We start from the raw sequence: 230,686 nt of genomic DNA, 5'->3' as shown, positions 1-230,686 counted from the left end.
CGTTGCGTGGAGTGTGTGTGTCCGTGGATCAGCCAGGTTCCGCAGTCGGGGAGCTGGTACTGGTCAAAAGACTTGCGCATGAGCCGATCCGGTGTTCCCGCGTACGGGAAATGGCTGAGCATCACTTGTTCGCCCTCGATCTTCGTTCGTGCTACCTGCTGCACACTGGCGAACACGGCGGCGTAGTCGGCGAAGCGCCGCTGCGCGTTCCGGTGCATCGGATGCGCGGGATCATGGTTTCCGGTGATCAGATGCATACGTACCGGTACCGTTGCCAATTGGGCGAGAGCAGATTTCATGCTTCCGACGCTGCCTGAGCAGATATCTCCGAGTATCCACAGCACGGCCGCATTGGGGTCGAGCCGGTGCATGGGTGCCAGCACCATAGCGTCGTGTGCGGCGACCGTGTCAAAGCCGCGCAGGGAGGCAAGCTTGGGATGCGCCAGATGTAGGTCGGCGGTGAAGTAGTGCATCAGTGGCTGGTTCATCGCCGTTTAGCTCTCGGCGCTGTGACTGTCATCGCTGGCGTGTGCATTTCGAAGAGCTCCGGGCCGGTGAGAGCCACGGCGCCCGCGGTATTTATCGAACGTGGCCGCCGCTCGGCTGTTTCGGCCAGCTTATGTATGCGGCGCAGCGGTGTGCGGGTCACGGTAGACATGCCTCGATAATGGCATTGGAAATTGGCATCCTCCAGCGATTTTTGCTCGCTACATCGAATTCAATTGTCCACCAATAAAATTCAAACTTAGATGCAGCCTGGCTCGCGGCTGGCTGCGTCCGGCGGGCGCGTGGCGCATGAACTTCCCGGTTGTTATCATTGCCGCGTGGTTGGCCCGGCTCCTGTTGAAGTAGCTGCATGACGATTCCGTCGTGTTCTCAAGAGTCAGCTCCCTCAGCACGGCATCGTCGACATGCTCAGGGCGTACCGACTTGTCGGACGACCCATAGCCGTGAGAAGCCTCTTCCTCGGCCTGTGATTTGGTGAAACCCACCGTTAGAGCGTAGGGCGGAGCTGGGGCTGCAACGTCCACTGCTGCGGGGATAGCTGCACGGAACCCGGGCTTTGAAGGGATGACGTCGCGCATGGGGTGTGGGCGGTTTGCACACGTGCGGATCGCGTTTCGGCGCCCAAGTTTGTGAACGGATTTGTGAACGAAACGCAGCGAGACGAATGGAACATGGTGAAACGGACCGTAACGCCGCGGAACGTCGAGTCGCTCTGACCTGCACGGCTGAGACCGTGCGGACGCTATGAAATGCGTACCGGGTAGCTCATAACCCAGAGGTCGCAGGTTCGAATCCTGTCCCCGCTACCATGTGATGTCGCAGGACATACGAATAGTCCCGGACCTACTTTAGGTCCGGGACTTTTTCGTTTTTGTGCCTTTGGGTGCGCCGGTGGGTTGGTAGTCCCTGGTGGGGTCGAGGGTGAAGTTGCGCAGGACTTCTCCGGTGGCGGCGTTGATGACGGTGATGTGGTGGTCGTGGGCCAGGATCAGGACGCGGGTTCGGTAGTGGTGGCGGCCGATGCCGATGTGGTGCAGGCGTCCGTTGACGCGCAGGGTGACCGCTCCCACTTGGTCGACGCGGTCGGTGCGGACGCGGTGGGGCAGGCTGCGGTGGGGTCGGCGATGGTTGTATTCGTCGCAGAAGGTTGGGGTTCACCCCGTTACGGTGAAGTTCGGTTCGTCGGCCGATGTCCATGGTGGAGGCTGGCCGGCGCAGGTCGCGGTTCGGGCCGCGAATCAACTGCACCTGGCACTTCAGTTGGCCGGACCCCATGAACTGACCAACCGGTCGGGGTCAGGTCACTGCAACTCACACTCGGCTGGCACGGCCGGGCGGACTTTGACTAATGTGGTCTGGTATCGACCTACCTTTGAGGACGGCTGCCATAACCATTGCAGGAATAGTGGCTCCATCGAATGTACGGTCGCTCGACCTCAGTAAGAACCTATAGCGGACCGGAGCAAAATGACCCAGCAGCGGTCTCTCGCGCGCAGCGAAAGACGCCGTGAGTACGTACTGGCCGCCGCGTTGTCGACGTTCGCGAGGGACGGCTATCAAGCCTCAATGGGTGATATCGCGCGCGCGGCAGGCATCACTCGTACGGTGCTGTACTACTACTTCGACTCGAAGAAGGAACTCTTTGAGGCGGTCTTCCAACAGGAACTGGCCGAATTGGTGAAGTACGTGGGCGTGGCCGCCTTAGCCGCCGGCGGCCCAATGGAGCGCGGACGAAACATACTGAGGCTGCTGCTGGAGTTCGCGCAACGCAAGCCCGATGCGTGGAACCTACTATTCCGACAAACCGACGAGTCCGAGCAGGACGTGTTCGAGGTCCGGTCGCAAACGCGAGCCGCGCTGAGGGCTACCGCGACGATGCTGTTGGCTGAGGATATACGAAAGGCCGGGTTCGCGGCTGATAGTCACGCGATCGAAGTGATTTTCGAGATGGCTTTGGGTGCTATCATTTCCGCGATCGCTTGGTGGCAATCCCACCCCGCCGTGGCAATTGAGGAAGTTGAAGAGGCGGCGGTCTTTATGCTTGCCGGAGCCCGTGATTGGGAATAGCGGCGGATCGCACATATTCCTCGTGACGATGATCCATCGCGATTGCCATTGCTCTTCTTGATCAGCGGGCCAAATATCCGCTCAGATTGCGCGGAGCGCTCATCAACAGTGCAGCAGTGTTTTCGACATCAGCCGTCCGCTGACCTCGGCGACGAGTCGTTGATAGTTCGAAACCCAAAATGCGCGTCAATACACCCACGACTGACGCATCCAGACGGCGGCCTTGCCTGACAAGACATTCATCTGATTCCTCAACTCGTTGGTTGGCCTAATGAACTGCGGCAGAAGCGACTTCCGCAGTCTGAGCCGGCGTGAGAGTGGCTTGTGTGAAGGTGCGGCTTCGGACTCTCCCCTAGAACGCATCCTAGACATGCATGTCTAAATAAGCTACCGTTTCCAGCGGCCGGTCTGCACCCTGTCGGGTGGAGCCTGTCGAAATGGCCACGCCCCACGCGCAGTCTTCGCGCAGGCCCGGGCATGCCGAGAGAGGCAGGGGTAGCTCCTGATGGACACGTTAGGGATGCCGACGAGGCCGGTGATCGCAGCGTCATGGCGCCGCGCCTCGCTGAGCGGTCTGCATCCGGGCATCCGCATCGACAGCTCCGGCCTCGCGGCGGTCAATCGTGGCAGCCGGTTGATGCAGGCGGCTGGGCCGGTCCTGGACGACGTTGCGATGGCGCTGGAGGGAACGGATTTCGTTGTGGCGCTAGCCGACCGGGAGCCGCGTCTGGTCGACGTGCGTTGCGGTCGGCCAGACATGCGGGTGCAGGTGGAACGGCTCGGCCTCGTCGCTGGACGAGCAGTCGGCGAAGAGGCGATCGGCACTAGTGCGATCGCAACAGCTGTCGAGGTCGGCGGCGGAGTGACGGTGCACGGGGAAGAACATTTCATCGAGTCGCTCAAGCAGTTCAGCTGTGTCGGGTACCCGATCTACCACCCCGCGACGCGCAGGTTGGAGGGAGTCCTTGACGTCAGCTGCGCCACGACGGAAATGAATCCATTGCTTGCGCCGTTTTTGGCTCGCGTGAGCCGGCAGATCGAGATGCGGCTGCTCGCAGCGGGGCGCGGTGGGGACCGGTTGCTACTCGAGGCATTCCAGTTGGCATCGGTTCGCGATCGGGGCTTGCCTGTAGTCGCATTGGGCATGGACGTGTTTCTGGCTAACGAGGCCGGAGTCGAGATACTCACCGCTGGAGATCATGCGGTTCTGCGTGATATGGCCCTCGACGCGTCCGGGATGAGGGGTCGTCCGCAATTGCTGCGATTGGGTTCGGGTCGAGTTGTCATGGCATCGGTTGTGCCGGTAGCGGATGGTGCGATATTCACCTTCGAAACAGCGCATCGAGGCCCTGTTGACATCGGCACGGTCCCGGCCGACCTCTCGACATCGGTGGCGGTGTGCGGTGAGCCCGGATCAGGATGCACGAGCGCCGCTCGCGAGGTGGTTGCCGGCCGCGGCAGCGCCAAGTGGGTGGACGCATCCGACATCGTTACGCACGGCGAGCGAGCATGGCTGAGCCAGCTGCATAATTGCCTGGCCGGTTCGGCGAATGTGGTTATCGAATCCGTCCATGTGATGCCACCTCGGATGGCGCGGTGTCTGGTAACTGCGATGCGAGAGACGGCTGCGCGCACTGTACTGACGAGTGTTCCTGTCGATCAGCTCGACGGTGAGATTGCCGGAATGGTGGCGGGGTGTATGGAGCACGTCGAGTTGAAACCCCTTCGGAGTCGGCGTGACGAAATTCCCGCGCTGGTCGCCTCGATTCTCGCCGAACTGGATGCGCCTCGCGAATTACGCTTCACCCCTGCCGTATTCGAGGCGCTTGCTGGTCAACCGTGGCCGGGGAATCTGCGTGAGTTGCGCACAGTCGTGCAGCATGTGATCGACACGAGAGGTGTCGGTGACGTCGCAGTGCACGACTTGCCCGAGCGATACCGCAGTCGAGCCCGCTCGCGTGTCTTAACTCCGATGGAACAAGCCGAGCGCGGTGCGATCGTCGTGGCATTGCGAAGTGCGGATGGCAACAAACAGGCCGCCGCCGCGCAGCTCGGTATTAGTAGAACGACGCTGTACCGAGCGATCCGGCGCTACGGAATCGTCGCTCCGGTGTCCAAAAGTTGAACGCTGCAGGGCCTCTCGTGGGCGCCTGATTCGGATCCGAAGTGCGACTTCTGATCGAACACGGTAGCTGGACGGAACGAGTGTCATGAGCCGCGATAGGTTCGTCGATACCGCTCCGATGTGTTGATCGGCGCCGTTACGACTGTTTTCGGGATAACCCTCGCGAAGGGCACTGTCCAGAAATACAACATCGCGGCCTTTCGATCCACGGCACGATCGGTGAGAGTCAACCGAGCCGGGTGGAGCTAATCGAGTGTCAACGACTATCGAGCACGACGGCCTTTTCATCGATGGTTCGTGGGTTGCCAGTGATGGTGCGCAGCGGATCGAGGTCGTCAATCCGAGTACAGAGCAGCGCCTCGGTAGCGTTTCAGCGGCATCGACAGCAGACGTTGATCGTGCTGTTGCCGCGGCGCGGAAGGCTTTCGTCGAGTGGTCAGCGAAGAACGCCGACGAACGCGCCGAGCTGCTCAACCGCCTTGCCGACGCCCTTGAGAAGCGCGGTGCGGAAATTGCGCATACGGTCTCGAGCCAGAACGGCATGCCGATCGTCGTCTCGACCGGCCTTGAGGCTGGCTTTCCGCCACTGCTACTGCGCTACTACGCCGGGCTCGTCTCCGACCAGCCGAGCGTGACCCGGCGTGCCGGCCTATTTGGAGGCGAGATCGACGTCGTCCGTAAGCCGATGGGCGTCGTCGGCGTCATCGTGCCGTGGAACTTCCCCCAGACTCTCGCAATGACGAAGATCGCCCCGGCTTTGGCTGCCGGTAATACGGCTGTGGTCAAGCCGTCACCCGAGACCGTGCTGGATGCCATCTTGTTGGGTGAAGCCATCGCCGAGGCCGAACTGCCGCCGGGCGTGATCAACATCGTGCCCGGCGACCGTGCGATCGGTGCGCACATCGTCAGCCACCCAGGCGTCGACCGGGTCGCCTTCACCGGGTCGACCGCGACGGGACGCTCGATTGCTGAGGCCTGCGGCAAGCTGCTGCGTCCGGTTTCGCTTGGGCTCGGCGGCAAGTCGGCAACGATCGTGCTGGACGACGCAGACGTTGCCGGTTCGATGGAGGAGTTCTTCAAGGCGACATTGTTGAACAACGGCCAGACCTGCTTTCTTGGTACCCGGGTACTGGCACCGCGTGGCCGCTACGGCGAGATCGTTGACATTCTGGCCGGGTTGGCGCACGTGGCGACGATCGGCGACGCGGTCGACGAGTCGACGATGATCGGTCCGATGGTGTCAGCGCGCCATCGCGAGCGGGTCGAGGGATACATCGAACGCGGCAAGACAGAAGGCTGCCGACTGATCGCGGGCGGCACGCGTCCCGACCGTGAAGGCTGGTTCGTTGCTCCGACGATCTTCGCCGATGTCGCGAACGACAGTGTGATCGCGCGGGAAGAGATTTTCGGCCCGGTGCTCGCTGTGATCGCTTACGACGATGTTGACGACGCAGTCGCGATCGCAAACGACTCGCCATACGGGCTGGGCGGTACCGTGTGGTCGCAAGACCGTGACCGCGCCCGCGCGGTAGCACAGCGGGTCGAAACCGGAACGGTCGGTATCAACGGTTACGACTTGGATCCAGCAGCCCCGTTTGGCGGTGTAAAGGACAGCGGTATCGGCCGCGAGTGGGGACCGGAGGCGCTCGACAGCTACGTCGAACTGCAGTCGATCTACCTGTAGTGCCTAGCTGCCCATCTCATCCTTTGGCCGGCCACCATATTCTGCGGCCGAGCAGTACGGAGATCGCTGGGACGGTCAGTGTGCGGACTACGAAGGTGTCGAGCAGTAGGCCGAATCCGATGATGAAGCCCATCTGTACGACATTCTGAATCGATGCGGCCATCATCCCGAACATGGATGCGGCAAATACCATGCCGGCTGAGGTGATCACCGATCCGGTGACCGTGACGGTACGGATTGTGCCCAGGCGCATGGATTTTGTGGATTCTTCACGCAGTCGTGATACGAGCAGCATGTTGTAGTCGGCACCGACCGCAACGATCATCACGAATGTCATGGTGGGGACGGCCCAAAATATCTCCTGGCCCAAGATGACCTGGAATAGCAGCACCCCCGCGCCCAATGTGGCGAGATAGGTGAGCAGGACGGTGGCGATCAGGTAGAGCGGTGCGATCACGGCGCGCAAGAGTAGACACATGATCACCGTGATGATGATCAGGGTGACTACAACGATTTCTTTGAGATCGCGCGACACGGTTGTCTGCAGGTCGGCGTTGAGTGCGGGGAAGCCGCCGACGCCAATTCTTGCCCCGGCGAGTTCGGTGTTCGGTCGAGCCTGCTCGCCGACCATCTTGAGTGCCGTGACGACACCCATGGCTTCGGCGCTGTAGGGGTTGATGGTCGATTGGATGAGGTAGAGGGCCGACTTTCCGTCGGTGGTGATGAATCGTGCTGCGGCGGTGGCGAAGTCGGGACTGTCGAGCAGCGATGTAGGTACGTAGAACCCCGAGGCCGATGCCCCGGCGGCGTCGTGACCGATGGTCTGCAGGAAGGCTGCGGCCTGGGTCATGGCGGCCGTCGTGTCGCGCATTTGCCCTGCCAGCTCTCGTGCGCGTTGCCCGAAGGCTCTCATGAGCTCGGGGGTAGCTCCCATGGTCTGCAGTTTCTGCAGCGATCCGTTGACTCGGTTGTATTTTGCTTCCAAGGCCGGGAGCTGGTTCAAATATGGCTGGACTCGGTCAATGGCGTGTGTCAATTGTTCGGAGAACTTTGACACAGAATCCTGCTGTGAGACATTTCGCAGCAGCGACCCAATTCGCTGGATATCGGCAAGGACCCCATCGCGGTCCATAACGGCTAACGAGGCAAGCCAGCGTCTGAGCTGTTCACAGTCAGGGTTTCCCGCGCACATCGGATTCGTGTCGAGAGCGGCGCTGGCACGGTTGATGGCGTCGAAGGCGGACTTGGTGTCCGCGACAATCGAGTCCATTGGAGGCGCCATATCGTTGAGCTTTGCGACGATTCGCGCGGCCTCGCTGAGATCGCGAATAGCGGGGCGGTAGTCGCCTAGCTTTCGGGAAAAGTCCTTGGCACTGGACAAGATCTGCGGAACAGCTCGTCGAAGCTGTTGAAGGTCGGTGTCATTGAATTCTGTCATCATGGTGGACACGACCCCGGCAATCGCCACCATCTGGTCGGCCTGGGGTTGCAGTTGGTCGGAGACCTTGTCGTGCGCACGGCTCAGCTGCTGGCCCATGGTTCCGATTTGCCAGGCGAGGGTGGCCTGGGTGAGTTTGTTTCCGTCCGGTCGCGTGATGCCGATAATTTTCGAGACTCCGGGAATCTGGGACATTCTCTGCGCCATTTGGTCGAGGTCGGCCAGACCCTGCGGGGTGCGAAGGTCCTTGTCGGCGGTCACCATGACGAACTGTGGAATGACGGTATTGGAGTCGAAGTACTTGTCCAGCAACTGGTAGCCCTCGCTGCTTTCGGTGTGCAGATTCTTCAGCGCGGCGCGGTCGTCATATCCGAAACGGATCTGTGTGGCGAAGCCGACCAGCGTCGCGAGAATCAGCAGACTGGACATCAGGGTCAGCACCGGTCGACGGACCACGAGGACACCAATACGGTGCCAGTATCGGCGGGTCAGGTCGCGGCGCGGCAATCCCCAGCCACGTTTGGATGCCAGTGCAAGAACCGCCTGAGCCAGGGTGATGTTGGCCAGAAAAGCGATGGCGATAGCGATCGCTATCACCGGTCCAACGGACGCGATCATCTTCAGCTTCGCGGTGAGCTGCGCAAGGTTCGCTATCAAGACGGTCGCGGCGGCCGCCAATGTCACCTTGCTGATGGACCCGCTGGCGTGAGCCAAGGCATCGATGGGCTCCTCGCCCGCGCGGATACGTTCGTGATACCGGCTGATGAGGAACACGGTGTAGTTGACGCATGCGCCCGCCATGATCGACGTCATCAGCGCCGAAGCCAGCGGTGACAGCGACAGAGCACCCGTCGTACCGATCGCGGCGACAACGCCTCTGGTGACGAAGATCGACACGGCCATAACGACTATTGGCAGGGCAGCGGTAAACACGGACCGATAGACCATCAACAAGATGGTGGTGATCAGCAAGCCCACGATGGCACCGATCACCACCAGGTCCTTCACGCTCTGATTGGCGATATCCGCGCAGGTCGCACCCGGCCCGGTCACCTTCGCGGTGACGCCTGAGTCCTGAAACGACTGTTGGATCGTCGATCGCACCCGCTGAATGGCGACGAAACTCTCAGGGGACGCCAACTGCCCTTGCAGCCCCACCATCATCAGCCAAGCGTGGCCGTCCTTGCTCATGGCCTGTTCCCTGAGCGCAGGGGTACTTTGGGCCAACGGATTGCCGATCAGGTCCTGAACGAATCGAACGGCAGCGGAATCTGCTCGCAGGCGTTCGACGGTGGCGCGATAATGGATTTGCGCTGACGGCGAGAAGCCATTGGGGCTCGTCATCACGACGATCACCGAGTTGTCGAACCCCTCCTGGCCGAACTTCTTGCCCATCTCCAGCATCGTGGCCATCGCCGGAGTATCGGTCGGCATCGGGGAAACCGCGTGGTCGCGGGCGACCTGCTCCAGTGGTGGGAACGCGACAGCGAGTACAGCGCCAAAACCCAGCCATACCAGGACAACTCGTGCACTGTATCGGGTGATGAAGCGGCTCAGTCGCTCGAACCGGGTGCTGTACTGATGCCCCACTACCGGGCCTGCCGCGATTGGCCAGTGCCGTCGTGGGCGGGCGGAACGGGTATGAGCGTCGGAATCGTCAGACTCGGCATTGCCGGCAGTCCAGGCACAGCGCTGGTATCCAGCACCATATAGCTGATGCTGTAGCCACCGCCCGTGCCGGGATCGCCGGTCAGTAACACCACGTAGCGCGTGCCCACATACGCCTCCTGGCCGAGTACACGCTCCCGCTGGTAGCCGGCGTCCAGCAACAACCGTTCGGCTTCACCCAGGGAGTTCATCGCAATGCCCGTGACCACGAGGGATACGGATTTGTCCACCGGTCCTGGTCCCATGCGGTACAGCCCGCGGGGAACGGGGACCTCGCGTGGGAAACCGGAGGAGAGTACCGCAGAAGGGGACGGTGGGGCAGGCGGCGATGTCACCGGTGCATAAGTAGGCAGATCGACTGTGCCGGTGAGGAAGTCGCTGCAGCCGGCGAGTGTCACCGCTAACGCGGCCACCACCACGTTGACGCCACAGCGGACGGAGTAGATACCGAGCACGCTTCGATGTGACACATTGCGACGATATATGTGTCAGCATGTCAAAGTCTATAGTTAGCGGTGCTGTGGCGGGATGTGGTGAGGAGCGCCGGTTGATGAGTCGCAGTACCTACGATCCGCCTGCCGATTCGGCGGGTGCGCAGAACGACGCAATACTCGCGGCCGCTGAGGAAGAATTCACTCTGTTCGGTCTGCGGCGATCCAGCGTCGAGGAGATGGCGCGGAGGGCCGGAGTCAGCAGGAGCACTCTCTACAGGCGGTTCAACGACAAGGAAGGTCTGGTCGTCGCCGTCATGAACAAAGTCGGCGACGATGCGGTTACCGAACTGGAGAATGCGGTCACCGGCTGCGGGCCCGCCGATGCGGTAGTGGAGGCGTTCTGTACCGCGGTCCGCATTTTCAATACGCGGAAAGTGCTGCGCCGCTTGCTGATCGGTGGCGAGGCGGCACTGCCTCATGAACTCGTGCGGTACGTGGAACGAAAGATGACCGACCTTCTGGTGAGTCACCTCGCCGCGCTCCTCAAGGCCTCCGGGTCGACGAAACCCGACGAGGACCTGCTGATCATTTCCGAGCTGCTGATGAAGATCAGCTTCTCCTATCTGGGGAGCCCTTCCCGCTTCGTGTCCTTCGACGACCCTGATGCGGTCCGGGCCTTCGCCAGCGCGCACCTTGCGCCGCTGGTGGCGCAGTAACCCTGGTGCCGGTGCGGCATTCTCGGTTACCAAGCCGTAGTCCCGCGCGGTGGGAGCCCCACGCGGCCATCACATTTGGAGTGCAGCACCGCGACCGCGTTGTCCACGTCTTGCACCATGTCAGCTGTTGGTTGCCCGTAGTTGGCTGAATCTTGCAGGGTATGCATGCCGGCCAGCAGATCGCGGGTGTCGGACCGAATGTCTGGGCTTCCCCATACGTTCGGGTACCAGAATGTCGCGAAGCCGACGGTGTTGAGTAGTGGGATCACCCGGTTGTAGTAGCTGTTTAGTCGGCCGATGTCCATGGGGCCGGGATTGGTGCGCAGCGGCTCGGCGAGCAACGCGATGCGGGCGCCGTGTGATTCGACGAGGTCACACCACGAGTCGTAGGCACCAGCAGTCGGTGCAGTACCCAATCCGGCCACTGTCACCGCGCACAAGAACGCGGCGCCAGCGGATCGCTGGAAGACGGCGTTCATCGGCGGCTCCTGTCCTAGCGTGCGATTCTGTGCGGTCCGGGTCCGCGTGACCCGCACCCGACGGATACCACAATAGTTTGCTGAGTACTCGATGGAAGTGTCCAGAATCTGAACACCCCAGTAAGGGGCTGGTGTGAAAATGTTGGCTTCGATATTTGAGGATTGCCACTTCTGAGGCTCTGCCATGCTGTGAGATACACAGCATGGCAGCCGAAGGGAGGCTGTATCGATCAGTTGCCGGCGCTGACCCGGGAGCATGAATTGTGGAGAGTCCGTTGCCGAACGTGGTTGAGCGTCAATCCGGCCACCGTGCCGACGGTGCTACGGGGCGCTTGGTCACGTCGATCAAGCATGGTTTGTATGAACGGCTGGTTTTGGGTTCGGCCACGGTGGGTCGATCGGTAACGCTGACTGTGTTGGCCGTTCGGTATTTGGTGACCGACATCCTGCGCCTCCGGGTGCCGATGGGGGAGTGCCTGACGCAGGCATGGTCGCTATTCACTGTCACCGCGTTCCCCGCGGTCCTGCTGGCCATTCCGTTCGGTGCACTGATTACCGTGCAGACTGGCGGGCTGTTGCACGACGTGGGTGCGTCGTCGTTGGCCGGTGCGGCCAGCGGATTGGGGATCGTCCGCCAAGGCGCGCCCATGTGTGCGTCGTTCCTGATGGGAGGTGCGGCGGCGTCGGCGATTGCCTCCGATCTTGGCACGCGGGCGATCCGCGAGGAACTCGACGCGATGCGGGTGATCGGTGTGGACCCGGTGCAGCGCTTGGTGGCCCCCCGACTGGTGGCGATGTTGATCATCGCCCCGATGATCTTGGCCACCATCATCTTCGTCGGTGTGGGAACGGCCTTCATTATTTCCGTGAAGGTTTCCAATGTGAATCCGGGCAGTTTCTGGGCGTCCTTCGGCGGGTTTGCCAACACCACGGACCTCATCTTCGCCTTGGTGAAGGTGTTGGCGGGCGCGGTGTTGGTGACCATTATTTCCGCATTACGCGGGATGGAGGCCAAAGGTGGACCGCGCGGGGTTGCCGATGCGGTCAACGCGGCGGTGGTGCTCAGCATTGTTACGAATGTCTTCGTTGCGCTCGTCCTGACGCAGCTACAGACGATGTTCTTCCCGGAGCAATTCGCGTGACCGCGCCCGCCGCGTATAGCCCACTGGCTTGGCTAACCACGCCAATTCAGCGACTTATTCTGCGTCCGCTGAGTAGCGCGGCTGCCCAGCTGGGGCAATTCACGATCTTCGTCGCCATGACCATTTGGCTGCTGCCGATCACCGTGCGGCACTATCCCAAGCAGACAATGAAGATTCTCAACAACATGGCATGGGGGCGAGGCTCGCTCATCGTCGACAGTGGCGTGGTGTCGACCATGCTGATCCTGGGGTTCGGGATCGGTGCGATGGTTTCGGTCGAAGCATTCGCCGCGCTCGACATGCTGGGGTTCGGCGCTCTCACCGGCGTGATCGGTGGCTTGGCCAATGTGCGCGAGATGGCGCCGATCGCGGCGGGGATCGCCTTCGCCGCACAGGCTGGGTGCCGGATGACCGCCGAGCTCGGCGCGATGCGAGTGTCGGAGGAGATCGATGCTGTCGAGTCGATCGGTATCCGCTCGATACCGTTTGTGGTGGGTACCCGACTGCTCGGTGGAATGCTCTGTGTCCCACCGGCATACCTGGCGACGCTGCTGTTGAGTTTCGTGGTGAGCCGGACCCTGGTGACCGTCGTGCATACGCAGTCGGCCGGCACCTACAACCACTACTTCGAACAGTTCTTGGACGTACCTGGCATCGGGTTCTCGGTGCTCAAGGCGGTGGTCTTCTGCATGGCGGTGACCCTGATCCATTGCTATTACGGCTATTTCGCGTCCGGAGGGCCCGCCGGTGTCGGGGTGGCCAGTGGTCGCGCGATCCGGGCCAGTCTGGTGATGATCGTCGTGCTCGATCTTGCGCTGTCCGTTGTCATTTGGGGCCTGTTCCCCTCGTATGTGTTCCGAGGCTGATCAATGTCTGAACTTCTGCGCGGCACTGACGAACATCAGCACCGCATACTGGTGGGCACCGGGGTGATGGTGGTGACTGTGGCGCTGCTCGTGTACGCGGTGGTGACACTCTGGCCGGCGAAACACTCGGCCGATGCCGTCAAGTTCATACTGACCACCCCCAGCGTGGGCGAGGGCATCGATGTCGATGCCAAGGTGCTACTGCGCGGAGTGGCTGTCGGCACCGTCACCGAGCTGAACCATCACGGTGAGCTGACAGATGTGGGAATTCAGCTGAACCGCAACGACACTCGCGGACTTACTGACGCCTTTCGATACGACTTCCGCCCCGCCAACACCTTCGGCGTCTCCGCCCTGAGTCTCGAACCGGGTGAGGGCGGCAACGCGATCGCCGACGGACAGCGCATTGGCCGGGCACCGGAGATCAATGCCACGATGGCGCAGCTTCTCACCGGGACAGTCAACTTCGCCAACAAGATCCTCACCGACAAGCTGGCCCACCTCATCGGCCGCAGCGTCGACTACACCGCAGCGCTGGCACCCCTTCTCGAGACCGGGTTTGCGCTCACCAGCCTGATCGCGGAAACCCAACGAGAGGAGCCGGCCGTGCAGTTAGGGCGTGTCAACCGGATTCTGGAGCCGTTGCCGGTGCTCGCCGAGAGCGTCTTTGCGAGCGTGCATGGCTTCCGTAATCGACCGGCCTTGGAGGAGTTCATCGACAGACCCGGTCCCCTCGCCGACACTCTTGAGGGGGTCGGAAATGAGTTGCTGGGCAAGGCGGGTGACGTGTTGGGCAAATATCAGCGGGAACTTGGCCCAACTACCGAGATCGTCAGGGCGTTTGCCGATGCGGTGAGCTCCATGGTTCAGCGGTCCCGGGGATCAGTCCGCCTGGACAAACTGTTGGCTGGGTTGACCGAGATCTACAACGGCCCGAGCACCGAACACACAAATCAGAAGTCATTCAAGCTGCGACTGGTGCTGGAACCATTGCCGGCTCTGGAATCGGCGCTCCCGCCAACATCGAACCTGGACGGCACGCTGGGTGGTGCGCGATGAGGGCTGTTCGACGTTCGGCGATCAGCTTGCTGATCGCCGTGCTGTGTACCGGGGTGATCTACGTGTTGATCGTGAACGCGCTGCGAAACCCGGTGGACGCATCGACGGCGGTCTACCACGCTCAGTTCACCGACGTATCCGGGGTGCGTGCAGGCGCCGATGTGCGACGCCAGGGGGTGCAGGTCGGCAAGGTGGTGTCCATCAAGGTGGTACGTGACGGGGACGCGAATGTCGCCGACGTGGAAATGGAACTCGTCCGCAACCAGCGGATGACCACCGCGACCCATCTGACCGTCAAGTTTCAGAACCTGACCGGGGCGCGGTACATCGACATCCGCGACGACGACGTCTCCCATCCGCAGTCGGTCTCGACAATTCCGCTGAAACAGACCACCGGATCATTTGACATGACAACCCTGTTCAACGGGCTCGCTCCTGTGCTGCGGACGCTCGACCCCGCCGATGTCAATGAGTTCACCGCGAAGCTCGCAACGTTCCTGGAAGGGGACGGCGCCGGCGCGGCGGATCTGGTCAACAGTATCCGGACGATCGCGGGCAAGGCTGCTGACCACGACCAAACCATTGGCACCCTGGTCGACAATATCTCCCTGTTCGCCACCGGTGTTCAGGGCCGCTCCGATCGCGTGATCAAACTTCTCACGTCCCTCAAAAGTGCCATAGCGATTGTCTACTCGGTGAAGAGCACGTTGATCAACGTTTCTCAATACGGTCCCAATTTCACCGCGTCTATTACTCGCCTGCTGTGGGAGCTGGGCCTGCGAGACGGTCCTGAGCTGGACAAGAATTTTGACGTGATGCGGGCCAATCTGTACCGGGTGCCCGAATTCTTCGAGCGTCTCCCCGGCATGTATGTGGGTATGCAGCCACAACTGAACAACCCGGGATCCGATTTGAACTGCACCGACGGGCGATTGGTTCTACCACCAATGATGAAGGTATTCCTTGCCGACGAATCGGTGGTGCTATGCAATCGCTAGCAGCACGCATCCGCGGCAGTCTGACCGGGCATGGCAACGCTGTTACCCGGCAAGTTGCTATCGCCATCGGCGTATACCTCGTAGTGGCGGTGATTGTGGCCGCGACGGCATACGTCTATCTGTGGCCGCCGGGGCAGCGGACGATGGCCTTCTTCATCAACGACGCGGTAGCCGTGCATCCGGGCAATCAGGTGCGCGTCGCGGGCGTCCCGTCCGGACAGGTCGCCAACGTGCGCCTGGTCGGCGACTCCGTGCGGGTCGAGATCACCATCGACGACGGCATCTACATCGGAGATCAGAGCACGGTATCCGTCCGCATGCTGACCGCCGCGGGCGGCTACTACGTCAATGTGGAGTCGAAGGGCGCCAAACCCCTCGGCGATGCAATCATCCCCGCCGAGCGCGCCCAAGCCCCGTATCAGCTGACCGAACTGCTCGCTGACAGCGCCGCCAAACTCCAACAGGTCAACGCAACACAATTAGGACAGGACCTGGATCGGCTGGCGAACGGATTGGAAACCAACCCCGGGGCAATCACCACTATCAGCCAAGGCATCCAGGCTGGCGTGTTCCCGCTGAATGAGTCCAACCCGTTTTAGAGTCCTGTGGCCCGATGTCGGGCCAGAAGGGACGATGAACACATGGCTGGTCGGAAGCGGAATTCCGCGGAGGACATCGTGCGCAAACTGCGCCGGGCAGATGAGCTGGCTGCCGAGGGCAAGACTGGCGAGGAGATCGCCGCCGAGCTGCAGGTCTCGCCGGCCACGCTGTACAACTGGCGGCGCACCTACGGCGGCATGGACACCGATGCCGCCAAAGAGCTCAAAGAGCTGCGCGAGCAGAACGGGCGCCTCAAGCGGCTGCTGGCCGAAGCCGAATTGGAGAAGGACGCGTTGCGGGAGGTCGCGAAGGGAAAATTCTGAGCCCAGCTGCCAAGCGCCGCGCCGTGGACATGCTCAAGGAGACGTTGAGTATGTCGGAGCGGCTGGCGTGCAAGGCCGTTGGGCTGGCCCGCTCCACCTACCGCCGCCTGCCGTTGGCGCAGACCCCGACCGATCCGGACGCCGAGATGAGGGCCTGGCTGCGCGCCTACGCCACCAAACATCCCTGCCACGGGTTCCGGCGCGCCTGGGCGACACTGCGCTACGACGAGCGCCGTGAGGTCAACAAGAAGAAGATCCACCGGCTGTGGCGCGAAGAAGGCCTGCAGGTCCGTGTGCACAGTCCGCGGAAGCGGGCGGGCATCTCCTCGGTGCCGCCGATCATCGCCGATGCGCCGAAGGTGGTGTGGGCGATCGACTTCCAGTTCGACTCCACCATCGACGGTAAGGCCATCAAGATCGCCTCGATGATCGACGAGCACACCCGCGAGTCGCTGCTGAACCTGGTGGAGCGTTCGATCACCGGCGAGCGCCTGGTCGAGGAATTGAAGAAGGTGTTTGCCGCTAATGGTGGCCCGCCGAAGGTGCTGCGCCTGGATAACGGACCGGAGATGGTTTCTCAAGCGCTGCAACGGTTCTGCGAGAACAGGACCGGAATGGTGTACATACCGCCGGGCTGCCCGTGGGACAACGGCTACATCGAATCGTTCAACAACCGGCTACGCAAGGAGTGCCTCAACCGTAATTACTGGAACACCCTGTTCGAGGCCCGCGTGGTCATCGGCGACTTCAAGCACGAGCACAATCACCGACACCGCCACTCGGCACTGGGCTACCGCACGCCAGCCGAGTACGCTGCTGCCTGCCGGTGCACCCACACCCCGGTGGCCTGCAGCATCACCTGAGAACGGATAAAACCAACCCGACTCTATGACCGGGTGGACTCAGTAACGGGGACTCGCCAAGGCCATCGCCCAAATCGCGAACCGGCAACGCGAGCAACTGCACACGATATTCGACACCACTAAGGAACTGGTCAACGCTGCCGAGCAGAACCGCCCCATGCTGATCGATCTGATCCAGAATGCGGCACTTCTGCTGACGCTATGGGACTCGATCAAATATGGAATAACTCAAACTGGGATTCAATTCGGCAAGCTATTCGACATGCTCGGTGGCGTCGGGGCCAAGTTCTATGCCAACCACCGCGACTGGATATTGGATGTGCTGCAGCGCACCAACAATGCGCTCAACGTCATCAACACCGACATTCCACGAATTGTCGGGAATCTGGGCAATTTCGTCGACAACCTGCGGAAAGCCGTCTCGCCCGATGGCCGGCGCATTATACCGCCAGAGCAGTTACTGGCGACCGACATCTGCGTTCCCGCACCGGGGCGAACATGCTGAGCATCCGGTGCGCCAGTAAGGCCACCGCAGTTGCAAGTATCACGATCGCCGTCGCCGCCGGGTCGGGGTGCTCGACGCTGACGCATTCGACTCCGGCGGCCGAGTACTGCGCGGTCATGGACGACACGATCGGCCTCTATCCCGGTAACTCCGTGACCCGCAAGGGGGTACCCGTCGGCACCGTCGACGCCGTTGACCGCGGGCCGCTGTCCGTCACGGTGCGATTTCGCCTTGACGACGGTGTCAGCGTTCCGGGTGATGTCGGCGCGGCCACCCGTTCCCCGACCATCCTCGCCGATCGAAGTCTGGAATTGAGCGGCGGTGATCCAGCGCGTGGCACCCTCAAGCCTCAGGCGTGTATTCCGCTGGAACGCACCGCCACTGCAAAGAGCATTTCCGACGGACTGGCGGCCTTCAACAACGTGATACGGCAGACGATGGACGCGGGCCAGGGCGATACGCTGACCCGGTTGGTCACCGCGGCGAGCAGTCAACTCGACGGTAACGGCCCTGGCCTGCGGCAGGCACTCTCGGACTTCGCCAATGCGGTCAAGGACTCGGGCGGTGACATGGCGACCGCCGATCAACTCATCAGGGGAACATCGTCGCTCATGACGACGACGGTCCAGAACTGGGCTGGGATCGACGCCGTCCTTGAGCATGCCGGCCCCGTCGCGCGAGAGACCAGCACACTGTTCCGCGGGTTAACGCCCGTGCTGTCAAAGGTGGCCCCACTCTTACAGTTACTGGTGGATGTGACCACGCACTTGCGCGGCATCGTTTGGAACACCCTCGACACCGCGGCAAAGACCGTGCGCCTGCTGTCCGACCACACTGGCGTGATCGTCATGAATGCAGGCACCCTGCCGAACGTTCTCGACGGCATCCGCAACTTCTGGGCCCGGGTCAACGTCAGGAGCATCCCGGTTCTGTCGCCGCGGGTAGCGGCCGGGCCGCAGGACGACGGCCAGATCTGCGCACGGAACGACATGAACCAGAAAGACCATTGCGGATTGTTCTACGGTGTCCCGGACGGAATCACCTCCATCGACATGCTCCAACTGGTCCTCAAAGGGGGAGCCAAGCAACCATGAGACGCCAACTGACAGCGGCACTCCTGGTGCTGGCCGCAACGATCTCCGGATGCGGGCTGAATCCGGTGCGCATGCAGGTCCCCGACGTCAGCGGGACCAAGAAACTCGGCATCGTCATCGAATTCAGCAATGCCCTCAACCTTCCTGCCGGCTCACGGGTCGCCTACGAAGGGGTCGACGTCGGCGTGGTGCGCGGCGTGAACCTCGGAAACGGCGTAGCACGAGTCAACGTCGACGTGGATTCCGCGGCCGCCATTCCGGGCAACTCGTCCGCGGCCATCGTCCAGGACACGATCCTCGGCGACTCCTACATCAGGTTGGCCAAGCCGACCGACAGTGCAATGGCGCCACCGCTAACCGCCGGAGCCGCCATCCCGGTGGCCCGGACGTTGCCCCCCACCTCCATCGAGGACATGATGTCGACCTTGTCGTCGTTCTTGGGCACCGGCAGCCTTCAGCAAATACAAGGCATGTTGCGAAGGTTGAATCGCGCCATGCCGGACGACCCCGCCGGTCTGCACCGGGATGCCTCGACACTGGCTGCCGATCTGCGAAACCTTGCGGTCAATGGTGACCAGATCGACCGGACGCTGGCCAACGTCTCAGACCTGGCCACCGTACTGCGCAACCGGAAGGACTACCTGGACGACTACCTCTCCGATCGCAGCCAGCGAGTCTGGGCACTCGTCCCACCGACGGTGGCAAAAGTCCTTGCATTGATCGGTGGCGCCGGGTCGTTGATCGTTCAAGGTTATTGGCTGATTCCGGTGTTCGACTCGGTGGCCACCGCGATGGAACAGACCGGCGTGCCGAGCGTGCGAGATTTCACCAACCAGACGCTGCTACCCTTTGCCCTCGACCCCCGGGTGGACATCACATCGGTGACCAGCGTCGATGGTACCGATCGAACAGCCGATACGCAGCGGCTCCTACGGCAGTTGGGGGTTATCCAATGATTCGCAACGTCGTGTCAGCGGCGGCGTTGATTGCGCTGCTGGTGGCTTCGGGCCTAGCCATCGGCCGGCAGGGTGTGCAGTGGAACCCCACCGGCGCCGACTGGCATCACGCGACGTTGATGGTGCGGGATGCGAATGGGCTCATTCCTCGATCCCGCGTCCTCCTGCGGGGCGTTCAGGTCGGCGAGGTCACCGCGGTTACTGCTGACGCCCAGCACGTCGCGGTCCAGTTCGCCTTTCCCCCAGGTGTTTCGCTGCCCTTGGACAGTGTGTTCCGGGTCGAGAATCTGTCGGCGCTGGGGGAGACATACCTGTCTATCAAGCCCACGGCGGCCGGCGGGCCGATGATCGAGAACAACCAGCGGGTAGTCGCCGATGCGGCGGCCGTGCCCGGCACCATCGGCGAGCTGGCGGTCACCGTCAGCAAACTGGCAATCAAACTGGATCCCGAACAGTTCGGCCGCATCGTGGACGAACTCACGACAGCCATGTCGAGTACCGCACCAATTCCGGTGCTCGCCAACTTCAACCATCGGCTGAATGAACTCGTCACGTCCGACAAGGACGACATCCGCAACATCCTGGTTCAAGCGCAAGTGCTGTTGCAGCACGACGATGCCCTCGCGGCGGCGTCTGCCAATCTGCCGGAGCCGGTTCGACTGATAAACGCGTCGCTGGGAGGTCTCCTGGACGCCGGTGTTCAGGCCCTTTATCACACCGGCGGTGACTATCCCAAGGACGTTTCCGATGGGGCCGGTGTGCTGCTGACGCGGGTTTCGGAGTTCGAGAAGGAAATCGGTGTCCCGTTGTACAACCTCACCAAACCGCTGCTGCCGGTGATGCAGGCCACCGCCGCGGCGATGGCCAGCATCGACACCAGCCGCCTGCTCGACGCGTCATTGGACTCGCTCGAGACGCCCGGGGCATTCACCGTACACGTGCTCCCCAGCGGATCCTGATCCCTGACAGCAAATTTCAGGAGCCGGCTTTGAGTGCGGTGTCGACGCCGCCGACGTCGGTGATGATCCAGTTGTTGTTCTTGTTGATGGTGACGGTGTAGGTCGCGGTCGACTGAATACCGTCCGGTGTCTGAACGTTCTTGGTCTTCACGCTGACAAAGCTATTGACCACGAACACGCCGTCACGCTCGGAGCGGACTACCGACGCGATCGGCGTCGGCGTCGAAACCCATTGCAGCGGAACGATGATCTGCTCCATCGATGCAGCGGCGTCCTTGAGCCTGGAAGTAAGCTCGGGTGAGGTATTGGTGGTCAGCCGTTTCGTCCAGCCAGGCAGGTCTTTGTAGTCCATCTCTGCTGCGCCTTTCGCATAGTCGAGGGCGATCTGCATGGCGTGGTCCTTCGACTGCGCGGCATCCCTCATCGCAATGAGCTGCGACTGGGCCTCCCGTGCGCTATGGCGGCTGTCATAAGTAACCCAGCCGAGAACGCCGTTGCCAACCAATGAGACCGCCAGCGCGGCAGTCAGCAGCTGGGTGCGGCGGGTCAGCGGAGCACGTTTTGGCGACGACTCTGCTTGCGGCGATTCGGCTACAATCGCAGGCGAGTCCGCAGCCTCTGCGGTCGGCGCAGCGTCCTCGGAGATCTCGTTTGTTGGTGTCTCGGCTGTTGAATCCTCGGGCACGTCCATCACTTCCTCATCGACTGGCTTGTAATCTAGTTCCATTTCGTTCCCTCGTTGTCAATATCTCGTGTTGACCGGTGATGTCGCGGCCGATGAGTGTGGGGGCAAACGATCTACTTCGTGTTGCGCGAGATGTCCGAACTTCAGAGTCTCGGGTACAAGGATGCTTAGGCCGTCATAGATATCCTTGAAAGAGCTTGATTGGTAACCGATTTCCTCGGAAAAGGTGCAAGTTCCCTGGGTGCGCTCGGGGGCAGTCGCGGGGGTGTTCTTCTTAATACTTGCCGTCGGCATGTTTGCCGGCGGGCTGCTTGTCGTGTCGGTGCGAATGGGTCTTGACCGATGGCCAGAAGGTGCTTGAATGGCTATTAACCAAGGGAGAGAACGTATGTCATCGCACGTCACCAGCTGGTCCCGCAAAGGATGGGTCGTCCTGTTGTTCGCCTCAGTCATGATTGCTCCTCCGGCCGCTCACGCCGATGAACACACAGTCCGCTACGTCGTCACCTCCAACGGAGAGCATGAGGTGACGATCTACTTCAGGGAGGCGGCGCAGACTATCAATTGGAGCGGCGTCCATATCGAGAACCATTGGGTAGGCCCGAGTCAACCTTGGGAAACGACGGTTCAGTTGGACGATGCGTCTACGGCTTATGTTGCGGTGCGCAATGTTTGGTGGAACCCCGACATGCATTGCGAGATTTGGATCGACGGCAACAAGACGATGGCGTCGGACCCCAATGGAGTATGCATCCCGCGTCCCGTGTATCCGAATTAGCCTTCCAGCGTTCATGAATCGGTGATCGTCCTAGTCCGGATCGATGGATTCGGCGAGCGCCTGCGCTGCGGCGCGATCAATTGGCGTGGAGGCGGTTCCGCGCCAGAGCGCGAAGAACCGGTTGACGTCATGGCCGACAACCCCCACCCACAGCTGACTGTCTTCATGGCGTGCGTCCTCATACTTCGTTTCGAAATACGAAGTGGCAGCTGGTAATCCGTTGACGCTGAAGGGCTGAGTGTCCCAGTTGATCCGGTTACCGGGGTAGGGCATGAGGAACGTGCCCATGTCGGAGGCCAGTCTGATCGCCGCCTTGGTGTTGTCCGGGTGCGAGGGGTAGGACGAGGCGAATAGCTTCAGGTCCAGCGGGCCGACCAGAATGACGCCGTCTGGGTGCCCGGGATTGGTCAAAAGCGTTGTGCCGTAAGTTAATTTCGGATTGGCTGACCGCACCCAACCTACGGGCGTAGTGAAGCTGAACCTGCCGAGGTCATCGTGGATTCGGTTCGGGTCGGCGGGGGAGCCCGAGTTCGGTAATGGCACGTCGGTGGTCATCAAGTCGACGGCCCGCGACTGCGCCCATACTTGCGCCTGTTGTTGGTCGGCACCATGTGTTGCCGCCGCGACCGCACACAGCAGCGCGATCGCGGTAGCTGGGAGCCGCCGCAGCCGTACGGCGCGTCGTATTCTGGTCGCTGTTGGGAATTCCTCTGAGGTGGTCACCGTAGTTCCGTTTTCATCGGCTGGTCGTGGACATCACGATTGTGCAGTCTGTTCTCCGAGCGCGAGGGCGATCCGATCAACGGGCCCCGCGGCGCATCCCCGGCCCCGCTCGATGCGTTGGATGCTGGCTCCATGCAGGTTCCCCTAGGCATCGATGGACGTTGGTTTGGATCCAGTGTGGCCGGGCCTTGGCACGTGTGGTGTTCCGAATATGGACACTGGGTCTGCGCAAACTGTGATCGACTTGCGCTGGTCATTGACTCAATGAGATGAGATGTCGTAGGCGTTGGATCCGTCACCCCCTTGACTATTTAGACATGGGTGTCTAAATTGGGGGCATGACGACACTGACAAGCGCTCCAAGCGCTCCTGCGGATGTGATTGATATCGAGATCGGTTCGGAGTCAGGTTTTTTCAGGCCGGATTCGGTCACTTGGAAGGTGATGCTCAGCCCTACCTATGTGCCGGGTCTGCTGTCTATCCTGGATCTGTTTGAGGCTTTTCCGCCGTGCGGCCTGATGGGTGCTCAATCGGTGACGTATCAAGATCCGATCGGCCGCTCGACCCGCACTCTTGAGTACATGCTCACGCTGACTTTCGGCGACCGGGACCAGGCTATGTCGCTTATCGAGCATGTCAATGCGATGCATGACACGATCAAGTGTCACTGGAATGGGCGCGATTACTGTGCATCGGATCCAGAGAATCTTCTGTGGCTTTATGTGCCCTTCATGCAGGCGACGATGGATGCCTATGACGCGTATGGTCCCTCGCGGTTGACCCCCGAGGAGCGCGACCAGATGTGGCGCGAAGTGGAGGTCATCGCGTTGCTGAATCGGATTCCGGCGGAGATGATTCCCACCTCGCAGGCCGAGGCCGATAAGTATTTCGAGGAGATGCGTCCGCGCCTGGCGGTGATCGAAGAATCCGCTTACGCGCACCGTTTGGTATTTCCTTTGCTGTGGGACAATGGGATTGTCCCGGTCGCGTTGGTGCCGCTGGTTCGACTTGTTGAGGAATGCGCCACGGCGTTGACGCCCGACTACGTGTTGAAACTTCACGGCCAGTACCGACCGGCCTTCGTTCGTCGCGCGACGATCGCCGCCTATCGCCCGTTGTTCAGGGCGATGGCCCTGACTCCGGGGTTGCGCGACGCGCTTCCGCGCGTGGCCGGCGAGCCGGTACTGAGCATGGTGCGCGACGCGCGCGCGCGACGGGCCGCGGTGATGAGGTCATCCCATGGTGGGTGACTGAGTGACGTTGTGGAAAGTCCCGTTTCAGGTCGTCTTTGAGGCCGTTGAGCTGATTCGAGGTGGCGTTGTCGGTGCTACCGGAGTATCTGTGGTGCCAACCCCTGACGCGGGTGGATCGGAATTGCGCTCGGGTCAAGGGAGAATCATTGACTCGGAGGATGGCAGCGTTGGGGTCTTCCGCGATGCGGCCGGAGAGTTGCATGCGGTCGTAGCGTTGTGCACGCATATGAATTGGCCACTCGAATTCGACGGCAAATCTCGATGCTGGGTCTGCCCGCGCCATGGTGCCAGGTTTGCCGTAGACGGCACGGTGCTCCGTGGCCCAGCTGACACGCCCCTATCGGTCGGCCATATATCCGCGGGCCTCCGGGCGGAACTCGACGCGTCGACGGCGACCATCCGACAGAGTGCAGCTGTGCCTCGCCGGCAACGAAACAATTGATTTGAATGGGATCCGGAACTGAAGCCGCGAGAGGCGATCTTGCGCGCGAGGTGCAACGGCAGCCAACTGCCGAGCGACTTGAGGCGTGCGCTACGACTCGCCAGTGAGTATCCGGTGGGCGGCCGGGCAAGCTGAACGGGTACTACCGTCACATAGCTCCGTGATGAACGACGGCACCACCTGTTCCACGACATTAGACGGCAACCCACAGGATGGCCGCATGTATTGCGCGCTCGCCACCATCCACGCCTGAGCATTTATGGCGAATACAAGTCAGTCGTCGATTATGTGGCCCGACTACGGGATTTGAGACGAACTCTTCGACACAGCAGTAGGTTGAAAGTCCCCGTGGTGGCCGTCGAGCAGTGGTGGCCACGACCCTCATGGGCGACTCATAGGGAGGTGGCAGATGGCGCGTGGACTGCCGGAGGGTCGACTGACTCGAGGCGGCAAGTTGGGGACGCTCGCGGCCAAGCAAGCGGTGCGGGGCGCGGGTACCCGGCTGTCGATGGTCGGCAGATCGGAGCAGGCCAAGCGGGTGTTGTCCGAGCGAGCGACCATGGATGCAGCTGAGAGTCTGGTGACGGTGTTGGGCGCCATGAAGGGCGTTGCGATGAAGCTGGGTCAGATGTTGTCGGTGATCGAATTTGAGATGGTGCCGGAGTCTCATCGCGACCGGTTCCGGGAAAAGCTTGCCGCGCTGCGGGATCAAGCGCCCAGAGAGTCGTTCAGCACGATGCGTGCGGTGTTGGAGGCCGATCTGGGCAGGTTGTCGCGGGTGTTCGCCGACTTTGATCAATCGCCCATCGCTGCAGCGTCGATCGGTCAGGTGTATCGCGCCAGGCTGCACGATGGGCGCGATGTTGCGGTCAAGGTGCAGTATCCCGGTGTCGATAAGGCGATACGTGCGGACTTGGGCAACCTGGCCCTGGTGATGAAGCTGTTGAGTTCGATGTGGCCGACGATGAATTCGGCACTGCTGGAGGAGATCACGCGGAGCATCGACGGCGAACTGGATTATCTGGGGGAGGCGACCACGCAGCGCTATGTGGCTGCCCGGTATCGCGACCATCCGTTCATTGTCGTTCCCGACGCTGTACTCGAATGCTGTACGCCGCGAGTGTTGGTGACCGAGTTTCTCGACGGTGTTGGTTTCGAGGAGATGCGGGCGCTGCCGGATGTTGAGCGCAACCGCATCGGTGAGGTGATTCACCGGTTCTACATCGGTTCGCTGTTCGCGCACAACGAGTTTTGTGGGGATCCGCATCCGGGCAACATTCTGTTGGCGCGCGATGGCCGTGTCGGCTTCATCGATTTCGGGCTCTACAACCGCATGGATCCGGCCAGCGTGGCATTTGAGCGGGCATGCCTGTGCGCTGCTGCTGAGAATCGGGCAGCGGATCTGTATCAGATGATGGTGCGTCGTGGCATCGTCGACGATGCGGCAGGGGTTACCCCGCAGGAGTGTCTGGACTATGCCTGGTCGGCGAGCGAATGGCATCTGGTCGATGCCGAGATTGCGATTACTCCGGAGTTGGCCACCGGTGCGGTGGTATTCGCCATCGACCCGCGGCAAACGGAGTTTGCCGGGATACGACGGCAGACGATGCCGCCCGAGCATGTCTTCTCGCGGCGTGCGGACTTCATGACATTCGGCACGCTGGGGCATTTGGGTGCTACCAACAACTGGCACCGCATCGGGCGGGAATGGTTCTACGACGAGCCGCCGACCACCGACATCGGCCGGGAGATCGCACGCTGGCGCGCGAGCCGGTGAGCACAGATGAACTCCCGTTGGTCGAGACTTCGACTAGTCCCGGTGGGCGCGATCGTCACTCACGGCCGCCGCCGCGAATACCCCTACGTGGCCGTCAACGTGGTGCTCGCGGTCTTCGCCGCGGTCGTCGTCTGGGGACGATTCGGTCCGTACGCGTTCTGACACGGCCGGCAAACGGACAGACTCCGCGGGTGCCCAATATCCAGCCTGCCTGCGGCCGACCGACGCTCAAACGGGCGTCGGATCCGTGCCGCCCCGTCTACCGCCGCAATCGCGCTCAATGGCAGCTTCGCCGAAATTTCAGCCAAGACCAGACCGAACAGGACAACGCGGAGTAGTGACATTTGCTGCCTAGCCATTGCTCCCCGTTCTGGCGACGTTTGCACGATTGTCATGACTCCGATTTGCTTCCGATGAGACGTTTTAGGAGCGAACGCTCCGGATCCGCCTCCCGTTCGGCGCGTAGGAAGTCGAGCCCGCCCTCAATCGCCGCCGCGGTACGCGTCCTCAGTTCGCGCGCACTTTCCTCGTGAGCCACTCCGTCGTATTCGGCGGTGGAGATGGGCTCGCCGAACCAGAAATACAGCCGGTCGGGTCGCGGTATCGGTGTCAGTCCGATGCCTCGCACGAGCGGCAGCGGCTCGGATTTCAGCAGCTTTTTGGCAAGAATTCGTGCTGGCGCCATCAACGGGCTGTCGGTGTCTATCACGATGTCCAACGCATCTTCAATGCCCAGCGAAGCAAACGGGATGATCGGATAACGGCCTTCGATAGCCATCATCGCGAACCCGACGCGGTTCTTCCAGATCAGCTGATACCGCTCACCTTTGCGCTTGGCCACCTCACGCGCCCCGCCCGGAAAAACCATGATCAAGTCGCCCCGACGCATCAGTTCACGCACATTCGCGCGGGTACCAGGGACCGCGCCAACAGCGGTCAAAACGTCCCGGTGACCGGGTATCAGGAAGTGGGCGTGGTCGGCGAGCCCCCGCACCACGATCTTGCGCTCGACAAACTCGCCCGCCAGCAATATCAGGTCGAACAATCCGTACAAGGTGTGATTGCCCACCAGTAACGCGCCACGCTGAGGCACATTCTCGATGCCGTACATCTTGGGCTTGATGATTCGACGCGCCGGCGCGAGTGCGGTAACGATTGGCGCGAGCGAGTCGGGTGAGGGCGCTGGAGGTACCGCATCGCTGGGATTCTTTGCCTTTGCCACAGCAGGAGTTTAGCGCTGGATATCCTCCTGGCGGCCGTTGCCTGTGACACCTGGGTGCCTACCGCGCTTCGACCAATTGCGCAGACCAAGCGGCCGAGGGCACGTTTGGGACTACTACTTATCGCGGAGAGGCGACCGCCACGATGATCTATGACCAGCACCCGGCCAATGACGTGTTCCGCAAAGTCGGTGACGACGCCGTTGTCGGCGTGATGGATGTCCGAGGCCAGCGGCCGTTCTACTTTGCGATGCAACGGGATAACTCACTGCCAGTGTTCAGTTCGCAACGTTGATGCGTCGTTCGTGCGACTCGGTCGAGGTGGGCTACGTCGGCCCTGATGGATCGAAATCAATTCCGCCGCGGTTCTGCCAGAACTTGGCGCCCTCGGTGTCCTGGATCCACACCCCGAGAGCGTCCTCGGTGATGTTGGAGATCAACTCGCGCGACACCGACGTCCCGTAGACCTCCTCCATGTGAGCCTCGATATCGCGGGTCTTCATTCCACGCGAATACAGTGACAGCACAACAGAATTGATATTACTGAGCCGCCGCGACCCCTTGGGCGCAATGGCCGACTCGATCGAGCCGTTCCGATCCCCAAGGAACGACGGGTTGATCCACAAATCGTGGTCGGCCTGCTGGTCGATCGTACGGGGTTCCCTCTGGAAATCGGCTGCTACGAAGGCAATACCGCCGAAACCACCACCATCGTGCCCATCGTTCAAGCCTTCCATGCCCGTCACGGTCCGGCCGGGGTGCCGATGGTCATCGCCGCCGATGCCGGCATGTTGTCCTGGACCAACCTTAAAGCTCTTGATGCTGAGGGTCTTTCGTTCAATGTCGGATCACGGCAGACCAAGGCGCCCGGCGACCTGGAATCGCATTTCCATTGGCACGGCAACATGTTCGCCGACGGATAGGTGATCGACACCGTCACACCCCGGCGCGGCGGTACGACGGTCAATGACACGAATACGTCACCAACATTGATGCTGCCGCGATGCCCGTAGCGGAGGTGATCGCGAAATATCACGAGCTCTGGCACGTGGAACGGTCATTTTGGATGTCCAAGCACGACCTGGCGGCCCGGCCGATCTTTCACCACGTACGCGAGTCGATCGAAGCGCACCTGACGATCGTGTTCGCCGCGCTGGCAGTTTCGCACGCCATCCAGGACAAGACTGGCCTGGCGATCGCCAACGTCGTCAAGCAGCTCCGCCCGCCGCGGTCAGCGACCATCGCCATCAACGGCACCCACCAGACCTTTCCGCGACAAGTCCTCGACGCTCAAGCCGAAATCCCGACCCATCTGGCAATCGCCGACGGGGTATAAAATGACCTAACTCAGGTGAAAAGCTGCTACCAGAACAAATACTCACACCAAACGCCGCCCGGCGAAGAGTTCCTATAGCGCGTCAAACGCCTCAAACTCCCGCGCTCATCAATTCCCTTGCGTTACGGATCATCTCGTACGATGCGCCTCCGGCTAGTTTCGCGGTGGCATCGCACAGGTATGGCGTCCTTGCCCAAACTGCGAACAGTGGCTTGTAGGCCGCGATTGTCGCGCGCCGAACAATGCTGGGACGCTCCTGCCCGACCAGCTTGGCTGCATAGTCGGGCAACAAAACGCTCGCAGCCTCCATGAGGATTCGCCAAATTGGTACCAGAGCAACCGGAACCGCCGTCGAATTCCATATCGTTGGATAGGTCGCTATGCGCATCGCGCGAGCAGAGGCCTCATTCAGGCCGAGATGTGGTCGCATCCGTTCAAAGTAGGCGTCGGCTTCGGCCTGCGACTTCGGGAACAATTCGAGGGGAATTCTGTTGAGCTCCGCGGTAACCGCCTGTTCGCGCCACATTTGGTCGCGTTCGGCCATGGTCAGAGGCTCAATGCCATATGTCGCGTACGCATCCAGCACAAGTTGGGTCACTGGGACCAAGAGCCACAAAAGATTGTCCGGTTCCGAGGCGCAATACTCGCGACCTGTGACTGCCCAGTGCCCTTTGATCGTGTCGTGCATCGCGTTGACGTGCGCCGCCACCTTGCGTGCTTCATCCTTGGTTCCGAATACCACGGTGTAGAAGTACTCCATCGAGCGCTTGCTACGGCCAATCGGGTCGGTATAGGTCACGGACTGCTCGCCGAGAACCGCCATCGGTTGGTAGAGCTCGAACATCACCAGTGAGGCAAGCAGCGCAGGTATGTAGGTAGGCCCCATCGCCACCTTCCAGCTCACTGAATCCGGTCCTAGAAACCGGATATCGTCGCGGACATCTTGCGGGGCGTCGACAACATGCAGAGGGCTAGCCATAGCCGAACTATAGACAGGTATGTCTAATTAGTCAACAGGTTGTGCTGGCTTCGAATATGCGCAGCGCCAGTTGGGGTTTCACCGCTCGTGACCACAACGTCGTTGGACATGGCCACCTGGCCGCAACCGAAAGCCAGGACATCGATTCGTCGACCTGGTGGCAAGCTCGCCATGGGTGGCGACCGCAGCACTCTCCGCTCTGGTGCCACCTAGTACTTTGCTAGGTCGTTGTATCGCAACGATTTTCAGGACAATTGGGAATGGATATCCCGTCCTCCAGCGGTGCGGTTAGGTCCTCAGTCGGGCGCCTTGCGGGTGGGAGGCCGCTGGTCCGCAGCGCCGCGAGGATGGTCTTGGCGAGTGCGGTGATCAACTCGTCGCGGCTGATATCGAGGTCGCCCGTAAGCCACGTTGTCACCACATTCAATGCGCCGTTTGTGAAGACGAGTGCGGCGACTCGGGTATCCACACCGAGGACCACCTGGTCGCCCAGCACGTCGACCGCCCTCGCTTCGATGATGCCGGCGATCATCGCGACAAATTCTTCACGCCGCTTGCGCAGCGCCGGCGTCGCCTGGGACTCGATCAGCAACGCTCGCCTGCACGGATCCGCGGCCACGAAGTCGAGGACCTCCGACACCAGGCCGGCCGTTCGCGCGCTGTCGACCCCAGAAGATGTGGCCCACCTGGCAAGGCCGAAACTGATCGACTCACCCACCACCCGGTCGAGGGCAGCTACGAGAAGCTCTTCGCGGCTGGCGAAGCTCTCGGAGAAGTAGCGCTGGTTGAGTCGCGCGCGCTTGCACACGCGGATAGCGGAGATCTGCTCGGTTCCGCCTTCTCCGATGATCTCGACCGCCGCGTCGATCAGATCCCCGCGGCGACGTTCCTGCCGCTGCGCAGGAGTTAGTCCGGCGTAATTCTTCCGCGTCTCGGGTTTGGTCACGACGACCGTCCGTTGACATCACTGCGCATCTGGGAGAGTATACAACCAGATCATTTGGTAGAGGGCTAAACCAGATCTAGGAACGGATGGCACAGATGACTGAGGTAGCAAGCACGACAACGAACTCGGCACCGTCCCGGAAGGATCGCGTCGCCGACGACAAGCCCCGACACCCGTACGACTACTACTATCGACCGGGCATGGAGCTGCGTCCGCTGCCTACCCGCGCAATGCCTTCGCCTGCCTGGCTGCCAATTCGGAAGTTCCTCGCCGCGGACCTCGTAGACCACGAAATCACCTTGATTGCCCAGGAGACCCCGGCAGCCCGGTTGCTCGCGGATCATTTGTGGCAGGGCGACGAACAGATGGACGGAGTAGTGGCCATGTTCCGTCGCGTGGGTGCGGCGCAGGGCAGGCAGATGCTCGATCAGGCACTGGACCACGGCATCGAGACGGTGGATGACCCGCCGGCAGAGCTGGTGGCATTGTTCGAGCAACTCGACAACCCGCCGCCCTGGCACGACCCCGAGACATGGGAGCGTGGACGCATCATCTGGCGGAGCGCATCGGTCGCCGGCAAGATCGGAATGTTCCTCATCGACGCCGCGTACACGATGATGGGCGAGGATGTCGCCGCGGCGACCGGATCGACCGGCTGGTTTGCCCAGAACACGTTATTGCGCACTCGTGATTCGGCCGCGTGGTTCGCCAGCGTGAACCTTCCGGGCGCGATGGAGCGATTCGCGGAGCCGTTCAAGGACACCGTCCGGCTCCGTCTGATGCATGCACAAGTACGGGCCGGAATGCTCCAGTCTTGGAGCGACGACACCTTCGCGCACCGAGCGAACCCTATTTCGAACTCCGCTATGGCAGGTGGCCTCGGCGCATTCGGTCTCAGCCCGCTGATCATCGACCGCCATCTCGGTCGCAAGATCAGCGAGGAGGAGCTGAACGACGTCACCAAGTTCTTCGCCTACACCTTGTACATCTTCGGTGTCGCCGACGAGCTTCTCGCCAAGAACGTTCGCGATGCGATGGCAAACACCGAGTACATGGCATCGTTGGGCGGCCCCGGGATGACCGAGTGGACCCCTCAACTAGCGGGAGCACTGCACAAGACGCTGGCGGCCCTCCCTGCTTTGCAATTGGGCCGTCACGCAGGCAAGTTGGTCGAGGAAGCCATCGTTCCGCTGCTCTGGGGCTACTTCAACTTCTTGGTCGGCGAAGACATGGTCCGGGTGATTTTCGACAACCGCGCCGGCCGTAAATACAGCACCACCGAATTGAAGATTCTGACGATGGTCACGAAGAACGCCATCTCGATTGGCCCCAGGATCGGCGGCATCCTCGATCAGCTGCCGGGTGCTGCGGCTCGAAAGAAGCGGGCTGCAGTCGGCGGCGACGGCATGCTGACCGGGATGTTGAAGCTCGTCGAGATGGCGGTCTCCCGCGCCGATGCCAATGGCCCTGAGATTGTTGCCCGCCGGGCCAGCTTCGCGGGCCACGACTCCACACCCAGCGGCGACTTCGCAAAGATCAGCTGACGGACCAGGGGACACGGACATGTTTCTCGCTCGACAACCGCTTCGTTTGATCGACACGAGGCATGCAGCCGAGCACACGGATAAATCCAGCCTCGTCGCGGCGGGAGAGTCGCGTCGCACCTTCGAGGTCGAATTACGGGAAACGGGAATCATTGTGGAGATCCCGGCCGGGACAACGATTCTCGACGCAGTCACGCGACACGGCGTGGTCGTGCCGTACTCATGTCGTCGGGGCGTGTGCGGCACCTGCGAAACCACAGTTCTGGCCGGCGAGATCGACCATCGCGATCTCGTACTGGCGAGAGCAGAACGCACGGAAAGCAACAGCTTGATGATTTGTGTGTCCCGAGCCGCGGCTGGGTGCGAACGGATCGCGCTCAAATTATGAACCCCGCGGAGCCATCGTCTGACGCAGCTGACATTGCGCAGCTGGCATGGCGATTGCGGCACCTGAAAAAACCGCGGTCCTCGAATATCGAGAAGCAAAGACTTGCGTGCACCAGTGAGCACGCATCCCAAAAAGATATATCTGAAGGAAGGTAGCAACAATGCCAGTCGAGTCCATGACAAAAAAGAAGGCTGTCAGCCCGTCCTCGCTCAATCGCGAATACGAGCGGCCCCCGATAATCGACGCGAGCAGCTACTCGAAGGAGCACCAGGCTTCGATCGCGCTGATGGAAGAGTTCTACCACAAGGTCAAGCAGCAGGAGGACATGTATGTTGCGGCGGGCTTTCCCGCCGAGGGGCTGACCGGGTTCCTGGGTAAGTGGTACGCCGCGTGGGAAGCCCGGTCCGCCGACATGCTGCGTTCGTGCGTTTCCGATGACCTTGTCTGGGCGGACCCGTTCTTCGGTAGCCGGGACATCAAAGGCACGCTCGAGGACTTCGACCTCTACATGAAGATATTCAAGCTGGCACCGGATATGGTGTTCTATGCGCAGAGCGACGGGCAGAAGGCGTTGCCCTACTACGACTTTCTCGACGGAAAGGTGCGAATCACCGCGCCGTGGCGGGTGATCGCGAAGTTCAAGTTCACCCCGCGCACTGTGAACGTTGTCGGGGTGGACCGCTACGACATGGTGCTGCATCCCGAGCGGGGCTGGCTCATCGAGCGCATCGACACCGACACCGACCTGCTCTTCTTCCTCGGGCAATTGATGCCTTTCAAGCCGATTAAAGGCCTGCCACGTAACGCTACGATGTGGATGCTCCGTCAGATGCAGAAGGTACCGAGTCTGCGCACCAAGGACACCGACGCCTTCGTCTACGACCTGCAGAGTCGCCGCTAGTCGCGAGATGGCCTGACGACAGAACAACCGCTGTCGTCGGGCCATCTCGTATCCGGTCCGGTCGCGATTCAAGTTACTCAGCTGACCTCACGGCGCTTCGCTGCCGTCGTCGCGAACGCCTCCCGGACCTGTCGGCTCAGGCTCCGCTCGATCTGCACGACTGCCACTTTCGCGAAGACCCGGATGATCTTGTCGCGCGCCGTGCCGACGAACCCGTGCACGTGATCTTCCATCTCCACGACACACTCAAAATCGAGTGTCGTCCAGCTCGCGGACCGTCCACACCAGTCCGTCTCCAGCCCCTTGATACTGCGCAGCCCGAGCGAGCGGCCTTATTCCCAGCGGATAACTCCGCCACGCATTTTCAGGCTGGTCGGCCCCAGGTCGCCGACGGTGTCGAACGTCGCCCCGACTCCGCGCACCTGATCGGTGACGGGCTCGAAGTGGTCGGCCCGAAGACCCAATCGGGAATCTCTCGATAGTCGACAACGAATTCGAAGGCGGCCAGTGTGTCTTTCGTGTCGGTTGGGCAGATGGCACAGGGGTCAGTCGAAGGCTGTGCGTATGCGGTGCCAGGCGGCCGCGATGGCCGGTGCCCATCGCTGAAGTGGTGGGCTACAGCGTCGGCCCGCGCAAGAACAGCCTCACGTTCGGCGACGTCTACGAAGTCGACTTTGATCGCCGAGCCCAATGCTTCGCATTGGCGCGCCGTCTCGTCGAGTTCCGTTGCGTTGACATCGCCAAGCTTTGGGCCTCGTCGTGCCAACTCGACCGCCGAACTACGTCCCACACCCGAGGGCGCGCCGGCGACAACTGCAACCTTGCCCGTGAAGACATTCATTCAGAGATTCATTCCCCAATCGTTGCACCGCTGAACTGTTCAGAGGTCGTGATTGCAACTCGTCGTCAACGACGTGGTCGGCCAGCTGCGCAAACTTCGTTGCGCCGGCGGGACACCTCGCGGCAGCGAAAGACGTAGGGCTGCAAAGGTCGTCGTCGCGACCGACCCTTTCGGGCGTGTTCGGCGTCTGAATTTTCGAGGACTATCGACTATGTAGACAGCCATGTCGAAATAAGCTACCGTTCACACACATCAAGCATCATGGAGGTAGCGGTCGTGACTGTTCGTACACACCGGAAGAGTGGACAGGCTGGCCCTGATCACGAGACCGTGGTCCTCGGCGCCGGTCCGGGTGGTATCTGTGCCGGAGTCCTCCTGAAGCGGAGGTCACTCGACAACTTCGTCATCCTCGAGCGGGCCGACGAGGTGGGCGGGACGTGGCGCGATAACGACTACCCCGGCATCGGCGTTGACGTGCCCGGGTTCATGTACCAGTACTCCTTCGCCCGTAACCCGCGCTGGTCGCGACTGTTCCCGAAGGGGGCACAGGTCAAGGCGTACCACCAGCAGGTCGCAGACGACTTCGGGCTGATGCCTCACCTGAGGTTCGGCGTCAACGTGGTGCGGGAGATATGGGACGAAGCGGCCCAGTGGTGGCGCCTCGAATGCGACGACGGTTCAGTAATTTCGACGAGGTTCCTGATCTCGGCGGTCGGCGCCTTCATGGAGCCAAAGAAGGATGCGGGCATCCCGGGTCTCGACGACTTCGTCGGGAAGATTCTGAGCCCGACGGACTGGGACCACAGTTACGACCTCACCGACAAGAACATCGCGGTGATCGGCACCGGGGCAAGCTCCGTTCAGATCACGCCCAGCATCGCCCCAGGGGTCAAACAGCTCGACGTCTACCAGCGCACCCCGGTGTGGTGCTTGCCGAAACCTGACATGGCCATGCCCCCCCGACTGCAGCGAATTCTCGCTGGATCGGTCGTTGGCGCAGGGCTCACCGGGATGTCGCTCCTCGCCCTCGACCTTGCGGTGCGTTCGATCATCTTCACTCCTCTCGCGGCCTTCGGCCCGTTCGCGCGGCGCTTTGACAACGCCGCGCGCTGGGCCTACCGCGCCTACCTTGCGAGGGTCGTCCGGGACCAGTCGGATCGAGCAGCGCTGGCTCCGGCGTACGGTCTGTTCGGCAAGCGCCCGACCTTCTCCAATGCTTTCCTGCAGACTTTCAACCGCGCCAACGTCAGCCTCGTGACCAGCCCCATCGTCAAGGTCACGCCACACGCGATCGAGACAGGAGACGGACGGATCCGGCCCACCGATGCTCTGGTGCTGGCCACCGGCTACGAGATGTTCTCCGATCCAGAGAGCTACAGGACCGGAGCAATCGTCGGGCGAAACGGCTTCGATCTCGGAAGGTTCTACACAGACCAGGGACTTCAGGCCTACCAGAGCGTGGCCCTCCCAGGACTCCCGAACCGTTGGATGCTGATCGGCCCGTACTCCTGGACCGGCACCGGGTGGCACGCCATGGTCGAGATCAGTGCGGGCCACGCGGTTCGGGTCATCGAGGAGGCGATGCGTCGTGACGCGCATTCTGTCGCGGTCAGGGAACAGGCGCATTCGGACTACCACCGCGGGATCATCAAGCGAGGGCGCAACGTCAAGCACTACTTCACGTCGGTCAACGAAGGCTTGCGCACCTACTACGTCAACTCCCAGGGCGACGTCCCGTTTATCAGACCCTCTTCAATCTTCAGCGCTCGTCGCAGCGGCACGCACGTGAAGTTCGAGGACTACGACTTCACCCCGCGGGTCACGTCGACCCGGTCAACCGAAGGTTGGCGGGGCAGCGCTTCCCGGAGGGTCAACGATGAAGCGACCGCCTGAAGTTGCGACGGTTACCCAGTTCGAGGACACGAGCCGGGCGGCACGCGTCTTGCCACGTGTGCTCCGCCGTACGCTCAAGCCCCTCATCAAGAACATCCCGCTGAACCGGATCGGGTTCACGGCGCTCAAGGCAGTCGACCTGACCGGGCTGGCGATGCGAACGCCCGGCGGGACGAGACGCGAGCGGGTCGTATACAACGGGTTCGAGGCCGAGCTCGTGACAGGTCCGTCCGCCATCGCAACAGCGGGATTGATGGTGCACCTGCACGGCGGCGGCTTCGTGGCCGGCGGCTTGCGTAGTCATCGGGGACTTGCCGCACGTCTTTCTGAAGCCTCAGAGGTGCCCGTTCTCAACGTGGCCTATCGCCTTCTGCCTAGAGCGACCTTGTCCACCACGATTGCGGACTGTCTGGCCGCTTATCGATGGGCGTTGGAGAAAGCGGCCGACCCGGGTTCGATCGTCCTGAGCGGAGACTCCGCGGGCGGCTATCTGGCATTCGCGGTGGCGCAGCGTGCCGCCGACGAAGGTCTTCCGCCTCCAGCGGCCATTGTCGCACTGTCGCCGTGGCTGGATCTTGAGTGTCGAGAGTCGGCCGCCCACCCGGACCCTGCCGGCGATCCGTTCGTGAGCGCACGACAGCTGGGGCGCGTCGGTTCCAGGCTGTTGAGCGAAGGCGAAGGCAATCTCCCGCCGTGGGATGGCGACCTCAGCACACTCCCGCCCGTGCTGATCCAGGTCGGATCGCGCGAGGTTCTGCGTTGCGATGCTGAGCGGCTCGCTAGCCGGCTCGCCGCACACGGCGTACAACACGAGCTGCAGATCTGGCAGAACCAGGTTCATGTGTTCCAGATCTTCGCCGACATCCTCCCTGAAGGCAGAGCGGCGATCACCGAGATCGGCGCTTTCGTCAGAACACATCTCGCTCCAAGCCGGACGCCAGCGCCTCCGCCCGCTTCAACCTTGAGGAGTCCACGGTGACCCATATCCCGCTCATAATCGTCGGCGCCGGCTTCGGCGGCCTCGGCCTCGGAGTTCGGCTTCGTCAGGCCGGCATCGAGGACTTCGCAATCCTCGAGCGCTCCTCTGACCTGGGCGGCACCTGGAGCCTGAACACCTACCCGGGCGCCGCATGCGACGTACCCTCGACGCTCTACTCCTACTCGTTCGCGCCCAACCCGGGGTGGTCGCGCAAGTACGGTACTCAACCGGAGATTCTGGAGTACCTCCGGTCGATCGCATCGACGCACGGCGTGATGCCGCACATCCACTACGACACCGAAGTTGAGGCCGCGGTCTTCGACGAGGACACGAGCCGATGGAATCTGGGCACGAACAAGGGCGACTTCACCTGCGACGTGTTGGTGGGTGCGGTGGGGGTCTTCGCCGAGGCGAAGTTTCCCGATCTCGAGGGGTTGGACTCGTTCGAGGGAACACAGTTCCACACTCTCCACTGGGACCACGAGCACGACCTCACTGGGGAGCGCGTCGCGGTCATCGGTACCGGCGCTACGGCCGTGCAGGTGATCCCCGAAGTGCAACGGGTCGCGAGCGAGGTGATCGTCTACCAGCGCACGCCACCGTGGATCGTGCCTCGGGGGGACCGAGCAATCACTCCCCTCAAGCAGCGAGTGTTCCGCGCCCTGCCGCTGGTCCAGAGGGCAAACCGGACGGCCTGGTACGCCGGCATCGAGACCCTCGGTCTCCCCGGCTTTGTCTCCGCCCGATTCCGCTTCCCCTTCGAGGCCATGGCCCGGAGGCACTTACGCCGCCAGGTGCCAGACAAGGACTTGCGGCGAGTGCTGACACCTGACTACATGATCGGCTGCAAACGGGCCATCTTCTCCGACGACTACTACCCGGCGCTGACCCAGGAGAACGTCGAAGTTGTGACTGCCGGGATCCGCGAGGTTCGGCCGCACAGCGTCGTGACATCAGATGGCGTCGAACGGCCAGTCGACACCATCATCGTGGCAACGGGATTCAGCACTCGGCCGACCTTCTGCGACAACGTCAAGGGGACTCATGGCCGATCGATCAACGACCTCCAACGCGACCGCCCCCAGAGCTACCTCGGGATTGCCAACGTCGGGTTTCCCAACATGTTTACGATCCTGGGCCCATTCGGTGCGGCTGGCAACCAGTCCGTGATCTTCATGATCGAGGGCCAGATCAACTACATCGTCGACGCTGTCTCGCGCATGCGTGCCGACGGAGTCCGAAGAGCCGAAATACGCCGAGACGTGCACGACGCCTTCGTCACCGAGGTACACGCGCGCGCACAGCACGGCACCTGGCTCACCGGCGGATGCTCGACCTACTACACCAACGACCGCGGCGAGAATGCCGGGCTCTATCCCAACTGGTCCTTTGAATACCGCCGGCGCACACGTCGCTGGGACGCCGAAAGCTACCACGTGACGCGATGAACCCCTACAGCTGCTCAACCTGCGCCGCATCGATCTGAGCGGCAAGGGTGGTCTGGATCGGTGATCTCAACGGCCGACGTCGGCATTTGGAGTCGCCGACCCGTTTATAGTTCGGCGCAGCCGCGGTGAAGTCTCGGTTGACCAGGCCAGGAAACTTCGGTGCCGTCTGCACTGCTTGGTAAGCCCACTGCGGCGAACGGGTCCCTCACGGAGTACCGAATTCGCCGCGTGAGCGCAGGCGGATAGGGAGTCCATCGGCAGGAAACGGGCCGGTGGCGAAGTCCAGGGGCATTTCGTAGCCGGCAGGGACCGTCCACTCGTACTTCAGCAGCAGCTGATGCATGAGCGCGATGACCTCCATACCGCCGAAGTACATTCCGATGCACTTGTGCACGCCGGATCCGAAGGGGGCCCAGGCGTTCCGGTGAACCTTGTCCTCTCGACGTTCTTCGCTGAAGCGTTCAGGATCGAAAGCGTCCGGATTCGTCCAACACGGATCAGTCCGGTGCGACGCGTAGGTCGCGAGGAACACGATTGTCCCGTCGGGTATGTATCGGCCGTCGATCTCAGTGTCGCGCAATGCCATTCGCGCCTGAAACCCGACCGGCGGGTACATTCTGAGCGATTCCTTCAGGATGAGATCCAGGGTGCTCAATCGCTCCATATCCGCATAATCGATGTACTCCTTGCCGAGCTCAATCGATTCTGCGCGGGCACGCTCCTGCCATTGCGGATACTTCGCCATAAAGTAAGTCATCGTCGCCATCGTGATCGCGGTCGTCTCGTGGGCAGCCATCATCAGGAAAATCATGTGGTTGGCGATGTCGTCATCAGTGAGCCGTTCGCCTTCCTCACCTACCGCACGGCACAGCACACTGAGCAGGTCGGCACCATCACCGACGCGCCGCTGCGGGATCAGTTCGCGGAAGAATCGTTCGAGTTGCGCACGGCCCCGCATCCCACGCCCGTAAGCGCCTACAGGCAAGTTCGCGCGCACGATCGCCGTCGTGGCGTGGACCGAATCGATGAACGCTCGGTCGACCGATTCTGTCTCGGCGCCAAGTGTCACCCCAGCGAAGACCTCATTGGCGACGTCCAGCGTGATCTGCTTGGTCTTCGGATACATCTCGAAAACCCCAGCGGCAGGCATGGATTCCAAATTGCGCCGGATGACGGGGTTCAGTTGCTCAAGATAGTCGGCCAGCCGAGATTTGGTGAACGCCTGCTGCAGCAACCTCCGGTGGTACAGATGTTCCTCGAAGTCCATCAGCATGACGCCACGCTCGAAGAACGGATTGATGAACCGCCCCCACGCATCCTTATTGCCGAATGCTTTGTCGCGGTTGGCAAGGACGTCGGAAATTGTCGCTGAACCGACGACCATGACAATGCGGTTTCCGACCAAGCGAGTCCACCAGATATCGCCGTAGCGGGCACGGCCCTCGCGGGTCCAGTCAAGATTGCGGTCGAACACACCCAGGGTGTGGCCGATGAGCGGCGCGCCGCTGTCTCCCATCACCGGCAGCAGCCCTGAACCGGCCGGCGGATCAGCCAAAGGAGTTGGGCGCGTTGGTATCCGGTGCACGAGCGAGGTCGCGGCGGATCGGACATGCCGCAGCGGGGAGATTGTCATCCAGATTCCTTTCAAGATGCTTCGGGGCTGGTGCCCCTTAGCCGGTTCGCTGGTTGTATGGACTGCACGTGCTGGAATCGGGTGCTAGGAACGTGTTCTCGGTGTCAACAGCTCGAGCGAGGAGCCGGCGAAGAGGGGCGAGGTACGATCGATTGTGCGAGCATCATCGATGCCGCACGACCGTTGTCCACCGCAGTGTCGACATCAACGTGCACGGCGCGATCATCGGCACGAAGCTAGCGGTGGAGCGGATGGCGCAAGTCGAAGTAATGCGGTGTCGCCGTATTTTCGCCGCTCGATGACCAGAACATGGTGTCCGAGTGGACTCTCCGTGATATCACCACAGCAGTACCGGTTTGATGGTCGCACCAGACGCGGCGTCGGCGACGGCCTGGTTGATATCAGTGGCCGCGTAGGCGGTGACCAGTTCCTGCACCGGGAAGCGGCCTGCACGATACAGACGGACGAGCGCCGGAATGACCTTTGCCGGCACACAATCACCCATCGAACTGCCGCGGAAGGTCAACCCCTTGAGGACCATCATCTGCATGTCGACTGTGACCTGTGGCGCGCCCAGTCCAACGGCAGCGAAAGTCCCGTTGGTAGCGAGCGAGCGGAGCCCGTTGTGAATCGACTCGGCTACACCGGAGGTGTCAACCGCGTGTGTCGCACCACCTTTGGTGAGATCGGTCACCGCAGCGACTACATTGGCGGTCGTCGGGTCGACGGTCACACTCGCGCCGAGTCGTTCCGCCAACGCCCGCCGTGACGGCACCGGATCGACCGCGATCAATGTCCGAACGCCCGCGGCCGCCGCGGCCATCAGTGCGGCGAGTCCGACCGCACCCGCGCCGTACACAACCATCCGCGCATCGGTATCCGGGCACAGCACGTTCATGGTGGTGCTTGCGCCTGTCAACAGACCACACCCTAGCGGCGCAGCGACGGCGAAATCGACGTCGTTGTCGATGACGATCGCGTTGTCGACGGTTGCGACCGCGTATTGCGCGAAACTCGATTGACCGAGGAACGAACCGAACAACGGCTCACCGTTCTGATGCAGCACGGCGCTGCCGTCGATGCGTCGGCCGGTCAAATTGAGACTCGGCCCGCGTCTGCAGTAGGCGGGGTTGCCCATTTGGCACCTCGAGCACTGGCCGCAATGGCGGAAGCTGAGCACTACGTGATCGCCGGGGCGCACTCCTACCACGCTCGGGCCAACCTGCTCGACTATGCCGGCGGCCTCGTGGCCTAACACCGCGGGCGGCGCGTCGCTGGCACGGCTGCGCTTGAACCAGAGATCGGTCTGACAGATGCCGCTCGCGACGACCTTGACGAGGATTTCGTCTTCGCGAATGTCGTCGAGGTCAACGGATTCGACGACGAACGACTCGGCACCCGAGCGGGTGACTGCCGCCAGCATCAGGCACGCTCTAGCAGAAAATAGAAGTGCCCGCCGAACTTACTGATGTCCTTCGCATTCATGATCCCCATTAGGGTGCGGTCATCGACCCGCTTGAAATGATCGAGGACCGGTGTGGCGTCGTAAACCATGGTGGCGGTGACTTCACCGCGGAACTCGACGTTCCAGAGGCTGGCCTCGCCACCGCCGATTTCAGTGTTCGAGTACAGCTCGCCGTGCTCGTCGAAGCACATGTTCGGCTGCACGTCGGACAGCGAATTGAATGTCTTCCCAAACCATCGCACGCGTTCGAAGCCTCCGTTGAGCGGGTGGCCGGTGTGGAACTCGGCGCCCTTCCAGGCGCCGAGAATGTCGCTCGCATCAACGGTTTCCAACGCCGCCCACAACTCGTCCAGGTCCGCTGGGGTCAGATCACCGTCGCGGCCTCTGATCTCCTCGAAACGTGCCCGGGCACTGGATAAGTCGGTCATTTTGTCTCCCGTCCAGTCAGTTCGAAACCCTCGTAGCCGGACGCAGCGGCCTTATCACATATCGAGCGATAGAGCTGCATACCCCCGGCGAAGATAGGAAATGCTCTCGGCTTACCGGGAACGTTGCCGCCCGTGAAGTAGGACTTGTCCGCCTGCCGGTACACGATGATCGAGTCGGCTACCCGCTGGATATCGGCAGTCCACTCGTCTTGGGCGGCGACACTCGCCTCGATCGCGCCGATGCCGTGATCACGCATATATACCAGGCAGTCTGCCAGCCAGTCCACGTTCTGCTCGGCAAGACCGATCATCATCGCGAAGATCGCGGGCCCGCCGGGCCCCCCGATGCTGAACATGTTCGGAAATCCGGCGAATGACAAGCCCAGATAGGTCCGCGGACCTCTCAACCACTCGGCGCGAAGCGTACGTCCACCTCGGCCGTAGATGTCGATCCTCGACAGAGCCCCGCTGACCGCATCGTATCCGTTGGCGTAGACGACCACGTCGACCTCGTAGGCCGACCCGTCCGCGAGCACGGGACCGGCCGGTGAAATCGCAACGATGGGATTGTCCCGGACACTAACCAGTGAGACGTTGGGGCGGTTGAAGGCTTCGAAATAGCCGTGATCGACGCAGGGCCGCTTGGTACCGAACATATGGTCGCTGGGACACAACAACTCGGCCACATCCGGATCCTCGACGCGGTCCCGAATGCGTTCCCGAATGAAGTCCTGCACAACGCCATTCGTCTCTGGACTCTGCAACAGGTCACGAAATGAGACCACTATCGGCAGCACCCCGCCACCGGCCCACCGCTTCTCCAGTTCTGCACCTCGCTCCGCTGGCGACATCTCGGTGCCCGAGCGATCGTTGTAGTCGAGGAGAACACCGTTACGTGCATTGCGGTCGGCGGCACGCCGCTGCGGGTAGTTGGCTTTCATCTGCGCGACGTCCTGAGCGTCCAGCACGCGGTTGCGGCCCGGCGCACTGTAGTTGGGGGTGCGCTGGAATACCGTCACCTGGGCGGCGTCCTGCGCGACGACCGGTAGTAGCTGCATACCACTGGACCCCGTGCCGATCAACGCGACTCGCTTGCCGCCCAGATCAACATCGCGCTGGGGCCAGGACTGTGTCCGATATGACTCACCAACGAAAGTCGATGCTCCCGGGAAGGTCGGCTCAAGCGGCGCCGACAGCGACCCGGTGGCGAAAACCACAAAGCGGGAGGATATTTCGTCCCCAGCGTCCGAGGTCAATGCCCATTGCACTGCATTCTCGTCATAAACCGCGCTCGCGATCCGTACCCCGAGCCGAACGTCCCGACGCAGGTCGAAGCGGTCCGCGACGTAGTTGATGTAGCGCAAGATCTCCGGCTGGGTCGCGTAGCGCTCGGTCCACTCCCACTCCTGGTCGAGCTCCGGGGAGAACGAATACGAATACGTGACGCTCTCAACGTCGCATCGCGCACCTGGGTACGCGTTCCAGTACCAGGTGCCGCCAATGCCGCCGGCGGCGTCGACAACCCGTACATCGAATCCAAGATTCCGTAATCGATACAGCGCATACAAACCCGCGAAACCGGCCCCGACGACAATCACGTCATGGTCGACTTTGTCGCTCATCAGTTCATCCTCCCCACCGTATCGTTGGCATGGTCATTGATCAGCCCAGCGACGAATGTCGGTTGTTCCCACCAAAATCCGTGGCCAACCCCGGACAATTCGACCAGCCTCGCACCGGGCGCCAGCTCGGTCAGCAGCCTGCCCTCATCGATTGGGATGACCTCGTCCAGTTCGCCGTGAATCACGAGGGGCGGATGCGTGAGACGCGCGATACGCGACCGACAATCGTGCCGATTGGTCGCCAGGACCTGGCGTTCAATGGTCGAGCGCGCAACCGGAGCGGCCAGAGCCGACTCCCGGAATGCTTCAAAGTGATTCGGGTCCGACGCGAATGCCGGCGACACGGTGGCCTCGAACATGGTCCGTATGGCCCGTTCCGCATCACCCACCGCCCATGCCTTACGCACCGGCTCGAGAAACTCATCCGAGAGCATGGCCTCGCCGCCGCCGCACGCCGTGCAGCCCAGCGTCAAACTGCCGACGCGATCCGGATATGCCAGCGCAAACTCCTGGGCGACCATCCCACCCATCGAGACCCCGAACACGTGCGCGCGATCCAACTCCAATTCGTCCAGCACGGCCAGCGCGTCGGCGGCCAGATCACGCACGCAGAACTCCCGATCATCCGGCGCCGAGAATCCAATTCCCCTGTGGTCGTAGGTGATACATGTAAAGCGCATGGCAAGCTCGCCAAGAAATACAGAACCCCAACTGGCGTGCGTGCCGGAAACGCCCGTAATCATCAACAACGGCTCACCGGCCCCGTGCCGAACAATGTTCAGGCTGGACACTCTCACCTACCTGTAGCCAGAGCGGCATCGCTGCGCGGCCGCGGAGAAGCGGTCATGGCGCGACCGGTGCCACAACGTCGAAGACGTTTGGTCGCCCCGAATCGAAGCGGCGATCGTCTAATTTTCACAACTATTTCAGCGGGCGAGGCACACCTGATGAACCGCCTCCGTGGAAGTACCAGACGTATGTGCACGGTGGACTCCCATCCCAGGCTTCGACGGCTTGAGTGCAGAGTAGACGCATGAGTCTAGAATCGCAACGGCCGCGACCGGTATGAAAAGTGCGACTGGCTCATCCGATTCGTCGCCTCATCTCTGGGTGTCTACAATGCGTCATACCTGGATGATGCCATATTAGCGCAGGTAAGGACCTTTTTGAGGTAGCTGATCGAGATGCTGGTCGGCCTGGGGGCGGCGGCAAGCACTGAGGTTGGTCGTATCGAAAGTTCATCAGGCTATGCTGTTCTAGACTCATGCGTTCACTCTTGCTTCGCAAGTCGCAACGGTGCGGCAGCGTGAGGCAGGGAATGGGTCGGCACGGCGAGGAGCCAGCTGTCCAAAACGAAGACGACGTGCGCAGGAGATGATGCTGGGTGGCCGAGTGGTGTCAGCCGCGGAAGTGCTCGAATGGGGATCGATCACGCGCATCGTGCCGGTTGAAGGCCTTAGCCTGTGTAACGGAACCTCGCAGATTCGAATCAAGGTGGACACGCGTATGACCCGACAATCGCCAAACCCTGACCGCGGTGAAAAGCGCCGCGAGCGGGTTTTGGAATCTGCTTTATCGATTTTTGCCAGGCGTGGCTATCAAGTTTCCTTGGCGGAGATTGCTGAAGCGGCAGGTATCACGCGCACGGTCCTCTATCACTACTTCGATTCCAAGCTTGAGCTGTTTGAATCAGTTTTTCAGCGGCAGGTATCTGAACTGTTGGAGGTGGTGGCGCCCACTTTCATTGCTGCCGGGTCTCCGGAGGAGCGGATGCGTCAACTTCTTAGGAATGTTCTCAGGTTTGCCCAGAGCAAACCGGAGTCCTGGGATCTCCTTTTTAGGCAGACTGATGAGGCCGAACCTGAGGTGGCTGATGTGCGAGCGCGCGCACAAGACCATCTGCGGGCGACAGCCATTTCCATGTTCACTGCCGAGTTGCAGCGGCAGAGGCTCGTCAGCGACAGATCGACTGTGAGCATTCTGTTTGAAATGAGCTTGGGGGCGCTCACCTATGCGATCAATTGGTGGCGCGTTAACCCGGAAGTCTCTATCGAGGAGCTCGAGGTAGCAGTTGCCCGTATGCAGGGCGCATTCCTTCGATCACTGCTGTCTGACGCGGATGCCGCGTTTTGAGCTCTGAGAGTGTTGAGATCTTGATTTGACCGGTCTACACATGCTCGCGGCCAGCGACACGTCTGCCCTCGGAGTACCTGTTCACTTCTCGAGCGGAGCCGACACGTCGAGGGCTATGTGGTATCTGTCGGCGCTGTTTTTCGGTTCGGTCGTGGGTGCTGAAAAGGTGTAGTCGTCGAGCGGGAATCTGCGTGCGCGCCATATTCCTTCGGGAGCGGTGTGTGGCCGGAAGATGGAGACGTCGCCGAATTCGTCGAAGTAGTAGGAATTGGCGCCGGAGCATTCCGTGGCCTTGAAGATTGTGTGTTCGATTCGGGATCGGACGGCCTTGAGGTAGGCGGCATTGGCTTTGGCTGTGATTTCGACGGTGGGCATGCCGCGTCTGCGTGCTTCGGTGGTGACGCGGATGATGTGTGTTGCTTGGTTCTCGACGAGATTGGTGTAGGAACCGGCGTTGAACGCGTAGGGGCCGAATACGAAGAATAGGTTGGGAAATCCTGGAACGCTGGTGCCTTCATACGCCTGGGGACGGTTCGTTCGCCAGAATGTATGCAGGTCATTGCCGCCGGCTCCGACCACTTTCACTGGCGGCCTTCGGTTCGGGTCGGCGGTGCCGAACCCTGTGGCTAGGATGATCATGGACACGTTGTGTTCTTTGCCGTTGACGGTCTTGATGCCGTGCGGTGTGACACGTTCGATGCCATCGGTGATCAGTTCGACGTTTGGTCGCGAATACGTGCGCAGGTATTTGTTGCTTATTGTCGGGCGCTTACAACCAAAGTCATAATTCGGCGAGAGTTTCTGCCGGGTCTGTCGGTCCCTGACTTGACGTCTCAGGTGCATCTTGGCGATGAACGCAACCGCTTTTGCGGGGAACGGGAAATCGCGGTAGAACGCGAACAGTCCCACGCCGAAGGACTCGGCGGCGATGGCGGTGGCCACCCTGACGAATCTGTTCGCAAACGGGGCGGATCGTAGAAACGATCGGAATTTGTTGCCCAGCGGAAAATCGAACTTCGGGACGATCCAGATCGGTGTGCGTTGGAACACCAGAAGTTGTCGCGCGTGGTCTGAAATTTCTGGAATCACTTGCACAGCAGTTGCCCCAGTGCCGATCACCGCGACGTTTTCGTCGGTGACGTCGGTTCCGGGCGTCCACTTGGCGGTATGGACAACTGTGCCCTTGAAGTCGTCGAGGCCGGGGATGTCAGGCAGCTTAGGTTCGGCGAACGGGCCGATCGCGATCACGACGTAGCGTGCCCGCAATCGTCCGGCCGAGGTGTGTACGGTCCACGCGCCGCGGTGTGCGTCGTACACGACGTCGTACACCTCGGTGTGCAGTCTTAGCCGCGGCCGCAGCGCGTACTTATCGGCGCAGTGCTCCAGGTACGTCTGGATCTCAGCGCCGGGCGGAAACAGGCGTGACCACTCGGCGTTGAGTTCGAATGAGAATTGGTATGCCCATCCAGGTACGTCGACTGCGACCCCGGGGTATACGTTGTCGCGCCAAGTTCCACCCACGTTGCCGGCACGCTCAAGTATGACGAAGTCGTCGATGCCTGCCGTTGTCAGCCGGGCGCCCACTCCGATGCCGGCCACTCCGGCACCGATCACGACGTACTCGTGGTCGAGTTCTCCTGCCGAGACATCCTCGTATGGCATTGAAACCTCTTCTTTGTTGCGGGGAGGCAGCTCACGCCAGACCGAATCGGTTCGGGTCTGTGCGGCATCGCCGAACACGGGCCAACAATAGACTTATGGGTCTACAGATACAACCAATCGGACGGGCTATCGAGACCGACGATCCAACTTGATCGCAACTTCGGTTCGATGTCGGCTTTGGCTCGGTGTCGTTCCGGGCGACTTGACCTGCACAGATAAACCGCAGATGCACTCCTTCCGGCTGTGTAGGCCCGTGAGTGAAGAGCAAATCAGTTTGATCGAACTGTTCGATTTGATCGGCTGGACTATTGCTCGAATAGACACACGAGTCTATTATCTGTCTTCAGTCATTGAAGTCTCGGGAAAGTGAGTACGCATTCACATGCCTGTTGAACGCGCTTGGGTCGCGCAGTCCGACGTCGGGTCACGTGACGGATGGACTGTCGGAGCCCCCGGCCTGGCGCGCATCGCCTGGAGTGGTACCCCTAGCGCAGCGTCGTGGTGGTTACCCGCTGCGCTCCGGCCCGTGACAAGAACCGTCATCAATCTCGTTTGCGCGGCAGGCGAACGTAGGTTGAGGCATGACCCGCGGACGATCGGGCAGTGGGCGGTGTGGCCCAAGCTCGTAACGTTCGACAATGCCATAGGCCGGGTGATGCGGCCGCCGAAGGGGACTGCAACCGCGCCTGTCGAACTGGTCGACTGTCGCGCCGAGTGGGTCCGAGCAGCGGGCGTTCGTCCAGGCGGTCGTGTCGTCCTGTACTTCCACGGAGGTGCATTCATTGCTGGCGGACTGGGATCTCATCGGCAGATGACCGCTCGGATCTCCGCGGAGGCCGATGCCAGCGTGCTCAATGTGGCGTACCGAATGCTTCCCCAATGGACCATCGAGGATGCGATTGACGACGGGGTGGCCGCCTACCGAAAGCTGCTGGCCGATGGCATAGAACCAGCGCGGATCGTCATCGGCGGAGATTCCGCAGGCGGCGGGCTCGCGTTTCTCGTCGCGTGCGCGTTACGCGAGCAAGGTTTGGCTCGACCTGCGGCGATTGTGGCCCTGAGCCCATGGGCCTATCTCGATCTGTCCGATATGCACGCACATCCCACCGCGTCCCGTGATCTCTTGGCGCTGCCTCGACTCGCGCAGCTCGTGACGGCGCTTCTCAATAGGAGTCGTCCACTCGACCAGGTCCCGTCGCCGGCCAACTGTGATCTCCGTGGCCTACCTCCGGTTCTGATCCACGCAGGGACCAAGGAAACGCTCGAACCGGACGCCGTCAAACTTACAGAGCGGCTGGCGGCTTCGGGTGTGCCCGTTGAGTTTAAGCGCTGGCGTGGGCAGGTCCACGTTTTCCAATTCACCGCGGGGGTAGTTGCCGAGGGGCGACAGGCGCTCCGCGAGATCGGCGACTTCATCAAACAGTTCACTGCCGATGGCGCGGCGGTTGATATCCCGGGTACGGCTGCAATGACAGGACATTGATGGACACCGGACACACATCGGTCAGGCAGATCTCTCGGGGAACGCTGCGGATGCGACGATCAGTAAAGGACTTCAGCGGCAAGGTGGCGGTGGTTACCGGCGCCGGGTCGGGCATCGGTCGAGCGACGGCAATCCTTCTTGCTGAACTCGGCGCCAAAGTTCATGTCGTCGACATCGATGACGAACGCGCCCAGAACGTGGCATCGGAGATCAAAGTGGCTGGGGGCAGGGCGGTTTGGCATGTCGTGGACGCCACCGACTCCACCGCGGTCGAGCTTCTGGCGGATGCGGTGTTCACCGAGGATGGCCGGGTCGACGTCCTGCACAACAATGCCGGCATCGCCGCGATGGGCGCAGTAGAAGAGACGCCGCTGCAAACCTGGCGCCGCCTGGTCGAACTCAATCTCATGGGCGTCGTGCACGGCGTCCATGCCTTTGTGCCCCGCATGCTCGCCCAGGGCGAAGGACACATCGTCAACACCGCCTCTGCCGCGGGACTTGCGCCAGTGCCTGGGATGGTTCCGTACGCGACGACCAAACACGCCGTGGTCGGTCTGAGCGAATCGCTCAACGCTGAGCTCTCCCGACGCGGGGTCTACGTCACGGCGCTGTGTCCCGGGACGATCAACACCGCAATTCTGGACGCGACCATCTACAGCGACGCCCTAGTTGGCGCCCGCGATCACCTGGATAAGCGCGCGTCACAGCTGGCCGCCAGCCCCGACAAAGTAGCCGCTGCTGTCGTCGACGCGATCGTGCGGCGGCAGCTGATCTGCACCGTGCCCAATATTCAGGTCCGCCCGATCTGGTTGCTCTGGCGGATCTCACCAGTCCTAGTCCAACCGCTCTCGCGCCTCATGAAGCGCGCTTTGTTCGGTCCGAGCTGAAATGTGTTGCCGCACCGTTCATTCCACCGACAGACCTCCCAACCAAACGATTTGAGTGACACGCGATGGCCATGAAAAGGGCAAACCAAAAACCCGCCCAAAACCTAGATGCGCTGGTTGCAGTGATTGGTGCCGGTCCGGGTGGTATCGCTACGGGCGTCTCGCTGATGAAGGCCGGTATACACGACTTCATCGTCATCGATCGTGCCGATGATGCCGGCGGAACGTGGTACGAGAACACTTATCCCGGTATTGGTGTCGACATCCCCTCCGTCTTGTATCAGTTCTCATTCGCCCGCAGCGCAGACTGGAGCCGCAGCTACGCCAGGGGCGCCGAAGTACAGGCCTACAACGACGGGGTGATCGATAGGTTCGGGCTGCGTCCGCACCTGCGTTTGAATACAAACGTCGTGCGCGAGGAGTGGGACGAGCAGAGCCATCACTGGAGGCTTCACATCGCCGACGGAACCGTGATCGTTGTTCGGTATCTCGTCAGCGCGGTCGGCGGATTTGTCAATCCGAAGCTTGACCCCGGGATCCCCGGGGTCAAGGACTTCCGCGGCAAAATCCAGTATCCAACGAGTTGGGACCACCAGTACGACTACACCGACAAGCGTGTAGGGATCGTCGGGACGGGCGCGAGCTCGGTCCAGATCACGCCGGCAATTGCGCCACGGGTTGCCGAGCTGGCGGTGTTCCAACGCACTCCGGTCTGGGCTTTGCCCAAGCCGGACTTTTCGATAACGCCACTACTTCGGCGTGCGCTGAAGATCCCAGGTGTGCAAGCTGGCATCAACTTCACCTCGCTGGTGATGCTGGGCGGCATGGTGAGCTTCCTCAGCCGGTCGCCGATCTGGGCGGTCAAGCCGATCTTGCAGATAGCCGACCGCAGCGCGTCGGCCCTGTACCGGGTTTGGCTGAAAGCGGTGGTGCGCGATCCGCAGGTGCGGCATCGGCTGACTCCCGATTTTGGAGTCTTAACTAAGAGGCCAACCTTCTCGAACACATATTTGCAGTCCTTCAACCGCGAGAACGTGCAGTTGATCGTCGAACCGATCGAACGATTCACCGAAAACGGGATCCGCACCGCTGATGGCGTCGAGCACGAACTGGACATGATCGTGCTTGCCACCGGCTACGAACTCTTCTCTGACCCCGAGACCTATCGACCCGGCACCGTCACCGGCAGGGACGGGTTCGACCTCGCTGAGTTCTTCGCCGATAATCACCTGCAAGCCTACGAAGGCGTCGCGATTCCGAAATTGCCGAACCGCTGGATGCTCGTCGGCCCGTATTCATGGACCGGCTCCAGCTGGCAGGCGATGATCGAGCTGACCGCCCAGCACGCAGTGCGAGCAATCGGCGAGTCTCGCAGGCGCGGCACGACAAAGGTAGAAGTCACGCGTGACGCCCACGATGACTACCACGCGACTGTATTCCAGCGTGCCGAGTGGCTCCGCTATTACCACGACGTGCTCAACGGACACGCCCGCACCTACTACCGCAACTCGCAAGGAGACATCGCGTTCCTGCGGCCATCCGGCTTCTTCGAGGCTCGGCGTGGCCTCACCAAATTTCCTTTCGATCACTACGCCTTCGACGGACTGCCCAAGGAATCAGAATTTCATACACCGACTCGGGGAAGAGGGGCCCAGGCAGGCGCGGTGAGGAGCGCCGCGGGTATTGAGCGCCTTACACCATAGTCCATTCACGGTCGGTCACACATAAACTATTTATGTGTTCAAACCGAGTCAGCGATACGCATCGACTATTTGTCCCACATATTGGAGGTAGCAAATGAGCCAAGCGTTTGGTGATCAGCCAGCCAACGGTCTTCGGAAACATTCGGCCCAGCCTCGTGTTGCCGTCTTCGGGGGAGGTGTAGGGGGCCTGACTGCGGCTCATGTCTTGGCGCGCCGAGGATTCGAAGTGCAACTTTACGAGCGTCACAACGTCCTCGGCGGTAAAACTCGCAGTTGGACCCTCGACAATACTGGCACGGACGGTCGTGCCGATCTTCCCTCGGAGTTCGGACCACATGGGTTGTTCGGCAGTTATCGCAACTTAGGCGAGACCTTGCGCGAAATTCCTACCGAGGATGGACGTACCGTTCTGGATAACGTGACCTCCGGACCCCCGAATGTGGTCGCATCTACTTCATTTCTAGGTAAGTTATTGCAGATGACGGTCCCTTCTGTTCGATTCCGCAAGAACGTCAACTGTAGAATAGTCTTGAGATTCATCAGGGGTGCGCTAACAATGCTTGGCAGCGGCTCGCTCACGTTTAGAGACAAGGCGATTCTCGCGAGTAAAGTCGTTGCGATGATGACGAGCGGCGAGAAACGGCAATGGCGCCATTTTGAAAACATATCTCTCGCCGACTTTGTGCATGCAGATCGCCTATCGGCAAATGCGCGGAGGCTCCTGCAGACTTCGACGCAAGGGAATCCGGGCCTTATAGAGAATTACAGTACGCGGGCATATGCAATCGGCACTATCATCGAAATTCTCGGAGTGTTGCTTCGAGGTCTTGGGCCTGGGTTCAAGGATATCGTCGGCTTCTTCTCATCGCCGACAAATGAAGCGTGGTTCGACCCGTGGAGAAAATATCTCGAGAGCCTCGGCGTGGCTATTAATTTGGATCATCAATTGGTCGATCTTTCCTGCAGCGACGGACGAGTAATTGAAGCGACTGTGAAACTCCCTAACGGCGAACTGCTGCCGATTGACGCAGATTGGTATATCTTGGCGGTGCCTTTCGATAAGGCCGCTCAGCTGATGAATCGCGCACTTACGGCCGCGGACCCCGCACTCGGAAGGATTGCAAATATCAAGCACAGCAGTTGGCTCGGGGCGGGGCAGATCTACCTCAGAAAGAAGCAGACGCCGGCATTCGGTACTTTCTATTTGCCGCTAGATCAGCCTTGGGCTCCCGCCATCGTGGACCAATCGGCAATCTTTGGAGGATCGTTCCACGAAAATTATGGTGACGGATCGGTTGTCCAATATCTGTCCATTGATGTGGGAAATTGGGACGAACCAGGAATTCTATATAGTAAGACTGCGAAGCAATGTTCGGAAACGGAGTTCTTCGAAGAGTTTCGGGCGCAAATCCGCGCCGCACTCAACGACGATACAGTTCTCGCAGACGCCGATATCCATAGCCGTGATTTCAATCCCGCCATCACCTGGCCGACTAGCGGAGGGTTGGCCACGCATGACGAACCGCAGCTCGGCGTGGATGTGGGCTGCTGGGCGAACCAACCTACTGCGGTAACCGGTGTCCCCAATCTCTTCCTAGCGGCCTCCTACGTACGGACGGGGCACGGATTGGACAGCACCGACAGCGCGAACGAGGCTGGGAAACACGCCGCAAATGGCGTGCTAGACGCCGCCGGATCAACCGAGTCGCGCGCCCCAATCGGCCCAGTGGATGCACCACGCCCACTGAAATGGCTGTGGCGTCTGGACGATCGTCGCTACGACGCGGGGCGGCCCAACGTCTTCGATATCGTCGCGCCCGTCGCCCCGTGAACCAGTTAGGCCCCCATTGGACAAGACACCGGAAGAACGGAGAATTGCACTTGCCTCGCTTCAAGTTGCAGCAAATTGCCTACGGCGACTTTGAATGTGCCACTAACGTCTACTCGCTGACGTGTCAACTTGCGTCTGATCCAAACTCTGTTTGGCATGAATTCAACAGTTCTTCGCCTTTGAACTGGTGTCGACCATTGAAAGACGTGGTTTGGACAAGTCGAGCGCCGTATGGGGTGAACAGTACTCGCACGGCGACCCTCGCGCCCGGTGGCATACAACTGTTCGAGCGTTACATACGGTGGGAGGAGGGTGAACAATGTATGGAGAATGCGTTTTTCGTCGAGTATGCAAACGTGCCCGGACTGAAGAGGTTTGGTGAACGCTGTGCCGTCCACGCAAATGAAGGCGGAACACGGCTTGTGTGGCAATTCCTGGTCGAGCCTGCGGGCGGAAAATTTCTTGCGCCATTGGCCGGAATTCTTGTTCGGCGGCTTCTTTTGATCCTCAAAGCTGACACCGAGCGTCATTTCGGGGCTCTTCGCATTTGACGGTGTAGGGATGGTCGGCGCGTCGTTGCCGGGATAGGGGTCGAGGCCTCTCGAAGATGGAGGTTCCTACGCCGCCCATCTGAAAGACCTCGACGTGCCTGACGTTACCTTCGCTTGTCCTGATCTGACCACTTTCTGCCGCCTCGATGAACTCGGGTTGGTGGTGACCGGTCAGCACGTCGCTGCTGATCGGGCGGTGTTGGCGTGCAGGCTCGTCGAGCAGGACCGGTGGTGCCGGCGCTGCGGCGAGGAAGGTGCCTGCCGGGACAGCGTCACCCGCACGCTGGCTCATGAGCCATTCGGGTGGCGTCCCACCACCTTGCTGGTCACGATCAGTCGGTACCGGTGCGCCGGATGCGCCCACGTATGGCGGCAAGACACCAGCAGCATGGCCGATGCACGCGCGAAGCTGTCTCGCCGCGCGTTGAGGTGGGCGTTGGAAGCCATTGTGTGCCAACACTTATCAGTGGCGCGGGTTGCCGAGGCTCTGGCCGTGTCGTGGAACACCGCCAACAACGCGATCCTGGCCGAAGGCCGCCGTGTGCTGATCGAGGACCCCACCCGGTTCGACGGGGTGCGCGCGATCGGGGTCGATGAGCACGTCTGGCGTCATACCCGCCGCGGCGACAAGTACGTCACCGTGATCGTCGACGTCACGCCCGTACGCGAAGGTACGGGCCCGGCGCGATTGCTGGACATGGTTGAGGGCCGTTCCAAAAAGGCATTCAAACAATGGTTGGCCGACCGGCCTAAGGACTGGCGCGACGGCGTGGAAGTTGTTGCCATGGACGGGTTTACCGGATTCAAAACCGCCACCACCGAAGAGCTGCCCGCGGCGGTCGCAGTGATGGATCCGTTCCACGTGGTCCGCCTGGCCGGTGAGGCCCTCGACAAGTGTCGGCGCCGTATCCAATTGGCCAGGTGTGGTCACCGTGGCCGCAAGACCGACCCGCTGTATGCGGCGCGGCGCACCCTGTGCACACCGGGGCGGACCTGCTCACCGACAAACAGCAGGCCCGCATCGTGGCCCTGTTCGCCGACGATGCCCACGTCGAGGTCGAGGCCACCTGGGGCGTCTACCAGGACATGGTCGCCGCCTACCGCGCGCCGGACAAGAAAGCCGGACGGTCGATGATGGTCACCCTCATCGACACGATCAGCCACGGCGTTCCCCGGGCGCTTGGTGAGATCACCACCCTGGGACGGACGCTGGCACGCCGGGCCGCTGATGTGCTGGCCTACTTCGACCGACCCGGCAGCAGCAACGGACCCACCGAAGCGATCAACGGACGCCTTGAACACCTGCGCGGATCTGCACTCGGGTTCCGAAACCTCACCCACTACATCGCCCGATCACTCCTGGAAGCCGGAGGATTCAGACCCCGACTACACCCTGGATTATGAAGAGCCCATTTCGGTGTCGTTTGATACTGAATACTCACCGCATTTCGCGAAATATCCGGGATAGTGACCATGCGCAATTCGACGAATTTGTGCGGGCCGCGATGGATCTAGGGATGCTCGCCGCAGACTTGATCCGACCGAACTCCGATACCTCCGATGCCTGCGTCATGGTATTCCACGACATTTGTCGTCAGAGCGAGCGCGCGATGATCGACTTCATGACCTCGTTGGCGCCTGCGTAGATGCGCTGCACGCGGGCATCCTCGTACATGCGGGCGATCAGGTATTCGCGCATGTAGCCGTAACCGCCGTGCAGCTGCACGCAACGGTCGATGACCTCGCATTGCTTGTCGGTCAGCCAGTACTTGATCATGGCGGCGTCGACGGGGTCGAGCTCACCGCGTAGATGGTCCTCGACGCAACGGTCCAGGAAAACCTGGCAGGTCCGCGAGATGGTCTGGCATTCGGCGAGTTCGAAGGCGGTGTTCTGGAACTCGAAAAGGCTGTGGCCGAAGGCTTGTCGGGCCTTGGTGTACGCGACCGTCTCCTCGACCGCACGCTCCATCGCGCCACTGGCCTGTGCGCCGATGATGAGGCGTTCCTGGGCGAGTTGGGTCATCAGCTGCGCGAACCCTTGGCCCTCGGTGCTGCCCAGCAGGTTGGTGACGGGGACCCGCACGTCGGTGAAGGACAGTTCGGAGGTGTCGGCCCCGTGCTGGCCGACCTTGTCCAGGACACGGCCGACGGTGAAGCCGGGGCTGTCGCGCAGGTCGACGATGAGCAGGGACACGCCTTTGGCGCCGGCTTTGGGGTCGGTCTTGACCGCGAGGACGATCATGTCGGCGGACGAGCCGTTGGTGATGAAGGTCTTGGATCCGTTGACGACGTAGTGGTCGCCGTCGCGCAGCGCGGTGGTCGCGATGGCCTTGAGATCGGACCCGGCGCCGGGCTCGGTCATGCCGATGGCGCCGAGAATGTCGCCGGTGGCCATGCCGGGCAACCAGGTTTGCTTCTGTTCCTCGTTGCCGTATTCGAGGATGTAGTGCGCGACGATGCCGCTGTGCACCGAGATGCCGAGCGCGAAGTCACCGGAGCGGCCCTGGGCTTCGAACACCGCGAGGTCGTGGGCGAAGTTGCCGCCCCCGCCGCCGTACTCCTCGGGGACCGAGCACAACAGGAGGCCGAGCTTTCCCGCGGTGCGCCAGACGTCGCGGTCGACGCGGCGGTCGGTGTCCCAGCGGTCGGCGTGGGCGACGACCTCCCGTTCGAAGAAGTCGCGGGCCAGGTCGGAGACCGCCTGCACCTCGTCGTCGTACCAGGATGGCCGGCGGTTGTTGCTCATCTGTTTCGCTCAGTCCTTCGATTGATGGCAGATCCGCGCCCCGTGATCAACGATGCTGCAAATGACGCTAGGGCGACTCTGTCAAACTGCGGATGCGATACGGACGTGCAAACGTCGAGCGCATGGGGTGAACACTAACAGCGCACACCTAGTCAGGGGATTGTCGGACGGACGGCGGGGCCGATGTTCCTCTGACAGGCGGAGCTGTGCGCGTGGCCGGGCAGTACGCCTTTACCTGGCGATCAGGGCGAGGATGAGTTGTTCCTGTCCTAAGCCGACGAAGAATCCGAGTGCTGCCCCCAACACGATGATGATCCATTCGTCATCTTTGAATATTGGACGCAGCAGGTTTTCATACGACTGGGAGTCCATCTGGCTCATCTTTTCGGCCACTATCTCTTCAAGATTGAGCCGCTCGCCGACGTATTTCTCGATATAGTGCGATGTCTCGGGGAGCTTGTCAAGAATCATATCGGCGATCTGCTGTTTCATGTCCCGGTATTGGCGGCTGCCGACGGCATTGATGATCCGGGCAGCGAAACCCAGCTGACTATCGATGGTCTTGTAGATCTCGCTCTGGATGACATCGAAGAACTTGTCCGACATCGGGCCGGTGAGGAGGCTCTCCATGATGGCATGCGAGGTGAAGATTTCGGTGGCCATCAACGCTGAGAAACTACGTGTGACCTGGTCGCGGTCCGCCTGGAAAACCCCTTGCCATTTGAAGCCCGGGGCGACGGTGCGCGGCCTTATCGGCCGGAAGATCATCTGCAAGGCAACGTAATCGGTGAGGCCGCCAGTGAGCAGGCCGAATGCGGGCAGCGTCCACGACCACCCTGTAAGGCCGAAGGCGAGAGTCTGGATGAGGCCGATAATAAAGCCGAATACGAGCCCCGCTTTGGCGAAGAACTTGAACGCCGCACCGCCCATATCCTCGAACACTCTGAGCAATTTCCGCTTGTCGCGCACCATGTTGGTGACAACCATGTGCTTGACATCGAAGAGTTGGTGGACCTGACCTTTGAATTGGGCAAACATATCCCGCGATGCGGCAGGCATCCGCGTTTGCACGCGTGTAACGATCAAATCCTTGACCTTCGCCGGGGTCGCACGCCACATCTGGGGTTGAAGAGACATCATCATCATGTCGACGATCTCGGTGGTGGCTGCCCGCAACGGTTCACCTAGCTCCTTGACGAGCTCGTCAGGATCTAATTGGTCGAACATTTCATCTATTCGGATGATGTCCGCAGTCATCGAATCGACCATTCCGGCGGCCATTTTTGGCGCCATCCGGGGGATTTGGCCCTGCCAGCCAAGGAAGGGCTTGATGCCCTTGAACTCCACCGGATAGAACATCATTTTCAGCGCTAGCTTCTTCGTTGCCCAGCCGATCAGCGCAGCGCCGAGCGGTATCGAGAAGTAGACCCACCATGGGTAAGTGAAGATCTTCTCCCAATCGATGGTGACGTCGATCCTCACGTGACGGCCTCCTCTATTTCTGGGCACAATGCGGTAATGCGGAATGTCCGCCCGATGACCCATACGGTGTGCACTGCGTTGATCACAGGGTCGGCTCGCAGCCGTTGGTCGATGTCAGCCATTTGAGTTTATGTTCGAATTCTCGTGCTATTGCACGACTGACCAGCGACTTCGTGGCAGCGAAGGGGCTGGGTATGCGCAGAGCGCGCATCAACTGTGCAGCATTGCTTTCGGCATCAGCCGTCCGCTGATCTTGGCCACGAGTCGTTGATAGTTCGATCCCAAAATGCGCGCCAATACATCCACGACCGACGCATCCAGGCCCACGAGGATCTTCGGTTGTCCGCGTTCGACGCCCTTGAGGATCGTCTTTGCTGCGGAATCGGCGCTGGTGGTCAGCAGCCGGTCCATCCCGTTGCTGAAAGCCTCCAAGCCTTCACCTCCGACTGAGGTGGTGCTGTGCGCGAAATCGGTCTTGATCCCTCCGGGATAGACGCAGGTCACCTTGATCGGCTGCTTGGTCACCAGCATCTCCTGCCGGAACGATTCGGTGAACCCGCGTACCGCGAACTTCGCGGCGCTGTAGGCGTTCGAGGCGGGTAGAGAGAAGAGGCCGAGGATGCTGGAGGTGTTGACGACGTGTCCATCGCCGGAAGCCAGTAGGTGCGGCAGGAATGCTTTTGTGCCGTTGACCACTCCCCAGAAGTCGACGTCCATGACGCGTTCGATGTCCTTGAATTCGGAGCGTTCCACGGTGCCGATGAATCCGATGCCCGCGTTGTTGAATACGTAGTGCACCGCGCCGTAGTGGTGTGCAACTGAATCGGCCCATGCCAGGACCGACTCACGTTCGGCGACGTTGATTACGGCTGTTTCAACTTCTGGCGCAAATTTCTCGCACAGACGGGCTGTCTCCTCGAGTCCGGCTTCGTTGATGTCGCAGAGGGCCAACTTGGCGCCGCGCCGGGCTAGCTCCACGGCCAAACTACGTCCCATGCCCGAGGACGCACCGGTGACGACGGCGACCTTGTCTGAGAAGACATTCATCTACTGATTCCTTAACTAGTTGGTTGACCTGATCAATTGCGGCAGAAGCGATTTCCGTAGTCTGAGCCGGCGTGAGAGTGGCTCGTGCGAAGGTGCGGGTTCGGTTCCTACTCGAGAACACATCCTAGACAGGTATGTCTAAATAAGCTACCGTTTCCACGCAACGGTTGCTCTGCACCTGACGGGTGGAGCCTGTCGAAGCTGGCCACGCCCCGCGCGCGGCCTTCGTGCAGGCGCACGAAAACTGATGCGCTGCGCTGAAGCAAGGAGAGAAATGGCTGTGAAACGGCACCGCTCGGCGAAGGCCAATCGTGACCACGAGGTCGTTGTCATTGGCGCCGGCATTGCGGGGATCGGGATCGCCGCCCGGCTGAAGCTCGCCGGTATCGATGATTTCGTCGTCCTCGAGCGCTCCGGCGACATCGGCGGCACTTGGCGCGACAACGCGTATCCCGGGGTGGCCGTCGATGTGCCCGCCTGGGGGTATCAATTTTCTTTCGAACTCAATCCCGAGTGGTCACGTCTTTTCCCGCCAGGGGCCGAGATCAAGGCTTACCTGGACCATTGTGCCGACAAGTACGGTCTGCGGCCCCACGTGCGCCTGTTGACCGAAGTACGTGACGTCGCTTATGACGAGCAAACTGCACTCTGGACCGTTCAGACCTCGAACGGCCCGGTGCGTGCCCGATACGCGGTGATCGCGATCGGCCCATTTGCTGAACCGAAGTTACCCGACATTCCGGGCCTGGATACGTTCGAAGGCGAGCTGGTGCACACTTCGAAGTGGAGCCCAGAGGTCAACCTTGCCGGCCAGCGTGTGGCGGTGATCGGCACCGGAGCCTCAGCTGTGCAGCTGGTGCCCAAGGTTGTCGATCAAGTCGAGCATCTACACGTGTTCCAGCGCACCCCGATCTGGATCCTTCCTAAGCCGGATATGCCGCTGAAAGCGATTGGTCCGTTGATGCATTCGTTGCCGCTGTTCAATCGCGTTGCTCGCCTGGGTACCGGCGCTGCGCTCGAGGCGTTTATGGTGGCGCTCTTCGTCTATTACCGAGAATCCCAGGCGATGGCCAACGCTTCGACTCTTATTTCGAAATTGCATTTGAGGTTGCAGGTGCCGGATGCTGGAATCCGCGACAGGCTCTCGCCGAAGTACGCATTCGGATGTAAACGTCCGGGACTCAGCAACGACTATCTACGGGCATTTGCGCGGCAGAACGTCGAGCTCGTCACCGACGGCATTGAGCGCATCACCCCGCGGGGGGTGAAGACAGTCGACGGGAAAGAGCGAGACGTATCGACCCTGATCTTAGCGACCGGATTCGCTGTCGCGGACCCGGAAAGGATGCCGCCGGTCAAGATTGCCGGCAAAGGTGGGCGCGACCTGCACGCGCACTGGAATGAGAACCGCCCACAGGCCTACGAGGGCGCGTCAGTGCCGGGCTATCCGAATCTCTTCTTCGTGTTTGGCCCGTATGCGTTCAATGCAGGTTCGTACACCAACATGGTCGAGAACCAAGCCACACATCTGATCCGGGTGATCACGGAGGCCCGTCGCCGCGGTACCAGCGTCGTCGAGGTCACCGAGGAGGCGACAGCTCGCTACACTGCCGAGATCCTCGAACGCATGGAACACACGATCTTCAAATGCGCTGACTGTTCAGGCTCGAACTCGTACTACTTCGATGAACACGGCGTCACACCATTCATCAGGCCACAGTCCACCCTCCAATCCTGGTGGCGGTCCAAGAAATTCCCGCTGAATGATTATCAGTTCTCGGTGTCACCCAGCGAATCGGAGCGGACGAACGCGCCAGGCGGTCCAAAATTCAGTCTGATGAGCAACTAGCCGGCGCTCCCGGCCGACAGCTGGCAGGACTTGGCGCAACGATGATTCGCTCACGCGTGGACGGTTCGAGGCAACCTGGTCTCGTCGGGACTTCGACGGAATTGTGGCGGAACGGTCGTGCTTATCTGTGTCGCACGCCTACGAGCTGGAACGGCAATTGCTCGGTGACTGCATCTCTTGGCTCCACAGCGCGAACCACAGGCGCCGGTCCGCAACAGTCTCGTGATCAAACCCGACAACCCCGCTGGTCCGTAATCCCGCTTTCTATTAGTTGAGAGGAACCATTGTGGTATTCGTACATTCGAGTTGCCTGGTCGAATTGCCCGTCGACGCAGTGTTCAGCTACATGGTCGATTATCGAAAAATGCCGGAGTGGGTCTTCGGGATAAAGCGAATCACTCCGGTGGGCGATCTTGAATACGGCGCAGGCGCTGTGTACGAGGGCGCGCTCGACCTTGGACCCAAGACACTCAGCTCGACATTCGAAGTCACCAACTGGCGCACGGACGACATGATCGTCCTCGCGTCGATCGGCGGGTTCGACTTCACATCGACGGTTCGATTCACTGCACTCGGTGCTGCCCAGACTCAGATCGATATCGAACTCTCGTACAAATTCGGGGGCGGACTGGCCGGAAAGGCGCTCGCTCGCACTCTCGAGCCACTCATCCTCCTGGTTCTACAGCACAGTGAACGCAGTCTGCAGGACGCCTGCATTCGCGATTCTGTGGCGCCCGATCCCGCGTCGGAGACAGGTGATTGACGCTCGTCCTGGACCGCCGAGACTGCACAAGCACTCGCGCAGCCGTCGCCCTCGACGAGCTCGATGGCGGTCCTTGGGCAACGTACCCTGGGCACCCAGACACCGCGAACGGCCACGTCGCCGTCAATCCTGGAGCGTGATGAGCAACCGGCCCCATGAACCCTCCGAAGTGTGGGACAAACAAGTCTTCGCCTGGGCCACAGTCGTGCCCACGCTGGTCGGACACTTTTCTGTCACCGATCACGTCAACGGGGACGTGGTTGCGTGCGGGTGCTCATCGGATGTCTACCGGAACAAGCGGCAGTGGGCGAGCCATGTCGGCGACGTCATCGCCCGCAGCCTGGCCACCGCGACGGAATGAGACATCGGCGAGCGGCAAGTGTTTCCGACAGGGACAGCACGGCGACCTTGCTCGCGCTGTAAGCGGCCATCATCGGTGCAGCAACGAATGCGGCTGCGGACGCGACGGTGATGATGCCGGCCTTCTCAACCAGTTCCCGCAGTCTCCTCGGCGCGTTGCCCGGATATGTCGGAACCCACTACGGTGCACCTAGTCAGCAGCGGTGCGTTGGCCCAACGAAGACGTCTACGTAGTGCCAGATACGACGTGCCTGCGAGCTCGATTCGCGAGGTCCGGCATGCTGCGGCGGATTGGATTCCGACTACGTAAGAAGGAGGTGAATTTGCAGCTCGCCGACAAGGAATCCAAGGAGGCCTCCTATCAGGACGATTTTCCATTCGTCCTGTTTGAAGGCTGGCCGCAGTAGGCCTTCATATTCATCATCAGTGAGATCGCTCATCTTCTCGACGGTCATATCGCGAACATCCTCAACCGAGTCGACCGCGAACTCCTCGACCATGGTGGACAGCGCGCGCACCCGGCCGACCGTCGCGTCGGCGATGTCACGCTTGAGATGCTGGTAGTCGTGCCCGCCGACAGAGAAGACCACCAGCGGCTTGGCGATTCCCAATAGAGAGTCGAGCGCGTCGTGTACCTCGCGGGTGAGCAGCGCTTTCAACTTGTCGGCATTCGGGCCGTCGAGGACACCTTCAATAATGTTCGACGGTGTCAGTATCTCGTAGGCGATCAGGCCGGCGTAATCCTTGCTCACTTCTGCTCTGCGCTTATGAAACAGCCCCTGCCAACGAATCAGACCGAAGTATCGAGTCGGGCGGATTGGCCGGAAGATCATCTGCAGGGCAATCCAATCCGTGGCCAATCCGGTAAACGCGCCGAACGCCGGCATCACCCACTCGTTGTGTGTCAAGGCCCACGTCACCATTTGCACAGTGCCGAGTATGAAGCCGAAGGGCACACCGCTGCGAACAATAAAGGACATTTCCGCACGGCCGATTTGACGAATCAATCTAATCAGCAGAACAGTGTCGCGAGTGAGTGCATTCATCGCGACTTCTTTAAGATCGAGCACCGATGTGACATCTGCCCGCAGGTCACGAATAGTTTTTTGGATTATGCTCGGTATTTCGCCTTGGATTCTCTTGATCAATAGGCTTCGTCCAAACTCGGGCATAGCCTCCCAGATGCCTGGCTGATACTTCAACATGACTTGCCGTGTCATATCGTCCACCATGGCGGACAGCGGCTTCTGCATTTTTGTTGCAAGCTCGATGGGATCGATTCGATCGATGATCTCCTGTGGAGTTAGCAACCGGGCAAGCATGAGATCGACCGCGACCGAGGCCATACGTGGTGCGTATCGCGGGATGATTCCCTGCCAACCGAGAAATGGGCGAATGCCCCTGAATTCAACTGGGCGGAACAACATTTCGACCGCTACCAGCTTTGTGATGTAGCCGATAAACGCGCCAATAAACGGGATGGTTAGGTAGACAAGATAATTCTGTCGTATGTCGTCCAGAATTGCATTCATAGCTCACTCCCGGCAATCGTTGACTTTGTGCTGACTTAGCGGACTTAGCAAGCGTCTTCACGCGGTCGTGAACGCTCACATTCAAACGCAGGCGAAGCCGGCTCAATTCGTGTGTAGGTCAACGGCCATCGCAGGTCTTACCGGTGGCGCACCGGGCCGATCCGCGGGCGGCCTGGCTCAATGTAGACACCCGTGTCGAGATGGTCAAGGTGTGAGGTCTGTGCACTGCGTCGCGTCACATATGGCGACGCGGTCGGCCGGTCGGCGCACGCGGGTTTGACGTTCGCCGGTCGGTTTCTTCGCATCCGCAACAGAGCTTCGACCCGCAGTACCGGCCGCCACCTGCGTCGATGGCGCTAGATCTGCTCCCTGTGTCAACTGTCTTGACTGTTGGATCCGTCACACCCTTGACTATTTAGACATGGGTGTCTAAATTGGGGGCATGACGACACTGACAAGCGCTCCAAGCGCTCCTGCGGATGTGATTGATATCGAGATCGGTTCGGAGTCAGGTTTTTTCAGGCCGGATTCGGTCACTTGGAAGGTGATGCTCAGCCCTACCTATGTGCCGGGTCTGCTGTCTATCCTGGATCTGTTTGAGGCTTTTCCGCCGTGCGGCCTGATGGGTGCTCAATCGGTGACGTATCAAGATCCGATCGGCCGCTCGACCCGCACTCTTGAGTACATGCTCACGCTGACTTTCGGCGACCGGGACCAGGCTATGTCGCTTATCGAGCATGTCAATGCGATGCATGACACGATCAAGTGTCACTGGAATGGGCGCGATTACTGTGCATCGGATCCAGAGAATCTTCTGTGGCTTTATGTGCCCTTCATGCAGGCGACGATGGATGCCTATGACGCGTATGGTCCCTCGCGGTTGACCCCCGAGGAGCGCGACCAGATGTGGCGCGAAGTGGAGGTCATCGCGTTGCTGAATCGGATTCCGGCGGAGATGATTCCCACCTCGCAGGCCGAGGCCGATAAGTATTTCGAGGAGATGCGTCCGCGCCTGGCGGTGATCGAAGAATCCGCTTACGCGCACCGTTTGGTATTTCCTTTGCTGTGGGACAATGGGATTGTCCCGGTCGCGTTGGTGCCGCTGGTTCGACTTGTTGAGGAATGCGCCACGGCGTTGACGCCCGACTACGTGTTGAAACTTCACGGCCAGTACCGACCGGCCTTCGTTCGTCGCGCGACGATCGCCGCCTATCGCCCGTTGTTCAGGGCGATGGCCCTGACTCCGGGGTTGCGCGACGCGCTTCCGCGCGTGGCCGGCGAGCCGGTACTGAGCATGGTGCGCGACGCGCGCGCGCGACGGGCCGCGGTGATGAGGTCATCCCATGGTGGGTGACTGAGTGACGTTGTGGAAAGTCCCGTTTCAGGTCGTCTTTGAGGCCGTTGAGCTGATTCGAGGTGGCGTTGTCGGTGCTACCGGAGTATCTGTGGTGCCAACCCCTGACGCGGGTGGATCGGAATTGCGCTCGGGTCAAGGGAGAATCATTGACTCGGAGGATGGCAGCGTTGGGGTCTTCCGCGATGCGGCCGGAGAGTTGCATGCGGTCGTAGCGTTGTGCACGCATATGAATTGGCCACTCGAATTCGACGGCAAATCTCGATGCTGGGTCTGCCCGCGCCATGGTGCCAGGTTTGCCGTAGACGGCACGGTGCTCCGTGGCCCAGCTGACACGCCCCTATCGGTCGGCCATATATCCGCGGGCCTCCGGGCGGAACTCGACGCGTCGACGCCACCCGCCTAGCGGGCCTGGCATTCGAGAACGCTCGTGCCGTTTCGACTTGAACAAAGAGTGCAGCCGTGCTTTGCCGGCAACGAAGCGATTGGTCCGAATGGAGCCGGAGTCGGGATTTGAGTCCCATACGCCGTCTTGCGTGCGAGGCACGAGATAGCCAAACGTCGAGCGACTCGGGCAGCCAGAGCCGCCATGCTCATCGAAATCCAAGAGCGCCATCCTCCAAGGGAATTGGTGCGATTCACCTGACGAAAGGCCCGCATATTATGACGACTTACAGCTCCAGCTGGCTCGACGACGATCTCGACGCGCTCCGCGACCTCGCACGATCGTTTTGCGAGAAGGAGATTCAACCCAACGCCCAGAAATTCATCGACCAGCACCACGTCGATCGTGAGTTGTGGAACAAAGCCGGGGATCTAGGCTTGCTTTGTATGTCCATACCGGAGCAATTTGGTGGCGGCGGAGGCACCTTCGCCCACGAGGCAGTCCTCATCGAAGAGCAAGCACGGATCGGGGATACCTCCTGGGGTCAAAACGTGCACAGCGGAATCGTCGCTCACTACATCAACGATTACGGTACTCACGAGCAGAAGGTTCGTTGGTTGCCGCGAATGGCTACCGGAGAAGTCATCGGCGCCATTGGCATGACTGAACCAGGCACGGGCTCAGATCTGCAGGCGATCACAACCCGAGCGATCCGTGACAAGGATGAGTACGTCCTCAACGGCTCGAAGACATTTATTACCAATGGGGCCCAGGCCGACCTAATCGTGGTCGCGGCAAAAACGGACACTTCCGCCGCAGCAAACGGAATCTCTCTCATCGTGGTCGAGTCGGGCAGTGAGGGCTTTCGGCGGGGCAGGGTATTGGACAAGATCGGTCAGAAGGGCCAGGACACGTCGGAGCTTTTCTTCGAAGACGTCCGCGTTCCCGCTTCGAATCTGTTGGGCAGCAGCGAAGGGTTGGGGTTCGCCCAGCTGATGCAGCAGCTACCGCAGGAACGGCTCATCATCGCCCTGAGCGCGGTCGCAGTGCTCGAGGCAGCTCTTGAACACACCCTCCGTTACACCAAGGATCGCCATGCGTTCGGCAAGCCGGTATTCGCGTTCCAAAACAGTAAGTTCAAACTCGCTGAGGTAGCCACCGAGGCGCGGATATCCCGCGTGTTCATCGACGACTGCATTGACCGTCACCTTCGTCGCGCACTGGACGTCCCGACTGTCGCCATGGCGAAGTGGTGGACCACTGAACGAACCATGGCGTGTCTCGACGAGTGCCTGCAACTGTACGGAGGCTACGGCTACATGTCCGAATACCCGATTGCGCGGCTGTGGGCGGATAGCAGAGTGCAGAAGATCTACGCGGGCACCAACGAGATCATGAAGGAGATCATCGCTCGATCGCTCTAGCGATCCCTCGCGGCGGCGAGAAGAGGCGGGGGACAGGGCTTCCCGCACCGCCCCGCCCCTGTTCCACACTCGCATACCGCAACAATCAGGAGTCACTTCGAATGACCAACCCACCAACCGAGCTCGCCTCGATCGACGTCAAAAATCCCGCCGATGGCACTGTGGTCGGCACGATTGCCAACCACAGCTCCAAGCAAGTCGCGCAGATGGCTGCGAACCTGCGGGCCGCGCAAGGCGAATGGGAGTCCATCGGCCCCCGAGGGCGTGCCGATTGGTTGTTTAAATTCCAGGAGTGGATCTACGACAACACCAACAAGATTGCCGACGTGCTGCAGTCAGAAACCGGCAAGCCGCGCGCCGAAGCGCTGACCGAACCGGCTGTCGTTACCGACCTGATCGGCTACTGGGCCCGCCAGGCTGAGGGGTTCCTCACTGACGGGCACCCGGTGCAGCTGGGGCCCATGACAATTGGCAAAAGGCTCACCACCATCTATCGTCCCTATCCCTTGGTCGGTGTGATCACTCCGTGGAACTTCCCCTTCACGATGCCTGGAATCGACGTCATCCCCGCCCTGGCGGCAGGGGCGGCGGTGTTGCTCAAACCTTCAGAGGTCACTCCACTCAGTGCAGCGGAGTTCGTTCGCGGCTGGACCGAGATCGGTGCCCCGCCCGTGTTGGGGTTGGCGACCGGCGACGGCAAAGCCGGTTCGGCCGTCATCGACTGCGCCGACTACGTGCAATTCACCGGGTCGACGGCGACCGGACGAAAAGTCGCGGTGCGCTGCGGCGAACGGCTGATTCCCTACAGCCTAGAGTTGGGCGGCAAAGACCCCGCCCTGGTGCTTTCTGACGCCGACATCGAACGTGCTGCCAACGGCGTTATGTGGGGTGGCTTGTTCAACGCAGGGCAGGTATGTGTCTCCATCGAACGCGTCTATGTCGAAGCGCCCGTATACGACGAGTTCCTCGCGAAACTCACCGCAAAGGTGAAGGCACTGCGGCAGGGACAAGACGGCCGCGAATGCAAACACGATGTGGGCGCGCTGGCTACTGATGCCCAGCGGGACATCGTCCAGCGCCACGTCCGCGAGTCAGTGGCCGCCGGCGCACGCGCCGTTACCGGGGGTAAGCCCGCCAGTCCGGGCACGTTCTTTGAGCCCACTGTGCTGGTCGATGTTGACCAGACGATGACGTGCATCACCGATGAGACATTCGGGCCAACGCTGCCGATCATCAAGGTCGCCGACGAGGCGGAGGCAATCCGGCTGGCCAACGACTCGATCTACGGTTTGTCGGCCACTGTATGGAGTTCGAACGGCGAACGCGCGGAACGGGTTGCCCGTCAGCTCGAAGTGGGCGCAGTCAACATCAACGACGTGATGGTCAACATTTTTGCGTATTCCCTCCCGATGGGCGGTTGGAAACAGTCGGGTATCGGTGCCCGCAGCGGGGGCGCCGAAGGCGTGCGCAAATACTGCCGGCGACAGGCCATCACTGCACCGCGCATCCCCACACTGTCCAAGGAAATGCTCTGGTACCCGGTCTCACAAGGAACGATCGACTTTGCGCAGACGCTGTTGCGTGCGTTTGCCGCCCGCGGTCGGCGCCGTGTGAGCCTTCCGAAATGGCTGGAGTGGTGACAGCATCGGCTGACCACAGCTGGTGCCCGAGCTCCCCGCGGCGTCCTTCTTGCCTTGCCTGACATGCGGACACCTTCGCGCGGGACCAGTGGTCCCACCGTTTAGGTGTCCACCCGCTAAGGACCAAATCGGTTGTGGGTCAAAGGCATCATTGACCATTAGCGCCCACAGGCAAATTGCTCAGCGGCGGTGGACATCACGGGCGTCAGGCGAACGAGGATGTCGGCCTTTGGCGCCAATGCAGGTTCGGCCGATTCCCTTGTGGTCGAGGCAACCTGCTGGTCGCCGGGCGACCATGCCTGCGTGATCGGCATGGTCTATACCGTCAGCGTTTGCTGACGTCGCCATCCGCGCATGACGCTTCTATTGCCCTGCCGGCCGCATTGGGAACAGATTTGGGAACGAAACTCAGCGAAACGGCTGAAACGGGGCGTGACGAACGGGCTATTCACAGCACCGTAGATACTCCTGAACTGGACAAACAAGACAAAGTAGACCCAGTGAAACCGTCACCGGTCGGCTCATAACCCAGAGGTCGCAGGTTCGAATCCTGTCCCCGCTACTAGTGAGAACGGCCCCCGGAGAACTCTCCGGGGGCCGTTCTTCATGTGCGGTGGGAACGCGTTCGGGACCATTCAATGCGTTGCGCGGCAACAGCATCCCGGCGGCAGTTGTGGTGGTGGTCGTCATCGACCTGGACCGCTTCGAGGACACCGACGATTGGTTCGGGCATGCCATCGTCGATGAGGTGCTCGGGCGCTGCGCCCGCGGTCGACGCCGGCTGCTGAGCGCGCCAGGCGCGACCCTGGCGGCGACCGTGGGGTCGCTTTGTGCGCGATGAGTCAGATTTTGCAATCAGGTTCTGCTGTGGGAGCTGTTGCAACTCGTCGTGACCGGTCGGGGTTGTTGGCAGCTACTTCTCCCGTAAATTGCTTGATAACATGCGCTTCAGCTGCTGCAAGATTGTGGTCGTGTTGCCGGCGAGTGCGTGGTTTACTTGCTAGTCAGCAAACTATTGAGTGGTTCGGTCCGGCCTCCGTTGGAGGTGGCGTGGCTGCCGACCGCGACGGCGAATCGGGAAGGGCCTGCCATGCACTGGTTGCGGCGGTGGTGGCACCAACCCGATCACTTCAACTGGATCATGGCGTACATCAAAACCCGCGGATTGGCCGGCTTGGTGCGCACCATGGTCGCCATCGTGACGTGCGTCAGTGGCCTGCTGCCGCTCGTGTTGATGACCTTGGACGGAGGGCCTACCGGCGACCGATCTCGCTTGGTGGTGATTGCTGCGTCGGGGTGCTTGTTTCTGCTCGGGCTGCTCTGGGCCTTCCGAATGCCCACCATGCGGTGCTCCAGGATTTTCGCCGCAGGCACTACGGCGTGTATTGCGGCCGTCGCTCTGTCCTGTAGCGATCCGTTCATCGCCATGTTCCTGTGCACTGCGTTTACGCTTCCTGCGACATACATCGCCTTCGCTCACACGGCGCCATATGCGGTGTACAACTTCCAGATCGCGATGATCGTCGCGGTCATCGAAGCCGTCCGCATCGGCCAATCCGGCCGCCCCGTCCTCGGGATGTGCGCGGTGTGGTTGGTGGTTGTGCTCACCACCACAGCGCCCGCGAGTATTCAGATCATCGTGCACAGTTTGGGAATAGACCTGCTCCAAGCGGACTCCGACCCGTTGACGCTTGCGCTGAATCGGCGGGCATTCAGCATGAAGGCGCAGGAACTGGTCTACAAGCATCGCGATACAGACAGTCACCTGCTCTTGATGGTGATCGATCTGGACGGATTCAAGCTCCTCAATGACGAGCGCGGTCACGCGGTTGGAGATCGTGCCCTCTTGGAGGTGGCCGACATTCTCCGTGCGCAGACGCGAGACACCGCGGTGATCGGACGTGTCGGGGGTGACGAATTCCTCATCGCCGATGTCACCAACCGACCCCGCCAGATCTCCATTGCCGAGCGCCTACGAGCTGCCATCGCTCGCATGTCTTTCCCGGTCACCGCCAGCATCGGCATCGCCACTGTCGAATTGAGCCCAATCGACGACTCCGGTGTCGAGGCGACAATCGATGATCTGGTGATCGCTGCCGATCGGCGCATGTACGTGGCAAAGCGGGCCGGCGGCAACAGAATTCAGCACGCTGACGCCACCTTCGCGACGATCGAGACCGCGCGACAGGAATAATGCCGTCGGTCCCGCCTGAAGCACAGGGGCGCTTGTCAGGGCCGCAGCAGCTGCGTCATGGCGGCGAGTTGCTCACCGGGAACCGGTCGCGCAAACCGGAAGCCCTGCGCGTATCGACAGCCGAATTGGCGCAGCATGTTCTCTTGCTGGATCGTCTCAACCCCTTCGGCTATGACGGTCATTCCCAAGGAGCGGCCGAGGCCGATGACGGCTTTGACTACTTCGTCGTCAGTTCTGCTGGTGCCGAGCCCAGATATGAATCGGGCGTCGAGCTTGATGGCGTCGAAGGGCAGTTGGGACAGATGCGCCAGGCTGGCCCAGCCGGTGCCGAAATCATCCAGTGCCAGTTGAACACCCACGTCCTTGACGGCCGTGATGTTGTGATGTGCCGGTGAGCCACGCGTGATGAGTGTCGATTCGGTGATCTCGAGACATATCCGGTCGGGCTGCACGTGATGGTCGGCGAAGATCGCGGTGAGGCGGCCGACGAAGGTCGGCGATTCCAGTTGCCGGGCCGACACATTGACCGCGATCCGGTCGATGGGGTGATTCGCGGCGAGCCAGCGCTCGTGTTGTGCACACGCCGCGTCGAGAATGGCCTCGCCCAACGGGACGATCAGCCCACTGTCTTCAGCGATCGGGATGACCTGTTCGGGTGTGAGCGTGTCGCCGGCGTTGTTGCGGACCCGCACCAGCGCTTCTGGCGTGTTCCCGCTGAATGAGTCCAACCCGTTTTAGAGTCCTGTGGCCCGATGTCGGGCCAGAAGGGACGATGAACACATGGCTGGTCGGAAGCGGAATTCCGCGGAGGACATCGTGCGCAAACTGCGCCGGGCAGATGAGCTGGCTGCCGAGGGCAAGACTGGCGAGGAGATCGCCGCCGAGCTGCAGGTCTCGCCGGCCACGCTGTACAACTGGCGGCGCACCTACGGCGGCATGGACACCGATGCCGCCAAAGAGCTCAAAGAGCTGCGCGAGCAGAACGGGCGCCTCAAGCGGCTGCTGGCCGAAGCCGAATTGGAGAAGGACGCGTTGCGGGAGGTCGCGAAGGGAAAATTCTGAGCCCAGCTGCCAAGCGCCGCGCCGTGGACATGCTCAAGGAGACGTTGAGTATGTCGGAGCGGCTGGCGTGCAAGGCCGTTGGGCTGGCCCGCTCCACCTACCGCCGCCTGCCGTTGGCGCAGACCCCGACCGATCCGGACGCCGAGATGAGGGCCTGGCTGCGCGCCTACGCCACCAAACATCCCTGCCACGGGTTCCGGCGCGCCTGGGCGACACTGCGCTACGACGAGCGCCGTGAGGTCAACAAGAAGAAGATCCACCGGCTGTGGCGCGAAGAAGGCCTGCAGGTCCGTGTGCACAGTCCGCGGAAGCGGGCGGGCATCTCCTCGGTGCCGCCGATCATCGCCGATGCGCCGAAGGTGGTGTGGGCGATCGACTTCCAGTTCGACTCCACCATCGACGGTAAGGCCATCAAGATCGCCTCGATGATCGACGAGCACACCCGCGAGTCGCTGCTGAACCTGGTGGAGCGTTCGATCACCGGCGAGCGCCTGGTCGAGGAATTGAAGAAGGTGTTTGCCGCTAATGGTGGCCCGCCGAAGGTGCTGCGCCTGGATAACGGACCGGAGATGGTTTCTCAAGCGCTGCAACGGTTCTGCGAGAACAGGACCGGAATGGTGTACATACCGCCGGGCTGCCCGTGGGACAACGGCTACATCGAATCGTTCAACAACCGGCTACGCAAGGAGTGCCTCAACCGTAATTACTGGAACACCCTGTTCGAGGCCCGCGTGGTCATCGGCGACTTCAAGCACGAGCACAATCACCGACACCGCCACTCGGCACTGGGCTACCGCACGCCAGCCGAGTACGCTGCTGCCTGCCGGTGCACCCACACCCCGGTGGCCTGCAGCATCACCTGAGAACGGATAAAACCAACCCGACTCTATGACCGGGTGGACTCAGTAACGGGGACTCGCCACTTCGACACCCGACATGAATCCGGTATCCAGGTCGATGATCGGCTGGTACACAAGGTGGACGCCGTCGTGGCGTAGCGCCCAGCGGAGTGTCTGTTCGATTTCCAGGCGCTGCCGGGTCCGCGTGTGCAGAGCTTGGTCGTCGATCTCGATGCGATTGCGCCCGCGCTCCTTCGCCTGGTGCATCGTCAAGTCCGCGGCATTCAGCACGGCCTCGGGTTGATCGCCGGCGCGCGGGATGGCCAGCCCGATCGAACATCCCACCGAGACGGATTGCCCGTCGATCGTGATCGGAGCGGAGACTGCTGCCGCGATCCGATCTGCAATCTTTGTTGCCCCGGTACGGCCGTCTACACAATCGGCCAACACGGCGAACTCGTCGCTCTCGAGTCGGGCGACGTTGTCGGTCGTTCGCAGAACGGCGCGTATGCGCTCGGCGGTGGTGATCAGTACGCGGTCACCAATCGTGTAGCCGAAGGTGTCGTTGATCTGCTTGAACAGGTCCAGGTCGATGACAAGTACCGCCGATTCGGCGTCCCGGGTGTCGCCGGCGATGGTGCGTTCGAGGCGGTCCAGGAAGAATGCGCGGTTCGGTAGGCCCGTGAGCGCATCATGCAAGGTCTGGTGCTCCAGCCGCGCGTGGGTGTCGACCTGATCGGTGACGTCCCGCGCGTTGGCCACCAACCCGCCGACATGGCTGTCGGACAGGTAGCTGGTGACGGTCTGCTCGATGTGGCGCCAGCCCAGTTGCGTGTGCCACATCCGGCAAGTGAATGACGCGACGTCGAGCTCACCTGCCGCGAGACGCCGCCACCACCGACGAACGCGCCGCACGTCGTCAGGGTGTACGCGGTCGGCGAGATGTGCTCCGGTGAGTTCGTCCGGACGCAATCCGAACATCGTCGTGCAGGCTGGGCTGATGTAGGTGATCAAGCCCTCTGACGTGGTTATCGCCATGACGTCGAAGCTGTGTTCGACCAGTGCCGCAAATCGGGTGTTGGCCGCCTCGATGGAGTGCCGGTAGTGCTCGTGCAATTCGCTCATGGCGGCTTCGGCGCCGAACGCGCCAGCGTCCCCACCGCTACCCACCATCTTGTGCGCGATGATTGCCGACTCCTGATCGTCCTGTAGCTGTCCTGGCTAACGGCCGGCGATTTGGCTACCAGCGCGTTGTTCCACTGCCAGGCCCCGCCGAACTGACTTTGCGGTAACCGGCGGCGCTAGTGGCGAGTAGCAACTAGAGGTGACGGTCGTTACATTACCTCGCGTGCGGTCGATCTGCGCGTATATGGCGTCGTGGGCGTGGGTGCACGGAACCCGCACGCGTGTGGTCGCCCGTCGTGGCAGTTGCTCAACAGCGACCGTGCTCGGCGGCACGCAACAGTTCTTCGCGGACCTCGGCGGGCACCCGCAGCAACGCGGACGTGACGTCGCGGACATCGCGATCGTGTGCCAACTTCAGCCAGTACAGCTCGCTGTCCACCAAATTGACATAGGCGACGTCTTCGCCGGTGAAGTACGCGCGGCGGACTCCGAAGAACTGCGCGAGTTGGCTCACGGCATCGGGATCGGGGTGGCTTCGGGAGCCGGTTCGGAGCTGCGACAGGTACGCCGCGGACAAGCTGTAGCCACGCTCCGAGAGCGCGTGGATGACCTCGGAGTTTCGGATGGGGCGCTGACCAGGGGGCCGGATTGCGTCGAACAGTCGATTGAGTCGTTCTGCGAATGTCGCCGGATCGACCGTGGACCGTCTCCGGTGTGATTGCTGTTGTTGCATCTGGCTAACATTGCGACGTTCGGTCAACGCCAACAATGAACCGTTGATCCGTGATTCGCTGATCGCCTGCGAAGAGGGCACCGTTGCCTCTAGATGTTCGTTATTACCTGCGTAGTCCTGGCTGAGTCCACCTGCCTGCTGCGACATCGACCCTATCTCGTCTTCCTACTCGAGCGAGCCTTTCGTACCTGTACGTGCATTTTTGGCAAAGATACTAGAGTTTGATGTTGCGGTCGATAGTGCGGCAGGTATTCGACCCGAATACTCACGGATGTGACGAGAAGCAGCCTGATCGTGCTGAGGTCGGCGCGGACATACCGCCGGCGCGGCTAGGAGTCGAGGCCACCGTTCGGCCGGTCCACTGGTCCGGGGCGGGCCAAGGCGAGCAGATTGGCGAATGCGGCCAAGAGAACCGTCATGGCGAGCAGTCCGATGTGCAGAGGTGCCGCGGCCGAGACGCCGCCGATGAGTAGCGGCCCGCACGCGTAGCCGAGTTCGCGGCCGATTTCGGCGGCGCCCGTGGTCTGTCCGGCCAGGTCCGGGGGACTGGTGCGGGTCAGATATGCGAATCCGAGTGGAGTGATCAGCGCGATGCCGATGGCGGTGATCGCCGCGGCGCATACCAGGGCGCCGGTGCCCGGAAGCATCGCTGCGACCGCAATCCCCGATGCGGCCACGATCAATCCGATGGCCATTCCGGTGTGGTCTGCGAGGCGCCATGATTCGCGGGCGCGGACGACGCGCGGTTGCACCGTCGTCACGGTGGCGGCGAACACGGAGACGATGAGGCCGGTCGACAGCGGTCCGAGGCCATCCCGTGCGCCCAGGACCGGGAGGAATCCGACGCCAACGGCCAGTGCAGCAGAGGCGCCGGCCAAGGCTGCGGCGGGGCGCAGGAACCAACCACTGGACGGTCGTCGTGCGAAGTCGACGACGGTCAGGCGAGTCCGGGGCGGCATGTCGACGGCGGGCATGACCAGTGCGACCCATCCGGCCACCGCGATGGCGAGTACAGCCAGTGTGGTGAACAGCGACGAGTAGCCGCCGACGGTGATGAGCACGCCGCCGACGAGAGGGCCGAGGGTGTAGCCCAGCGCTTTCCACGCGCAGTAGCTGTCGAACGCGCGCGGGGCTGTCGGGGTCAATCGGGCGACGACGGCACCGGCGGTCGGGGAGAAGGCTGCCGCGCCAATACCCTGACCGAATCGTGCCAATCCCACCAGTTCAAGGTTGTGGGCTACGACAAATGCAGCCGAGGCCACGGCAAATACCACCAGGCCGCCGATCACCACGGGGCGCGCGCCGATCCGATCCGCAAGGGCTCCGAACACCGGTTTGAACAGTATTTCGGCGACGCTGTAGGTCGCCAGGAGCACACCGAGGGCGAGCAGATTCGCGTGTTGGAACTGGAGGTATCCGGCCAAACTGGCGGCGGTACCAAAAGAGCCGAACGCGGCGACGAAACCGGCGGCATACAACGGCAGCAGCCGTGCTCGGGACGGGGGGATGCTGTTGGTGGGTCCCGGTGTCATCGGGACCCGCGGGGCAAGTCGACGCCGCCACCATCGATCCGGCCGTCCAAGCTCGTCGGCTCACTCCGGTCACAGCTGGTGGAGGGCTTGGAAGACCCGTTCGGTGTAGTCGGCCAGTCGGTCCGCGCAATGCCTGAGTTGCTGATCCGCTTCGTCGGCGGTCGGACCACCGAAAACGTCGCGGGCCTTGACATCTCGGTGCCAGCGGCGCAGCTGCTCGAGGGTCTGCTCTTCTTCCTCCAGCTCTGCCATCGTGAACTTGCCCGCTGCGATGTCCTTGTCGATCTCGGCGTCGAACTTGGCGCAATTGGAAAGGAATTCGGCCCATTCCTCCGCTCGTTCGGCAGTGAACATCGTCTGCAAACGAGCCGCGTCCGGCTCATCGTGCCCCTCCGCGGTGAGTGTCAAGACCTCGCCCTCGCCGCGCTGCGCAAGCTCGACCACCCGGGCGACGCCGTCGGCGAAAACGGGCACATCCGGCACCGCCCAGACGCCCTGGCCGATCTGCAGCGCGCCGACCCTGCGTAGTTCGCGCCACACTGCGACTCGGTGCCGCGACGGGTCGGTTGGTATGCGCACCACCAGTATCAGCCAACGCACGACGCGTCACGCCCCTTATCACGACGAAAAATGTAACGGAGGTTTCCGAGTTGTGTGTATCGATAGTTCGACGTTGCTTTCGCAGTCGGAACTGCGGCAATGGTCAGTAGGCGCCGTCACCCGCGACGACGGTGCGGACGGTCTTGCCGATGATGAGGATGTCCTGGAGCAGCGACCAGTTCTCCACGTACGAGAGGTCAAGGCGCACAGCGTCTTCCACCTCGAGGTCGGAGCGGCCGCTGACCTGCCAGAGTCCGGTGAGGCCGGGTTTGACGGTGAGGCGGCGGCTGACGAGGTCGTCGTAGGTGTCGACTTCGCGACGAACCTGCGGACGCGGGCCCACCACACTCATCTCGCCGGTCAGCACGTTGAAGAACTGGGGGAGTTCGTCGATGCTGAATTTGCGGATGATCTTGCCGACGGCGGTGACGCGGGGGTCATCCTTCATCTTGAAGAACATCGCACCGCCGCCGTTGGCGGCGATCATTTCGGCCTGGCGGGAGTCGGCGTCCTGGTACATGCTGCGGAATTTGGTCATCCGGAACGGCACGCCGTCCATACCGATGCGCTCGGATTGGTACAAGACGGGTCCGGCACTGGTGAGTTTGACGGCCAGGGCGGTCACGATCATCACCGGCGCGATGGCGATCAGCGCGGCGACCGCGAACAGTACGTCAAAGGCTCGCTTGATCAACGAATTGGCTTGGCTGTATTGGGGTTTGGCAACTTCGAAGACCGCCATGCCGGCGACCGGGCGACTGGTCAGCCGCTGGTCGGCGATGTCGATGAGGCCGGGGGCGACCATCAGGTCGACGCCGTGTTCTTCCAGCTCCCACATCAACCGGCGGATCGCGACGGGGGTCAGGTGGTGGGTGGCAGCCAATGCGACGGTGTCGACGCCGGTGCGCAGCACCGCATCCAGAATGGCTTCGTCGCACCCGACGATGGGGATGTCGTGGCCGGCGACGGTGATGACCTCTTTGCCGTGGACGGGTCCCATGGGCGTGCAGAAGCCGACGACGTCGTAGCCGGCCCAGGGGTCTTTGGCGAATTCGGTGGCGATGTCGGCCGCGGCACTGGTGGCGCCGACGACCAACAGTTTGCTCTGGTTCCGGCCGTTGCGGTGTTTGCGGCTATTGATGCGGCGCCACATCCACCGGGTCACGATCAGGCAGAAGAGACCCATGGGCAGCGCGATGGCCAGGTAACCGCGCGAGATTTCGATGCGCAGCAGGGTGGTCGCGATGGCGATGAGGCCGAACAGCTGCAAAGTGGCGGCGACGAGGGTGACGTATTCGTTGAGCCCGCGGCCGACGACTTTCGCCGAGCGGCTGCCCAGGGACAAAAAGCCCATCCAGAGCACGGCCAGGGTGGCCGAGACGGCGATGTAGCGGATGTGGGGGCCGGAGTCCCAGGAGACGTAGACGGGGTGGCCGGCGGTGGTGGCGAACCGCGCAATTTGCCCGAAAATGACAGAACAGCAAATAACTAGTGCATCGCTAACAATGAGTTTTCGGGCGATTTTTGCGTGATGCTGCTCACGTCGTGAGCGTCCGCGGTTGCTGTGGATGGCCGGTGTCGGCAGTGCCTCGGCCGGTGTGGTGGTGGTGTCGGTGGTGGGCGTATGTCGTGCTTTGACCTGGGGTGTTGCGATGGTGGGGGTCGACATGGCTGCGGTCGGCTCTCTGCTGGGCGGGACACACTTGGTCGGCGCAACCCCGGTGGCCGGTGCTGGGTGGGTCGGCGGCTTTGGGGGTCGTGTGCGTGCCCACGGTGGCGACGCACCTCCACAGTTGTGTTAGCAGCTGCAGATTCAGCAAAGTTATACCCATGGTTTGCTTCCGGCAAGTAGGGCAGCTAACCAACCGGTGTTGTGTACCTCACAACGCGCCCGCCGGCCTGTGAGGCGACGGGCAGGATGTCGTTGTTGAGCTGCGTCGCTGCCGAGATTGGGGCGCGGCGCCGGCGACCGTGAAGCGGGCAGAAGAATTTCCGCCACGCCGATCGCAACGGCATGTGGGGCGGTACATGTCGGGCTGGTGCGTTTCTGGCAAACGATCGTCGGTTCGAGCCGGTAGCCCAGCCGCGGGCGGAAGGCCGGCGGCCGGCGTTCGGCGTACCGCCGTCGGACGGCTGGCGCGAAAACCCTCTACGCCGCCTGTGTAGCGTTAGCCACATAAGCAGATGTAACTCACTGACATGCATGGATTTACTGGTCTAGACATAGCTGTAATCCCCTGCTAGCGTACGTTTGCGGGGTTGGGGGAGGCCCTTGTCGAGGTGGTTCACCTGGAATGGGGTCCGGACGTGTTGGCAAGGCTGCGCGAGTTGTTGGCTGTTGCTCGCCTGGCTCGCGCCTGGTGGTCCTCGCCGGTGGATTACGACGCGCAAATCGGGTACTTCTCCCAACGCGGGTTGCTCGGTGGCGTGCAACTGCTCGTCGGGGCGTGCGCGGCCTTGCTCGCGCTCATCTCGATCGTCATTCAGTTTTCCCCGGCGGGGCCGACGACGGACCTCGCTCGGGCCGCATCGTCCGGGTTCGCCGCGTCAGCGGTGATATGGGCTTTGGTGTGGTGGTTCGGGCCCTGGCCGTCGCGCGCAGTGTCGATCGCATTCATTGTCTACGCAAATCTCGGGATCACCGCCGTTGCGCTGATGGACTCCGATCGGCTGGCCGGCTTCTTCGGCTTGAATGCGCTGCTGCTCATTTCCGTCTACGTCAAGTTCTTCGAGGGACCGAAGGCGCTCGCGTTGCACACGAGCTGGGTGCTTGCGGTGACAGCGGTGTTCGCTGTGTGGATCGCCGTCGGACCGCACGGTGATCCCTATCTGGCGGCCGCGAAGACGCTGATGGCCGTGGCATCGTTCGTCGTCGTGCCGGCGGTCGTCCAGTTCGGCATTTGGGTGTTGCGCAGTGACGCTCACGATTCGGTGACCGACCAGCTCACCGCGCTACTCAATCGCCGCGGCCTGAATCTGCGCATCGGCAGTCTGCTCACAGATCGGGCGAGCGATGCTGTTCCCGGTGCATTTGTACTGGTGATGGTGATCGACCTCGATCGGTTCAAGAACATCAACGACACCTATGGGCACGCGGTCGGCGACGAAGTGCTGGTGCGTAGTGCGCAGCGAATTGCGGCCAACGTTCGGCACGATGCATTGGTGGCCCGCGTGGGCGGTGAGGAATTCGTCGTCGTCGACATCGTTTGGCCCGGGCAGGCGGCCATCATCAGTGAACGGGTGCGCTCGGCTGTTTCCGCCGCCGCCGACGTGGCTCCGGTAACGGCAAGTATCGGTGTCGCCACGATTGCGCTGTCAGAGTTTGCCGGCGACGATGCCGATCCGCAATCGGTGTTGAGTGGCGCCATCGAGTGCGCCGATCATGCGATGTTCGCGGCGAAGCGTGGCGGAGGTGACGCGACAACCCGTCAGTCGTTGCTCGTGAGCGATGACGTGGTGTGCGACTGTTCGGGCCTCGCAGTGTCGTGTGATGACTCGGCGAGGCCCCCGCGTCCGTGAGCCGCGGAGGCCAAGAAGCGCACCCGGAGCGGAGCGTTTCAATCCGGCGATTGCATTGGGCCGAACGAGCTTTCGCCGGCTACCCCTGCCCGCGCTGCGATGCGCCGCTTCTGTCGCAGTCGGACGAACCGACTGCTCGGGAGGCTGCGCTGCGTGGACGGGTTTGACACACCGCTCGTCGCCCGCTGACTATTGACGATAGCAATAGTTTGCTGACTGTCGGCTCGCGGCGATTGTTCGCACGGGGTCGAGTTCGTGGCGGCTGGAACAGTCGCCTTGCGTGGGCGACAAAGTGCCTGACAGTACGACTACCTGGCAGCTGGCTAGTGGAGCACCGACTGCGTGACCGCATTGGGCGCGTTGAATACCTTAGGTATGACACTGTTGCTAAGATTGCACGAACTGACCGAATTGGAGGCTGCCTGTGGTGCGGCAGGTTCTGATCGCGGGCACAGAACGGGTGCTCGCCACCGGAGCGGTCGTCGACGTAGTGCTGACCGCCCTTGCGCTGCTCGTGGGGTGCGCGGCGGGAGCGGCTGCGTTGAGAGGCCGGGGCCGTCGGCGCCACGCCTGGATCGCCTTCACTGTGGGACTGGGCGGTTGGTTTCTCGGTCAGCTCATCTGGACGATCAGTGAGCTTCGCCTGGGTGCGCCGCCCGCGGTCATTCCGACCGCGGTAGACGTTGCCGGGTTGCTGTATCCGATCGGCGCGTGCGTCGGGCTCCTGTTGCTTTCCGGTCAGTCGTCGTGGAGATCGTGGCTTCGGTTGGTGCTCGACGGCGCGATCATGGGGTTGGCAGTGTTTGCTATTGCCTGGGTTGCGGTACTGAAGGGTGCGGCTGCGTCGGAACTCGGTCAACGGGCATCGTGGTTTGTTCTGCTTGTCCCGATTGCGAACGTCGTCCTGGTTGCGATCGCACTTTCCGTCCTGGCCAGAGTCGGCCGGGGCGAACGCGCCGTCGTCATGTTCCTGACAGTCGGCAACGTTCTGGGCGCAGTGGCCAATGGTGCAGTCATCTACCTCGACACCTGGGGCGTCGACGTCAACCATCGCATCGTCGGCCTCGGCTGGGGTGCGGCTCTGATCAGCGTCCTACTCGCTGCCTTCGCCAGCTGGCACAGGTCGCCGCGGCCGCGCGAAGCCGCCCCGCCGGTCCCGCCGCGCTGGGCCTCGTTGGTTCCCACGATCCCGTTGACCATTGCGACCGTGATTTGCGGGATTGAGCTCCTGCGGCACTCCCTGGATTGCTGCGTACCGATGCTGGTCACCTCGGTACTACTGATTGCCGTGGCGATCATTCGGCAGGCCGTGACGTTCAACGAGAATCGCCGCCTCCGGATGGCGGCCGACGACCTGTTGCGGCACGACCAGGTGACCGGCCTGGTCAACGCGGTGGCATTGCGAGACCATCTCTCTCGCGCGCTGCCGCTGCTGCAGCAGGATGGCCAGGCGCTCGCGGTCCTGCGTCTGGATGTCAGTGAGTTGTCGCTGGTGACGGCTGCTTGCGGGCGGGCGTCGGGCGACGAGCTGCTGGTCTTGGTCGCGGGCCGAATCCGTGGCCATGCTGGCAACTCTGACATCATCGCGAGGCTGAACGGCGGACAGTTCGCGGTGGTGATGGCCGCCGGCATCGATGAGTGCCGGCAGGCCGCCGACAACCTGGTCCGGGCCTTCACCGATCCGTTCATGCTCGGCGGTCGGGACCTTCTGATCCGTCCGAGCATCGGGCTGGCGGTGGCGACCGTGAACGATCGGCCGGTCGACGCCGACATATTGCTCGCACGAGCCGAGGCCGCGGTGGAGGTCGCCCGGTTCTCCCAGTCGCGCAACGTCTGCCAGTACGCGGCACCCGGCGATGCCGATGTGACAAAGGCGCAACCTGCGGCCGCCCCCAACGCTGCCCCGGTTGAGGCCGTGCGACTGCTCGGGCAGCTGCGCGAGGTCATCGATCGGGAGGCTCTCTGCCTTTACTACCAACCCAAATACGACCTTCAGTCCGGCGGAATAACCGGGGTTGAAGCGCTACTGCGGTGGCAACATCCCGAGCATGGTCTGTTGGGTCCCGACCGGTTCCTGCCGCTGGTCCGGTCTCACGGACTGACCTCCTTGGTCAACGATCTGGTGATCAACCAGGCCCTTGATGATCTTGCCGAATGGCGATCCCAGGGCGCCGAGATTTCCGTGGCCATCAACGTCTTCGCCAACTGCCTGACCGATATCGAGCTGCCGGACCGAATCGCCGGGGCACTCGAGGATCGCCGCATCCCTGCGACGGATTTGACGCTGGAGATCACCGAGGACTTCATGATGGGCAACCTCGGGAGCGTGCAGGGTGTGCTGAACACGCTGCGCCGCGACGGCGTACGAGTCGCTCTGGACGACTTCGGCAGCGGCTATTCCACGCTGAGCTATCTGCGGGATCTACCTGTCGACGAAGTCAAGCTCGACCGGCAATTCGTCGCGTCGATAGTCAATGACGAACGTACTGCCGAAATCGTGCACACTGTCGTCACTCTCGCACACAATTTGGGTGCCGGAGTGGTGGCGGAGGGGGTCGAGAATCGCCAGACCGTCACTCGCCTACAGCAATTCAATTGCGACATTGCCCAGGGGTATCTGTTCAGCCCGCCCATCGCGTTCAGCGGCGTGCTTCCTTGGCTCCGGCGTGGACCCGGGATGTCTTCCAGCACAACGCGTCCGGTTGGAGTCGGGTGCTGACGCATCGGCGCTACGGCGACGTGATACCCACGCTGTCCAAGATTCGTCGGGCGGAGGCGTCCCACGAGTAGCGGCGAGCATTCGTGAGGCCGCGCCGGCGCAGACTGTCAGCCAGACCCGTTTCGGTCTCGAGTCGGTCCAGCTGGGCTAGCAGGCCCGGCATGTCGTCAGGATCGAAATAGAGTGCGGCTTCGCCGGCGATCTCGGGCAGCGATGCCGCGTTCGACGTGATCACCGGACAGCCCAGGGTCTGGGCTTCCAGCGGCGGGAGGCCGAAACCCTCATATCTCGACGGGAAGATCAGGCCTTGGGCGTTGCGGTACAACCAAGCGAGTTCGGCATCTAAAAGGCGTCCGGCGACAACAGCTTTCGCTGATATGTCAGATGCCTGGCTGAATACCTGATCATTGCCGGATGCGCCGACGACGACGATGGTGCGGCCGGAATCGGCGACCGCCTGCACGGGTGTGGGCAGGTTCTTGTGCACCGCGAGAGTTCCGACCATCAGATAGAACGGTCCGTCTGGGGCCAGCTCGGGCCGTTGCGCTTCGACTGACGTCAGTACGTTCGCGGCGCATCCTGCGACCACGAACTTCTCCAAGCGGATACCCAATACGTCTTTCAGCTCCTGGGCGCTGAAGTGGGACACCGTGATCAGGTGTCGAGCCGATCGCCCCAGCAAGGAGTACGAGACGAGGTAGAACGCCACGAACGCTTTGCGGAAAGTCTGCGGGAAGCGGAACGGCGTGGCGTCGTGCATGGTGACGACTTGACGGCGTTTCGCCAGCGGGGCCGGTCCGGCAAAGTTGAGCAGCAGCGCGCCAAGGGTTGCGGCTGGGAGGTAGACCTGCTCGAAAACCACACCGGTGGTGCGGGATTGCCGGATCTCGACCCGCGGCGTGTACAGCCAGTCGGGAATTTCTGCGTCGGCCGGCACGTGGACCACGAGTTCGGTGTTGCCGCTGTCGATGACGGCCCGGACGATTTCGGTGGCGTAGCGTTGCGTGCCGGTCAGCTTCTGCGCCAACCACTTTCCGTTCACGTGTACCCGCTGCATCACGGTCTTCCTTTCAGCGGTTCGTACAGGGCGCGAAGCGCCGTCCGTTGCTGTGTGTCGGAATTTCCGGCCAACGCGACGGCGGTCTGCTGCCGCAGTGTCGCGAGCGCTCCGGTTTGGCGGAGATCTCCGATGGCGGTGGCCAGATCTTCGGGGCGGTCGAGGATCACCGGCAGATCGACGCCGCGCAGATATGCCCGGCGACGTGCCACCACCGGCAGGCCGATGCCCGCGGCCTCCATGATGGAGATCGGGAACCCTTCCCATGACGCGGTGTGCAGGTAGAGATCGCACGTGGCCATCACTTCGAGAGCCTCGGTGCGCGTCAGCCATCCCGTCACCTCGACTCCGTGCGCACGCAGATTTTCGATGTCTCCCTCACTACCGCCGCCGATCCAGATGGCTGCCAATCCTGGATGTGCTTGCGCCGCAGCGTGGAACGCTTTGGCAAAGAACTCTGGATCCTTCTGCGGGCCGAGTCGGCCGTTGCCGACGATCCGCAACGTGGCAACGGTAGCTGGCGGGCCGCTCTGGGGCAGACCGGGTGGTTGCACATTCGGCACGGTGACGACTCGTGGCGAGCTGAGCGGCCACCGTGACAACTCGGCCTCGCGTGGTGAGCACGCCGCGTAGGCGGTGGTGTTGAACGACAACAACCATTCGAGGACCCGGAAGCCTTGTCGCACCGGCCACGAGACGTCGAGTCGTTCGAATGAATAGCAGTGCGGGGTGTAAACCAGTGGGCGCCCGGTGGATCGGCGCACAGCGGCGCGTACGTAGGCGCCGGCCATGCTCGAATGGGCGTGCACGATGAAGTCGCCCGCTGACTTGCGGAGAAACCGTCTCAGGAACCGGATACGCGCGATTGTTCCCGGAGGCATCGGGGTCTTCGTTGCGAAGTACGTCAGCTCGTCGATGTTCAATCCCGCTTCGTCGCGAAACGAGTAGACGAGGTGATGTTCGGCCTCGGGATAGTTGCGCACGAAGTCCCCGATCGCAGACGCCGTACCGCTGGCGAACGATTCGGCGACGTGAATGATCGACGGCTGCCCGTTGGCCACGATGCCCAACGCGGGGTCGGGGTCTGCCACTGCGCGCCTCCGATGACGATTTCTAGCAAAGAAATATGTCGTTGCTGTTCGCCATACACCGTAATTGGTGGAGGTGGCATGGTCCAGTTCGGAGCGTAACGCCGCGATTCGCCGACGGCGGACACACTTCACCTGCAACAAATATTTCGAGGTCAGTTGGCATATGGGTCACGCGCGGTTGTCTGTGTCCACTGATTTCATCGGGGCGGCAACGCCGCCCCAGTCTGATCTCGAAGGCTAAAAGTGTTTGGTGTCGCAGTTCTAGCGAACATTGAAAGGGGTCAGCCGTGTATCTTGGACGTCGACCGCATCGGCTTGTCCGACTCCCGGGCGGCCGGGTCGTGAGCGGGCGACGCAACAGTTTCGACATCACCGAGGGGGCTCTGGGTCGTGGATGAGGACGGCGAGGATACGCAGCCGACATGGTTCGGCCCCGAAAACTCGCCGCTGTTCGGCGTCCTCCACATCCCCGCGGGCGGCCGGGCCCGAGGCGGCATCGTGATCTGTCCACCGCTGGGTAAGGAGCACGTCGACACGTACCGTGGCCTGAAGCTCCTTGCCCAAGAATTGTGCGGTCGCGGGTTCGCGGTGCTGCGCTTCGACTATCGAGGCACCGGCGACTCCGCGGGGCCGGTGGGCTCGGACACGGCGCTGACCGACTACCGGGACAGTATTCGCGACGCAGTGGGATACCTGCGAGCCAGCGGTGTGGCACGCGTCGGTTTGATCGGGCTGCGAATGGGCGCCATGTTGGCGGCCGGCGTCGCGCGCGATATCGAGGGATTGGCGGCCGTGGTCTTGTGGGACCCGGTGGTCGATGGACGGCGCTACCTGCGCGAGCAGCGGGCGTTGTACAAGATTACTGTCGGCGAAGACGCGGTCGACGTGCACCGCGAATCGATTCTGGGAACTACGTTTTCGCCGGAATCTGCGCTGACTCTCAAGACCATGCGGATGCCGGAATCGCTGGGTGTCGCCGTGCCGACGTTCGTGGTGACCAGATCGGAATGGGCTGCCGAGCCGAAGATCAAGGCACTGGTCGACAGTATGGATTGCGAGTCGGCGTCGGTCGGGGGGCAGCCCGAGTATGTGGAGCCGGTGACGTTCGTGGTGAAGATCCCGGTGTCGACCCTGGTGCTGATCGCAGACTGGCTGCATCGGGCCATGCCCGATGGCGACGATCCGGTGGTACCCGCCATCAGACGGCAGGCCGAGGTCGCCCACCTGCCGGACGGGCGAGCGATCGTCGAAACCTTGGACGAGCTAGGGCCCAACCGGCTCTTTGCGATCCGGACCGCGTTGCGTGGTGCGGCGGTCGATACGCCGACGTTGCTCATCCACAACACTGCTTGCGAACACCGGGTGGGGTCGGGCCGGGTATGGACCGATACCGCACGCGAATTCGCCGGGGACGGTCTGGCAGCAGTGCGTTATGACCGTCGAGGCACCGGTGACACCGGTTGGGCGACTGCAGATTTCGCCACGATCTATTCAACGGAGTCCAATGTCGACGTGCGGGACGCGATGGCGGCGACAGGAGTGCCGGCGGAGCGCCTCATGATGACAGGAATCTGTTCGGGTGCTTGGAATTCGGCCATCGGAGCAATGAAGTACGGCGCGCGAGCTGTGGTGCTGGTCAACGTGATCCTCTACAGCGTGCGGCACAAGGCCATCGGGCCCGAGAAGTTGATCGGCATGACGCCGCCGAACCCCGGTGTCGAGCCGGCACCGGAGCCCCGAACGTTGGAGGCCAAGTTCAAGAAGCTGGTCAGGCGTTGGTTGCCGTATCCGCTGTGGCTGTTGATGGGGCGGTTCGGATTGACCGAAGTGCCCGAAGTACTGCTCTCGGCACTGAGGCGCAACAGAATCGTCGTTGACATGGTCATGTCGCCCGAAGACCACGTATGGTTCGACAAACAGCGTGGTCAGCAAGGCTTGGCGCGGCTGGCGCGGCGAGGCTGGGAGCCCTCGATCACGCTCGCGCCGACGGGTGACCACCCGTTGCTGCAACGGGACATCCAGAATGTGGCCAGTGCGCGGATTTTGGAGGTGGCTCGGCGCGAGTTTGCCGAGCTGGTTGCAGAATCGGTAAACGGAGACGCTGGGCAGACCGGGTTACATCGCGATGTCGATCCACCCGCGTCCTATTGCGGGCGACGGTGATCGGAATGAGAAGTAGGCGGCGTGAGGCGATTGTGCATGTGGAATCCGGTGGCGGCGTGAGCACCACCGACAGCAGCGAAGTCGATGCCTCGGCGGGCGTCGATGCCCAGGAGCGCCGGCGGGACGAGGAGCACGCGGCCGTCGGCCGCAACACCGTTGCGTTGTTGTTGAGCCGCCTCGCCATCGCGCTGATGGGCTGGTCGGGGACCGTCCTCATCGCCCGGCTGCTCTCGCCGACGGACTGGGGCGTGTTCTCGTTCGTGTTCGGACTTCTCGGGATGATGTCGATCGTCACCGATCTCGGCGTGGGCCGAGTGGTGCTGGGCAGGCTGATCGAGTCAGACGACGAAGAAGCCGATGTGTTCGCGAGTTCGTTTGTGGGCCTGCGGGCGGCACTTGGCCTACTCGGGTACGGGATCGCGGTCGGGTACGTCGCTGTCATGGGTTACCCGGGTGAGGTGATCCGGGCGACCGCGCTGGCCGGCCTCGTTGTGGTCATCGCCACACCCAGCCACGCGCTGTCAGTCCTGTACCAGAGCCGGTTGAAAATGGTGACGGTGGCCGCGGCGGAAGCGTTCGCCCAGTTGTTCCAATTGATCCTGACCATCCTGATCGCCACGACCCACCCCGGCTTGATGATCTTCATCCTGCCCGCGATAGCGAATGAGATCTTTTCCGGCACCTGGAAATTGATCGGCGTCCGACGCGGATCGGCCGGGCCGCGCGTCACCAAATCGCCGCGTATCAAACTATGGCGCGAGATGTTGGTGGAAGCCATTCCGCTGAGCATCGGATTGGCCATGATGACGCTGTTGTCCAAGGTCGACGTTCTGATGCTGGGCAAGCTCGACCATTTTGATTCGGTCGGCCTGTACAGCGTGGCTTACAAGTTCGCCGACGTGCTGTCGTACGCGGTGCTGGCCGTAGTGACCCCGGTGGCAACGCTGTTGGTGGCGGCGTGGCCGCTGTTGACCGACGATTTCCGGGGCCGGGTGCGCTCGTCGGCGGTGACCATCGGACTGCTGACATGCCTTGGAGTCGTGGGTATGTGGGCGTCTGGCGACGAGATCGTGTCATTCCTGTATGGCGACCGGTTCGGCGTGTGTGCAGACGCCGTCCGCATGCTGCTGGTCGGCGCGGTGTTCGCGGCGCTGTCCCACCTCATCCTGGTTGCCTTGGTTTCCGCCAAGCGCCAACGTGCCTATCCGTGGGTGGCATGCAGTGCGTTGGCACTCAACGTCGGTCTCAATGTGTATCTGATTCCGCGCTTTTCGTTCAACGGTTCAGCCGGCGCCACGGTCATCACCGAGATCGTGATGTTTGTCGCCATGTGGGTGCTCGCGGCGCGGACCATTCCGATCGACCGGCTGATACCTGTCGCCAAACTGCTGTTGATCGCCGCGCTGACGGTCGCGGTGTGCGCGCTCACCGAGGTCATCCAGGGACACGTGCCCTGGGTGGTCGTGGCCGTGTGCTCGGTAGTGCTGTTCGTCGGCGGTGCGTTCGCGCTGAGGCTGCTCGATCGCCAGATGCTGTCTCGACTGCGGCCCGCACGGGCGGCGTGACCGTGGCCTCGATCGTTTTCATCAACCGGGCCGGTCGGGTCTCGGGTGCGGAAGTCGTTCTGCTGCGGCTGATTCGAGTCGCTTGCGAGCGTGGCGATCAGGTGTGCGTGATCAGCCCGGTGGGTGTGCTGGCCGAGCGACTTCCCGAGGGCGCCGAGCACGTCGAGATCGAAGAACTCGACCTCGGCGGCGCCTCGGGGGTGGCGCGGTTGATGGCGGTCGGCACGTTGGTGCGGCGCTGGCTGCGTGCCGCGGTGGTCATTCGCCGTACGGTTCGCGCCGACGACGTGGTGATCGTGAACTCCCTATTGGCGCTGCCGGCGGCCCGCCTCGCGCGGCTCCGGCAAGGGGTGTCGTGGCTCGTCCACGACACCATCGATGAAGCCAAACAGCGCGCGATGATCCGGATCGGCAAGCCGGCCGTGCGCCGCGCGGTGGCGGTGTCGCCGCCTACGGCGCTGCCGGTTCAAGAGCTCGGGCTCGACGTCTCGGTGTCGCCGTTAGGGGTCGACATTCCAGGCGTCGTCGCGCGCCGGGGCGAGCGTGCACAGCCGGTGGTGGGCATCATGGGTGTGATCACCCCGTGGAAGGGTCACCGGGTGCTGCTGCAGGCGCTCACCCGCGTACCGGGGGTTCAGTGCGAAGTGGCGGGCAGCGCCTTCCATGCCGACGATGATTATCGCGCTGAGCTGCAACGGTTTTCGGACACGGAGTTGGGTGGTCGGGTTCGTTTTCTCGGCCATGTGGATCCGGTCGCGGCCGTGCTGAGTTGGGATGTGTTGGTCAATGCCAGCACCTCACCGGAGGCGGGCCCGATCGTAGCGCTTGAGGCGATGAGTGTCGGCGTACCGGTGATCGCGACCGATCATGGCGGCAGCAGTTGGTTGTTGCGCGACGGTGCCGGTGTGTTGGTTCCCGTCGGGGACGCGGATGCTTTGGCCGCGGCGATCACCCGCGTGCTCGAGAACCCTTCCGGCGTCGCCGAAATGATCGAGCGGGCGTACCAACGGGTCTGTGCCGTCCACGATGCGACGCTGGCGTTTCCGGCGATGCTGGACGCGTTGCTACCGGCGTCCGTCAGCCCGAATCAGTAACGGCCCGAACCGCTGCCGCTCGGTCAGACGATTACTGGCGTGCCTCCCTTGGTGATCCCGCTCGCGCTGTAGCTGCCGCTGGGCGTGTTGGTGTAGAGAATCGGCAGTGCGGTGTTGTCGAAGCTGATGTTCTTGAGGATGATTCCGCTCATACTCGATCCGGTCTCCCTGATCAGGCCGATCTCGCGCTGGGCAGTCAGAGCGGTTCCGGCCACTGAAAGGTTCTCGATGGTGACGCCCGTCGCGGGCTGACCCGCGTTTCCGGCGTAGACCAGGATGGCGCCGTGTACCACGCCCGAGTTGTAGTTGGCGCCGGTGACGCTGCCGCCGTTGATGATGATGTTCGATACGCCCATCGTGTTGTAACTGGGTTCGGACGCCACGTAGACACCGGCGCCATTGGTGTTCGAAACCTTGATGTTGTTGTACGTAATGTTCTGCCCGCCAACCACAGTCACGCCGCGACCCCAGGTCGTGCCGTTGACGATCGGATTGTTGATCGTGATGTTGGAGCAGATCGTTCCGTCCGCGACGTAGGACACGACGGACACCCCGTCGTCACCCGTGTTGTTCGTGACCGGATTGTTGACGACGCCGTCGTGCGCGCCGCCTGTCATCGAAATGCCATCCGCGCGTGAGTTGTTCACCGTGATGCCGGTCAGGTTGAACCAACCGGCACCCAGGACGTACACCCCGGCACCTGCGGCGCCGTTGATCGTCACATTGCTGATCGAGTCGTAGTTGCCCTCGATCAGCAACTTGTGCTGTTCATTCGCGTAGTAGCGCGGGCCGGTCAAATTGGCACCGAGCGTGAGATTGCTCATCGTCACGTGGTCGGCGAGAACTTCGACTGCCGAGGTCGCGTCGTTGGTGGCCTGCAGCGTCGCGCCGTTGCCGTTGATGGTCAGCCCCGAAACCGTGATCTGCAGAACTCCCGAGTGGTAGAAGGTCTTTGACGCCAGGGTGAGCGTTGAGCCGGCCTTCAGATTGCTGAACACGTCCTGCAGCACGGCGGTGCTGTCGCCCGTGATCGGCGTCGCGAGGACCGGCACCGTCACCGTCTGGGACACCTTGGACGATCCGCTGCTGGACATGACGGTGAAGCTCGACGTGTTCGCATTGGCCGACACCGCGGACAGGTCACGCGCGAGTTGGGTTGGCGTGTAGGTGAATGTCCCGTTGGAGTCCACTGTGACCGTGCCGTAGTTCGGTTGCGATGACACGGTGTACGTGATCGTCCCGGTGCTGCGGTTGATCACGTTCAACGACCCCGACACGGCGCCGGTCGTGGCGTCCGGCGCACCGATCGTCGGCGTGCCCGCGACGAGCGTGCTGCGCGCGGGCTTGACCGCGGTGACCGGTTTGAGGGCGCTGAGGAGGGTGGCGCTGGCGGGGGCCAGGTCGGTTGTCGTGGTCTGAGCCGCCGTGGGCGATGCGATGGTGGGAGCTGTTGCGGCCGTGGGGGTCTGGCTGGTGGTCGTGGTTTCGAGTTGGCTGGCTGCACGTCGTACCCACGCCGCGATCGTCCATGCGATGGGTGAACCGAGTGGGGTCGACGGCGCGTTGCCGTTCGACAGCGGACCGCTTGCGGTGGTGATGCTCGCCGTCGTGGGCACCTGCACCGTCGGAGTTTTGATGCCGGTTGAATCCAATTGCACGTGTACCGCGGTCGCGGCTGCCGTTGCTCCGCTGGGCGCTGCCGAAGGCGCTTGGGCTGGGATCGCCTTCGGTTGTGACGATGAGGCCCCGAGGGCGCCGAGAGTTGGTTGCACGCGGGCGGATACCGGTCGCGATGTAGTTGGTGCGGCGGTTGTCTGCACCGAAGTTGGTTTGCGCAATGAGGGCGACGTTCCTGCTGATGGTGTGCCGGCTCCGGTGGTGTTCGGGTGTGCGGAACCAGTTCTCGGATTGCGTATGTGGTTGCGTCCCCGTCCGGATGGACCGCTCTTGTCGTCATCCGACGAGGACTGCGACGCCGGCGCGGTGGTCGGCTTGGTAGCCGCGGGGGACTGGGGGTCGTTGTGCTGTGGAGCTGTGGACGTGGTGTCCGGTGCTGCGGTGGCTGTACACGTTCCGGCACTACTGGCGATGGCGGTGCCTATGCCCAGCGCGACTGCCAATGCGCCGACTCGCCCGATGCAAAAAGTGACGTCCATTTGCCGACCTCTCGCCGCTGTGTCAGGCCGCAGAGCTACGCGGCCGTCATTTGTCGCAACGATGATGACGATCATTTGTCGGGATGTGTGGTGTTTGAAAAACAATCTCAGAGAATTGGACGTTGCCGGTCGGCTCGAAAATTCGCCAAAATCACTGTTCGGTGACGCATTATTCGGCAAATACGCAGCGTAACTATTATTCGTACTAATAGTAGGTTTTTGCCAAAGTGTCAGTTACGGTTCGATTTCTTTGCTGGTGGCGACCCTCGGCGGGTTCGTGCGGCCAGCATGTCGACCATGCGCATCGGTTTGCTGGCAGTGGCACCGGCGATGAACTAACCGGGAGTCGGGTGCGTCGGATCGATCGTCGCTACGCAGCCGGGACGATTCCTACATCAATGTTGCCGGTTCTATTTCAGCAAATTCAGAGCTAATTCGAACCGACGTCGATGTGCTTGCCGTCGTTGGTCCAGTTGGCAATTGTGTAGCTGGTTGCGGGCACGTTGCTGTAGAACGGTGCCACGGTGGTCGCGGTCAGGTGGATGTCGGACAATCTGATTCCGTGGATCGCCTGATCCCCGCCAGTGGTTTCGTCGACAATTGCCACGTTGCGGTTGGCGTGGGCGCTCGTGGCATTGACCGTCACGGCCGAGACTTCGACGTCGTGTACGAATCGCCCGCGGTTTCCTGAGTACACGAGAATGGCGCCCTGCTCGATGTTGTTATCCCAATTGGCGCCGGTCACGGTGCCATCGGCGACGGTGACCCGTTCGACGGATCGCGTGTAGAACGGATTGCCCTCGTTGGCGATGTAGATGCCTGCCGAGCTGGTGTTGGCCACCGAAAAATGTCTGATGTCAACGTTGTTTCCGCCGACCACCGTGATGCCACGTCCCCATCGGGTACTGCCGACGGTGATGTTCCTTTCGACGATGTCGTGGCATGTCGCCGAGTCATGGTCGTACGACACGACTGCGACACCGTCGTCGCCCGTCTGGTCGGTCTTGACGTTGTCCACCTGACCGAAGGCTGAGCCGCCGGTCATGTGCAGCCCGTCGGCGCGGGTGCCGATGATGGTCACGTCTCGGACGACGAAATGCTGTGCGCCACTGAGATAAATCCCTGCGCCGGCGGACCCCACCACGGTGACGTTCGAAATGGTCGCCTGCTGTCCTTTGACGACGAGCTTGTGCTGTTGCTCACCCATCCACCGTTTGCCTTCCGTGGGTGCGCTGAGCGTCACGTTCGTCACGGTGATGCCGTCGCCGAGAATGTCAACGGCGGAGGTCTCGTCGTTGGTGGCGGTGATCGTGGCCCCGTTGCCATTGATCGTGATGTTGGGGGTCCGGACCGTGAGCATGCCGCTGTGGTGATAAGTCCGAGGCTCCAGAGTCAGGGTCGCGCCGGGTACGAGCGCGTCGAACTGTGCTTGCAGAGACGCGGTGTCGTCGCGGTAGTCACCGTTGTCCGCAGCCGAGAGCGGCTTGCAACCCACTGCCATCATTGCGATGGCTCCCACCGCTGCCAGCACTGCCTGACCTCGCACGAGGCATCCCTTCCCGACAATCACGGCAAACTATGCCTCGGTTGCTTCAGCCAGATTGTCTCGCGCCGGCGTGCCCTGCGCTCGGCGATCAGTACTGCCGCGATCACCGCGACGAGGCTGACCCACGCGTAGGTGACCCGCCCTTGGACCCAATACATGTACCGCGGCCATTCGACGAGTCCGGTGAAGAACATCGGGTAGATCAGCAGGCCGCCCAGGCTGCCTCGGCAGAAGTGGCGGTACAGCAGTCCGGCCACCATGCCGAGTCCGAAGAAGAACACCAGGCCGCCGATCGGGCCATAGTCGACGAACGGGGCTTCGTACCCGCTGGGGTTGTTGAACTCGGGGTTCGCATATTGCTCGAGGGCTTGGAAATAGGGTGATTTCGGGTCGAACGTCTTTGGGTATGGCCGATCATGGCCGCCGAGGAGCTCGTACAGTCTCACCTGGTAGATGCCTTGGACCGACCAGAACGATTCAAGGGTGTCGTAGGGTAGCCGGCCCGGCCAGCTCATGTGGTCGATGATGACCGCGCCGTTGTTGATGGCTGTCGCGTAATAGCCCGCGAGGCGGTTCAGCACAAAAGTGGGGAACGAGTCCTCACCGTGCATTCGGTAGAACATCCACGAGCGGAAGTACTCGAAGAAGGCGAATGTACCGACCACCAGCGCGATTCCGGCGATGGGAATCGTTCGTGCGATGGTGCGGCGCTTGCGGTCCCGGGTGGCAAGCCAGGCCGAGCCGACGACGACGATCGGCACCACCAGTTCCAGGATCGCCAGGCGCTCCGAGTAGATGTACGAGCGAGGTACCGACAGCGTGAGGACGATCAGAAGCTTGGCCAGTTCGGCGCGGGTGTACCCGTGCGCCAGAAGAATCGACGAGACGACGACTGCCGCGATGCCGACCTGGGTGAGGGCGGTGACTCCGGGGATGTTGCCGATCGCGGTTTTCGCCGGGGCGTCCCATGGGTGGTCGGATCCGCCGAAGAGTTCTGCGGGCCCGAGTCCACTCTTGACGATCAGAACAGCGAAACCCACGTAGCCGGCGACGGTCAGCGTCGTCAGTACGGTACTGGCGCGTTCGAGAGTCGCGCGCCGCAGTGCTGATAGTGCCGGCCAGACCGCAATCAGATTGTCGCGCGACGGCATTGACGCGATGACGATCATCGCGCCGAACGCGAACGCGAGCACGCCGCATTCGAACAGCCACAACATGTTGTCCGACACGAGCTTCGGCTCCTGCCAGTACGTCCGGAATTGCTGATCGTTGATAGACGCGGTCAGCAGGATTGCGCTGGAGCCGACGGCGAGCGAAACGACTGCCGGTGACAACCAGCCCAATCGCAGTTCGCCACCTGTGCGGGGCCGGACTGTGGGACGGACGCTCGTTGCGGTCAGCATGCTGCGATCACCGTGATGCTTGCCGGCTCGATCGGGGTGTCACGCGCGGGTCGCCACGATGGAAACCGGTGCGTCCCGGTGTGCGATGGCCCGTGCCGCGATGTCGACATCGTCTGCGGTGTCGAATCCGATCCGAACGACGACGATGATGTGGTCCGCATTGTCGGCAGTCTCGACCGCTACGGGTGTACTCCAGGTGTGCCCGTCGAGGATCGCGGTCTCGGCGCTGCTGGCGTCGCTGTCGCCGTTGATCAGGTCTGCTGTGGCCACCTCGCCGTGCTCTCCCGCGGCGAACGCGATGTGCCGTGCGACGGCGGTACTGCCTGAATCCGCCGATGCTCCGACGACGAGGATGTTTCCCGTGCGTGGCAGGGGGAGTTGCGCGTAGACGGCCCGCGCCGCGACTTCGTCAACCTGCTCGCCGAGTCGGAGGACGGGCCGCAGCGCGAACCTGTCTTCCCCGTCCAGTTGAGCGACCGACGTGACGGTGCGCGAACGAGTGCGCCACACCATGGCTCCGGCCAGCGCGATGATGCCTCCGATGAGCCCTCCGCCGATCGGGCCGATGGCAGACGAGGAGAGCAGTCCGGTCGACGTCGTGATCCTCGTCGGTTCGACGGTCTGAATTCCGGGTGCCCGCAGCAGCTCCACTTCGAGTGAAGTGCGCCTGAAGTAGAGCTGGACCAGCTCATCGGTCGGGCGGCCGGCGTTGGGTTCGCTTGCTCGCTGGGCTTCTTCGAGCTTCGGGATGACAGCATTGACGGCGTCGAGGCTGGCCTGGTAGCGCTGCTGGTTCTGATCGAAGATGTGACCGGTGAAAGCAGTCACCGCGGTATCGACAACGTGGCGGGCGTCGTCCGGGTTGGCTGCTGTGGCCGACAATGTGACAAGGTTCGATTTGCCGGCCTGCGATGCAGACACCTGGGGTTTCGTTCCTTTCGCGAGTTTCTTCGCGACGGAATCCAGGTAGCTCGGCGAGGACAGGTACGCCAATTCTCCGGACATGTAATCCGGCATCGTGTTGAGCAAGGGCTGTGTGCCGAGCATGATCTGGTTCGCCTCGATCGGCTCATCGACCCGGATAACCGTGCTGGCGGTTACGTCCTTGCTTGGGGCGAAGGCAAATGCGCCGATGAGGGCGCCGAGTGCGATGCCGACCAACGTGATCGGCCACAGCGGCGTGATCCACCTGGAAATAGCAGTCCTACGTCGCTGTTGCACGTCGGCTCCCTCCAAACCCATTCGTGTGAGCTAGACAGTAGTGAACGTGCCGCGATATGGCAAATTTTCTGGCCAATCAACAGGCATCGCTATAGGTTGTCATCAAGGGCGACGGTAGGCGGTTCATGACAGTGTCCAAATTGCAATAATATGATGTGTAACAACATATTTCGTAGATTGGCATCGCCTCTGAATGGGTGTGATTCAGGTGCGCAAACTATTGCTGAAATCACCAGTCGTGCAATTACAGCAACAGAAGCGCAGGGCATGTGCGGGTCACTCTGCGCGGATTGACCGGGTGTCGCCTTCGCCGCAGACCGCCACCACCACAGCTGCGGCGTGGCACTCGGCGTGCGTCAGCGACAGCGAGATCTGATGCCAGTTCTGCGCAGCGGCCAGCTCTGCGGCCGAGCCGGTCAGCCGAAGCGTCGCAAGGGGCTTGGACGTGACCACCTCGATCTCCGCCGGCACGAAGTGCGCATCGGGGGCCGAAAACGCTTTTATGGCTGCTTCTTTCGCGGCAAATCGGGCTGCGAGCCGGGGCAGCTGATTCGGGCCGGCACACGCGGCGAGTTCGCCGGCGGTGTAGATCTTCGAAAGGAACCGCGCGCCGAACGTCGACACGGAGTATTCGATCTCGCCGAGGCTCACCACGTCGCAACCGATACGGATGCGATGCCCTGGTATCTGCAGGTCGGGAGGAATCATGTCAGGCTCCGGATCAGGGTGCGTGCGCGCAGGTCGATCGATCCGACCGTGCCGGTGGGTGTTTCATTGCCATCGTGACGGAGTAGCGGTATCTGGCGAGGCAGCCGTGGAGCCAGATCGAAATAGTTGTCGCCTGCAGACCAACCTGGAATGTCGACGTCGACGTACCGCACCGCCACCTCGGACAGCAGTTCGAGGACCCAACCGTCGTCCGTCTGACGCGAAGCGGTGGCCGTCACCGACGATGCGAGCTGCCGGCCCGCGGGATTGGTGATCAGCACGTCATGCAGTGTGGGGCCGCCGTCGAATGCCGCCGTGACTTGCACGGCATCCGCGGTTGGCGGGCCGAACTTGAAGCCATGAGACAGATCACGGAACCGGCCGGATAATTCTGCGTCGGCAAATGTGATCGACGACGCCGCCGGCACCGCGATACTCCGTGTCACGTCGATGGTCACGCCCGCGGAACTGGTTGCGGTCAAAGTCAATTCACCGTGCAGCGCCGCGTCGGTGTCATTGTGAATATCGACTCGGATGCCGGCGAGGCCCTCGTCGGAAAGCAGAACCGCCACAGGTGCCCACACCCTGCCAAGTACCGACAGCGCGGGTTTCGCGTGGCCGTCAGAGTCGAGCAGGCCCCATCCGGCGCCGGGGGTCAAATCTCGGCCGGACAGCACCAGCGCGCCGCTGCAGCCGGAATCTGCGCGCCGCCAGAACGCGAAGCATTCACGCATCGCGGTGGCGACTGCCAGCCGGCCCAACTGCAGGTACCGCTCGGGATCGGTGCGGCGGACGGCCAGCAGGTTTTCGCCAAACACCGCCTGCGCGTAGAAGTCGCGGACATCTTCGAAATCCCACGACGATCCGCGGTCCCTCGGTACACCCGTCTTCCACTCGGGGTGATGACCGGCCACTGCGGCGGAACCGAAATGTCGCTCGATGTGGTCGAGCATCGGCGGGTTGGAGAACGCGAGACTCTCGGCAGCGAACTGGACTCCTGCGCTGCGTACTGCGGCGATCGGCTGCAGGTAGCCGCCGACGCCGAACCAATGCGCTGTTCCGGTGTCCGGCCGGATGGCCAGATCGCCGCTACCCGGTGGCGGTGCAGGTGTGGACCGGACGTAGTGCGCGTCAGCATGTTCCGCCACGGCCGCGGGTAGCAGTGAGTCGATCACCTCCATCGCGGACTCCTCGTGGCTGAGCCCCATCATCTCCGGCTGTTGGAGCGTCTCACTGCCGCCGCTGACCACCGCCAGTGCTGGATTGCCCGAGACCCGTTGCAGGACTGCGATCAGTTCTCGAGTGATCAGTCCGCCGTGCTCTGCCGGCGGATCAAACGTCGCCAACATGGTGTCCTGCCAGACCAGCAGTCCGGCCTCGGCGCAGGCCTGCCAGAACTCGTCTTGCTCATATGCCAGGCCGCCCACGACCCGCACCATCGTCGCTCCCGAAGCGGCGAAGGCCTCGACCTGGTCGGAGATCTGAGCGTCGTCGGCATACATCCGCACTGGATCCGGAGGGGACCAGGTCGCGCCCCGACAGAAGATCGGAGTGCCGTTCACGCTGATCCGGAATCGTTCGTCGGACACCGAAATCGTTCGGAAGCCCACGGTCATCTCGGCGACTGCGACCCCGTCGGCTTCGACGGCGACCCGATAGAGATGCTGTGGGCCATAGCCATTGGGCCACCAGAGCAGAGGTTCGGTGACGGTCACATCGAATCGGAATTCACCAGCGGCCGGGGTCGTGGTCTCAGCGGCAATGCTCCGGCCGGACGGGTCTCGGAGGGTGAGCCGGATCGATGCGGCGTTGGTGGTACCGCGCACAGTCACCACGTTGCCTTCGACCCGTGCTGTCGCCTCGGTATGAATGCGGGTCGGTACAGCGGTCACCGGACGCCAAATGCCCACGGGGGCAGGGAGCTTCCCGTAGACCGGGGCCCGTCCGATCAGCGTGCTCCGAGCCCACCTCAGGCCAGGCGTGCCGACCAGGGCCGAACGCCACCGCCCTCGGGGGCGGCGAGTTCTCAGCCACTGATTCATCGAACCGAAGCGGATCGTCACCTCGTGATTGCCGGCATCACAGTCGATGCGGGTGGGCAGGAACATCGACTCGCATTCGCCGACCGGTTTGCCATCGAGAAATACCGTGGCCGGAAAGGTCAGTCCTTCGAAGTCGATGCTCGTCGGCTGCTCGACCGCCAACGTGGTCCGACACCACCAGTCGTAGTCGTCGGGATTCCCCTGCTGCACTGTTGCCACGGTTGCCGGTGCCTCGAAAACCGTTGCAGTACTCCATTTGTCGGCCAACTCGTCGGGCCGCGCGATGGTGTCCGGGTCGCACCGCAGCACCTGCCAGCGCTCCAGCATCGGGCTAACCTACCGCGTCGGCGATGACGTCGAGTGCGAGCTGCCAGTTGCCGGCCATGGTCGTGAGGACGGGGGACACGTCAGCCTTGCGACCGCTGGCGACGCGGGACATCTTGAACTGCAATGATTTTGCGTTGGCGGCCACCTCGTGCAGCGGAGCTGCTGCCGCTGCCGCGCCAGGGAAGTCGTTGTCGAGGTGCTCGGCCAGATCAGCAAGCAGTTCGGCGCACGCTCCGCACTGCCGCAGCGATGCAAAAGCCCACAAATGGAAGCGCTCCATGCTTGCGTCGGGCAGCCAGGTCGCGGCGTGGTCGACACATGCGGCAAGGCGATCGATCGGATTACCGTCCGGTCGGCGCGAAAGGTGCTCGCGCACAATGCTGGCCAGGGCACCGGGCTGAGCGCGGTCGGGAAAGTGCCGGATCACCTCGATATAGGGCGGCAGCGGCAACGCGGATTCGGCGGTCAGGCCGAAGACACCATCGAAGTCGTCGCCGCCGAGTTCGAACAGTCCGGCGTTGTGCAGGTACCACAGTCGCCGGTTCGCGGGGTCGATCCGAACCGGGGTGATCGTGGTCTTGACGTGCTCGGTGCGGTACGCGGTTCCAGCAGTGTCGGCAAGCCACCAGCTGTCGACCTCGACCGTGTGCAACACACCGCGTGGAGGCCCTGTTTCGATCAGCTCAAGCACGGGGAGCCACGAATTCTCCTCGTCGACCTCGATGCCGTAGAGGCGGCGCAGGTCCTCGGGTTGCTGTTTGCCGAACGTCCAGCTCAATCCGTCGTGATCGGCGGAAAGTAGCGCCGCGAAGGTCGGAACGGGGTCCAGCCCAAGGCAATTGAGAACTTCGATCCACAGGTCGAGGTAGCAGTTCGTCTCAGTCCAGATGCGTTCGGGGCCATGGGTGAAATGCTGTTGGTAGTCCCCGGGGACGGCGTCGATCCGCAGGCCCGTTGCGGTCTGCGGCACCGCGGCGAGTGACATGTGCCCTACTTGGCGAGGGTGGAGACGACGGTCTGGATGTTCTGAATCGAGGCGAAGGTGGATTTCTTGAGGGCTTCGTCCGGGAATTCGATGTCGAACTCGTCTTCTAGCGCAAGCATGACGTTCACCGACGCATGGGACGTGAGGCCCAATTCGTAGAGGTCGGCATCGTCGGCCACCCCGGTTGGGTCGACGGCCATTCTGCCGTGCGCCACCAAAACCCGCTCGATCGTTTCCCGCATGGTTCTATCATACAGAGTAAGTTCTGATTGTAGTTCGCTGTGGCTGTTACAGCTAACTCACACGCCGCCAGAATCCAGGTTGTCGGTGGCCATCCCGAGGGAGTCGATATGCCCGACCATGACGGTGCTGCCGCGCGGAGTGCGCCGGCTATCCCGGGACTCGCCGACGCTGTACGCGCCGCCGCCGACGCCGCCGCCGACGTCGACCGCGATGCGCGCTTCCCTCATGAGGCTGTCAATGCACTCAAACAGGCAAAACTACTGTCGTGCGGGCTTCCGCCCGAGCTCGGTGGTCAGGGCTATCGGATCGGTGAGCTGGCGGTCGTCGCCCGGTCGCTCGGGGCTGCGTGCAGCGCCGCCGGCATGGTGTTCGCGATGCACCAGACGCAGGCCCTGGTGCTCGCGAAGTATGCCCGGTCGGGACCTGCGGCGGGGCTCGCAAAAACGATTGCAGCAAATGAATCACTTATTGCGTCAGCAACCACGGAGATCACCACGGGCGGTGATATCGGCTCGTCCACTTGTGCGGTGGTCACTGACGGAGACGCTGTGGTGTTGGACAAGAACGCGCCAGTCATCTCGTACGCGGAATTCGCCGACTACATCGGCGCGACTGCGCGGCGCCATCCTGACGCGGCCAACAATGATCAGGTGCTACTGCTGTGCCCGTCTGCCGACACTCGTCTAGAGCGCACGAGCACGTGGGACACCATGGGATTTCGTGGCACCTGCAGCCCGGGTTATCTGCTTTCGGCTCGGACCTCACCGGCCAATCTCGTGCCGGCCGACTACGCGAGCATCCTGGCCACCACGATGTTGCCCGCCTCGCATACGCTCTGGGCGTCAGTCTGGCTGGGTATCGCAGACGCGGCATATGCCAAGGCTCGCACCACGGTTCGGCAGGCTGCGCGCAAAGCACCGGACAAGACCGTGCCGCAAGCGTCGCTGCTGGCCGACTTGACCGTCACGCACCAGAGTTTCGAATCGATGGTGCTGCACGAGGTCGGGCGCTATCAGGCGTTGGTTGAATCCGAAGCCGCGGAGGCGACGATCAGCTTCATGGTCGCCATGAACAATCTGAAGATTGCCGCGTCGACGGCGGTGATCGAGGTGGTCACCGAAGCGCTGAAGATCGTCGGCCTCAACGGCTACCGCGAGGACCACGCATTGAGTATGGGGCGGCTGCTGCGGGACGCATTCGGGCCGCAGCTGATGGTTTCCAATGAACGCATCCGATTGAACAACGCCAATCTTGTGTTGGCCTACCGGGGGTAAAGGATCTGAACATGACTGGCGACTCGCTTGAACTGGCGCGCAACCAATTTCGTAATGAGCTGATCGGTGCCGGCCTGCTGATCCCGCTGGGGATCGACGGACTCTACGGCCGTGGCGGAGACTTCGAGAAGATCGTCGACGGCATTGATTTCGCAGTCCGTGGCAAAGGTGCAGCGGTACACGGAGACGACGCAGCAGTGCTGAGGTTCCCACCGCTCTACCCCCGTGAGGCTTTCGAGAAGACCGACTACATCGCGTCTTTTCCGAATCTGACCGGCTCCATCTCGACGTTCGCCGGCGGCAACACCGAACATCGGGCATTGCTGGCCGATCGCGATGCTGGTCTGCCGTGGGACGGACATTTGAGTCCGGCTGGCACCATGCTGGTGTCCGCCGCGTGCCATCCCAGTTATGGCACCTTGCCGAAGGTTCTTCCGGCAGACGGCGTTCTGATGGATATCTATGGATACTGTTTCCGCCACGAGCCGGCGATCGACCCGGCGCGGATGCAGGCCTTCCGGATGCACGAGTATGTATGCGTCGGCGCACCCGAGCAGGCAGAGGCCCATCGTGATTCGTGGGTGACGCACGGGATGGAGGTGCTCACCGCGCTCGGCCTGGAGGCTCGGCCTGCAGCCGCCAACGACCCGTTCTTCGGGAGGGTCGGCCGTATGTTGGCGGCCAACCAGAGAGACGAGGATCTGAAAACCGAACTGCTGGTGCGGCTCTACGGTGATCTGGACGACGGCACGGCGGTGGTCTCGGCCAACTGCCACCGCGACCATTTCGGCGACACGTTCGGGTTGTCGACCTCGGACGGCGCAACGGCGCACAGTGCATGCGTAGGGTTCGGAATGGAGCGCATTGCCCTGGCGCTGCTGAGAAACCATGGCCTGCAGGCTGATTCGTGGCCGTCAGGCGTCCGGTCCACGTTGGGCTGGTGAACACCGCAGACAGGACTGGGTCCCGAACGATGGATCGGGGACATCGTTCGGGACCCAGGGTCTGATGGGTGGTGTATCTCGCGTGGTTAGTAGGCGCCGTCACCTGCGACGACGGTGCGGATTGTTTTGGTGATGATGAGAATGTCTTGGAGTAGTGACCAGTTCTCGACGTAGCTGAGGTCAAGGCGCACAGCGTCTTCCACTTCTAGGTCGGAGCGGCCGCTGACTTGCCAGAGTCCGGTGAGGCCGGGTTTGACGGTGAGGCGGCGGCTGACGAGGTCGTCGTAGGTGTCGACTTCGCGGCGGACTTGGGGTCGGGGGCCGACGACACTCATCTCGCCGGTCAGCACGTTGAAGAACTGGGGGAGTTCGTCGATGCTGAATTTGCGGATGATCTTGCCGACGGGCGTGATACGGGGATCGTTCTTCATCTTGAAGAACATCGCGTTGCCGCCGTTGGCGGCGATCATTTCGGCCTGACGGCTGTCGGCGTCTTGGTACATGCTGCGGAATTTGGTCATCCGGAATGGCACGCCGTCCATGCCGATGCGCTCTGACTTGTAGAAGATGGGTCCGGCGCTGGTGAGTTTGACGGCGATGGCGGTCACGATCATCACCGGTGCGATGGCGATCAGGGCGATAGTTGCGAATAGTACGTCAAAGGCTCGCTTGATCAACGAATTGGCTTGGCTGTATTGGGGTTTGGCGATCTCGAAGACGGCCATGCCGGCGACCGGGCGGCTGGTCAGCCGCTGGTCGGCGATGTCGATGAGGCCGGGGGCGACCATCAGGTCGACTCCTTGCTCCTCCAATTCCCACATCAACCGGCGGATGGCGACTGGGCTCAGGTGGTGAGTGGCGGCCAGGGCGACGGTGTCGACGCCGGTGCGTTGGACGGCGTCGAGGATGGCCTCGTCGCTGCCGACGATGGGGATGTCGTGGCCGGCGACGCTGATGACCTCTTTGCCGTGGATGGGTCCCATGGGGGTGCAGAAGCCGACCACCTGGTACCCGACCCATGGATCCTTCGCGAATTCGGTGGCGATGTCGGCCGCAGCGCTGGTGGCGCCAACGACGAGCAGGTGGCTTTGGTCGAGGCCGTTGCGGTGCCTGCCGGCGTTGATGCGGCGCCAGGCCCAGCGCGTGATGATGAGCCCGGTCAGGCCTACGGGCAGCGCGATGGCCAGGTAGCCGCGGGAGATGTCCAGACGAAACAGCGTGCAGCTGATGGCGATGAGGCCGAACAACTGGAGGGTGGCGGCGACGAGGGTGACGTATTCGTCGAGGCCGCGGCCGACGACTTTCGGCGACCGGCTGCCGAGGGATAGGAAGCCCATCCAGAGCACGGCCAGGGTGGCCGAGACGGCGATGTAGCGGATGTGGGGGCCGGAGTCCCAGGAGACGTAGACGGGGTGGCCGGCGGTGGTGGCGAACCGCGCAATTTGCCCGAAAATGACAGAACAGCAAATAACTAGTGCATCGCTAAAAATGAGTTTTCGGGCGATTTTTGCGTGACGCTGCTCACGTCGTGAGCGTCCGCGGTTGCTGTGGATGGCCGGTGTCGGCAGTGCCTCGGCCGGTGTGGTGGTGGTGTCGGAGGTGGGCGTATGTCGTGCTGTGACCTGGGGTGTTGCGATGGTGGTGGTCGACATGGCTGCGGTCGGCTCTCTGCTGGGCGGGACACACTTGGTCGGCGCAACCCCGGTGGCCGGTGCTGGGTGAGCCGGCGGCTTTGGGGGTCGTGTGCGTGCCCACGATGGCGACGCACCTCCACAGTTGTGTTAGCAGCTGCAGATTCAGCAAAGTTATACCTATGGTTTGCTTCCGGCAAGTAGGGCAGCTAACCAACCGGTGTTGTGTACCTCACAACGCGCCCGCCGGCCTGTGAGGCGACTGGGATTCGTGGGCGTAGGGGCCTGGGCCGCCCGTGCGATCGGCAGCCAGATGCCGACCGGGTGATGCGTGGTGTCGGCGACCGATTGCCTCGCCGGGCTGACCGGGGCGCCGCGGCGTCGTTGTGGCAGCTCGCCGGCGATCGGCGCAGGTCGATGAGGTGATCGGCCGCGCAGATTGTCGAGGTCCGGCCTGAACATTTGTCGCTGATGTGCAATTTTGGCGAATCGACAGAACATTGCCAGCGAGCTATAGCTAGCCACTTATCGCAGATCTATGCCACTATTTGGTGCCATTACGTACTTGCGCATGCAGTGACAGCAAAGATTCTGCCAAACAAAGTTGCGACCGGAGGTCGGGATGGCCGAGTTCGACTACATCGTGGTCGGAGCAGGTGCTGCGGGGTGCGTGCTAGCCAACCGCCTGTCCGCCAGTGCCCACAACCGGGTGCTGCTGATCGAAGCCGGCGGCCGCGCGAGCAGCCCCTATCTGCGAGTGCCCAAACTCGGCAGTCGGCTGTTCGACAATCCTCGGTACGTCTGGCAGCACCAGACCATCCCGTTCGGCCCTGACAGCACCGCCGAACTGTGGCCCCGCGGCAAAGTTCTGGGCGGATCCAGCTCGGTCAACGGCATGGTCTACAACCGCGGCCAGCAAGCCGACTTCGATGAACTGGAGCGGCGCGGCAACATCGGCTGGGGTTGGGATGACATCTTGGCCACCTACCGCAGTTTCGAACACAACACCATCGGCAGGTCGTCGAGCCGGGGTTTCGGAGGCGAGCTCGCGATCAGTGTCGTCACCGACCCTGACCCGATCTCGCTGGCCACCATCGCTGCCGGCACCCGCCTGGGCATGCGCTACCTCGACGATCTGAATGAATCGGACGAACCGCGGATCGGACTGGCCCCAGCCACAATTCACAACGGTAGGCGAGTCAGCGCCGCTACCGCATTCCTGAGCCCGGTGCGCGGCCGCCCCAACTTGCGGGTACTCACGGGCGCCACCGCAGAGCGGCTGGAGCTGACCAGGGGACGGGCCACCGGAGTGGTGATTCGCCAGGGCTCGACGTCTACCGTCGTGCGGGCGAATTGCGAGGTGGTGCTCAGCCTCGGCGCGCTTGGTTCACCAAAGTTGTTGCAGCTCTCGGGTATCGGGCCGCGCGAGACGTTGGCCGCCGCGGGAGTGCCGCTCTACCTGGAGCGCTCACACGTTGGTCGGCGGATGCGGGACCACCGGACGCTGGTGAATACGTACCGGCTCAATCGGGACATCGGACACAACCGGCACTTGTCGACCATGCCGGGCAAAATCCGGTCCACGATCAAGTACGCCGCCACCGGTTGCGGACCGCTGGCTGCACCGGCCGGCGACGTGCTGGCATTCTTCAAGACCGATCCTGATCAGCCGCGGGTCGACGGCCAGATGCTGATCACCGCTCTGACGCTGTCCGGTCACGGCGGACACGTCGAACGACTGCCAGGTCTCTCGTGCATGGGCGAAATCCTGCGGCCGACGTCCGAAGGCAGCGTCTGGATCAGCTCAGCCGATCCGGACGAACCCCTGATGATCGACCCGAATTATCTCGCCACCGCGCACGACCGCGCCGCGGCTGTCCGGGTGTTGCGAACCATGCGTGAGGTGTTCCGCCAGTCCCCGATCGCCGCGTTGGTCGAAGCGGAGCTGGCCCCCGGCGACGACGTCCAGTCTGACGATGAACTCCTGTACAACGCGATGGCACAGGGGCTCACCGGGTTCCACGCCATCGGAACCTGCGGCATGGGACCCGACGACGACGACGTGGTCGATGATCAACTGCGCGTCCGCGGCATCGATGGACTTCGTGTCGTAGACCTGTCGATATTGCCGATCATGGTCGCGGGCAACACCAATGCGCCCGCGATGGCAATGGCCGCCCGAGCTGCCGACCTCATCCTGGATACTCCCGCTGGCGGACTCGCGCTCGTAGGCCCGCGCGAACGCCAGCCGCGAGCCACTCCGTGGGCGATGTCCCGCTAGCTGCGGCATCACTCGTCGCCGACAACCCCATCGGCCGCTCAGTATCTCCCCGGGATCCGCTGTTGCATGTCACGATGGAGGCAGGGCAAACAACCGAGCGGTGTACCGATGAGCGGTATCGACAAAGCGTTGGGGCGCGTGGTCGCGGTCCTCGTACTGCTGTTCGTTGTCGCCGTCGCGCTGCGCGGATATCTGCCGGGTGTTGGTCACCCACACCCAGACGAGCCGACGCACAGCACCGCGAGCGTGGTTGGCGTGGACACGCTGCTCATCGTCTCGGTCGTCATTGTCGGGATCGGCGTCATCTCGTCGCTACGGCGCCCACGGCCGGCCGCCGCGTCGGCCCCCTTCGCGCTGCCAGGCTCGTTCGAGGGCAAGCTCGGGTGGAAGCCGGTGCGCAGGGTACTGCTGATCGGGCTCGGCGCCCTCCTGGTGTGGCTGGCGCTCGTCGTCCTGCTCTCCCACCTGCAGCTGCTGCAGCTGCCCGACCTCCCGATCTCGGAAGGCCCGTCGAACAAGGCGCCGGGCGGCACACCGCCCACCGCAGTGCCGCCGCCGGCTCCGATGCCGGTGCCGCCTCCGCAACCCGAGCACAGCGTCTTCGGCTACCTGCTCGCCACCACGGCGGTGATGCTGCTGCTCTGGGGTGCTGCCGTCGTCGTCCGCAGAAGACGGCAAACCAACGAACCTCAGCTGCCGATCGACCACGCCTACGAACCGCCTGTCGCCGCGTCCACACCGGAATCGCTCACGCGCGCGGCGGAATTCGGCCTTGCCGAGATCGGCGATCGCAGCCGAGGGGCGCGTGAGTCGATCATCGCCTGCTATGCGGCGATGGAGCGCGCCCTCGCGGACGCCCCCGGCGCCGAACCACAGGATTCCGATACGCCCTCCGAAGTGCTGGCCCGTGCTGTCGAACACCACGCATTGCATGCCGGCAGCGCAACCGAACTCGTGGCATTGTTCGCCGAGGCCCGTTTCAGCCCGCATGTCATGTCCGAACGGCATCGCGACATCGCTGCGGAGGCGCTTCGCCGGGTGCTGGCCGAGTTGCGGAGCCTGACATGAAGCGGCTTGCGATCGTAGGGATTTCACTGGCGGTGGGAGCGGAGCTGATCACGCTGCTACTCGGCGATCGCCGAGTCGTGGGGTGGGTTTCAGCCATTGCGGCGGCGCTCGTATTGCTGGCCGTCCGCCGCCGACTGGCCGACCGTGGACCGGCGCCGGCTGAACCCATCGCGAACGACGCGGAGGAATCGTTGCGCGACTGGATGGTTCGCACCCACACGCTGATCCAGTGGTCGGAATCCACGCGCGGCGACTGGGACCACCACTTGCGGCCCACCCTGGCCCGCGAATTCTTCATGGCCACCGGCGCGCAGCAGGCCAAGGACCCGGCCGCGATGCAAGCCACCGGCCGGATGGTCTTCGGGGATCAGTTGTGGCAGTGGGTGGATCCGCAGAACATCCTCCGTTCCTCTCGTGGGGAGCCGGGCCCTGGCCGGGCCACGCTCGACGAAATCCTGCACCGATTGGAGCGGCTATGACGATGCCGGCCGAGTTGACGACGGCCCATGCCGAGGCGGTGCTCGACGAGATCGAACGAGTGGTGGTGGGGAAGCGCGCGGCGCTCACCCTCATCTTGACCTCCGTGCTGGCGGGTGGCCACGTGCTCATCGAGGACCTCCCCGGACTGGGAAAGACGTTGATCGCGAAGTCTTTTGCCCGGGCGCTGGGACTGAGCTTCACTCGCGTGCAATTCACCCCGGACCTGCTGCCCGCCGATCTGCTCGGCTCGACCATCTACGACATGCAGTCGGGCCGGTTCGAGTTCCGTCGCGGGCCGATCTTCACCAATCTGCTGCTGGGCGACGAGATCAACCGCACGCCGCCGAAGACTCAGGCTGCGCTGCTGGAGGCGATGGCGGAAAGCCAGGTGAGCATCGACGGCGAAACCCACCGGCTGCCAACGCCCTTCATCGTTCTTGCCACGGACAACCCCATCGAATACGAGGGCACGTACCCGCTACCGGAGGCGCAGCTGGACCGGTTCGCGGTCAGGATCGAACTGAAATACCTGTCGGGTGCGGACGAAACGGTGATGCTGCGCCGGCGTCTGGAACGCGGGTCGGCCGAACCGATAGTGAAACAGATTGTCGACGCGCATGACCTGCTCGCCATGCGCGAGTCGGTCGAGCAGGTGACGGTGCATGACGACGTCCTGCACTATGTGGTGTCGCTGGCGGCCGCCAGCCGCAATCACCCTCAGGTGGTCGTGGGCGCCAGCCCGCGGGCCGAACTCGACCTCGTTCAACTCGCGCGTGCACGTGCCCTGCTGTTCGGCCGGGACTACGTGATTCCCGAAGACGTCAAATCTCTCGCCATTCCGGTGATTTCGCACCGGATCAGCTTGAAACCCGAGATGTGGGTGCGCAGTGTCCACGGCAGCGACATCGTGGAGCAGCTGTTGCAGCGCCTGCCCGTGCCGCGGACGCGCGGCGGGCCGGCGTGACGAACGTGACCGAGCCGCGCGAGGTCGAATTGCGTTGGCGTGCCTCACCGCTGACATTGGCCATCGCGACATGCGCGGCTGTGGCCCTCGCCGCGGCGGTGCTCGGCCCCCGCTGGCAGCTGATCGCCTTCGCGGCGCCGCTGCTGGGCGTGCTGTGCTCGATCGGTTGGCAGCGTCCGGCCGCCAAGGTGCTTGTCGAGGGGCAGCCGGCCCTGACGCGATGCTTCGAGGACGACGAGGCCCGGCTGTCGGTGTCGGTGACGACGGCAGCGCCGAGCGTCGCGTCCGAGGTCACGGTGTCGGTCGAATCCGGAATGGATATCGAGGTTCTCGAAGGCAGTTCCGCGCAGCTGAAGACGGTTGCGGTGTCGGCCGAACGATGGGGCCGTTACCCGATCCGGGCCACGGTTGACGTCGTGGCCGGCGGCGGGCTGTTGGCAGGGACAGGCACCGTGGACGTCGCCGAAGTCTTTGCCTTTCCCATTGCCCCGCCGCAATCGACGCCGATACCGCGTATCGAACTGCCTGACCGGCTCGGCACCCATCTCACGCGGCACGTCGGCCCGGGCGTCGAGTACGCCGACGTCCGCGCCTACCTTCCCGGCGACCAGCTGCGCACCATCAACTGGCCGGTCAGCGCTCGCCGGGGCCGGCTGCATGTCACCGAACGGCTGACCCACCGTGCCGCCGATGTGGTCGTTCTCATCGACACCAGCATGCAGCCGCCCGGCCCGGCGAGCGCCGCGATGGAGCGGGTCGTGCTCGGCGCCGCCCAGGTGGTGCAGAGCGCCCTGCGAAACGGTGACCGCGCCGGCATCGTCGCGCTCGGCAGCCTGCGCCCGCGGTGGATCGGCGCCGACATCGGCCAGCGCCAGTTCTATCGGGTGCTCGACGCCGCGTTGTCCGTGGGACGTGAATACGAAACCACGACAGGCACATTGGCGCCGCGCGCGGCCGTGCCGTCAGGCGCGATCGTGTTCGCCTTCTCGACCTTGTTGGATACCCCGTTCACGCTGGCGCTGACGGAGTTGCGTGGACGCAGGCACACCGTGGTGGCCGTCGACGTTCTCGAGGGGCCGCCCTTCGACGCCGAGCAGGACTCGACCCTGGCCCGCATGTGGGCCTTGCAGCGGCACGCGATGTATCGCGACATGGGGATCGTCGGAGTGGACGTGGTGCCCTGGCCGTCGGCCGTCACGCTGGATCAGGCGCTGCGGCTGATGCCGGTTCGCCGACGGACAGCGAGACGGTGATGCGATGACGACCACCGCGCAGGCCGGGTGGAGCCAGCCGGGTGCCCGGGTCGTTTCGACCGGGTTCGGCGTCCTGATGGTCGCTGCGGCAGCTGTCGGGACACATGGCCCGGCGGCGGTCGTTTCGATGGCGGCGCTGGCGGCGGTGGGAGCCGGACTGCTGTTTCGGGCGGCTGCCACGGGCGCGGTGCTGCTCACCGTGGTCGCGCTGGCTCTGTCCGACGCACCTCCGGTGGTCGCGGCGCTGTCGGGACTTTCAGCGGCCACCTACCTGCTGATGCGGCATGCCGCCGGCTCCGGTGTGGTCACCATGACCAGACCGACATTGGTTGCCATGCTCGGGTTCACGGCCGCCGGGGCGATCGCCACCACGTTGAATCTCGACCTGCCGTGGCTACCGCTGCTCGCGCCGCCGGCGGTGGTCGCCATCTACGTGCTGGCCTTGAGTCCTCACACCGATACCAAAATCCAGATCGCGCCGACCGACCCCAATAGAGCTGCGCCATAACAACATAGCGCGATCGCGCGATCGAACCTGCCCAGCTGGAGCGCATGTTCGAACGTGAACCGGAAGCGGTGCGCGGCATGCCACAGCGCCAGCACGACGACGCCGATGAGAACCAATTTCGTCACCGGATTGCGCACGATGGCCGGCAGATGAGTAGGCGCATCGACCACCCCGAGCGGCACCAGCAGCCCGAACAACAACATGGCCGCGGGCAGCACGAGGGCGGCGGCCATCCCGCCCGCACTGAACAGCAGCCAGAGGAACGGCTCGGGTGAGGGGCGGCGGCGCGCGGACGTACTCATGTCAATGCCACCCACGCGATCACCGCGGTGACGGCCAGCCACGCCACGTAGTGGGCCGCGAGAACCGTACGGGCCGAAATCCGCTGTCCCCGTGCATGGATCACCATCGCCCGTGGGGCCAGGCTGAACCAGGTGACGGCGTGCAACAGCAAGAACGCCAACGCGACGACGTTGAGCGCGACGACCGGGGGAGTGGCGGCGGTGCTCAGGAAATCGCGATACGCATCGCCGCCCATGCCGACCGCGCGCACCAACAGCACCAGGTACCCGGCAGACCACGCGACGAAGACGCAACTCAGTTCGCGGAGCATGAACAGCAGGTACGAGCGTCGTTTTGCCCACCAGAGCCTGGGCACCGGTTGACGGTACGGTCGGGCGGAGGTGGTCATCGCGTCCCCCTGGGGAACACCAGGTGCTTCACCGAATGTGTTGCCGCCGTGAGCTTGTAACGCTGAATCGCCCCCGCCGGGTCGACTCCCTTCGGACACGCGGTCGAGCACTCGCCGACGTACGTGCAGGCCCATGCGCCGTCCGCGGCGGCGAGCACGTCCCTGCGGTCCGCCGCGCCGTCATCGCGCGAATCGAGGTTGTAGCGTTGTCCCAGAGCGATTGCCGCGGGGCCCAGAAAGTCGGGGTCCAGCGCGTACACGGGGCACGCCGAGTAGCACAGCATGCAGTTGATACACATGCTGAACTGTTTGTATTCGGCCAATTCGGCTGGGGTTTGCAGGTATTCGCCGTCGTCCACCGACTTCTCGTCGTCCCGGATGATCCACGGCTTGACCTTGGGCAGCTTGGCCATGAAGTCGCTGATGTCGACGACGAGATCGCGGACTATCGGGAAATTGCGCAGCGGCTCAACCCGAACCGGACCGGGCAGATAGTCGACGAGGAATGTTGCGCAGGCCAGCTTCGGGTCGCCGTTGACGGTCATTCCGCAGCTGCCGCAGATACCCATCCGGCACGACCAGCGGAATGTCAGGGTGCCGTCGAGGTGATCCTTGATGTAGTTCAGGCCGTCCAGAATTGCCCATTCCCGGGTGAGGGGAACTTCGTAGGACTGGAACACCGGTGTGGTGTCGACCTCCGGGCGATATCTGGTGACTTCCATGACGATTCGATCCGCCATCGCTCATCGTCTCCCGTCTCGTCCGGGCTATCGCCCGTAGACACGTTCACCCGGCGGCCACCGAGTGATGGTGACCGGGTGGTAGTCGACCCGTGAGGTGCCGTCGGATTGCCGACGCACCATGGTGTGTGCCAGGAACCGCTCGTCGTCGCGCTTGGGGAAGTCGGTGCGCTGATGCGCACCGCGCGACTCCTCGCGATGCAGCCCGGACTCCACGATTGTTTCTGCGATGTCGAGCATCCCCGACAGCTCGAGCAATGCCGTCAGCTCGGTGTTGAACGTGTGGCTGTGATCGTCGAGGCCGGCGACGGCGAATCGGGCCTTCAGTTCCCGGATCTGGTCGACGGCCTTGGCCAGCGTCGGTCCGTCGCGATAGATGCCTGCCGCTGTTTCCAGAGTGGTTTGCATGGCGGTGCGGATGTCCGCGATCCGTTCACTGCCCTCGCGGCGACGGGCGAGCTCATGTTCCAGCCGGCCCGTCTCGTCTCTCGCCTGTGCCTGCACGGAAGGCGAGGCGGTACCGGCGGTGGACACGTATTCCGCGGCGGCGCGGCCGGCGCGGGCACCGAAGACCAGCAGTTCGGGCAATGAGTTCGATCCGAGCCGGTTGGCGCCGTTGATGCTGACGCATGCGGTCTCCCCGGCTGCATACAGACCGGAAAGTGTTGTGGCTCCAGTGATGTCGGTGTCGATGCCGCCCATCATGTAGTGCACCACCGGCCGCACCGGGACGAGTTCGGTGACGGGGTCGATGTGCTGGTAGTCGCGGCACAGCTCACGGACGAATGGCAGTTTGGCATCGATCAGCTCGGCGCCGAGGTGTCGCAGGTCGAGGTAGACCACGGGACCGTAGGGGGTTTCGTCGGTGCGGCCCTTCTCTTGCTCGTGGACGAAAGCCTGCGACACCCTGTCGCGGGGTCCGAGTTCCATGCTGCGCAGCTGGGGTTTCGGGGTCGGCTTGCCGAGGTCGTAGTCCTGCAGGTAGCGGTAGCCATCCTTGTTCACCAGCCAGCCGCCCTCCGCCCGGGCGGCCTCGGTGATCAGGATTCCGGTGAACGGCAAGCCCGTTGGGTGGTATTGAACGAACTCCATGTCCTTGAGCGGTGCGCCGGCCCGGAACGCCAACGCCATGCCGTCGCCGGTCTTGATATTGGCGTTCGTGGTGAACGGAAACACCCGGCCGCACCCGCCGGTGCACACGATGACCGCGTTGGCGAGGATGGTTTCGATGCGTCCGGTGGCGAGCTCGATGGCGACCACTCCGCGCACCCGGCCGTCATCAACGAGAAGCGTTGTGGCGAACCACTCGTCGTAGCGCACGATGTCGGGGTATGCCAGCACGCGCTGAAACAGGGTGTGCAGCAAGTGGAATCCCGTCTTGTCGGCGGCAAACCAGGTGCGCAACTTCTTCATGCCGCCGAATGCGCGAACGGCAATGTGCCCGTCCGGTTTCCGGCTCCACGGGCATCCCCAGTGTTCGAGCTGCAACAGTTCGCGGGGTGCTTCGGCGACGAACGCCTCGACCGCGTCCTGGTCGCACAGCCAGTCGCCACCGGAGATCGTGTCGTACGCGTGCTCGTCGAGACTGTCATCGTCGCCGACCACGCCTGCCGCGCCGCCCTCGGCCGAGACCGTATGACTGCGCATCGGATAGACCTTCGAGACGATCGCCACTGACAGCCGGGGATTCGTGTCGGCGACCGCGATCGCAGCGCGCAGACCCGCGCCGCCGCCCCCGATCACCACGATGTCGTAATTGGCGGTCATCGCCGTGGCCTATGCCTCGAACGTGGTGTGTTCACCGCAGTGCTCGTCCCTCAGCACCTTCCCGTCATGCCGGATCGTGCGGTTCCGCGTGGTGCCGTCGTGGTACACATGGCGAACTTCGCGGCAGCCGCACGCATATCTCAGGTCGTCGTAGCTGAGGCCGTCGTCGTCGGATTCGACGTGGTGATAGCCCTCGGCCAGGTGGCCACAGGGCGCCTTTTGCCTGTCGAAATGCGTCGTGCTCGCGACCATCATTCGCCTCCTCGCAGCGGGAGAATGATGTGGGTCACATTCAGGATATGCCCGGGTGCACCCGGTCGTCTACGACGACGCGGTCATCCGCCGGGTGAGGTCAGGAGCCTCCGAGTCTTCCGGCGATGGACTCCGGCGATGGACTCCGGCGTAGGGTGAGGAGATCGGCGGTATTTCGCATACGGCTGTTCGAAGCCGTTTCGTCGCCGAGTTGAAGAATCTGGCCGATTCGCGGTCAAGATCGGAGCGTCGCAATGACGCCACCACCCTCCCGCAGCGATGTCGGGCGCACCAATTCGGTACCGCATCAAGTGCGATGCGGTTATGGCAGACGATAATCCGACATCCCGGGACGCCAAACCCGTTCAGCCGCAGGCTGATTCACTCGCAGTCGGAATGAGCTGCGAGAACTACATCTTTAATAGATCGGATTTCAACCATGACCGTACGCGTAACGTGCGACGGCGGGGCAATTGACGAGTTTTCCCGCTTCGCCGACCGCTACATCAAACACGACGATGGATCGCTGGAGATCGTTCGACTCGGAGCTCCGAAGACCACGAGCTATGACGCGGGGTGCTGGACCGAGGTGACCGGAGATGAGCACCAGACGCGGCGGGCGCGCTTCCGTCACTGGTTCACCCGGACAGCCGTCGCCGGAGCCTAGCGACCGAGTATCGGAACGCTGCGGCGCAGCTTCTGGACGATGGCCGGCACCCGTGACGCCTGCATGAGTGTCTTGAACTGCCAACTGTCGTCGGCGGGTACGACGCCGGCTGACTGCAGCGCGTCGAGGAGATCGAACAGCGTCTCGCCCTCGTACATCAGCCCATCGGAGTTGAAGTGATAGCGGTCGACGGCGGTGCACTGAACGAAGGTTCCGATGCCATGGACCGTCGGCGCGGTTTCGTCGTACGGATAGAACCGCAGCGACCCGTCGAAGTGCCCACTTCCGATGTACCGGATGACGATTCGGGTCTCACCTTCGGGTGTGATGTCGATGTAGACCTGTCCCGGCAGCGGGTCGTAGCGCCAATCGGGTATGGCGTCGAAGAATGCGAAGTTGTACTTCACGAACTCGTCCAGCCCGACCAGCGTCCGGCCGAAGGTGGTGGGGTCCTTGTAGCGGAGGTCCTGGGTATACAGCTCGTCGTTGAGCGACATGTCCCGCATCAGCCAGCTCCACCAGTACTTCTTGGCCCACTCGATCAGCCAGGCGACGTCGATCCCGAAGTTCTTGTAGTGTGCGACTTTTCGCTCGAAGTCATCGAACCACCGCTGGGTCATGGCCGTCAGTTCGTCCTCGCCCAAGACAGGTACCTTGCCGCCTGACCGGTTACCGGCCAGGAATTCCGGCAGCGGCTGCCGCAGCCGCGGTTGGGCGAGAGCCTTCTGAAACAGTTCTTCATTGAACATGCGCAACGCTCCTTGGATCGGTTGTCGGATGGTCGTCAGACTTGGCCGGCCCGGCGCTCGACCGCGCGGATCAGCTCCTGCACCTTCGCATTTCCCGCGAGCCAGCTGTCGAGCCCCACGTTGATCGCGCCGCGCAGCAACGCATACGGCTCCCAGCCGCTGGGCGCGATGGTGCGGGCAGCCCGGCGCCCGATCCCGTCGGCGATCACCTTCGCGGCCTGTGCTGCGGTGATGCGCACGTTCAGGGGCCACGGCAACAGACTGCCGAGTTCGACGCCCAGATCGTCTTTGTCGAGCATGTCATGCGTCATCGCGGTCTCTACGACGCCGAAGTAGGCGATGCCGGCGCTCGCGCCGACCGCGGCGAGTTCGACCCGCAGGGCGCGTCCGAGCTGTTCGACTGCGGCTTTGCTCATCATGTACGTCGCGCCGCCCATACCCGGAGCGAATGCCGCGCACGAGGAGACGACGACGACGTGTCCGTTGGCCGCGATCACGTGGTCGAGTGCCGGGCGCAGCGTGTTGAACACTCCGGTGAGGTTGATGCCCATGACGCGGTCGAAATCATGAGCGTCCATGGTGCGCAGTGTCGCCGGCTCGGGCGTCACGCCGGCGTTGGCGACGACGACGTCGAGGCGGCCGAAGTGTTCGACGACTCGCGTGGCGATCTTCTCCATGAGCTCGCGGTCGCGGACATCGGCCCCGAGCCCCAGTGCAGAGGGCCCGAGCTGCCGGGCGGCGGCCTCCGCGCTGCTCTCGTCGACATCGACGATGGCAACCCGCGCACCGCGGCGGTACAACAGCTTCGCGAGTTCCCAGCCGATGCCCTGACCCGCGCCGGTGATCAACACGGTCTTGCCGCTGACGTCGTAGGTCGTCCCCGATACCCAGCTGAGCGGGTTGAGCTGGCCGATATCCATTACGCTGTCACCTCGTACGCGTCCACGTCGAATTTGCTTGTCCGGCTGCGGTATTCGAAGCTCCAGTTGGGGTAGAGCCCCGAGTTGTGGCCATCCGGGGTGGTGTAGTAGCTCTGGCAGCCCCCGGTCAGCCACACCGTCGAGGTGCTGCGGCGTTCCATCTCATCGAGGAAGGCGTCCTGTGCCTCCTGGCGTACCTCGACGCGGTGTGCGTCCGCGGTGCGCATCGTCGTCAGCGCATCCACGATGTAGGTGATCTGTGACTCGATCATGAAGATCGCCGACTGGTTACCCGCCGCACCGAACGGGCCGAGGGTGCAGAAGAAGTTCGGGAAACCGGCGACGGTGGCGCCCAGATAGGTCTGGCGCTGTTTGCGTTGCAGGTCGCCGATCGAGACGCCCACGGGGCCGATGATGCGGTCATAGGCCGCGGGGATCGGTTCGAAACCGGTGCCGTAAATGATGGTGTCCACCGGGATCTCGACGCCGGCGCGGGTCACGATCGAGTGCGGTCGAACCTCGGCGATGCCGTCGGTGACGACCTCGACGTTGTCCTTGGCCAGGGCGGGCAGGTACGCATCGGCGAAGATCGCGCGCTTACAGCCCAGCATGTAGTCCGGTGTCAGCTTCTTGCGCAGCTCCGGGTCGGAGACCTGCCGCAACAACTGGAATCGGCCGAGCGCCTCGTAGGGGTAGCGGAACCGGGTGTCGACAAACCCGACGAGCCCGAGCGCCTCGATCACCGAGTACCAGGCTCCGCGAATCACCTTGCCCGTCAACGGAAGATTGCGCAGCAGGGCGCGTTCCAAGCCTGCTGTGGTTCGGTCCATGCGCGGGACGATCCAGGGAGCCGAGCGCTGGAACACGGTGAGTGCGGCGACGTTCGGCTGGATCTCCGGTACGAACTGTACGGCCGAGGCGCCGGTGCCGATCACGGCAACCCGCTCGCCGGTCAGGTCGTGCTCGTGGTCCCAGTGCAGCGAGTGAAAGGCCTTGCCCGCGAACGTATCCAGTCCCGGCAGCGACGGGTACTTGGCCTCCGCGAACGCGCCAGTGGCGGAGACCAGGAAATCCGCGGTGAGCGCGCCGGCACCGGTGTCGATGTGCCACAGCGACTCTGATTCGTCCCAACGCGCGCCGAGCAATTCCGCGCCGAATCGAATATGGCGCACCACATCGTGTTTCGTCGCGACGGATCGAATGTACTCGAGGATCTCTTTCTGCTGGCCGTACGTGCGCGACCAGTTCGGGTTGGGCGCGAACGAATAGCTGTAGAGGTGTGAAGGCACGTCGCAGGCGCAGCCGGGGTAGGTGTTCGCCTGCCAGGTGCCACCGAGGTCGGTTGCGCGTTCCAGGACGACCAGATCGTCGAATCCCGCTTCGCGCAGCTTGATCGCGAGCCCGATGCCGCCGAAGCCTGCGCCGACGATGGCGATGTGTCTGTGTTCGGCTTGTGCTGCCATGGCTATCGGCTCCTTCCGTGCAGCAAGGAAACCAGTCGGTCGACAACGGCGTCGATCGTGGTGCTGCGCGCGAATGTGGTCAGTGCCAGAGGCGAGGGGAAACGCTGCTGCGTCGTCGCCTTGGCGTAGGTGAATTCTCTGAGGCCGTCGGGGCCGTGCACGCGGCCGAAGCCGGAGCCGCCGACGCCGCCGAGCGGCAGGGTCGGGATCGTGGCGTGGGCGACGAACGCGTTGATCGAGGTTCCGCCGGCGCGGATCCGGTCCGCGATCTGGCGCCCGTTGCGGCGGGAGAACACGGTGCCGCCCAGCCCGTAGGACCCGGAGTTGACGCGTTTGATCGCCTCGTCCATGTCGGCGACCTTGGCGACGGTCAGCGTGGGCCCGAAGGTTTCCTCAGTGACAGCGAGGGCGTCCTCGGGCACGTCGACCAGGATGGTGGGCTGTACGAACTGACCGTCGATCGCGTCGATTCCGCCGAGCAGTGCCGTCGCGCCACGCGCTATCGCATCCTCGATGTGGCGCCGGATCACGTCGATCTGCTTGGGCATGGTGATCGGGCCGATCTTGGCGTCGCCGCCGGCCCGAAGCCCCCCGGCCAGCCCCATGAGCTTGTCCACGAACTCCGCATAGACGGCTTCGTGGACGTAGACGCGCTCGACGCCGAGGCAGGTTTGACCCGCGTTGGACATCCCGCCCCACACCGCGGCATCCGCTGCGGCGTCGAGGTCAGCGTCAGCGTCGACGATCAGGGCGTCCTTGCCGCCGCATTCCATCAGCACCGGGGTCAGCCGTTCCGCGCATGCCGCCATGACCCGTTTGCCGGTGTCGGTGGAACCGGTGAAGCCGATCTTGCCGACGTTGCTGCGACAGAGCGCTGCGCCCGTTTCGCCGAGCCCTGTCACCACCTGCAGTACCGATTGTTGGGGTGACACTCTCGCGAATGCGGCGGCCAGCCACAATCCGACCCCGGGGGAGTATTCGCTCGGCTTGAACACCACAGTGTTGCCGGCGGCGAGCGCGAACGCGACCGAACTGAGCGGGGTGAACACCGGGTAGTTCCACGGACCGATCACGCCGACAACGCCGAACGGGCGGTGCTCCACCCATGCCGCCTGGTTGATCGTCAGCAGGCTGGAGGGCACCGGCTTGCGGCCGAGCACTTTCTCGGCGTTGCGCGCCGCCCACTTGAGGTGTTCGAGCGCCATTGCGATCTCGAGCTTGGCGTCCGAGATCGGCTTGCCCATTTCGTCGTGCATGACCTGGGCCAGGTCGGCCCGGCCCCGGGTGATCTCCGCGCGCCATGCGTCGAGGTACTTGGCCCGTTCCACGAATCCCATTGCGCCCCACCAGTCGGCGGCCCGGTGCGCACGGTGTACGGCAGCATCCACCTCGGCGACGGTGTGCACCGGATACGTGCCCACCGTCGTTCCGGTCGCCGGATTGCGGACGTCGAACATCGAAACCTTTTGTCTGGTACGGGTATTCGTCAGCGTGGCCACTGTTGGTCCTTAGGTCAGAGGTCGAGTACGAGGGAGTCGCCGGCCGCGCGTGAGACGCAGGTCAGCATGTAGGCATCCCGTTCGGTGTCGGGCAACGTCCGGTCGCGGTGGTCCACCTGACCCGCAAGGACTCTCACCTTGCACGTGCCGCAGAACCCTTGCTGGCAGGAGTAGGCGGCACCGGGTAGCTCGCGCCGGATGGCCGCCAGTGCCGTCTCCTCGGCGCCGACTCGGACGGTCGCGCCGGCGCGTGCCAGCGTGATGTCGAACTCCCTACCGTCGATTACCGGCCGCGCCGAGAACCGCTCGGTGTGTAGAGATCCGGTCGGGTTGGCGGTGAATGCGGTGCGCTGCGCGGCATCGAGCACCGGCGGCGGGCCACACACATACATCGCGGAATCGGCTTCGGCTCTGCCGATCAGCACGCTGATATCGGGAGCGCCGAACTCATCGTCTGGCCTGATATCGAGTTCACCGCCGGTCAGAGCCTGCAGCTCGTCCAGAAACGGCATCGTCGTCCGTGATCGGCCGAGGTAGACCATCTTCCACGGCACGCCCGCGGCGTCGGCCGCCTTGACCATCGGCAGGATGGGCGTGATGCCGATGCCGCCTGCGACGAAGAAGTAGGTTGGGGCCTCGACAAAGGTGAACGCGTTGCGGGGGCCGCGCACCCGAATCATGTCGCCCACCGAAAGCGCGCCGTGCACCTCGAGTGATCCGCCGCCGCCATCGGGAAGGCGGCGCACGGCGATCCGGTACCGGGAGCGATCGTTCGGGTTGCCGCACAGCGAGTACTGCCGCTGCTTGCCTGAGGGTAGGAACACGTCCAGATGTGCGCCAGGCGTCCAGGCCGGCAGTTGCGCGTCGTCGGCCGATCGCAGTGTCAGGCTCACCACGTCCTGTGCCTCGACCTGCACCGCCTCGATTCGGACGTCGAGCTCGAATCCATTGCGCCGTAAAGGGTTCGGGCGAGAGAACAGGGGAGCGGTCGGGCCGACGAACACCTGCTTGTACACGTCCATGGCGGCGCCGAACATGCGCAGGGGTGCGGGCGGCGTGAATTCCTCTGTCACCGTGGGGCTTTCCATCAGCGACCGGCCGCGCGCGCGGCCGGCGAATGCGCGAGGTAGCGCAATGCCGAGTCCATCGGGCCGAGTTGCGACGGGTGAAAACCCGGCCGCAGGTAGCGCGGGAGCTCGGTGAAGAAGGTTGCGAAGTTGGGCACGATCCCGCGCACCGTCGCGCTCACGAACTGCACCGGCCACATGCGGCCCTTGTCCGGCTCAGGGTCCTTCGCGTACAGGTACACCGACGACAGTAAGAAGGTGGTCAGCAGGGTGGCGCTTGCGACGACGGCAGTCCGTGCTTTGCGTGCGTAACTGCCATCGACATACATGTAGGCGTCGTAGACCACGCTGCGATGCTCGACCTCTTCGGCGCCGTGCCACTTGACCAGATCCAGCATCGTCGGGTCCATGCCGAGTTCTGCCAACTTGTCGTTCTCCAGCATCCACTCGCCGATGACGGCGGTGTAGTGCTCCATCCCGGCGAACAGGCCGAGCCGTTCCTTGAGCCATTCCTCCTTGGCGCGCCCGGACAGACCGTGATCGCCGAGGATCCGATCGACGAACCACGAGAAAGCCCGCACCATCGAGTCGACGTCGAGGCCTATCGACTGCAGATGCTCGCGAGCGCCGGCATGGCTGCTGGCGTGCATCGACTCCTGCCCGACAAAACCGGCTACTTCTTCACGGAGCCGCTCGTCATCGATATACGGCATCGCTTCGGCCAAACACTTGGCCATCGCACGCTCGCCTTCGGGGAGCACCAAGTGCATGACGTTGACGATGTGGGTGGCAAAAACCTCATTGGGGATGTAGTGCATCGGCACCGAGCCGAAGTCGAAGTGGACGTCGCGCGCGTTGATCGCGTGCTCTTCCTTGCGGTAGCGGCGCCTCGTCGCGCCGGCCGATTCAGCCATGATCGAACTGTACGATGCAACAAGATTGATTGCAATGTTGCAGCAACAAAATTCCTCGATATGTTGCACTGGTCTGGTTCTTGCTACCGTTGCGGCATGACCTCGGCACTTGTCACCTCGACAGATGCGCCGGAGACCGACGACTCTGTACGGGCCCGCATCCTTGATGCTGCGCTCGTTCAGTTCGAGAAGGTCGGTGTCAAGAAGACGACCATCGAAGACATTGCCCGGCAGGCCGGGGTCGACCGCGTCACCGTTTACCGTCGCGTCGGTTCACGCGACGACGTGGTCGCGGCGGTGTACGACCGGGAGGTCGCGCGCGTCCTCGCCGAGCTGGCCGCCATCCCCGCGCGCCACGACAATGTGGCCGATCTCGTGGCCGACATCTTCGTCACCGTCATCACGCGGTGGCGCAGTCATCCGCTCGTCACTCGAATGCTGGCGCTGGAGCCCGAGCGGGTCCTGCCGCGGCTGACGACGGATGGTGCATCGACGTTCGCCACGTCCATCGCGGTGACCGAAGCGGTATTCCGGCAGGCGATCCGCGACGGATTGCTGCCCGAGACGCCGGACATCCAGGCGCGCGCCGAGATCGTCTGCCGGATCGTCCATTCGCTGGTCTTGACTCGCGCCGGCCTGGTCCCACTGGAATCCGACGAAGAACTCAGCGCATTCGCGCGCACCTACCTGATGCCGATCATCAACCCCTGACGCCCGGGTGTAGCGGTCGGCAAGAACATCATCAGTTGCCGATGATCGACCACATCACTTCAGTGCAGTAGTCGACGAGCTGGTCCTGCGAGATGCTCAGCTGGCCCGACAGCCAGTCGAGAAACAGCTTCACCAATGCACCGGAGAGCGCACTGATCTGAAGCGCGCGGCGGTTGTCGTCAACCGCCGTTCCGCTCTCGGATTCGTCGGTCAGCGCGGTGGCGACGAGGGAGACGAATCGCGGCACGGTCTGGGCGCCGTGCTCACGCAGTGCGTCATTGGCCACGGTTTCGCGGAACAGGATGCGCCCACGCCGAGGGTCTTCGGTGATGAAGGCGAGTGCCGCTCCGAAGGCCACTCGTGCGCGAGCCCGTGGATCGGCGGGGGCCGTGAGCACCTCTTCGAGAACCTGCGCGGTCAGCGCATCTGCAACGCGGTCGTACACCTCGACCAGCAACGAGTCCACGTCGCGGAAGCTCTCGTAGAAGTAGCGCAGCCCCACGCCGGCATCACGGCATACGCCCCGCACCGTCGTTTCCGGCGCACCGAGGGTGCCCAACAACTCCGTCCCCGCTGCGAGTAGCCGTTCGCGTCGTTCGGCGGCACGGGCGGCAGACGACTGGCCGCGCCACAAGTCCTCGGTCGGTGAGCTCACCAGCCGATTTTCGCAGTGACCATGACGGGACGTGAACGACGGTCTGGTCGACTGGCTTGACATCAGTCAATTCTATAGGAAACATACGCTTCCTATAGAAGGCGGTTTCACCTGCTCCCCCGGATGTCACGGCGCGCGAGTTGATCGACGACCTGGAAAGAAAGAGATGAAATGAGCCTGCAACTCACCGAAGAACAGCACGATCTGGTGCGGACTGTGCGGGATTTCTGCCAGAAGCACTGCGACACCCGCGAGCAGCGGCTGGCGCTCACCGAGGGCGGAAAAGAGCTGCACAGCACCAAGATCGCCACCGACATGGCTGCGCTGGGATGGCTGGGACTGTCGATCCCCGAGGAGTACGGAGGTTCCGGCGGCAGCCTTTTCGACGCGTGTCTGTTCGTGGAGGCAATGTCGCGGGGCCGGGCGCCTCTGTCGAGTTTCCCGGTGACCCTCATCGTCTCCCACACCTATCTGAAGTTCGGCAGCGACTTCCTCAAAGGTCAGGTCCTCGGCGGGGTGACCACCGGTGTGGTCACCTCCATCGCGATGAGTGAACCGGGATCGGGCTCGGACGTGGCGTCGCTGACCTGCCGCGCCGACAAGGTCGACGGTGGCTACGTGCTCAATGGACAGAAGACGTGGTGCTCCAACGTGCACCTCGCCGACTACGTGGTTGTCGTTGCGCGCACGTCGCACGGTGGCGCCAAACACGAAGGTATCTCGATGTTTTCGGTGCCGACGGGCAGCCCGGGCATGGAGATCCGGCAGATCGAGACGATGGGTGGCCGGGAAGTCAACGACATCTACCTCACCGACTGCTTCGTGCCCGAGGACCGGCTGGTCGGTGTTGAGGGTCAGGGTTGGGGGCAGTTGGTCGCCGGACTCAACATCGAGCGGATCATCATCGGCGCGATGTTCCTGGGTCTGGCCCAGCGCGCCTTCGATGACACCCTGGCGTACGTCAAACAACGCACCCAGTTCGGCAAGCCGGTCGGGTCGTTTCAGGCGTTGTCGCACCGATTGGCTGATTTGGCAATGGAATTGGAAGCCGCACGGCTGCTCGTCTATGACGTGGCGCAACGTGTTGACGAGCATCCCGACAGGCTGCTGCCGCGTGAGGCGTCCATGGTCAAGTTGAAGACCACCGAGCTGGCCAAACATGCCGCGCTGGAGGGTGTGCAGATGATGGGCGGCTACGGCTATGCCTCCGAATACGGCATGGAGGAGATGTTGCGCGCCACCGTCGTGGGCACGATCGTGGGCGGCACCAGCGAGATTCAACGCGACATCATCGCCAAAACCCTTGGGCTGTGACCATGTGTACGCCACAACAACATCGCATGCCGGAGCCTCAACGTGGTTCGGTTCGCGCCCGGGCGCTGCGAGGGTTGTCGGCGTTGACGATCCGGCGGGTGGCCGCTGCCGCGCCGGTGAATGCCGGCACGGTTCCGGTTGTGCGGCAGCTCCTGGAGCGCGGCCTGCGGGCCTCCGCTCCCACTCTCGGCGGTACCCGGATCGAACTGGTGGATGAGGGCGACGTTCGCGGCGAATGGGTCAGGGGCCCGAAAGCGAGCCGAGATGACATCGTCGTGCTGTATGTGCACGGCGGCGGCTTCGTCGCCGGGTCGCCACGTGCGTATCGCGGTGTGACATCGCGGCTTTCGACCGCGCTTCGTGCACCGGTGTTCGGGCTCGCGTATCGGCTGGCACCCGAGCATCCCTTTCCGGCCGCACCGCACGACGTCGATGCCGCCTATCGTTGGCTGCTGCGCTTTGGCTACCGGCCTGACCAGATCGTGGTCGCGGGCGACTCGGCGGGCGGCTACCTGGCCGCCGACCTCGTCATCGCCAACGCCCGCGCAGGACTTCCTGAGCCGGCGGCGCTGATGCTGTTCTCGCCGATGGCCGATCTCAGCCTGTCGATCGCCGAAGTCCACGACGGGGCCGTCGACGAGGGCATCCTGTCCATGTCCGTCGCGCGGGCCGCAGTCGCGCACTACCTTGACGGCGACGGCGGTCCCCATGACCTGCAGCCGGCAGCCGGTATGTCGTTGCCGCCGACGCTGATTCAAGCCAGTACTACCGAACTGCTCGGCGGTGACGCGGTTGAATTGGCGGACCGGTTCCACCGTGCCGGTGCCACGTGCGAATTGCAGATGTGGCCCGATCAAATCCATGTCTTTCAGGCGCTACCCGTCGTGGTACCCGAATCGCGCATGGCCTATCGCGCAGCCGCTCAATTCCTGGCATCGATCACCGGGTCCGCGCAACGACCTGCGATGTGACAGCCCGGGTTTCCGGCTCGCGCGCTTCCCTGAAATTCCACCATGATTCGACATCACGACAGTTGAGGAAGTCATGCCTGAGACAGCTATCACGACGCTGCCGGCCGCGTTTCAGTACACCGCGTCCGTCGACCCTGATGCGGTGGCGCTGCGGACGCCAGGAAATACCCACACCATGACCTGGCGGCAGTACGCCGAACTCGTGCGCCGGGCCGCCGCCGGACTGGCTGCGCTGGGAATCAGACGGGGCGACACCGTGGCCCTGATGATGGCCAACCGAATCGAGTTCTACCCGTTGGAGGTTGGCGCGCAGCATCTCGGCGCCACGTCGTTCTCGGTGTACAACACGCTCTCAGCCGAGCAACTCGGCCACGTGTTGGGCAATGCCGGTGCGCGGGTGATCATTTGTGAACCCCAGTACGTGGAACGGATCCGGGCCAGTGGGGCAGCGCCCGAGCACGTCGTATGTGTCGACGAGGCGCCGGCCGGAACGATATCGATGTCGGCGTTGCTTGCCGGTGGCGCAGACGATTTCGACTTCGACGCGGCGTGGCGCGCCGTCCAACCAGACGATGTGGCGACACTGATCTACACCTCGGGAACCACCGGCAGCCCTAAAGGTGTGGAGACCACCCACGCGAATCTGTTGTTCCAGGTGCAGGCAATCGATGAGGTCCTGGAACTCCGATTCGGCGACACCATCACCTCGTTCATGCCGACGGCGCACATCGCCGACCGGTTGACCGCGCTGTACGTCCAGGAGGTCCTGGGCACCCAGGTGACCGTCGTCGCGGATGCCAAACTGATCGCAGCGGCTCTGGCTGAGTTGCACCCGACGGTGTGGGGTGCGGTGCCGCGAGTATGGGAAAAGCTCAAGGCGGCAATCGAACTCAGCGTCGACAGCGAGTCGGACGAAGTGCGTAGGCAAGGGCTGCGCTGGGGACTCGAGGTGGCCGCAGACCGTAGCCGATACGAACTGGCCGGTCAGCTGGTCCCCGCGGACATCGCTGCCGAATGGGCACGTGCCGATGAGTTGGTGCTGTCGAAAATCCGCGCGAAACTGGGGCTGGACCGGGTTCGGTGGGCATTGTCGGGGGCGGCGCCGATCCCGCCTGAGACGCTCGGTTTCTTCGCCGGCCTCGGCGTTCCGATCGCCGAGATCTGGGGCATGTCCGAGCTTTCCTGCATCTGCAGTGTCACCCACCCACGGGAGGCCAAACTGGGCACCGTCGGAAAGCTGGTTCCGGGCATGCAGGGGCGCATCGCCGCGGACGGTGAGTTGCTGGTCCGAGGACCGCTGGTCATGAAGGGCTACCGTGGCGAGCCCGACAAGACCGCCGAGGTCATCGACGCCGATGGTTGGTTGCATACCGGCGACGTCGTCACCATCGACGACGACGGCTTCCTCCGGATCGTGGACCGCAAGAAAGAACTCATCATCAATTCGGCCGGCAAGAACATGTCACCCACCAATATCGAGAACGCCATCAAAGCGGCGACCCCACTGATCGGAGCGATGGCTGTCATCGGCGATGGCCGCCCCTACAACACCGCGCTCATTGTGCTCGATGCCGAGAGCGCATCAACCTATGCTGCGCAGCGCAACCTGCCTGATGCGTCGGCAGCTGCGCTCGTCGCTGATCCTGTTGTGGTCAAACAAATCTGCGCCGGAGTCGCCGCCGGGAACGGTCGGCTGGCCCGCGTCGAGCAGGTGAAGCGGTTCCGCATCCTGCCAACGTTCTGGGAGCCCGGCGGAGAGGAGCTCACGCTCACCATGAAGCTCAAGCGCAGAGTCGTTGCCGAGAAATACGCCGACGACATTGACGACCTCTACGGTCCAGAACCCCTTCGTGGCGTTCATGAACCGGGCTGACCCTGCTGATGCCGCCGGGAATGGTCAGGGACGCCGCGGTGCCTACCGTGCCGCCTCCTCCGTTCGGCGCGGAGACCTGCAGCGGGATGCGATCCTCAACGCCACCCGAGAACTACTGAGCACCAACAGTTTCGAGAGTATCTCCGTTAGTGCGATCACCGCCCGCGCCGGCATTACCCGATCGGGCTTCTACTTCTACTTCGATTCCAAACACGCCGTATTGGCGACCATGCTGCGAGCCGCCGTCACGGAACTCGACGAACTGACTGACCACTTCGCGCCCAGGACTCAGCAGGAATCGCCCGAAATGTTCGTGTCGAGAATGGTCGGCACCCTGGCCACCGTGACTTCGCGCAATGACCCAGTGATGGCGGCTTGCCAGGCTGCCAGGCAGACCGATGCCGAGATTCGCGCGATCACCGACGAACTCAGTGACGCAGTGATCGCGGTGGTGCAGCAGAACATCGCTGCCGAAGTCGCGGCCGGCACCGCCGCGCCGATCGTCGACGACACTGCCGCACTCGTGCGCATCCTGTCGGCCACCACGCGGTTTGCCGTCAGCGGCGACACCGCGTTCGTCCGATCGGCCGATGATCTTCCGAGGGCATTGCACGCCATCGAGCAGCTGTGGCTGCACGCCTTCTGGGGCTGTCGCTGATCCAGAGCTCTGGGTCTACGGGCTGAAGTCGGTGTTGCCGACCAGCACGTCGGTCAGCCGCAGCGCGATGGTCGCTCTCCGCGACGCGAGCTGTCGCGCCGAGCGCTGGATTTCCGCCGTCTGTTCCGTCCGGACAGCCTGATACCGCAGGAGTGCCGCGGCGACGTCACCGTCCTCAGCATCGGCGAGCTGGCGAGCGAGTTCCGCACCATCCTGGATCGCCTGATTGGCGCCCTGTCCGCCGAAGGGTGTCATCGGGTGTGCGGCATCGCCGAGCAGCGCGATGCGGGCGGTGGTCCAGCGTGCGATGGGGTCCCGGTCGTAAACCGGGTGCATGTACACCGGCCCGGTTGCGCCACGGATCAGCCGGCCCACCACGGGCTCGAAATCGTCGAACTGCCGGGCCAGCGCCGTCAGATCCGCACGCGCCGACCACTGGTGCAGCGGTGGCTCGTCGACGCCGAGGGTCGCGTCGACCGCCACCTGGCGGCCCGCGCGTACCGGCATCGCGATGACGTGTTTGGCGTAGTCGGCCGAATGCCACGAGCGCAGACGGTCATTCGGTCGACTGTCCAGGCAGTCCACCGGGCTGACCGCGCGGAAGATCACCGAACCGCAGTAATTGATTTCGTCATCGCTGAACAGCGTTCGCACGGTGGAGCGCAGCCCGTCGGCGCCGATCACCAGCGGCGTCCGCAGGACGGCGCCGTCGACGAACGTGAGCGCGACATGATCGTCGTGCTCGACGAGCCCGGTCAGTCGGTGCCGTAGGCGCACCTGGTCCCGGCCCAGATGGGCCACCATGAGGGCGTGCAGATCAGCCCGGTGGACGGTGCGCGGCGACAGCTCGGCGTCGGCGTACCCGAACCGTCCGTGCTCGGAACCGATGTTCGGGGTGGCGGCGTAATCGGCCACAGATTCCACGTGACCGGCCTGATCGTGGGTCTCGAAATATCTTGTTGCCGAAGATATCTGGTTGAACTCGTCGAGCATTCCCCATTCTTCGAACAACCGCAGCGTCGGCGGCGAGATCCCGAGTGGGCCGCCGACCTCGCCGAGCTCACGGGTCTTGTCCACCACGATGGCGTGGTGGCCGTTGTTGCGCAACGCAATCGCTGCGGCGAGGCCGCCGAGGCCCGCGCCGACGACGATGGGTGCGGTGGTGTGGTGATCGGACACGACTGAGTGCCTTTCAGGTTCTGGGATGAGTGAAGCGCGCCAGGCCCTCGGCGTCGAGGGCAAGCCGGGGCACCGCTTCCGGTCGGTGGCTGACGACGGTGCGCACGTTGCAGATCGGCAGCCACAGTCCGTCGTGGATGATCAATTGCTGTATGTCGTGCACCAGCTTTCGGCGCCCAGCGGGGTCGGAGCAGTGCAGTTGACCGTCGAACAGGTCGTCGAGCCGACCGCGTTCCGCGCGACACATCGCGTTGCGCTGGTCGACCGCGAACTGATACCGCAGCGCATCGGGATCTATTGCGGTGTAATAGAAGAACCGGAAATCGTAGGCTCCGGACTGCTGCCGCGACCGGAGTTCGCCGAAGTCGACGTTGTGCGGCACCAGCTCGATGCCATGCCCGGCCCACTGGTCGGCCACCGCGGACAGCAGTTCGGCGTCGACGGGGGAGAACGAGCTGTTGAACACCACCTCGAACCGCAACCCGTCGGCTCCGGCCGCATCGAGTAGTCCCCGGGCCGCTGCCGGATCGTGCGCCAGCTGCGCTGAGCAATCGAGGTAGTGCAGTGCGGTCGGCGTGAGCACCGAGCCGGCCACGGTGTAGCCGCACGAGTCCAGAATCTGCCGCAGTCGCTCGCGATCGATCAGCAGCGACAGCGCGCGCCGGATTCGGGGATCGGTGAGCGGCCCGCGAGAGACGTTGGGACACAGGCCATAACTGATCCCCGGATTGTGCAGTGCTGCCGTCCGGAAGCCGTCTGCGGGCCCGGCGTGCACATCGGCGAGTTCGTCGTCACCCGCAGTGAACAGCAGCCGGTGCTCGCCATCGGTGAGGCAACCTGCGCCGGCGGGCACCCACGACCCGGTGCCCAAACGCATCCCACCCGCTGACGGTTTGCTCACCGCCAAGTTCACGCCGGCCAGGCTGTGCAGGAACGCGGCGTTGTGCCGATCGAACCGGAACACGACCGTCTCGCCGCGCGATTCCATACCGGACAACCCGGCCAGGCCGGCAATCGCCGACGGTAGGGGAGTGGCCGCCGAAAGGTCATTGATGATGTCGCAGAAGCTGTTTCGGACCATATCGGCAGTGAGCGGAACACCGTCGGAGAAGTGCCGACCGGCCGGGATCGTCAGCTTCACCGTCAGCGGATCGGGACGAGACCACGACGACGCCAGCCACGGCCGCAGCTGCGCGGTCACGGGGTCGATGTCTACGAGGCTCTCGAACGCCTGTCGCGCATAGGTTTTCGAGATGCCGTTGTAGGCCAGGCGAGGGTCGACGGTGAGTTGCCCGGGCGGCCAGGCGAAGCTGATGTCGTGCGTCACTGGGCGACTCCGGCCCGCGTAAAGACCGCTGGCCGCGCCGCGGCGGACGCGACGAGGCCGACGACGGCGATCAGTACTCCGGAGAAAACGAACAGGCGGTGCGGGCTATCGAAGCTGCCGATCGCCGTCGCGCCGACCGATACCCCGATCGCCGCACCCAACGCACGCAGATAGTGGTAGACAGCGGAATCGAACGTGACCCGGCCGGAATTGGTCAGCACGTTCGTGGCCAGCGAGCTCCACAGAAAGCCCATGGCGCCGCCCATCACGGTGGCGCAGATCAGCAGCGAGCCGATGTGATCGGCCGCCACCGCGACACCGAATCCGGCCAGTGTCAGGCAAGCCGCCCCGTAACTCACCAACCGGGTGTTCTTCGCGTCCTCGCCCGGGCGACCGAACTTGGTGATCGGCAGGAGGCCCGCGACGACCGCCATCGGCAGCAGCACCAGCGCCGCGCGGTAGGAGCTGAACAACTGCACCCGTTGCAGGACGTAGATCACCACCAACGTGAAGACGTTGGTCGCGATGCCCGCGGCGAACACGATCAGAAAACTGCGGTACAGAATCGGCCGCCGGGCGCCGTCGCCGCCCGACCACCGGCAGGCGCCGATCACCCCGACGCCCAGCACCGTCGCCAGCGCGCCCAACAGCACCTTGGTCGTCAGCTCGGTCGTCGTCCCGGCCGCGAGGAAGATGACGACCTGCACCAGCCCGAAGCCGACGATCAACGTCGCTCCTCTGCGCGACCTCTCGGGCTCAGCGTCGGGCTCGGGTGCCTGCGCGCGTGCGCCCCACGCCAACAGCGGGATCGACGCGGCGGTGGTCAGGACCGTCTCGTACGGGAAGGCCCGCCACCCCCACGCGTCGTTGAGCACCGCGGTGATCAACGGTGAACACAGCGCCGACGCCGACACCACGAGCCCCCACGTTCCGAGGAATGCCGTGTGGTGATCCGGGTAGAACTGTTGCCGCGCGATCCGGAACAGCTGCGGCGCCAACAATGCCGATGTCGCGCCCTGCAGGAACCGGATGACGATGAGCACCCAGAACTCCGGACTGAGGCTCGCGGCGATGCCGAGTACGGCGAGCGTTGCCGAACTGACGTAGAACGTCGTGACGGGCCGGCAGCGGTGCAGCAGCAGGCCTGCCGGCAGCAGGGTCGCACAGAACCCGGCGAGGAAGGCGACGCCGACGTTGGCGGCCACGCCGTAGGACAGGTGGAAGTAGTCCGAGATCGACGCGTTCAGCAGAACGGTCGCCGAGGAATTCGAATAGAGGGTGTACTCAGCGAGGTATAGCGACGCCGCAACGGCGTAGAGAGATGGCTTCATTTTTCATCACAGGAACTGGAAGGGTGAACGTTCGGGCAGCGAGAATCAGCGCGCGAATTTGTTCAACGGCGCCAGGCGGGCGCGGTTCCAGATCGAGGAGAGAAAAGACGGGGTGCACGACGAGTACGCCCGCACCATGGGTGCGGGAACCTGGTCAGAACGAGCACCCACGCGAGCGACTATACCGGTCAGCTCCTCGCGCGCCCTCGGTGCCTGAGGCCAGAACCCCGCCCGCGGGATTTGCCGGAAACCCGCTACGGCGGGACGCGGCGCCGAAGTCTTGATTGCTGAACAGCACGTATTTGCTGGTCAGAGGTTTGTCTTCCTTTCCTGCGTGCGGGTAAGATGCAAGGATGCTGTTTCGCCACGTACGTAGCTCAGGCGCTGCTGGCGCGTCTGCTGTGCTCCGCTGGGCCGGCCTGAGTGCCTCGGTACTGCTCACCGTCGCGGCCCCGCTCGTCATCCCGAGCGTGGCGGCTGCCGACGACTGCCCCGACGCCGAAGTCATCTTCGCGCGCGGCACCGACGAGCCGGTGGGCATGGGCCGTGTCGGTGATGCTCTCGTCGATTCGCTCCGTAGCAAGACCAGCGGCCTGGTCATCAGGTCCTACGCGGTGAACTACAAGGCCACGATCACGCAGCGGCACAGTGGCGAGGGCGCCAAGGACGCGATTGCTCGCGTCAAGTCCACCGTGGCCGAGTGTCCCAACACCAAGATCGTCCTGGGCGGCTACTCGCAAGGCGCGAGTGTGGTCAACATCGTGGCGGGATTCGACGGAGTCAACTGGGGTGATCCGCTGCCGTCCGAGTACGTGAAAAATGTTGCGGCGGTTGCTACTTTCGGCAACGTCGCCGACCGTACCGGTGGCGCGCCGCCGACTCAGAATTCGCCGCTCAGCGCCAAGGCGATCGACCTGTGCAACCCTGCAGACCCGATTTGTCACGCGGGTGCGGGCAACTCCTGGACCGGCCACACCCAGGGCTACGTCCCCGAGTACACCGACCAGGCAGCGTCTTTCGTGGCCTCCGCGCTTCTTGCCGGGACGGCTCGGACCCTGCCCGGCTACGGCTCGCAGTTCCCGGCGTATGGCCCGCAGCCCGGGCCTGGTCCGCAGGCTGGTTATGGTGCGTTGCCGGGGCCGCCGCCGGCCTACGGCACGCCGCCCGGGCCTCCGCAGGCCTACGGCACGCCGCCCGGCCCGCAGGCGGGCTACGGATTGCAGCCTCCCGGTTCGGTTCCGCCGGTGTCTGCGCCGACATCGTCGTCTCCCGTACCGGGGTTGGTCTAGCGCGACCCCTGCGGCGGTGTCCCCAGCATCATGAGCGCGACATCGACGGCTTCATCGACCATGTCCTGCAACGGAATTCCCTGATGAACAGCAAAGGTCAACAGCTCGTTCAACGCGCCCAGCAGCATGACGACCCGAAGCAACGACACCGGGGCAGCGCCAGTTTCGCGCAGTTGCTCGGTCTCCGTGAGGTTCTGGATGAGTGCGCGGTAGGCCTCGGCGTACTGAAAATGCAAGGCCCAGCTCTTGGGGCCGAGCGCGGCGAAATCTCGGGTGAGCGCACTGGTCAGCGCGGGCCGCTGGTCGCATACGCCGATCCAGGCCTCGACGGCGGCACGGACCTGGTCTTCGTTCGAGGCCGCCGGGTCGATGGCCTGCCGAATGGCGTCGATGATGATCCGGACGCTCTCCGAGTAGAGCGCCTTCAGGCAGTCTTCGATGTCGGTGAAGTGCTGATAGAAGGTGCGCCGTGAGGTGGCGGCCACCCGCACCACGTCGGCGACGGTGACGCGGGCGAAGCCGGTCTCGACGATGCAGTCGGCCATCGCATCGAGCAGGCGCTGCCGGTGCCCCTTGCTATCGGGCTCGGCAGTCAGCGACGGACGTTCTTGCACCCTTGACATCTTTCCCCACGGTCGTGGTACGTTCGTGTACCGCACCACCTGGTACGAATATGTACCACATTTGCCGTCGCCTCAAGGGGAGAAGGATCGTCATGGTGGATCACGAGATCGTCGTTGTCGGCGCCGGATTCTCCGGTATCGGACTGGGGATTCAGCTCAAGAAGGCCGGCTTCGAGGATTTCCGGATCCTGGATGCCGCCGACGGTATCGGGGGAGTATGGCACCACAACCGGTACCCCGGTGTCGCCGTTGATATTCCGTCGACCACGTACTCGTACTCGTTCGAGAGCAACCCCTCCTGGTCGCGGCTCTTCGCGCCCGGTGCCGAACTGCGGCAGTACGCCGAGAGTTGCGTGGACAAGTACGGGCTACGACCGCATATTCAGTTGCGCACCAAGGTCGACCGCGCGGTGTTCGACGAGCGTGAGAACGTCTGGCACGTCCACACCGACCGCGGCCTGATCATTGCCCGGTTTCTGATCGGTGCGGTCGGCCCACTCGACCAGCCGAAGAATCCGGACATCAAGGGCATCGACGATTTCCGCGGAGAGTTGGTGCACACCGCGCGGTGGGATGACGCGGTCGAAATCGACGGGAAGCGGGTTGCGGTCATCGGAACCGGCGCCACCGCACTACAACTCGTGCCGCAGCTGGCCGAGCGGTCCGCGCACCTGGACGTCTACCAGCGCACACCCATCTGGGTGGTGCCGAAGTTCGACGGCGCCATCCCGGAATGGGTGCAGGGGATGTTCGAGGCCGTGCCGTTCACGCAGGACGCGGTCAGCATGGTCACGACGGTGCTCTCCGACTTCATCTTCACTGCCGGCGTGGTCTATCACACGCGGCTGCCGTTCCTGGTCCGCGGCATCGAGCAGGTCTGCCGCCGGCACCTCGCAAATCAGGTCAAGGATCGCGAAGTCCGCGAAAAGCTCACTCCGGCATATGCATTCGGTTGCAAGCGGCCGTCATTCTCCAACACCTACCTCAGTACGTTCAACCGGGACGACGTCGATCTGGTCACCGATCCCATTGCCAGGATCACCGAACACGGGATCATCACCGAGACGCAGGATCCGCAGACCGGCGCACGGCGCGAAATCGAGCACGCTGTCGATACCCTGGTGCTGGCAACAGGTTTCAATATTCTGCAGCTCGGTGCCATGCCGGCGTTCCCGGTTGTCGGGCTCGGCGGCGTGGAGCTGGGTGCGTTCTGGGACGAGAATCGCTATCAGAACTACGAGGGCGTCTCGACGCCGATCGCACCGAACTTCTGGTTGATGAACGGGCCGTGGTCGGTGACGGGCGCCTCGTGGTTCTCGATCATCGAAGCGGGGTGCCGCCACATCGTGCGATGTCTTCAGGAGGCCCGTCGACGCGGAGCCATTCGTGTGGCGGTCAAGCAGGAACCCCACGACGAGTACATGCGCAGCATGCGAAAGAAGGCTGCCCACACGGTTTTCGTGCAACCCAGCTGCGCCCAGGCGAACAGCTACTACTTCGACCGTCATGGCGACGCGCCGTTCGTGCGGCCGGTATCCGGGGTGTCTCTTTGGTTGGCCAGCAAGACATTTGATCTAGACAGCTATGACTACACGACCGACGCGCGCAAGCGCGGTCGCACCAGAGTTGCTGTGGAACAAGGGGTCTAGCGCACAATGGCATTTACGCGGTCGTGATAAAACCGCCGGAATCCCGCACTGCGTGAGCATGGCTAATTCCTGAAGAATTGCTGTACGCCGCGCTTGGTGCGGCGTACGCTTTTCTGAGCTGCGCCGGGTGCGGCCTGCCTCGGCGCAGTGCGAACTTCGGGAGCAACCATGTTGGCCCAGGGATTTGACGTCGTCATCGTCGGTGCTCGATGCGCCGGCTCGCCGCTGGCCGCGATGCTGGCCCGGCAGGGAGCAAATGTAGCTGTCGTGGAACGAGCGACGTTTCCACGAGACACCCTGTCGACACACATCTTCGAGGCAGATGGGTTGGCGTTCCTCGACCGGCTCGGCGTGACGGACCAGCTGCGCGCCACCGGTGCGCCGTTCATGACGCGGTCCAATTCCCGCGCCGAGGATTTTCAGTTCAACGCCGCATGGCCGCAACGCTCCGGTGATGTGGGCGGTAGTGCCTCCGTCCGACGCACGTTGCTCGACCCGATTCTGGTCGGTGCTGCCGAAGAGGCGGGGGCAGAGGTGCGGATGGCCACCGACGTCACCGGACTGGTGCAGGACGGCGATCGGGTCACCGGTGTGCGCGTCAGGACTCACGGCCATGAGGCTGAACTTCGCGCGCGCCTGGTTGTCGGCGCGGATGGGCGGAACTCGACCGTCGCGAATCTTGTTGCCGCGCGCAAGTACAACATCGTGCCGAATCAGCGGTTCGCGTACTGGGCGTTCTTCGAGGGCGCGAACATGCCTGCCGAGCCGACGAATGTGTTCCACCGGTGGGCCGACAAGTTCGTGATCGGTGCCGCAGCCGACAACGGGCTGTACCAGGTGGTCGTCATCCCCGAGTTGTGCGAGCTACCGCGATTCCGTACCAATCTCGAGAGCAGTTTCATGGAGCACGCGCTCAGCTGCGAGCCGGTGGCGGAGGCATTGGAGGGCGCTCGGCGGGTCGGCAAGTTGTTGGGGATGGTGCACTACACCGGCTTCTTCCGTGAACCGTGCGGTCCGGGCTGGATGCTCGTCGGCGACGCCGGCCACTTCAAGGACCCGTCGCCGGGGCGGGGGATCGGCGACGCGTTCTCACAGGTCGACGCGGCGGTACCGGAGATCGTCGAAGGCCTCGGCGGTTCCCCGGAAGCGCAGGATGCGGCGTTGGCGCGGTGGGGCAGGTGGCGCGACCACGAATTCTCCGACCACTACTGGTTCGCCAACGATCTGGGTAAGGCGGGCCGGGTCCCGGCGGTGTTCCCGCAGATGGTCGCGGACCTGCACGACAAGGGGCAGATCGGGCGATTCCTCGACCTCTTCACGCACCGGGAGAAGCCTTCGAAGGTGCTGAGCCCGGCTCGACTCTTCGGCTCGGCCGGACGGCTCTTGCGTCATCAGCACCAGGGCAGGCGCGCGGTGCTGAGCGAGGTGCGGACCCTGGTCGGCGAAAATGCGCACCGCCAGCTGCTCAACCACCGCCATGCCTACGTGACGCCCGCCGAGGCGCTGAAACCTGCTGGGGCGACGGAGGTTGACGCCAGTAGCGCGCGCTGAGCGGATTTCAGGTCAGGGTGTAGGACGTCATCGACAGCGACCCGTACGTATAGCCGTCGACGAGCACATTCGCGGGAGTGTCGGCCGCTGAACACAATCCGGCGAGGTAGAGCATCGGGATGAAATGATCCGGTGTCGGCGCGGCGGCGGCGAAGTCGGGATGTTCCCGCAGCCGCACAATCTGGTCGGGGGCGCGGGTCAGCAGATCGGCCGCAGCGTCGTCGAACCGTGTGGCCCAGTCGAATCCGCCGTCGGCGAGCCGCGTGTTCATGGCCCGTAGGTTGTGCACGATGTTGCCGCTGCCGACGATCAGGACACCCCGGCTGCGGAGCTCGGCCAATTGCGCGCCGAGTGCGACGTGTTCCTCCAGAGGTTTCTCAGCGTCGATCGACAACTGCACCACCGGGATCGAGGCGTCGGGAAAGGCATGTACCAACACCGACCACGTGCCGTGGTCGATACCCCAGCTGTCCCGGTCGGCCCCGACCCAGGTCGGTTTGACGGTCTCGGCGATCTCGTCGGCCAGCTCGGGCAGTCCCGGCGCCGGGTACTGCACATCGAACAACTCCTGTGGGAAGCCGTAGAAGTCGTGGATGGTGCGAGGCCGCGCCATGGCAGTGACCGCGGTGGCGTTGATGTACCAGTGCGCGCTGATCACCAGGATCGCCCGGGGGCGGGGCACGGACTGGCCGAACTCCGTCCAGGCGGCCGTATACCGGTTGCGTTCCACGGCGTTCATCGGACTGCCGTGTCCGATGAACGCCGCCGGCATGAGGGCGGGCAGGTCAGCTGATCCGGTCATCGTGCGGTCAACGCTACCGGGATTGCGCTCCCGCCGCCGCTGCGGCGGCGGCGCGTCCCGCCCGCCGCCCGAAGAACGAACCGGCACCCAGCTGTGTGCCACTGGAATACCCCTTGGCGTCCTGCGCAATGGTGGAGGCACAGGCGCCGGCTGCGTAGAGGCCGGCAATGGCATTGCCGTTGTCGCGCAGCACTTCACCGTCGACCGAGATCGCCAGGCCCCCAAGGGTGAAGCCGCTGTAGAACGCCTTGCCCAGACTCAGATCGAACGCCGCCCATGGACCGACGTCCTGAGGCTCCAGATACGTTGCGGCCTTGTGGAAGTCGGGATCTTCGCCAGCCGCGGCGTTCGCGTTGTACCTATCGAGGGAGCACTGCAGCCGGCCGGCCGGGATGCCGAGTGCCGTTTCCATCTCGGCGACATCTTCCCAACCGTCGATCAACTGGACCAGCGGCATGGCCGGCATCTCGACGTGCTGGGAGTCGACGACGAGGTACGCCACACTGTCGGGTTGTTCGAGAGCGAATGCGGAAGTTCGCGCGTGATAGGAGTCCTCGGCGACGAACCGGTCCCCGTTGCGGTTCACGATGAGGCCGGTGAGCAGCTTGGCGGGCGGATACACCGGCGCGGTCATGAACGCCTGGTCCAGGTATTTTGTTGCGGCGCCGACAGATTGGCCCATCCGGATACCGATGCCATCGTCGTAGCTGCTGCCCAAGGCGAAAACACGCGCGTCGGCCAGTTGCGGGACATGCTGCGCCAGCATCTCCGGGTTCATCACGAAACCACCGGTGGTCAGGACGACGGACTTCGCCCGCACGGCGCCGGTCTCACCGAAGCTCTTCCAGGTGGCCCCGACGACCCGGTCGTCCTCCACGACCAGCGCGGAGACGCCTGTCTCGTAACGGATTTCCACGCCCAGTTCTGCCAGCCGCTCGACCAGAAGTTTGACCACCATCCCCGCGCCACCGGTATCGCCCGGCACCGGCACCTTGTGGCCCCGGGGGGCCGGCACCGCACTGTCGCGGAACGGCCACACCTGCTCGTTTCCGGTGTACATCAGCCCCTGCGTCTCCGGCTGGATGACGGCCTTGTGCGGGTAATAGCTGCGCTCGAATTCGAACCCCAGCGCTTCCAGCCATCCGAGATGCTCCGCGCTGCCCTCGCAGTAGGCGCTGATCAGCTCCGGCACAGGCTCTTTCGAGACCGCGGTCAGATAGGCGGCCATCTCGGCGGCGGAGTCGGTCTGGCCGGTGGCTTCCTGGACCGCGGTGCCGCCGCCCAGGTAGAAGTGGCCGCCCGCCATGGCTGTGGTGCCGCCGGCGACCGCGGCACGTTCGAGCACCAATACGCGCGCACCCGACGCGGCTGCTTCGACAGCCGCGCATCCGCCTGCCATGCCGAGTCCGACAACCAGCACGTCGACCTCGTCGGAGAACGACGAAACACCCTGTACCGATACTGTTTCCGGAATCATCAGGCGCCCGCCGCAGCCTTCTTGATGTGCTCGAACATCGCACGAATCTCGGGGCTGAACGCGCCGAGTTCGATGTACGGCACCCCGGCAGACGCGCCGTCGACATAGGCGAAACGCATCAGACCGCCCGACATCTCGCCCTGTTGGACGATGGCCAGGCCCTGTTCCTGCGCCGACGCCACGGCCGCGTCGAAATCGCCTGGCTCGAAACACACATGGTGCAGTCCCGGACCGCTGCGCTCGAGGAATTCGGTGTAGATGCTGGTGCCCCGCACCGGCTGGATCAGCTCCAACTGCATGGCGCCCGAGTACGACATCGAAATGTGGGCGGTGAAATCCGCGGGCTCGCCGTGCAGGCGACAGGTTTCCGGCCCGAACTCGATATTGGGCATCCGGACCCATGCACCCACGCCGAACTGCTTGCTCAGCAACTGCTCGGTCGCCTCGATATCGTCCGTGACCCAGGCGATTTGGCAGATCGGTCCATACGCGACGGTCATGGTGTTCCTTCCGAGGGGCGAGCGGCGCCGAGGGGCGCACGACTCAAAGTAAGCGAGAATGCTTAAAGCGTCAAGCGTTGGTGATTGCATTTTCAAGTGTTCGGGATAAACTGGCGCCCATGAGTCGGCCTGATGCGCGCACGCAGCTGCTGCTCGCCGGTGAACGATTGATCGCCGAATCGGGTCCGGAAGTGTCGTTGCGCGATGTCGCGGTGGCTGCCGGTCAGCGGAACAATTCGGCCGTTCACTATCACTTCGGATCGCGAGATGGCTTGATCAGAGCCATCATCGGCTACCGGCAAGCACCGTTGGAACAGGCGCGACTGGCGCTGCTCGCGGAGCACGAAAGTAACGGCAAGCCCGATGACAACATCGCCGTCCTGGTGACCATCTTGGTCGAGCCCCTGTTCGATACCCCGTACTCCGACGGGTCGAGCCATTACGCGCGGTTCCTCGAACGCGTCCGCAGTCACCCCGTCATGGCCGAGCTCACGCTGACCGCCGAGCAGTGGCCGGCGACCCGAATCCTGACTTCCCGCATGCTGCGCGCACTGGAGCACCTCCCCGAAGCGCTTCGCCACCAACGCATGGCCGCGATGGCATCGGTGGTGTTCACGCTGCTCGCCGACCACGAACGTCAGGTTGATGGGCAGCGCGACGCACTCCGTGGCGCACTGAGTGAAGCCGAGGCGCGGGACAACATCGTCGCGATGGTCGTCGGCCTGCTCACAGCGCCGATGCCCGCACTGGTTGGGCCCCAATGAATTCAGGCACAACGATGGAGGAGCGTATGTCGGTCGCCGAGCAGGAGTCGGCTGAAATCCGTCAGATCGAGGCGGGGGAGGACCCGACCAGGTTCGCCCGCGGCTGGCACTGCCTCGGCCTGATCCGCGATTTCAATGACGGTGCACCACACCAGATCGACGCCTTCGGAACGTCATTGGTGGTCTTCGCCGACAGTCAGGGCCGGCTCAACGTGCTCGACGCCTACTGCCGCCACATGGGTGGCAACCTGGCGCACGGCAGCGTCAAAGGCGACTCGATCGCGTGCCCGTTCCACGACTGGCGCTGGGGCGGCGACGGCAAGTGCACGTTGGTGCCCTACGCCAAGCGAACTCCGCGGCTGGCGCGCACCCGCTCATGGCTCACGCTGGAACGCAACGGGCAACTGTTCGTCTGGAATGACCCGCAGGGCAACACTCCGCCGCCGGAGGTCGACATCCCCGAGATCGAGGGGTACGGCACGGACGCCTGGACCGATTGGACCTGGAACATCCAGTTGATCGAAGGGTCGAACTGCCGCGAGATCATCGACAACAACGTCGACATGGCGCATTTCTTCTACGTGCACTACGCATTTCCCCGGAACTTCAAGAACATCTTCGAAGGTCACGTCGCCACCCAGGTGATGGATTCGACGCCCCGCGACGACATGGTCGTCAGCACCTTCCATGACCCGACCTCCATTCTCTATTCGGAGGCTTCGTATTTCGGGCCGTCGTACATGATCGACCGGCTGCGCAGTGTGTCCAACGGCATGACTGTCGAGACCATCCTCATCAACTCGCACTATCCGGTCAGCCCGAACTCGTTCGTGCTGCAGTACGGGGCCATCGTGAAGAAGCTCCCGAACATGACCGAAGAGCAGAATGCGGAACTGGCAAGGACTTTCATCGATGGGGTCCAGACGGGCTTCGAGCAGGACGTCGAAATCTGGAAGCACAAGGCCCGCATCGACAACCCGCTGCTCACCGAAGAAGACGGCCCGGTGTATCAGCAGCGGCGTTGGTACGAGCAGTTCTATGTCGATGTCGAAGACGTGACGGCGGATATGACGGACCGCTTCGAGTTCGAGATCGACACCACGCATTCCATCGAGAACTGGGAAGCCGAAGTGGCAGAGAATCTGGCGGCGACGTCGTCCGCGTAACCGCCGCAACGGAACTGACGGCTGTTCAGCCGTCAGCTCGGCTGCGGCCGAGGAACGCGGCCACCAGATCGAGCGCGGTGTCGATCTCGGGCGGTCCGCCGCCGAGGAGTGGGGCGTAGAGGTGGGCATCGCACATCCGGATGAGTGCCAGCCCGAAAGTGCTTGGCGGCAGCGGTAATTCCAGCCGACCGGCGGCCACCTCGGCTTCCAGCACCTCGCCGATCAGGCGGCCGGCGGTCTGCTCCACGAGTCCGGGCAGCAGCATGAGCCGGACGATCAGCAATGGCTCGCGTTGGGATACCGCCTGCAGCGGCTTGGCGTCGGCCACCGCGTTCAGGAAATGCTCCATGACTGCCAGGAGCCTGTCGACGCCGACGGTATCGCCGTTGCCGGCATCGATCTTGGCGACCGAACGGCGGAAGGTGCGTTCGGTGGCCTCGGCAAGCACGGTGCTGAGCAGGTCTTCGCGATTGCCGACCAGTCGATAGAGGGTAGAACGGCCGATCCCGAGTTCGGTGGCCAGCGCCGACATGTCGACCGGGTCGCCCGCCAGATACAGCCGGGTTGCGGCATCGACTGCGGCCTGGCGGCTCAGTGCCGTCCCCAGTCGCGGGGGATGCGTCGTCGATTCTGCTCCGGACATCCACCCATTATGGGACATTGCACCGCCGTGTGCCAGTGTGGCACACTTCGACTATGTGTCCCACTGGGTGGGGCCATGTACCGCAACTCGACGAGGAAGTTGACATGAGCACGCGATTCGAAGGAAAAACCGCGATCGTCACGGGTGCCAGTCGTGGCATCGGATTCGCCATCGCCCAGCGACTGGTCACCGAAGGCGCCAAGGTCGTTATCACTGCCCGCAAGCAGGACGCGCTCGATGCCGCCGTCGAGGCTCTCGGTGGGCCGGACGTCGCGCTCGCCGTGGCCGGCCGTGGTGATGACGTCGAGCACCAGGATGCTGTGGTGGCCAAGGCGATTGCGACGTTCGGCAGCGCCGATCTGTTCGTGAACAACACCGGCATCAACCCGGTGTACGGGCCGCTCATGGATATCGACATGGACGCCGCGCGCAAGATTCTGGAAGTCAACGTGCTGTCGGCGCTGTCGTGGGTGCAGAAGGTGAACCGGGCCTGGCAGGCCGAACACGGCGGAGCGATCGTCAACGTCGCGTCCATCGCCGGCCTGCGGCCTGCTCCGGGCATCGCGTTCTATGGCGTCTCGAAGGCCGCGGTCATCCACCTCACCGAGGAACTGGCGGTCGAGCTGGGGCCGAACATCCGGGTCAACGCCGTCGCGCCCGCCGTCGTCAAGACGCGCTTCGCGACCGCGCTGTACGAGGGCCGTGAGGACGAGGTCAGTGCGAACTACCCGCTCAAACGTCTTGGCGTGCCCGAAGATATCGGTTCGGTGGTGGCATTCCTGTTGTCGGATGATGCCGGCTGGATGACCGGGCAGACACTGAGCATCGATGGTGGCGTGCTCCTGGGCGGCGGGGTCTGATGGCTGCCGGCACGCATCTCGAATTGCCCGGGCTGGATTTGGACAAGCTCGGAGACTGGCTGCCGTCCGCGGTGCCCGGTGCCGGCGCGACGCTGTCGGCGGCGCTGATCGCCGGTGGCAAGTCCAATCTGACTTACCGTGTCACAGACGGTCATTCGTCGTGGATCGTTCGCCGTCCGCCCGTGGGTGAGCTTCTTGCCACGGCGCACGACATGGGCCGCGAGTACCGGATGATGTCGGCGCTCGCGCCCACCGCGGTACCGGTGCCTGCCATGTACGGCTTCTGCGACGACGTGTCGGTGCTCGGTGCCCCGTTCTATGTGATGGCCGAGGTCGACGGATCCCCGTACCGGCAGGCGGCCGAACTGCGGGCGCTGGGTGCCGAGCGCACCAGGGGCATCTCCGAGCGGCTGGTCGATACCCTGATCGCAGTGCATTCGGTCGATCCAGCGTCGGTGGGTCTGGCGGATTTCGGTCGGCCGCAAGCGTTTCTGGGCCGTCAGGTCGGGCGCTGGCACAAGCAGTTCGCCGCTGCCCGCACCCGGGATCTGCCCGCCATGGAAGAGCTCTATCAGGCGCTGTCGGGCCGGGTTCCGGCCGACTCGACGCCGGGCATCGTGCATGGCGACTATCGCCTCGACAACGTCCTGATGGACGCGGCCGACCAGCCGGCGGCGGTGCTGGACTGGGAGCTGTCCACCATCGGTGACTCGCTCACCGATCTGGCGTTGATGGTGGCTTACGGACGGTTGGCGGCGTCGGGCACCGGAGAGGTCTCCGACGTCAGCGAAGCGCCCGGCTTCCTCTCAGAGCAGGAGATCATCGACCGCTACAGCGCCGGAATCGGCCGCGGCCTGGGCGATTTCGGGTTCTATCTGGCCCTGGCCTTCTTCAAGATGGCGGGCATTTTCGAAGGTATCCACTACCGATACGTCAACGGGCAGACCGTGGGCGACGGGTTCGCGTTCGCCGGGGACGCGGTGCACTCCCTGCTGGACGCCGGATTGAACGCATTGAAGGAGAACTGACATGGAATTCGCGTACGACGCCAAGACCAACGAAATGGTCGCCGAACTGACGGCGTTCATGGACAGCCACGTCTATCCCGCCGAGAAGACGTTCCATGAGCAGCTGGCTGCTCTGGACAACCGGTGGGCCTGGGACAGCGTCCCGGTGCTCACCGAGCTGCGCGCCGAGGCCCGTAGTCGCGGTTTGTGGAATCTGTTCCTGCCCGGCTCCAAGGGTGCCGGTTTGACCAACCTGCAGTACGCGCCGCTCGCCGAAATCACCGGCCGCAGTATCCAATTGGCGCCCGCCGTCTTCAACTGTGCCGCACCGGACACCGGAAACATGGAGGTGCTCAATGAATTCGGCACCGAAGCGCAGCAGCGCCAATGGCTGGAGCCATTGCTGGCCGGAGAGATTCGGTCCGCCTTCGCGATGACCGAGCCAGACGTGGCCAGCTCCGATGCCACCAATGTCGAGCTGTCCATCGTGCGTGACGGCGACGACTACGTGATCAACGGTCGCAAGTGGTGGATCACCGGAGCGATGAATCCCAACTGCGCCGTCTTCATCGTCATGGGCAAGACGGACCCCAGTTCGGAGCGCCATCGTCAGCAGTCGCAGATCCTCGTTCCCAGGGACACCCCGGGGCTCGAGGTGCTGCGCGGCATGGAGGTGTTCGGCTACGACGACAACGACCACGGCGGCCATGCCGAGCTGCGGTTCACCGATGTGCGGGTGCCGGTGTCGAACCTGATCGGTGAAGAAGGCGGCGGATTCGCCATCGCCCAGGCTCGCCTCGGGCCGGGCCGCATCCACCACTGCATGCGGGCCATCGGTGTTGCGGAGCGTGCCATCGAAATGATGTGCCGGCGGGCCGCCAGTCGCATCGCGTTCGGCAAGCCGCTGGCCGAGCAGGGCGTGATCCGCGACTGGATCGCCGAATCCCGCGTGCGGGTCGAGCAACTGCGACTGCTGGTGCTCAAGACCGCCTGGCTGATGGACACCGTGGGAAATCGCGGTGCGCACAGCGAGATTCAGTCCATCAAGATCGCCACGCCGCTGACGGTGCAGTGGATTCTGGACAAGGCCATTCAGGTGCACGGCGCCGGCGGCGTATCGCAGGACTTCCCGCTCGCCGCGATGTATGCGGGCATCCGCACCCTGCGCTTCGCCGACGGTCCCGACGAGGTGCACAAGAACGCCCTCGCGCGCACGGAGTTGAAGAAGCACCTGGTGAGTTGACGCAATGTCGGACTGAGAGCGCCGCCAGAGGCTATATATCCTCAACCGCGCTCTCGGGCCGACATTGTGGACGGGCGACTTTTATTTGCATCAGAAATGATGATTCAAATAGCGTGGTCGGGTGCGGCTAACCGGTTTCAGTGACGTCGGGTTGCGGATTCTGATCCGGCTCGCCGCCGAAGACGGCCGGCAGCGGATTTCGACGCGCCAGATCGCCGAGGAGATGCAGATCTCGTACACGCATGCGACGAAGGCATGCGCGCACCTGGCCGCTTCCGGGTGGCTCGATGCCGACCGCGGCCGGGGCGGTGGACTGGCCCTCACGGCAGCCGGCCGCGTGGCGCGGCTCGGTGACGTCGTGCAGTCGCTGGAAGACGACGGCGACACCGAGCTGGTCGATTGCAGCGGACTCGATTGCCCGCTGCAATCGGCGTGCCGGCTCCGCTCGGCGTTGGCGCAGGCGAAAGCGGCGTTCTATGCGTCGCTGAACACCACGACGGTCGCCGACCTCGCGCAGCCGCCGACCAGGAAACTGCTCATCAGCCTCGGTGCGCTGGCCGCGCAGATCGATTCTCGCGCCGATTGAACCGAATGGCTCGCCAATTCGTGGTGCCCATAACCGCTGCGCAAGGGGACCACGATGCAACTTTCCGCACGACTGCCCGCTGACCTCGCGGCAACCGCCGTTGCCCTGGCGGTCGTGGCACCACTGATACCGGTCGCCCCGACTGTCGAGCATTCATCACCGCCGGCCGTGACGCGGGAAATCCGGTTGGCCGCAACGGTTCCGCCGGGCGGGTTGATCACGAGTTTCGTGCAGAACCAGGGGATCTACTGCTCCCTCATCTGTCCGCTGCTGGCGCAGACCGTCACGACGGGAATCATGACCACGCTGATGGAGCCGGGGGTGTTCCTGGCGGCACTGCCGGCGAACGGCCCGCTCAAGGCGCTCGGTATCGCCGGCGCATCGATGACCGGGCCTACCGCCGCAGCCATGGATCGCGCGATCGATGTAGATGCTGCCATTCCGGCGCAGCGGGCGCTGAACGCGTTCGAGGTCGCAGTGGTGGGTCTGCTCAACATCCCGCCCGCGATCACGGGCGGTCCGGGGGCCGTCTTGAGCGCGTTCCAACAGTTCCGTCAGCAGACGTTCGACGCGCTCAACGCGCCCGTCGTACGGAACCCCGAGCCGACCGTCCAGCCACGCGGCGTCTTCCAGGTCGCGGTGATCGGCGTCATCAATGTGGTTGCGGCCGTGATCTTCCCGGCCTTCAACGACTTCCTCGCGGGTGCATTCCACGTGCCCGACGCCGTCGCTCAGGAACTGGCGAAAAGCGGTAACCCGGTGCGCGCGGTGATGGCAGGTGTCCAAACCGCAGTCGGCGTGGTGACCGCGGCCGGCACCGTCATCGCGAACACCATTGTCACCGAGGCCAACAAGGTGCGCGCCGCGGCCATGCAATCCGCCGCTGCTGCGCCGGCGGCAGCGCCCAAAGTTGTCAGCACCTCTGCTGTAGCTCCGACGCTGCCGACGTCACTGCCCAAGTCCAAAAAGACGGAGCTGTCGACACCGATCGACGACGTGAACAAGTCGACGCCGCCGAAGCCGCGCGGTCAGGTCCTCAATCCGCTGGCCGGTCTGGCGAAAGGGCTGACGAAAGCACTGACGCCCAAGCCGAAGCCGAAGCCCAAGACCGAGTCAGACGGCAAGTCCGTAGTTCAGTCCAGCGACCGCGGCGCCCAATCCGGAGTGCCGTCCCGCCCGGCCTTGCGCGCCAATCGGTGATTGCGCCCCCGAAGCAGTCGCAGCTGCAACAGCGACTCGGTCCAGAACGCTGACCGCGGCGTCGACGTCCACGTCGAGTCGAACAGTTTCTTGGTGGCGGCCAGCGCGTCGGGGGAGCGCTCGACCAACTGTGCGGCCAACTCCTCGGCTGCTGACAACGGGTCTTCGGCGACCGATGTCACCAGTCCATAGCCCAGGGCTTCGGTCCCGGAAAACACCTCGGCGGTCATGGTCAGCCGTTTGGCCACATCCATCGGCAGTAGTTCGCGCAGCGTCACCGACCCGGTCATGTCGGGGATCAGTCCCCACCGGGCCTCCATGACCGACAGCTTGCAATCCGGCGTCGCGATCCGGAAGTCCGCGGCCAGGGCAACCTGCAGGCCGCCGCCGTAGCAATGGCCGTGTACTGCCGCGATGACCGGGACCGGCAGCTCGCGCCACGCCCAGCAGGCCTGCTGGAACAGGTTGGTCTTCTGTCCGGGGAGTTTGCCGAAGTTGCGCACGGCGCTCAGCCCCTGCAGTTTGGCGCCGGCGAAGTCCAGTCCGGTGCAGAATGCGCGTCCGTCACCGCGCAGGATCACGACCCGCACCGAACGATCGCGGGCCAGCTGGCCGGGGACGGTGGCGAGCGCTTCCAGCATGGGGAGATCCAGGCTGTTCATCTTGTCCGCCCGGTTGAGCGTCGCGTAAGCGATGCCATTGCGGATGTCGACAGTGATCCGGTCCGTTGTCATGGACGCAGGATAGTGCGGCCCGGGCGCTACCACGGCAACCGCCTAGGCTGTGGGTTTTTGGTGAAAATGCAGAAACGGCCACATGGCTGCGAGGGTCGCCCTACTGTCCTGCGGCAGTGCCACTCTGCGATTTTCAGCAAACCGCGCACCGTCCGGCGTTTACTCCCGAGACAATTGATTCCGTTTCGCGAAGAGTGTGTCCGGAACCGGAATCGATGCGCTACTGTGATCCGCGTGACAGGCGAGGCGCGGGCGACCATGGCGGAACGCCAGCGCGCGAAACGCGCGGAGCTGGTGCGCGAAGAGGTCATCGAAGCTGCCTTGGCAGAGTTCGCCGAGCGCGGATATCACCAGACCTCGATCAGTCACATCGCCAAGCGGCTCGGGTCCGGGCATTCGATGTTCTACCGGTACTTCGAGAACAAGCGCGACATCGTCGACCACGCGGTGCGCCAGGTCAACGCCCGCGTGCTCGCCGCGATCGGTGACCCGACGCCGGGACGGCTGGCATCCATCACCGAGTTCCGCGATCACCTGCTCGGTATCGGGATGGCCTACAGCGAATTACTGGCCGACGAGCCGCGCCTGATGCAGTTGATCGTGGTGCAGGCGGCCGGCGTCGATCAGCAGATGACCGAGGAATTCCAGCACCTCTTCGACGACGGCGCCCGCGTCCTCGCGACGATGCTGCGCGACGGCATCAAGCAGGGTTACATCCGGGCCGACGTAGACGTGCGGGCCACCGCCCAGACGATCTGCGCCATCCCGTTCGGTATCGCCCTGCGCTACGGGCAGAAGCCGAGCCGTGAGGAACTGCTCGCGCAGACCTTCGCAAGCAACGAACTGGTGTGCCGTGGCATCGCCACCGAGTGGCCGGAATCCGGCCGGGAAGCAGCCGCGCTGTGACCGACCAAGCACAAACCGGAGGGCTGGCGAAGTGGCCGGCGATCAACGAGGCCATCGAGTGGGTGCGCCGTTACCTGCAGAACCATCCGATCGCGTCGCTGAGTACCGCGGGCGGTCAGATCGTGCTCGGGTTGCGGGCCTTGGAGTATCTGTTCCGCGACATCGTCAAGCGGACTTTCCAGTGGCGCGAGTTCCTGGATCAGGCCGCGTTCATGGCCGGAACCGCTTTCACGCCAACGGTTCTGGTGACGATCCCGATCAGTGTGACGTTGTCGATCCAGTTCGCCCTGCTGGCCGGCCAGGTCGGCGCCTCGTCCCTGTCAGGTGCGGCCACCGGTCTGGTGGTCATCCGGCAGGGCGCCCCGCTGGTCGCGTCGCTGTTGCTGGCGACGGCCGTCGGTTCGGCCGTCTGCGCCGACCTCGGGTCGCGCACCATGCGTGAGGAGATCGCCGCGATGGAGGTCATGGGCGTTTCCCCGATCCAGCGGATGGTGGTGCCGCGGCTGGTCGCACTGGTGCTCATCGGTGTGCTGCTCACCGGCGTCACCAGCTTCGTCGGGTATCTGGCGAGCTACATGTTCAACGTGTACCTGCAGAACGGCACCCCGGGTTCGTTCATCGCCACGTTCTCGTCGTTCTCGACGGTCGGGGACCTGGCGCTGGCCATGGTCAAGGCGATCGTCTTCGGCGTGATCGTGGCGGTGATCAGTTGCCATAAGGGGCTCGATACCCGTGGTGGTCCGGCCGGTGTGGCCAACTCGGTCAACGCCGCGGTGGTCGAGTCGGTGCTGCTGATGATGATCGTCAACGTCGTGATGAGTCAGCTGTACGTCATCATCTTCCCGAAGACGTCGATCTGACATGGCAGCTCCCTCAACATTCACCCCGGGTCTGCTGCGGCCGGTCGCCGCTGTCGGCAACGGGCTGCTGAAGGCGGCCGGGCGCACCGGTCACATGATCGAGTTCTTCGGCAGGGTGGTGCTGGCCATGCCGACGATGTGGGTTCGTTACCGCAAGGAATTCCTGCGGCTGCTGTCGGACACACGTGGGGTAACGGCTCGATCGTGGTCGGCGGCGGCACGCTGAATGTGGCTGGGGTGCTGGGCATCACGGCCGGCGCACTGGTGGCGATCGAGGGCTACAACGCGCTGAACCTGTTGGGGTTGGGGCCGGCCACCGGTCTGGTCTCGTCGTTCGCCACGACGCGAGAACTTGCGCCGGCGATGATCGCCATGGCGTTCATCGCGCAGGCCGGCTGCCGGTTCACCGCGCAGCTGGGCGCCATGCGGATCAACGATGAGATCGACGCGCTCGACACCCTCGGCATCAACTCGGTGGCGTACCTGGTGGCCACGCGGGTGATGGCCTCGATCATCGCGGTGGTGCCGCTGTTTCTGGCGTCGTTGGCCCTGGCTTACCTGTCGTGCCAGCTGGTCAGTGTGATCGCCGGCCAGTCCACGGGCACCTATCTGCATTACTTCGGTCTGTTCCTGGAGGGCCGGGATGTGCTGTTCGCGACGATCAAAGCGGTGGTGTTCGTGTTCATTTCGTCGACCATGCAGTGCTACTACGGCTACTTCGCCTCGGGTGGTCCGGCAGGTGTCGGGGTGGCGGCCGGTCGGGCCATGCGCGGCAGTGTCACCGTGGTGATGATCGTCAACATGCTGCTCACGATGGCGCTGTGGGGCGTCATCAGCGGTGCAAGGTTCGGTGGCTGATGGGTAACTCTTTCGATCACGACCCGCGCGGCTCGACCGACCGCAAGCTGGGCGTCATCGGCACGATCTTCGCAGTCATCGCCGCGATCGCCGCGGTGCTGATGGTGGTCAAATCCCAAGGCAAGCTGGACGATTTCATCCGGGTCGACCTCAAGCTCATCAACATCGGTGACGGGCTGCCGGAGCGTTCGGATGTGAAGTTCCGCGGCGTCATCGTCGGCATGGTGTCGAGCGTGACACCCTCGCAGCACGGCCAGCCGAACGTGGTGCACGTCAACATTCAGCCGCAGTTCGCGCCGCAGATTCCCGACAATGTGACCGCTCGCGTGGTGCCGGCGAACCTCTTTGCAGTGTCGGCTGTGCAGCTGGTGCAGAACGGCAGCGGTGCGCGGCCCATCCGTTCGGGCGATGTGGTCATGGAAGACCAGACCTTGCCCACGGTGCTGTTCCAGAATGTGCTGGCCAAGCTGCGGCAGCTGCTCAAGGCCGTCGGTCAGTCACCCGATGCGAACAACGTCGGTGTCTTCGCGGCCATCTCCGAGGCCACTCACGGCCGTGGGCAGAAGCTCACCGATGCCGGCGGTGGTCTCAACAGGGTTATGCAGCAACTGAATTCGGTGGTGGCCTCCGACGACACCGGGCCGACGACACTGTCGGCACTCAAAGCGGCATCCGAGAGCCTGCGTACGGTGTCACCGGATCTGTTCGCCGCATTGGACAGTTCGGTCAAGCCGATGCGGACGCTTGCCGAAAAGCGTTCGCAGTTGACCAGTTTCCTCGCCGGTGGGCTGAAGACCACGGGAACACTCCGTGATGCGTTCGACCACCAGATCGACCGGATGATCCAGGTCAGCACCGGCCTGACACCGGGGCTGGGTGTGATCGCGGACCATGCCGGCGAGTTCCACGGTATTTCGACACGGCTGCAGGCCCTCGCTAACAAGGCATACGACGAAGCCTGGAACCCCGTGACCAACCTGTTGACCGTCAAGGCGGTCATCTCGATGAATCCGTCACGGCAGTACACCCGGGCCGACTGCCCGCGGTATGGGGCAATGGAGGGGCCGAGCTGCCACACTGCGCCGGAAACCCCGACGGCGCCTGACCTCATCCCGGGGTTGGCCTCTATGGGCATGGCCCCGCCCGCATGGGTTCCCGAGAATTACCCCAACACCGCTCCGCCGCGGTTCTCGGTGCCGATCGTGCCCGATTTCCCCGGGCCGCCGGACCCCGATGCGCCCCCGGCACCTCAGGCGGCGCCCGCTCCGGGGCCCCAGGCCGTGCCGGCCCCCGCAGGGCCACCGCTGCCCGCGGAAGCCGGCGCACCCGCCCAGATTCAGCAACAGTCCGCGCCGCTCTACGGCGGAACAGTCGGGCCGGTCGGTAGCGACGTTGAGAAGGATCAGTTGAGCAAGATCGTCGGTGGCCCAGCCACATCCGCGACCCAACTGTTGCTGGGTCCCGTTACCCGCGGGCAAGACGTACAGGTCACTCCGATTCCGGAGGGGCAGCGATGAAACTGAAACGCACCACCGTCCTGTTCCTGACTCTGTTTCTGGTCTTTTCGGTCGCGGTCACGTGGATGGTGTTCGCCACCTTGCAGCGCAACATCGCCGGGCCGACCACGAGCTACTCGGCCATGTTCACAGACGTATCGGGCCTGGCCGAGGGCGACGACGTCCGGGTGGCCGGCGTTCGGGTGGGCCGCGTCGACAAGATCGACCTGACCTCCGACTATCGGGCGAAGGTCACCTTCCAGGTGCACAGCAACCAGACCCTCTATACCAACACGCTGGCCTCGGTGACGTACCAGAACATCATCGGGCAGCGCTACGTCGGACTCAGCCAGGGCGAGGGTGAAAAGCGGAAACTGCCTGCCGGCGCGCAGATTCCGGAGAATCGGACCAATCCCTCATTCGATATCTCGTACATGCTCAACGGTTTTGAGCCGCTGTTCACCGAGCTCGACCCGAAGCAGGTGGACAACCTGACGGGCGCCATCATCCAGGCGTTCCAGGGCAACCAGGGCTCGCTGTTGACATTGACCACTCAGGCCTCCGTGTTGACGCAGACGCTGGCGGGTCCGGATGCGGCGCTGGGTGATCTGATCGCCAACCTGGACAAGCTGATGACGACGCTGGCCAAGCAGAGCCAGAACCTGGAGACGATGCTGAGCCAGACGTCGGCGTCGCTGGCGGCGTTCAATGGTCGGCGTGAGGAACTGCTCTCTTCGGTGGGGTCGATCACTGCGAATGTGAATCGGCTGTCGCAGATCGTCAACGCGATCACCCCGAACATGCAGCAGTTCATCGCCCGCGATCCCGGCTTCTTGAAGTACAGCACCACCGATGGAAAGGCCCGGTTCGGCTACATGATGGCCAACGTGCCCCTGCTCTTGAAGGGTCTGAGCCGGATGACGCAGGACGGCACGTACCTGAACGCGTATCCGTGCGACGTCGACTTCGCCCTGTGGCGCGGCCTGAAGCAGTGGTTCCAGAACTTCGTCATCGCCGCCACCCCGGGCAACGGCAACGAAGTGTGGCACACGGCGGTGTGCCGATGAGCGGCCTGTTCGGCGGCCCGCTCCGCCCGGCGAACATCCCGGGTGGGCGGCAGCGAGTTCTCGAGGACTACAACAAGTTCTGGCTCGGCGTCATCGGTCTGACGGTGATCGTCGTGATGGTTGCCACGGTGGTGCTGATCAGCGTGCTGGACTTCGGCAGGAAGCAGTACACCGCGGAGTTCGCCCAGGCCGCCGCCATCAAGTCGGGCAATGGGGTGACGATCGCAGGCATCCACGTTGGTGAGGTGCAGGACGTCGCCTTGGCGGGCGACCACGTGGTGGTCACGTTCAAAGCCGACAAAAACGTGCGACTGGGGTCGGAGACCCGCGCGGCGATCAAGCTCACCACCATTCTCGGTTCGCGCTATCTGGAGCTCGCCCCCGCGGGCTCCGGTGAATTGCGAAGCAACACAATCAAATTGAGTCACACTGAAGTGCCGTATGACCTGCAGAAGACGCTGGAGGGCGCGACCAGCACCCTGGCTCCGCTGGACGCTGACCGGATCGCCGAGTCGGTGCGAGTGATGAGTGCCAGCCTGCAGGGGCTGCCCGACGCTCTGCCGCAGGCGCTGACCAACCTCAATTCCCTTGCCGGCGTGATCCAGTCTCGTCGTGATCAGCTGGGCACGCTGATTTCCAACGCCGATACGATCGCGGCACTTCTACATCGGCAGAAGGCCGATCTGGGCGCACTGGTGTTGCAGGGCAACCAGATTCTCGGCGAAATCACCACGCGGCGGGCGGCGGTGCAGCGCCTGTTCGACGGGGTGACATTGCTGGCCGACCGGGCGAATACGATTCTGGGCGATGAGCCGCAACTCGACGCGCTGATCAACAGCCTGCATGACTTCGCCAAGATGCTGGCCGACCATGATGCGCTCGTTCGCAGCATCCTGCAGAACGCACCGATCGCGGCGCGCGACTTCGCCAACATCTTGGGTAGTGGGAATGCTGCGGATGTGACGCTGTCCGGTGGTCTCATGGTGGATTCCTGGATGTGCGCCATCAGCGGCCGGGCCCGTCAGTTCAACATCGTCGAGTACTTCAAGGACTGCAAATGAGTAAGCGTGCCTTGGTAATCGGCGTGATTGCGGTTGTTGCCGTTGTCGGCACGGTCGTGGCCGCGGTCCTGGTGGTGCCGCGATTCTGGCACCGTGACATCAGAGTGACTGCGCACTTCGAGGACGCCGTCGGGCTGTATCCCGGCAACGCGGTGTCGGTGCTGGGTATGCAGGTCGGCAGGGTCGACACGGTGGAGAACAAGGGTGGCTATGTCGAGGTCGTCATGGACATCGATCGGAAGGTCCCCGTCCCGAGCGACGTCGTGGCCGCAACCGTTTCCGCCTCGATCCTCACCGACCGGCATATCGAGCTGACCCCGCCGTATCGTGGTGGCCCCAAGCTCCGCGACGGCGACCTGATCGGAATTGGGAACACCAGGACCCCGGTCGAATTCGACCGGACCCTGGCCATGATGGACAAGCTCGGTACCGCCCTGCGCGGCGACGCCAAAGGCGGTGGGCCGCTGGGTGATCTGGTGAATCTGGGCTCCCAGATCTCGGCGGGCAACAGCGATCAGATCAAGTCGACGCTGACCAAATTGTCCGAGGCGCTCAAGGTCGGACCTGACGGTGGTGCCAAGACCCAGCAGAACCTGCAGCAGATCATCCGCAGTGTCTCGGATTTGACGCAGTCGGCGGCCGACAACGATGCGGCCATCCGCACCTTCGGCAGCAACGTGCACCAACTCAGCGACATCCTCGCGGACCAGAACCTGGGATCTGGGCGCACTGGCGCCAAGGCCAACGAGATCCTCCAGCAGGTGAGCGGTCTGCTGGATCGGCACCGGGATCAGTTGAAGGGCGCGTTCGGTGACCTGGGCACGATGACCAAATCGCTGGCCGACAACAAGCGTGAGCTGACGGAGACCATTGACGTGCTGCCACTGACGCTCGACAACTTGTACAACGTCCTGGACCCGGTCGGCGGTAGCATCCGCGTCCACCTGTTGACCGACAAGGTGATTCTCAACAACAACCTGAACAAGGAACTCTGCAACTTGATGGGCCTGAAGCAACTCGGTTGTGCGACAGGCACCTTGCAGGACTACGGGCCAGATTTCGGCCTGGGTTCGATGCTGGACTTGATGGGCAACGGCATCGGTCCGTCTGGTCAGGGCGAACCGCCCAAACCCGGCGCGAAGCCGGCACCGGCCGCACCCGCTACACCGACAGGGCCGACACGATGATCAGTCCCACTTTCGTACTTCGCGGCGCGCGCTGGACCGTTGTGCTCGGCAGCGTCCTGCTGATGACCGGCTGTGCCGCAGGCCTCGACAGTGTGCCCTTGCCCTCCCCGGGTTCGAGTGGGCCGACGTACTCGTTGAATGCGGTATTCACCGATGCACTGAATCTGCCGGCCAAGGCGAAGGTGCGTTTGTACGGCGCCGACATCGGTGAAGTCACCTCGATCGAGGCGCAGGATTTCACCGCCAAGGTGGCCATGAAAATCCGTAAGGATGTGCCGCTGCCGGTGGGCAGCACCGCCGAATTGCGTGCTGCCACGCCATTGGGCGACGTGTTCCTGCAAATTCGTCCGCCGTCGCGCACAGACGGTGGCCCACTGCTGCACAGTGGCGACACCATCCCGCTGGCGGACACGGCGTCCGCGCCGACGGTCGAGGAACTGCTCAATTCGCTGGCGATGTTGGTCAACGGCGGTGCCGTCCGTGCCTTGACGACCGACGTCAACGGTGCCGGCCGCGTCGTTGGTGGCCGCGGGGAGAAACTGGCCGGGTTGATCTCGGAAACAAATCAGTTCTTGTCGAAGATGTCGGCGCGTTCGGCGCAACTGGATTCGACACTGCGTAGTACGTCCAACATGGCCGCCGAAGTGGCCAATCACCAACAGACCATCGACACGGCGCTGTCGGCCGGCGGCCCGGCGTTGGCCGTCATCTCCGACAACACCACTGCGATCATGGATGTGGTCGACAACGTCGGCAGGATCACCCGGCAGCTGGCCAAGTTCCCGTCGATGCAGGGCACCGACACCCGCAGCCTCATTGCCGACATCAACAAGCTGTCACAGGTCTCCAACGACATCGTGTTGGACCCGAACCTCACGCTGACCGCCTTCAACCGACTGATCGGCGTCGTCGTCAAGTCCACGAATTCGGCTGCGCTGCATGGACTTGCGTCAGTCGAGAAGATCGCGATCGGAGCCCTGCCGGACAAGAACTACGCGGGTGACCCCGGCATCCACGGCCCTGACGGCACCGACTGGCACCTGATGATCGGGAGCCTGCGGTACGAGTGGAACATGATTGTCGGGCGAGTCAACGGGGCCGATCGCCCATGATCACCCTTCTCAATTCCGTTCTGGCAGTGGTTATTCGCTTTGTCAAGGCAGTGGCCAGTCGCAAGATCTTGCTGGCGCTGGTTGGCCTGGCACTGACCGCGGTGGTGGCCTTCGCCTACATCGCGATCGATGGCCTGCGGTTCAACCCGTTGCACCGGACCATCGCGGTGCGGATCTTGCTGCCCGAATCCGGTGGGCTGCTGACCAATCAAGACGTCACGCTGCGTGGCATCCCGATCGGCCGGGTATCAGCGGTCAATCTCACCAACAACGGTGTCGAGGCGGTCGCGTCCATTGACGCGTCTGCCCGCATCCCGAAAGACTCGCCGGTGCGGGTGTCGGGTCTGTCCGCGGCGGGTGAGCAGTACCTGGACTTCCGTCCCGACAGTGGCAATGGACCGTATTTGGCTGACGGTGCGGTTATTTCGGGCAAGCAAGCCAGCATTCCGGTGACGCTGCCGCACATCATCGACCACAGCCGCGGCGCGCTGGCGCAGTTGGACGCAGACAAGCTCGGCAAGATGTTCAACGAGCTGCATGTGACCAAGGACGGCCCGCGCAAGCTCGCCGCGATCCTCGACGGCGCCAGCTTGCTCGCGAACACCGTCGACTCAGTGCTGCCGGAGACCACGAGCATGATCCGCAGCACCCGGGTGGTGTTCGGCACTGTCGCCGCCGTCCGCCCGGGCTTGCAGGCGACGACCAAGAGCCTGGAGGCGGTGCTGGGTGGCGTGAACAAGATGGACGGCGGCTTCCGCACGTTGGTGGAGCGGGGTGAGCCGCAGTTGGCCACGCTGGACAACCTCATCGCTGACAACCGCCAGAATGTGGTGCAGATCCTCGGGAACCTGACCACGGTGTCGCAGATCATCTATCAGCGCATTCCTGCGCTGGAGTACATCTGGCGGCCGGACCGCGATCCGTTCATCGACCGGTTCTCCGCCATGGTCCACGACGGCGGGATTTGGGCGCTGGGTGACATCTATCCGAAGTACCGGTGCGACTACGACCTGCCGCGTCACTCCCCATCGGATGCGAGTTTCCCAGAGCCGTACAAGTACACCTACTGTGAGGACAAGGATCCATCGCTGTTGGTTCGTGGCGCCCGTAATGCGCCGCGGCCACCGGGTGACGACACTGCCGGCCCGCCGCCGGGATACGACCCCCACGCGGTGACCGACAAGACCCCGCACTACCCGGGCTACACCATTGACACCCCATACGGAGGTCCAGTCATGCCGGTGCCTCTGCCGAACTGATGGGCCACGAGATACGCGAGAAGTGATGAGTAAACGAACTGCCAGTGCGGACGTCTTCGAGCAGGTGCAGGACACGGAGACCGAAGCCGCCGAGGCGACCGATTTGTCGGTCGAGCCTGATGCCGAGGCTGCCGAGGTGCCGGAGGCGGATGCGGCCGCCGAGGCCACGGAATCGGCCGCAGCGACATCGAAGCGGCGGGTCGGTCTGGCCGCGCTGGTGTGCGCGTTGCTGTTCACGGTGTTGGTTGCGGCGCTGGGATTTCTGGGTTGGCGGCAGTACGAGCAGTACCGGCTCACCGAAGCGAGTGAGGCCGGGTTGCAGGCGGCCAAGGACTATGCCGTGGTGCTGACGACGTTGGACGCCAAGAACATTGACGAGAACTACCGCAAATCGCTCGACGGTGCCACCGGCGAGTTCAAGGATGCGTACAGCCAGGGCGCCAATCAGTTGCGGCAGGTGCTGATCGACAACAAGGCATCGGGGACGGGCATCGTCGTCGCTGCGGCGGTGAAGTCGGCGACACCCGACAAGGTCGAGGTGCTGCTGTTCGTCGACCAATCGATCACCAACGCGAACAACCCGAGCCCGCGTATCGACCGCAACCGCATCGACATGACCATGGAGCGCAACGGCGACCGGTGGCTGGCCAGCAAGGTTGAAATCCTGTGACTACCAAGGAAGCTGACGTGCCCGAAGACGTCGAACGCGTGGATTCCGAAGAGGCGCAACCCGAGCCCACCGGACCCAAGACCTACACCATTCGTCGCTCGATCTGTTGGGCTGTCGTGGCCGTGGTGATCGCACTGACCGCGGCGGCCGGCACCACGGGGTGGCTGGTTTTCGCCCAGCACCAGCGCGACGCCGAAGCTGCGGGGGCGCTGGATGCGGCACGCAGCTATGCCGTTCTCCTGACCACTACCGATCAGAACACGATCGACAAGAACTTCGCCGATGTTCTCGGCGGTGCCACGGGCAAGTTCAAAGACACTTATAGCAAGGCCGCCGCGACCATGCGAAAGATGTTGATCGACAACAAGGTCAGCACAACGGGTGTCGTTGACGACGCGGCAGTCAAGGCCGTCCGCGGTGGAGATGTCGACGTGCTCCTGACCGTGAAGCAGGACGTCACCAGCGCCGCGGTGAAAGACAAGAAGACCGACTACGTCAGCGTGTCCATGACGATGCGAAAGGTGGGGGATCGATGGCTCGCAGCCGACGTGATGCTCGCTGGAGCGGGCGGTAAGCGTGGCAACTAGGGTCCGGGCGGCCCTCGCCGCCTTAGGTGCAACAGTCGTCGCTACGACGTGTTTTACAGGTCTGCCGGCTGCCCACGCAGCGGTCGACGGCTTCTGCGCCCAACTGGGCGCCGTGTGGGACGGCGGCGCCTGCACCGCGGTGGTCAAGTCCCAGCGCGAAGCGGAAATGCTGCTGTCACTGCGGGTTCCGGTCGAGTTGATCGACAACCCGACTGCCGGGCCGGTGCTGCGTGATTACTACACGCGGCTGTTCAACGGCTGGCGCAACACCGGCAACACCACGCCGCGCGACAGCAGCGCCCGCGCCGACTACGAGATCATTCCCGGACCCGGGGGAGTTCAGTCGGTGGTGGTCCACGAGATTTTCGAGCCGTTCGGTGTCCAGGCCAACAACGCCTACCGGTCGTTCGTCTTCAACATGAATACCGGACAGCGGCTGTATCTTCCGGACCTGTTCCGGCCGGGAGTCAATGCCAATCAAGCGGTTTCAGCGGCCGCGGCGCCGATCCTGCCGCCGATCCTCGACGTGGTACCGCCGCCGCATACGCCGGGCACCTACCCCTTCACGGTGCCCGAATTCCAGCCGGACAGAGCCGGCCCCGGCTACTCAGGCAACTATCGCGCGTTCGCGCTCACCGGCGATTCATTGCGGCTCTACATGCCCGATCAACCCATGATGCGCGAAGAGCCCACTCCTCCGGGCCAACGCGTCTGGTCCATGGACGGCGGCACCGTCGTGGCCAACATTCCGCTGGCCGCATTGGCCGGTCAGCTGAAGCCGCAGTACGGCGGCTGAGGTCAGGTCTCAGACCGGTCGCCGGCCTCCGCCGTGGCGGGCGGGCAGGTCTCAAAGACGAACAGCTGACCACCGATTCGAATGGTGTCGCCGTCGTGGAGTTCAGCCGTGGCGCGGATCCGTTCGCCGTTGACATGGACTCCGTTGGCGGACCCGAGGTCGGTGATGATGTGAGTGGTGTCGGCGTTGTTGATGACGGCATGGTGCCGGCTCACCTTGTCGTCGGGCACGACGAGGTCATTGTCGGGATGCCGTCCGATGCGGGTGGCCGACCCCTTGAGTTGATGAACGTGATCACGCACGTCGCGTAGGACAGCGGTGACACGGCTTATCAGGGTGGTCGCGTCGGGTTCGAAGGCGATGATCGTCTGGGCGGCGGCCTGCGCATTTCGTTGTACGTCGAGCGGTTCCTGTCGCAGGATTTGTTCATACAAGGTGCGCAGCGCCGGCGCGGGGTCGATGCCGAGGTCCTCGGACAACGCGGTCTTGAGCCGGTGATAGGTGTCCAGCGCATCGGATTGGCGGTCGGTGAGGTAGTAGGCCGTGACCAGCTGAGCCCACAGCGGTTCGCGGTAGGGATGCTCGCCGACCAGGGTTTCGAGCTCCCGAACGATGGTATGAGCGCGGCCGCAGGCGATTTCGGCTTGGGCGCGTGCGGTGTGCGCCAGGATCTTGTCCTCGGCCAACTCACTGCGCAACATATCGGTGAACGCAAAGTCGCGGAGGTCGTCGAGGACGGGGCCACGCCATTGACGCAGTGCGGCGGTGAGGTGAGTGCTGGCCGATTCGAAGTGTCCGGCGGCCACGGCGTTGATCCCGGCTTGTTGCTCAGCGGCGAACCGCGCCAGATCACTTTGTTCGGTGGTGATTTCGAGTCGGTAGCCATTGGGTGCGGTGGACACGACGGCGTGCGCGTCGACGCCGGCCTGGGTGATGATGCGGCGCAGATTCGACACGTACGCACTCACCGAGATCCGTGCGGCAGCCGGCGGTTCGTCTGCCCAAATGGCTGTGATCAGATCAGCGGCGCTGACCGCGCGGTTGGCGTTCGCGATCAACATGGCGAGCACCGCGCGCTGTTTTGGCGTGCCAACCTGAATCGGTGTGGACCCGACGCTCACCTGCAGTGGACCCAGCACACCGAACTGGATTTCGTGTCGCACGGATAAAGCGTTCCATACCCAGCTGACTCAGGCCGGGCGAATCAGGCACACAACCGCGGCACCGTACGGAGCCCGCTGACGCCATCGGATCAGAACGATTCGAAACATCGCATGGAAGTGCCTGGACCGCTGACTTCCTGCAGGTCGGAACGGGTCCCGTCGGTGGCGCTGCCGCAGCGTGGACGATGTCGCGACGTCTGGGACACACCCGATTTGGCCGATCGTGAGTGTTACGTTGCGGGCCGTTACGCAGGCCTGCAAGGGAAGATGGATGGTATCGGCACCCGCACGCGGTTCTGGCGCGCTCCGCTCGAGCAGCGCGCCCACAGTAGTTCGTCCGCGCGACGCGGTCACTGCCGAACGCCACCGACGCGATCGCCGTGAGGTGGCCCGCGCCACGCTGCTGGCGGCATTGCCCGTCCTGAGCCTGATCGCCGTGGTGGTCGGTTGGGAGGCCGCGGTGCGGCGTTCAACGACACGATCCGCTTTCGCCACGTCGTCATACCCGCGGTCACCTTCGGCCCCGGCGACGACGGTTGGGCGGTCTATGACGAGAGTATCGGCATCGACACCATGGTCACTGCGGTGCAGGTGCTCGAAGCTGCTGTGCGGGAGTACTTTTCGGTCACCGACCTCGATTAGTGCGACGCCAGGTGTTCGTGGACGCAGGCAATGAACGCCTGGCACGCCGCCGAACGCAGGTGCGGCTGCGGTGCGACGAGATGCACCCGGCGCTGCATCTCGACACCGGTGACGGGACGCAGCGCCAGGCTCGCGTCGGTGTCGGCGCGGGTGCGGGCCACCGATTCGGGCAGCAGTGCCACGCCGAGGTTCTGACGAACGAAGTGGACAACTTCATCGACGCGGGTGACTTCGAAGGCCACGCGTCGCGGTACCTCGGCGAATCCTCGGTCGGTTTCGTGGCGCAGGCCGTATCCGGGCGGAAAGTCGATGAACGGCAATGCCGCGAGCTCGGTGACCGATACCGTTCGGTGTTCGGCCAACGGGTGATCGCAGGGGATGACCGCGATCAACGACTCGGTGAACAGGTGCGTGAAACTCAGCTGATCGGCTGCCCTGGAGACGTTGGAGCCGACGATGGCCGCGTCCAGCTTGCGGTCGCGGGTGGCGGTCAGCAGCACGTCGCTGCCACCACTGCGCAGCGTCACGCTGACATCGGGGTAGCGGGAGTGGAATGTCGCCATCAGCGTTGCGACGTCAAGGCTTTCGGAGGGGACCTCCATCATGCCGACCGTGAGGCGTCCGGTGACGATGCCGCTGAGTGCTTGGGCATCGACTTTGATCTGGTCGAGTCCGGCGACCACCTGGTGCATCAGCGGCAGGAGTGCCTCGCCCGCCGGGGTCAGCGAGACCGACCGCGTCGTGCGTTCGAAGAGTGTCACGCCGAGCTCTTCCTCGAACTTCCGGACCTGCTGGCTGAGCGCCGATTGCACGACGAAGGAACTTTCGGCGGCCTTCGTGAAGCTCTTGGCCTCGGCCAGGGCAACCACATAGTGCAACTGCTGCAGATTCATCATTCTTCACTTTCAGTGATCAATCGCATCATATCTATTCGTTGGACTCCTAGGTGAGTAGCCGAGAGGATGGGTCGATGTCGCGTGCGATTCCGCTTCGTCCCCAAGGTCCATTGGCTAGCAATGACTGCTCGGTGGCAGCAGTGCGGGACGCCATCACCGCCGAATTCGACGAGCTGCCTTTCCTCGGCGACCTGCAGTGCTCACACGCCACGGTGGTCGCCGGCGCACTGGAAGAAATCGTCTTCACCTACACCGTCGGGCGGTCGGGTATCGCCGACAGCGGCTGGCTCAAACTGTGCTTCCGCTATTACTCCGACTGGGACCTGCAGACCACCGATCCTGCCGCGCGCGACTACGCGAGCGCAGAGCTGGTCAGCCGGTCACTGGTAGGACGTGCGTCCGAGGCAGGCGCCGCCACGGTGCAGCAGTTGGCCGTTCGCTACGACGTCAAGGGCGGTGAGCGGCCGTTCCAGAAGTCGCTGCTGATCCACGCCGTCGACGGCTACCTGCGTCCCGGTGATGTGATCGAGATCCGGCTGGGGGACCGGCGATTCGGAGGTCCCGGTACCCGCACGCAGACCTTCGTCGAGGACGAGTTCGAGGTCCATCTGTTCGTCGATCCGTTGGGGACCTCGCGAATGGCCCGCGCCGGCGTCAATCGGCTCGCCGTGGTGCCCGGTGCACCGGAGCGCGTGGTCGTCCACGGCCCGCGCGTCGTGCGCAGCGACAGCGAGGCGGTGACCCTGCGCGCACACTTGCAGGACCGCTGGGGAAATACCTGCGCGGGTATCGCCACCGAACTGTGGGCCCAGGTTGACGGCACCACCGTGGCCCGGGCGAGCACGCCGCACACCGGTTGGGCGAGCGCGTCTCTCGCGATGCCCGCGCGCGCTGCGCACATCCGGGTCCTCGCTGACACCGAGGCGGATGTATCGCCAGGGGAGACCAGGCTCGACGTTGTCGACGATCTGCCCGGACCCCGTGGCTTCTTCTGCGACCTGCACGTGCATTCCAACGACACCGTCGGCACCCAGGACACCGACTGGAACCTGCGCTATGCCCGCGATATCGGGGCACTCGACGTTGTGGGCTACACCGCCAACGATTTTCAGATCACTGACGATGCCTGGATCGACGTGGTCGCCGCCTGCCGGGCCATCTCGAACGAGGGCAGTCTCGTCTGCTTCCCGGGCGTCGAATGGTGCGGCACCGCAGGTGTCGGCGGCGATCACAACGTCGTCTTTCTCGGCGAGGACACCACGCTCGCGCGTTCGCTGGAGTGGCACCAGGGGATGGCGAGCACCGTGCCGACGCCCCAAACCTGGCCCATCACAGAGCTTTACGCCGCGTACGAAAAGGACCCGGATTCCTATCTGCTGATTCCGCACGTGGGTGGCCGGCGCGCGATCCTGGACTGGCACCACCCCGAGCTGGAACGGCTGATCGAGGTGCACTCGACCTGGGGCAGCAGCCCGTGGTTCCTGGAAGATGCACTGGCCCGCGGACTTCGCCTGGGTGCCAGTGCGGCCAGTGACGAACACCGTGGCCGACCCGGCGGCGGCGCACCAGGAGCGAACATCTTCGGCGGATTCGGCGGTCTCACTGGGGTTCTTGCGCCGGCGCTGACCAACGCGGAGGTGGGCCGCGGTTTGCGTGCGCGCCGGACCTGGGCCACCACCGGAGCGCGCGCGGTGGCGCTGTTGCGCAGCGGGGATGCCTGGATGGGCGACGAGATCGACACGGAAGCAGACGAATTGAGCGTCAACTACGCGCTCTATGGAACTGCGGGCTGGGACGAGATCGCAATCTATGACAGCGACGGGCGAGTCTGGCAGCGCGATCTGCATGCCGAGACCGGGTTGTCGAACGAGCTCGTTCGGATCCGGTGGGGTGGAGCGCGTCACCGCGATCGCTACCGGTGGGCGACCTGGTCGGGTCAGCTGCGGGTCGCAGGAACCGAAGTGTCGAACGTAACACCATGGGCAGCAACACATCCTGAGCAATCGTTCGAGTTTTCCGGTGACACGGTGAACTGGCGGACCACGACGTACGGCTCGGATATCGGCATCGTCGTCCGGTTGGCCGATCTCGCTACGGCTCGCTTCCACCTCCAGGCCTCGGCGCATGAGGATGACCTCGACGTCGACCGCGAATTCTCGGGCGCTGAGCTGATCCGCGATGGTCATGTTGAAACCGCCGTGGGAGGCCTCAACTTACGGGTACGTGCTGAACGCGTGGCTGAGTTCTCAGCGCTCCCCACCACGGTGACCGGCGACCTCGTCCTCGATCTGCCGCAGGGCACCAGCGCGACGTACGTGCGCGCCACGCAGTCGGACGGCCATCAGGTTTGGACCAGTCCGCTGTTCGTCACTCGTTCGAGCGGCCAGCCGCGATGTCCGGCGACGGCCTGACATTGCACCCCACCCTGCTCGTCCGAAACCAAGGAAAACTGTGTTCTCTCATCGATATCTCACCAAGCTGATTGCGCTGGGTGCTGCGGTAGGCGCCATCGCGGCGGTGACCGGATGCTCGCCATCGACCCAGTCGGCGTCGTCTGCGCCCGTGCCCCTGCGACTGGGCTACCTGACTCGCATCACGCACGCGCCGGCGCTCGTCGGCATCAATGACGGATTGTTCGCCCGGGAACTCGGGCCCGGAATCACCTTCACCGCGCAACCGTTCAGCGCCGGGACCGAGGAGATCACGGCGTTGTTGTCCGGCCATCTCGACGCGGCCTATGTGGGGCCCAATCCCGCCTTCAACGCCTGGCAGAAATCGAAGGGCCAAGCCATCAAGCTCATTTCGGGAGCCGCGAGTGGAGGTACCTCGATGGTCGTACAACCGGGCATCACCTCAGCCCAGGATCTCAGGGGCAAGACGGTCGCCGACCCGGCGCTCGGCGGCACCCAGGACGTCAGTCTCCGAGACTGGCTTGCGAAGAACGGATTGCAGACCAACACGCAAGGCGGGGGTGATGTATCGGTCAAGCCGACCAACCCCGAATCGGCCATCGTCCAGCAGTTCGTCAGCAAGCAGATCGCCGGCGCGCTGGATTCCGCGCCGTTCGATATTCAGATGATCAAGGCCGGCGGCGTGCGGCTGTGGTCGGACCCGAACACCATCACCGTGCTCGTCGTGCGCCAGGACTTTCTCGCGGCACATCCAGACGCCGTGGCGGGGCTGTTGCGCGGCCAGGTCCAGGCCAACGACAAGATTGCCGCGGATTCCGCATCAGCGGCCCAGTCCGCCAACGCCGCGCTTGCGAAAGTCCTTGGCAAGGGCCTGGATCCGGGCGTCTTGACGGAGTCGTTCAAGGAGACGACGTTCTCCAACGATCCCGGGATCGCGTCGTTGCGTGACCAGGTGAGCAAGGCCGTCGCAATCGGTCTGTTGCAGCCGCTCGACATCAATGGTCTGTTCGATCCGGCTCCGCTCAACGCGGTGCTCTCCGCGGCGGGCAAGCCGGCGGTAGCGGCGTGACCCGCTGCGCGCAGCCCGGTGAGTTCCTCGTGACAGTTCCTCCGCCGCCTCCGGCACCGCGGCTGGCGTTGGAACTTGCCGAGGTGACCAAGCGCTACGGAAAGGGCCGCACGGCGGTAGCGGCCTTGGACACCATCAGTCTGACCGTCGCCGAGGGCGAATTCGTCTGTCTGGTGGGTAGTTCCGGTTGCGGCAAGAGCACGCTGCTGTCGATCATCGCCGGTCTGGATGCACCCTCGAGCGGAACGGTCGAGAACTATGGCCGCCGGGTCGCGTTGATGTTCCAGGAGCCGGCGTTGTTCCCGTGGCTGACTGCCGCAGCCAACGTCGATCTGGCCCTGAAGGCACGCGCGGTACCGCGGGGTGTGCGTCGTGAACGCGTGGCACGACTGCTGGCCACAGTCGGATTGAGTGATTTCGCGGACAAGCGTCCACATCAGTTGTCCGGCGGGATGCGGCAGCGGGTTGCCCTGGCCCGCGCGCTCGCTCAGGACGCCGACGTGCTGCTGATGGACGAGCCCTTCGGTGCGCTGGATGCGCTGACCCGTGACCTGCTGCACGAGGAACTTGAGCGGATCGTCGAATCACGCGGATTGACCGTCGTTTTCGTGACTCACAACGTGCGGGAGGCCGTTCGCCTGGCGGACCGGGTGATTCTGCTGGGTTCCCGTCCAGGTCGCATCGTCGAAGAATTTCCCGTCCCGGTACCCCGCCCTCGTCAGATCAATACCGCGGACGTCGCGGAGTTGGCCGCGCACATCACCGCCCGGCTGCATGAGGAAGGAAACGGTCGTCGTGGTCAGTAGCACAGTGACCACGACGCCTCGGTCATCACGCCGCAACTCGGTTCGGTTGCGGCCGTTGGTGGCATCGGTGTGGGCGAAAGCGCTGGCGCTGCTGGTCGTGTTGGGTGCGTGGCAGCTCGTCTATCTGAGCGGTTGGAAGTCTTCGGTGGTCTTGCCCAGCCCCGCGACAGTCGGTGTCACGCTGTGGCGGCAGCTGCACGACGCTGCGCTGTGGGAGGCAGTTTCGACGACGATGGGGCGGGCGCTCGTCGGCTTTGGGCTGTCCCTGCTCCTCGGCGCTGTCATCGGCGGCATCCTGTCCCGAAACAAACTGCTGCGCAATACCTTCGGTCCGCTCATCACCGGTCTGCAGACCATGCCGGCCATCGCGTGGTTTCCCTTCGCGATCATCTTCTTCGGTCTGAACACGTCGGCAATCCTGTTCGTGATCGTCATCGGCGCCGCTCCGTCGGTGGCGCTCGGCGTGATCTCGGGCGCCGATCTCATTCCGCCGCTCCAGTTGCGTGCGGCAAAAACCATGGGACTGAGGAACTTCGCGCTGTACCGCCACGTCATCCTGCCGGCGTCGCTGCCGACATTCATCAGTGGATTGCGACAAGGTTGGGCGTTCGCGTGGCGCAGCCTCATGGCGGGTGAGCTCGTGGTGATGGTCGCTGGAACCGCATCGATCGGGGTTCTGCTGGAGAACGCACAGAACATGAGTGACATGCCGCTGGCGATCTCGGTCATGATTGTCGTTCTGTTGATCGGCATCGTCGTCGACTCGATCTTCGGCGTGGCGGACAGCCAGATCCGACGCTATTGGGGCCTGGTCGACGGTGACCGCGAATGACCGGCGGAGTACACCCGTTCCGCCTCTGGGCCTTTGGCGACGCTCATGTGGGTACTGATCGTAGATTCGGCAGAGACAGTCTGGCCGAGGCGATTTCGCAGTCCGAGTTCGGTGGGCCTGACGGTGGCGCGGCGTTTGACTGGGACATCGCCGTCGACGTCGGCGACATGTCCGGTGCCCACCACCATCTACCGGACGACGAGGAAGGGCGTGAGCTCCGACGGCAGTTCGGGAGTTTGCGTCGCCACCGCCGCGAGGACGTCTACAGCGTGTGCGGGAACCACGACCGCAGTGGCTTGGACGAACCCGAGGCATGGTGGTGGCAGAAGTGGATCGACCCGCTGGGGCAGCACACGGAGTTTTCCGGTGTCGATGCCGCACTTCGACGCTATCCGGTAGCCGGGACCTGGCAGCACTACTCGTTTCGGGTGGGGAATCTGTTGTTCCTCATGCTGAGCGACCGTAACGAGCCGACGCAGGCCGTCGGTCGTGGCACATTGGGTGGCAATCCAGGGGGTGTGGTCAGCGGCGAAACGTTCCGCTGGTGGAAGCACATGGTGCTGACCAATCCTGACGCGATCATCGTGACGGTGCACCACTACGTGCTCAAGGACACCACGGTGGCGTCGGGGGAGTGGGAGGGCGTCCGTCGCGATGCTGACGGCCAACTGGCGGAGCATTACCACCGGCCGTTCCAGCAGGGCACGCCGCAAGCGGCGTCGTATCTGTACTGGGTGGACAGTCAGCCTGATTCCGGTGCGTTCGAACAGTTCTTGGCCGAGCATCCGGGCCGGGTGCAACTGTGGATCGCCGGTCACACCCATACCCACCCCGACGACAATTTCGGCGGCAAGAGTCATATCGAACAGCGTTGGGGGACATGGTTTCTCAACGTCGCGTCACTGAGTCGGCATCACATGCCGATCACGACGCTGCCGCTGAGCAGACTGCTGACATTCACTCCCGGCAGTTCAGCAGTGCGCGTGCAGTGCTATCTGCACTCTGATCAGTACGCGCCGCAGGGCTGGTATGACAAGGCGGAGAAGACCATTGGGCTCAGGATGCCGTTTCGCTGGACGCCCGCTTCGGTGTAGCGACAGCTACAGCGATTTGCCGACCAGTGCGGTCAGGTCGGCGATGCGGTTGGAGTAGCCCCATTCGTTGTCGTACCACGAGACGACCTTGGCTTGGTTGTCGATGACCTTGGTCAGTCCGGAGTCGAACAGTGAACTGTGCGGGTCGGTGACGATATCGGACGACACGATCGGGGCGTCGTAGTACTTGAGGATCCCCTTCAACGGGCCCTCGGCAGCAGCCTGCATCGCCGCATTGATCTCCGCGGCCGACGCGGACTTGCCGAGTTCCACGGTCAGGTCGGTGACCGAACCGGTGGGCACCGGCACCCGCAACGCATACCCATCCAACTTGCCCTTGAGCTCGGGCAGCACCAGACCGATGGCCTTGGCCGCCCCGGTCGACGTCGGCACGATGTTGATCGCCGCGGCCCGGGCCCGGCGCAGATCCTTGTGCGGGCCGTCCTGCAGATTCTGATCCTGGGTGTAGGCGTGGATGGTGGTCATCAAGCCCTTGACGATGCCGAACTCGTCATTGAGCACCTTGGCGATCGGCCCCAGGCAATTCGTCGTGCACGAGGCGTTGGAAATGATGTGCTGGCTGCCGTCGTACTTGTCATCGTTGACACCCATCACGATGGTGATGTCCTCACCGGTCGCCGGCGCGGAGATGATCACTTTCTTGGCCCCGGCCTCCAAATGCCCCCGCGCTTTGGCGGCGTCGGTGAAAATCCCGGTCGACTCCACCACGATGTCCACCCCCAACTCGCCCCACGGCAACGCCGCCGGACCCTCCTTGACCGCCAGGGCCTTGATCTTGGCATCACCGATCACCAGGGTGTCGCCATCCGCGCGGACGTCGTAGGGCAGCCGGCCCAGGATCGAATCGAACTTCAACAGATGAGCCAGCGCGTCGGTCGAGGTCAGGTCGTTGACCGCCACGATCTCCAGATCGGTGTTGATGCCCGCCGTTTTTTGCGCGTCCAGAGCGCGGAAGAAGTTACGCCCGATGCGTCCGAAGCCATTGACGCCGATCCGAATAGTCACTGCTGATCTCCTTGGATACCTAGAGCTTGATCGGTTCAGGACGAACCCTACACCGATTAGGATTTTCCGCAACACATCTTTAGTACTTCAAATACCTAACTATCGGGTCCTTACGCTTGCATGGGTGTGTGTCACCTTGCTTCAATGGGGCGCATGGCGCTCAGTGGCACGTTGGTGGCACCCACACCCGGCGATGTGTTCGCCTTGATCCGGGGGCGCGGAGCCATCACCCGCAGTGAGATCGGCCGGATCACGGGCCTGTCCCGCACCGCCGTGACGGCTCGGCTCTCGGCTCTGGAGGCCGACAATCTGGTGATCGAGCCCGAGTACGCAGCGTCGACGGGCGGCCGTCCGGCGACCCAACTCATGTTCAACATCGATGCCGGCATCGTCTTCGCCGCGGCGATCGGGCGCAGCCGCACCCAGTTGGCATTGTGCAATCTCGCCGGCGACATCCTCGCTACCGCCGACATCGATCAAGAGCCCGGCATGCGTCCAGACGATCTGATGCCCGGCCTGGTCAGGCGCATCGAGGCGCTGTTGGACGACTCCGGACGCCGCGGCGACCGCGTCTTCGGGATCGGGCTCAGCCTGCCCGGTACTGTCGATCAACTGCGGGGAGCCAGTCTGGACTCCCCGAACATGAGCGGCTGGGATGGTGTGCCGTTGGCCCCGTACTTCCAGCATCTCACCGACGCTCCGTTGGTCATGGACAACGATGCCAACGTCATCGCCCTGGCGGAACGGCGGTTCGGATTCGCTGACGTGCAAGACATGCTGGTTGTGAAAGCGTCCACCGGACTGGGCGCCGGCATCGTGATGGCCGGTCAGCTCCGGCGCGGGGCCGCGGCGGCTGCCGGGGATTTCGGGCACAGCAAGATCTCGGCGGCAGCAGGTATTCCGTGTCGCTGCGGCGACACGGGTTGTGTGGAGGCGGTCGCCGGCGGCTGGGCGATCGTGCGGGACCTGCAAGCCGACGGGTACGCCGTCAACCATCTGCGCGACGTGGTGGCTCTCGCTCTTAGTGGGGATGCGAAGGCTCGCAGCATGATTCGTGACAGCGGGCGCCACATCGGCGAAGTGCTCGCCGCCGCGGTGAACCTGATCAACCCAGCGGTGCTGGTCGTCGCCGGTGACATGGTCGGTGCCTACGACGTATTCGTCGCTGGTCTACGAGAAACGTTGTACGGCAACGCCAGCACCCTGGCCACCCGGACGCTGCAGGTCGTCCCGTCGGTGTTGCAGGAGCGCGTCGGCATCGTCGGCTGCGCAACCACGGTGCTCGATCACATCTTGAGCCCCAACATGATTGATGCGTCGTTGGACGCGCGGCTTCAGCTGTCGGGTGCCTGACGCGGTTCCGGTGGCGAAGGTCGACGCGGATGCCAACCTACGAGTAACCGAGCAAAATGATGCGTGGATCACAGTGTTCCACGTCACAATTGCGCAGTCTGTTCAACATCTGCGCTGGCTATTGACGCAGGTCAGGCGCTGAGGCAGATTTCGCTGCACCGACTGCTCATTGGTTGGCGCAGTGCATATCTGCGGGACGTGAGCGGTCGGCGGTGTGAGTGGCCACTGGCCGACGGCACCAATCCATCTCGCAATGAATACAAGGAATTTGATGTCCCGTTCACGTCTGACCAACGCCGCCAACGTCCGTCGCATCGCGGCCGCAATCGGAGCCAGTGCCCTGGTGGCCATGGGAGCCGCCACCGTGGCGGTCGCCCAACCAGCGCCGTTGGCGCCGCGTATCGATGGCGGCGCCACCACGACGTCCACGGCCCCGCCGACCGCACCCCTGACCCCTTCGGCCAGCCCCGTGGTCAAGGCGACGTTCTCCGGCAAGGGCTAGACCGACACCGAAAGGCCAGTTATGGCACGCTTTTTCGTGAGTTGCGTGCCGTAATCCCCCGCAAGCGGGAGGTGCCCCCAGGCGCTCGGCGGCAGGAATCAGGCGCGCGGCATGATCATCACCGGCACCGGAGAATGACGCAGAATCTTTGCCGCCGCCGACCCGAGGAAGACCCGCGCCGATTGCCCGGCTGCGCCAGATCCGAGCAGCAGCACATCACCTGATGCCCATCCCGTGTTCTCCACGGCCTGCTGCCAATCGCGCCCGCTGCTGACGATCATGTCCACGTCGGGCACGGCCAGTTGCTCACGAACTTTGTTGAGCTGCTTGGTGACATCGTCGGCGGTGCGCTTCGACCATTGCGCGACCACCATGTCCTCAGCACCCGCCTCGAGTGAGGGCCCACCGAACGCCCACACGGGCCGCACGGTGAACGCCACGATGCGCAGCCGGGCATTCCAGTCCTTCGACAGGTCCGCGGCCGCCCGGATCAACCCGTTGGTGTCGGCCTCACCGCCGTAGGCCGCGGTGAGTCGGCGGATCGGCTCGTGGCTGAAGCCATATCCGCGCGGCGCGATCGCCACCGGCACCTGCGCGGTGTGCACCAGACGTTCGGTGACGCTGCCGAGCGCCACGCGTCCCAATAGCCCCGACGACGACGAGCCGAGCACCACGGCCCTGGCCTGAAACTCCTGCGCCAACTCGAGCAAACCTGTTGGGATGGAACCGGATTCGTGCACCAGTGTCGGGACGTCCGGTCGCCCGGGCAGGCCGTCGACGACGGCCTGCAAGGACTGGGCCGTCTGCGCCTTCACGTGGCGCAGGTACTCGTCTTCGACCGGGTCGTTGCGCGGTGGCCACGAGCGCTCCAGTACCGCCGCCGCGATCACCTTTTCGCCGGTGGTCTTCGCGATCTGCACGGCGAGGTTGATCGGGGCGCTGCCGTGCCGGGATGCGCTGAACCCGGCGATGATCGTCACGCGACGGGCTCCTCGGCGGGCGCCATCGCGATCACGTTGGTCACCGGCACGTGGTAGTCGGCCCGGGCGCGGTCGACGACATCGAAGCGGTGCCAGATCGACTGTTCCGGCGGCTCCGTCGCGATGACGATCTGGTCGGGCTCGAACTCGGCGACGGCGGCTGCCAAAGCGCGCAGCGGGCGGTAGTCGCCGAGTTTGCCGTCGGCTTCCAGATTCGCCGAGTGCAGCGCGGCGAGTGTCTGATCGAGGCGTTGCTGCGCAAGGATTTTGGTGGCTTCCCAGACATCGAGAGGACCGTGGGAGGCGGCGGCGCCGGTCTCGATCGGGCTGACGGGCACGACGACGTGATAGGTGGTGGCGTTGTCGGCGCCGATGGCGCGTAGTTCGTCGAGCAGCTCTTCGGAGCCGACGGTTTCGTTGGCCAGCACCAGGACTCGGTGCGGTCGCTCGGTCGGGGCGATGACCTCCGGAACGGGCCGGCGCGAGACGAACCAGCGGTTGGCGAAGAACAATCCGATCACCACAGCCCAGGACAGGAGGCTCAGCAACAAGGCTCGTCTGTTGTCTCCACCTTGGATGAACATCTGCGCCAGGATCGCGGCCATCGCTATCGCTGAGACGATCGACAGCACAGGGAACAGCCACATCTTGACTTTGAGATGGCCGTCGCCGTTGCGGTACCGCAGCACGATCTGGGATATCGCGATCAGCAGATAGACGAAGAGGATCACCGCACCGCTGGAATCGAGCAGGAACTTGAAGATGAATTCCGGCGAGAATGCCGAGGCGATGACACCCAGGAAACCGATGACCGACGACGTGAGAATCGCGGCGGCCGGAACTCCGCGGCGGGTGACGGAGACGAGCTGGGCAGGTGCCTCGCGACGGGCGGCGAGCACGAACAGCATGCGCGAAGCGGTGTACATGCCGGAGTTCAGGCAGCTCAGGACAGCTGTCAGGACGACCGCGTTCATGATGTGGTCGGCGTAGGGAACGCCCATCGCGGTGAAGGCCGAGACAAACGGCGACGCGGCGAGTTGATTGCCGTTCCACGGCAGGATGGTCACCAGCAGGAACGCCGAGCCGACGAAGAAGACTGCGATGCGCATGATGACCGAGTTGGCGGCCTTGGCGACGGCACGCTCAGGGTCGGTCGATTCGGCAGCGGCGATGGTCGCGATCTCGGCGCCCACCATCGAGAAGATGACAGTCACCACACCGACGGTGACCGCGGCCGAGCCCAGGGGGAAGAATCCGCCGTGGGCCGTCAGATTGGAGAAGTCCATGGACTTGTTCGGCCACAGGCCGAGCACGTAGCACGAGCCCGCACCCAGGAACACGATGATCGCCGCGACCTTGATGCTTGCGAACCAGAACTCGAACTCACCGAACGACGACACCGAGAACAGGTTCGTCGCCGTCATCGCGATCAACAGCAGCAGGGCCGTGAGCCATATCGGCGCCGAAGGCAGCCAGTACTTGACGATCTTGGCTCCGGCGATGGCCTCGAAACCGACCACGATCACCCAGAAGTACCAATACAGCCAGCCGATCGAGAAGCCGGCCCAGTTGCCCAGTGCGTTGCGGGCGTAGTCGGCGAACGAGCCGGTCGACGGGTTGGCCACCGCCATCTCGGCGAGCATCCGCATGATCATGATGATCAGCGCCCCGGCGAGTGCATAGGTGATGAACGTTCCAGGCCCGGTGTTTTTGATGACGACCCCTGAGCCGACGAACAGCCCGGCGCCGATCACCCCGCCGATCGCGATCATCGATAGTTGGCGCTGGCTCAGGCCCTTTTGCAGGGTCGATGTCCCACTCACGTCGTCTCCTTCGCGCTGCCCCGACGGCATTGTCGGAGCGTCTTCAGCCCACGCCCAGCGACGATGTGAGCTGCACCACATTTTGGCGTGTGCGAATACTAAGCCGATCGATGCTGCGTGCGGGGGACTAACGAGGCGCAGCTGGTCGGAACATCCAGCAGTTTTTCCGACAGCAGTCGGAAGACCACGCGCGGTCAGCGACGACGCAGCCGGGCCAGCCGGATGCTCAGCATCAGATCGAAGCGCGCCTCTCCATCGGTGAGGTCGTTGACGTCATCACCGAGCGCCTGGGTGATCTTCTCCAGGCGGTAGTACAGCGTCGAGCGATGCAGGTGCATGGTGTCGGCCGCGCGCCTCGCGTCGCCGCCGGAGGACAGATAGGCCTCGAGGGTCTGGATCAGGTCGTCGCGTCCGTCGGCCAACAAGGCGGCGACGCCCGGGTGGATCAGCCCGTCGAGTTCGTCGGGGGAGTCTGCGAAGCTGTCGGCGAGCAGGGCCACCGCCCGCCACGAGCCGGCCCCGGTCCAGTCCGTCGGGGACCCGGCCGGACCTGCGCCGATCGCGGCGATGGCACACGCGAGCCGCGCATCTCGAAATGCCTGCGGTGCTTGCGACAAGGGCAGCCGGGTGCCCGACCAGCCGATGGCCGGATCGTCATCGAAGGTGGCCTGGATCGATGAGGTCACGGTCTCCACCAACCGCTGCGGCGGGACCCGTACGTGTGCCGGGCAGAAGGCGAAGACGCTGATGGGATTGCCCGGCAGGACGAACCAGTTGTGCGTCCGCTCGACGGTGGACAGCCGCAATCGCAATGCGATGCGACGCTGCTCGGTTTCGGAGGAATCCCCGGATGGCGCGAACGCGAAGACGCTGAGCAGGCTGTCCGGCCGGGCCATGTCGTGGGTGGTGAGTTCACGCAGCACCGGTTCGAGGGGCTCGTCCGACACCAGCCGGGTCAGCAGGGCTTGATGCGCGGACTCCACGGCGCGCTCTGTGGTCCGGCGCCGGTCCAGGATCGCCACCAGGTCCGCCCCCGCTTGGTGAGCCAAGGTGCGATCGGCCGCGCTCAGTGACTGCTGCGGGTCGATCACCCACAAGTAGCCGAAGCGGTCATCGGCCGAGCGCACCGGCACGCAGTACCGTGCCACCATGCCGTGCTGCGGCAGTGGCGGGATCGCGACACCGGGGTCGGCGTCGTCGAGTCCGAAGGCCTGGAGCCCTGCCATGACTTCGGGTTTCGTGGCGCGCTCGATGAGGCTGTGCATCCGCACGTCGTCGACGGTGCCGCGCTGACGGCTGAAGGTCATGGGCGTCATCGCAGTGTCGTCCAGCAGCACCGCGCGATTCAGGGACCGGGCGAGCAGGTCGACGATCAGCTGAAGGTGGGCACTGGGATCGGTGCTGTGCGGTTCCGCCATGCGCTCCCTTCAGATCTGTGTCGGCGGCACCGCGCTCACAGGTACCGCAAGGTTGTTGCCGGGTATCGTCGCACGCACTCCGCGGCCGGGCGGGGCGTTGACCGGGGAGATTGATCATGTGGCCCGCGGTGTGGTCGGAAGTGCGGTGGGCGTTCACCCCGCCGCGCAGCTGGCTGCTGGGCGTGGTGGCCAACGTCGTGCTCGCCCTGGTGTGGCTCTCTGTGCAGCCGTTGGCCTCCGGTGGACGTCATCACCAGGACTGGGTGATCCTGGTCGGCACATACTTCTCATCGTTCGTGCTGGCCGACACCACGACGACCAATGTGCTTGGCGCTGACCATGATCGGGTCCAGCGGGCCCTGGCGGAGTCGATACCGCCGTGGCGAATGCTGCTGCGCAAGAACCTGGCCTTGCTGGTACTCGTCGGCCTGCCGGTGCTTGCGGTGGCCGCGGTGCTGACCCTCTGGTTGGAGACGCCGGCACGGCTCGGCGTGACGATTCCGAACGTCGCGGTGCCGATCCTGTCCTGGCTGGGGATCGGCAATGTGGTCTCGGTGTTGCTGCCGGTGGCCGAAGTCCCGCTGGCGCAGCGGTGGGGTCAGCGCCATGACCGGCGGCGCATCGTGCTGTGGCTGTCCTCGTTGGCGTTGCCCTACGCGCTGTACTTCGTCGCCGACCCGATCGGCGGGGTCGAGCACCGCGAGCTGTGGCGGGCGCTGCCGACCGCCGTCGCCCACATCGTCGGTCCCGTGCTCGGCCGTGACACCAAAAGTGCTGTGCACCTTGGTGTTGCGATCATGGTCTGGATGGCCGGAACGCTGTTTGCCGATTGGTGGGTGCGGCGCCGGGGTGTGCAGTTCCGGTAGCGGCTACTGGGGTGGAGCGTCCGGTGCCGGCGACGGTGCGGCCTGCTCCGGCCCCGGGAGCCATGGCGCGCTCGCCGGCATGTGGGCCGGCGCCGCGGCGGTCTGCGGAGTCGAGGCCGGTGCGGGCTGACCGCGACCCGCCTGGTCGGCGGCCTGCACCGTCGTTGATGACCACGGCGCGGGTCCGGCCAGCGCGTCGGCCGCCCACCCGGCCTGCAGCTGGCTCATCGCGAAGTTGACGCCCTGGGTGACCAATCCGCTGTCGATGTAACTGTTGTGGGCATCGAAGCTCGACCCGTGCGCGTCACACACCAGGTCGTTGGAAACGCATAGATCGGTGGTCTTGGGCTGATACACCGGGCCGACCGTGACCGTGGGGGAGCCGATGGCTCGCATGAAACGTGGGGAAGGCTTACCGAACAGGGCAACGGCCGCAACGTGATCCGCGACGTCCGGCGGCATGGGGGCCGGCACATCGGTGGCGGCGATCCCCTCGGGGATGGTGCCCGCGGTGACGAAGCCCGCAACGGCGGCGCCCTGCGAGAACCCGCCGAGGACCATCTTGGTCCGCGGGCAGGCCGCAGCGGTGGTCACGAGCTGCCTGCGGGCGTCGCGAATTCCGTCGACGGCGGTGGGGAAGTCGGTGGTAGCGGGATAGTCGACCGCATACACGTCAAGGGTTTTCGGGCTGATTGCGGTGCGAAGCCCATTGATGAATGCCGTCCCGACCCCGCCCGGTCCGGGCGCTTCATCGGTTCCTCGGGCGAAGATGACCTGGGCGTCTGGGCAGTCTGCCGCGTGTGCTGTCGGCAATGGTGCGGCGGACAGCAATCCTGGCGGTACCACCAGGATTGCGGCTGTCGTAGCGGTCGTCAGGCTTCTGATTCGGCTTCTGCTTTTGCTTGGCCTCACGGGGTCCATGCTGACACGTCGGCGGGTCTTCTGCGCGCCTACGCGGGCCGTGTCGGGGTTGATTATTTGCTGGTAGGGCCGGATTGCCGGGCTGCGGCTTGACGATGCGGCACCGGTACGCCATGCTGTTGAACATGTTCACTGAACACGTTCAGTCGCGTGCCGCGGCGAGAGACGAGACCCGGGCGAAGGTGTTGGCGTCCGCCGAACGGCTGTTCCGCGGACAGGGTTTCGCTGCGACGACGGTTCGCCAGATCGCGACCGACGCGGGTGTCAGCACAGGCACCGTGATGGGCGTCGGCGACAAGGACGGTTTGCTCATCGAGGTCTTCGACGAGTGGATCGCCGCCGTCCACCGCGACCGTCAGGCCGGCGATGAATCGCCAGACCCGTTGACCCCGGACGCGACGGTCGATGCCGTAATCGGGCTGCTCGCACCGTTTCTGCGGTACTTCGCCGAGGACCCCGCGTTGTCCCGGCAGTACTCCTCGATCATCGTTCGCGGCAGCCATGAATCGGCGATCTTCCGCGACCTCGCCGTCGCCTTGGTCACCGAACTGGAGTCGGTCCTGGCGCGCGCCGGGCTCTCAAAGGCCGCCGCGCCACGCGCCGCCCGGGTCGTCTACTTCGCCTACCTCGGCATCGTCATGACCGGCGGCAATCAAGTGTCCGGCGGTGCGTCGGTACCTGACCAACTACGCGACGTCGTCCGTTGCGTCATTCACGATTCAACACAAGGAGATGAGCAGTGACTGGTATTCCGCACTATTGGTGGCCCACCGCATTGTTGGCGGCGGTGCTCTTCGGTGACGCGTTGATGTCGATCCGTCCGCCGCAGTTCATCCGCGGATGTCTTGAGGGAGTGAAACTTCCGCAGGACTGGTGGTGGGTGTTGATCGTCGTCAAGCTGCTGGCCGTGGCTGGCCTGGTGGCCGGGCTGAAGTATCCCGGCATCGGGGTGGCGGCCAACGTCGGGGTGATCGTCTACTTCGTGTGCGCGGCCTACGCGCACTACCGTGCCGATTTCCTCAAGCAGGAATTCTGGCTCAATTGCCTTGGCATGCTGGGGCTGTCGGTCGGTGTCTTCGTCCTGTCGTACGTGGTGTGACTCGTTACCTCAGCATCATGACCGTGAACGCCACGACGCTGACCACCACGATGCAGGCGCGTAAGGCATTGGGCGGCAGGCGCCGTCCGATCTTTGCCCCGATGTAGCCACCGATCGTGGAGCCGACGGCCAGCAGCAGCGCCGGTAGCCAGGCCACCTGGCCGACGACGATGAAGATGATGGCCGCGACCGAATTGACCAGTCCCACAGAGATGTTCTTGACGCCGTTGAGCCGCTGCAGGTCTTCCGACACGAACAGTCCGAACAGGGCCATCATGATGATGCCTTGCGCCGCACCGAAATAGCCGCCGTACACCGCGCACCCGAAGATGCCCAGGTACAGCGGCACAGCATGGTCGGTAGTCCGCTCGGTGCCGCGTCGCGCGTCGAGTGCGCGGCGCAACAGGGGTTGCACCAACACGAGCACGCCGGCCAACAGGATCAGCCACGGCACCACCGCGGTGAACGCGCCCGGTGGAAGTTTGAGCAGCAGCACCGCGCCGACAATCGCTCCGACCAGCGATACCGCGCCGAGCCGGACGATGCGGGCGCTCTGGCCACCGAGCTCATGCCGGTAGCCGTAGGCGCCGGTGAAGTTGCCGGGTACCAGCCCGACGGAGTTGGACATGTTGGCCACCAGCGGCGGGTAGCCGACGGCCATCAGCACGGGGAAGGTGATGAGGCTGCCGGATCCGACGACCGCGTTGATCACTCCCGCGGCGACGCCGGCCAGCAGCACCGCGGTGATCGCGAGGGCGGTCAGGGGTGCGTCTTACTGTGCGGTCTCACGCACTGAATTCTTCACTGGGCCGGCGCGGCCGTCGCACCGGCCTGGAAGAACTGCTCGATATCGGCGGTGCTCAGCCTCGCGACGCCGATCAGCGCCAGGTCGGCCAGTCGCTCGGGCGTCACCTGGGAGGTGGCGTCGGTGACCAGCGCCGCGCGGTAGTCGCGCTCGGAGGCGTCGAACAGGGTGGCGCGCGGACAGTTCGGCAGATTGCAGCCCGCCACCACGACGGTGTTCACCCCGAGGTCGCGCAGATGCTCATCGAGTGAGGTGCGGTAGAAGGCCGACCACCGCGGTTTGAACATGACGACCTCGCCCGCCGCGACGTATTGGATACCGCCGGCCAGCAGCGAGTCGTAGTCCAAGGGGTGGGCCAGCAGTTCGGTGGGCACGGCAGCGCCGTCGGTATGCGGTGCGGCGATCTGCCGGCCGGACTCGATCATGGCCCGACGCGGCGGGTCGGCGTCGCTGCCGCCGGGGACGTACAACCGCACGATGTGCACGATCGGTCGGCGCGCCGCGCGGAACGCCTCGAGTAGTCGCGCCATCGCGGGCAGGTGTTCGGCGGTGCCGTCGACCTGCGACGGCCCCGAGACGAAATCGTTCTGCACGTCGATCAGCACCAGGGCGCTGCGTGCCAGGTCAGGGGAGGTGTAGTCGTGGCCGGCAGACACGTTCCCGATCTTTCCAGACAAACCGCCGTCGTGAGCCACTCTTGACGACCCGCCGACGGCAATGCTAAGCAACTGCACAGCATTTGTTGCGCGCTCACCCCGGGGCGCGCGTCGCTGACGATGAGAGGCACGCGATGACGCTGCAGTCGGTCTTGGAGGACATCCAGAAGCGCCCAGGCACGGGTGATCTCATCCCGATCATCGATCCGGTGAGCGAAGAGCAGATCGGCGAATTCACCGATTGCGGCCCTGAGTTCGTCGACGAGGCGGTCGCCCGCGCCAAGTCGTCCTTCGAGGCCGGCGTCTGGTCCGGCATGCCCGGCCGCGAGCGGGCCAAGATCCTGTGGCGCATCGCCGACCTGATCGACGAGCACGCCGCCGACTTCGCGGCGATCGACTCGGCCAACACCGGCATGATGAAGATGCAGTCCGAGCTGGTGGTCCCGACCTGCGCCGAGTTCTTCCGCTATTACGCCGGCTGGTGTTCCAAGATCAACGGCACCGCCTATGACATCCGCACCAGCGGCATCGCCTCCGACGCCTATGTCGACCAGCACGGCTACACGCTGCGCGAGCCCTACGGCGTCGTCGGCCTGATCTTCCCGTGGAACGGCCCGATCTTCAACGCCTGCGCCAAGATCGCCCCTGCCCTGGCCGCAGGCTGCAGCAGCCTGGTGAAACCCGCTGAGGAGACGCCTCTTTCGGCCCTGCTGCTGGACCGGCTGATCCACGAAGCCGGCGTTCCCGAGGGCGTCATCAACCTGATCACCGGGTACGGCCACACCGCGGGCGCCGCCATCACCGCGCATCCCGACGTCGAGAAGGTCGCCTTCACGGGGTCGACCGAAGTCGGCAAGGAGATCGTCAAGGCGTCGGCGGGCAACCTGAAGAAGGTCATGCTGGAACTCGGTGGCAAGTCGCCGGTGCTGATCTTCGACGACGCTGACCTGGACAAGGCCATCTTCGGCGCGGCCATGGGAATCTTCATTCACTCCGGGCAGGGATGTGTCTGCGGCTCAAGGATTTTCGTGCAGCGCGGCGTCTACGATCAGGTGGTCGAGGGCATCGCGGGTGTCGCCAACTTCATGAAGTACGGCGGGCCGGATGAAGAGGGTGTGATGAGCGGCCCGCTGATCAGTGCCAAGCAATTGGGCCGGGTCTTGAGCTTCATCGACGAAGGCCGCAGCGACGGTGTCGAGATCGTCGCCGGTGGCTACCGACTGGATCGCAAGGGCTACTTCGTGCACCCGACGGTACTGACCAACGTCGATCCCGGAATGCGCCTGTACCGGCAGGAGATCTTCGGGCCGGTGGTGAGCATCCTGCCGTTCGACACCGAAGATGAGGCCGTCTCGATGGCCAACGACACCAGCTACGGCCTCGCGGCCACCGCGTGGACCACCAACGTCAGCCGGGCGCACCGCATCGTCAAGCGGCTGCAGGCCGGCAGCGTTCAGGTCAACTGCCAGTTGGTCTTTGACCACGACGTGCCCTCCGGTGGATACAAGCAGTCCGGCTGGGGCCAGGAGTTCGGTCGCGAAGGGCTCGATGCCTACCTGAAGAACAAGAGCGTCATCGTCCAGCTCTAATCACCCGCGGGCATCATGTGACGGAGGTCACGTCTCGGTGTGACCTCGCACCCTTCGGCTACGCAACCGTAGGTTCACAGAACCTACGGTTGCGTACCTTTCCGTCGCCGCCAATCCTTTGTATGTGAGCCACTACATCGCCAACCTGCGCGATATCGAATTCAATCTGTTCGAAGTGCTGCCGCTCGGTGCGGCCCTGGACGCGGGCGGCTACGGCGACCTCGATGCGGACACCGCCCGTTCGATGCTCGACGAGGTCTCGCGACTCGCGGAAGGCGTTGTCGCAGAGTCGTTTGTCGACGCCGACCGCAACCCGCCGGTGTTCCTGCCCGACGAGCACCGGATCACGGTGTCAGACGAGCTTGCCAAGACCGTCCGGGTGGTCAAGGAGGCGGAGTGGTGGCGCCTCGGCCTCGACGAGCGAGCCGGCGGTACGGCTGCGCCGGCGGCGCTGGTGTGGGCGATCCAGGAGATGCTCATCTCGGCCAACCCGTCGGCGACCTTTCTGTACGGACTCGGGCCGGCGATGGCCCACACGCTGGCCGAGGTCGGTACCGAAGAGCAGCAGCACTGGGCGCAGTTGGCGATGGACAAGGGCTGGGCGGGCACCATGGTGCTGACCGAGCCGGATGCCGGATCCGACGTCGGCGCGGGACGGGCGAAGGCGATCGCTCAGGAGGACGGCACCTGGCACATCGAGGGCGTCAAGCGCTTCATCTCCGGCGGCGACGTCGGTGACACCGCCGAGAACGTCTTCCACCTGGTGCTGGCCCGCCCTGAAGGGGCTGGCCCCGGCACCAAGGGACTGAGCCTGTTCTTCGTGCCCAACTTCCTGTTCGACCCCGAGACGCTTGAACTCGGCGAGCGCAACGGCGTGTACGTCACCGGCCTGGAACACAAGATGGGCATCAAGTCCTCACCCACCTGTGAGCTGACGTTCGGCGCCCATGGGAAGCCCGCGATCGGGTATCTGGTGGGCGGGGTGCACAACGGCATCGCGCAGATGTTCAAGGTCATCGAGAACGCGCGAATGACGGTCGGGGTCAAGGCTGCCGGCACGTTGTCCACCGGCTACCTCAACGCGCTGGCCTACGCCAAGGAACGCATCCAGGGCGCCGACCTCACCCACATGGCCGACAAGACCGCGCCGCGCGTCGCGATCATCGAACACCCCGACGTTCGGCGCAGCCTGATGACACAGAAGGCGTACGCCGAAGGGCTGCGCTCGGTCTACCTGTACACCGCCGCCTATCAGAATTCTGATGTCGCGCAACTCGTTTCGGGGGCCGACGCCGATCTGGCGCACCGGGTGAACGACCTGCTGCTGCCCATCGTGAAAGGCGTCGGCTCCGAACGCGCCTACGAGATGCTCTCCGAATCACTGCAGACCCTCGGTGGGTCCGGCTTCTTGCAGGACTATCCGATCGAGCAGTACATCCGCGACGCACGCATCGACGCGCTGTACGAGGGCACCACGGCCATCCAGTCGCTGGACTTCTTCTTCCGCAAGATCATCCGGGATCAAGGCTCGGCCCTGGCTCACGTGTCGAGCCAGATCACCGCCACCATCGACGCTGCCGGGCCGGACCTCAAGGCTGAAACCGACAGGCTGGCAACGGCTCTGGCGGATGTGCAGGCGATGGCCGCCGCGTTGACCGGTTACCTCATGGCCGCCCAGGGCGACCCTGAGCAGCTGTACAAGGTGGGCCTTGGCTCGGTGCGTTTCCTGCTCGCGGTCGGCGACCTGATGATCGGTTGGCGGTTGATCCTCGCCGCGCAGATCGCCCAGGCGGCGCTCGCCGGCGCCACCGAACGCGACCACGCGTTCTACACCGGCAAGGTGGCGGTGGCGAAGTTCTTCGCCAAGAACATGCTGCCGCTGCTGTCCTCGGTGCGTGAGGTGATCGAGACGCTGGACACCGACGTCATGGAAGTGGAGAACGCCGCCTTCTAGCCGGGCTTCCTGTCCCGTCGATCAGATCACAGTTCCGGCCCTGAATTGCTGTGGATAGGCCGCTGCCGTGGAAAATGGTCGCAGACCCACGACAGGACGAGGAGAGTGCGACGTGCGACGCGACACCCTGGCGTGGCTCGGTGCCCGCGCACTGACCCGCCGCTTGGGTTTGCCGCGCGCCAAGAGCTTCCGGGTGGAGCGCTCGCTTCCGGTACCCATGCGCGACGGCGCCGTCCTGTTGGCCGATCACTACGCGCCGCGGGTCCGCAAGCCGGCCGGCACGTTGCTGATGCGGGGTCCGTACGGTCGTGACGGGCTGCCCAACCGGGTGTTCGCGGGGTTGTATGCCGGGCAGGGCTTCCATGTCGTGCTGCAGAGCACGCGCGGGACCTTCGGGTCCGACGGTGCGTTCGAGCCCGGTCGACACGAGGTCGACGACGGTGCCGACACAGTCCAGTGGCTGCGTGAACAACCTTGGTATGCAGGAGAATTCGCCACCGTCGGTGCGTCCTACCTCGGCTTCACCCAGCTGGCGCTGCTCGTCGACCAACCTGCTGACCTGACCACCTCGGTGATCACCATGGCGCCGCACGATTTCGGTCATTCAGTTTGGAGCACAGGATCATTCGCCCTCGGTGACTTCCTGGGTTGGAGCTATCAGGTGGCCTGGCAGCACCGTGGCGGCTGGATCCGTCAGATCCTCCGCGGCATGGCCACGCCCCGAACCCTCAAGCCGGTCGTGGAGACCCTGCCGCTCGATCCGGCGGCAGCTGAACTGCTGGGTGGCCGTACGCCGTGGTTCAACGCATGGCTCGAACAGCCCGATCCGTCATCGCCGTACTGGGCGGAGAACGGTGTCGCGGCAGCGCTCGACAATCTGCGCGGCCCAGTGCTGCTGATCACCGGGTGGCAGGACGTATTCGTGGACCAGACCCTGGAGCAGTACCGGCGGCTGCGGGCCCGTGGCGTCGAGGTGGCGCTGACCGTGGGGCCGTGGACCCACGGGTCCGGCGGCACCGAAGCCATCAAAGAATCCGTCTTGTGGTTGGACGGATCACGCCGCGCCGCGGCCCCGGTGCGGATCTGCGTTGCCGGCGGTGACTGGCTCGAGATGCAGGAGTGGCCGCCGCCGGCCGCCGAACGGGTGTGGCACCTGCACCCTGGTGGCGCCCTCGCAGACACTCCGCCGGACACTGGGACGTCGTCCACATTTGTCTATGACCCGGCCGACCCGACGCCGAGTATCGGTGGGCGCCTTCTGGTTTCCGGCAAGTCCGGCTACATCGACGACACCGAGCTGGCCGAGCGATCCGATGTGCTGTCCTTCACCAGCCCCGTGCTCGCGGCTGACCTCGACGTCATCGGAACGCCGTACGTCGATCTGGACCATCGCACCGACAACCCGCACGCCGACGTGTTCGTGCGGATCAGTGACGTTGCGCCCGATGGGCATTCGACCAACGTCACCGACGGATACCTGCGGCTCACCGCGGCCGACGCCCCCGAGGCATTGCTCCGCCTGGAACTCGACGCGACCGCATACCGATTCGCGGCAGGCCACCGGATCCGGCTGCTGATCGCCGGTGGCTGTTTCCCGCGGTACGCACGCAATCTGGGCACCGGTGATCCGCTGGCGACGGCGACCCGGATGGTGCCCTCGCTGCACACCGTCGCGCACGGCGACGGCGGGCAGTCCCGGTTGGTGCTGCCGGTCAGCGGACCCTGACCACCACTTTGCCTTTGGCGGAACGGTTTTCCAGCGATGCGATGGCGTCCGCGGCCCGCTCCAGCGGATACACCTCGGGCGCCGGCGGGACCACCGCGCCGGACGCCAGCAGCGGCTCCAGCTCGGCCCACTGTTCGGCGAGATAGCCGGGGTGGGTCATGGCCCACGCGCCCCAGCCGACACCCACCGCGTCGACGTTGTTGAGCAGTAGTCGATTGACCTTGACTGTCGGGATATCGCCGCCGGTGAACCCCACGACCAGCAGCCGGCCACCCGGTGCCAGCGATCGAAGGGAGTCGGTGAACCGGTCGCCGCCCACCGGGTCCAGGATCAGATCGACGCCCCGCCCGCCAGTCAGCTCGCGCACCGAGTCCTTGAAGCCGTCGGCCAGCACGACATCGGAAGCACCTGCAGCGCGCGCGATTTCGGCCTTGGCCTCGGAGCTCACCACCGCGATGGTGCGGGCTGCCCCGAACGCCGGGGCCAGCCGCAGGGTCGATGTGCCGATGCCGCCGGCGGCGCCGTGGACCAGCACCGTCTCGCCCGGGCTCAGGCGGCCACGGGTGCGCAGCGCGCAGTGCACCGTCAGGTCGTTGAACAGCAATCCGGCGCCGGCCTCGAACGACACCGTGTCTGGCAGCTTGAAGACCCGATCAGCCGGTAGTGCAACGACTTCGGCCATGGCACCGGACAGCATGGTCAATGCGGCCACCCGGTCTCCGGCCGCCACATGCGCGCCCTCGGGCGCGCTGCGCACCACACCCGCGAGCTCGGCGCCGGGGGTGTAGGGCAGCTCGGGCTTGTGCTGATAGAGACCGCGGGACTGCAGCGCGTCAGGGAAAGCGACACCGGCCGCGTGCACCTCGATCACCACGGTGCCGGCGGCGGCGTCGGGTTCGGGAATCTCGTTCAGTTCGGCTGCTGACGGGCCGTCCAACCGGGCGATCTGTATGGCGCGCATGGTGTCCTCAATTCGTCGCAGGATGTCACCATCTAACATCCCGGCATGATCGATGCACGTGCCGCGGTGTTGCTTCGCCCGGGTTCGGCCCCCGAACTGGCCGACGTCCAGATTCGCGAGCCGCAGGGCAACGAGGTGCTGGTCGGCATCAATGCGGTCGGCATCTGCCATACCGACATCAGCACGGCAGCACGCTGGCCGGAGAAGCGACTGCCCATGGTGTTCGGCCACGAAGGCGCAGGCACCGTCCTGGCCGCGGGCCCGGACGCCCGCATCGACGTCGGAAGGCAGGTCGTTCTGACCTTCGCCAGTTGCTCGCAGTGCGCCGCATGCTCGTCCGACACGCCCGCATACTGCGACAACGCCACCCGCCTGAACATGGCGGGCGACCGCGGTGACGAGACGAGCGCTCTGCGGCTGGACGGTCGCCCGGTTCGCGGTGGATTTTTCGGGCAGTCCAGCTTCGCCACCCACGCGCTGGCCAACACGTCCAATGTCGTGGTCCTGCCGGACGGTATCGACGCACAGCTGGCGGCGCCGCTGGCCTGCAGTGTGCAGACCGGGGTCGGTGCGGTGCTGAACACGTTGGCCGCGGGACCGGCCGACGCGCTGGTCGTGTGGGGCGCGGGCGCGGTGGGTCTGTCGGCGGTGATGGGTGCCCGGATCGCCGGGTGCCGCGCGATCATCGCCGTCGACCCGATTGCCGAACGACGTTCGCTGGCAATCGAATTGGGCGCCACTGGGGCCGTCGACTCGGCTTCGGAGACCCTGCCGGCCGAGATCATGGAACTCACCGGCGGTGGAGCGACCCTGGCCGTCGACACCACCGCGCGCGGTGACGTCATCAGCACCGCGCTGACGCTGCTGCGCAAGTGCGGCAGTCTCGCGCTCGTCGGGCTGGGCGCGCTGACCGCAGAGCTGCCCGTCGGTCTGATCCTGGCCAACGGGCTGCGGGTGCAGGGCGTCATCGAAGGCGACAGCGAGCCGCACAGCTTCATCCCACGGCTGGCCGGGCACGTCCTTCGGGGCGAGTTGCCCGTCGACAAACTGGTACGGACATACGAGTTCGACCGCTTCGCCGACGCCTGGTCGGACGCCGCGGCCGGTCGCGCAGTCAAACCTGTGCTGGTTGTTTAGGTAGGCTCGCTGGTACGGGATGTCCCGCCGGCAACGTCGCCGAACCCGAATGGAGCAGTATGACCGTCTTCAATCAGCCCCAATTGGTCAAACCGGGACGTCCCGCAGCCCTGCCACCAGGCCGTTCGCTGGAGATCGCAGCGGTAGACGGCACCCGACTGCACGCCGAGGTGTTCGGTCCTGAGCATGGGCAGCCGATCGTCTTCGCCCACGGCATCACCTGCGCCATCGGCGTATGGGGTAACCAGATCGCTGACCTGGCGTCCGATTACCGCGTCATCGCCTACGACCACCGCGGGCACGGGCAGAGCGCAGCTCCCAAAGGCCGCCACAAGTACAACCTCGACTTTCTCGCGGCCGACCTCGATGCGGTGTTGAGCGCGACCCTCAGGCCAGGGGAGCGGGCCGTCATCGCCGGGCATTCGATGGGCGGTATCGCCATCACGTCCTGGGCGCAGCGCTACCCGCAGCGCGTCACCGAGTGTGCGGACGCCGTCGCCCTGATCAACACCACCACCGGGGACCTGCTGAAGCTGGTCCAACTGGCGCAGGTCCCGAACTCATTGGCGAAATCCCGGGCCTATGCGGCCGGCCGCATTCTCAAGACCTTCGGCGGGGCCCCGTTGGTGCCGGGTTCGCGCAAGGCAGCGCGCCAGTTCGTCGCCATGATCGCTGTCGGTCGTGACGCCGACCCTGCGGTCGCCGACTACGTCTACGAACTGTTCATGGGCACGTCTGCCGCCGGCCGCAGCGGGTGGGTCAACGCGCTGGTGGACAACCTCGATGCTCATCACATCGGCCTCGACAGCCTGACGGTGCCGGCGCTGGTCATCGGCAGCACCAAGGACCGGCTGTTGCCCATCGCGGCGTCCCGCCGGATCGCCAGGAGCGTGCCGAATCTCTGGTCGTTCGTCGAATTGGGTGGCGGGCACTGCGCGAACCTGGAGCGTCCCGACGAGGTCAATCAGCATTTGCGGGCGCTGCTTGTCGGGTCGGCCCACAGCTCGACGGCCTAGGACCGTGATGTCCTAAGGTGAAACCGGCGGTACCGGATTTGATCAAGGGAGATTCATGACGGGCAGCGACGGCGAGTTCCTCGATGTGTTGATCATCGGCGCCGGTATCTCCGGCATCGGCGCCGCGTACCGGCTGCACCAACGCAACCCGCAGCTGAAGTACGCGATCCTCGAGCGGCGGACGCGCATCGGCGGCACCTGGGATCTGTTCCGCTATCCAGGAATTCGTTCGGACAGCGACATCTTCACGCTGAGCTTCCCGTACCAGCCGTGGACCAGACCGGAGAACATCGCCGACGGCGACCACATCCGCGAGTACCTGACCACCGCGGCGCACACCCATGGCATCGACCGTCACATCACCTTCAACACCCATGTCCAGTCGGCCAATTGGGATTCGGAGACCGACACCTGGACGGTGCAGACCGTGCAAGACGGTGAAGCCAGGTCCTACCGTGCCCGATTCCTGTTCTGCGGCACCGGTTATTACAACTACGACCAGGGGTACACCCCTGATTTCCCCGGCATCGACAGCTTCACCGGCGAGGTCGTCCACCCGCAGTTCTGGCCGGAGTCACTGGATTACGCCGGCAAGAAGGTGGTGGTGATCGGCAGCGGCGCAACTGCCGTCAGCCTGGTACCCGCGATGGCGAAGACCGCCGCCAAGGTGACGATGCTGCAGCGGTCGCCCACCTACCTGATGTCGCAGTGGCAGATCGACCCGATGGTCAACTTCATCCGGAAGCTGTTGCCGGACAGGCTCGCCCACCGCATCGTGTGGTTCCGCAATGTGCTCATCGGGGTGCTCAGCTACAACCTGCTCCGCAAGTTCCCGAAGGGCGGGCGACGGCTCATCCGCAGCCGCGCCATGGCCGCCCTGCCGGACGGTTACCCGGTAGACGTGCACTTCAACCCGAAGTACGACCCATGGGATCAACGCCTCTGCGCCGTGCTCGACCGGGATATCTTCACGGCCATCGGCGACGGTCGCGCAGAGGTCATCACCGACCACATCGACCACGTCGATGCGACCGGCATCGTGCTGAAATCCGGTGCGCGCGTTGATGCCGACATCATCGTGACGGCGACGGGGCTGGAGTTGCAGGCCCTCGGCGGCATCTCCCTGGCAGTCGACGGTGACCCGATCACTCCGTCCGACCGGTTCGTCTACAAGGAGTTCCTGCTCGAGGACGTACCCAACATGGCCTGGTGCCTGGGCTACACGAATGCGTCATGGACCCTGCGTGCCGATATGACGGCGCGAGCATTCGCAAAGCTGGTGGAGTACATGGACACTCACGGCTACACCCACGCGTACCCGCATCTGGGCGCGGCACCGATGGCCGAGAAGAAGACCTTCGACCTCGACGCCGGCTACATCAACCGCAACCCCCACGCGCTGCCCAAGTCGGGTACCCATCGGCCGTGGCACGTGCGGCACAACTACGTGCTCGACGTCATCGACCACCGCTTCGACCGCATCGAAGAGTCCATGGTCTTCGGCCGGGTGAGGCAGCGGGTCTGACCCGTCCTGATCAGGATTCCCCGGGCTCGGTGAGTCTGCCCGGGGCGGCCAGCCGCCAGGAGTCGAGGAGAATGTCGGTCAATTCCTGGACATCATCGAGGGCATCGAGCCGAACCCGAACCCAGGACGACGCCGCCTCGTGCCGCGGCACCCAGAATTTGTGTGGTTCTGCGGCGATCAACTCTTCGCGGTCAAATCTGGGGCAGCGCACCGCGAAAGAGGTCTCATCGTCGGGCACGGTGACGAACATCTTGCGCGCCACGTCGAACGTCGGATGACCCCAACGCTCCTTCTCGGTGGTCTCGGGGAGGGACAGCGCGATGCGGCGCACATCGTCGGCGTCGAGCACGGTATCGAACCTTCCGGGGCCACCTTGGTGAAATCTGATCGTCGAGGCAGCCTACCGCTGTGCGGTGACAGGTACTCAGGGGCTACGAGAGCACAGCGGCGAGCTGTTCCACGATCGCCTCGATCTCGGACCGGTTGCTCAACCGGTCCGGTGCCCACGCAAGTGCGATTTTGGCCGGCGCCCAAGTACTTTCGTCGATCGGGATCAGCTTGAACTCGGGCGGCGAAAAGATTCGGCCGAGCGTCGAGGCCGGCGCGTAGCTGACCAGCGCGACGAGATACCTGTTGAACACGTGACTGGCCATCTCGAGTTCGCCGCCCAACTGGCTGACGGCCCGCACGATACGCGTGACGCCCCGCGCGTTGAGGCCCCGCGTCATCTGCGCCAGCACGACGGGATTGGGCCGCGCGAAGTCGATCACCACGTCGCGGTCCCGCAGGTCCTCGATCGCGATGATGTCATTGGCGGCCAACGGATCGTCGAACCGCACCGCGGCCGCGCCCGGATAGGTGGCCACCACCCGGTGCCGGATGCGTTTGTCAGCGGACGGCAGGTGGATCAGGCCCAGCTCGAGATGCCCGGAAACCAGTTTGGCGATGACCTCGGCCGCTGACCCGGGCACGCTGAACTCGGTGGGCATCGCCAGGCCGGCCACCGCCCGCTCGAACCTGGCCGTGAAGTCCGACGGTGCATAAGCGGTCGCCCCGATACGAATCGGGTTGCTGGCCTGTGTGATTCGAGACGCGGTGGACTTCAGCTCCTCGACCCGCCGCAGGATGTCGCGTGCCGGTTCCAGCAGCTGTGCCCCCAACGGCGTCAGACGGACTTCGTGGTACGTCCGCTCGAACAGCTCGCCGCCCAATTCCCGCTCCAGCAGTTTGATCTGCTTACTGAGCGGAGGAGGGGTGATCATCAACCGGTCGGCGGCGCGTTTGAAGTGCAGCTCTTCTGCGACAGCGACGAAGTAGCGAAGCCGGGTGAAATCGATTTCCATGCGGGTGTCGGTTACCGTCCCGAATGTGCCGCTGCCGCAGGTACTTCGAGAACGCCCCGCGCGATCAGTTCTTCGATCTTGTCGTCGTCCAAGCCGAGGAGTTCGGCTGCGACCTCGCGGGTCTGCTCCCCGAGCAGGGGCGCCTGCCCCAGCAGGGGATCGGGGATGAGGTCAGCATGGATTTGCACGTTCTCCATCATGAACGGTGCGGCCCCGTGCGGATGCAGTTCCTCGCGGAACGCCCGGCGCTCCACGTAGTAGTCCCAGGTGGGGACCTCCACGGCGTGCAGCACAGCCCCTGCCGGGACGCCTGCTGCCTGCAGTTGCGCCATCGCGTCCGCCGGTGTGCGCCGGGACGTCCACGCACTGAGTGCCTCATCGAGCCGCGCGCGCTGGCGGTGCCGCCCGGCCGGGGAACGGAGCTCTACGTCGGCGCCGAGGTCGGGCCGGTCGATCACCGCGCACAACGCCGACCAGTCGGCGTTGTCGCGGACCGTCACCGCGATCCAGGTGTCGTCGCCGGCGCCGGGAAATACGCCCCAGGGTGCGTCGTGAGCCGGCTGATCATCGGGAGCATGACCGCGGCTGGTGAGCACTTCGCCGGCGATGTCGTCGGCCAGGTGACTGAGCATCACTTCCGCTTGTGCGATGCTCGCCGATCCACCGCGGCCGCTGCGTTCGCGGCGCAGCAGCAGCGCGACCGCACTCACCGCGCCGATCCGCGCGGCCACGTGATCGGGGTACACCGTCACGGTGTCGCAGAAGGCATCTGGGTCATCCGGGTACGTCCACAACTTGGTGAAGCCCGCCGCGGCGCGCACCAACGGTCCGTAGCCGAGTCGTTTCGCCCACGGTCCGGTGGGCCCGTACGCCGAGCTGTCGACGACCACGATGCCCGGATTGATCTGCTGCAGCGCGGCGAAGTCCATGCCGAGTGCAGCTGCCACACCGGGTTTGAAGTTGCTCAGGACGACGTCCGACTGCGCTACCAACTGATGGGCCAGCGCCCGGCCTTCGTCGGACCGGAGATCGATGCCGATAGACCGCTTGTTCCGGTGGCCGGCCGCATAGGCCTGCGTCATGCGAGTGAGGCTGATGCGCAGCCCGTCGGGGAAGGCGGAGTTCTCGATCTTGACGACGTCGGCACCGAGGTCGGCGAACAGACGGCCGGTGTCGCTGCCGACCACGATGACGCCGAGGTCCAATACGCGCAGACCCTCCAGCGGGAGTCCGAGACCGGCGCGGTCGCGCTCGGTGAGCATGGGGGCGTTGCGGAGCCGCTGGTGTTGCGATGTGTCGAAGTTGAGGCTGCTGGCCCGGTACCCGTCGACCTCGACGACGCCGACCGGCACCGGTGCCGTCAGGCCGGGGGAGAGCTCCGTCTCGCGGAAGAATCCGCGCGCGGCAACCTGTTCCGTGGACAGCGCCTCGGCCAGGCTCAGCACCGCGGCCGTCGGCACACCGTGCCGTTGTCCCGCGAGCTCGAGATCCGCGCGCGTCTTATCCGAACAGAATTGCTCGATGGCCCCGAACAACGTCGCGGACGCGAAGCGCTCGCGGAGGCTGTTGAACTTCGGGTCGGCGAACTCCTCCGGGCGCCCCATCCACTCGAACATGCCCTGCCACTGGCGTTTTGCCAACACACACATGCGGACGTGGCCGTCCTTGCATTTGATGATCGGATAGCGCTGCTGCTCGGCGACCCAGTCCCGCTGCTGTTCGCTGATGGGCACGCCCGCCGCCGCGCTGCCTGCCGTCCCGAACGGCGGATCGAGGGTCTGCATCGCCCCCTCCAGCACGGAGAAATCGATGAGATCGCCTGTGCCCGTGCGCAACCGATCCAGAAACACACACAGTGTGAAGAAGGCGGCCTGAGCTGCGGCGACGTGATAGGGCAGGTCCGCACTCGGTGGCACCAGCGGTGCCTGGCCCGGAATGCCCGACCGGGACAACTCACTGGTCAACGCATGCAGCACCGGTGTGGTGGCTTGCCAGTTGCAATATCGCGTATCGCGGCCGAAGTCACTGATGGACAGGATGACCAGCGACGGATGGTCAGCGTGAATCTGCTTGACCGCCAAGGACTCTTCGGCTGCAGTCCCAGGAGGCGTGTTCTCGATGAGGATGTCAGCTGCGGCCAACATCGTCACCCATGACTGCCGGCCGGCCGGTGTCGACATATCGACCTCGACCGTGGGGACGCCGTGGCGGTTGATGGCGGTACCGATCGGCACTCCGTCGATGTTCGGTCCGACAACGTCGTCTGCGGTCACTCCGGCCAGGTTCACCGCCGTGACGTGGGCACCGAGGTCGGCCAGCAACCGGCCGACGGCGGTGATGGGTCCCGCCGTCAGATCGAGAATCTCGACCCCGGCCAGGGGCGGGTCGTAGGCCATGGTCGTCAACTGCGTCGCGCCTGGCGGAATGGAATGTCGCGATCGGTCTCGGGTTCCTTCGCCAGCCCCAATACGCGTTCGCCGATGATGGTGCGCTGAATCTGGTCGGTGCCACCGCCGATCGAGGTGAAGAACGCGTTGAGCGATAGAAAGTTCACGTCATCGGCCTCGGGGTTGCCGGGACCTGCCAACAGCGATTCTGTCCCGATGATGTCGGTCTTCAACGCAGCCTCGGAGTGCAGGATTCGCGACATCGCGAGCTTGCCGAGGGACATGATCGAACTCGACGTGCCCTGGCTGGTGGCCGCCTTGGCGCGAAGATTGTTGAGCCGGTTGAGTTCCCGCAGCGCCAGCACATTCGCCAGCTTCTCCCGCAGCGCGGCGTCGTCGAGGCGTCCGTGCTCGCCAGCCAGCTCGACGAGGCTGTCGGCCTTCGACTTGTTGCGTGACCCGCGTCCGCCGTCACCCATGATGGACCGTTCGTAGGCGAGTGCGGTCTGCAATACTCGCCAGCCATTGCCCTCTCCGCCAATGAGATTCGCGTTGGGCACACTGGCGTCAGAGATGAACACCTCGTTGAAGTGCGCTTCGCCGGTGATCTGGACCAGCGGCCGTACCTCGATGCCCGGCTGGCGCATCGGGATGATGAAGTAGCTCATGCCCTTGTGCTTGGGCACATCCCAGTCGGTGCGTGCGATCAACAGGCCGTACTCCGACGTCGCCGCACCAGAGGTCCACACCTTCTGGCCGTTGACCACCCAGCGGTCGCCGTCGCGCACCGCCGTCGTGCTCACCCCGGCCAGATCGGATCCGGCGCCGGGCTCGCTGTAGAGCAGGCAGGTGCGGGCCGCTCCGGTCAGAAAGTCGCGCAGCAGTTCGTGTTTCAGTTCATCGGTACCGAACGCGAACAGCGTGTTGGCCGGGATGTTGTGCTTGTCCTGGCAGGCGCCGGGGGCCTTGACGGCGCGGAACTCCTGCTGGATCACCGCCGCGAGTTTGCTCGGGTACCCACGGCCGAACCAGTCAGCCGGATAGGTGGGAACGGCGTATCCGGCATCGAGAACCTTTTCGCGCCAGGCGATTTCCTCGGGCGAGCTGATCCAGGGATCGTCCGATGGCGCCAGCGCGGTCCAGTTCTGGGCGAGCCAGCCGCGCACCTCGGTGCGTAGGTCGTCCGGGTTCGACGCGGTGCTGCTCATGTCAGGCCCCCTTCGATGCCAGGTAGCGCTCACGGTGATCACGCGAGCTGCCGAACAGTTGACGGCCGGTGCGAGCTCGGCGCAGGAACAGATGGGCGGGGTGCTCCCAGGTGAAGCCAATGCCGCCGTGCATCTGGATCGCCTGCATGGCCGTGGTGTGATAGGCCTCCGCACAAGCGAATCCGGCCAGGGCGACCGGGCCGTCCGCGCCGACCGGATCGGCGTCGAATTGCGCTGCGGCGTGCTGCGCGGCGGACGTGGCCGATTCGACTTCCAGCAACAGATCAGCGGCCATGTGCTTGATCGCCTGGAAGCTGCCGATGGGCCGCCCGAATTGGATTCGGGTCTTGAGGTATTCGACGGTGATGTCGAAGAGGTGGCGGGCGCCACCGACCTGTTCGCCGGCCAGGGCAATGACCGTGAGTGACAACGCGTGCTCGACGGCAGCCCAGCCGCTGGTGCCGATGCGGCGGGCCGGGGTCTCACTGAAGGTGTACGTCGACAGCCGGACGGTGGGATCGAAAACTGTTGCGGCGGTTCGGTCGAAGCCGGGTGCGTCCGGGGCGACTTCGAATATCGCGATGCCGTGATCGGTCTTCGCCACGACGATGAGGACGTCGGCGATCTGGCCGTCCAGTACGTAGTGCGCGTCGCCCGTCAGCCGGTAGTCCGTGTCGTGCTGAACTGCCTGAACCGCAACACCGTCCGGTGCCCACGTGCCACGGGCTCCGGTAGCCGCGACGGTTCCGATCGAGGCTCCCGACGCCAGAGCCGGGAGCAACCGGGCCTTGTCATCGTCAGTGCCGGCAGCCTGAATCAATGCCGTGGTGAAAACCGCGCTGGACAGGAACGGGGCGGGCAACAAGGCCGCACCGGTGACCTCGGCGACCGCCTCCAACTCCTGCGCCCCCAACCCGACGCCGCCGTATTCGGGGTCGACGATCAGACCTGCCACGCCCTGCGCGGCCAGCTTGTTCCAGAGGTCGCGATCGAAGCCGTCGTCGGTGCCCATGACCCGGCGCACGTCGGCTTCGGCGCAATGCTCACGGAGCAGGTCTTTCACGGCTGCGGCGAGTTCGGCGCGTTCGGCCACGCTCATCGTCATGTGGTCACCCTTCTGCATGTCAGGTCTATGCAACGTGGACGCCGCCGCCCTGTAAATCGCATTGTGCGACACCTGCACGTTTCCATTGGGGACATCTGCGGCACTCGAAGGCGATTGCATGTCCCGAACGCTCATGTGCGGGTTTCCGTGCTCGTCGTTTACAGCGCAGGTCCGATGCCGCCAAGGTGGACATATGCCCCTTGATCCCAGGACCCCGGTGCTCGTCGGCTACGGCCAGGTCAACCAGTACGACGAGAACCCGGGTCGCGAGCCGGTGGACTTGATGGCGGCCGCGGCGCGGGAGGCCGCTGATGCCCGCGTCCTCGAGGCGGTCGACGCCGTCCGGATCGTCAACCTGCTGTCGTTGCGATACCGCGATCCCGGTCTGCTGCTGGCTCAGCGCATCGGCGCACCCGATGCCGTGACGAGGTACACCCCGGTCGGCGGCAACGTGCCGCAGTCGCTGGTGAACCAGGCCTGCCTGGACATTCAGCAGGGCCGCAATGAGGTGGTGTTGATCGCCGGCGGTGAGACCTGGCGGACCCGGACGCGGTTGAAGGCGCGCGGTGAACGTCTGGCCGGCACCGAGCAGTCCAACTCGGTGCCGCTGGCACCTTCCGATCCCGAGTTCACCATGGCCGGTCCCGCCGAACTCCGGATCGGTCTGGTGGCGCCGTCGCACGTGTACCCGATGTTCGAGCAGGCTTTGCGGATCGCCGCGGGGGAGGCACCGGACGAGCACCGCCGCCGGATCGGCGAGCTGTGGTCGCGGTTCAGCCAAGTGGCAGAAGGCAATCCGCACGCCTGGAGTCGGGAAGCAGTTTCCGCGGAACAGATTTGGCAGCCCGGTCCGGACAACCGGATGATCAGCTGGCCGTACACCAAGCTGATGAACTCCAACAACATGGTCGACCAGGGCGCGGCGCTGCTCCTGACGTCGATGGGCAGGGCCGAGGCGCTACAGATCCCGAAAGAGCGGTGGGTCTTTCCGCATGCCGGTACCGACGCGCATGACACCTATCTGATCGGGGAGCGGGCGAGTTTCTCGGGGTCGCCGGCGATCCAGATCGCCGGCCGACGGGTACTGGAGCTGACCGGGCTCGGTATCGACGACATCGACGCGGTGGACGTGTACTCGTGCTTCCCATCGGCAGTGCAGGTGGCGGCACGTGAATTGGGCCTTGGCCTGGATGATCCGGCGCGCCCGCTGACGGTCACCGGCGGCCTGACCTTCGCTGGTGGCCCGTGGAACAACTACGTCTCGCATTCGATCGCCACCATGGCCGAACGGTTGGCTGCAAATCCCGGCCAGGTCGGCCTGATCACCGCCAACGGCGGATACCTGACCAAACACAGCTTCGGCGTCTACAGCACGCAGCCACCGATACATGAATTCCGTTGGGAAGACGTGCAATCCGAAGTCGACGCAGAGCCGACTGTCATAGCCGAGGCAGACTGGTCGGGCACCGGGACCGTCGAGACGTGGACGACGCCGGTGACCCGTGACGGTGCTCCCGAGAAGGTGTTCGTCGCCGTCCGTACGCCCAGCGGCGGCCGGGCATTGGCGGTGATCACCGATTCGTCGCAAGCCGAGGCCAGCACCCGCGAGGACCTTGCCGGCGCCACCGTGACCGTCAAACCGGACGGCACCGCCGGGCTGCAGTAAGCCCACAGCGAACACCGGCTTGCCGCAGGGAATAGATCGACGACCTCAGTCGCTGAATTTGAGCACTGATGCCGACGTTGCCCGTCGCCGAGGAAGTGCGATCTCAAAAGCATTGTCGGAGTTCGTGAAGGGATACCGCGATGGCGACCAACTCTGCTTCTGTTGGCTTCCACCCCGCCGCGGCCGCGATGCACTGGTGGTCGGACAAGACCGCCGCGTTCGTGACCCGGATGCATCTGGCGGCGAAAGTGCGTCAGCCGGAGACTTTCCGCCACAAGGCATTCGAACAGGCCGCCACCGAACGCGAAATGTGGCGTCTCTGAGTCGTTTTCGCCTGACGGTGTGACCCTGGTGAATCGTGCTGGTGGCCTCCTCTGGGTAGGCCGCCGAGCGCCAGTAGACAGAAATGTCCCCGACACAACGGCATGTCAGGGACATTTCTGTCTACTCGCGAGCGAGCAAGTTAGGGGGCCACGGTCAGCCAGTCCGCGAAGCCCGACGGATCGTGCCGGCCGAGCGCGCCGTGCTCGAACAGGCCCCAGCCTTCGGCCGGAGGCTTGGTGCCTTCATGGCATACGGCACGACCGACGTGGTCGATGACGCCGAAGCCGGAGCGGGCGATGATGCCGGGGTCGGTCATGTTGTACGTGAGTCGCTCGGTGAACTTCTCGCCCTTCCACGTGCCGTGCAGCCAGTCGGCGTCGCCGCCGTAGCCGCCGCCCACGTGAATCGGCACCGGCAGCTTGGATTCCACGTCGAAGCGGATCGGGGAACCGTCCAGCGCCGTCGCCTCGATGGTGGCACCGGTGGGGATGCGGGTGCCTGAGACGTAGTGGATCTTCACGCGCGGCCAGCCCAACTGCTCGACCCGGCCGTCCTTCCAGACGCGGGTGCAGTCGTTGAGCGACCGGAAGCCGTCAGGGGCCTCTTGGATGATCATGACGAGCGAGAACTCTTCGAACGCGATCGGCACGTACAGCCACCACATGCCCTCGAACGGCGGATCGGCCGGGCGGCCGGCAGGCTCGGCCTCGCCGACGGGGCGGATGCCCCAGGACCGGTCGCGCGAACCGATCCACGTGTCCGGGCTGACCTTGATCTCCTCGCCGTCGATGACGAGAGAGCCGCTCCAGGAACCCAATTGGGCGAAGCGCTGCGCATTCAGCGAGACCCGGTTGCCCTGCCGCATGATGTGCGGCTGCTCCTGCACAACGTCGAACAGGCCGTTCCACGTCAGATCGGCGGCGATGCCCTCGGTCTCGTCGAGCACGATTCGCACCTTGTGCAGCGGCTCGGTGACCTCGATGCGGTAGCCCACGACGTGCTGGTTCAGCCGGTCCTGGTCGATGGCGTCGGACAGGTGGACGGCGGTCTGGGTGTCGCCGCGGCGCACGAGGAAGTAGGCGTCCTTCACCCCCAGGTTGGGGTAGTAGCCCATGCCCGTGATGACGAAGATGTCGCCGGTGCGGTCGTGGGCGTTGAAGTAGCAGCGGTCGTAGAAGTTCCGGTCGCTGGAACCGGGCCAGGCGATCGGCTGCGGGACCTGGTGGATCGGATATTCGTCCATGGGGCCGAGCATTTAGGCGGTTCCTTCCAGGAGCTTCTCCAGCAGTGACTTGTGGTAGAAGAGGGACTCGAGATCGTCGGGCTGTTCCATCTCGCCGAAGTGGACGCGACGGTGGCCGGTGCGCATGAACACACAGCACCACACGACGGCGGAGTAGATGTAGAACCAGTGCAGGTCGCCGACCTCGACGCCGGTGAATTTCTTATAGGTCGCGCGCACGTCCTCTTCACGCAGCACGTCCGGCAGGCCCGGCAGCCCGGCCAGGCCGCACAGCTCCTGGAACACCTTGTGCGCGAAGATGATCCACGAGACGTCGAACTCGCGGGGACCGACCGTGGCCATCTCCCAGTCCAGTACCGCGGAAGGGCGGAAGTCCTGGTACATCACGTTGCCGATGCGCGAATCACCCCACACCAGAACGGATTCCGACGCCGCGACGTCATCGGGGAAGTTCTCCTCCAGCCAGACGAGGGCGCGCTCGACCAGTGGGGAGCGGCCGAGGCCCGCGGCCGCGTACTGATACCAGTCCTTGAGCCAGCCGAAGTGGCGGCGCAGCGCGGTGTCGCCTGGGGGATCGATCTCCTGGAGGAAGCTGAAGGTCTTGTCGGCGTCGGGGATCGAGTGCAGTTTGGCGATGGCCTCGACGGTGCTGTCCTGCAGGGTGCGCTGCTGCTCTTCGGTGGCGTCGGCGAACCAGTTACCGCCGAAGGTGTAGGGCATCACGTCCGGCGGGACCACGCCGTCGACGCAGTCCATCAGGAAGAACGGCGAGCCGAGAACCTCGCCGGTGTTCTCCAGCCAGCGGACCCGGGGGACCGGGACGTCGGTGAGTTCGCCGGCCAGGCGCATGACGTCGAATTGGTGGTCCAGGCGGTAGGAGGAGAAGACGGGAACGTCCTCGGTCGTCGGCGCGACCCGCGCGACCCACTTCTGCTCCACCGGCGTGCCGTCCTCGGTCCAGCGGCCCGTGAGAATGATTGTCTCGGAAGACATTCCGTTGGAGTCGACACCGCTCTCCACGGTGATATCGGGCTTGATGCCGCCTTCCATCACAGTGGACAGCCACTGTGACAGGATGTCCGGAACTGTTGTCACGTCGCGGCTGGAGCGCTGAATATGGTCGACGTTCGTTTCGACCGTGACGGAGCCTTCCGCCGGTTGGTTCGGCACGGAGCCTTCCTTCCCGAGATAATTACGATACGATGCGTAGCGTTATGAAATCAGACCTGCAACCGGTTGACAAGCCCTCTGGCGCTGGGCGGCCTCGCGACCGACGGATCGATGCCGCGGTGTTGACTGCTGCCGCCGAGCTGCTGCCCGAAGTCGGCTACGCCAATCTGACGATGGCGGCCATCGCCGAACGTGCAGGTACGACGAAGACGGCGCTGTACCGCCGCTGGTCGAGCAAAGCCGAGTTGGTGCACGAGGCGGCGTTCCCCACCGCACCGAGCGCGCTGACCACCCCTGAAGGGGACATCGTCGGCGACATCCGCGGCATGATCGCTGCGGCCCGTGATGTGTTCACCAGCCCGGCGGTGCGGGCGGCCCTGCCCGGGTTGATGGCAGACATGGGCGCTGACGAGGAACTCAACGCACGGGTCGTCGCGCGCTTCCACGGACTGTTCGATGTGGTGCGGATCCGGTTGGAGCACGGCATCGAGCGCGGCGAGGTGCAGGCCGACGTCCAGCCCGAACGACTCATCGAAATCATCGGTGGCGCAACGATGCTGCGGATGTTGCTGCACCCGGAGAGCGAGCTCGACGAGCTCTGGGTCGACGAGACGGCGGCCATCGTGACGCACGGGGTGATCAGCGGAGTGTGACATACAGGCGAGCCCCCGCTTCGGGTCCAGTCTTCCGCTGCGGAGTTCATTCTGACCGGGAAAGTGTTTGGCCCTTCCTGTGGATCCGGTAGTCCATGGGCTACGCGAACCGTCGCCACTGCACAGGAGAAGCTGGGATCACTTCGTCAGGAGGGAATTTGGTGTGCAACTGCCTCGCGCATGTCGGCTACCGGCTTCGGGGTAGCGCCGGCCGATAGTTCTTTGGCTTCTTCCCCGGTCAGGCGGGCGTCTCCGTAGATCGGAATGACGGAGTAGATGTTCTCGTTGCCGCGATACATCGCAGAGAGCGCGTAGGTTGTGCCCGCTTCGAGTGGCGTGTCACCTTTCACGATGTAGGTCGTGTTCTTGACGGGGTCGTGGCCGCCTTCCTGCTCGACCACGACCTCACTTGCCGGTGAGCCCTTCAGTGCCAGCTGGACTTTCACCTTGAACCGGGTGTTCGTATGCCCGTATCGGACAAAAGTGCCGGCCTGCTCGGATACCGTGCCGATAAAGACCGCGTCGGCGAGTCCGGCGAGCCGCCGCAAATCCTTGAGGTCAGACGCATAGTGAGGAACACCCTCGCGGATTGTCGGAGAATCCGCGGGGGCCGTCGAAGATGGTGACGGTTGAGACGTCGGACCGGGTGTGGATTTCGGGTCCGCTTCGGCGGATTCACTGCTGCACGACACAAGGGCAAAGACACATAACCCACTGGCCAGTAGGCAACGCGCAGTACTCCATCCAGGGGCTGACGACGAAGTCGTCATGGGTGCTCTGCCGGCATGAAGGAGCAGATTTTCCATCCGGAATCAACTTTCTGTAATTCAATGTCGTATCCGCGTGTCAATTCAGCTGCCTGCGGCAGGCTGCTGGTGTATCTCACCGTGACCGGCACACTTGCGTGGCCTCCATCTACGCGAGGTGTGGCAACGTTCGTCAAAGTGGTTCGGAGAACCATCAACCCGGCAGCGCTCCGACCATTCAGCAGAGCTGTGTCAGAAGTGGATAGGTCTGCGAGCATTCTCCCGCACGCCAACTTCCGAGCAGCGACGAAATCGGATTTGTTGATCACAGCGCTGAAATTCTCAACTGCTCGCGTTATCGCTTCAGTCGGTGCTGGTTGCGCCGAGCAGCAGGTCATAAGCAGGCCTGTCATCAATATCGCGGCCAGCTCGGCATCTCGGCGCACTTTTACTGACGGTGTCTGGTTGCGCGTTATGGCCCTACCTCCATCGTTCGCAGCAGGCCGGTCATTAGTGCATGAAATGACGCATCGGATCGATGTCGATACCTCTCCGGAGAAACCGATGGATTACAGCCGCTGAACATCCGTGACGGCAATATCAGGAAAGACGTCGATAGTTACACGCCCATCGGTGCCCAACTCGCCCTTGAAATCGACGGCTAGGTACGACCTCCCGTCCTTTGACCAGACTGTGAGTCTGTCCGCGCGATCTCTTGAGAGAGAAAGAAGACTTCTCTCTCCTTCGCGCCATTCAACGCAAACAAAGCCGGTCTGATCGTACGAGACACGCAGGGTCTCTATTCCCGTGGACAGCTCGACAGTTCTCTCCCAGTAATCAAGATCCCACGAAATAACAGGGGTTACACCGAGATTGTCCAGGATCTCGGCATCATCGGGATATTCGAACGACACTACCGCGCACCTCCCATCGTTTACATGCCATAGGGTATAACACTTGTTAATCTCAGGCCGTCGCTTGTGACTTCCCAGAAGGATTCCAGTTTCAGCACACCCGCCGGGCCGATCAACAAGGAGTCTTTCGTCAAAGTGGTGACGCCGTTCCTGACCTCCTCTCTTACGACGTTTTCTGTCGCCTTGGCGGCAGCTTCGAGGCTTTGTTGTACCAATGTTCTACCCTGCGCATTGTCGAATACACCCACCGCATTGAGTTTTCTCAGCATCGATATCGATCTGGCCGTGTTCGTCGGAGAAGATGTAACTTTGCCAAATATGTAGTCGAGCTTCCCGGGTGCGATAATAGAGTTTAGAACTTCGACCGCAGACTTTGCGTCGCGGACGGCTGACGCAATGCGTTTAACAAACTTTAGAAGGGCACCAACCCCGACTGTCGCGGCAATTTCGACGATGTTCGCAGTGACGCGCTCCATCGCTTCCTTGTATTGCCCGGATTGCCACTTATCGAGACCGATCAGCTGGTTCAATGCCCCGAGTCCCAGGTTCTTCCATGCGTCGCCCAGACCTATGCTGCCCTCAGGTCCGAGCCCGAACAACGGGCCGAGTGCCTGGCGTAAGGCCGATTGCGATTCGCCATTGCCGGTGCTCGCTTTCGTCAGTTCCGCGATCAGATTGCCGATATCGGTTAAGTCGCCCCAGATGTCTTTTCCGACTCCGCTGAAGAAGTCGCCGGTGGAGCGGGCGACTCCGGAGCCGATGCAACTGCCGTCAGCATTGGTTCCGAAAGGGCACCAGAATTCTTGTAGGGCTTCTCGTAACTTCTGTGCGGCGCATTGTTGCGTCGCGCCGTGGTTGCTGATTTGTTGCAGGAGTTGAATATCGAGGGCTTGCGGTCCACTGGGTAGCGCTCCCGAGGGCGCCATGAGCTGGCCGGGAACGCTGTCGTCGAGGCCTAGCGCGTGGCCGAGCTCGTGGCCGAGAACTGATTGGATGCCGCCAGGCCCGGCCGCCCCCATGCGGGCCAGGTTGATGATGATCTCGCTGGGTGAGGAGTCGTCGCCGCTGGTGTACGCACCGCCCCAAGGTGTGAGTGGGTCGTCGATCGTTGAGATATTCAGCGTCACGCCCGGCATACCCGAGTCATCCCCGGACTGGACACTGTTTGAGCGCCGATCGTCGGAATCGCTGTCCTGCTCGGACTTCGTCCTGTTGGAGTTACCGCTTGCAGGGACGAGCTGGATACCCCCGAGGTCGTTCCACTGCTGAGCTGCGGCTGAGACTTGATCGGCGATCTGCGTAGGCGCGGTGTAGGTAGCCTTGCCGTCAACGACCGACGACAACCCCGAAATACCTTGGCAGTCGCGATCTTTTTGCTGCTGGGCCTCCCGATTAGGGCTTGAGGTCTGCGTCGGTGACGACTGCTGGCTCTGTGACGGCTGCTGGCTGGGTGTCGCGCTGTGGCTCGGCTGCTGCGTCGGTGTCGCTTGTTGGCTCTCGTGCGGTTGTTGTTGACCCTGCTGCTGCGGCTGTGCCGAAGGTTGCTGGGAAATGGGGTGGTCGTAGTCCGGCGGTTGGGTTCCGTTGACCGGCTGCTCCGATTGTGGGTAGTTGCCGGCCTGGCTGCCACCGCCCTGGTTTTGCGGGGCATTGGAGTTGTAGATGGAGATGCCGTTGCCTTGGTCAGGCGCAGGGTATGCGCCGCTGTTGTAAGGCCCTGGGGCGCTGGGCATATCTGGCGGCTGCAAGGGGAAAGGCGGCCCACCGGAGCCTCCGCCAGGCCCGCCGGTGGGTCCGGTAGGCGCGGGTTGGGCGGTGGCCCCGGGCAGCGCAGTCAGCGGTGATCCGTGCTGATCGTGTGCGGTGACTACGGCGGCCAGTAGCACAGCAAGGATCGCGACGACCGCGAGTGCGCGTCGGTAGCGGTTAACGCTCCGCCTCGATCGCGGCTTCATCGGTGTCATGGCCGGATTCCCATCTAGCTCAGTAACTCTGCGGACGGATCCCTGCGATCTGGGCATCGGATCATTCGGGTCCACCAGCCATGTTGGCTTTGGCCCAGGCGACTTCGTCTGAAGCGGTGCGGATGCACGCGTCGTAGTCGTCGCCGGTCTGGCCGAAGACGGTGACGCACTGGATCGACATGTGAGCCAACAGGCGGTCGTTGCAGGAGTCGACGCTGGTGCGCGCGGGAGTGCTTGCGAGGCAGAGCTGTTGGGTTTGGCAGGCGGCTACGAAGTTCGCCGACCGCCCGTCGCTGCTGCCGTAAGTGTCGGGTCCGCCCTGGCAGTGACCAGAGTGGCGCTGAGCATAGGTGACGGGGTCAATGCCGTCGGGGCGGTGGGCGCCGGACGGGTCGGTCACATACCCGGCGGGGTTCGGCGGGACGACCGCGCCAGCAGGTGTTCCGGCGGGCATGCCGGCCCAGTTCGGGGCCGGTGCCCCGGTAGTCGCCGCGTCGGAGGCCCGGTAGGACAGGGTGATGGTGACGGGGAACGCGAAAATGCTCGTCGGGCCGAGGTCGACGGTGAGGTTGGATTGACCGGGTGGGAAACCGGGTCCCAGCGTGGGCGTGACGCCGACGAGCGCTTGGTTGGCGTCGGCGGCGGCCGGGATGCTGAAGGTGCCGATCACTCGGGCCGGATTGCCCGGTGCGGCATCGGTTTCCACCAACACTACGTTGTTGCCTTGCCGCAGATGTGTCGCTGCGGGCATCTTCACACCGAACGGGATCGTCGATGCGGAGAACACTGTTTTGCGGGTCACGGTGATGTCGACGCCGCCGCCGGAGTATGGGATCACCTGGTAGTCAACGTCATTGGAGCCGTAGATGGCGCCGCCGCCAGGTAGCCAGGCCGCCGGGCCCAGCGTCACTTCGCCGGGTAGGTGGATGGCGAGCTGGCGGTTCGGGTGTGCGGTAGGTGCAAAGATGCCGTCTTTGGCCCACATGGGCACTGTGGTCGCGCCGCGTTCGACTTGAGCTGTCAGCGGTCGTTCCATGCCGGCAGTTTCCCCTTGTGGAGTGGTAGAGGAAACACGCGCGCCGCCAATGGGATTCACTCGTGTGGGGTCCTCGGGCATGGGCCGCGGCGCCGGCACCGGGATCGGGGGCGGTGCCGGCGCCGCGGAGTCGGCAGCGGCGATCCGCAGCGGACCGCCGAGTGCGGCGAGCATCAATGCCGTCGCGATCAAGCTCGCCATCGAACGGCCGATCGATGCCTTCGGGTAATTCATTGGACTCACAGGTCTTTCGGTTCGCCGTAGAGGGTTTGGGTGTCGTTGCCGTTGTCGGTGCGAACCCGAATGGTGGTGTAGGACTGGATTTTCACCTGGCCGCCGCAGCCGTCGGCTTCGATGTTCTGCTCGCGCAGGTTCGACACCGCATGCATGGTGCGCAGGCTGATCCGGTCCATCGGAACTTGCGCAAGCCCACCAGGTTTGAGCAGGACACGGATGTAGCCACCGAGGTGTTCCTGCACACCGAGGGTGGCTCCGGCCGAGCCGCCGGCGAAGCCGCCTCCACCACCGCCCCCGCCCCCGGCACCGCCTTGGCCCTGCCCGTAGCCGCCGCCGTAGACCTGGCCGTTGATCTGCTGATAAGGGGTGATGCCGATATCGGCGCCGACCTCGACACCGGGGGAGGAGTCGGTGCGGCACCCCACGAAATACCCGGATTCGAGTTGGGCGTCCTGAATCACCGCGCCCCCGGTTCCGGTGATGCGCGCCTCCGAGCGCAGCGTCACTCGCGCTTGCCAGGAATTGGATGCCCCGGCCAGGTTGTCGATGTGATTGATCACCTCGTTGGTGGTGTTCACGTCCACCACCCAGCCGTCATCGGTGACGAACTGCGTCCACCGATCCGGCATCGGCTGCGGATCAGCGACCGACACCGCCACCGGAGATGCCCACGCAGCGACAGATACAGCGAACACCAATGCCGCTGCGCCGAGACGCAGCGATGACCACCCAAAACCGACCATGTATGAATCCCCCTGTGAAGACCGGCTCCAAGCCCCCCGGCTCGCTTGGTCTTTCACTCAATACCGCGAACAATCGCATAAGCTGATTGGCGCGTCAACGCGTACGCTTGCCGGCTAACTGCAGCAAACCAGATAGGCAACCTACGGAAGTGGGCGGTATGCCGATTCCAGCAAAATGGGGGATGACGATGAGCAGGCACTGTGGCTAGCAATGGGATCAGCCCGGGAGGGCCTGTGGTGAATGCCGCGTTGGCTCGCGCCAGCATCTTCCACGGTGTCAGTCCGGACCTTCTGGACGCGGCGGTCAGTCAACTTGATTGGGTATCATTTCCGGAGAGACACAACGTGTTTCGCGAAGGCGACGCCGGCGACCGGCTCTACATCATCACCGCCGGCAGAGTCAAAGTCGCCTGTGCAAGCAAGCACTCCGACACCCTGATCGCCGTCCTGGGACCCTCTGATGTTTTCGGTGAAATCGCCCTCCTGGACCCAGGTCCGCGCACATCCACCGTCACCACAATCACCGCCGTGCGCACCGCGACAATGACCCGTACAGCACTGCGGTCCTGGATGAGCCAGGACCCCCAGGCTGCCGAGCAGATGCTTCGCGTGCTGGCACGGCGGCTGCGCCGCACCACCAACAAGCTGTGCGACCAGACATTTAACGACGTCCCTGGGCGTCTCGCCACCCTGCTACTGGACCTGGCCAACCGCTTCGGCGAATCCGACAATGGGACACTGCGGATCGACCATCAGCTCAACCAGCACGAGCTTGCCCAGCTCGCCGGATCAACCCGCGAATCGGCCAACAAGGCTCTCGCGTCGTTCGTCGATCGGGGCTGGATTCGTATGCAGAGCAAGACGATTAGCATTGTCGATCCAGCGGCGCTGGCCAAGCGCGCGCGATGATTGCCCGCGGATGATCATCAGGCGAGCACTCAGCGCTGGCTGCTGCGGCAGGGTCCGCGAATTGCCGGAGACGGCCACGTTGCTACCTGTGGTGCGCGTCAGTTCCGTCCATCGTGTGGCGTTGCTCGCCTAGCCGCCCTGCCCGCGATAACCGCTGTATACAACGCAATGCCGATGAATGCGACGAGGCAACCGATGCCAAGGAGTATCACCGGCCCCGGCGGCCATGAACGCACGATCACAGCCAGCAGCAGGCCGCACGCGATCACCGCGTTCGCCCCGTGCAGCGGTGCGAGGCGCCACGCAGCCCGGTGGCCGGCGACCCACGCTTGATCGCTGCGCATCGTCGACGGAGTACGGATGCCCGTCAACTGATTGCGGGCCAGGCGCCCAGTGGCTGCTCGGCAGCTGGCGACGACCAGGACCACTGTGACGACACTTTCGGTGACGATGAAGACCGTAGCGATCGACGCTGCAGCGAGACGTTCAGGTTCGATTATGTCCTCTCGCATTCCAGGGGCACATCCCCTGTGAACGAAAGTCGGTTCGGGAAGGCTTTCGGGTCGACCGAATATCTGAGATTGGACGAGATAGCGGCACGACCGTGTACTGCTTCGCCGACGAGTTGGCCGTCATGGCTTCGGCGGCGGCGTTTGTTGCTAGTCATCGAATTCGTGGCCTGCTGCGGTGGCGGTGGTGATGAGCGCGCCGACCACGTCGGAGTCGGTCACCGCGGGACGCATCAAGGCCGCAAGTGTCAGCAGTTGGTCTCGATCGCCAAAGGCGGCGAATGTTCCTGCCTCAGAGTCAAATTCGAACTCGCCGGAAAGATCCGGGCGGTAGCTGCTGATCAGGTATTCGGCCACTCCCGTCCAAAAGTAGCCGTTCGCCAGATGACCGTGAGCCTCCACGGCCGCGTCCACAGCCAGATCGCCGGTGCTCAGCAGCAACTGCACCGATGCGGGATTCTCCTCGTCAAGGAAGAACGGGTCCACCAGTGACACCTCTCATTTCGTCTTGTCTCCGATGATCCGGGCGGTCAGTTCACGAGGAACGCTGTTCTGCAAGGTGTAGTCGGGCGCCCGCCCCGAAACCGAATGCCACCCGACGGTGATCTGGCGCACAGTAGACGGTGGTGCTGTCGCACCACCGCGAGCCTCCCTTCGAGGCAGCTTGGGGGACAACGAATTCCACATCGACTAGCTGAGAACTCAACCGGCGCTATGAACAGGCTCGGTGAGTTTGTGCGTTCATTGTTGCCACCACGGGTTCAGGACAATCGATTCGCCGGGGTTCCATCCGCAGAGCATGGTGTTACGGCCGGCGGGGGTGACCAGTGGCAGGTACGCGGTGTAAGCGAATCCGCCGACGGTAAGGGTGACCAGGTCGATATCGGCGGCTGCCGACTGCCAGTGCGGTATCCATAGCTCGTCGAACTGCTGAAACTCATGGCTGCGGAAGACGCGGTGCTTGGCGGGGTAGCGGTCTACCAGGGCGGTCCAGTCCTCGGGACTGGCGATCGTGAACCGCCGATCGCCGCGGTACTGGGATGGAAGATGTTGTACTGCAACAGGTTTGTTGTCTGAGTGCTCGTCGGCGCAATAATGCCGCACAATCTGCATGTCGCCGCCGAACGCCTGGGAGACAGTCGGGTAGCCGGCTGGTTCCATCCACCATCCGCCTGTGAGCCGAGTGGGGCGTTCAGGCTGAATGACGAGATGCTCGTGCAGGATCGGTTGGAACCACCAGCGCGCACCCGGATGGTTCAACAGCGCCGCCACCGTCTCGGGGTCGGGGTCCTGGGTCCAGCCCATCACCTCAGTCCAGTGGCGGTCTGCGAACGCCACCATGCCGGCCTGGGACTGCAACCTTTCCAGTCCTTCGACGCCGTCCATCCCGATGATCTCCACATCCAGACAGTGGCCGTTGTTAGCGATCGCTCTCTGTACGTGGTCAACGAACGATCTCCATACGGGGCCGATGCGCTGGTGTTGCTGGGGTGTCATGCCCACATTCCTTTCACGATGGCGTCGGCGCTCGCGTCGACCACAGATGGTGCGGCGGCTCTTGCTGGCTCTTCACGGCAGCTGACTGGCTCTGCAGCAGTGCTCTTGTCGCGGTGGAGGTTTTGCCACCTTGCGCCGCAAAGCGTGGTGCCGCGGCGATCTCGGCGCCACGCAGGTTCAGATGTTCGCGATTGGTGCTTCCTAGTCGGGTTGAGTCCATGCGGTAGTGATCGTCATCATCAGCATTGCTACTGACCGGTTCTGAGGCCATTACGTGCCTAACTCGCGGTGTGTGTGTTGGCGGGACAGTCGACCGAGTCGAGGAGCCGGTCGCGCACGGCGGGCGCCAGCGTCATGAGCGCTGTGGTTAGTTCGCGCACGCTCTGGTCGTGGACGAGGTCCAGCCAGTCCAGATCAGCGTCGACGACGCGGGCGTAGCTGCTGTCGGTGTCGAAGTATTCGACACCGACACCGAAGAATTCGGCGAGCATCTCCACGGTCCGTGCGGACGGACAGCTGCGTACTCCGGTGCGCAGTTGCGACAGATACGGCGCAGACAGCTGGTATCCACGGCCGGCCAGCGCCTCCGTAACCTCGACGTTTCGATAGGGGCCGCGCCCGGGCGAGTACACAACGGCGAACAATCGATTCAATCGTTCGGTGAACGCGTCGACATCCACCGACACCCTGGCGCGTTTCCTGTCGGCCATGCAATCCCCCTGAATGTGATTGTGGTACAAAGACTTACAGCCCGTCCTACTCGGCGGGAGGGACTGGTATGTGTGGCGTACAAGCGCCTGGTGATGACCGCCCGGGGGTGCGGCATCTGGGTTGACTGCTGAACCAATTGAAGCCGCAGACGGCAAACCCAACGTGTGCACGTTAGCTCAAAACCGATCCAAGGTGTTGACAGCTACTCATCGATATGAGTTGACGAGTCGGTTGGTTCGTGGAATTCTCCTGAATATCAGTTGGAGAGTCAATCGGGCCGGGGGGCTTTGGTCAGGCTTTTGCAAGGGGGAAGCAGTGTTTCGTGGTATGCCGCGCGTAGTGCGGTCTCTCGTATCAATGCCGGCGCTGTTCGCGGCGACGATTGTGGCTACTTTCAGAACGTCAGACGTGGTCGTTGCTGGCCGGTGAACTCAGCCCCGTGAGGGTTACGTCGCTGACGATCCATGGGCGGACGGGCAGTAGCGTCGTCGCCGCGGTGAAACCTGGCGACAAACACCGCACCTCCAATATCGCTGAGGGGCAATGAGTCCCGAGCCAACCCGCAAGCGCTGGCACATTGCACGTGTCGCCCACGTCACCGGGGACGTCGCCTGGTGGGTGTTCGTGGTCGCTCGACTGATGGCGGAGATGAACACATCCGGCCTCCCACGTCGCTACGCAGACTACGAGCCACCGGCGGTGTTCGGAATCGGCCTGGGGCATGTCGACGCAGGCTGGACCTCCTACGCGCCGCTGACGGACCACCCAGCGCCGGGACTCAGTGACCGCTTCCTCAGCGCAGACATCATGTCGGCGTGGGTGATTGGCGCTCTAGTGCTGGTGGTGATCGCCGCGGTCGTCGAAGCCGGTGCGGTCGGCAGCTGGCCCGCCGGCGCCGCCACCATCGTAGCCCCGATCATCGGAGCGACAGTCGTTCTCACCGCACTCTACGAGCGCACCGGTTCCTTCACCGGTGGCGTACAGCTGAGCCTGGTCGCCGTGTTCGCGTTGGTGCTCATCGGCATCGCAATCCGCCAGGTATGGAGCCAGGCGTTGGCACCGCGCCCCATACATGGAAGCTGACAACCCTCACAGGACCGAAAGGCCGACAACCGATGTGGATGCGAACAACGCACATGACAGAGCGAACACGGTGGCTGATCGGATCGGGCCTGATGTTTGCCTGGACCTTCGGCATCTCGGCGTGGACGCTGACCCGGTACGGGTACGGCATCCACGATTGGCTGTGGTGGCTCGTGTGTGCGGTCGTTGGTGCCGCCGTCAGCCTGACAGTCGGGTGGATCAGCGTCTTCACCACGCGGCAGATTGTCGCCGCCCAGCGTGATGCCGTTGCCGGACTTGACCAGGAGCAACTCGATGAGCTGGCCCGCGCCTGGAAACGCGGCCCGGTCCCTGACGATCCCGCTGTTCTTGTTGCGGTGCTGCGCCGCCGCGATCTGTTAGAGCACTACCGCCGCCGCACTCTGCGTATGCGCTTCGTTGTCGCAGCCCTCCTGGGCGTTCGGGCTTTTGCGGCGGTATTGGTGAACTTCACGCGCCACAACTATGGGGCGACTGCGCTCATTCTGGCGCTCTGGGTGGTGTGCCTGCTCGCCGTGTTTTGGTCCGAGATTCGTGAAAAGCTGCGACGACCCAGGCTGATGCAACTACGCGCAGCAGCCGATCACGACCCGCAGGTATCCGCGGCGATCGCCGATCCCGTCACCCCGATGCCGCGACCCAACTGGCGCTGGTGGACGGTCGCATTCGCCGTGATCGTTGCACTGGCGTACGGCGGCCTGTTGGGTACCGCCACCTACTTCTCCCCGAAAGAGCGGGGCTGCCGAGTTGCACGGTCAGTCGTGCATGACATATACGCCAACCGCGAGTGGTTTTGGACCACCAACATCGGCCCGACCGGGCGATCACTGGACGACTATCAACACCTAGCCCAACAGTTGCGCGATAATGCCACCGCCGCAGAGGGATTCCCCGACATCGCCCCCCACGCACGCCGCATTGCCGAACTTGCCGACCGGGCCGCCACCATCGTCGCCACGGCCCGGCAACAAACCGACGACGCCAGCAGGGATGCACTGCGGAACAACCAAACTGATTATGCTCAGGCTCTCGATGCGGTTGCCAATGAGGAAAAGCCGCTCGCGCAGACGTGCTGGCCGTGACTCGTCATCGACTCCTGCCGGCGGGGACGGCGAATCCCACTGATGAGTGCACTCTGCCGATGCCTCGCGTACGGGCAGTCAGAACTGCATCGAGTTGTGGGCTAGATCACCGTTCGGTTTTGCGGCTGGTTCCCGACTACACCTTGGACAAGCTCGTCGTCGTTGCCGGGTGCACGGCGTCGGTTTGTTGGAAAAGGGGATGTGGGCATGGGTGATTTCTCGTCGGCGCAGGTGACGCCTGCGCCGCGGGCGTTGGGACCATCCAGGAGCGGGTGTCGATGACCGAAATATCGCGCGACCGCTCCGCCGGGCCGGCCGATCACCAGGATTGGGCGCCCTACTCCGACTTGGCACAAGCGGCGCAGGCGTACCTGCGTGATTCGGCGATCGCGTTGGAGGCGTTGTGCCGCGTGATGGATCCGATGGCGATCAAGGCGTTCGTCATGGAACGCACTCTCGAAGAGAAGGATTCGCGCGAGTCGTTGTACCAGGAGGTCGCTGTGACCGATGGCCGGACATTGCTGCTGTGGATGGGTGACGATGAACTCACCGACGACGATGATCCTGAGCCTGGCGCACCATTGCTGACATCCACCCTGCGCTCGATTCCATTGTCCGCGTTGACCGACCGCAATCTCAAGGTTGCATATCGCGTCGACGGCAGCGGAGGACGGTCATTGCACAGTGTTGAACTGCGGTTGGTGACCACGACGGCCGACTACACCCTCGCCAAGACCCCGTCGAGAACCGAGGCGTTCAGCGAGGAACTGCTGTTCACGAAGTCTGTCACCGACGGCGGACGAGCACAGATGGAACGGCTGATTCAATTCGGAAGGGCGCTGGCCGCACATGACTGATTGGACATCGCACAGGCATCTTCAGCAGGCGGTAATGCTCGGCATCCGCAATCCCGAAGTGGCGCTGAACAATTTGCGCGCTTTCGTCAACTTCGACACTGTCTACTCGTTCGTACTTACGCAGCGTCCGGCGTGGCAAGAAGTTGCGGTCACCGACGGTCAGCGTTTGATCTTGTGGCACGGCTCTGACTCTGAATGCGCCGGCCACGATAATCGATTGCCGCACCCAATGTTCCAGTCCTCGGTACGGACCGTTCTACTCTCGCGGTTCAGTGATCAGGCGTTGCACACCGACTACGACGTGCTGGACGACGGTTCTCGCCAGCTGGTTTCGGTGCGCCTGCGGCTGTACACGTCGATCGTCAGCAGCACCACCCGAACTACTCCCGAGGACAGTCAGCACTACGTCGAGTGCTACCTCTTCGACAAGAACTCAGACGATGGCCAGGCCGAGATGGAACGACTTCTCGAATTTGGGGCCGCGCTATCGATTTCGGCCAGTGTGTGACTGGCCTTCAGGCAGGAAAGGGACCGCTGCCGCGATGACCAACCTGAATGCGCAATATGTTTCGTGACATGCAGCGGGTCCTGCGTTGCCTCGCATCAATACCAATGCTGTTCTGGACGACGATCACGACTGCCACTCGCAAACCGGGAGAAACGGCAGCTGACCGGGGAATTTCGCAGGATCCCGGACTGTACTTCGCCGACGACCCGTGGGTGGACTGACCGGCATCAACCGTCGCCGGGCTTTGGGGCGCGCTAGTGGTCGAACCCCACTGCGGATCGAGTCCGCCCGGGAATGCAACTGCCATATGTTGGCTACGGAAAGAGGAGACTTGGCTGTGCGAACAGCAACGAACAAGCTGCTGTGCGACACCACGATCGCACCCGACGGCGGCTTCATCGTCATTGAAGATGCTGGGGCGAAGGAGATTTCGGGTGCCCGCGCCTTCGTAACCACCGACATCGACTGCGAGGCCGCGACGGTGCAGCGCGCACTGTGGGTGCAGACCATGAGTGCCCACGAGTGCGACGTCGTGGGCAGGGGGATTCGGGTTCGGGTCCTTTCCGGCTCGGACACCGGTGGACTCGGCGTCCGAACGTTTGATGGCCAACTGAACATCGCCAGCGGACTATTGGCCATCGGCGATCGCCGCAACCCCGACCGTCAATTGCTGGTTGGCCCAACGGGTGTGGTTGGCATCAGTGTGTTCGTGGGCAACGACGTCGACGCCATCTGTTTCGACGACCCTGGCGTCACCTATCCGACGTCAGGTCCCAGCGAAATGACACTGCTGCTTCGCGGAGATGCCTGGCACACCTACACGCTGCGTAACACAGTTGCTCGGTGGGGACGACTCTCGCGGTAACGATGGTCTGAGTCTGATCCACCCCTTGGGCCTCGTGCAGTGTGCTATTCAAAGTCATGCTGCCGAAAATTTATGTCGCCACGGCCCTGGCGTTGTTGGTGGCCGTCCCGCAGGCGCACGCCGATCGTGCGGAACCGGTGCCGCTTTACGGGGGCTATGACACCTTTCTCGACCATTCTCGTCAGACTTTCAATGGGCGTCCGGACAGCTCTGACCCGTCGACCCAGGCGGCCATGTTCCGGACGGTATGTGACGCCGGAGGCTGCGTCGCACACTGGCTGAGAGTGACTGAGCTGAAAGAGAATCCGAATGCCCCGGCACTGTTCGACTACCGGTGGACGGGTGACCGTTGGGAATCTTCGGGCGACTACCCGTTCCACTGCGGCCCGAATGGCGCTGCGGTGACGGCCTTCCGGTCGGACTTCCTCAAGCCCAACGGCGACGGCAGTTTCACCGGCGAGCGGACGTTCACCGTGGCAGCGCCAGGCTGCCCTGGTGACGGTGCTGGTACCTACTGGCTGCCGTTCACCTTGACGCCCACGTAACCGGTCGGGGTGGGCGGCGTGGGTTCAGCCTTGTCACTGCGCTGCCGTCGACCCACTATCAGCGCGGCCACGCCGGCAAGGGTCAGCACCGTGAGGGCCGTGATGTCGAAGGCCGGCCTGCCGCCGAGATCCCGGTCGATCACGTGCGACACGACGTGGAGCGCTTCGAACGCCACGAAGCCGCCCAATGCCACCTCCACCGGCGATCGACGGGCGGCGGCCAGCAACATCGACACTCCGACGCCGATCTGCAGGACGCCGGCGTCATGGAGGAAGTGGCGGTTGTAGGGCTCGAACGGTGCGAGCACCTCGAAGAATGACATCGGCGCGACGAACGCCCAGATGCCCAGGACCAGCGTTATCAGGCCAAGAGTCGCGCAGGTAACCAACACGATCCGCAACGGTGTTTGCGTCGTCATTCTCCGAGGGTAGCCACGCAATGGCCCAGGGTCAGGCGCCACTTCTTTGCCGGAATTGGGTACCACTTACGACGGGCGGCGGACGGCAGCGGCGATCGCCCGGACGCCGGTGTCGATCTGCGATTCCGTGAGGTTGGCATAGCCGAGGATCAAGCCCGGCGGGGCAGCGCCGGGTTCGGTGTAGCACCACGACAGTGGATCGATGCGCACGCGCCGGTTCGCCGCTCGCCGCACGACGTCGTCGATCTCGCAGTCGGCGGGCAGACTCACAGTGAGGTGAACGCCGGCGGCGGCGCCGAGCACCGTGGCTTCGGGGAGGTGCCGGCCGAGTGCCCGCAGCAAGGAGTTGCGCCGGGCCAGGTACCTGCGGCGCATGAGCCGCAGATGCCGGTCGTAGTCGCCGGACTGCAGCAAGGTGGCGAAGGCCAGCTGATCCATGACTGAGCTACCGGTGTCGGCGAGGCCTTTCGCCGACACCACGGGACCGACGAGGTCCGCGGGCAGCACCATCCAGCCGAGCCGCAGCCCCGGAGCCAACGTCTTGCTGACTGAGCCGAGGTAGATGACGCGGTCGGGGGCCAGGGCGTGCAGTGCGCCGACGGGCGCGCGGTCATAGCGATACTCGGCGTCGTAGTCGTCCTCGATGACGAGGTTGCCCGCACGCGCCCATTCGAGGAGCGCGGTGCGGCGGGCGGGTGACAGGACGACCCCGGTCGGAGATTGGTGCGCGGGGGTGGTGAGCACAGTGGATGCCGCGGTGCCGGCGAGTGCCTCCACGTCGAGTCCGTCGTCGTCGACCGGGACAGGGGTCGGCTCGATGCCGTGGTGGCGAAAAACCATGCGGTGCAACCAGAACCCCGGATCTTCCATCGCGATGGCGCGGTGCCGGAGCACGTGGGCGAGCAATGCGATGGCCTGCGTCGCGCCGGAACACAAGACGACGCGCTCTGGATCGGCCAGCACACCCCGCGTGCGCCGCAGGTACTCCGATACCGCCGCGCGGGCATCCGGTAGACCCTTGGGGGAGACGTAGCCGAACGACTCGGACTCGATGGAGGACAGCCCCTGGCGCAGTGCGCGCAGCCAACTGTGCCGTGGAAAGCTCGCAAGATCGGGCACGCCCGGTGCGAAATCGATGTCGAATGTCCGACGGTCCGGGTGGGATGGCTGAGACCGCCCGGTGGTCGTGTCGACGGCGGCAACCGTTGTGCCAGAACCTTGTTGGCTCTGCAGGAAGCCTTCCGCGACGAGTTGGCTGTACGCGTCGACCACGAGCCGCCGCGACACCTGGAGGTCCGCGGCGAGCACACGGCTGGACGGCAATCGGGTTTGCGGCGCGAGCCGGCCGGTCCGGATCGCGTCACGCAGGCCGTCGGTCAGCTGACGATGCAGCGCGGCGGCACCACTGGTCCGGTCCAGTTCGATGAGAAGCTCTGGACCTGAAGTGGTACCCGATTCGCTCGAAATATTGGTTCCTAACCTGCGACCAGTGCGGACCTAGCATGAAGCTATACCGCAGCCACCGGCCCGTGGTAAGGGAATCGAGGAGAACGCATCGTGAGGATCCTGAAGCGCATCTGGGTTCACCTGGTCGTCTTGTCCAAGTCCCGCGAAAATCGTTGGGACCTACCGGGTTGGCTGATCCGGCGCCCGCTCATCGCGGCGGCGAACGGGCTGTTCGAAATGGCGCTGCTGTTCAGTGGCAGGGCGCCCACCGCGCTCAAGGTGCTCGCGGGCACGAAAGCGGCGATGCTGACTCACTGCGAGTTCTGCATCGACATCTCCGACACCCTCGGCCGCCATGAGGGGTTCTCGGAAGAGAAGTTGATCGCCTTGGTGAACTATCGCGACAGCGACGAGTTCACGCACCTGGAGAAGTTGTGCATTCAGTTCGCCGAAGAGATGTCCCGCGCACCGGCGATCATCTCGGACGGGCTCCGTGAGGAACTGCTCACGCATCTGACCAAGGGGCAGTTGATGGAGATCGCGGCCGAAATCGCCTGGGAGAACCAGCGTGGACGGCTGAACCAGGGCCTCGGTATCAGGCCGATGGACACGGCCGGCGGCACGGTCTGCCTCATCCCTGAGCCGGGAAACCGAAGCGGCGCAAATGATTCCGTTGCCTGACGCATGGGCCCCACCAGTGCAGATGACTACGCGCTGGCCCAGGTGATCTCGCGTCGCGACAGCCGAGCGCGGCTTGGGGCCGGGCCCGTCTTTCCGTCCGACGCAGGGCCGGCTACGCCCAAGGCCGTCATCGACGTCACCTCCCACTCGGCCGGGACATCGAACTCCCGGGCGACACCTTCACGATCGAATGCACGAAACTGATGTGCGCCGAGTCCCATGACCAGCCCCTGAATCGTCATGTGAGCGACGGCCTGTCCGAGGTCGTATCGCGCGAACTCCGAGAACTCCCAGTCCGTGTCTTCAACGAGGATGTGAGCCAGATTCACCACCAGCAGCGAGGCATCCAGAGCCCACCGAGCTGAACTGGGTGCCAGGTGGCTCGCGATCCGCGCGTGGATCGGATCGTCACGCCGACCCACGATGAACATCCACGGCTGCGAGTTCCCCGCTGAAGGCGTCATCCGGGCAGCGTCGAGCAGCACGTCGACCTGGGCGTTACTCAACGCCGCATTCCGATCGAACGACACTGGACTGAACCGCTCCGCCAATAGGGGGTGGACTCCATTTGCCGCGGCATTCTCACACTCGGTCACGTCAGCATCATGTGCTGAAAACTCCTCTTTCACAACCGATGTGGTGCAGCGCCGCGTTTGCTTCCGGAATGTCAGTGACGGATGGGCGCTGAGTTTTCAGCGTGATGCTTGAAGTTCAGCAGCTGCCGCCGCGCCATCACGAGATCGCCGACACTGAGCAACGGAGCGGCGAGCCGCATTGATTGCGGCGCCGCGACTTTCAACACCAGTCGAGTTCGGCGGTCGTCGATCGGGGTGAGCTGATACGACATGTGCGTGCCCATGATCTGCGCAGTCAACTGCGCCTGGTGCTCCACCGCGAGCACCCTGCCCAGGGGCTGTCCCGCGGTGGCGGTGAACGGATCGCCGGGCGTGGGATCGGGCAGATTGCGCAACTCGCGTGGTGATTTCCGGCCCAGGTTGTCGATCCAGTCGTACGAGTACGGCGCCAGGCGAACCTGAACAAGCCACGGCCACAATTGATCTGGTGTCGTGTTCACCGTTACTCCGCGCCATGCCTCGAGCGATGGGCTGGCGACATAGCTGTCACAGCCGTAGGTCGCCCGGGTCTCGGCGTCGGTGACGCCCCACCGGTCACCGATCATCGGGTCGCCACCTTGTTCATTAGGTAGGGCGCGGCCGTGCGATGGATGGGGCCGATGGCTCGCCAGACCGCGGCGGCCGCCCGGCGGCGCTTGTAGTGGAGCGCGGTGATGAGTTGGCCCGTCGAGGCATCCGTTCGCCGAAGAATCAGGGTCCCGCTCATCAGTGGTGAGTCGGCCTGCAGGTGGACCACATCAGGTGTCGAATCCACGATGCGCCAGCCGAGGATGTGGTCGGGTGAGTCCGCCGGTCCGAGCTGGAACAGCAGGAACTCCTTGTGTGCGAATCGAATTCCCTCGCGAAGGAGAGTCCCGGACCGCTCGAGCGCTTCACGTGCCAGCACCTCGGGCGTACGGGTGTCGGATTCGGCGACGGTGACTTCGAAGGCGTCGAGATAGTCGGCACGCTTGACTTGGCCAGGCAAGGAGTCGCGGTCCAGATTCACCTGGCGAGCATGTCCAACTGCCGTCGTTGTCGCCACACTTCGAGACTAGGTACTCATTGGTCGCTTGTCAGGGGCCAGTTTGATGGCGGAACCGGGTACCACTCGGCTGGTGCTGTATTCCGATGGCGCGCTCAGCGAGCGCTGGGTCCGAGGGCGCTGGGTCGACGCGCGCTGGGTCGATGAGACGGCGGCAAGCGTCACTCATCGTGCGGTGCGCAGGTGCGGTCGAGCCAATTCCAGGCCCTTCCAGCCGTGGTCGCGGCTCTCCGCAACTGGCGACCTTGTCAGAATCTTGGAGCAGTGAGACCCTTGCCTATCGAACATATGTTCGATAAAATCGAATCATGAGTACCTCGACGGAACTCGACACCATCGTCGGTGGTGTCTGCGCTTTGCGTATCCCTGACGACGTCAATGGCGACGACGCTCTTGATGTGATGCGGGCGCTGGTGGTGCTGCGAAACGTCGTTGAGCATCTGGCGGCGATGGTTGCTACTGCCTTGGGGCGGCTTGGTGTTGCGTCGTCGCAGGGGCGGACGCCGCGGGAGCTGTTGATCAGTCTTGGTTGTGCGCCGGGCGTGGCGGAGCGGCTGGTCCGGGTTGGTGCGGCGTTGCCGTCGCTGCCGACCTTGGTGGCGCATGCTGCTGATGGGGCGATTTCGGGTGAGCATGTCGATGCGATCGTGAAGGGCATCAATCACATTCGGGCACGGTCGCCAGGTCCTGTTGATGAGGCGGCCCGGTTTGAACAGGTCACCGATCTGCTCGGTCAGTTCTTCTCGGGGGCGACTCCGGCGGCGATCGGTGACCGGGCGCGCCGGCTGGGGAATCGGGTGGCCGCCGCTGAGGGTGGCTTGCCCGCGGCGGAGGACCGCTCGATCAACACTGTGGACCATCGGGTGACCAGTGATGGCCGGTTGCAGATCCGCGCGGATCTGGATGCTGAAGTCGGTGCCAAATATGTGGCGGCGATGGAGGAGTTGTCGCCGCCGCGACCGGAACCGGACGGCAGCCCCGATGTGCGGTCGGCGGGGCGGCGGCGTGCTGATGCGTTGGAGGCGGTGCTGGATATCGCCGCTCGTGGTGGTGACGCCGCCAGCGCGCCGCGCACGCAATTACTGCTGACGGTGCCCGCGGACACCCCGGACTTGGCCGAGTTGGAGTTCATGGGACCGATCACCGCCTTGACCCTGGACCGGCTGACCTGCGACACCACGGTCACCACGGTGCTGGTGGACGGCGAGCAGGTGCCGCTGGACATGGGGCGCGAGAAACGCCTATTCCCGGCCCATCTACGCAAGGCCCTGTATCTGCGTGATCAGTGCTGCATCAAATGCGGCGCACCACCGGGACGCACTCACGCTCACCACATCGTGCACTGGAGCCACCACGGCGAAACGAGCCTGAGCAACGGGTGTCTCCTGTGCCCGGCCTGCCACGCCAACATCCACCACGACGGCTGGGACGTGGTCATGGGCATGGACAAGCATCCGTGGCTCATCCCACCCGCCTGCGTCGACCGACACCGGCGACCCATCCCCGCCTACAACCGCCGCACCATGCGACTGGACCACGCGGCCGCGTAACGAGGCCTGGAACCTATTGCGCACCTTGATAACTCAATAGTGATGCCCCACCGCCGCATCTGGTCAAGTGGAACGCGTGCGTCGGTCGGCGGTCAGTCAGTCGCTCAGCGCAAGAATTGTCCGGCATGGTTGGCCAAGTCCAGCACGGGCTGGGGGACGGCACCCAGCGCGAGGGTCACGAAGGCCGTCAGCCCGATCATTGCGGTGCTGAGCGTGCCCGACTGCACCACCGGGCCGTCCTCGACCGGATCGGTGAAGAACATCAGGACGATCACCCGGACGTAGAAGTACGCGGCGATGGCGCTGACGATCACACCGATGACCACCAGGGATGCGGCGCCGCCCTCGGCCGCGGCCTTGAAGACCGCGAACTTGCTGACGAACCCGCTGGTCAGTGGAATGCCGGCGAAGGCAAGCAGGAACAGCGCGAACACGACACCGAAGAATGGATGCCGCCGGCCCAGTCCGGCCCACCGGCGCAGGTCACCTTCTTCGTCGCCGTCGGCGCGGCGGACCACGCTCACCACCGCGAACGCGCCGAGCGTGCTGAACCCGTAGGCGAAGAGGTAGAACAACGATGCCGAGAGTCCGCTGGTGTTGAGCGCGATCACACCGGTGAGGATGAAACCGGTATGTGCCACAGAGGAATACGCCAACATGCGCTTCACGTCGTTCTGTGCGATGGCGATCACCGTACCCACTGCCATGGACAGCACGGCGATGATCGACAGCACCGGTCGCCAGTCGTTGGCGAGGGTCGGCAGCGCGACGTAGCAGACCCGCAGCAGCGCGCCGAACGCGGCGATCTTGGTGGCCGACGCCATGAACGCCGTCACCGGCGTGGGTGCCCCCTGGTAGACGTCCGGCACCCACGAGTGGAACGGCACTGCGCCGACTTTGAACAACAGGCCGACGCACAGGAGCGCGATGCCGATGAGTCCGAGGGATGCCGGTCCGCGGCCGGCCGCGACCCCCGACAGGCTCAGGCTGCCCGAATAGCCGTAGAGCATCGCGACACCGAAGAGGAAGAATGCCGACGAGAAAGCCCCCAGCAGGAAGTACTTCAGCGACGCTTCCTGCGACAGCAACCGATTTCGCCGGGCCAGGCCGCACATCAGGTACAGGGGCAGGGACAGCACCTCGAGCGCGACGAACATGGTCAGCAGGTCGTCGGACGCGCCGAACAGCATCATGCCGCCGAGGGCGAACATCGCCAGCGGGAACACCTCGGTCTGGGTCACACCGGCTTTGAGCGCGATCTGCTCAGTGGCGCTGTCGGGCACCGTCGCTGCTTGTGGCGTGAACGCCGCCAACCCGCTGCCATCCGAAACGCGTTGCGCCATCAGCAGGGTTGCCAGCAGGCTGACCCCGAGCAAGGTGCCCTGCAGGAACAGCGCCGGACGGTCGATGGCGATGGCCCCGAGCACCGCGGACCGGCCGACCGGTGAATCCAGGTACAGCGCTTGGCAAACCACGGCGACAAAAGCCACCGCCTGGCCGCCAATGCTCAGCACGACCTGGGCGCGGTACCGCGCGGTACGCGGCGCGAAGGCCTCCACCAGCACACCAGCCAGTGCGATGCCGAAGACGATCAGCATCGGCGACAGCAGGCCGTACTCGACGGACGGCGCGGGGATGGGCGTCACCGGGCGACCCCCTGCGCGGTGCTCGGCGAGGTATGGCCGACAGCGGGATTGATGATGTCGAGGGCGGGCTTGGGATAGACGCCCAGCACGAACAGCAGGGCGACGAGCGGCACCACCACGGCCAATTCGCGTGGCACCAGGTCGCGCAGCTTGTCGTTGCCATCGGCCACGGGGCCGGTCATCATCCGCTGGTACATCCACAGGATGTAGAGCGCCGAGAGCACCAGCGCCGTTGCCGCCACGGCGGTGACGACCGGGTAGTGGATGAATGTGCCGACCAGGACCAGGAATTCGCTGATGAACGGGGCCAGACCGGGCAGGGACAGCGTGGCCAAGCCGGCGATCAGGAACGTGCCGGCAAGGACCGGCGCAACGGTCTGCACGCCGCCGTAGTCGGCGATGTTCCGAGATCCCCGGCGGGACACCAGGAACCCGGCGATCAGGAAGAGGGCGGCGGTCGAGATGCCGTGGTTCACCATGTACAGCGCGGCACCGGACTGCGCCTGCTCGGTCATCGCGAAGATGCCCAGGATGATGAAGCCAAAGTGCGATATCGATGTGTACGAGATCAGCCGCATGACGTCGGTCTGCCCGATGGCGACGATGGCTCCGTAGACGATGCCGATGACCGCCAGCGCAATGATCAACGGCCGGAACGTCGCTGCGGACTGCGGGAAGAGCTGCAGGCAGTACCGGAGCATGCCGAAGGTACCCACCTTGTCGACGACGGCCATCATCAAGACGGCAGTGGCCGGCGTCGCATGTACTGCCGCGTCGGGCAGCCAACGGTGCAGCGGCCACAGGGGCGCCTTGACTGCGAACGCAAACATGAACCCGCCGAACAACGCGTTGGCCAGGCCCGGGCTGATGTTCAGCGTGCCGTAGCGCGCGGCGTCCGCGACGGCGCGGAAATCGAAGGTGCCGTGGGCGAATAGCGGGCTGTTGGCAGTGGCCACGTACAGCCCGATGACGGCGGCCAGCATGATCAAGCCGCCGAACAGGTTGTACAGCAGGAACTTCACGGCTGCCTTCGAGGCGGCGGGACGGTCTGCTCCGAAACCGCCGATGAGGAAGTACATCGGGATGAGCATGGCCTCGAAGAACACGTAGAACAGCAAGATGTCCAGCGACACCAGGGAAATCAGCACCATCGACTCGACGGCGAGGATCAGCGCGAAATAGGCATGTGTCGACTTGGCCTGCGCACCAGCGTCGTTCGTGTCACCGTCATTCCACCCGGCGATGATCAGCAGCGGTACCAGGACCGCCGTCAGCGCGACCAACACCAGCGCCACGCCGTCCACGCCGAGGATGTATCCGGTGCCGAACGACGGTATCCACGGATGGTTCTCGACGAACTGATAACGCGCACCGGCCGGATCGAAGCGCAGCGCCAGCACCAGCGCGATGACCAGCACCAGCAGCGACACCGCGAGCGCGGCCCAGCGGGCGAAAGCCCGTGCGTTGGCAGGCAACAAGATCACTGCCGCACCGCCGGCCATCGGGACGGCCCACAACGCCGTCAGCCACCACATTCCGGTCACCACACCCTCACCGTGAGAATGGCGGCCGCAATCAATGCCGCTCCGGCCAACATGGACAGCGCATACGACCGGGCGAACCCGTTCTGCCAACGTCGAAGATCCTGCGACCCGCTGCGTACCAGCGCCGCCAGTTCGCGCGTGACGCCGTCGACCGCGACGTCGTCGAAGTCGACCAAGTCTTTGGTGAGCCGCCGGCCCGGCGCCATCAGCGCCCGCTCGTTGAACGCGTCGCCGTAGAGATCGTTGCGGGCAGCGACCGTCAGTCCGGAGACGTTGACCGGCGCACTGATCGGAATGGGTTGCAGCGCATACATCCGATACGCGATCGCCACACCGACCCCGACGACCGCGAGCGTGACGATGGTCAGCAGCCACGCGGGGATGGCATGCGCGGGCTCCTGGTAACCGACGATCGGTTCCAGCCAGTGCTCCAGTTTGCCGCCGACGGCGAGCAGGGCACCGGCACCGATGGATCCGCCGGCCAGCAGGACCATCGGCCAGCCCATGACCGACGGCGATTCGTGCGGATGTGCCTCGGCGCGCCAACGCTTTTCACCGAAGAACGTCATCAGCATGACGCGGGTCATGTAGAACGCGGTGATGCCCGCGCCCAACAGGGCCGCGCCGCCGAACAGCAGGCCTCTGGCGCCACCGGCCGCGAAGGCGGTCTCGATGATCGGGTCTTTCGAGAAGAACCCGGACAGCGGCGGGATACCGATGATCGCGAGGTACCCCATGCCGAACGTCGCGAACGTGACGGGCATGGCGGTGCGCAGCCCGCCGTAGCGGCGCATGTCGGTCTCGTCGTCCATGGCGTGCATCACCGAACCGGCACCGAGGAACAGCCCGGCCTTGAAGAATCCGTGGGCCAGCAGATGCAGGATCGCGAGCGCGTAGCCGGCCGGACCGAGCCCCGCCGCCAGCATCATGTAGCCGATCTGGCTCATGGTCGACGCCGCGAGGGCTTTCTTGATGTCGTCCTTGGCACAGCCGATCACCGCGCCGAACAACAGCGTGACCGCCCCGACGACGGCGACCGCCAGCCGGGCGTCGGCGGACTGGTTGAAGATCGGTGCCGACCGCACCACGAGGTACACGCCCGCGGTGACCATGGTGGCCGCGTGGATGAGCGCCGACACCGGCGTCGGGCCCTCCATCGCGTCCCCCAGCCAGGACTGCAGCGGCACCTGCGCGGACTTGCCGCAGGCCGCCAGCAGCAACAGCAGACCGATGAGCGTGGCGGTCGCCGCGGCCAGATGCGGAGCCTTGGCGAAAACACCCGTGTACGAGAGGGTTCCGGTGTGGGCGAACATGGCCGCCAGGGCCAGCGCCAGCCCGATGTCACCGACCCGGTTGACGACGAACGCCTTCTTCGCGGCCGTCGCGGCCGACGGCTTGTGCGACCAGAACCCGATCAGCAGGTACGACGCCAGGCCGACGCCTTCCCATCCGACGTACAGGCCCAGGTAATTGTCGGCCAGGACCAGCAGCAGCATGGCGGCGACGAACAAGTTGAGGTAGCCGAAAAATCGGCGCCGTGCCGGGTCGTGCGCCATGTAGCCGATCGAATAGATGTGGATCAGCGCGCCGACGCCGGTAATCAGCAGGACGAAGCAGACCGACAGCTGGTCCAGCCGCAGCCCGAAGTCGACCTGGAGTTGCGCGACCGGGACCCAGGAGAACAGCGTCTCGTGCACCAACCGGAAGTCGTTGGCACGTCCGGACATGGCCACGAACTGCGTCGCGCCGACGAGGAAGGCGCCGACCACCGTGGCGCAGCCGAGCAGATGACCCCACGCGTCGGTGGCCTTCCCGCCGAGCAGCAGTATCGCCGCACCGGCCAGCGGCAGCGCGATCAGAAACCACACGGATGTCGTCACGGTCACTGCTTCAGCAGGCTCGCGGCGTCCACTGACGCCGACCGTCGGGAACGGAAGATGGTCATGATGATCGCCAGTCCCACCACCACCTCACACGCAGCCACTACCATGGTGAAGAACGCCACCACCTGACCGTCGAGTTCGCCGTGCATCCGGGAGAACGTGACGAACGCCAGATTGGCGGCATTGAGCATCAATTCGACGCACATGAACATGACGATGGCGTTGCGGCGCAGCAGCACACCGGCCGCGCCGATGGTGAACAGCAGCGCCGAGAGATACAGATAGTTGGTGGGATTCATGAGGCGTTCCCATCGTCGGTGGACACACTGCGCCGGGGCAGGACGGCGCTGACGGACATGTCGGCGTCCGATCCGTCGGGCAACCGGGCCAGGATGTCGACGGCGTTGTGCCGCGCGTACACACCGGGGTTCGGTCGCGGCGTCGGATGCCCGCCCGGGGCGAACCGTTCGATTGCCAGCTCGCGCTGGGTCTTTCGGTGTTCGAATCGTTCGCGGTGGGTCAGCACCATGGCGCCCAGCGCGGCGGTGATGAGCAGGGCGCTGGTGGTCTCGAAGGCCCACAGATAGCGCGTGAAGATCAGCACCGCCAGGCCCTGGACGTTGCCGGCCCGGTTCGCGTGTTCGAGACCGACGACGTTGGTACCGAGGCTGCCGATGCCGGCGATCACCGCGATGCCGAAGCCGATGCCGGCCACCACGGCGGCAATGCGTTGTCCCCGTATGGTTTCGACCAGGGAGTCCGCGGAATCGACACCGATGAGCATGAGGACGAACAGGAACAGCATCATGACCGCGCCGGTGTAGACCACCACCTGCACGACGCCGAGGAACACGGCGTCCTGAGCGATGTACAGCACGGCCAGGCTGATCATGGTGCTGGCCAAGAACATTGCCGAGTACACCGCTTTGGGCGCGGCCACCATGGCGATGGCGCCGAGCACCGACACCGTGCCGAGCACCCAGAACGTCACGGCCTCTCCGGTCACTTGGCCGCCTCGGGCCGCGACAGTCCGGCCGCGGTGATGTTGCCGCGGTAGTAGTCCTCGTCGGTGCTGCCCTCGGCCATCGCATGGGGCGGCGCGGTCATGTCGATCTCCAGCGGAGCCAGCAGCCTGTCCTTGCCGTAGATCAGGCCGGACCGGTTGTCGCCGGCCATCTCGTAGTCGTTGGTCATGGTCAGCGCACGGGTCGGGCAGGCCTCGATGCAGAGCCCGCAGCCGATGCACCGCAGATAGTTGATCTGGTACACCCGGCCGTACCGCTCGCCGGGCGAAAACCGTTGTTCCTCGGTGTTGTCCGCGCCCTCGACGAAGATGGCGTCCGCGGGGCAGGCCCACGCGCACAATTCACAGCCGATGCATTTCTCGAGGCCGTCGTCGTAGCGGTTGAGCTGATGCCGGCCGTGATAGCGAGGAGCGACCGGGCCGGGCTCCTCGGGATACTGTTCGGTGACCGACTTTTTGAACATGGTTCCGAAGGTGACGCCGAAGCCGGCGATGGCATCGATGAACTTGGGCCTACCGGGCATGGTGTATCTCCTTGGCCGGGATGGGTGGCACCGGGAACGCGCCGGGCTGAGGTTCGGCGGCCGGGACCGGGGTGCGAGCCGCCTTGCGCCGCACCGTATTCCACAGCGCACCGGCGATGGCGACCACAGCGATGAGGGCGGCGAACGCCAGCACGACGGGCCAGCTGTCGTATCCCTGCAGTCGCAGCGTCCGCACGATGCTGACGATCATGATCCACGCCAGTGAGATGGGGATGAGCACCTTCCAGCCCAACGCCATGAACTGGTCGTACCGCAGGCGGGGGAGCGTCGCACGCAGCCACATGAACAGGAACAGGAACGTCCACACCTTGCCGATGAACCACAGCAGCGGCCACCATCCGGTGTTGGCTCCGGGAATGAGGCTCAGCGGCCACGGGGCCTGCCAGCCGCCGAGGAACAACGTGGTGGCCAGTGCCGACACCGTCGTCATGTTGACGTACTCCGCGAGCATGAACATCGCGAATTTCAGCGAGGAGTACTCGGTGTGGAATCCGCCGACGAGCTCGCCCTCGGCTTCGGGCAGATCGAACGGTGCCCGGTTGGTCTCGCCGACCATGGCGACCACGTAGACCAGGAACGACGGCAGCAGCAGGAAGACGTACCAGCGGCCCTGCTGGGAGGCGACGATCTGCGACGTCGACATGGTGCCGGCGTACAGGAACACCGCGGCGAACGAGAGTGCCATCGCGATCTCGTACGAGATCACCTGCGCGCTGGACCGCAATCCACCGAGCAGGGGGTAGGTGGAGCCGGAGGCCCAGCCGGCCAACACGATTCCGTACACCCCGATCGACGTGACCGCCAGGACGTACAACACCGCGACCGGCAGGTCGGTCAACTGCAGCGGGGTCTCGTGCCCGAAGACGTGGACCAACGGTCCCATCGGGATGACGGCGAACGCCATGAACGCGGGGATCACCGCGATGATGGGTGCCATCAGGTAGATCGGCTTGTCCACCCCGGCCGGGACCAGCCCTTCCTTCAGGGCGAGCTTGATACCGTCGGCCAGGCTCTGCAGTAACCCGAAGGGCCCCACCCGGTTCGGCCCGATGCGCATCTGCATCCAGCTCAGTACCCGGCGCTCGAGCAGGATGGCGACGAGCACCGTCAGGACCAGGAACACAAAGATGCCAAGGGCTTTGGCGAGGACCAGCCACCACGGGTCGAGTCCGAACGACGACAGGTCGGGATAGTTCATGGCCTGGTCCCGTCACTGGCCCCGCTGATCGTGACGACGGCGCCCGGGGCGACGCCGAGCGTGGCGTGCACCGTCGACCCCGGCGAATTCAGCGGCAGCCACACCACGCCGGTCGGCATTTCGGTGATCTCGAGCGGCAGGGTGATGCTGCCGCGATCCGTACTGACTGTGACCATCTCGGACGCGCCGATGCCCGCGGCGGTGTCAGCCGACAACCGGGCGACGGTCGGCCGCGCGGTGGCAGCCAGGTTCGGTTCGCCGTCCTGCATCCGGCCGGCGTCCAGCAGCATCCGCCAGCCCGCGAGGACTGCCTGTCCGGGTCCGGGCACCGGGTTGGGTGGAGCGGTGAATTCCGGTGCGGCGGGGCGTGGTCCGCTCCAACAGCCCAGCCGGTTCATCTCATTGCGCACCGTCGTGACGTCGCGAAGACCCAGATCGATGCAGTGCTCGTCGGCGAGCGCGGCCAACACGCCCATGTCCGCTCGCATGGCAGGCGGCAGCGCCGCGCCGAAAGACCGCCCGCGCCCTTCCCAGTTGACGAAACTGCCGGCCTTCTCGACCACTGGCGCCACCGGGAACACCACGTGTGCCAGGTCGGTGACGGCGCTGCGGCGCGCCTCCATGCTGACGACGAACTTCGCCGCACCGAGTGACCGCTGAGCCAGCGCCGGGTCGGGTAGGTCGGCCAGTTCGACCCCGGCGACCAGGACCGCCTCCAGGTCACCGTCGGCTGCGGCGGCCAAGATCGCGGTGGTGTCGCGGCCCGGAGCGTCGGGCAGTTCGTCCACATGCCAGGCGACGGCAACCTCGGTGCGTGACGGCAGATCGGTCACCAATCGCCCGCCGGGCAACAGATTCGGGGCCGCCCCGGCCTCCAGGGCACCCCGCTCGCCGGCCCGCCGTGGCACCCAGCCGACGGTGGCGCCCGTCCGCCCGGCCAGCCGGGCCACCGCGGAGAACCCACCGGGCACGCCGGCCAGTCGCTCACCGGTGAGGATGACCGATCCGGGCGGCAGCACCTCGATGGCGTCGAGTGCGCGGGGCTCGCGGCCGGGTGCGGCCGTGATCAGGGTGCCGCCCATGTTCTCCAGGCCCCGGCTACTGAAAGGTGCCACCGCAACCACTTTGAGCCCGTGCTTGCGGAAGGCCTTGCGCAGCCGTAGGTAGATGATCGGTGATTCGTCTTCCGGCTCGAACCCGACGAGCAGCACGACGGGCGCCTTTTCCAGGTCGGCGTACGTCACCTGCATCGGCTGACCCGCGACGCTGGCCGCCAGGAACTGCGCTTCCTCGTCGCTGTGCACCCGGCTGCGGAAATCGATATCGTTGGTGCCCAACACGATCCGCGCATACTTGGCGTAGGCATAGGCGTCTTCGGTGGTGAGTCGTCCACCGACGAGCACTCCGGTGCGTGCACCGGCGGCCGACAGGCCGCGCACCGCGACCGCCACCGCTTCGGGCCAGGACGCCGGACGTTGGGTGCCGTCGGCCTCGCGGATCAGTGGCGTGGTGATCCGGTCACCCTGCGTGGCATAGGTGAAGGCCCAGCGGCCCTTGTCGCAGTTCCACTCTTCGTTGACCTCGGGATCGTCACCGGCCAAGCGGCGCAACACCGTTCCGCGTCGGTGATCGGTGCGCTGCGCACACCCGGAGGCGCAGTGTTCGCACACGCTGGGGGTGGAGACCAGGTCGAAAGGCCGGGCCCGGAACCGGTACGCGGTCCCGGTCAGGGCGCCGACGGGACAGATCTGCACGGTGTTGCCGGAGAAGTACGAGTCGAACGGGTCGTCGCCGCCGATCCCCACCTGCTGCAGCGCGCCACGTTCGAGGAGTTCGATGAACGGGTCGCCGGCGACCTGGTTCGAGAACCGGGT

At 63.8% G+C, this 230,686-nt stretch carries 212 protein-coding genes and 7 pseudogenes (2 of these 219 only partly in view); 114 read left to right on the top strand and 105 right to left on the bottom strand.

Features of this window, described 5'->3' with window-relative positions:
- From A7G45_RS24490 to A7G45_RS24480, 3 genes are all read right to left on the bottom strand, one after another.
- On the bottom strand, positions 1 to 488 hold the 5' portion of the coding sequence (locus A7G45_RS24490) for a metallophosphoesterase family protein (RefSeq protein WP_226519086.1). The gene continues 94 nt to the left of window position 1, outside the view; the window shows 488 of its 582 coding nt (coding positions 1-488); it begins with the start codon at positions 486 to 488; its stop codon lies beyond the left edge, outside the window.
- Positions 489 to 707: 219 nt separating this feature from the next.
- Positions 708 to 992 carry a hypothetical protein gene (locus tag A7G45_RS24485; RefSeq protein WP_162563522.1) on the bottom strand — a complete coding sequence of 95 codons (285 nt, stop codon included), beginning with the start codon at positions 990 to 992 and terminating at the stop codon, positions 708 to 710.
- Between the two features lie 363 nt (positions 993 to 1,355).
- Complete coding sequence (locus tag A7G45_RS24480; protein WP_260940839.1) at positions 1,356 to 1,577, bottom strand: hypothetical protein; 222 nt, start codon at positions 1,575 to 1,577, stop codon at positions 1,356 to 1,358.
- A 397-nt stretch (positions 1,578 to 1,974) separates the two neighbouring features.
- On the opposite strand from A7G45_RS24480, the gene A7G45_RS24475 reads away from it, so the two are divergent.
- The 3 genes from A7G45_RS24475 to A7G45_RS24465 all read left to right on the top strand — a co-directional run bounded on the left by A7G45_RS24475 (position 1,975) and on the right by A7G45_RS24465 (position 6,383).
- Positions 1,975 to 2,574: a TetR/AcrR family transcriptional regulator gene (locus A7G45_RS24475; RefSeq protein ID WP_260940837.1), complete on the top strand. Its 600-nt coding sequence runs from the start codon at positions 1,975 to 1,977 to the stop codon at positions 2,572 to 2,574.
- 505 nt (positions 2,575 to 3,079) lie between these two features.
- Positions 3,080 to 4,699, top strand: coding sequence for a sigma-54-dependent Fis family transcriptional regulator (locus tag A7G45_RS24470; protein WP_260940830.1), 1,620 nt, complete (start codon positions 3,080 to 3,082; stop codon positions 4,697 to 4,699).
- A 253-nt stretch (positions 4,700 to 4,952) separates the two neighbouring features.
- Entirely contained in the window at positions 4,953 to 6,383 is a 1,431-nt protein-coding gene (locus A7G45_RS24465; protein WP_260940828.1) for an aldehyde dehydrogenase, read from the top strand.
- A 16-nt stretch (positions 6,384 to 6,399) separates the two neighbouring features.
- On the opposite strand, the pseudogene A7G45_RS24460 reads toward A7G45_RS24465, so the two are convergent.
- Both A7G45_RS24460 and A7G45_RS24455 read right to left on the bottom strand, forming a co-directional pair.
- Positions 6,400 to 9,243, bottom strand: a pseudogene (locus A7G45_RS24460) (MMPL/RND family transporter); the annotation flags it as partial.
- A 167-nt stretch (positions 9,244 to 9,410) separates the two neighbouring features.
- Positions 9,411 to 9,959, bottom strand: coding sequence for a hypothetical protein (locus A7G45_RS24455; RefSeq protein WP_260940825.1), 549 nt, complete (start codon positions 9,957 to 9,959; stop codon positions 9,411 to 9,413).
- Positions 9,960 to 10,039: 80 nt separating this feature from the next.
- On the opposite strand from A7G45_RS24455, the gene A7G45_RS24450 reads away from it, so the two are divergent.
- Positions 10,040 to 10,639: a TetR/AcrR family transcriptional regulator gene (locus A7G45_RS24450; protein WP_260940824.1), complete on the top strand. Its 600-nt coding sequence runs from the start codon at positions 10,040 to 10,042 to the stop codon at positions 10,637 to 10,639.
- A 26-nt stretch (positions 10,640 to 10,665) separates the two neighbouring features.
- Here A7G45_RS24450 and A7G45_RS24445 read toward each other — a convergent pair whose 3' ends face one another.
- Positions 10,666 to 11,118 carry a hypothetical protein gene (locus A7G45_RS24445; RefSeq protein WP_260940823.1) on the bottom strand — a complete coding sequence of 151 codons (453 nt, stop codon included), beginning with the start codon at positions 11,116 to 11,118 and terminating at the stop codon, positions 10,666 to 10,668.
- Positions 11,119 to 11,450: 332 nt separating this feature from the next.
- Between A7G45_RS24445 and A7G45_RS24440 the strand changes: the two genes are divergently transcribed.
- The 10 genes from A7G45_RS24440 to A7G45_RS24395 all read left to right on the top strand — a co-directional run bounded on the left by A7G45_RS24440 (position 11,451) and on the right by A7G45_RS24395 (position 20,483).
- The gene (locus tag A7G45_RS24440) at positions 11,451 to 12,260 is read left to right on the top strand and encodes an ABC transporter permease (protein ID WP_377042190.1); all 810 of its coding nucleotides are present in this window, start codon (positions 11,451 to 11,453) and stop codon (positions 12,258 to 12,260) included.
- A 23-nt stretch (positions 12,261 to 12,283) separates the two neighbouring features.
- Positions 12,284 to 13,126 carry an ABC transporter permease gene (locus tag A7G45_RS24435; protein WP_377042191.1) on the top strand — a complete coding sequence of 281 codons (843 nt, stop codon included), beginning with the start codon at positions 12,284 to 12,286 and terminating at the stop codon, positions 13,124 to 13,126.
- A 90-nt stretch (positions 13,127 to 13,216) separates the two neighbouring features.
- Entirely contained in the window at positions 13,217 to 14,185 is a 969-nt protein-coding gene (locus tag A7G45_RS24430; RefSeq protein ID WP_260940821.1) for an MlaD family protein, read from the top strand.
- A complete protein-coding gene (locus A7G45_RS24425; RefSeq protein ID WP_260940820.1) occupies positions 14,182 to 15,183 on the top strand; it encodes an MlaD family protein in 1,002 nt (333 codons plus the stop codon). The genes A7G45_RS24430 and A7G45_RS24425 overlap by 4 nt, the downstream gene beginning before the upstream one ends.
- Positions 15,171 to 15,782: an MlaD family protein gene (locus A7G45_RS24420; protein ID WP_260940819.1), complete on the top strand. Its 612-nt coding sequence runs from the start codon at positions 15,171 to 15,173 to the stop codon at positions 15,780 to 15,782. The genes A7G45_RS24425 and A7G45_RS24420 overlap by 13 nt, the downstream gene beginning before the upstream one ends.
- Before the next feature lie 42 nt (positions 15,783 to 15,824).
- Positions 15,825 to 16,969 (top strand): IS3 family transposase gene (locus tag A7G45_RS24415; protein ID WP_407667536.1). Its coding sequence is split into 2 segments (ribosomal slippage): positions 15,825 to 16,089 and positions 16,089 to 16,969, totalling 1,146 coding nucleotides; the frame shifts between segments, so codons are not numbered across the junction.
- Positions 16,970 to 17,126: 157 nt separating this feature from the next.
- Positions 17,127 to 17,474 carry a hypothetical protein gene (locus A7G45_RS24410; protein WP_260940818.1) on the top strand — a complete coding sequence of 116 codons (348 nt, stop codon included), beginning with the start codon at positions 17,127 to 17,129 and terminating at the stop codon, positions 17,472 to 17,474.
- The gene (locus A7G45_RS24405; protein WP_260940817.1) at positions 17,468 to 18,568 is read left to right on the top strand and encodes an MlaD family protein; all 1,101 of its coding nucleotides are present in this window, start codon (positions 17,468 to 17,470) and stop codon (positions 18,566 to 18,568) included. The genes A7G45_RS24410 and A7G45_RS24405 overlap by 7 nt, the downstream gene beginning before the upstream one ends.
- The gene (locus A7G45_RS24400) at positions 18,565 to 19,524 is read left to right on the top strand and encodes an MlaD family protein (RefSeq protein WP_260940815.1); all 960 of its coding nucleotides are present in this window, start codon (positions 18,565 to 18,567) and stop codon (positions 19,522 to 19,524) included. Before A7G45_RS24405 ends, A7G45_RS24400 begins: the two co-directional genes overlap by 4 nt.
- Complete coding sequence (locus A7G45_RS24395; protein ID WP_260940814.1) at positions 19,521 to 20,483, top strand: MlaD family protein; 963 nt, start codon at positions 19,521 to 19,523, stop codon at positions 20,481 to 20,483. The genes A7G45_RS24400 and A7G45_RS24395 overlap by 4 nt, the downstream gene beginning before the upstream one ends.
- Positions 20,484 to 20,499: 16 nt before the next feature.
- Here A7G45_RS24395 and A7G45_RS24390 read toward each other — a convergent pair whose 3' ends face one another.
- On the bottom strand, positions 20,500 to 21,210 hold the full coding sequence (locus A7G45_RS24390; protein ID WP_260940812.1) for a hypothetical protein: 711 nt from the start codon (positions 21,208 to 21,210) through the stop codon (positions 20,500 to 20,502).
- A gap of 319 nt (positions 21,211 to 21,529) precedes the next feature.
- Here A7G45_RS24390 and A7G45_RS24385 point away from each other — a divergent pair, with 319 nt between their 5' ends.
- On the top strand, positions 21,530 to 21,946 hold the full coding sequence (locus A7G45_RS24385; protein WP_260940810.1) for a hypothetical protein: 417 nt from the start codon (positions 21,530 to 21,532) through the stop codon (positions 21,944 to 21,946).
- 30 nt (positions 21,947 to 21,976) lie between these two features.
- Here A7G45_RS24385 and A7G45_RS24380 read toward each other — a convergent pair whose 3' ends face one another.
- Positions 21,977 to 22,501 carry an APA family fibronectin-binding glycoprotein gene (locus A7G45_RS24380; RefSeq protein WP_260940809.1) on the bottom strand — a complete coding sequence of 175 codons (525 nt, stop codon included), beginning with the start codon at positions 22,499 to 22,501 and terminating at the stop codon, positions 21,977 to 21,979.
- A gap of 506 nt (positions 22,502 to 23,007) precedes the next feature.
- Between A7G45_RS24380 and A7G45_RS24375 the strand changes: the two genes are divergently transcribed.
- From A7G45_RS24375 to A7G45_RS24370, 3 genes are all read left to right on the top strand, one after another.
- Positions 23,008 to 23,919 (top strand): oxygenase MpaB family protein, encoded by a 912-nt coding sequence (locus tag A7G45_RS24375; protein ID WP_260940769.1) that lies wholly within the window; start codon positions 23,008 to 23,010, stop codon positions 23,917 to 23,919.
- 4 nt (positions 23,920 to 23,923) lie between these two features.
- Positions 23,924 to 24,364 (top strand): Rieske 2Fe-2S domain-containing protein, encoded by a 441-nt coding sequence (locus A7G45_RS32775; RefSeq protein WP_407667545.1) that lies wholly within the window; start codon positions 23,924 to 23,926, stop codon positions 24,362 to 24,364.
- A 409-nt stretch (positions 24,365 to 24,773) separates the two neighbouring features.
- Positions 24,774 to 26,141 carry an ABC1 kinase family protein gene (locus A7G45_RS24370; RefSeq protein WP_260940808.1) on the top strand — a complete coding sequence of 456 codons (1,368 nt, stop codon included), beginning with the start codon at positions 24,774 to 24,776 and terminating at the stop codon, positions 26,139 to 26,141.
- Between the two features lie 391 nt (positions 26,142 to 26,532).
- On the opposite strand, the gene A7G45_RS24365 is transcribed toward A7G45_RS24370, so the two are convergent.
- Positions 26,533 to 27,363, bottom strand: a complete 831-nt coding sequence (locus A7G45_RS24365; protein ID WP_260940806.1) for a lysophospholipid acyltransferase family protein — start codon at positions 27,361 to 27,363, stop codon at positions 26,533 to 26,535.
- 143 nt (positions 27,364 to 27,506) lie between these two features.
- Between A7G45_RS24365 and A7G45_RS24360 the strand changes: the two genes are divergently transcribed.
- The gene (locus A7G45_RS24360) at positions 27,507 to 27,656 is read left to right on the top strand and encodes a DUF4334 domain-containing protein (protein ID WP_260940804.1); all 150 of its coding nucleotides are present in this window, start codon (positions 27,507 to 27,509) and stop codon (positions 27,654 to 27,656) included.
- A 73-nt stretch (positions 27,657 to 27,729) separates the two neighbouring features.
- Here A7G45_RS24360 and A7G45_RS24355 read toward each other — a convergent pair.
- A pseudogene (locus A7G45_RS24355) lies at positions 27,730 to 27,960 on the bottom strand (transposase); the annotation flags it as partial.
- Here A7G45_RS24355 and A7G45_RS24350 point away from each other — a divergent pair.
- A pseudogene (locus A7G45_RS24350) lies at positions 27,946 to 28,697 on the top strand (transposase); the annotation flags it as partial. The pseudogenes A7G45_RS24355 and A7G45_RS24350 overlap by 15 nt on opposite strands.
- 91 nt (positions 28,698 to 28,788) lie before the next feature.
- On the opposite strand, the gene A7G45_RS24345 reads toward A7G45_RS24350, so the two are convergent.
- Both A7G45_RS24345 and A7G45_RS24340 read right to left on the bottom strand, forming a co-directional pair.
- Positions 28,789 to 29,676, bottom strand: a complete 888-nt coding sequence (locus tag A7G45_RS24345; protein WP_260940803.1) for an oxygenase MpaB family protein — start codon at positions 29,674 to 29,676, stop codon at positions 28,789 to 28,791.
- 220 nt (positions 29,677 to 29,896) lie between these two features.
- Complete coding sequence (locus tag A7G45_RS24340) at positions 29,897 to 30,622, bottom strand: TetR/AcrR family transcriptional regulator (RefSeq protein ID WP_260940802.1); 726 nt, start codon at positions 30,620 to 30,622, stop codon at positions 29,897 to 29,899.
- Positions 30,623 to 30,822: 200 nt separating this feature from the next.
- Between A7G45_RS24340 and A7G45_RS24335 the strand changes: the two genes are divergently transcribed.
- The 3 genes from A7G45_RS24335 (at position 30,823) to A7G45_RS24325 (ending at position 33,455) form a co-directional block, all read left to right on the top strand.
- On the top strand, positions 30,823 to 32,166 hold the full coding sequence (locus A7G45_RS24335; protein ID WP_260940801.1) for an oxygenase MpaB family protein: 1,344 nt from the start codon (positions 30,823 to 30,825) through the stop codon (positions 32,164 to 32,166).
- 19 nt (positions 32,167 to 32,185) lie between these two features.
- On the top strand, positions 32,186 to 32,554 hold the full coding sequence (locus A7G45_RS24330; protein WP_260940800.1) for a 2Fe-2S iron-sulfur cluster-binding protein: 369 nt from the start codon (positions 32,186 to 32,188) through the stop codon (positions 32,552 to 32,554).
- A 160-nt stretch (positions 32,555 to 32,714) separates the two neighbouring features.
- Entirely contained in the window at positions 32,715 to 33,455 is a 741-nt protein-coding gene (locus A7G45_RS24325; RefSeq protein WP_260940799.1) for a nuclear transport factor 2 family protein, read from the top strand.
- Between the two features lie 77 nt (positions 33,456 to 33,532).
- Here the strand turns inward: A7G45_RS24325 and A7G45_RS24320 are convergent, their stop codons facing one another.
- On the bottom strand, positions 33,533 to 33,694 hold the full coding sequence (locus tag A7G45_RS24320; RefSeq protein ID WP_260940798.1) for a DUF2800 domain-containing protein: 162 nt from the start codon (positions 33,692 to 33,694) through the stop codon (positions 33,533 to 33,535).
- An 878-nt stretch (positions 33,695 to 34,572) separates the two neighbouring features.
- Here A7G45_RS24320 and A7G45_RS24315 point away from each other — a divergent pair.
- The 3 genes from A7G45_RS24315 to A7G45_RS24305 are packed head-to-tail and all read left to right on the top strand — an operon-like array spanning position 34,573 to position 38,616.
- Complete coding sequence (locus tag A7G45_RS24315) at positions 34,573 to 36,189, top strand: flavin-containing monooxygenase (protein WP_260940797.1); 1,617 nt, start codon at positions 34,573 to 34,575, stop codon at positions 36,187 to 36,189.
- Positions 36,173 to 37,168, top strand: a complete 996-nt coding sequence (locus A7G45_RS24310; protein WP_260940796.1) for an alpha/beta hydrolase — start codon at positions 36,173 to 36,175, stop codon at positions 37,166 to 37,168. The genes A7G45_RS24315 and A7G45_RS24310 overlap by 17 nt, the downstream gene beginning before the upstream one ends.
- Positions 37,165 to 38,616, top strand: coding sequence for a flavin-containing monooxygenase (locus A7G45_RS24305; RefSeq protein WP_260940794.1), 1,452 nt, complete (start codon positions 37,165 to 37,167; stop codon positions 38,614 to 38,616). The genes A7G45_RS24310 and A7G45_RS24305 overlap by 4 nt, the downstream gene beginning before the upstream one ends.
- Positions 38,617 to 38,821: 205 nt before the next feature.
- On the opposite strand, the gene A7G45_RS24300 is transcribed toward A7G45_RS24305, so the two are convergent.
- From A7G45_RS24300 to A7G45_RS24280, 5 genes are all read right to left on the bottom strand, one after another.
- Complete coding sequence (locus tag A7G45_RS24300) at positions 38,822 to 40,249, bottom strand: cytochrome P450 (RefSeq protein WP_260940792.1); 1,428 nt, start codon at positions 40,247 to 40,249, stop codon at positions 38,822 to 38,824.
- A 337-nt stretch (positions 40,250 to 40,586) separates the two neighbouring features.
- Positions 40,587 to 41,672, bottom strand: a complete 1,086-nt coding sequence (locus A7G45_RS24295; RefSeq protein WP_260940790.1) for an NAD(P)-dependent alcohol dehydrogenase — start codon at positions 41,670 to 41,672, stop codon at positions 40,587 to 40,589.
- Positions 41,672 to 42,142 (bottom strand): DUF4334 domain-containing protein, encoded by a 471-nt coding sequence (locus tag A7G45_RS24290; protein ID WP_260940788.1) that lies wholly within the window; start codon positions 42,140 to 42,142, stop codon positions 41,672 to 41,674. Before A7G45_RS24290 ends, A7G45_RS24295 begins: the two co-directional genes overlap by 1 nt.
- A complete protein-coding gene (locus A7G45_RS24285) occupies positions 42,139 to 43,764 on the bottom strand; it encodes a flavin-containing monooxygenase (RefSeq protein WP_260940786.1) in 1,626 nt (541 codons plus the stop codon). Before A7G45_RS24285 ends, A7G45_RS24290 begins: the two co-directional genes overlap by 4 nt.
- A complete protein-coding gene (locus A7G45_RS24280; RefSeq protein WP_260940785.1) occupies positions 43,764 to 44,555 on the bottom strand; it encodes an alpha/beta fold hydrolase in 792 nt (263 codons plus the stop codon). The genes A7G45_RS24285 and A7G45_RS24280 overlap by 1 nt, the downstream gene beginning before the upstream one ends.
- Positions 44,556 to 45,159: 604 nt before the next feature.
- Here A7G45_RS24280 and A7G45_RS24275 point away from each other — a divergent pair.
- Positions 45,160 to 45,897, top strand: coding sequence for a TetR/AcrR family transcriptional regulator (locus A7G45_RS24275; protein WP_260940784.1), 738 nt, complete (start codon positions 45,160 to 45,162; stop codon positions 45,895 to 45,897).
- 81 nt (positions 45,898 to 45,978) lie between these two features.
- Here the strand turns inward: A7G45_RS24275 and A7G45_RS24270 are convergent, their stop codons facing one another.
- Positions 45,979 to 47,637, bottom strand: coding sequence for a flavin-containing monooxygenase (locus A7G45_RS24270; protein ID WP_260940783.1), 1,659 nt, complete (start codon positions 47,635 to 47,637; stop codon positions 45,979 to 45,981).
- 304 nt (positions 47,638 to 47,941) lie between these two features.
- On the opposite strand from A7G45_RS24270, the gene A7G45_RS24265 reads away from it, so the two are divergent.
- From A7G45_RS24265 to A7G45_RS24240, 6 genes and pseudogenes are all read left to right on the top strand, one after another.
- Positions 47,942 to 49,042: an alpha/beta hydrolase gene (locus tag A7G45_RS24265; protein WP_308204156.1), complete on the top strand. Its 1,101-nt coding sequence runs from the start codon at positions 47,942 to 47,944 to the stop codon at positions 49,040 to 49,042.
- On the top strand, positions 49,042 to 49,929 hold the full coding sequence (locus tag A7G45_RS24260) for an SDR family NAD(P)-dependent oxidoreductase (protein ID WP_260940782.1): 888 nt from the start codon (positions 49,042 to 49,044) through the stop codon (positions 49,927 to 49,929). Before A7G45_RS24265 ends, A7G45_RS24260 begins: the two co-directional genes overlap by 1 nt.
- A gap of 65 nt (positions 49,930 to 49,994) precedes the next feature.
- Positions 49,995 to 51,632 (top strand): flavin-containing monooxygenase, encoded by a 1,638-nt coding sequence (locus A7G45_RS24255; RefSeq protein WP_260940781.1) that lies wholly within the window; start codon positions 49,995 to 49,997, stop codon positions 51,630 to 51,632.
- A 94-nt stretch (positions 51,633 to 51,726) separates the two neighbouring features.
- A complete protein-coding gene (locus A7G45_RS24250) occupies positions 51,727 to 53,463 on the top strand; it encodes an FAD-dependent oxidoreductase (RefSeq protein ID WP_260940780.1) in 1,737 nt (578 codons plus the stop codon).
- A 323-nt stretch (positions 53,464 to 53,786) separates the two neighbouring features.
- Positions 53,787 to 54,014, top strand: coding sequence for a hypothetical protein (locus A7G45_RS24245; RefSeq protein ID WP_260940779.1), 228 nt, complete (start codon positions 53,787 to 53,789; stop codon positions 54,012 to 54,014).
- Between the two features lie 94 nt (positions 54,015 to 54,108).
- Positions 54,109 to 55,418: pseudogene (locus A7G45_RS24240) on the top strand (ISL3 family transposase).
- A 190-nt stretch (positions 55,419 to 55,608) separates the two neighbouring features.
- Here the strand turns inward: A7G45_RS24240 and A7G45_RS24235 are convergent.
- From A7G45_RS24235 to A7G45_RS24225, 3 genes are all read right to left on the bottom strand, one after another.
- Entirely contained in the window at positions 55,609 to 56,760 is a 1,152-nt protein-coding gene (locus tag A7G45_RS24235) for an acyl-CoA dehydrogenase family protein (RefSeq protein ID WP_260940778.1), read from the bottom strand.
- A 231-nt stretch (positions 56,761 to 56,991) separates the two neighbouring features.
- Complete coding sequence (locus tag A7G45_RS24230; protein ID WP_260940777.1) at positions 56,992 to 58,242, bottom strand: DUF445 domain-containing protein; 1,251 nt, start codon at positions 58,240 to 58,242, stop codon at positions 56,992 to 56,994.
- A gap of 210 nt (positions 58,243 to 58,452) precedes the next feature.
- Positions 58,453 to 59,289 (bottom strand): SDR family NAD(P)-dependent oxidoreductase, encoded by an 837-nt coding sequence (locus A7G45_RS24225; protein ID WP_260940776.1) that lies wholly within the window; start codon positions 59,287 to 59,289, stop codon positions 58,453 to 58,455.
- Positions 59,290 to 59,563: 274 nt separating this feature from the next.
- On the opposite strand from A7G45_RS24225, the gene A7G45_RS24220 reads away from it, so the two are divergent.
- The 3 genes from A7G45_RS24220 to A7G45_RS24210 all read left to right on the top strand — a co-directional run bounded on the left by A7G45_RS24220 (position 59,564) and on the right by A7G45_RS24210 (position 62,262).
- Positions 59,564 to 61,138 carry a flavin-containing monooxygenase gene (locus tag A7G45_RS24220; protein ID WP_260940775.1) on the top strand — a complete coding sequence of 525 codons (1,575 nt, stop codon included), beginning with the start codon at positions 59,564 to 59,566 and terminating at the stop codon, positions 61,136 to 61,138.
- A 286-nt stretch (positions 61,139 to 61,424) separates the two neighbouring features.
- Positions 61,425 to 61,901, top strand: a complete 477-nt coding sequence (locus A7G45_RS24215; RefSeq protein ID WP_260940889.1) for an SRPBCC family protein — start codon at positions 61,425 to 61,427, stop codon at positions 61,899 to 61,901.
- A gap of 139 nt (positions 61,902 to 62,040) precedes the next feature.
- Complete coding sequence (locus A7G45_RS24210) at positions 62,041 to 62,262, top strand: hypothetical protein (protein ID WP_260940773.1); 222 nt, start codon at positions 62,041 to 62,043, stop codon at positions 62,260 to 62,262.
- On the opposite strand, the pseudogene A7G45_RS32770 reads toward A7G45_RS24210, so the two are convergent.
- Both A7G45_RS32770 and A7G45_RS24200 read right to left on the bottom strand, forming a co-directional pair.
- Positions 62,249 to 62,425, bottom strand: a pseudogene (locus A7G45_RS32770) (SDR family NAD(P)-dependent oxidoreductase); the annotation flags it as partial. The gene A7G45_RS24210 and the pseudogene A7G45_RS32770 sit on opposite strands and share 14 nt — an antisense overlap.
- A 138-nt stretch (positions 62,426 to 62,563) precedes the next feature.
- Positions 62,564 to 63,793 carry a DUF445 domain-containing protein gene (locus tag A7G45_RS24200; protein ID WP_260940770.1) on the bottom strand — a complete coding sequence of 410 codons (1,230 nt, stop codon included), beginning with the start codon at positions 63,791 to 63,793 and terminating at the stop codon, positions 62,564 to 62,566.
- Between the two features lie 442 nt (positions 63,794 to 64,235).
- Between A7G45_RS24200 and A7G45_RS24195 the strand changes: the two genes are divergently transcribed.
- From A7G45_RS24195 to A7G45_RS24185, 4 genes are all read left to right on the top strand, one after another.
- The gene (locus A7G45_RS24195) at positions 64,236 to 65,147 is read left to right on the top strand and encodes an oxygenase MpaB family protein (protein ID WP_260940769.1); all 912 of its coding nucleotides are present in this window, start codon (positions 64,236 to 64,238) and stop codon (positions 65,145 to 65,147) included.
- A 4-nt stretch (positions 65,148 to 65,151) separates the two neighbouring features.
- Positions 65,152 to 65,553 carry a Rieske 2Fe-2S domain-containing protein gene (locus A7G45_RS32765; protein ID WP_407667544.1) on the top strand — a complete coding sequence of 134 codons (402 nt, stop codon included), beginning with the start codon at positions 65,152 to 65,154 and terminating at the stop codon, positions 65,551 to 65,553.
- Positions 65,554 to 65,810: 257 nt separating this feature from the next.
- Complete coding sequence (locus tag A7G45_RS24190; RefSeq protein WP_260940768.1) at positions 65,811 to 66,956, top strand: acyl-CoA dehydrogenase family protein; 1,146 nt, start codon at positions 65,811 to 65,813, stop codon at positions 66,954 to 66,956.
- Between the two features lie 101 nt (positions 66,957 to 67,057).
- Positions 67,058 to 68,596, top strand: a complete 1,539-nt coding sequence (locus A7G45_RS24185) for an aldehyde dehydrogenase family protein (RefSeq protein WP_260940767.1) — start codon at positions 67,058 to 67,060, stop codon at positions 68,594 to 68,596.
- A 158-nt stretch (positions 68,597 to 68,754) separates the two neighbouring features.
- Here the strand turns inward: A7G45_RS24185 and A7G45_RS24180 are convergent, their stop codons facing one another.
- Positions 68,755 to 68,910 (bottom strand): hypothetical protein, encoded by a 156-nt coding sequence (locus A7G45_RS24180; protein ID WP_260940766.1) that lies wholly within the window; start codon positions 68,908 to 68,910, stop codon positions 68,755 to 68,757.
- Between the two features lie 329 nt (positions 68,911 to 69,239).
- Here A7G45_RS24180 and A7G45_RS24175 point away from each other — a divergent pair, with 329 nt between their 5' ends.
- Both A7G45_RS24175 and A7G45_RS24170 read left to right on the top strand, forming a co-directional pair.
- Positions 69,240 to 69,437 carry a diguanylate cyclase domain-containing protein gene (locus A7G45_RS24175; RefSeq protein ID WP_260940765.1) on the top strand — a complete coding sequence of 66 codons (198 nt, stop codon included), beginning with the start codon at positions 69,240 to 69,242 and terminating at the stop codon, positions 69,435 to 69,437.
- Between the two features lie 249 nt (positions 69,438 to 69,686).
- A complete protein-coding gene (locus tag A7G45_RS24170) occupies positions 69,687 to 70,790 on the top strand; it encodes a GGDEF domain-containing protein (protein ID WP_260940761.1) in 1,104 nt (367 codons plus the stop codon).
- A 35-nt stretch (positions 70,791 to 70,825) separates the two neighbouring features.
- On the opposite strand, the gene A7G45_RS24165 is transcribed toward A7G45_RS24170, so the two are convergent.
- Positions 70,826 to 71,518: an EAL domain-containing protein gene (locus tag A7G45_RS24165; protein WP_260940759.1), complete on the bottom strand. Its 693-nt coding sequence runs from the start codon at positions 71,516 to 71,518 to the stop codon at positions 70,826 to 70,828.
- Between the two features lie 52 nt (positions 71,519 to 71,570).
- Between A7G45_RS24165 and A7G45_RS24160 the strand changes: the two genes are divergently transcribed.
- Positions 71,571 to 72,715, top strand: a protein-coding gene (locus A7G45_RS24160; RefSeq protein WP_407667536.1) for an IS3 family transposase whose coding sequence is annotated in 2 segments (ribosomal slippage) — positions 71,571 to 71,835 and positions 71,835 to 72,715 — 1,146 coding nt in all. Because the reading frame shifts where the segments join, the coding sequence is not laid out codon by codon here.
- Positions 72,716 to 72,754: 39 nt separating this feature from the next.
- Here the strand turns inward: A7G45_RS24160 and A7G45_RS24155 are convergent.
- From A7G45_RS24155 to A7G45_RS24135, 5 genes are all read right to left on the bottom strand, one after another.
- Positions 72,755 to 73,816, bottom strand: coding sequence for a diguanylate cyclase domain-containing protein (locus A7G45_RS24155; RefSeq protein WP_260940757.1), 1,062 nt, complete (start codon positions 73,814 to 73,816; stop codon positions 72,755 to 72,757).
- Between the two features lie 307 nt (positions 73,817 to 74,123).
- Complete coding sequence (locus tag A7G45_RS24150; protein WP_260940750.1) at positions 74,124 to 74,549, bottom strand: XRE family transcriptional regulator; 426 nt, start codon at positions 74,547 to 74,549, stop codon at positions 74,124 to 74,126.
- Between the two features lie 329 nt (positions 74,550 to 74,878).
- Complete coding sequence (locus tag A7G45_RS24145) at positions 74,879 to 76,081, bottom strand: MFS transporter (protein WP_260940749.1); 1,203 nt, start codon at positions 76,079 to 76,081, stop codon at positions 74,879 to 74,881.
- A 69-nt stretch (positions 76,082 to 76,150) separates the two neighbouring features.
- Positions 76,151 to 76,663 (bottom strand): Chromate resistance protein ChrB, encoded by a 513-nt coding sequence (locus A7G45_RS24140; protein ID WP_260940748.1) that lies wholly within the window; start codon positions 76,661 to 76,663, stop codon positions 76,151 to 76,153.
- A gap of 121 nt (positions 76,664 to 76,784) precedes the next feature.
- The gene (locus A7G45_RS24135; RefSeq protein ID WP_260940747.1) at positions 76,785 to 78,350 is read right to left on the bottom strand and encodes a sugar transferase; all 1,566 of its coding nucleotides are present in this window, start codon (positions 78,348 to 78,350) and stop codon (positions 76,785 to 76,787) included.
- Between the two features lie 590 nt (positions 78,351 to 78,940).
- Between A7G45_RS24135 and A7G45_RS24130 the strand changes: the two genes are divergently transcribed.
- Both A7G45_RS24130 and A7G45_RS32585 read left to right on the top strand, forming a co-directional pair.
- Entirely contained in the window at positions 78,941 to 80,200 is a 1,260-nt protein-coding gene (locus tag A7G45_RS24130; RefSeq protein WP_260940746.1) for a GGDEF domain-containing protein, read from the top strand.
- A 427-nt stretch (positions 80,201 to 80,627) separates the two neighbouring features.
- Positions 80,628 to 82,919 (top strand): putative bifunctional diguanylate cyclase/phosphodiesterase, encoded by a 2,292-nt coding sequence (locus tag A7G45_RS32585; RefSeq protein WP_260940745.1) that lies wholly within the window; start codon positions 80,628 to 80,630, stop codon positions 82,917 to 82,919.
- Positions 82,920 to 82,929: 10 nt separating this feature from the next.
- Here the strand turns inward: A7G45_RS32585 and A7G45_RS24120 are convergent, their stop codons facing one another.
- Both A7G45_RS24120 and A7G45_RS24115 read right to left on the bottom strand, forming a co-directional pair.
- Positions 82,930 to 83,976, bottom strand: a complete 1,047-nt coding sequence (locus A7G45_RS24120) for a glycosyltransferase family 4 protein (protein ID WP_260940743.1) — start codon at positions 83,974 to 83,976, stop codon at positions 82,930 to 82,932.
- Positions 83,976 to 85,067, bottom strand: a complete 1,092-nt coding sequence (locus A7G45_RS24115; protein ID WP_260940742.1) for a glycosyltransferase family 4 protein — start codon at positions 85,065 to 85,067, stop codon at positions 83,976 to 83,978. The genes A7G45_RS24120 and A7G45_RS24115 overlap by 1 nt, the downstream gene beginning before the upstream one ends.
- A 390-nt stretch (positions 85,068 to 85,457) precedes the next feature.
- On the opposite strand from A7G45_RS24115, the gene A7G45_RS24110 reads away from it, so the two are divergent.
- Genes A7G45_RS24110 through A7G45_RS32580 form a run of 3 tightly spaced genes read left to right on the top strand, consistent with a single transcriptional unit; the run spans position 85,458 to position 89,889 of the window.
- Positions 85,458 to 87,230, top strand: coding sequence for an alpha/beta fold hydrolase (locus A7G45_RS24110; RefSeq protein ID WP_260940740.1), 1,773 nt, complete (start codon positions 85,458 to 85,460; stop codon positions 87,228 to 87,230).
- Positions 87,231 to 87,286: 56 nt separating this feature from the next.
- Positions 87,287 to 88,795, top strand: coding sequence for a flippase (locus tag A7G45_RS24105; RefSeq protein ID WP_260940738.1), 1,509 nt, complete (start codon positions 87,287 to 87,289; stop codon positions 88,793 to 88,795).
- Positions 88,792 to 89,889 (top strand): glycosyltransferase family 4 protein, encoded by a 1,098-nt coding sequence (locus A7G45_RS32580; protein WP_260940736.1) that lies wholly within the window; start codon positions 88,792 to 88,794, stop codon positions 89,887 to 89,889. The genes A7G45_RS24105 and A7G45_RS32580 overlap by 4 nt, the downstream gene beginning before the upstream one ends.
- A gap of 23 nt (positions 89,890 to 89,912) precedes the next feature.
- Here the strand turns inward: A7G45_RS32580 and A7G45_RS24095 are convergent, their stop codons facing one another.
- The 9 genes from A7G45_RS24095 to A7G45_RS24055 form a co-directional block, all read right to left on the bottom strand.
- Positions 89,913 to 91,511, bottom strand: coding sequence for a right-handed parallel beta-helix repeat-containing protein (locus tag A7G45_RS24095; protein WP_260940734.1), 1,599 nt, complete (start codon positions 91,509 to 91,511; stop codon positions 89,913 to 89,915).
- A gap of 964 nt (positions 91,512 to 92,475) precedes the next feature.
- Positions 92,476 to 93,591, bottom strand: a complete 1,116-nt coding sequence (locus A7G45_RS24090; RefSeq protein WP_260940733.1) for a right-handed parallel beta-helix repeat-containing protein — start codon at positions 93,589 to 93,591, stop codon at positions 92,476 to 92,478.
- Between the two features lie 20 nt (positions 93,592 to 93,611).
- Positions 93,612 to 94,994, bottom strand: a complete 1,383-nt coding sequence (locus A7G45_RS24085; protein WP_260940732.1) for an O-antigen polymerase — start codon at positions 94,992 to 94,994, stop codon at positions 93,612 to 93,614.
- Positions 94,995 to 95,033: 39 nt separating this feature from the next.
- Positions 95,034 to 96,215, bottom strand: coding sequence for a GumC domain-containing protein (locus A7G45_RS24080; RefSeq protein ID WP_260940730.1), 1,182 nt, complete (start codon positions 96,213 to 96,215; stop codon positions 95,034 to 95,036).
- A gap of 276 nt (positions 96,216 to 96,491) precedes the next feature.
- Complete coding sequence (locus A7G45_RS24075; RefSeq protein WP_260940729.1) at positions 96,492 to 96,923, bottom strand: phosphopantetheine--protein transferase domain-containing protein; 432 nt, start codon at positions 96,921 to 96,923, stop codon at positions 96,492 to 96,494.
- The gene (locus tag A7G45_RS24070) at positions 96,920 to 99,292 is read right to left on the bottom strand and encodes a glycosyl hydrolase 2 galactose-binding domain-containing protein (RefSeq protein WP_260940727.1); all 2,373 of its coding nucleotides are present in this window, start codon (positions 99,290 to 99,292) and stop codon (positions 96,920 to 96,922) included. The genes A7G45_RS24075 and A7G45_RS24070 overlap by 4 nt, the downstream gene beginning before the upstream one ends.
- A 4-nt stretch (positions 99,293 to 99,296) precedes the next feature.
- A complete protein-coding gene (locus tag A7G45_RS24065) occupies positions 99,297 to 100,277 on the bottom strand; it encodes a DUF1839 family protein (protein WP_260940725.1) in 981 nt (326 codons plus the stop codon).
- A gap of 5 nt (positions 100,278 to 100,282) precedes the next feature.
- Complete coding sequence (locus A7G45_RS24060; RefSeq protein ID WP_260940723.1) at positions 100,283 to 100,519, bottom strand: acyl carrier protein; 237 nt, start codon at positions 100,517 to 100,519, stop codon at positions 100,283 to 100,285.
- Positions 100,520 to 100,576: 57 nt separating this feature from the next.
- Positions 100,577 to 100,747, bottom strand: a complete 171-nt coding sequence (locus tag A7G45_RS24055; RefSeq protein WP_260940893.1) for a hypothetical protein — start codon at positions 100,745 to 100,747, stop codon at positions 100,577 to 100,579.
- Between A7G45_RS24055 and A7G45_RS32575 the strand changes: the two genes are divergently transcribed.
- Together A7G45_RS32575 and A7G45_RS24045 are read left to right on the top strand one after the other, a co-directional pair.
- On the top strand, positions 100,670 to 101,794 hold the full coding sequence (locus A7G45_RS32575; RefSeq protein ID WP_260940887.1) for an acyl-CoA dehydrogenase family protein: 1,125 nt from the start codon (positions 100,670 to 100,672) through the stop codon (positions 101,792 to 101,794). The genes A7G45_RS24055 and A7G45_RS32575 overlap by 78 nt on opposite strands.
- Positions 101,795 to 101,805: 11 nt before the next feature.
- Positions 101,806 to 102,738 (top strand): amino acid--[acyl-carrier-protein] ligase, encoded by a 933-nt coding sequence (locus A7G45_RS24045; RefSeq protein WP_260940721.1) that lies wholly within the window; start codon positions 101,806 to 101,808, stop codon positions 102,736 to 102,738.
- 86 nt (positions 102,739 to 102,824) lie between these two features.
- Here A7G45_RS24045 and A7G45_RS24040 read toward each other — a convergent pair whose 3' ends face one another.
- Positions 102,825 to 104,390 (bottom strand): sugar transferase, encoded by a 1,566-nt coding sequence (locus tag A7G45_RS24040; protein ID WP_260940719.1) that lies wholly within the window; start codon positions 104,388 to 104,390, stop codon positions 102,825 to 102,827.
- A 601-nt stretch (positions 104,391 to 104,991) separates the two neighbouring features.
- Here A7G45_RS24040 and A7G45_RS24035 point away from each other — a divergent pair.
- The 6 genes from A7G45_RS24035 (at position 104,992) to A7G45_RS24010 (ending at position 110,923) form a co-directional block, all read left to right on the top strand.
- Positions 104,992 to 106,650: a GMC family oxidoreductase gene (locus tag A7G45_RS24035; protein WP_260940713.1), complete on the top strand. Its 1,659-nt coding sequence runs from the start codon at positions 104,992 to 104,994 to the stop codon at positions 106,648 to 106,650.
- Positions 106,651 to 106,758: 108 nt separating this feature from the next.
- Positions 106,759 to 107,718: a DUF4129 domain-containing protein gene (locus A7G45_RS24030; protein ID WP_260940711.1), complete on the top strand. Its 960-nt coding sequence runs from the start codon at positions 106,759 to 106,761 to the stop codon at positions 107,716 to 107,718.
- Positions 107,715 to 108,197, top strand: a complete 483-nt coding sequence (locus A7G45_RS24025; protein WP_260940710.1) for a hypothetical protein — start codon at positions 107,715 to 107,717, stop codon at positions 108,195 to 108,197. Before A7G45_RS24030 ends, A7G45_RS24025 begins: the two co-directional genes overlap by 4 nt.
- Positions 108,194 to 109,162, top strand: coding sequence for an AAA family ATPase (locus tag A7G45_RS24020; RefSeq protein WP_260940709.1), 969 nt, complete (start codon positions 108,194 to 108,196; stop codon positions 109,160 to 109,162). The genes A7G45_RS24025 and A7G45_RS24020 overlap by 4 nt, the downstream gene beginning before the upstream one ends.
- 5 nt (positions 109,163 to 109,167) lie before the next feature.
- Complete coding sequence (locus tag A7G45_RS24015) at positions 109,168 to 110,415, top strand: DUF58 domain-containing protein (RefSeq protein ID WP_260940885.1); 1,248 nt, start codon at positions 109,168 to 109,170, stop codon at positions 110,413 to 110,415.
- Positions 110,416 to 110,419: 4 nt separating this feature from the next.
- A complete protein-coding gene (locus A7G45_RS24010) occupies positions 110,420 to 110,923 on the top strand; it encodes a hypothetical protein (protein WP_260940708.1) in 504 nt (167 codons plus the stop codon).
- Here A7G45_RS24010 and frdD read toward each other — a convergent pair.
- From frdD to A7G45_RS23985, 5 genes are read right to left on the bottom strand one after another with little or no spacing between them, the layout of a single operon-like run.
- On the bottom strand, positions 110,866 to 111,225 hold the full coding sequence (gene frdD / locus A7G45_RS24005) for a fumarate reductase subunit FrdD (RefSeq protein WP_083420331.1): 360 nt from the start codon (positions 111,223 to 111,225) through the stop codon (positions 110,866 to 110,868). The two genes, A7G45_RS24010 and frdD, sit on opposite strands and share 58 nt — an antisense overlap.
- Entirely contained in the window at positions 111,222 to 111,614 is a 393-nt protein-coding gene (locus tag A7G45_RS24000) for a succinate dehydrogenase/fumarate reductase transmembrane subunit (protein WP_276555576.1), read from the bottom strand. The genes frdD and A7G45_RS24000 overlap by 4 nt, the downstream gene beginning before the upstream one ends.
- A complete protein-coding gene (locus A7G45_RS23995) occupies positions 111,611 to 112,354 on the bottom strand; it encodes a succinate dehydrogenase/fumarate reductase iron-sulfur subunit (RefSeq protein WP_071286764.1) in 744 nt (247 codons plus the stop codon). Before A7G45_RS23995 ends, A7G45_RS24000 begins: the two co-directional genes overlap by 4 nt.
- Before the next feature lie 27 nt (positions 112,355 to 112,381).
- Positions 112,382 to 114,121 (bottom strand): fumarate reductase (quinol) flavoprotein subunit, encoded by a 1,740-nt coding sequence (gene frdA, locus A7G45_RS23990; RefSeq protein WP_260940705.1) that lies wholly within the window; start codon positions 114,119 to 114,121, stop codon positions 112,382 to 112,384.
- A gap of 9 nt (positions 114,122 to 114,130) precedes the next feature.
- Positions 114,131 to 114,373, bottom strand: coding sequence for a hypothetical protein (locus A7G45_RS23985; RefSeq protein ID WP_260940704.1), 243 nt, complete (start codon positions 114,371 to 114,373; stop codon positions 114,131 to 114,133).
- Positions 114,374 to 114,812: 439 nt separating this feature from the next.
- On the opposite strand from A7G45_RS23985, the gene A7G45_RS23980 reads away from it, so the two are divergent.
- Complete coding sequence (locus tag A7G45_RS23980) at positions 114,813 to 115,040, top strand: hypothetical protein (protein ID WP_260940703.1); 228 nt, start codon at positions 114,813 to 114,815, stop codon at positions 115,038 to 115,040.
- Here the strand turns inward: A7G45_RS23980 and A7G45_RS23975 are convergent.
- The 6 genes from A7G45_RS23975 to A7G45_RS23950 are packed head-to-tail and all read right to left on the bottom strand — an operon-like array spanning position 115,037 to position 121,652.
- Positions 115,037 to 115,789 carry a nuclear transport factor 2 family protein gene (locus A7G45_RS23975; RefSeq protein ID WP_260940702.1) on the bottom strand — a complete coding sequence of 251 codons (753 nt, stop codon included), beginning with the start codon at positions 115,787 to 115,789 and terminating at the stop codon, positions 115,037 to 115,039. The two genes, A7G45_RS23980 and A7G45_RS23975, sit on opposite strands and share 4 nt — an antisense overlap.
- A gap of 35 nt (positions 115,790 to 115,824) precedes the next feature.
- Positions 115,825 to 116,709: a short-chain dehydrogenase/reductase gene (locus tag A7G45_RS23970; protein ID WP_260940701.1), complete on the bottom strand. Its 885-nt coding sequence runs from the start codon at positions 116,707 to 116,709 to the stop codon at positions 115,825 to 115,827.
- On the bottom strand, positions 116,709 to 118,172 hold the full coding sequence (locus A7G45_RS23965; RefSeq protein WP_260940700.1) for a flavin-containing monooxygenase: 1,464 nt from the start codon (positions 118,170 to 118,172) through the stop codon (positions 116,709 to 116,711). Before A7G45_RS23965 ends, A7G45_RS23970 begins: the two co-directional genes overlap by 1 nt.
- 2 nt (positions 118,173 to 118,174) lie before the next feature.
- Positions 118,175 to 119,629, bottom strand: coding sequence for an aldehyde dehydrogenase family protein (locus A7G45_RS23960; RefSeq protein ID WP_260940870.1), 1,455 nt, complete (start codon positions 119,627 to 119,629; stop codon positions 118,175 to 118,177).
- 56 nt (positions 119,630 to 119,685) lie between these two features.
- The gene (locus tag A7G45_RS23955; protein ID WP_377042153.1) at positions 119,686 to 120,759 is read right to left on the bottom strand and encodes a PDR/VanB family oxidoreductase; all 1,074 of its coding nucleotides are present in this window, start codon (positions 120,757 to 120,759) and stop codon (positions 119,686 to 119,688) included.
- The gene (locus A7G45_RS23950) at positions 120,759 to 121,652 is read right to left on the bottom strand and encodes a metal-dependent hydrolase (RefSeq protein WP_260940699.1); all 894 of its coding nucleotides are present in this window, start codon (positions 121,650 to 121,652) and stop codon (positions 120,759 to 120,761) included. The genes A7G45_RS23955 and A7G45_RS23950 overlap by 1 nt, the downstream gene beginning before the upstream one ends.
- A gap of 96 nt (positions 121,653 to 121,748) precedes the next feature.
- Between A7G45_RS23950 and A7G45_RS23945 the strand changes: the two genes are divergently transcribed.
- On the top strand, positions 121,749 to 122,363 hold the full coding sequence (locus tag A7G45_RS23945) for a TetR/AcrR family transcriptional regulator (protein ID WP_260940698.1): 615 nt from the start codon (positions 121,749 to 121,751) through the stop codon (positions 122,361 to 122,363).
- A gap of 31 nt (positions 122,364 to 122,394) precedes the next feature.
- On the opposite strand, the gene A7G45_RS23940 is transcribed toward A7G45_RS23945, so the two are convergent.
- Positions 122,395 to 123,018, bottom strand: a complete 624-nt coding sequence (locus A7G45_RS23940) for a TetR/AcrR family transcriptional regulator (RefSeq protein ID WP_260940697.1) — start codon at positions 123,016 to 123,018, stop codon at positions 122,395 to 122,397.
- Between the two features lie 171 nt (positions 123,019 to 123,189).
- Here A7G45_RS23940 and A7G45_RS23935 point away from each other — a divergent pair, with 171 nt between their 5' ends.
- From A7G45_RS23935 to A7G45_RS23920, 4 genes are all read left to right on the top strand, one after another.
- Positions 123,190 to 124,332, top strand: coding sequence for an acyl-CoA dehydrogenase family protein (locus A7G45_RS23935; protein ID WP_260940696.1), 1,143 nt, complete (start codon positions 123,190 to 123,192; stop codon positions 124,330 to 124,332).
- Between the two features lie 26 nt (positions 124,333 to 124,358).
- Positions 124,359 to 125,303 (top strand): alpha/beta hydrolase, encoded by a 945-nt coding sequence (locus A7G45_RS23930; protein WP_260940695.1) that lies wholly within the window; start codon positions 124,359 to 124,361, stop codon positions 125,301 to 125,303.
- Positions 125,304 to 125,376: 73 nt separating this feature from the next.
- Positions 125,377 to 127,176 (top strand): fatty acid--CoA ligase FadD11, encoded by a 1,800-nt coding sequence (fadD11, locus tag A7G45_RS23925; RefSeq protein WP_260940694.1) that lies wholly within the window; start codon positions 125,377 to 125,379, stop codon positions 127,174 to 127,176.
- Positions 127,163 to 127,834 carry a TetR/AcrR family transcriptional regulator gene (locus A7G45_RS23920; protein WP_260940693.1) on the top strand — a complete coding sequence of 224 codons (672 nt, stop codon included), beginning with the start codon at positions 127,163 to 127,165 and terminating at the stop codon, positions 127,832 to 127,834. Before fadD11 ends, A7G45_RS23920 begins: the two co-directional genes overlap by 14 nt.
- A gap of 15 nt (positions 127,835 to 127,849) precedes the next feature.
- On the opposite strand, the gene A7G45_RS23915 is transcribed toward A7G45_RS23920, so the two are convergent.
- The 4 genes from A7G45_RS23915 to A7G45_RS23900 are packed head-to-tail and all read right to left on the bottom strand — an operon-like array spanning position 127,850 to position 131,842.
- A complete protein-coding gene (locus tag A7G45_RS23915) occupies positions 127,850 to 129,013 on the bottom strand; it encodes an FAD-dependent oxidoreductase (RefSeq protein ID WP_260940685.1) in 1,164 nt (387 codons plus the stop codon).
- Positions 129,014 to 129,026: 13 nt separating this feature from the next.
- Positions 129,027 to 130,340: an ABC transporter substrate-binding protein gene (locus A7G45_RS23910; RefSeq protein ID WP_260940683.1), complete on the bottom strand. Its 1,314-nt coding sequence runs from the start codon at positions 130,338 to 130,340 to the stop codon at positions 129,027 to 129,029.
- Entirely contained in the window at positions 130,337 to 131,671 is a 1,335-nt protein-coding gene (locus A7G45_RS23905; protein ID WP_260940681.1) for an MFS transporter, read from the bottom strand. The genes A7G45_RS23910 and A7G45_RS23905 overlap by 4 nt, the downstream gene beginning before the upstream one ends.
- Positions 131,672 to 131,716: 45 nt before the next feature.
- Positions 131,717 to 131,842 carry a hypothetical protein gene (locus tag A7G45_RS23900; RefSeq protein ID WP_260940680.1) on the bottom strand — a complete coding sequence of 42 codons (126 nt, stop codon included), beginning with the start codon at positions 131,840 to 131,842 and terminating at the stop codon, positions 131,717 to 131,719.
- Between the two features lie 182 nt (positions 131,843 to 132,024).
- On the opposite strand from A7G45_RS23900, the gene A7G45_RS23895 reads away from it, so the two are divergent.
- Positions 132,025 to 132,960: a cutinase family protein gene (locus tag A7G45_RS23895; protein WP_260940679.1), complete on the top strand. Its 936-nt coding sequence runs from the start codon at positions 132,025 to 132,027 to the stop codon at positions 132,958 to 132,960.
- Here A7G45_RS23895 and A7G45_RS23890 read toward each other — a convergent pair.
- A complete protein-coding gene (locus tag A7G45_RS23890) occupies positions 132,957 to 133,574 on the bottom strand; it encodes a TetR/AcrR family transcriptional regulator (RefSeq protein ID WP_052506346.1) in 618 nt (205 codons plus the stop codon). The two genes, A7G45_RS23895 and A7G45_RS23890, sit on opposite strands and share 4 nt — an antisense overlap.
- Before the next feature lie 101 nt (positions 133,575 to 133,675).
- Here A7G45_RS23890 and A7G45_RS23885 point away from each other — a divergent pair, with 101 nt between their 5' ends.
- Positions 133,676 to 135,232 (top strand): flavin-containing monooxygenase, encoded by a 1,557-nt coding sequence (locus tag A7G45_RS23885; RefSeq protein ID WP_260940678.1) that lies wholly within the window; start codon positions 133,676 to 133,678, stop codon positions 135,230 to 135,232.
- Between the two features lie 168 nt (positions 135,233 to 135,400).
- Positions 135,401 to 136,783 carry an NAD(P)/FAD-dependent oxidoreductase gene (locus A7G45_RS23880; RefSeq protein ID WP_260940677.1) on the top strand — a complete coding sequence of 461 codons (1,383 nt, stop codon included), beginning with the start codon at positions 135,401 to 135,403 and terminating at the stop codon, positions 136,781 to 136,783.
- A gap of 7 nt (positions 136,784 to 136,790) precedes the next feature.
- On the opposite strand, the gene ygiD is transcribed toward A7G45_RS23880, so the two are convergent.
- Genes ygiD through A7G45_RS23865 form a run of 3 tightly spaced genes read right to left on the bottom strand, consistent with a single transcriptional unit; the run spans position 136,791 to position 139,562 of the window.
- Positions 136,791 to 137,555: a 4,5-DOPA-extradiol-dioxygenase gene (ygiD, locus tag A7G45_RS23875; protein WP_452297413.1), complete on the bottom strand. Its 765-nt coding sequence runs from the start codon at positions 137,553 to 137,555 to the stop codon at positions 136,791 to 136,793.
- 43 nt (positions 137,556 to 137,598) lie between these two features.
- Entirely contained in the window at positions 137,599 to 139,062 is a 1,464-nt protein-coding gene (locus A7G45_RS23870) for an FAD-binding protein (RefSeq protein WP_260940675.1), read from the bottom strand.
- On the bottom strand, positions 139,062 to 139,562 hold the full coding sequence (locus tag A7G45_RS23865; RefSeq protein ID WP_260940674.1) for a VOC family protein: 501 nt from the start codon (positions 139,560 to 139,562) through the stop codon (positions 139,062 to 139,064). The genes A7G45_RS23870 and A7G45_RS23865 overlap by 1 nt, the downstream gene beginning before the upstream one ends.
- A gap of 119 nt (positions 139,563 to 139,681) precedes the next feature.
- Here A7G45_RS23865 and A7G45_RS23860 point away from each other — a divergent pair, with 119 nt between their 5' ends.
- Both A7G45_RS23860 and A7G45_RS23855 read left to right on the top strand, forming a co-directional pair.
- The gene (locus tag A7G45_RS23860; RefSeq protein WP_260940673.1) at positions 139,682 to 140,326 is read left to right on the top strand and encodes a TetR family transcriptional regulator; all 645 of its coding nucleotides are present in this window, start codon (positions 139,682 to 139,684) and stop codon (positions 140,324 to 140,326) included.
- Between the two features lie 26 nt (positions 140,327 to 140,352).
- Positions 140,353 to 141,492 (top strand): 3-ketosteroid-9-alpha-monooxygenase, oxygenase component, encoded by a 1,140-nt coding sequence (locus A7G45_RS23855; RefSeq protein ID WP_260940672.1) that lies wholly within the window; start codon positions 140,353 to 140,355, stop codon positions 141,490 to 141,492.
- A gap of 25 nt (positions 141,493 to 141,517) precedes the next feature.
- On the opposite strand, the gene A7G45_RS23850 is transcribed toward A7G45_RS23855, so the two are convergent.
- Positions 141,518 to 142,135 (bottom strand): QsdR family transcriptional regulator, encoded by a 618-nt coding sequence (locus A7G45_RS23850; protein ID WP_260940671.1) that lies wholly within the window; start codon positions 142,133 to 142,135, stop codon positions 141,518 to 141,520.
- Positions 142,136 to 142,239: 104 nt separating this feature from the next.
- Here A7G45_RS23850 and A7G45_RS23845 point away from each other — a divergent pair, with 104 nt between their 5' ends.
- The 5 genes from A7G45_RS23845 (at position 142,240) to A7G45_RS23825 (ending at position 147,031) form a co-directional block, all read left to right on the top strand.
- Positions 142,240 to 142,995, top strand: coding sequence for an SDR family oxidoreductase (locus A7G45_RS23845; RefSeq protein ID WP_260940670.1), 756 nt, complete (start codon positions 142,240 to 142,242; stop codon positions 142,993 to 142,995).
- Positions 142,995 to 144,023, top strand: a complete 1,029-nt coding sequence (locus tag A7G45_RS23840; protein WP_260940669.1) for a phosphotransferase family protein — start codon at positions 142,995 to 142,997, stop codon at positions 144,021 to 144,023. The genes A7G45_RS23845 and A7G45_RS23840 overlap by 1 nt, the downstream gene beginning before the upstream one ends.
- A 1-nt stretch (position 144,024) precedes the next feature.
- Positions 144,025 to 145,245, top strand: a complete 1,221-nt coding sequence (locus A7G45_RS23835) for an acyl-CoA dehydrogenase family protein (RefSeq protein ID WP_260940668.1) — start codon at positions 144,025 to 144,027, stop codon at positions 145,243 to 145,245.
- 121 nt (positions 145,246 to 145,366) lie between these two features.
- Complete coding sequence (locus A7G45_RS23830) at positions 145,367 to 145,831, top strand: RrF2 family transcriptional regulator (RefSeq protein ID WP_260940667.1); 465 nt, start codon at positions 145,367 to 145,369, stop codon at positions 145,829 to 145,831.
- 54 nt (positions 145,832 to 145,885) lie between these two features.
- Positions 145,886 to 147,031: a hypothetical protein gene (locus tag A7G45_RS23825; RefSeq protein ID WP_260940666.1), complete on the top strand. Its 1,146-nt coding sequence runs from the start codon at positions 145,886 to 145,888 to the stop codon at positions 147,029 to 147,031.
- Here A7G45_RS23825 and A7G45_RS23820 read toward each other — a convergent pair.
- Positions 146,965 to 147,765, bottom strand: a complete 801-nt coding sequence (locus tag A7G45_RS23820) for a crotonase/enoyl-CoA hydratase family protein (RefSeq protein ID WP_260940664.1) — start codon at positions 147,763 to 147,765, stop codon at positions 146,965 to 146,967. The two genes, A7G45_RS23825 and A7G45_RS23820, sit on opposite strands and share 67 nt — an antisense overlap.
- Before the next feature lie 258 nt (positions 147,766 to 148,023).
- On the opposite strand from A7G45_RS23820, the gene A7G45_RS23815 reads away from it, so the two are divergent.
- The 12 genes and pseudogenes from A7G45_RS23815 to A7G45_RS23760 all read left to right on the top strand — a co-directional run bounded on the left by A7G45_RS23815 (position 148,024) and on the right by A7G45_RS23760 (position 159,624).
- Entirely contained in the window at positions 148,024 to 148,671 is a 648-nt protein-coding gene (locus tag A7G45_RS23815) for a TetR/AcrR family transcriptional regulator (RefSeq protein ID WP_276555604.1), read from the top strand.
- 23 nt (positions 148,672 to 148,694) lie between these two features.
- Positions 148,695 to 149,531, top strand: coding sequence for an MlaE family ABC transporter permease (locus A7G45_RS23810; protein ID WP_043985344.1), 837 nt, complete (start codon positions 148,695 to 148,697; stop codon positions 149,529 to 149,531).
- Position 149,532: 1 nt separating this feature from the next.
- Positions 149,533 to 150,389 (top strand): annotated as a pseudogene (locus A7G45_RS23805) (MlaE family ABC transporter permease).
- A complete protein-coding gene (locus tag A7G45_RS23800; protein ID WP_260940662.1) occupies positions 150,389 to 151,906 on the top strand; it encodes an MlaD family protein in 1,518 nt (505 codons plus the stop codon). Before A7G45_RS23805 ends, A7G45_RS23800 begins: the two are co-directional and overlap by 1 nt.
- A complete protein-coding gene (locus A7G45_RS23795) occupies positions 151,903 to 152,952 on the top strand; it encodes an MlaD family protein (RefSeq protein ID WP_260940661.1) in 1,050 nt (349 codons plus the stop codon). Before A7G45_RS23800 ends, A7G45_RS23795 begins: the two co-directional genes overlap by 4 nt.
- Complete coding sequence (locus tag A7G45_RS23790; RefSeq protein ID WP_051954716.1) at positions 152,949 to 154,013, top strand: MCE family protein; 1,065 nt, start codon at positions 152,949 to 152,951, stop codon at positions 154,011 to 154,013. The genes A7G45_RS23795 and A7G45_RS23790 overlap by 4 nt, the downstream gene beginning before the upstream one ends.
- On the top strand, positions 154,010 to 155,200 hold the full coding sequence (locus A7G45_RS23785) for an MCE family protein (RefSeq protein ID WP_260940660.1): 1,191 nt from the start codon (positions 154,010 to 154,012) through the stop codon (positions 155,198 to 155,200). Before A7G45_RS23790 ends, A7G45_RS23785 begins: the two co-directional genes overlap by 4 nt.
- Positions 155,197 to 156,312 (top strand): MlaD family protein, encoded by a 1,116-nt coding sequence (locus tag A7G45_RS23780; protein WP_260940659.1) that lies wholly within the window; start codon positions 155,197 to 155,199, stop codon positions 156,310 to 156,312. The genes A7G45_RS23785 and A7G45_RS23780 overlap by 4 nt, the downstream gene beginning before the upstream one ends.
- A 50-nt stretch (positions 156,313 to 156,362) precedes the next feature.
- Positions 156,363 to 157,571 carry an MlaD family protein gene (locus tag A7G45_RS23775; RefSeq protein WP_234711399.1) on the top strand — a complete coding sequence of 403 codons (1,209 nt, stop codon included), beginning with the start codon at positions 156,363 to 156,365 and terminating at the stop codon, positions 157,569 to 157,571.
- Positions 157,572 to 157,596: 25 nt separating this feature from the next.
- On the top strand, positions 157,597 to 158,241 hold the full coding sequence (locus A7G45_RS23770; RefSeq protein ID WP_260940658.1) for an Rv1363c family protein: 645 nt from the start codon (positions 157,597 to 157,599) through the stop codon (positions 158,239 to 158,241).
- Entirely contained in the window at positions 158,238 to 158,828 is a 591-nt protein-coding gene (locus A7G45_RS23765; RefSeq protein ID WP_260940657.1) for an Rv1363c family protein, read from the top strand. The genes A7G45_RS23770 and A7G45_RS23765 overlap by 4 nt, the downstream gene beginning before the upstream one ends.
- Positions 158,818 to 159,624 (top strand): hypothetical protein, encoded by an 807-nt coding sequence (locus tag A7G45_RS23760; protein WP_260940655.1) that lies wholly within the window; start codon positions 158,818 to 158,820, stop codon positions 159,622 to 159,624. The genes A7G45_RS23765 and A7G45_RS23760 overlap by 11 nt, the downstream gene beginning before the upstream one ends.
- Before the next feature lie 2 nt (positions 159,625 to 159,626).
- Here A7G45_RS23760 and A7G45_RS23755 read toward each other — a convergent pair whose 3' ends face one another.
- On the bottom strand, positions 159,627 to 160,787 hold the full coding sequence (locus tag A7G45_RS23755; RefSeq protein WP_260940653.1) for a BTAD domain-containing putative transcriptional regulator: 1,161 nt from the start codon (positions 160,785 to 160,787) through the stop codon (positions 159,627 to 159,629).
- A 447-nt stretch (positions 160,788 to 161,234) separates the two neighbouring features.
- On the opposite strand from A7G45_RS23755, the gene A7G45_RS23750 reads away from it, so the two are divergent.
- Positions 161,235 to 161,429, top strand: a complete 195-nt coding sequence (locus A7G45_RS23750) for a hypothetical protein (RefSeq protein WP_260940652.1) — start codon at positions 161,235 to 161,237, stop codon at positions 161,427 to 161,429.
- Here A7G45_RS23750 and A7G45_RS23745 read toward each other — a convergent pair.
- A complete protein-coding gene (locus tag A7G45_RS23745) occupies positions 161,426 to 162,322 on the bottom strand; it encodes a LysR family transcriptional regulator (protein ID WP_260940650.1) in 897 nt (298 codons plus the stop codon). The two genes, A7G45_RS23750 and A7G45_RS23745, sit on opposite strands and share 4 nt — an antisense overlap.
- Positions 162,323 to 162,399: 77 nt before the next feature.
- Here A7G45_RS23745 and A7G45_RS23740 point away from each other — a divergent pair, with 77 nt between their 5' ends.
- From A7G45_RS23740 to A7G45_RS23720, 5 genes are all read left to right on the top strand, one after another.
- Complete coding sequence (locus A7G45_RS23740) at positions 162,400 to 164,736, top strand: CehA/McbA family metallohydrolase domain-containing protein (RefSeq protein WP_260940648.1); 2,337 nt, start codon at positions 162,400 to 162,402, stop codon at positions 164,734 to 164,736.
- Positions 164,737 to 164,776: 40 nt separating this feature from the next.
- Positions 164,777 to 165,805, top strand: coding sequence for an ABC transporter substrate-binding protein (locus A7G45_RS23735; RefSeq protein ID WP_043392610.1), 1,029 nt, complete (start codon positions 164,777 to 164,779; stop codon positions 165,803 to 165,805).
- A 68-nt stretch (positions 165,806 to 165,873) separates the two neighbouring features.
- Positions 165,874 to 166,611, top strand: coding sequence for an ABC transporter ATP-binding protein (locus A7G45_RS23730; RefSeq protein WP_276555600.1), 738 nt, complete (start codon positions 165,874 to 165,876; stop codon positions 166,609 to 166,611).
- A 4-nt stretch (positions 166,612 to 166,615) separates the two neighbouring features.
- On the top strand, positions 166,616 to 167,443 hold the full coding sequence (locus A7G45_RS23725; RefSeq protein ID WP_051954691.1) for an ABC transporter permease: 828 nt from the start codon (positions 166,616 to 166,618) through the stop codon (positions 167,441 to 167,443).
- The gene (locus tag A7G45_RS23720; RefSeq protein ID WP_260940644.1) at positions 167,440 to 168,537 is read left to right on the top strand and encodes a metallophosphoesterase; all 1,098 of its coding nucleotides are present in this window, start codon (positions 167,440 to 167,442) and stop codon (positions 168,535 to 168,537) included. The genes A7G45_RS23725 and A7G45_RS23720 overlap by 4 nt, the downstream gene beginning before the upstream one ends.
- Positions 168,538 to 168,543: 6 nt before the next feature.
- Here the strand turns inward: A7G45_RS23720 and gap are convergent, their stop codons facing one another.
- Positions 168,544 to 169,563, bottom strand: coding sequence for a type I glyceraldehyde-3-phosphate dehydrogenase (gene gap / locus A7G45_RS23715; protein ID WP_260940643.1), 1,020 nt, complete (start codon positions 169,561 to 169,563; stop codon positions 168,544 to 168,546).
- 153 nt (positions 169,564 to 169,716) lie between these two features.
- Between gap and A7G45_RS23710 the strand changes: the two genes are divergently transcribed.
- Together A7G45_RS23710 and A7G45_RS23705 are read left to right on the top strand one after the other, a co-directional pair.
- Positions 169,717 to 170,916 carry an ROK family transcriptional regulator gene (locus A7G45_RS23710; protein ID WP_260940641.1) on the top strand — a complete coding sequence of 400 codons (1,200 nt, stop codon included), beginning with the start codon at positions 169,717 to 169,719 and terminating at the stop codon, positions 170,914 to 170,916.
- Between the two features lie 271 nt (positions 170,917 to 171,187).
- Positions 171,188 to 171,418, top strand: a complete 231-nt coding sequence (locus tag A7G45_RS23705; protein ID WP_043400216.1) for a hypothetical protein — start codon at positions 171,188 to 171,190, stop codon at positions 171,416 to 171,418.
- Between the two features lie 98 nt (positions 171,419 to 171,516).
- Here the strand turns inward: A7G45_RS23705 and A7G45_RS23700 are convergent, their stop codons facing one another.
- The 3 genes from A7G45_RS23700 to A7G45_RS23690 all read right to left on the bottom strand — a co-directional run bounded on the left by A7G45_RS23700 (position 171,517) and on the right by A7G45_RS23690 (position 175,639).
- Positions 171,517 to 172,398: a universal stress protein gene (locus A7G45_RS23700; RefSeq protein ID WP_260940640.1), complete on the bottom strand. Its 882-nt coding sequence runs from the start codon at positions 172,396 to 172,398 to the stop codon at positions 171,517 to 171,519.
- Positions 172,395 to 174,221, bottom strand: a complete 1,827-nt coding sequence (locus A7G45_RS23695) for an amino acid permease (RefSeq protein ID WP_043400270.1) — start codon at positions 174,219 to 174,221, stop codon at positions 172,395 to 172,397. Before A7G45_RS23695 ends, A7G45_RS23700 begins: the two co-directional genes overlap by 4 nt.
- A 194-nt stretch (positions 174,222 to 174,415) precedes the next feature.
- Positions 174,416 to 175,639 carry a PucR family transcriptional regulator gene (locus A7G45_RS23690; RefSeq protein WP_260940637.1) on the bottom strand — a complete coding sequence of 408 codons (1,224 nt, stop codon included), beginning with the start codon at positions 175,637 to 175,639 and terminating at the stop codon, positions 174,416 to 174,418.
- A 116-nt stretch (positions 175,640 to 175,755) separates the two neighbouring features.
- Between A7G45_RS23690 and A7G45_RS23685 the strand changes: the two genes are divergently transcribed.
- Positions 175,756 to 176,505 carry a hypothetical protein gene (locus A7G45_RS23685; RefSeq protein ID WP_260940636.1) on the top strand — a complete coding sequence of 250 codons (750 nt, stop codon included), beginning with the start codon at positions 175,756 to 175,758 and terminating at the stop codon, positions 176,503 to 176,505.
- Positions 176,506 to 176,508: 3 nt separating this feature from the next.
- On the opposite strand, the gene A7G45_RS23680 is transcribed toward A7G45_RS23685, so the two are convergent.
- A complete protein-coding gene (locus A7G45_RS23680) occupies positions 176,509 to 177,318 on the bottom strand; it encodes a cutinase family protein (RefSeq protein WP_234711403.1) in 810 nt (269 codons plus the stop codon).
- A gap of 233 nt (positions 177,319 to 177,551) precedes the next feature.
- Here A7G45_RS23680 and A7G45_RS23675 point away from each other — a divergent pair, with 233 nt between their 5' ends.
- Positions 177,552 to 178,169: a TetR/AcrR family transcriptional regulator gene (locus tag A7G45_RS23675; RefSeq protein ID WP_043985350.1), complete on the top strand. Its 618-nt coding sequence runs from the start codon at positions 177,552 to 177,554 to the stop codon at positions 178,167 to 178,169.
- 5 nt (positions 178,170 to 178,174) lie between these two features.
- Entirely contained in the window at positions 178,175 to 178,525 is a 351-nt protein-coding gene (locus A7G45_RS23670; protein WP_110789009.1) for a DoxX family protein, read from the top strand.
- A gap of 4 nt (positions 178,526 to 178,529) precedes the next feature.
- Here the strand turns inward: A7G45_RS23670 and A7G45_RS23665 are convergent, their stop codons facing one another.
- A complete protein-coding gene (locus tag A7G45_RS23665; protein WP_407667543.1) occupies positions 178,530 to 179,264 on the bottom strand; it encodes a sulfite exporter TauE/SafE family protein in 735 nt (244 codons plus the stop codon).
- Positions 179,265 to 179,326: 62 nt separating this feature from the next.
- A complete protein-coding gene (locus tag A7G45_RS23660) occupies positions 179,327 to 179,986 on the bottom strand; it encodes a cysteine hydrolase family protein (protein ID WP_043400265.1) in 660 nt (219 codons plus the stop codon).
- 134 nt (positions 179,987 to 180,120) lie between these two features.
- Here A7G45_RS23660 and A7G45_RS23655 point away from each other — a divergent pair, with 134 nt between their 5' ends.
- The 3 genes from A7G45_RS23655 (at position 180,121) to A7G45_RS23645 (ending at position 185,255) form a co-directional block, all read left to right on the top strand.
- Positions 180,121 to 181,575, top strand: coding sequence for an aldehyde dehydrogenase family protein (locus A7G45_RS23655; RefSeq protein ID WP_260940631.1), 1,455 nt, complete (start codon positions 180,121 to 180,123; stop codon positions 181,573 to 181,575).
- Between the two features lie 124 nt (positions 181,576 to 181,699).
- Positions 181,700 to 183,529 (top strand): acyl-CoA dehydrogenase, encoded by a 1,830-nt coding sequence (locus A7G45_RS23650; protein WP_043400200.1) that lies wholly within the window; start codon positions 181,700 to 181,702, stop codon positions 183,527 to 183,529.
- A gap of 112 nt (positions 183,530 to 183,641) precedes the next feature.
- Positions 183,642 to 185,255 carry a CocE/NonD family hydrolase gene (locus A7G45_RS23645; protein ID WP_260940628.1) on the top strand — a complete coding sequence of 538 codons (1,614 nt, stop codon included), beginning with the start codon at positions 183,642 to 183,644 and terminating at the stop codon, positions 185,253 to 185,255.
- On the opposite strand, the gene A7G45_RS23640 is transcribed toward A7G45_RS23645, so the two are convergent.
- On the bottom strand, positions 185,242 to 186,216 hold the full coding sequence (locus tag A7G45_RS23640) for an NADPH:quinone oxidoreductase family protein (RefSeq protein ID WP_260940625.1): 975 nt from the start codon (positions 186,214 to 186,216) through the stop codon (positions 185,242 to 185,244). The two genes, A7G45_RS23645 and A7G45_RS23640, sit on opposite strands and share 14 nt — an antisense overlap.
- Before the next feature lie 45 nt (positions 186,217 to 186,261).
- Between A7G45_RS23640 and A7G45_RS23635 the strand changes: the two genes are divergently transcribed.
- Genes A7G45_RS23635 through A7G45_RS23625 form a run of 3 tightly spaced genes read left to right on the top strand, consistent with a single transcriptional unit; the run spans position 186,262 to position 189,894 of the window.
- A complete protein-coding gene (locus tag A7G45_RS23635) occupies positions 186,262 to 187,353 on the top strand; it encodes an NAD(P)-dependent alcohol dehydrogenase (protein WP_043400199.1) in 1,092 nt (363 codons plus the stop codon).
- A 59-nt stretch (positions 187,354 to 187,412) separates the two neighbouring features.
- A complete protein-coding gene (locus A7G45_RS23630) occupies positions 187,413 to 188,369 on the top strand; it encodes an alpha/beta fold hydrolase (RefSeq protein ID WP_043985311.1) in 957 nt (318 codons plus the stop codon).
- 55 nt (positions 188,370 to 188,424) lie between these two features.
- On the top strand, positions 188,425 to 189,894 hold the full coding sequence (locus A7G45_RS23625) for a flavin-containing monooxygenase (RefSeq protein WP_260940623.1): 1,470 nt from the start codon (positions 188,425 to 188,427) through the stop codon (positions 189,892 to 189,894).
- Between the two features lie 10 nt (positions 189,895 to 189,904).
- Here A7G45_RS23625 and A7G45_RS23620 read toward each other — a convergent pair whose 3' ends face one another.
- The 5 genes from A7G45_RS23620 to A7G45_RS23600 form a co-directional block, all read right to left on the bottom strand.
- Positions 189,905 to 190,243 carry an MmcQ/YjbR family DNA-binding protein gene (locus A7G45_RS23620; protein ID WP_043400193.1) on the bottom strand — a complete coding sequence of 113 codons (339 nt, stop codon included), beginning with the start codon at positions 190,241 to 190,243 and terminating at the stop codon, positions 189,905 to 189,907.
- Between the two features lie 82 nt (positions 190,244 to 190,325).
- The gene (locus tag A7G45_RS23615; RefSeq protein ID WP_260940622.1) at positions 190,326 to 191,237 is read right to left on the bottom strand and encodes a LysR family transcriptional regulator; all 912 of its coding nucleotides are present in this window, start codon (positions 191,235 to 191,237) and stop codon (positions 190,326 to 190,328) included.
- An 11-nt stretch (positions 191,238 to 191,248) separates the two neighbouring features.
- Complete coding sequence (locus A7G45_RS23610) at positions 191,249 to 193,633, bottom strand: CaiB/BaiF CoA-transferase family protein (RefSeq protein WP_260940621.1); 2,385 nt, start codon at positions 193,631 to 193,633, stop codon at positions 191,249 to 191,251.
- A gap of 5 nt (positions 193,634 to 193,638) precedes the next feature.
- Positions 193,639 to 194,832 carry an acyl-CoA dehydrogenase family protein gene (locus A7G45_RS23605; RefSeq protein ID WP_260940619.1) on the bottom strand — a complete coding sequence of 398 codons (1,194 nt, stop codon included), beginning with the start codon at positions 194,830 to 194,832 and terminating at the stop codon, positions 193,639 to 193,641.
- Position 194,833: 1 nt separating this feature from the next.
- A complete protein-coding gene (locus A7G45_RS23600; RefSeq protein WP_260940618.1) occupies positions 194,834 to 195,937 on the bottom strand; it encodes an acyl-CoA dehydrogenase family protein in 1,104 nt (367 codons plus the stop codon).
- 193 nt (positions 195,938 to 196,130) lie between these two features.
- Here A7G45_RS23600 and A7G45_RS23595 point away from each other — a divergent pair, with 193 nt between their 5' ends.
- Both A7G45_RS23595 and A7G45_RS23590 read left to right on the top strand, forming a co-directional pair.
- A complete protein-coding gene (locus A7G45_RS23595; protein ID WP_260940616.1) occupies positions 196,131 to 197,603 on the top strand; it encodes an acetyl-CoA acetyltransferase in 1,473 nt (490 codons plus the stop codon).
- 140 nt (positions 197,604 to 197,743) lie between these two features.
- Positions 197,744 to 197,926, top strand: coding sequence for a hypothetical protein (locus A7G45_RS23590; protein ID WP_043400177.1), 183 nt, complete (start codon positions 197,744 to 197,746; stop codon positions 197,924 to 197,926).
- A 140-nt stretch (positions 197,927 to 198,066) separates the two neighbouring features.
- Here the strand turns inward: A7G45_RS23590 and A7G45_RS23585 are convergent, their stop codons facing one another.
- Together A7G45_RS23585 and A7G45_RS23580 are read right to left on the bottom strand one after the other, a co-directional pair.
- Positions 198,067 to 199,182 carry an Rv3169 family protein gene (locus A7G45_RS23585; protein ID WP_260940614.1) on the bottom strand — a complete coding sequence of 372 codons (1,116 nt, stop codon included), beginning with the start codon at positions 199,180 to 199,182 and terminating at the stop codon, positions 198,067 to 198,069.
- The gene (locus tag A7G45_RS23580) at positions 199,183 to 200,340 is read right to left on the bottom strand and encodes a phosphotransferase family protein (protein ID WP_260940613.1); all 1,158 of its coding nucleotides are present in this window, start codon (positions 200,338 to 200,340) and stop codon (positions 199,183 to 199,185) included. It lies immediately after the preceding gene.
- A gap of 44 nt (positions 200,341 to 200,384) precedes the next feature.
- Here A7G45_RS23580 and A7G45_RS23575 point away from each other — a divergent pair, with 44 nt between their 5' ends.
- On the top strand, positions 200,385 to 200,993 hold the full coding sequence (locus A7G45_RS23575) for a TetR/AcrR family transcriptional regulator (protein ID WP_260940612.1): 609 nt from the start codon (positions 200,385 to 200,387) through the stop codon (positions 200,991 to 200,993).
- 146 nt (positions 200,994 to 201,139) lie between these two features.
- Here the strand turns inward: A7G45_RS23575 and A7G45_RS23570 are convergent, their stop codons facing one another.
- The 5 genes from A7G45_RS23570 to A7G45_RS23550 all read right to left on the bottom strand — a co-directional run bounded on the left by A7G45_RS23570 (position 201,140) and on the right by A7G45_RS23550 (position 205,653).
- Positions 201,140 to 201,541 (bottom strand): hypothetical protein, encoded by a 402-nt coding sequence (locus A7G45_RS23570; protein WP_052506349.1) that lies wholly within the window; start codon positions 201,539 to 201,541, stop codon positions 201,140 to 201,142.
- Between the two features lie 218 nt (positions 201,542 to 201,759).
- Positions 201,760 to 202,137 (bottom strand): Rv0361 family membrane protein, encoded by a 378-nt coding sequence (locus tag A7G45_RS32850; RefSeq protein ID WP_456094111.1) that lies wholly within the window; start codon positions 202,135 to 202,137, stop codon positions 201,760 to 201,762.
- Positions 202,138 to 202,308: 171 nt separating this feature from the next.
- Positions 202,309 to 202,653, bottom strand: a complete 345-nt coding sequence (locus A7G45_RS23560; protein WP_131630705.1) for a hypothetical protein — start codon at positions 202,651 to 202,653, stop codon at positions 202,309 to 202,311.
- A gap of 20 nt (positions 202,654 to 202,673) precedes the next feature.
- Complete coding sequence (locus tag A7G45_RS23555) at positions 202,674 to 204,386, bottom strand: hypothetical protein (RefSeq protein WP_260940609.1); 1,713 nt, start codon at positions 204,384 to 204,386, stop codon at positions 202,674 to 202,676.
- 292 nt (positions 204,387 to 204,678) lie between these two features.
- A complete protein-coding gene (locus tag A7G45_RS23550; RefSeq protein ID WP_260940607.1) occupies positions 204,679 to 205,653 on the bottom strand; it encodes a hypothetical protein in 975 nt (324 codons plus the stop codon).
- 49 nt (positions 205,654 to 205,702) lie between these two features.
- Here A7G45_RS23550 and A7G45_RS23545 point away from each other — a divergent pair, with 49 nt between their 5' ends.
- On the top strand, positions 205,703 to 205,882 hold the full coding sequence (locus tag A7G45_RS23545) for a hypothetical protein (protein WP_131630707.1): 180 nt from the start codon (positions 205,703 to 205,705) through the stop codon (positions 205,880 to 205,882).
- Between the two features lie 10 nt (positions 205,883 to 205,892).
- Here A7G45_RS23545 and A7G45_RS23540 read toward each other — a convergent pair whose 3' ends face one another.
- The gene (locus tag A7G45_RS23540) at positions 205,893 to 206,633 is read right to left on the bottom strand and encodes an MspA family porin (RefSeq protein ID WP_377042154.1); all 741 of its coding nucleotides are present in this window, start codon (positions 206,631 to 206,633) and stop codon (positions 205,893 to 205,895) included.
- 237 nt (positions 206,634 to 206,870) lie between these two features.
- Here A7G45_RS23540 and A7G45_RS23535 point away from each other — a divergent pair, with 237 nt between their 5' ends.
- Positions 206,871 to 207,542: a Crp/Fnr family transcriptional regulator gene (locus tag A7G45_RS23535; RefSeq protein ID WP_043985355.1), complete on the top strand. Its 672-nt coding sequence runs from the start codon at positions 206,871 to 206,873 to the stop codon at positions 207,540 to 207,542.
- A 98-nt stretch (positions 207,543 to 207,640) separates the two neighbouring features.
- On the opposite strand, the gene A7G45_RS23530 is transcribed toward A7G45_RS23535, so the two are convergent.
- The 4 genes from A7G45_RS23530 to A7G45_RS23515 all read right to left on the bottom strand — a co-directional run bounded on the left by A7G45_RS23530 (position 207,641) and on the right by A7G45_RS23515 (position 210,258).
- Positions 207,641 to 208,054 (bottom strand): SdpI family protein, encoded by a 414-nt coding sequence (locus A7G45_RS23530; protein ID WP_260940603.1) that lies wholly within the window; start codon positions 208,052 to 208,054, stop codon positions 207,641 to 207,643.
- A gap of 147 nt (positions 208,055 to 208,201) precedes the next feature.
- Positions 208,202 to 208,537: an Imm51 family immunity protein gene (locus tag A7G45_RS23525; RefSeq protein ID WP_157850363.1), complete on the bottom strand. Its 336-nt coding sequence runs from the start codon at positions 208,535 to 208,537 to the stop codon at positions 208,202 to 208,204.
- Between the two features lie 255 nt (positions 208,538 to 208,792).
- A complete protein-coding gene (locus A7G45_RS23520) occupies positions 208,793 to 209,452 on the bottom strand; it encodes a hypothetical protein (RefSeq protein ID WP_043985321.1) in 660 nt (219 codons plus the stop codon).
- A 374-nt stretch (positions 209,453 to 209,826) separates the two neighbouring features.
- Positions 209,827 to 210,258, bottom strand: coding sequence for an XRE family transcriptional regulator (locus A7G45_RS23515; RefSeq protein ID WP_197063853.1), 432 nt, complete (start codon positions 210,256 to 210,258; stop codon positions 209,827 to 209,829).
- 544 nt (positions 210,259 to 210,802) lie between these two features.
- Here A7G45_RS23515 and A7G45_RS23510 point away from each other — a divergent pair.
- The 6 genes from A7G45_RS23510 to A7G45_RS23485 all read left to right on the top strand — a co-directional run bounded on the left by A7G45_RS23510 (position 210,803) and on the right by A7G45_RS23485 (position 215,217).
- Entirely contained in the window at positions 210,803 to 211,342 is a 540-nt protein-coding gene (locus A7G45_RS23510; protein ID WP_260940600.1) for a hypothetical protein, read from the top strand.
- A gap of 92 nt (positions 211,343 to 211,434) precedes the next feature.
- On the top strand, positions 211,435 to 212,442 hold the full coding sequence (locus A7G45_RS23505) for a hypothetical protein (RefSeq protein WP_260940599.1): 1,008 nt from the start codon (positions 211,435 to 211,437) through the stop codon (positions 212,440 to 212,442).
- Between the two features lie 278 nt (positions 212,443 to 212,720).
- Positions 212,721 to 213,299, top strand: coding sequence for a hypothetical protein (locus A7G45_RS23500; RefSeq protein ID WP_260940598.1), 579 nt, complete (start codon positions 212,721 to 212,723; stop codon positions 213,297 to 213,299).
- A 34-nt stretch (positions 213,300 to 213,333) separates the two neighbouring features.
- Positions 213,334 to 213,807, top strand: coding sequence for a hypothetical protein (locus tag A7G45_RS23495; RefSeq protein ID WP_260940597.1), 474 nt, complete (start codon positions 213,334 to 213,336; stop codon positions 213,805 to 213,807).
- Between the two features lie 337 nt (positions 213,808 to 214,144).
- On the top strand, positions 214,145 to 214,672 hold the full coding sequence (locus tag A7G45_RS23490; RefSeq protein ID WP_260940596.1) for a hypothetical protein: 528 nt from the start codon (positions 214,145 to 214,147) through the stop codon (positions 214,670 to 214,672).
- 56 nt (positions 214,673 to 214,728) lie between these two features.
- Positions 214,729 to 215,217 (top strand): MBOE_33420 family protein, encoded by a 489-nt coding sequence (locus tag A7G45_RS23485; RefSeq protein ID WP_260940595.1) that lies wholly within the window; start codon positions 214,729 to 214,731, stop codon positions 215,215 to 215,217.
- Here the strand turns inward: A7G45_RS23485 and A7G45_RS23480 are convergent.
- The gene (locus A7G45_RS23480; protein WP_260940594.1) at positions 215,184 to 215,636 is read right to left on the bottom strand and encodes a hypothetical protein; all 453 of its coding nucleotides are present in this window, start codon (positions 215,634 to 215,636) and stop codon (positions 215,184 to 215,186) included. The genes A7G45_RS23485 and A7G45_RS23480 overlap by 34 nt on opposite strands.
- Positions 215,637 to 215,702: 66 nt before the next feature.
- Positions 215,703 to 216,992: a MocR-like pyridoxine biosynthesis transcription factor PdxR gene (gene pdxR, locus A7G45_RS23475; RefSeq protein WP_456094110.1), complete on the bottom strand. Its 1,290-nt coding sequence runs from the start codon at positions 216,990 to 216,992 to the stop codon at positions 215,703 to 215,705.
- A 201-nt stretch (positions 216,993 to 217,193) separates the two neighbouring features.
- On the opposite strand from pdxR, the gene A7G45_RS23465 reads away from it, so the two are divergent.
- Positions 217,194 to 217,763, top strand: coding sequence for a carboxymuconolactone decarboxylase family protein (locus A7G45_RS23465; protein WP_260940592.1), 570 nt, complete (start codon positions 217,194 to 217,196; stop codon positions 217,761 to 217,763).
- Between the two features lie 26 nt (positions 217,764 to 217,789).
- On the opposite strand, the gene A7G45_RS23460 is transcribed toward A7G45_RS23465, so the two are convergent.
- The 3 genes from A7G45_RS23460 to A7G45_RS23450 form a co-directional block, all read right to left on the bottom strand.
- Positions 217,790 to 218,359: a nitroreductase family protein gene (locus A7G45_RS23460; protein WP_260940590.1), complete on the bottom strand. Its 570-nt coding sequence runs from the start codon at positions 218,357 to 218,359 to the stop codon at positions 217,790 to 217,792.
- Positions 218,360 to 218,430: 71 nt separating this feature from the next.
- Positions 218,431 to 218,943, bottom strand: coding sequence for a polyketide cyclase (locus A7G45_RS23455; protein ID WP_260940588.1), 513 nt, complete (start codon positions 218,941 to 218,943; stop codon positions 218,431 to 218,433).
- Positions 218,940 to 219,386, bottom strand: coding sequence for a hypothetical protein (locus A7G45_RS23450; protein ID WP_260940586.1), 447 nt, complete (start codon positions 219,384 to 219,386; stop codon positions 218,940 to 218,942). The genes A7G45_RS23455 and A7G45_RS23450 overlap by 4 nt, the downstream gene beginning before the upstream one ends.
- A 344-nt stretch (positions 219,387 to 219,730) precedes the next feature.
- On the opposite strand from A7G45_RS23450, the gene A7G45_RS23445 reads away from it, so the two are divergent.
- Positions 219,731 to 220,972, top strand: a complete 1,242-nt coding sequence (locus A7G45_RS23445; protein WP_260940584.1) for an HNH endonuclease — start codon at positions 219,731 to 219,733, stop codon at positions 220,970 to 220,972.
- A gap of 104 nt (positions 220,973 to 221,076) precedes the next feature.
- Here the strand turns inward: A7G45_RS23445 and nuoN are convergent, their stop codons facing one another.
- The 8 genes and pseudogenes from nuoN to A7G45_RS23405 all read right to left on the bottom strand — a co-directional run.
- A complete protein-coding gene (nuoN, locus tag A7G45_RS23440) occupies positions 221,077 to 222,609 on the bottom strand; it encodes an NADH-quinone oxidoreductase subunit NuoN (RefSeq protein ID WP_260940862.1) in 1,533 nt (510 codons plus the stop codon).
- Positions 222,610 to 222,614: 5 nt separating this feature from the next.
- The gene (locus tag A7G45_RS23435; protein ID WP_260940583.1) at positions 222,615 to 224,165 is read right to left on the bottom strand and encodes an NADH-quinone oxidoreductase subunit M; all 1,551 of its coding nucleotides are present in this window, start codon (positions 224,163 to 224,165) and stop codon (positions 222,615 to 222,617) included.
- Entirely contained in the window at positions 224,159 to 226,042 is a 1,884-nt protein-coding gene (gene nuoL, locus A7G45_RS23430; protein WP_260940581.1) for an NADH-quinone oxidoreductase subunit L, read from the bottom strand. Before nuoL ends, A7G45_RS23435 begins: the two co-directional genes overlap by 7 nt.
- Positions 226,043 to 226,044: 2 nt before the next feature.
- Positions 226,045 to 226,344, bottom strand: coding sequence for an NADH-quinone oxidoreductase subunit NuoK (gene nuoK, locus A7G45_RS23425; RefSeq protein ID WP_043400812.1), 300 nt, complete (start codon positions 226,342 to 226,344; stop codon positions 226,045 to 226,047).
- Positions 226,341 to 227,051, bottom strand: coding sequence for an NADH-quinone oxidoreductase subunit J (locus A7G45_RS23420; RefSeq protein WP_260940578.1), 711 nt, complete (start codon positions 227,049 to 227,051; stop codon positions 226,341 to 226,343). Before A7G45_RS23420 ends, nuoK begins: the two co-directional genes overlap by 4 nt.
- Positions 227,034 to 227,593: pseudogene (gene nuoI / locus A7G45_RS23415) on the bottom strand (NADH-quinone oxidoreductase subunit NuoI); the annotation flags it as partial. The pseudogene nuoI and the gene A7G45_RS23420, both read right to left, overlap by 18 nt.
- Complete coding sequence (gene nuoH, locus A7G45_RS23410) at positions 227,583 to 228,812, bottom strand: NADH-quinone oxidoreductase subunit NuoH (RefSeq protein ID WP_260940575.1); 1,230 nt, start codon at positions 228,810 to 228,812, stop codon at positions 227,583 to 227,585. The pseudogene nuoI and the gene nuoH, both read right to left, overlap by 11 nt.
- A protein-coding gene (locus tag A7G45_RS23405; protein WP_260940574.1) for an NADH-quinone oxidoreductase subunit G crosses the window boundary here: on the bottom strand, positions 228,809 to 230,686 show its 3' portion. The gene runs 507 nt beyond the window's last position; only the last 1,878 of its 2,385 coding nucleotides appear in the window; the start codon falls outside the window, past its right edge; it ends in the stop codon at positions 228,809 to 228,811. The genes nuoH and A7G45_RS23405 overlap by 4 nt, the downstream gene beginning before the upstream one ends.

This window comes from Mycolicibacterium llatzerense (genome assembly GCF_025331195.1).
GTDB lineage: Bacteria > Actinomycetota > Actinomycetes > Mycobacteriales > Mycobacteriaceae > Mycobacterium > Mycobacterium llatzerense.
Note: the sequence above shows the minus strand (reverse complement) of the source record. Positions and strands in the feature narration are given on the sequence as shown.

Excerpts from the sequence above, each read along its gene's own strand:
- A7G45_RS23980 (WP_260940703.1), top strand. The coding sequence starts at position 114,813 with ATGACCGTACGCGTAACGTGCGACGGCGGGGCAATTGACGAGTTTTCC.
- A7G45_RS23630 (WP_043985311.1), top strand. The coding sequence starts at position 187,413 with ATGACCGTCTTCAATCAGCCCCAATTGGTCAAACCGGGACGTCCCGCA.
- A7G45_RS23985 (WP_260940704.1), bottom strand. The coding sequence starts at position 114,373 with ATGGTCGCGAGCACGACGCATTTCGACAGGCAAAAGGCGCCCTGTGGC.
- A7G45_RS23600 (WP_260940618.1), bottom strand. The coding sequence starts at position 195,937 with ATGACGATGAGCGTGGCCGAACGCGCCGAACTCGCCGCAGCCGTGAAA.
- A7G45_RS23685 (WP_260940636.1), top strand. The coding sequence starts at position 175,756 with ATGTGGCCCGCGGTGTGGTCGGAAGTGCGGTGGGCGTTCACCCCGCCG.
- A7G45_RS24310 (WP_260940796.1), top strand. The coding sequence starts at position 36,173 with ATGAAGCGACCGCCTGAAGTTGCGACGGTTACCCAGTTCGAGGACACG.
- A7G45_RS23995 (WP_071286764.1), bottom strand. The coding sequence starts at position 112,354 with ATGGCGGATCGAATCGTCATGGAAGTCACCAGATATCGCCCGGAGGTC.
- A7G45_RS24155 (WP_260940757.1), bottom strand. The coding sequence starts at position 73,816 with ATGAGCGAATTGCACGAGCACTACCGGCACTCCATCGAGGCGGCCAAC.
- A7G45_RS23590 (WP_043400177.1), top strand. The coding sequence starts at position 197,744 with ATGGCGACCAACTCTGCTTCTGTTGGCTTCCACCCCGCCGCGGCCGCG.
- A7G45_RS24035 (WP_260940713.1), top strand. The coding sequence starts at position 104,992 with ATGGCCGAGTTCGACTACATCGTGGTCGGAGCAGGTGCTGCGGGGTGC.
- A7G45_RS23625 (WP_260940623.1), top strand. The coding sequence starts at position 188,425 with ATGACGGGCAGCGACGGCGAGTTCCTCGATGTGTTGATCATCGGCGCC.
- A7G45_RS24030 (WP_260940711.1), top strand. The coding sequence starts at position 106,759 with ATGAGCGGTATCGACAAAGCGTTGGGGCGCGTGGTCGCGGTCCTCGTA.
- A7G45_RS24220 (WP_260940775.1), top strand. The coding sequence starts at position 59,564 with ATGGCTGTGAAACGGCACCGCTCGGCGAAGGCCAATCGTGACCACGAG.
- A7G45_RS24470 (WP_260940830.1), top strand. The coding sequence starts at position 3,080 with ATGGACACGTTAGGGATGCCGACGAGGCCGGTGATCGCAGCGTCATGG.
- A7G45_RS23785 (WP_260940660.1), top strand. The coding sequence starts at position 154,010 with ATGAGTAAGCGTGCCTTGGTAATCGGCGTGATTGCGGTTGTTGCCGTT.
- A7G45_RS23495 (WP_260940597.1), top strand. The coding sequence starts at position 213,334 with ATGCTCGGCATCCGCAATCCCGAAGTGGCGCTGAACAATTTGCGCGCT.
- A7G45_RS23635 (WP_043400199.1), top strand. The coding sequence starts at position 186,262 with ATGATCGATGCACGTGCCGCGGTGTTGCTTCGCCCGGGTTCGGCCCCC.
- A7G45_RS24185 (WP_260940767.1), top strand. The coding sequence starts at position 67,058 with ATGACCAACCCACCAACCGAGCTCGCCTCGATCGACGTCAAAAATCCC.
- A7G45_RS23640 (WP_260940625.1), bottom strand. The coding sequence starts at position 186,216 with ATGCGCGCCATACAGATCGCCCGGTTGGACGGCCCGTCAGCAGCCGAA.
- A7G45_RS24070 (WP_260940727.1), bottom strand. The coding sequence starts at position 99,292 with ATGCTGGAGCGCTGGCAGGTGCTGCGGTGCGACCCGGACACCATCGCG.
- A7G45_RS24330 (WP_260940800.1), top strand. The coding sequence starts at position 32,186 with ATGTTTCTCGCTCGACAACCGCTTCGTTTGATCGACACGAGGCATGCA.
- A7G45_RS23975 (WP_260940702.1), bottom strand. The coding sequence starts at position 115,789 with ATGTTCAATGAAGAACTGTTTCAGAAGGCTCTCGCCCAACCGCGGCTG.
- A7G45_RS24000 (WP_276555576.1), bottom strand. The coding sequence starts at position 111,614 with ATGACCACCTCCGCCCGACCGTACCGTCAACCGGTGCCCAGGCTCTGG.
- A7G45_RS23500 (WP_260940598.1), top strand. The coding sequence starts at position 212,721 with ATGACCGAAATATCGCGCGACCGCTCCGCCGGGCCGGCCGATCACCAG.
- A7G45_RS24075 (WP_260940729.1), bottom strand. The coding sequence starts at position 96,923 with ATGATTCCTCCCGACCTGCAGATACCAGGGCATCGCATCCGTATCGGT.
- A7G45_RS23950 (WP_260940699.1), bottom strand. The coding sequence starts at position 121,652 with ATGGCTGAATCGGCCGGCGCGACGAGGCGCCGCTACCGCAAGGAAGAG.
- nuoH (WP_260940575.1), bottom strand. The coding sequence starts at position 228,812 with ATGAACTATCCCGACCTGTCGTCGTTCGGACTCGACCCGTGGTGGCTG.
- A7G45_RS24385 (WP_260940810.1), top strand. The coding sequence starts at position 21,530 with ATGGCTATTAACCAAGGGAGAGAACGTATGTCATCGCACGTCACCAGC.
- A7G45_RS23705 (WP_043400216.1), top strand. The coding sequence starts at position 171,188 with ATGTCCCGTTCACGTCTGACCAACGCCGCCAACGTCCGTCGCATCGCG.
- A7G45_RS23480 (WP_260940594.1), bottom strand. The coding sequence starts at position 215,636 with ATGACGACGCAAACACCGTTGCGGATCGTGTTGGTTACCTGCGCGACT.
- A7G45_RS24060 (WP_260940723.1), bottom strand. The coding sequence starts at position 100,519 with ATGCGGGAAACGATCGAGCGGGTTTTGGTGGCGCACGGCAGAATGGCC.
- A7G45_RS23820 (WP_260940664.1), bottom strand. The coding sequence starts at position 147,765 with ATGACAACGGACCGGATCACTGTCGACATCCGCAATGGCATCGCTTAC.
- A7G45_RS23840 (WP_260940669.1), top strand. The coding sequence starts at position 142,995 with ATGGCTGCCGGCACGCATCTCGAATTGCCCGGGCTGGATTTGGACAAG.
- A7G45_RS24370 (WP_260940808.1), top strand. The coding sequence starts at position 24,774 with ATGGCGCGTGGACTGCCGGAGGGTCGACTGACTCGAGGCGGCAAGTTG.
- A7G45_RS24390 (WP_260940812.1), bottom strand. The coding sequence starts at position 21,210 with ATGGAACTAGATTACAAGCCAGTCGATGAGGAAGTGATGGACGTGCCC.
- A7G45_RS24190 (WP_260940768.1), top strand. The coding sequence starts at position 65,811 with ATGACGACTTACAGCTCCAGCTGGCTCGACGACGATCTCGACGCGCTC.
- A7G45_RS23740 (WP_260940648.1), top strand. The coding sequence starts at position 162,400 with ATGTCGCGTGCGATTCCGCTTCGTCCCCAAGGTCCATTGGCTAGCAAT.
- A7G45_RS24210 (WP_260940773.1), top strand. The coding sequence starts at position 62,041 with ATGAGCAACCGGCCCCATGAACCCTCCGAAGTGTGGGACAAACAAGTC.
- A7G45_RS23610 (WP_260940621.1), bottom strand. The coding sequence starts at position 193,633 with ATGGCCTACGACCCGCCCCTGGCCGGGGTCGAGATTCTCGATCTGACG.
- A7G45_RS23850 (WP_260940671.1), bottom strand. The coding sequence starts at position 142,135 with ATGTCCGGAGCAGAATCGACGACGCATCCCCCGCGACTGGGGACGGCA.
- A7G45_RS23795 (WP_260940661.1), top strand. The coding sequence starts at position 151,903 with ATGAAACTGAAACGCACCACCGTCCTGTTCCTGACTCTGTTTCTGGTC.
- A7G45_RS23880 (WP_260940677.1), top strand. The coding sequence starts at position 135,401 with ATGTTGGCCCAGGGATTTGACGTCGTCATCGTCGGTGCTCGATGCGCC.
- ygiD (WP_452297413.1), bottom strand. The coding sequence starts at position 137,555 with ATGCCGGCGGCGTTCATCGGACACGGCAGTCCGATGAACGCCGTGGAA.
- A7G45_RS23800 (WP_260940662.1), top strand. The coding sequence starts at position 150,389 with ATGGGTAACTCTTTCGATCACGACCCGCGCGGCTCGACCGACCGCAAG.
- A7G45_RS24265 (WP_308204156.1), top strand. The coding sequence starts at position 47,942 with ATGCCTGTTGAACGCGCTTGGGTCGCGCAGTCCGACGTCGGGTCACGT.
- A7G45_RS24040 (WP_260940719.1), bottom strand. The coding sequence starts at position 104,390 with ATGTCGACCACCACCATCGCAACACCCCAGGTCACAGCACGACATACG.
- A7G45_RS23485 (WP_260940595.1), top strand. The coding sequence starts at position 214,729 with ATGCTGCCGAAAATTTATGTCGCCACGGCCCTGGCGTTGTTGGTGGCC.
- A7G45_RS23835 (WP_260940668.1), top strand. The coding sequence starts at position 144,025 with ATGGAATTCGCGTACGACGCCAAGACCAACGAAATGGTCGCCGAACTG.
- A7G45_RS23885 (WP_260940678.1), top strand. The coding sequence starts at position 133,676 with ATGGTGGATCACGAGATCGTCGTTGTCGGCGCCGGATTCTCCGGTATC.
- A7G45_RS24250 (WP_260940780.1), top strand. The coding sequence starts at position 51,727 with ATGAGCCAAGCGTTTGGTGATCAGCCAGCCAACGGTCTTCGGAAACAT.
- A7G45_RS24285 (WP_260940786.1), bottom strand. The coding sequence starts at position 43,764 with ATGAGCGACAAAGTCGACCATGACGTGATTGTCGTCGGGGCCGGTTTC.
- A7G45_RS24380 (WP_260940809.1), bottom strand. The coding sequence starts at position 22,501 with ATGACCACCGACGTGCCATTACCGAACTCGGGCTCCCCCGCCGACCCG.
- A7G45_RS23505 (WP_260940599.1), top strand. The coding sequence starts at position 211,435 with ATGTTTGCCTGGACCTTCGGCATCTCGGCGTGGACGCTGACCCGGTAC.
- A7G45_RS32850 (WP_456094111.1), bottom strand. The coding sequence starts at position 202,137 with ATGACCTGCTGCTCGGCGCAACCAGCACCGACTGAAGCGATAACGCGA.
- A7G45_RS23550 (WP_260940607.1), bottom strand. The coding sequence starts at position 205,653 with ATGGAACGACCGCTGACAGCTCAAGTCGAACGCGGCGCGACCACAGTG.
- A7G45_RS24255 (WP_260940781.1), top strand. The coding sequence starts at position 49,995 with ATGGCCATGAAAAGGGCAAACCAAAAACCCGCCCAAAACCTAGATGCG.
- A7G45_RS23605 (WP_260940619.1), bottom strand. The coding sequence starts at position 194,832 with ATGAGCAGCACCGCGTCGAACCCGGACGACCTACGCACCGAGGTGCGC.
- A7G45_RS23655 (WP_260940631.1), top strand. The coding sequence starts at position 180,121 with ATGACGCTGCAGTCGGTCTTGGAGGACATCCAGAAGCGCCCAGGCACG.
- A7G45_RS23510 (WP_260940600.1), top strand. The coding sequence starts at position 210,803 with ATGAGTCCCGAGCCAACCCGCAAGCGCTGGCACATTGCACGTGTCGCC.
- A7G45_RS24325 (WP_260940799.1), top strand. The coding sequence starts at position 32,715 with ATGCCAGTCGAGTCCATGACAAAAAAGAAGGCTGTCAGCCCGTCCTCG.
- A7G45_RS24260 (WP_260940782.1), top strand. The coding sequence starts at position 49,042 with ATGGACACCGGACACACATCGGTCAGGCAGATCTCTCGGGGAACGCTG.
- A7G45_RS24445 (WP_260940823.1), bottom strand. The coding sequence starts at position 11,118 with ATGAACGCCGTCTTCCAGCGATCCGCTGGCGCCGCGTTCTTGTGCGCG.
- A7G45_RS24010 (WP_260940708.1), top strand. The coding sequence starts at position 110,420 with ATGACGACCACCGCGCAGGCCGGGTGGAGCCAGCCGGGTGCCCGGGTC.
- A7G45_RS23930 (WP_260940695.1), top strand. The coding sequence starts at position 124,359 with ATGCCGGAGCCTCAACGTGGTTCGGTTCGCGCCCGGGCGCTGCGAGGG.
- A7G45_RS23780 (WP_260940659.1), top strand. The coding sequence starts at position 155,197 with ATGATCAGTCCCACTTTCGTACTTCGCGGCGCGCGCTGGACCGTTGTG.
- A7G45_RS23960 (WP_260940870.1), bottom strand. The coding sequence starts at position 119,629 with ATGTTCGACGTCCGCAATCCGGCGACCGGAACGACGGTGGGCACGTAT.
- A7G45_RS23825 (WP_260940666.1), top strand. The coding sequence starts at position 145,886 with ATGCAACTTTCCGCACGACTGCCCGCTGACCTCGCGGCAACCGCCGTT.
- A7G45_RS23955 (WP_377042153.1), bottom strand. The coding sequence starts at position 120,759 with ATGGAAAGCCCCACGGTGACAGAGGAATTCACGCCGCCCGCACCCCTG.
- A7G45_RS24065 (WP_260940725.1), bottom strand. The coding sequence starts at position 100,277 with ATGTCACTCGCCGCGGTGCCGCAGACCGCAACGGGCCTGCGGATCGAC.
- A7G45_RS23905 (WP_260940681.1), bottom strand. The coding sequence starts at position 131,671 with ATGAAGCCATCTCTCTACGCCGTTGCGGCGTCGCTATACCTCGCTGAG.
- A7G45_RS23545 (WP_131630707.1), top strand. The coding sequence starts at position 205,703 with ATGGGATTCACTCGTGTGGGGTCCTCGGGCATGGGCCGCGGCGCCGGC.
- A7G45_RS24295 (WP_260940790.1), bottom strand. The coding sequence starts at position 41,672 with ATGCTGGCGGCAGTCACCCGCTCGGGTGCCGAGTCGTTCGTCGTCGAA.
- A7G45_RS23945 (WP_260940698.1), top strand. The coding sequence starts at position 121,749 with ATGACCTCGGCACTTGTCACCTCGACAGATGCGCCGGAGACCGACGAC.
- A7G45_RS24245 (WP_260940779.1), top strand. The coding sequence starts at position 53,787 with ATGGAGAATGCGTTTTTCGTCGAGTATGCAAACGTGCCCGGACTGAAG.
- A7G45_RS24290 (WP_260940788.1), bottom strand. The coding sequence starts at position 42,142 with ATGACCGACTTATCCAGTGCCCGGGCACGTTTCGAGGAGATCAGAGGC.
- A7G45_RS23515 (WP_197063853.1), bottom strand. The coding sequence starts at position 210,258 with ATGGCCGACAGGAAACGCGCCAGGGTGTCGGTGGATGTCGACGCGTTC.
- A7G45_RS23860 (WP_260940673.1), top strand. The coding sequence starts at position 139,682 with ATGAGTCGGCCTGATGCGCGCACGCAGCTGCTGCTCGCCGGTGAACGA.
- A7G45_RS23865 (WP_260940674.1), bottom strand. The coding sequence starts at position 139,562 with ATGACCGTCGCGTATGGACCGATCTGCCAAATCGCCTGGGTCACGGAC.
- A7G45_RS24450 (WP_260940824.1), top strand. The coding sequence starts at position 10,040 with ATGAGTCGCAGTACCTACGATCCGCCTGCCGATTCGGCGGGTGCGCAG.
- A7G45_RS23815 (WP_276555604.1), top strand. The coding sequence starts at position 148,024 with ATGGCGGAACGCCAGCGCGCGAAACGCGCGGAGCTGGTGCGCGAAGAG.
- A7G45_RS24395 (WP_260940814.1), top strand. The coding sequence starts at position 19,521 with ATGATTCGCAACGTCGTGTCAGCGGCGGCGTTGATTGCGCTGCTGGTG.
- A7G45_RS24335 (WP_260940801.1), top strand. The coding sequence starts at position 30,823 with ATGGAGCTGCGTCCGCTGCCTACCCGCGCAATGCCTTCGCCTGCCTGG.
- A7G45_RS23455 (WP_260940588.1), bottom strand. The coding sequence starts at position 218,943 with ATGATCGGTGACCGGTGGGGCGTCACCGACGCCGAGACCCGGGCGACC.
- A7G45_RS23585 (WP_260940614.1), bottom strand. The coding sequence starts at position 199,182 with ATGCTCGGCCCCATGGACGAATATCCGATCCACCAGGTCCCGCAGCCG.
- A7G45_RS23575 (WP_260940612.1), top strand. The coding sequence starts at position 200,385 with ATGAAATCAGACCTGCAACCGGTTGACAAGCCCTCTGGCGCTGGGCGG.
- frdA (WP_260940705.1), bottom strand. The coding sequence starts at position 114,121 with ATGACCGCCAATTACGACATCGTGGTGATCGGGGGCGGCGGCGCGGGT.
- A7G45_RS24235 (WP_260940778.1), bottom strand. The coding sequence starts at position 56,760 with ATGAGCAACAACCGCCGGCCATCCTGGTACGACGACGAGGTGCAGGCG.
- fadD11 (WP_260940694.1), top strand. The coding sequence starts at position 125,377 with ATGCCTGAGACAGCTATCACGACGCTGCCGGCCGCGTTTCAGTACACC.
- A7G45_RS23615 (WP_260940622.1), bottom strand. The coding sequence starts at position 191,237 with ATGGAAATCGATTTCACCCGGCTTCGCTACTTCGTCGCTGTCGCAGAA.
- A7G45_RS23745 (WP_260940650.1), bottom strand. The coding sequence starts at position 162,322 with ATGAATCTGCAGCAGTTGCACTATGTGGTTGCCCTGGCCGAGGCCAAG.
- A7G45_RS24375 (WP_260940769.1), top strand. The coding sequence starts at position 23,008 with ATGACGACACTGACAAGCGCTCCAAGCGCTCCTGCGGATGTGATTGAT.
- A7G45_RS24045 (WP_260940721.1), top strand. The coding sequence starts at position 101,806 with ATGACTGGCGACTCGCTTGAACTGGCGCGCAACCAATTTCGTAATGAG.
- A7G45_RS24345 (WP_260940803.1), bottom strand. The coding sequence starts at position 29,676 with ATGGCTAGCCCTCTGCATGTTGTCGACGCCCCGCAAGATGTCCGCGAC.
- A7G45_RS24225 (WP_260940776.1), bottom strand. The coding sequence starts at position 59,289 with ATGAATGTCTTCTCAGACAAGGTCGCCGTCGTCACCGGTGCGTCCTCG.
- A7G45_RS24360 (WP_260940804.1), top strand. The coding sequence starts at position 27,507 with ATGATCTATGACCAGCACCCGGCCAATGACGTGTTCCGCAAAGTCGGT.
- A7G45_RS23895 (WP_260940679.1), top strand. The coding sequence starts at position 132,025 with ATGCTGTTTCGCCACGTACGTAGCTCAGGCGCTGCTGGCGCGTCTGCT.
- A7G45_RS24425 (WP_260940820.1), top strand. The coding sequence starts at position 14,182 with ATGAGGGCTGTTCGACGTTCGGCGATCAGCTTGCTGATCGCCGTGCTG.
- A7G45_RS23870 (WP_260940675.1), bottom strand. The coding sequence starts at position 139,062 with ATGATTCCGGAAACAGTATCGGTACAGGGTGTTTCGTCGTTCTCCGAC.
- A7G45_RS23720 (WP_260940644.1), top strand. The coding sequence starts at position 167,440 with ATGACCGGCGGAGTACACCCGTTCCGCCTCTGGGCCTTTGGCGACGCT.
- A7G45_RS24170 (WP_260940761.1), top strand. The coding sequence starts at position 69,687 with ATGCACTGGTTGCGGCGGTGGTGGCACCAACCCGATCACTTCAACTGG.
- A7G45_RS23845 (WP_260940670.1), top strand. The coding sequence starts at position 142,240 with ATGAGCACGCGATTCGAAGGAAAAACCGCGATCGTCACGGGTGCCAGT.
- frdD (WP_083420331.1), bottom strand. The coding sequence starts at position 111,225 with ATGAGTACGTCCGCGCGCCGCCGCCCCTCACCCGAGCCGTTCCTCTGG.
- A7G45_RS24020 (WP_260940709.1), top strand. The coding sequence starts at position 108,194 with ATGACGATGCCGGCCGAGTTGACGACGGCCCATGCCGAGGCGGTGCTC.
- A7G45_RS23540 (WP_377042154.1), bottom strand. The coding sequence starts at position 206,633 with ATGGTCGGTTTTGGGTGGTCATCGCTGCGTCTCGGCGCAGCGGCATTG.
- A7G45_RS24025 (WP_260940710.1), top strand. The coding sequence starts at position 107,715 with ATGAAGCGGCTTGCGATCGTAGGGATTTCACTGGCGGTGGGAGCGGAG.
- A7G45_RS23595 (WP_260940616.1), top strand. The coding sequence starts at position 196,131 with ATGCCCCTTGATCCCAGGACCCCGGTGCTCGTCGGCTACGGCCAGGTC.
- A7G45_RS23690 (WP_260940637.1), bottom strand. The coding sequence starts at position 175,639 with ATGGCGGAACCGCACAGCACCGATCCCAGTGCCCACCTTCAGCTGATC.
- nuoK (WP_043400812.1), bottom strand. The coding sequence starts at position 226,344 with ATGAATCCCACCAACTATCTGTATCTCTCGGCGCTGCTGTTCACCATC.
- A7G45_RS23935 (WP_260940696.1), top strand. The coding sequence starts at position 123,190 with ATGAGCCTGCAACTCACCGAAGAACAGCACGATCTGGTGCGGACTGTG.
- A7G45_RS23920 (WP_260940693.1), top strand. The coding sequence starts at position 127,163 with ATGAACCGGGCTGACCCTGCTGATGCCGCCGGGAATGGTCAGGGACGC.
- A7G45_RS24055 (WP_260940893.1), bottom strand. The coding sequence starts at position 100,747 with ATGAGGGAAGCGCGCATCGCGGTCGACGTCGGCGGCGGCGTCGGCGGC.
- A7G45_RS24200 (WP_260940770.1), bottom strand. The coding sequence starts at position 63,793 with ATGAATGCAATTCTGGACGACATACGACAGAATTATCTTGTCTACCTA.
- A7G45_RS24085 (WP_260940732.1), bottom strand. The coding sequence starts at position 94,994 with ATGCTGACCGCAACGAGCGTCCGTCCCACAGTCCGGCCCCGCACAGGT.
- A7G45_RS24120 (WP_260940743.1), bottom strand. The coding sequence starts at position 83,976 with ATGCAGCGGGTACACGTGAACGGAAAGTGGTTGGCGCAGAAGCTGACC.
- A7G45_RS24195 (WP_260940769.1), top strand. The coding sequence starts at position 64,236 with ATGACGACACTGACAAGCGCTCCAAGCGCTCCTGCGGATGTGATTGAT.
- A7G45_RS23790 (WP_051954716.1), top strand. The coding sequence starts at position 152,949 with ATGAGCGGCCTGTTCGGCGGCCCGCTCCGCCCGGCGAACATCCCGGGT.
- A7G45_RS24180 (WP_260940766.1), bottom strand. The coding sequence starts at position 68,910 with ATGCCGATCACGCAGGCATGGTCGCCCGGCGACCAGCAGGTTGCCTCG.
- A7G45_RS23855 (WP_260940672.1), top strand. The coding sequence starts at position 140,353 with ATGTCGGTCGCCGAGCAGGAGTCGGCTGAAATCCGTCAGATCGAGGCG.
- A7G45_RS24475 (WP_260940837.1), top strand. The coding sequence starts at position 1,975 with ATGACCCAGCAGCGGTCTCTCGCGCGCAGCGAAAGACGCCGTGAGTAC.
- A7G45_RS23965 (WP_260940700.1), bottom strand. The coding sequence starts at position 118,172 with ATGGCAGCACAAGCCGAACACAGACACATCGCCATCGTCGGCGCAGGC.
- A7G45_RS24135 (WP_260940747.1), bottom strand. The coding sequence starts at position 78,350 with ATGTCGACCCCCACCATCGCAACACCCCAGGTCAAAGCACGACATACG.
- A7G45_RS23970 (WP_260940701.1), bottom strand. The coding sequence starts at position 116,709 with ATGGATATCGGCCAGCTCAACCCGCTCAGCTGGGTATCGGGGACGACC.
- A7G45_RS23770 (WP_260940658.1), top strand. The coding sequence starts at position 157,597 with ATGAGTAAACGAACTGCCAGTGCGGACGTCTTCGAGCAGGTGCAGGAC.
- A7G45_RS24410 (WP_260940818.1), top strand. The coding sequence starts at position 17,127 with ATGCTGATCGATCTGATCCAGAATGCGGCACTTCTGCTGACGCTATGG.
- A7G45_RS23445 (WP_260940584.1), top strand. The coding sequence starts at position 219,731 with ATGAGTACCTCGACGGAACTCGACACCATCGTCGGTGGTGTCTGCGCT.
- A7G45_RS23675 (WP_043985350.1), top strand. The coding sequence starts at position 177,552 with ATGTTCACTGAACACGTTCAGTCGCGTGCCGCGGCGAGAGACGAGACC.
- A7G45_RS23710 (WP_260940641.1), top strand. The coding sequence starts at position 169,717 with ATGGCGCTCAGTGGCACGTTGGTGGCACCCACACCCGGCGATGTGTTC.
- A7G45_RS24145 (WP_260940749.1), bottom strand. The coding sequence starts at position 76,081 with ATGACACCGGGACCCACCAACAGCATCCCCCCGTCCCGAGCACGGCTG.
- A7G45_RS24150 (WP_260940750.1), bottom strand. The coding sequence starts at position 74,549 with ATGCAACAACAGCAATCACACCGGAGACGGTCCACGGTCGATCCGGCG.
- A7G45_RS24400 (WP_260940815.1), top strand. The coding sequence starts at position 18,565 with ATGAGACGCCAACTGACAGCGGCACTCCTGGTGCTGGCCGCAACGATC.
- A7G45_RS24300 (WP_260940792.1), bottom strand. The coding sequence starts at position 40,249 with ATGACAATCTCCCCGCTGCGGCATGTCCGATCCGCCGCGACCTCGCTC.
- A7G45_RS23530 (WP_260940603.1), bottom strand. The coding sequence starts at position 208,054 with ATGCGAGAGGACATAATCGAACCTGAACGTCTCGCTGCAGCGTCGATC.
- A7G45_RS24405 (WP_260940817.1), top strand. The coding sequence starts at position 17,468 with ATGCTGAGCATCCGGTGCGCCAGTAAGGCCACCGCAGTTGCAAGTATC.
- A7G45_RS24420 (WP_260940819.1), top strand. The coding sequence starts at position 15,171 with ATGCAATCGCTAGCAGCACGCATCCGCGGCAGTCTGACCGGGCATGGC.
- A7G45_RS23555 (WP_260940609.1), bottom strand. The coding sequence starts at position 204,386 with ATGCCCAGCGCCCCAGGGCCTTACAACAGCGGCGCATACCCTGCGCCT.